At 48.2% G+C, this 230,686-nt stretch carries 206 protein-coding genes, 3 pseudogenes, 1 riboswitch and 1 other annotated feature (2 of these 211 cut by a window edge); of the genes and pseudogenes, 33 read left to right on the top strand and 176 right to left on the bottom strand.

Going from position 1 to position 230,686, the window contains the following annotated elements; all coding sequences use genetic code 11:
• The 6 genes from ABH897_RS06755 to ABH897_RS06730 form a co-directional block, all read right to left on the bottom strand.
• Nucleotides 1–356, bottom strand: the 5' portion of a protein-coding gene (locus ABH897_RS06755; RefSeq protein WP_404591430.1) for a class I SAM-dependent methyltransferase. The gene continues 496 nt to the left of window position 1, outside the view; 356 of the gene's 852 nt are visible here — the first part of the coding sequence; the start codon lies at nt 354–356; the stop codon falls past the left edge of the window.
• Between the two features lie 12 nt (nt 357–368).
• Nucleotides 369–2,558, bottom strand: a complete 2,190-nt coding sequence (gene mutL, locus ABH897_RS06750) for a DNA mismatch repair endonuclease MutL (RefSeq protein ID WP_404591428.1) — start codon at nt 2,556–2,558, stop codon at nt 369–371.
• 79 nt (nt 2,559–2,637) lie between these two features.
• A complete protein-coding gene (gene mutS / locus ABH897_RS06745; protein ID WP_404591426.1) occupies nt 2,638–5,454 on the bottom strand; it encodes a DNA mismatch repair protein MutS in 2,817 nt (938 codons plus the stop codon).
• Between the two features lie 108 nt (nt 5,455–5,562).
• Complete coding sequence (locus tag ABH897_RS06740; protein WP_404521302.1) at nt 5,563–6,798, bottom strand: putative amidoligase domain-containing protein; 1,236 nt, start codon at nt 6,796–6,798, stop codon at nt 5,563–5,565.
• Between the two features lie 134 nt (nt 6,799–6,932).
• On the bottom strand, nt 6,933–7,490 hold the full coding sequence (locus ABH897_RS06735) for an outer spore coat protein CotE (RefSeq protein ID WP_014281435.1): 558 nt from the start codon (nt 7,488–7,490) through the stop codon (nt 6,933–6,935).
• A gap of 126 nt (nt 7,491–7,616) precedes the next feature.
• The gene (locus ABH897_RS06730) at nt 7,617–8,513 is read right to left on the bottom strand and encodes a LysR family transcriptional regulator (RefSeq protein ID WP_404521300.1); all 897 of its coding nucleotides are present in this window, start codon (nt 8,511–8,513) and stop codon (nt 7,617–7,619) included.
• Nucleotides 8,514–8,628: 115 nt separating this feature from the next.
• Here ABH897_RS06730 and ABH897_RS06725 point away from each other — a divergent pair, with 115 nt between their 5' ends.
• On the top strand, nt 8,629–9,939 hold the full coding sequence (locus tag ABH897_RS06725; protein ID WP_404521298.1) for an amino acid permease: 1,311 nt from the start codon (nt 8,629–8,631) through the stop codon (nt 9,937–9,939).
• Between the two features lie 30 nt (nt 9,940–9,969).
• Here ABH897_RS06725 and ABH897_RS06720 read toward each other — a convergent pair whose 3' ends face one another.
• From ABH897_RS06720 to ABH897_RS06700, 5 genes are all read right to left on the bottom strand, one after another.
• Complete coding sequence (locus ABH897_RS06720) at nt 9,970–10,926, bottom strand: aromatic acid exporter family protein (RefSeq protein ID WP_283652136.1); 957 nt, start codon at nt 10,924–10,926, stop codon at nt 9,970–9,972.
• A 136-nt stretch (nt 10,927–11,062) separates the two neighbouring features.
• Nucleotides 11,063–11,896 (bottom strand): ABC transporter permease, encoded by an 834-nt coding sequence (locus ABH897_RS06715; RefSeq protein WP_404591424.1) that lies wholly within the window; start codon nt 11,894–11,896, stop codon nt 11,063–11,065.
• Between the two features lie 8 nt (nt 11,897–11,904).
• On the bottom strand, nt 11,905–12,717 hold the full coding sequence (locus ABH897_RS06710; RefSeq protein ID WP_404521296.1) for an ABC transporter ATP-binding protein: 813 nt from the start codon (nt 12,715–12,717) through the stop codon (nt 11,905–11,907).
• On the bottom strand, nt 12,714–13,802 hold the full coding sequence (locus ABH897_RS06705) for an ABC transporter substrate-binding protein (protein ID WP_283652138.1): 1,089 nt from the start codon (nt 13,800–13,802) through the stop codon (nt 12,714–12,716). Before ABH897_RS06705 ends, ABH897_RS06710 begins: the two co-directional genes overlap by 4 nt.
• Before the next feature lie 146 nt (nt 13,803–13,948).
• Nucleotides 13,949–15,466: a carboxypeptidase M32 gene (locus ABH897_RS06700; protein WP_283652139.1), complete on the bottom strand. Its 1,518-nt coding sequence runs from the start codon at nt 15,464–15,466 to the stop codon at nt 13,949–13,951.
• Nucleotides 15,467–15,722: 256 nt separating this feature from the next.
• Between ABH897_RS06700 and ABH897_RS06695 the strand changes: the two genes are divergently transcribed.
• The 4 genes from ABH897_RS06695 (at nt 15,723) to ABH897_RS06680 (ending at nt 17,995) form a co-directional block, all read left to right on the top strand.
• Nucleotides 15,723–16,286 (top strand): beta-class carbonic anhydrase, encoded by a 564-nt coding sequence (locus ABH897_RS06695; RefSeq protein WP_404591422.1) that lies wholly within the window; start codon nt 15,723–15,725, stop codon nt 16,284–16,286.
• A gap of 248 nt (nt 16,287–16,534) precedes the next feature.
• Nucleotides 16,535–17,101 carry a PadR family transcriptional regulator gene (locus tag ABH897_RS06690; RefSeq protein WP_044647777.1) on the top strand — a complete coding sequence of 189 codons (567 nt, stop codon included), beginning with the start codon at nt 16,535–16,537 and terminating at the stop codon, nt 17,099–17,101.
• A 156-nt stretch (nt 17,102–17,257) separates the two neighbouring features.
• Nucleotides 17,258–17,713, top strand: a complete 456-nt coding sequence (locus tag ABH897_RS06685; protein ID WP_283652141.1) for a hypothetical protein — start codon at nt 17,258–17,260, stop codon at nt 17,711–17,713.
• Nucleotides 17,714–17,716: 3 nt separating this feature from the next.
• Entirely contained in the window at nt 17,717–17,995 is a 279-nt protein-coding gene (locus ABH897_RS06680; protein ID WP_134914723.1) for a YxcD family protein, read from the top strand.
• 105 nt (nt 17,996–18,100) lie between these two features.
• Here ABH897_RS06680 and ABH897_RS06675 read toward each other — a convergent pair whose 3' ends face one another.
• From ABH897_RS06675 to ABH897_RS06615, 13 genes are all read right to left on the bottom strand, one after another.
• Nucleotides 18,101–18,979: an STM4011 family radical SAM protein gene (locus tag ABH897_RS06675; protein WP_404591420.1), complete on the bottom strand. Its 879-nt coding sequence runs from the start codon at nt 18,977–18,979 to the stop codon at nt 18,101–18,103.
• Nucleotides 18,976–20,400 (bottom strand): STM4012 family radical SAM protein, encoded by a 1,425-nt coding sequence (locus ABH897_RS06670; protein WP_283652143.1) that lies wholly within the window; start codon nt 20,398–20,400, stop codon nt 18,976–18,978. Before ABH897_RS06670 ends, ABH897_RS06675 begins: the two co-directional genes overlap by 4 nt.
• 68 nt (nt 20,401–20,468) lie before the next feature.
• Complete coding sequence (locus ABH897_RS06665; RefSeq protein ID WP_404591418.1) at nt 20,469–21,251, bottom strand: STM4013/SEN3800 family hydrolase; 783 nt, start codon at nt 21,249–21,251, stop codon at nt 20,469–20,471.
• Nucleotides 21,248–22,585, bottom strand: coding sequence for an STM4014 family protein (locus ABH897_RS06660; RefSeq protein ID WP_404591415.1), 1,338 nt, complete (start codon nt 22,583–22,585; stop codon nt 21,248–21,250). The genes ABH897_RS06665 and ABH897_RS06660 overlap by 4 nt, the downstream gene beginning before the upstream one ends.
• 58 nt (nt 22,586–22,643) lie before the next feature.
• Complete coding sequence (locus tag ABH897_RS06655; protein WP_404591413.1) at nt 22,644–23,486, bottom strand: STM4015 family protein; 843 nt, start codon at nt 23,484–23,486, stop codon at nt 22,644–22,646.
• Nucleotides 23,487–23,735: 249 nt separating this feature from the next.
• Complete coding sequence (locus tag ABH897_RS06650) at nt 23,736–25,202, bottom strand: efflux RND transporter periplasmic adaptor subunit (protein WP_404591411.1); 1,467 nt, start codon at nt 25,200–25,202, stop codon at nt 23,736–23,738.
• A gap of 65 nt (nt 25,203–25,267) precedes the next feature.
• Nucleotides 25,268–26,788 carry a DHA2 family efflux MFS transporter permease subunit gene (locus tag ABH897_RS06645; protein WP_404591409.1) on the bottom strand — a complete coding sequence of 507 codons (1,521 nt, stop codon included), beginning with the start codon at nt 26,786–26,788 and terminating at the stop codon, nt 25,268–25,270.
• A gap of 15 nt (nt 26,789–26,803) precedes the next feature.
• Nucleotides 26,804–27,457 carry an HlyD family secretion protein gene (locus tag ABH897_RS06640; protein ID WP_283652149.1) on the bottom strand — a complete coding sequence of 218 codons (654 nt, stop codon included), beginning with the start codon at nt 27,455–27,457 and terminating at the stop codon, nt 26,804–26,806.
• 362 nt (nt 27,458–27,819) lie between these two features.
• Nucleotides 27,820–28,638: a hypothetical protein gene (locus ABH897_RS06635; protein WP_283652150.1), complete on the bottom strand. Its 819-nt coding sequence runs from the start codon at nt 28,636–28,638 to the stop codon at nt 27,820–27,822.
• A gap of 20 nt (nt 28,639–28,658) precedes the next feature.
• The gene (locus ABH897_RS06630) at nt 28,659–29,117 is read right to left on the bottom strand and encodes a flavodoxin (protein ID WP_044647765.1); all 459 of its coding nucleotides are present in this window, start codon (nt 29,115–29,117) and stop codon (nt 28,659–28,661) included.
• A gap of 210 nt (nt 29,118–29,327) precedes the next feature.
• On the bottom strand, nt 29,328–30,809 hold the full coding sequence (gene araA / locus ABH897_RS06625) for an L-arabinose isomerase (RefSeq protein ID WP_283652151.1): 1,482 nt from the start codon (nt 30,807–30,809) through the stop codon (nt 29,328–29,330).
• Between the two features lie 380 nt (nt 30,810–31,189).
• Complete coding sequence (locus ABH897_RS06620) at nt 31,190–32,455, bottom strand: MFS transporter (protein ID WP_283652152.1); 1,266 nt, start codon at nt 32,453–32,455, stop codon at nt 31,190–31,192.
• Nucleotides 32,456–32,467: 12 nt separating this feature from the next.
• Entirely contained in the window at nt 32,468–48,739 is a 16,272-nt protein-coding gene (locus ABH897_RS06615) for an amino acid adenylation domain-containing protein (RefSeq protein ID WP_404591406.1), read from the bottom strand.
• Between the two features lie 1,089 nt (nt 48,740–49,828).
• On the opposite strand from ABH897_RS06615, the gene ABH897_RS06610 reads away from it, so the two are divergent.
• A complete protein-coding gene (locus ABH897_RS06610; RefSeq protein WP_404591404.1) occupies nt 49,829–50,692 on the top strand; it encodes a class I SAM-dependent methyltransferase in 864 nt (287 codons plus the stop codon).
• Nucleotides 50,693–50,700: 8 nt separating this feature from the next.
• Entirely contained in the window at nt 50,701–51,447 is a 747-nt protein-coding gene (locus tag ABH897_RS06605) for an RluA family pseudouridine synthase (protein WP_283652157.1), read from the top strand.
• 95 nt (nt 51,448–51,542) lie between these two features.
• On the opposite strand, the gene ABH897_RS06600 is transcribed toward ABH897_RS06605, so the two are convergent.
• The 23 genes from ABH897_RS06600 to leuC form a co-directional block, all read right to left on the bottom strand.
• Nucleotides 51,543–53,045: a DHA2 family efflux MFS transporter permease subunit gene (locus ABH897_RS06600; RefSeq protein ID WP_283652158.1), complete on the bottom strand. Its 1,503-nt coding sequence runs from the start codon at nt 53,043–53,045 to the stop codon at nt 51,543–51,545.
• Nucleotides 53,029–53,514 (bottom strand): MarR family winged helix-turn-helix transcriptional regulator, encoded by a 486-nt coding sequence (locus tag ABH897_RS06595; protein ID WP_283652159.1) that lies wholly within the window; start codon nt 53,512–53,514, stop codon nt 53,029–53,031. Before ABH897_RS06595 ends, ABH897_RS06600 begins: the two co-directional genes overlap by 17 nt.
• Nucleotides 53,515–53,821: 307 nt before the next feature.
• Nucleotides 53,822–54,292: a MarR family winged helix-turn-helix transcriptional regulator gene (locus ABH897_RS06590; protein ID WP_283652160.1), complete on the bottom strand. Its 471-nt coding sequence runs from the start codon at nt 54,290–54,292 to the stop codon at nt 53,822–53,824.
• A 275-nt stretch (nt 54,293–54,567) separates the two neighbouring features.
• Complete coding sequence (gyrA, locus tag ABH897_RS06585) at nt 54,568–57,030, bottom strand: DNA gyrase subunit A (protein ID WP_404591402.1); 2,463 nt, start codon at nt 57,028–57,030, stop codon at nt 54,568–54,570.
• A 22-nt stretch (nt 57,031–57,052) separates the two neighbouring features.
• A complete protein-coding gene (gene parE / locus ABH897_RS06580; RefSeq protein ID WP_283652161.1) occupies nt 57,053–59,032 on the bottom strand; it encodes a DNA topoisomerase IV subunit B in 1,980 nt (659 codons plus the stop codon).
• Nucleotides 59,033–59,130: 98 nt separating this feature from the next.
• Nucleotides 59,131–60,120, bottom strand: coding sequence for an ABC transporter permease (locus tag ABH897_RS06575; RefSeq protein WP_404591400.1), 990 nt, complete (start codon nt 60,118–60,120; stop codon nt 59,131–59,133).
• Nucleotides 60,113–61,189 carry an ABC transporter ATP-binding protein gene (locus ABH897_RS06570; protein ID WP_404591398.1) on the bottom strand — a complete coding sequence of 359 codons (1,077 nt, stop codon included), beginning with the start codon at nt 61,187–61,189 and terminating at the stop codon, nt 60,113–60,115. The genes ABH897_RS06575 and ABH897_RS06570 overlap by 8 nt, the downstream gene beginning before the upstream one ends.
• Complete coding sequence (locus ABH897_RS06565; protein WP_404591396.1) at nt 61,189–62,136, bottom strand: GDSL-type esterase/lipase family protein; 948 nt, start codon at nt 62,134–62,136, stop codon at nt 61,189–61,191. Before ABH897_RS06565 ends, ABH897_RS06570 begins: the two co-directional genes overlap by 1 nt.
• A gap of 266 nt (nt 62,137–62,402) precedes the next feature.
• Nucleotides 62,403–63,083, bottom strand: coding sequence for a TIGR00266 family protein (locus ABH897_RS06560; protein WP_283652165.1), 681 nt, complete (start codon nt 63,081–63,083; stop codon nt 62,403–62,405).
• Between the two features lie 242 nt (nt 63,084–63,325).
• Nucleotides 63,326–64,063: a CAP domain-containing protein gene (locus ABH897_RS06555; RefSeq protein WP_283652166.1), complete on the bottom strand. Its 738-nt coding sequence runs from the start codon at nt 64,061–64,063 to the stop codon at nt 63,326–63,328.
• 205 nt (nt 64,064–64,268) lie between these two features.
• Complete coding sequence (locus tag ABH897_RS06550; RefSeq protein WP_283652167.1) at nt 64,269–64,730, bottom strand: GNAT family N-acetyltransferase; 462 nt, start codon at nt 64,728–64,730, stop codon at nt 64,269–64,271.
• A complete protein-coding gene (purT, locus tag ABH897_RS06545) occupies nt 64,723–65,907 on the bottom strand; it encodes a formate-dependent phosphoribosylglycinamide formyltransferase (RefSeq protein WP_404591394.1) in 1,185 nt (394 codons plus the stop codon). The genes ABH897_RS06550 and purT overlap by 8 nt, the downstream gene beginning before the upstream one ends.
• A gap of 129 nt (nt 65,908–66,036) precedes the next feature.
• Nucleotides 66,037–67,875, bottom strand: coding sequence for an ABC transporter ATP-binding protein (locus tag ABH897_RS06540; RefSeq protein ID WP_283652169.1), 1,839 nt, complete (start codon nt 67,873–67,875; stop codon nt 66,037–66,039).
• Complete coding sequence (locus ABH897_RS06535; RefSeq protein WP_283652170.1) at nt 67,872–69,647, bottom strand: ABC transporter ATP-binding protein; 1,776 nt, start codon at nt 69,645–69,647, stop codon at nt 67,872–67,874. The genes ABH897_RS06540 and ABH897_RS06535 overlap by 4 nt, the downstream gene beginning before the upstream one ends.
• A 349-nt stretch (nt 69,648–69,996) precedes the next feature.
• A complete protein-coding gene (locus ABH897_RS06530; protein ID WP_404591392.1) occupies nt 69,997–73,671 on the bottom strand; it encodes a dynamin family protein in 3,675 nt (1,224 codons plus the stop codon).
• Nucleotides 73,672–73,987: 316 nt separating this feature from the next.
• On the bottom strand, nt 73,988–74,533 hold the full coding sequence (locus ABH897_RS06525; protein WP_404521257.1) for a glutathione peroxidase: 546 nt from the start codon (nt 74,531–74,533) through the stop codon (nt 73,988–73,990).
• Between the two features lie 103 nt (nt 74,534–74,636).
• Nucleotides 74,637–74,909 (bottom strand): NAD/NADP transhydrogenase alpha subunit, encoded by a 273-nt coding sequence (locus ABH897_RS06520; protein WP_283652172.1) that lies wholly within the window; start codon nt 74,907–74,909, stop codon nt 74,637–74,639.
• Between the two features lie 57 nt (nt 74,910–74,966).
• The gene (gene nth / locus ABH897_RS06515; RefSeq protein WP_283652173.1) at nt 74,967–75,641 is read right to left on the bottom strand and encodes an endonuclease III; all 675 of its coding nucleotides are present in this window, start codon (nt 75,639–75,641) and stop codon (nt 74,967–74,969) included.
• Between the two features lie 210 nt (nt 75,642–75,851).
• The gene (locus ABH897_RS06510; protein ID WP_404521255.1) at nt 75,852–76,502 is read right to left on the bottom strand and encodes a GerMN domain-containing protein; all 651 of its coding nucleotides are present in this window, start codon (nt 76,500–76,502) and stop codon (nt 75,852–75,854) included.
• Nucleotides 76,503–76,547: 45 nt separating this feature from the next.
• On the bottom strand, nt 76,548–78,047 hold the full coding sequence (locus tag ABH897_RS06505; protein WP_283652175.1) for an N-acetylmuramoyl-L-alanine amidase family protein: 1,500 nt from the start codon (nt 78,045–78,047) through the stop codon (nt 76,548–76,550).
• A 314-nt stretch (nt 78,048–78,361) separates the two neighbouring features.
• A complete protein-coding gene (locus ABH897_RS06500; RefSeq protein WP_404580457.1) occupies nt 78,362–79,939 on the bottom strand; it encodes an N-acetylmuramoyl-L-alanine amidase family protein in 1,578 nt (525 codons plus the stop codon).
• 226 nt (nt 79,940–80,165) lie between these two features.
• Nucleotides 80,166–80,768 (bottom strand): 3-isopropylmalate dehydratase small subunit, encoded by a 603-nt coding sequence (gene leuD, locus ABH897_RS06495; protein WP_283652177.1) that lies wholly within the window; start codon nt 80,766–80,768, stop codon nt 80,166–80,168.
• Nucleotides 80,769–80,789: 21 nt separating this feature from the next.
• Nucleotides 80,790–82,214 carry a 3-isopropylmalate dehydratase large subunit gene (gene leuC / locus ABH897_RS06490; protein ID WP_404521317.1) on the bottom strand — a complete coding sequence of 475 codons (1,425 nt, stop codon included), beginning with the start codon at nt 82,212–82,214 and terminating at the stop codon, nt 80,790–80,792.
• Between the two features lie 343 nt (nt 82,215–82,557).
• Here leuC and ABH897_RS06485 point away from each other — a divergent pair, with 343 nt between their 5' ends.
• The 11 genes from ABH897_RS06485 to hydF all read left to right on the top strand — a co-directional run bounded on the left by ABH897_RS06485 (nt 82,558) and on the right by hydF (nt 94,573).
• On the top strand, nt 82,558–83,550 hold the full coding sequence (locus ABH897_RS06485) for a copper amine oxidase N-terminal domain-containing protein (RefSeq protein ID WP_283652178.1): 993 nt from the start codon (nt 82,558–82,560) through the stop codon (nt 83,548–83,550).
• 392 nt (nt 83,551–83,942) lie between these two features.
• Nucleotides 83,943–84,923: an aldo/keto reductase gene (locus ABH897_RS06480; RefSeq protein WP_404580458.1), complete on the top strand. Its 981-nt coding sequence runs from the start codon at nt 83,943–83,945 to the stop codon at nt 84,921–84,923.
• A gap of 98 nt (nt 84,924–85,021) precedes the next feature.
• Nucleotides 85,022–85,408, top strand: a complete 387-nt coding sequence (locus ABH897_RS06475) for a MerR family transcriptional regulator (RefSeq protein WP_404591390.1) — start codon at nt 85,022–85,024, stop codon at nt 85,406–85,408.
• A gap of 151 nt (nt 85,409–85,559) precedes the next feature.
• Nucleotides 85,560–85,940, top strand: a complete 381-nt coding sequence (locus ABH897_RS06470; protein WP_283652180.1) for a VOC family protein — start codon at nt 85,560–85,562, stop codon at nt 85,938–85,940.
• Nucleotides 85,941–86,118: 178 nt separating this feature from the next.
• Complete coding sequence (locus tag ABH897_RS06465) at nt 86,119–86,655, top strand: hypothetical protein (RefSeq protein ID WP_404518960.1); 537 nt, start codon at nt 86,119–86,121, stop codon at nt 86,653–86,655.
• A gap of 129 nt (nt 86,656–86,784) precedes the next feature.
• Nucleotides 86,785–88,947 (top strand): formate dehydrogenase subunit alpha, encoded by a 2,163-nt coding sequence (fdhF, locus tag ABH897_RS06460; protein ID WP_404591388.1) that lies wholly within the window; start codon nt 86,785–86,787, stop codon nt 88,945–88,947.
• Nucleotides 88,944–89,573, top strand: a complete 630-nt coding sequence (locus ABH897_RS06455) for a 4Fe-4S dicluster domain-containing protein (protein ID WP_404591386.1) — start codon at nt 88,944–88,946, stop codon at nt 89,571–89,573. The genes fdhF and ABH897_RS06455 overlap by 4 nt, the downstream gene beginning before the upstream one ends.
• Nucleotides 89,574–89,606: 33 nt before the next feature.
• On the top strand, nt 89,607–91,109 hold the full coding sequence (locus ABH897_RS06450; RefSeq protein WP_283652184.1) for a [FeFe] hydrogenase, group A: 1,503 nt from the start codon (nt 89,607–89,609) through the stop codon (nt 91,107–91,109).
• Between the two features lie 183 nt (nt 91,110–91,292).
• Complete coding sequence (locus ABH897_RS06445) at nt 91,293–91,883, top strand: 4Fe-4S dicluster domain-containing protein (protein WP_283652185.1); 591 nt, start codon at nt 91,293–91,295, stop codon at nt 91,881–91,883.
• Nucleotide 91,884: 1 nt separating this feature from the next.
• A complete protein-coding gene (locus ABH897_RS06440; RefSeq protein ID WP_404591384.1) occupies nt 91,885–93,333 on the top strand; it encodes an aspartate ammonia-lyase in 1,449 nt (482 codons plus the stop codon).
• Entirely contained in the window at nt 93,320–94,573 is a 1,254-nt protein-coding gene (hydF, locus tag ABH897_RS06435; protein WP_404591382.1) for a [FeFe] hydrogenase H-cluster maturation GTPase HydF, read from the top strand. The genes ABH897_RS06440 and hydF overlap by 14 nt, the downstream gene beginning before the upstream one ends.
• Nucleotides 94,574–94,685: 112 nt before the next feature.
• Here the strand turns inward: hydF and hydG are convergent, their stop codons facing one another.
• From hydG to ABH897_RS06385, 10 genes are all read right to left on the bottom strand, one after another.
• The gene (gene hydG, locus ABH897_RS06430) at nt 94,686–96,098 is read right to left on the bottom strand and encodes a [FeFe] hydrogenase H-cluster radical SAM maturase HydG (protein ID WP_283652188.1); all 1,413 of its coding nucleotides are present in this window, start codon (nt 96,096–96,098) and stop codon (nt 94,686–94,688) included.
• A 76-nt stretch (nt 96,099–96,174) separates the two neighbouring features.
• A complete protein-coding gene (gene hydE / locus ABH897_RS06425; RefSeq protein WP_283656284.1) occupies nt 96,175–97,218 on the bottom strand; it encodes a [FeFe] hydrogenase H-cluster radical SAM maturase HydE in 1,044 nt (347 codons plus the stop codon).
• Between the two features lie 246 nt (nt 97,219–97,464).
• Nucleotides 97,465–97,923 carry an alkaline phosphatase gene (locus ABH897_RS06420; protein ID WP_283652189.1) on the bottom strand — a complete coding sequence of 153 codons (459 nt, stop codon included), beginning with the start codon at nt 97,921–97,923 and terminating at the stop codon, nt 97,465–97,467.
• A gap of 215 nt (nt 97,924–98,138) precedes the next feature.
• The gene (locus tag ABH897_RS06415) at nt 98,139–99,278 is read right to left on the bottom strand and encodes an amidohydrolase family protein (protein WP_404591380.1); all 1,140 of its coding nucleotides are present in this window, start codon (nt 99,276–99,278) and stop codon (nt 98,139–98,141) included.
• Nucleotides 99,268–100,338 carry a pyridoxal-phosphate-dependent aminotransferase family protein gene (locus tag ABH897_RS06410; protein ID WP_404591378.1) on the bottom strand — a complete coding sequence of 357 codons (1,071 nt, stop codon included), beginning with the start codon at nt 100,336–100,338 and terminating at the stop codon, nt 99,268–99,270. The genes ABH897_RS06415 and ABH897_RS06410 overlap by 11 nt, the downstream gene beginning before the upstream one ends.
• Entirely contained in the window at nt 100,325–101,107 is a 783-nt protein-coding gene (locus ABH897_RS06405; protein WP_283652192.1) for an ABC transporter ATP-binding protein, read from the bottom strand. The genes ABH897_RS06410 and ABH897_RS06405 overlap by 14 nt, the downstream gene beginning before the upstream one ends.
• A complete protein-coding gene (locus tag ABH897_RS06400; protein WP_404559544.1) occupies nt 101,107–101,787 on the bottom strand; it encodes an ABC transporter ATP-binding protein in 681 nt (226 codons plus the stop codon). Before ABH897_RS06400 ends, ABH897_RS06405 begins: the two co-directional genes overlap by 1 nt.
• A 74-nt stretch (nt 101,788–101,861) precedes the next feature.
• Entirely contained in the window at nt 101,862–102,728 is an 867-nt protein-coding gene (locus tag ABH897_RS06395) for an ABC transporter permease (protein WP_283652194.1), read from the bottom strand.
• Complete coding sequence (locus ABH897_RS06390; RefSeq protein WP_283652195.1) at nt 102,725–103,723, bottom strand: ABC transporter permease; 999 nt, start codon at nt 103,721–103,723, stop codon at nt 102,725–102,727. The genes ABH897_RS06395 and ABH897_RS06390 overlap by 4 nt, the downstream gene beginning before the upstream one ends.
• 4 nt (nt 103,724–103,727) lie before the next feature.
• Nucleotides 103,728–105,329 (bottom strand): ABC transporter substrate-binding protein, encoded by a 1,602-nt coding sequence (locus ABH897_RS06385; RefSeq protein WP_404518954.1) that lies wholly within the window; start codon nt 105,327–105,329, stop codon nt 103,728–103,730.
• Nucleotides 105,330–105,601: 272 nt separating this feature from the next.
• Here ABH897_RS06385 and ABH897_RS06380 point away from each other — a divergent pair, with 272 nt between their 5' ends.
• On the top strand, nt 105,602–106,519 hold the full coding sequence (locus tag ABH897_RS06380) for a LysR family transcriptional regulator (RefSeq protein ID WP_014282033.1): 918 nt from the start codon (nt 105,602–105,604) through the stop codon (nt 106,517–106,519).
• 339 nt (nt 106,520–106,858) lie between these two features.
• Here ABH897_RS06380 and ABH897_RS06375 read toward each other — a convergent pair whose 3' ends face one another.
• The 4 genes and pseudogenes from ABH897_RS06375 to ABH897_RS06360 form a co-directional block, all read right to left on the bottom strand.
• Nucleotides 106,859–106,999: a hypothetical protein gene (locus ABH897_RS06375; RefSeq protein WP_162833909.1), complete on the bottom strand. Its 141-nt coding sequence runs from the start codon at nt 106,997–106,999 to the stop codon at nt 106,859–106,861.
• Nucleotides 107,000–107,204: 205 nt separating this feature from the next.
• The gene (locus tag ABH897_RS06370; protein WP_283652198.1) at nt 107,205–107,624 is read right to left on the bottom strand and encodes a hypothetical protein; all 420 of its coding nucleotides are present in this window, start codon (nt 107,622–107,624) and stop codon (nt 107,205–107,207) included.
• A gap of 234 nt (nt 107,625–107,858) precedes the next feature.
• Nucleotides 107,859–109,141, bottom strand: a pseudogene (locus ABH897_RS06365) (helix-turn-helix domain-containing protein).
• 32 nt (nt 109,142–109,173) lie between these two features.
• The gene (locus ABH897_RS06360) at nt 109,174–109,992 is read right to left on the bottom strand and encodes a carbon-nitrogen family hydrolase (RefSeq protein WP_283652201.1); all 819 of its coding nucleotides are present in this window, start codon (nt 109,990–109,992) and stop codon (nt 109,174–109,176) included.
• Between the two features lie 176 nt (nt 109,993–110,168).
• Here ABH897_RS06360 and ABH897_RS06355 point away from each other — a divergent pair, with 176 nt between their 5' ends.
• The 7 genes from ABH897_RS06355 (at nt 110,169) to ABH897_RS06325 (ending at nt 117,532) form a co-directional block, all read left to right on the top strand.
• A complete protein-coding gene (locus tag ABH897_RS06355) occupies nt 110,169–111,350 on the top strand; it encodes a pyridoxal phosphate-dependent aminotransferase (RefSeq protein WP_283656285.1) in 1,182 nt (393 codons plus the stop codon).
• Nucleotides 111,351–111,681: 331 nt separating this feature from the next.
• A complete protein-coding gene (proB, locus tag ABH897_RS06350) occupies nt 111,682–112,782 on the top strand; it encodes a glutamate 5-kinase (protein WP_283652202.1) in 1,101 nt (366 codons plus the stop codon).
• An 18-nt stretch (nt 112,783–112,800) separates the two neighbouring features.
• Nucleotides 112,801–114,093, top strand: a complete 1,293-nt coding sequence (locus ABH897_RS06345) for a glutamate-5-semialdehyde dehydrogenase (RefSeq protein WP_283657119.1) — start codon at nt 112,801–112,803, stop codon at nt 114,091–114,093.
• 39 nt (nt 114,094–114,132) lie between these two features.
• Entirely contained in the window at nt 114,133–114,999 is an 867-nt protein-coding gene (gene proC / locus ABH897_RS06340; protein WP_283652203.1) for a pyrroline-5-carboxylate reductase, read from the top strand.
• Complete coding sequence (locus ABH897_RS06335) at nt 114,996–116,207, top strand: 2,3-diketo-5-methylthiopentyl-1-phosphate enolase (protein WP_404591375.1); 1,212 nt, start codon at nt 114,996–114,998, stop codon at nt 116,205–116,207. The genes proC and ABH897_RS06335 overlap by 4 nt, the downstream gene beginning before the upstream one ends.
• The gene (locus ABH897_RS06330; protein WP_283652205.1) at nt 116,204–116,881 is read left to right on the top strand and encodes a 2-hydroxy-3-keto-5-methylthiopentenyl-1-phosphate phosphatase; all 678 of its coding nucleotides are present in this window, start codon (nt 116,204–116,206) and stop codon (nt 116,879–116,881) included. The genes ABH897_RS06335 and ABH897_RS06330 overlap by 4 nt, the downstream gene beginning before the upstream one ends.
• Nucleotides 116,882–117,532 (top strand): methylthioribulose 1-phosphate dehydratase, encoded by a 651-nt coding sequence (locus ABH897_RS06325; protein ID WP_283652206.1) that lies wholly within the window; start codon nt 116,882–116,884, stop codon nt 117,530–117,532.
• Nucleotides 117,533–117,710: 178 nt separating this feature from the next.
• Here the strand turns inward: ABH897_RS06325 and thiE are convergent, their stop codons facing one another.
• From thiE to ABH897_RS06175, 30 genes are all read right to left on the bottom strand, one after another.
• Entirely contained in the window at nt 117,711–118,361 is a 651-nt protein-coding gene (gene thiE, locus ABH897_RS06320; protein WP_283652207.1) for a thiamine phosphate synthase, read from the bottom strand.
• Nucleotides 118,348–119,217 carry a bifunctional hydroxymethylpyrimidine kinase/phosphomethylpyrimidine kinase gene (gene thiD, locus ABH897_RS06315; protein ID WP_283652208.1) on the bottom strand — a complete coding sequence of 290 codons (870 nt, stop codon included), beginning with the start codon at nt 119,215–119,217 and terminating at the stop codon, nt 118,348–118,350. The genes thiE and thiD overlap by 14 nt, the downstream gene beginning before the upstream one ends.
• 363 nt (nt 119,218–119,580) lie before the next feature.
• Nucleotides 119,581–120,192, bottom strand: coding sequence for a flavin reductase family protein (locus ABH897_RS06310; RefSeq protein WP_283652209.1), 612 nt, complete (start codon nt 120,190–120,192; stop codon nt 119,581–119,583).
• Nucleotides 120,193–120,204: 12 nt separating this feature from the next.
• The gene (locus ABH897_RS06305) at nt 120,205–120,987 is read right to left on the bottom strand and encodes a hypothetical protein (RefSeq protein WP_283652210.1); all 783 of its coding nucleotides are present in this window, start codon (nt 120,985–120,987) and stop codon (nt 120,205–120,207) included.
• A 1-nt stretch (nt 120,988) separates the two neighbouring features.
• Nucleotides 120,989–122,254, bottom strand: coding sequence for a multi-tm2 domain protein (locus ABH897_RS06300; protein WP_404591373.1), 1,266 nt, complete (start codon nt 122,252–122,254; stop codon nt 120,989–120,991).
• 90 nt (nt 122,255–122,344) lie between these two features.
• The gene (locus ABH897_RS06295) at nt 122,345–122,815 is read right to left on the bottom strand and encodes a hypothetical protein (RefSeq protein WP_283652211.1); all 471 of its coding nucleotides are present in this window, start codon (nt 122,813–122,815) and stop codon (nt 122,345–122,347) included.
• Nucleotides 122,812–123,300 carry an RNA polymerase sigma factor gene (locus tag ABH897_RS06290; protein WP_283652212.1) on the bottom strand — a complete coding sequence of 163 codons (489 nt, stop codon included), beginning with the start codon at nt 123,298–123,300 and terminating at the stop codon, nt 122,812–122,814. Before ABH897_RS06290 ends, ABH897_RS06295 begins: the two co-directional genes overlap by 4 nt.
• Before the next feature lie 290 nt (nt 123,301–123,590).
• On the bottom strand, nt 123,591–124,319 hold the full coding sequence (locus tag ABH897_RS06285) for a DnaD domain protein (protein WP_283657120.1): 729 nt from the start codon (nt 124,317–124,319) through the stop codon (nt 123,591–123,593).
• 3 nt (nt 124,320–124,322) lie between these two features.
• Nucleotides 124,323–125,618 (bottom strand): asparagine--tRNA ligase, encoded by a 1,296-nt coding sequence (gene asnS, locus ABH897_RS06280; RefSeq protein WP_404591371.1) that lies wholly within the window; start codon nt 125,616–125,618, stop codon nt 124,323–124,325.
• Nucleotides 125,619–125,753: 135 nt separating this feature from the next.
• Nucleotides 125,754–126,950: an acetate/propionate family kinase gene (locus tag ABH897_RS06275; RefSeq protein ID WP_044648435.1), complete on the bottom strand. Its 1,197-nt coding sequence runs from the start codon at nt 126,948–126,950 to the stop codon at nt 125,754–125,756.
• Nucleotides 126,947–127,819, bottom strand: coding sequence for a 3-hydroxyacyl-CoA dehydrogenase family protein (locus tag ABH897_RS06270; RefSeq protein WP_044648436.1), 873 nt, complete (start codon nt 127,817–127,819; stop codon nt 126,947–126,949). The genes ABH897_RS06275 and ABH897_RS06270 overlap by 4 nt, the downstream gene beginning before the upstream one ends.
• A 136-nt stretch (nt 127,820–127,955) precedes the next feature.
• The gene (locus tag ABH897_RS06265) at nt 127,956–129,458 is read right to left on the bottom strand and encodes an AAA family ATPase (RefSeq protein WP_283652214.1); all 1,503 of its coding nucleotides are present in this window, start codon (nt 129,456–129,458) and stop codon (nt 127,956–127,958) included.
• A complete protein-coding gene (locus ABH897_RS06260) occupies nt 129,451–129,984 on the bottom strand; it encodes a hypothetical protein (protein ID WP_044648438.1) in 534 nt (177 codons plus the stop codon). The genes ABH897_RS06265 and ABH897_RS06260 overlap by 8 nt, the downstream gene beginning before the upstream one ends.
• Before the next feature lie 652 nt (nt 129,985–130,636).
• Nucleotides 130,637–131,419 (bottom strand): (S)-acetoin forming diacetyl reductase, encoded by a 783-nt coding sequence (locus ABH897_RS06255; protein ID WP_283652215.1) that lies wholly within the window; start codon nt 131,417–131,419, stop codon nt 130,637–130,639.
• A 647-nt stretch (nt 131,420–132,066) separates the two neighbouring features.
• Nucleotides 132,067–132,591, bottom strand: a complete 525-nt coding sequence (locus ABH897_RS06250; protein ID WP_283652216.1) for a cell wall elongation regulator TseB-like domain-containing protein — start codon at nt 132,589–132,591, stop codon at nt 132,067–132,069.
• A 37-nt stretch (nt 132,592–132,628) separates the two neighbouring features.
• The gene (locus ABH897_RS06245) at nt 132,629–133,930 is read right to left on the bottom strand and encodes an amidohydrolase (RefSeq protein ID WP_283657124.1); all 1,302 of its coding nucleotides are present in this window, start codon (nt 133,928–133,930) and stop codon (nt 132,629–132,631) included.
• On the bottom strand, nt 133,917–134,570 hold the full coding sequence (locus tag ABH897_RS06240) for a redox-sensing transcriptional repressor Rex (RefSeq protein ID WP_283652217.1): 654 nt from the start codon (nt 134,568–134,570) through the stop codon (nt 133,917–133,919). The genes ABH897_RS06245 and ABH897_RS06240 overlap by 14 nt, the downstream gene beginning before the upstream one ends.
• A gap of 45 nt (nt 134,571–134,615) precedes the next feature.
• Nucleotides 134,616–137,483 carry an ATP-dependent DNA helicase DinG gene (gene dinG, locus ABH897_RS06235; protein ID WP_404580071.1) on the bottom strand — a complete coding sequence of 956 codons (2,868 nt, stop codon included), beginning with the start codon at nt 137,481–137,483 and terminating at the stop codon, nt 134,616–134,618.
• Nucleotides 137,484–137,639: 156 nt separating this feature from the next.
• A complete protein-coding gene (locus ABH897_RS06230; protein WP_404518944.1) occupies nt 137,640–138,287 on the bottom strand; it encodes a tetratricopeptide repeat protein in 648 nt (215 codons plus the stop codon).
• A gap of 82 nt (nt 138,288–138,369) precedes the next feature.
• Nucleotides 138,370–138,753, bottom strand: coding sequence for an aspartate 1-decarboxylase (gene panD / locus ABH897_RS06225; RefSeq protein WP_007430795.1), 384 nt, complete (start codon nt 138,751–138,753; stop codon nt 138,370–138,372).
• Complete coding sequence (panC, locus tag ABH897_RS06220; protein WP_404591368.1) at nt 138,746–139,684, bottom strand: pantoate--beta-alanine ligase; 939 nt, start codon at nt 139,682–139,684, stop codon at nt 138,746–138,748. Before panC ends, panD begins: the two co-directional genes overlap by 8 nt.
• Nucleotides 139,681–140,595: a 3-methyl-2-oxobutanoate hydroxymethyltransferase gene (panB, locus tag ABH897_RS06215; protein ID WP_283652220.1), complete on the bottom strand. Its 915-nt coding sequence runs from the start codon at nt 140,593–140,595 to the stop codon at nt 139,681–139,683. Before panB ends, panC begins: the two co-directional genes overlap by 4 nt.
• 463 nt (nt 140,596–141,058) lie before the next feature.
• Nucleotides 141,059–142,039: a biotin--[acetyl-CoA-carboxylase] ligase gene (locus ABH897_RS06210; protein ID WP_404580477.1), complete on the bottom strand. Its 981-nt coding sequence runs from the start codon at nt 142,037–142,039 to the stop codon at nt 141,059–141,061.
• Nucleotides 142,032–143,354, bottom strand: coding sequence for a CCA tRNA nucleotidyltransferase (locus ABH897_RS06205; RefSeq protein ID WP_404591366.1), 1,323 nt, complete (start codon nt 143,352–143,354; stop codon nt 142,032–142,034). The genes ABH897_RS06210 and ABH897_RS06205 overlap by 8 nt, the downstream gene beginning before the upstream one ends.
• A 70-nt stretch (nt 143,355–143,424) precedes the next feature.
• Entirely contained in the window at nt 143,425–144,588 is a 1,164-nt protein-coding gene (bshA, locus tag ABH897_RS06200; RefSeq protein WP_283652223.1) for an N-acetyl-alpha-D-glucosaminyl L-malate synthase BshA, read from the bottom strand.
• 130 nt (nt 144,589–144,718) lie between these two features.
• Nucleotides 144,719–145,411, bottom strand: coding sequence for a bacillithiol biosynthesis deacetylase BshB1 (bshB1, locus tag ABH897_RS06195; RefSeq protein ID WP_283652224.1), 693 nt, complete (start codon nt 145,409–145,411; stop codon nt 144,719–144,721).
• Nucleotides 145,408–145,845: a methylglyoxal synthase gene (gene mgsA, locus ABH897_RS06190; protein ID WP_137063440.1), complete on the bottom strand. Its 438-nt coding sequence runs from the start codon at nt 145,843–145,845 to the stop codon at nt 145,408–145,410. Before mgsA ends, bshB1 begins: the two co-directional genes overlap by 4 nt.
• 58 nt (nt 145,846–145,903) lie before the next feature.
• On the bottom strand, nt 145,904–146,707 hold the full coding sequence (gene dapB / locus ABH897_RS06185; protein ID WP_283652225.1) for a 4-hydroxy-tetrahydrodipicolinate reductase: 804 nt from the start codon (nt 146,705–146,707) through the stop codon (nt 145,904–145,906).
• A gap of 28 nt (nt 146,708–146,735) precedes the next feature.
• Nucleotides 146,736–147,254, bottom strand: a complete 519-nt coding sequence (locus ABH897_RS06180) for a tetratricopeptide repeat protein (protein ID WP_283652226.1) — start codon at nt 147,252–147,254, stop codon at nt 146,736–146,738.
• 50 nt (nt 147,255–147,304) lie between these two features.
• On the bottom strand, nt 147,305–147,634 hold the full coding sequence (locus tag ABH897_RS06175) for a nucleotide pyrophosphohydrolase (RefSeq protein WP_044648452.1): 330 nt from the start codon (nt 147,632–147,634) through the stop codon (nt 147,305–147,307).
• Between the two features lie 205 nt (nt 147,635–147,839).
• Here ABH897_RS06175 and ABH897_RS06170 point away from each other — a divergent pair, with 205 nt between their 5' ends.
• Complete coding sequence (locus ABH897_RS06170; protein ID WP_283652227.1) at nt 147,840–148,709, top strand: YitT family protein; 870 nt, start codon at nt 147,840–147,842, stop codon at nt 148,707–148,709.
• Nucleotides 148,710–148,785: 76 nt separating this feature from the next.
• Here ABH897_RS06170 and ABH897_RS06165 read toward each other — a convergent pair whose 3' ends face one another.
• From ABH897_RS06165 to mtrB, 32 genes are all read right to left on the bottom strand, one after another.
• Nucleotides 148,786–149,631, bottom strand: coding sequence for a sporulation protein YpjB (locus tag ABH897_RS06165; RefSeq protein WP_283652228.1), 846 nt, complete (start codon nt 149,629–149,631; stop codon nt 148,786–148,788).
• Between the two features lie 84 nt (nt 149,632–149,715).
• On the bottom strand, nt 149,716–150,612 hold the full coding sequence (locus ABH897_RS06160; RefSeq protein ID WP_283652229.1) for a GNAT family N-acetyltransferase: 897 nt from the start codon (nt 150,610–150,612) through the stop codon (nt 149,716–149,718).
• Nucleotides 150,613–150,660: 48 nt separating this feature from the next.
• Nucleotides 150,661–151,320, bottom strand: a complete 660-nt coding sequence (locus tag ABH897_RS06155; protein ID WP_283652231.1) for a DUF1405 domain-containing protein — start codon at nt 151,318–151,320, stop codon at nt 150,661–150,663.
• A gap of 172 nt (nt 151,321–151,492) precedes the next feature.
• Nucleotides 151,493–151,672, bottom strand: coding sequence for an IDEAL domain-containing protein (locus ABH897_RS06150; protein ID WP_025682222.1), 180 nt, complete (start codon nt 151,670–151,672; stop codon nt 151,493–151,495).
• Between the two features lie 22 nt (nt 151,673–151,694).
• Nucleotides 151,695–152,201 carry a gamma carbonic anhydrase family protein gene (locus ABH897_RS06145; protein ID WP_014282075.1) on the bottom strand — a complete coding sequence of 169 codons (507 nt, stop codon included), beginning with the start codon at nt 152,199–152,201 and terminating at the stop codon, nt 151,695–151,697.
• A gap of 51 nt (nt 152,202–152,252) precedes the next feature.
• Nucleotides 152,253–153,362, bottom strand: a complete 1,110-nt coding sequence (locus tag ABH897_RS06140) for a hypothetical protein (protein WP_404591364.1) — start codon at nt 153,360–153,362, stop codon at nt 152,253–152,255.
• Between the two features lie 165 nt (nt 153,363–153,527).
• The gene (locus tag ABH897_RS06135; protein WP_283652233.1) at nt 153,528–154,130 is read right to left on the bottom strand and encodes a histidine phosphatase family protein; all 603 of its coding nucleotides are present in this window, start codon (nt 154,128–154,130) and stop codon (nt 153,528–153,530) included.
• 69 nt (nt 154,131–154,199) lie between these two features.
• Nucleotides 154,200–154,826: a hypothetical protein gene (locus ABH897_RS06130; RefSeq protein ID WP_044648459.1), complete on the bottom strand. Its 627-nt coding sequence runs from the start codon at nt 154,824–154,826 to the stop codon at nt 154,200–154,202.
• Nucleotides 154,823–155,419, bottom strand: a complete 597-nt coding sequence (locus tag ABH897_RS06125; RefSeq protein ID WP_014282079.1) for an RNA polymerase sigma factor — start codon at nt 155,417–155,419, stop codon at nt 154,823–154,825. The genes ABH897_RS06130 and ABH897_RS06125 overlap by 4 nt, the downstream gene beginning before the upstream one ends.
• A gap of 660 nt (nt 155,420–156,079) precedes the next feature.
• Nucleotides 156,080–156,400 (bottom strand): DUF4183 domain-containing protein, encoded by a 321-nt coding sequence (locus ABH897_RS06120; protein ID WP_283652234.1) that lies wholly within the window; start codon nt 156,398–156,400, stop codon nt 156,080–156,082.
• A 79-nt stretch (nt 156,401–156,479) separates the two neighbouring features.
• Nucleotides 156,480–157,088 (bottom strand): DUF4183 domain-containing protein, encoded by a 609-nt coding sequence (locus ABH897_RS06115; protein ID WP_283652235.1) that lies wholly within the window; start codon nt 157,086–157,088, stop codon nt 156,480–156,482.
• 256 nt (nt 157,089–157,344) lie between these two features.
• Complete coding sequence (locus ABH897_RS06110) at nt 157,345–158,433, bottom strand: prephenate dehydrogenase (protein WP_283652236.1); 1,089 nt, start codon at nt 158,431–158,433, stop codon at nt 157,345–157,347.
• 26 nt (nt 158,434–158,459) lie between these two features.
• The gene (gene hisC, locus ABH897_RS06105) at nt 158,460–159,563 is read right to left on the bottom strand and encodes a histidinol-phosphate transaminase (RefSeq protein WP_283652237.1); all 1,104 of its coding nucleotides are present in this window, start codon (nt 159,561–159,563) and stop codon (nt 158,460–158,462) included.
• Nucleotides 159,564–159,622: 59 nt separating this feature from the next.
• On the bottom strand, nt 159,623–160,429 hold the full coding sequence (gene trpA, locus ABH897_RS06100; RefSeq protein WP_404580480.1) for a tryptophan synthase subunit alpha: 807 nt from the start codon (nt 160,427–160,429) through the stop codon (nt 159,623–159,625).
• Nucleotides 160,426–161,622, bottom strand: coding sequence for a tryptophan synthase subunit beta (gene trpB / locus ABH897_RS06095; protein ID WP_404518932.1), 1,197 nt, complete (start codon nt 161,620–161,622; stop codon nt 160,426–160,428). The genes trpA and trpB overlap by 4 nt, the downstream gene beginning before the upstream one ends.
• Complete coding sequence (locus ABH897_RS06090; protein ID WP_283652239.1) at nt 161,619–162,305, bottom strand: phosphoribosylanthranilate isomerase; 687 nt, start codon at nt 162,303–162,305, stop codon at nt 161,619–161,621. The genes trpB and ABH897_RS06090 overlap by 4 nt, the downstream gene beginning before the upstream one ends.
• On the bottom strand, nt 162,302–163,096 hold the full coding sequence (trpC, locus tag ABH897_RS06085; RefSeq protein WP_283652240.1) for an indole-3-glycerol phosphate synthase TrpC: 795 nt from the start codon (nt 163,094–163,096) through the stop codon (nt 162,302–162,304). Before trpC ends, ABH897_RS06090 begins: the two co-directional genes overlap by 4 nt.
• On the bottom strand, nt 163,086–164,132 hold the full coding sequence (gene trpD / locus ABH897_RS06080) for an anthranilate phosphoribosyltransferase (RefSeq protein ID WP_283652241.1): 1,047 nt from the start codon (nt 164,130–164,132) through the stop codon (nt 163,086–163,088). The genes trpC and trpD overlap by 11 nt, the downstream gene beginning before the upstream one ends.
• A 34-nt stretch (nt 164,133–164,166) precedes the next feature.
• Complete coding sequence (trpE, locus tag ABH897_RS06075; protein WP_404518930.1) at nt 164,167–165,717, bottom strand: anthranilate synthase component I; 1,551 nt, start codon at nt 165,715–165,717, stop codon at nt 164,167–164,169.
• 376 nt (nt 165,718–166,093) lie between these two features.
• Complete coding sequence (aroH, locus tag ABH897_RS06070) at nt 166,094–166,468, bottom strand: chorismate mutase (RefSeq protein ID WP_283652243.1); 375 nt, start codon at nt 166,466–166,468, stop codon at nt 166,094–166,096.
• A gap of 2 nt (nt 166,469–166,470) precedes the next feature.
• Nucleotides 166,471–167,565, bottom strand: a complete 1,095-nt coding sequence (gene aroB, locus ABH897_RS06065) for a 3-dehydroquinate synthase (RefSeq protein WP_404591362.1) — start codon at nt 167,563–167,565, stop codon at nt 166,471–166,473.
• A 1-nt stretch (nt 167,566) separates the two neighbouring features.
• A complete protein-coding gene (gene aroC, locus ABH897_RS06060) occupies nt 167,567–168,736 on the bottom strand; it encodes a chorismate synthase (RefSeq protein ID WP_283652245.1) in 1,170 nt (389 codons plus the stop codon).
• A 229-nt stretch (nt 168,737–168,965) separates the two neighbouring features.
• Nucleotides 168,966–169,766 carry a CheR family methyltransferase gene (locus ABH897_RS06055; RefSeq protein WP_014282091.1) on the bottom strand — a complete coding sequence of 267 codons (801 nt, stop codon included), beginning with the start codon at nt 169,764–169,766 and terminating at the stop codon, nt 168,966–168,968.
• A 30-nt stretch (nt 169,767–169,796) separates the two neighbouring features.
• Nucleotides 169,797–170,240 carry a nucleoside-diphosphate kinase gene (gene ndk, locus ABH897_RS06050; RefSeq protein ID WP_044646773.1) on the bottom strand — a complete coding sequence of 148 codons (444 nt, stop codon included), beginning with the start codon at nt 170,238–170,240 and terminating at the stop codon, nt 169,797–169,799.
• A 110-nt stretch (nt 170,241–170,350) separates the two neighbouring features.
• Nucleotides 170,351–171,325, bottom strand: coding sequence for a polyprenyl synthetase family protein (locus ABH897_RS06045; RefSeq protein ID WP_283652246.1), 975 nt, complete (start codon nt 171,323–171,325; stop codon nt 170,351–170,353).
• Entirely contained in the window at nt 171,322–172,188 is an 867-nt protein-coding gene (locus ABH897_RS06040) for a menaquinone biosynthetic enzyme MqnA/MqnD family protein (protein ID WP_283652247.1), read from the bottom strand. Before ABH897_RS06040 ends, ABH897_RS06045 begins: the two co-directional genes overlap by 4 nt.
• Nucleotides 172,145–172,807, bottom strand: a complete 663-nt coding sequence (locus ABH897_RS06035) for a UbiX family flavin prenyltransferase (RefSeq protein ID WP_283652248.1) — start codon at nt 172,805–172,807, stop codon at nt 172,145–172,147. The genes ABH897_RS06040 and ABH897_RS06035 overlap by 44 nt, the downstream gene beginning before the upstream one ends.
• Entirely contained in the window at nt 172,804–173,679 is an 876-nt protein-coding gene (locus ABH897_RS06030) for a UbiA-like polyprenyltransferase (protein WP_283652249.1), read from the bottom strand. Before ABH897_RS06030 ends, ABH897_RS06035 begins: the two co-directional genes overlap by 4 nt.
• Complete coding sequence (locus ABH897_RS06025) at nt 173,672–174,400, bottom strand: demethylmenaquinone methyltransferase (RefSeq protein WP_283652250.1); 729 nt, start codon at nt 174,398–174,400, stop codon at nt 173,672–173,674. Before ABH897_RS06025 ends, ABH897_RS06030 begins: the two co-directional genes overlap by 8 nt.
• Before the next feature lie 9 nt (nt 174,401–174,409).
• Nucleotides 174,410–175,279 (bottom strand): heptaprenyl diphosphate synthase component 1, encoded by an 870-nt coding sequence (locus tag ABH897_RS06020; RefSeq protein WP_283652251.1) that lies wholly within the window; start codon nt 175,277–175,279, stop codon nt 174,410–174,412.
• A gap of 116 nt (nt 175,280–175,395) precedes the next feature.
• Nucleotides 175,396–175,947, bottom strand: a complete 552-nt coding sequence (locus ABH897_RS06015; RefSeq protein WP_283652252.1) for a hypothetical protein — start codon at nt 175,945–175,947, stop codon at nt 175,396–175,398.
• A gap of 96 nt (nt 175,948–176,043) precedes the next feature.
• Entirely contained in the window at nt 176,044–176,274 is a 231-nt protein-coding gene (mtrB, locus tag ABH897_RS06010; RefSeq protein WP_044646781.1) for a trp RNA-binding attenuation protein MtrB, read from the bottom strand.
• Nucleotides 176,275–176,430: 156 nt separating this feature from the next.
• Here mtrB and ABH897_RS06005 point away from each other — a divergent pair, with 156 nt between their 5' ends.
• Complete coding sequence (locus ABH897_RS06005; protein WP_283652253.1) at nt 176,431–176,604, top strand: hypothetical protein; 174 nt, start codon at nt 176,431–176,433, stop codon at nt 176,602–176,604.
• A gap of 70 nt (nt 176,605–176,674) precedes the next feature.
• Here the strand turns inward: ABH897_RS06005 and ABH897_RS06000 are convergent, their stop codons facing one another.
• From ABH897_RS06000 to ABH897_RS05905, 20 genes are all read right to left on the bottom strand, one after another.
• Nucleotides 176,675–176,947, bottom strand: coding sequence for an HU family DNA-binding protein (locus tag ABH897_RS06000; RefSeq protein ID WP_014282101.1), 273 nt, complete (start codon nt 176,945–176,947; stop codon nt 176,675–176,677).
• Nucleotides 176,948–177,204: 257 nt separating this feature from the next.
• Complete coding sequence (locus tag ABH897_RS05995; RefSeq protein ID WP_044646782.1) at nt 177,205–178,191, bottom strand: ABC transporter permease; 987 nt, start codon at nt 178,189–178,191, stop codon at nt 177,205–177,207.
• A complete protein-coding gene (locus tag ABH897_RS05990) occupies nt 178,188–179,705 on the bottom strand; it encodes a sugar ABC transporter ATP-binding protein (RefSeq protein WP_404591359.1) in 1,518 nt (505 codons plus the stop codon). Before ABH897_RS05990 ends, ABH897_RS05995 begins: the two co-directional genes overlap by 4 nt.
• Before the next feature lie 67 nt (nt 179,706–179,772).
• Nucleotides 179,773–180,876 (bottom strand): sugar ABC transporter substrate-binding protein, encoded by a 1,104-nt coding sequence (locus tag ABH897_RS05985; protein WP_044646784.1) that lies wholly within the window; start codon nt 180,874–180,876, stop codon nt 179,773–179,775.
• A 211-nt stretch (nt 180,877–181,087) separates the two neighbouring features.
• A complete protein-coding gene (gene spoIVA / locus ABH897_RS05980; RefSeq protein ID WP_044646785.1) occupies nt 181,088–182,566 on the bottom strand; it encodes a stage IV sporulation protein A in 1,479 nt (492 codons plus the stop codon).
• A gap of 13 nt (nt 182,567–182,579) precedes the next feature.
• Nucleotides 182,580–182,861, bottom strand: coding sequence for a hypothetical protein (locus tag ABH897_RS05975; protein WP_404529612.1), 282 nt, complete (start codon nt 182,859–182,861; stop codon nt 182,580–182,582).
• Nucleotides 182,862–183,052: 191 nt separating this feature from the next.
• Nucleotides 183,053–183,403 (bottom strand): 2Fe-2S iron-sulfur cluster-binding protein, encoded by a 351-nt coding sequence (locus tag ABH897_RS05970; RefSeq protein WP_283652256.1) that lies wholly within the window; start codon nt 183,401–183,403, stop codon nt 183,053–183,055.
• 52 nt (nt 183,404–183,455) lie between these two features.
• Nucleotides 183,456–184,082 carry a hypothetical protein gene (locus ABH897_RS05965; RefSeq protein WP_283656286.1) on the bottom strand — a complete coding sequence of 209 codons (627 nt, stop codon included), beginning with the start codon at nt 184,080–184,082 and terminating at the stop codon, nt 183,456–183,458.
• A 186-nt stretch (nt 184,083–184,268) separates the two neighbouring features.
• Nucleotides 184,269–184,544 (bottom strand): stage VI sporulation protein F, encoded by a 276-nt coding sequence (locus tag ABH897_RS05960; RefSeq protein WP_044646789.1) that lies wholly within the window; start codon nt 184,542–184,544, stop codon nt 184,269–184,271.
• Nucleotides 184,545–184,714: 170 nt separating this feature from the next.
• The gene (locus tag ABH897_RS05955) at nt 184,715–185,755 is read right to left on the bottom strand and encodes an NAD(P)H-dependent glycerol-3-phosphate dehydrogenase (RefSeq protein ID WP_283652257.1); all 1,041 of its coding nucleotides are present in this window, start codon (nt 185,753–185,755) and stop codon (nt 184,715–184,717) included.
• A complete protein-coding gene (gene plsY, locus ABH897_RS05950) occupies nt 185,748–186,356 on the bottom strand; it encodes a glycerol-3-phosphate 1-O-acyltransferase PlsY (RefSeq protein WP_283652258.1) in 609 nt (202 codons plus the stop codon). The genes ABH897_RS05955 and plsY overlap by 8 nt, the downstream gene beginning before the upstream one ends.
• 11 nt (nt 186,357–186,367) lie before the next feature.
• Nucleotides 186,368–187,690: a ribosome biogenesis GTPase Der gene (gene der, locus ABH897_RS05945; RefSeq protein WP_044646792.1), complete on the bottom strand. Its 1,323-nt coding sequence runs from the start codon at nt 187,688–187,690 to the stop codon at nt 186,368–186,370.
• A 144-nt stretch (nt 187,691–187,834) separates the two neighbouring features.
• Nucleotides 187,835–189,061 carry a 30S ribosomal protein S1 gene (gene rpsA / locus ABH897_RS05940; RefSeq protein WP_283652259.1) on the bottom strand — a complete coding sequence of 409 codons (1,227 nt, stop codon included), beginning with the start codon at nt 189,059–189,061 and terminating at the stop codon, nt 187,835–187,837.
• 119 nt (nt 189,062–189,180) lie between these two features.
• Complete coding sequence (locus ABH897_RS05935; RefSeq protein WP_283657129.1) at nt 189,181–189,774, bottom strand: lysophospholipid acyltransferase family protein; 594 nt, start codon at nt 189,772–189,774, stop codon at nt 189,181–189,183.
• Nucleotides 189,771–190,478, bottom strand: a complete 708-nt coding sequence (gene cmk / locus ABH897_RS05930) for a (d)CMP kinase (RefSeq protein WP_044646795.1) — start codon at nt 190,476–190,478, stop codon at nt 189,771–189,773. Before cmk ends, ABH897_RS05935 begins: the two co-directional genes overlap by 4 nt.
• A gap of 133 nt (nt 190,479–190,611) precedes the next feature.
• Nucleotides 190,612–191,268 (bottom strand): flagellar brake protein, encoded by a 657-nt coding sequence (locus ABH897_RS05925; RefSeq protein WP_283652260.1) that lies wholly within the window; start codon nt 191,266–191,268, stop codon nt 190,612–190,614.
• A 177-nt stretch (nt 191,269–191,445) separates the two neighbouring features.
• Nucleotides 191,446–192,828: a germination protein YpeB gene (gene ypeB, locus ABH897_RS05920; RefSeq protein WP_404591356.1), complete on the bottom strand. Its 1,383-nt coding sequence runs from the start codon at nt 192,826–192,828 to the stop codon at nt 191,446–191,448.
• 265 nt (nt 192,829–193,093) lie between these two features.
• Nucleotides 193,094–193,789, bottom strand: coding sequence for a glutamic-type intramembrane protease PrsW (prsW, locus tag ABH897_RS05915; protein WP_283652262.1), 696 nt, complete (start codon nt 193,787–193,789; stop codon nt 193,094–193,096).
• 87 nt (nt 193,790–193,876) lie between these two features.
• Nucleotides 193,877–194,491 carry a genetic competence negative regulator gene (locus tag ABH897_RS05910; protein ID WP_283652263.1) on the bottom strand — a complete coding sequence of 205 codons (615 nt, stop codon included), beginning with the start codon at nt 194,489–194,491 and terminating at the stop codon, nt 193,877–193,879.
• Between the two features lie 197 nt (nt 194,492–194,688).
• Nucleotides 194,689–195,066, bottom strand: a complete 378-nt coding sequence (locus tag ABH897_RS05905) for a hypothetical protein (protein ID WP_283652264.1) — start codon at nt 195,064–195,066, stop codon at nt 194,689–194,691.
• A gap of 93 nt (nt 195,067–195,159) precedes the next feature.
• Here ABH897_RS05905 and ABH897_RS05900 point away from each other — a divergent pair, with 93 nt between their 5' ends.
• On the top strand, nt 195,160–196,086 hold the full coding sequence (locus ABH897_RS05900; RefSeq protein ID WP_404518922.1) for a polysaccharide deacetylase family protein: 927 nt from the start codon (nt 195,160–195,162) through the stop codon (nt 196,084–196,086).
• Nucleotides 196,087–196,244: 158 nt separating this feature from the next.
• Here ABH897_RS05900 and ABH897_RS05895 read toward each other — a convergent pair whose 3' ends face one another.
• Together ABH897_RS05895 and ABH897_RS05890 are read right to left on the bottom strand one after the other, a co-directional pair.
• Nucleotides 196,245–196,580 carry a hypothetical protein gene (locus ABH897_RS05895; RefSeq protein WP_283652266.1) on the bottom strand — a complete coding sequence of 112 codons (336 nt, stop codon included), beginning with the start codon at nt 196,578–196,580 and terminating at the stop codon, nt 196,245–196,247.
• Nucleotides 196,577–197,164 carry a type II CAAX endopeptidase family protein gene (locus tag ABH897_RS05890; protein ID WP_283652267.1) on the bottom strand — a complete coding sequence of 196 codons (588 nt, stop codon included), beginning with the start codon at nt 197,162–197,164 and terminating at the stop codon, nt 196,577–196,579. Before ABH897_RS05890 ends, ABH897_RS05895 begins: the two co-directional genes overlap by 4 nt.
• 184 nt (nt 197,165–197,348) lie before the next feature.
• Nucleotides 197,349–197,599 (top strand) — a binding site (T-box leader).
• Nucleotides 197,600–197,860: 261 nt separating this feature from the next.
• Between ABH897_RS05890 and serA the strand changes: the two genes are divergently transcribed.
• Nucleotides 197,861–199,453, top strand: a complete 1,593-nt coding sequence (gene serA / locus ABH897_RS05885) for a phosphoglycerate dehydrogenase (RefSeq protein ID WP_283652268.1) — start codon at nt 197,861–197,863, stop codon at nt 199,451–199,453.
• Between the two features lie 215 nt (nt 199,454–199,668).
• On the opposite strand, the gene ABH897_RS05880 is transcribed toward serA, so the two are convergent.
• The 6 genes from ABH897_RS05880 to ABH897_RS05855 all read right to left on the bottom strand — a co-directional run bounded on the left by ABH897_RS05880 (nt 199,669) and on the right by ABH897_RS05855 (nt 205,382).
• Nucleotides 199,669–201,123: an ATP-binding protein gene (locus ABH897_RS05880; RefSeq protein ID WP_283652269.1), complete on the bottom strand. Its 1,455-nt coding sequence runs from the start codon at nt 201,121–201,123 to the stop codon at nt 199,669–199,671.
• A gap of 1 nt (nt 201,124) precedes the next feature.
• Nucleotides 201,125–201,841, bottom strand: a complete 717-nt coding sequence (locus ABH897_RS05875) for a response regulator transcription factor (protein WP_014282126.1) — start codon at nt 201,839–201,841, stop codon at nt 201,125–201,127.
• A gap of 110 nt (nt 201,842–201,951) precedes the next feature.
• On the bottom strand, nt 201,952–202,710 hold the full coding sequence (locus ABH897_RS05870) for a pseudouridine synthase (RefSeq protein ID WP_025685819.1): 759 nt from the start codon (nt 202,708–202,710) through the stop codon (nt 201,952–201,954).
• A gap of 78 nt (nt 202,711–202,788) precedes the next feature.
• A complete protein-coding gene (locus ABH897_RS05865) occupies nt 202,789–203,319 on the bottom strand; it encodes a spore maturation protein (protein ID WP_283652270.1) in 531 nt (176 codons plus the stop codon).
• A 7-nt stretch (nt 203,320–203,326) separates the two neighbouring features.
• A complete protein-coding gene (locus ABH897_RS05860; protein WP_283652271.1) occupies nt 203,327–204,079 on the bottom strand; it encodes a nucleoside recognition domain-containing protein in 753 nt (250 codons plus the stop codon).
• 40 nt (nt 204,080–204,119) lie between these two features.
• Nucleotides 204,120–205,382: a D-alanyl-D-alanine carboxypeptidase family protein gene (locus ABH897_RS05855; RefSeq protein ID WP_283652272.1), complete on the bottom strand. Its 1,263-nt coding sequence runs from the start codon at nt 205,380–205,382 to the stop codon at nt 204,120–204,122.
• A gap of 210 nt (nt 205,383–205,592) precedes the next feature.
• Here ABH897_RS05855 and ABH897_RS05850 point away from each other — a divergent pair, with 210 nt between their 5' ends.
• A complete protein-coding gene (locus ABH897_RS05850; protein WP_283652273.1) occupies nt 205,593–206,309 on the top strand; it encodes a protein-glutamine gamma-glutamyltransferase in 717 nt (238 codons plus the stop codon).
• Between the two features lie 88 nt (nt 206,310–206,397).
• On the opposite strand, the gene ytfJ is transcribed toward ABH897_RS05850, so the two are convergent.
• The 23 genes and pseudogenes from ytfJ to ABH897_RS05735 form a co-directional block, all read right to left on the bottom strand.
• The gene (gene ytfJ / locus ABH897_RS05845; protein ID WP_137063497.1) at nt 206,398–206,889 is read right to left on the bottom strand and encodes a GerW family sporulation protein; all 492 of its coding nucleotides are present in this window, start codon (nt 206,887–206,889) and stop codon (nt 206,398–206,400) included.
• An 87-nt stretch (nt 206,890–206,976) separates the two neighbouring features.
• A complete protein-coding gene (locus ABH897_RS05840) occupies nt 206,977–207,678 on the bottom strand; it encodes a DUF2953 domain-containing protein (protein ID WP_283652274.1) in 702 nt (233 codons plus the stop codon).
• A 187-nt stretch (nt 207,679–207,865) separates the two neighbouring features.
• Nucleotides 207,866–208,468, bottom strand: a complete 603-nt coding sequence (scpB, locus tag ABH897_RS05835) for an SMC-Scp complex subunit ScpB (protein WP_283652275.1) — start codon at nt 208,466–208,468, stop codon at nt 207,866–207,868.
• The gene (locus tag ABH897_RS05830; protein ID WP_044646810.1) at nt 208,437–209,231 is read right to left on the bottom strand and encodes a segregation and condensation protein A; all 795 of its coding nucleotides are present in this window, start codon (nt 209,229–209,231) and stop codon (nt 208,437–208,439) included. Before ABH897_RS05830 ends, scpB begins: the two co-directional genes overlap by 32 nt.
• Nucleotides 209,232–209,404: 173 nt before the next feature.
• Nucleotides 209,405–209,869 (bottom strand): 6,7-dimethyl-8-ribityllumazine synthase, encoded by a 465-nt coding sequence (ribH, locus tag ABH897_RS05825; protein ID WP_283652276.1) that lies wholly within the window; start codon nt 209,867–209,869, stop codon nt 209,405–209,407.
• A gap of 34 nt (nt 209,870–209,903) precedes the next feature.
• A complete protein-coding gene (gene ribB / locus ABH897_RS05820; RefSeq protein ID WP_283652277.1) occupies nt 209,904–210,608 on the bottom strand; it encodes a 3,4-dihydroxy-2-butanone-4-phosphate synthase in 705 nt (234 codons plus the stop codon).
• Between the two features lie 28 nt (nt 210,609–210,636).
• Nucleotides 210,637–211,302, bottom strand: coding sequence for a riboflavin synthase (locus ABH897_RS05815; RefSeq protein WP_404591353.1), 666 nt, complete (start codon nt 211,300–211,302; stop codon nt 210,637–210,639).
• A gap of 332 nt (nt 211,303–211,634) precedes the next feature.
• Nucleotides 211,635–211,808, bottom strand: a riboswitch (FMN riboswitch).
• A gap of 68 nt (nt 211,809–211,876) precedes the next feature.
• A complete protein-coding gene (locus ABH897_RS05810) occupies nt 211,877–212,347 on the bottom strand; it encodes an IDEAL domain-containing protein (protein WP_283652279.1) in 471 nt (156 codons plus the stop codon).
• A gap of 221 nt (nt 212,348–212,568) precedes the next feature.
• Nucleotides 212,569–214,857 (bottom strand): thiamine pyrophosphate-dependent enzyme, encoded by a 2,289-nt coding sequence (locus ABH897_RS05805; RefSeq protein ID WP_283652280.1) that lies wholly within the window; start codon nt 214,855–214,857, stop codon nt 212,569–212,571.
• On the bottom strand, nt 214,857–215,870 hold the full coding sequence (locus ABH897_RS05800) for a 2-oxoacid:acceptor oxidoreductase family protein (protein WP_044646815.1): 1,014 nt from the start codon (nt 215,868–215,870) through the stop codon (nt 214,857–214,859). The genes ABH897_RS05805 and ABH897_RS05800 overlap by 1 nt, the downstream gene beginning before the upstream one ends.
• Nucleotides 215,871–216,121: 251 nt before the next feature.
• Entirely contained in the window at nt 216,122–216,556 is a 435-nt protein-coding gene (locus tag ABH897_RS05795; RefSeq protein ID WP_014282150.1) for a peptidylprolyl isomerase, read from the bottom strand.
• A gap of 161 nt (nt 216,557–216,717) precedes the next feature.
• Nucleotides 216,718–218,085, bottom strand: a complete 1,368-nt coding sequence (gene lysA, locus ABH897_RS05790; RefSeq protein WP_283657132.1) for a diaminopimelate decarboxylase — start codon at nt 218,083–218,085, stop codon at nt 216,718–216,720.
• Nucleotides 218,086–218,196: 111 nt separating this feature from the next.
• Nucleotides 218,197–219,882, bottom strand: a complete 1,686-nt coding sequence (locus tag ABH897_RS05785) for a spore germination protein (RefSeq protein ID WP_404591351.1) — start codon at nt 219,880–219,882, stop codon at nt 218,197–218,199.
• Nucleotides 219,883–219,908: 26 nt separating this feature from the next.
• On the bottom strand, nt 219,909–220,331 hold the full coding sequence (locus ABH897_RS05780; RefSeq protein WP_404518982.1) for a stage V sporulation protein AB: 423 nt from the start codon (nt 220,329–220,331) through the stop codon (nt 219,909–219,911).
• Nucleotides 220,331–220,984, bottom strand: a complete 654-nt coding sequence (locus ABH897_RS05775) for a stage V sporulation protein AA (protein ID WP_404518917.1) — start codon at nt 220,982–220,984, stop codon at nt 220,331–220,333. The genes ABH897_RS05780 and ABH897_RS05775 overlap by 1 nt, the downstream gene beginning before the upstream one ends.
• Nucleotides 220,985–221,157: 173 nt before the next feature.
• On the bottom strand, nt 221,158–221,913 hold the full coding sequence (gene sigF / locus ABH897_RS05770; RefSeq protein WP_014282155.1) for an RNA polymerase sporulation sigma factor SigF: 756 nt from the start codon (nt 221,911–221,913) through the stop codon (nt 221,158–221,160).
• Nucleotides 221,914–221,924: 11 nt separating this feature from the next.
• Nucleotides 221,925–222,380 carry an anti-sigma F factor gene (gene spoIIAB, locus ABH897_RS05765; protein WP_014282156.1) on the bottom strand — a complete coding sequence of 152 codons (456 nt, stop codon included), beginning with the start codon at nt 222,378–222,380 and terminating at the stop codon, nt 221,925–221,927.
• Nucleotides 222,377–222,730, bottom strand: coding sequence for an anti-sigma F factor antagonist (gene spoIIAA, locus ABH897_RS05760; RefSeq protein ID WP_014282157.1), 354 nt, complete (start codon nt 222,728–222,730; stop codon nt 222,377–222,379). The genes spoIIAB and spoIIAA overlap by 4 nt, the downstream gene beginning before the upstream one ends.
• 96 nt (nt 222,731–222,826) lie before the next feature.
• Entirely contained in the window at nt 222,827–224,020 is a 1,194-nt protein-coding gene (locus ABH897_RS05755; protein ID WP_404518915.1) for a D-alanyl-D-alanine carboxypeptidase family protein, read from the bottom strand.
• A gap of 409 nt (nt 224,021–224,429) precedes the next feature.
• Nucleotides 224,430–224,696, bottom strand: a pseudogene (locus ABH897_RS05750) (ATP-binding cassette domain-containing protein); the annotation flags it as partial.
• Nucleotides 224,689–225,027, bottom strand: a pseudogene (locus ABH897_RS05745) (ABC transporter permease subunit); the annotation flags it as partial. The pseudogenes ABH897_RS05750 and ABH897_RS05745, both read right to left, overlap by 8 nt.
• Complete coding sequence (locus ABH897_RS05740) at nt 225,015–225,173, bottom strand: hypothetical protein (RefSeq protein WP_283652284.1); 159 nt, start codon at nt 225,171–225,173, stop codon at nt 225,015–225,017. The pseudogene ABH897_RS05745 and the gene ABH897_RS05740, both read right to left, overlap by 13 nt.
• 340 nt (nt 225,174–225,513) lie before the next feature.
• The gene (locus tag ABH897_RS05735) at nt 225,514–226,899 is read right to left on the bottom strand and encodes an MFS transporter (RefSeq protein WP_404518914.1); all 1,386 of its coding nucleotides are present in this window, start codon (nt 226,897–226,899) and stop codon (nt 225,514–225,516) included.
• A 111-nt stretch (nt 226,900–227,010) separates the two neighbouring features.
• Here ABH897_RS05735 and ABH897_RS05730 point away from each other — a divergent pair, with 111 nt between their 5' ends.
• Entirely contained in the window at nt 227,011–227,901 is an 891-nt protein-coding gene (locus tag ABH897_RS05730) for a LysR family transcriptional regulator (protein WP_044646823.1), read from the top strand.
• Nucleotides 227,902–227,970: 69 nt separating this feature from the next.
• Here the strand turns inward: ABH897_RS05730 and ABH897_RS05725 are convergent, their stop codons facing one another.
• On the bottom strand, nt 227,971–228,342 hold the full coding sequence (locus ABH897_RS05725) for an iron chaperone (RefSeq protein WP_283652286.1): 372 nt from the start codon (nt 228,340–228,342) through the stop codon (nt 227,971–227,973).
• 170 nt (nt 228,343–228,512) lie between these two features.
• On the opposite strand from ABH897_RS05725, the gene ABH897_RS05720 reads away from it, so the two are divergent.
• Complete coding sequence (locus ABH897_RS05720) at nt 228,513–228,965, top strand: aminotransferase class I/II-fold pyridoxal phosphate-dependent enzyme (protein ID WP_404518981.1); 453 nt, start codon at nt 228,513–228,515, stop codon at nt 228,963–228,965.
• Nucleotides 228,966–229,062: 97 nt separating this feature from the next.
• Here the strand turns inward: ABH897_RS05720 and ABH897_RS05715 are convergent, their stop codons facing one another.
• Nucleotides 229,063–230,686, bottom strand: partial view of a glycosyl hydrolase family 28-related protein gene (locus ABH897_RS05715; protein WP_283652287.1) — the 3' portion only. Its footprint extends 35 nt past the window's final position; the window shows 1,624 of its 1,659 coding nt (coding positions 36–1,659); the start codon falls outside the window, past its right edge; the stop codon is at nt 229,063–229,065.

The raw sequence follows: 230,686 nt of genomic DNA, 5'->3' as shown, positions 1-230,686 counted from the left end.
CCCGGAACGAGCCGAGCGGCGGTCAGCATCGGATCAGGCTCGCCCTTCAACACCCGCTTGGCGCGGATGAAGCCCATGCTCGGGTGAAAAGTCATCGGTGGTTGCTCCGGGCTAATCAGCCTCACCCCACCCTGTACGAGCACCAACGCCTGACGAACTCTATGAGCAGCAGTCAGCCTTGCTACCGATATACCACGACGGGGGGCATACAGCACCCCCAGCTCGGCTGCAAGCAGTTCCGCCCGCTGCACGACCTCAGCGGAGGGAGAATCCCCTGTCGTCACCAATAAATGGGCTTGTTCCTCCCGAAGCCTTACCTGCTTTTCTTCTTCACGGTTTTCCCGATCCTGCAACATATATAAACTCCCTTACATTACTCTCTTAAACAGCTTCTCCAAATCATATATGGAAAAGGACACAACGATGGGCCGCCCATGCGGGCAGGTGTACGGCTGTCTGCACGCCGCCAAACGCTCCAGCAGTACGACAGCCTGTCGGTCAGTCAGCTTCTGGTTCGCTTTAATCGAAGCCCGGCAGGAGCACATGATCGAGGCTGCTTCCCGCAGCTTTGCAAGATCAATTGCTTTTTCATCCAGTACCCATCCTGCCATTTCCTCAATAACATCCGCTTCTTGCCCTTGAGGAAGCCAGTAAGGATAAGAGCTAACACGGAAGGTTTGACCACCAAAATGCTCCAAATACACTCCTGCCTGCTCAAACCAGTGCAGCCTTGTTTTCAGCTTTTCCGTCTCCGAGGGCGTAAATTCTAATGTAATCGGCAGGAGTAGCTCCTGAGATACCGCCTCGGGACTGCCGAATTTTTCATAATAAAATTCGTAGTTAACCCGTTCATGCGCAGCATGCTGGTCAATTAAATACAGCCCCTGATCGTTCTGCGCAATCAAATAGGTTCCATGGTGCTGACCAATCAAATTTAGCTCAGGAAAAGCGGGAATCTCGGGAGCCTCACCCGACACCACCGCCAACTGCTCTGCATTCAGTCGTGACTGACGTTTCTTCTGATCCGTGAAATATCGGGAATCCACAGCGTTTCCTGCATCCGGTGAAGCAGAAGGCCGATAAGCCACAGAAGCAGCCGCTTCCTGTACTCTGCCGCTGTACAAAGGGGATGAACCGGATTCGCTTTTATTCCCTTGAATTTCTTGAGTAGCGAACGCCTGCCCGGAAGCACTATCAGGCACCGGATCGTTCCCTCTAACGCCATTCCCATCGTTTCCATCCACAAAATCTGCATCCAGTTCCTCGTCACTGACACGTTGCCCAGAAGACGTTTTCCCCCGACCAGAGACAAGGAGTCTCTCCCTATTCTGGCGTTGCTCACGCTCCGTGCCAAGCCTGTGTTCCTCCTCATTTCCGTCCAAACGAATAGATTGGCGCGGGTCACGGCCCTCCGGGAAAGGTCCGGCAAGCGGTTGTGCCTCCCCTCGGCTCTCGCCAGCAGAAGAGTTTCCTTCCATACCGCTTCCCTTCGAGAAATGGAACTGCTCCTGCACGAACGAGCCGCTATCCTTGCCGCCGATTTCGCGCTTGACTGCCTTCGGAATCAGCACCTGCTGCCCTAGAACAGCTTTTACCGAATCCTCAACCAATTGAAACAGCTCGGCTTCTTTGCTGAAACGTACCTCCAACTTGGCAGGATGAACGTTAACATCCACCAGTGAAGGATGCATTTCCAGCTGGATCACAGCTAGTGGAAAACGATTGATCGGCAGCAAGGTATGATACGCCTTAAGCAGTGCCTGATTCAGCCCGTAGCTACGCACAAAACGTCCGTTCACCACCGTCGAGATGGCATTCCGATTCGATCTGGTCCACTCCGGGCGGCTGACATAGCCGCTAATACGGTAATCCAGACTCTCTCCTTCCAGCAGCAGCATGGATTTCGCTGTCGAGGTTCCATAAACAGCGGCAATCACTTGAAGCAAATCACCATTACCCAGCGTTTGAAGCAGTGTATTCCCGTTATGCCGCAATGTGAAGGCAACTTCGGGGTGTGAAAGCGCCATTCGGTAAAGTACATCCGAAATGTGCCCCAGCTCCGTCTGGATCGTTTTCATATATTTCAGCCTTGCAGGCGTGTTATAAAACAGCTCCCGGACGGTAAAATCCGTCCCTTGCCGAGCGGCTGCATCCTCATGCAGCACCAGCTTGCCGCCCTCAATAACCAATTTGCGGGCACGTCCGTCATCTCCGGCTGCTGTCAGCAGCTCCACTTTCGATACAGCCGCAATACTCGGCAGCGCTTCTCCCCGGAAGCCCAGGCTCGTGATCTGGAACAGATCGCGTCCATGCCCAATTTTGCTGGTCGCATGCCGATAGAACGCCGTTTCGACATCTTCAGGCTCGATGCCACTACCGTTATCCGTCACCCGGATGCTTTGCAGTCCGCCTTCCTCTACCCATACGTCGACACGCGTACCGCCCGCATCAATCGCATTTTCCACCAGCTCCTTCACGACGGAGGCTGGACGTTCTACAACCTCACCGGCAGCAATCTGGTTGGCAATATGCTCATCCAGTACCCGAATTTTAGACATCCTTTTAACCTCCCCCTAACTTCAAAGTGTGATGAAAATGAAAATGAAAATATAATATCGTTAACTACAGATATCGGTGCTACAGGCCGTTGGCCTTGTTTTTCAGTTCATTTAACAACTGCATCGCCTGCAAAGGTGTCATATTCATGACATCAGCGTTTTTCACCTTGCGTAAAATCTGGCGCACAATCGGATTAACCTCGGCCGTCTCCAGCTGCGGCTTGGCAGGAGCAAGCTCTTGCTCTCCGAAAATGGACAGCTGTACGACTCCAGTAGCCGTATGGTCCAGCACACTGGAGTCTTCCACCGCCTGCTGAGTGTTTTCTTTTACAACGTTGGCTTGCTGTGACATAAGTGGAGCCTGCAACGCCACTTCCCTGCTTTCCCGTAGCGTCTGGTCTGAATGGGTGCCGTCCAAAGAAGAAGCTCCAGCTCCTGAAACTGTGCGGTGAACAACATTTTCCTTCGCTACTGCAACAGCCTCGGTGCCTGCCGTCACTTGGGCAGCCGCGTGCTCAAAGCCATGCAACAGCCCGTTCGCACGTTCAATGATATTATCCGGCAAACCCGCAAGACGGGCACAATAGATACCGTAACTGCTACTGGCCGCGCCCGGTATGAGCTTACGCAGGAAATTCACCTTGTCGCCGCTTTCCTGTACCGCCATGGAGTAGTTCCGCAGCGAGGACAGGCTTTGCTCCAAATGAGCCAGCTCATGAAAATGCGTAGACACCAGCGCCTTACAGCCGATCGTGTCATGGACAAATTCAATCACAGCTTGAGCAATCGCCATCCCCTCACTGGTGGACGTACCGCGTCCCAACTCGTCAATAATGATCAGGCTTCGCGGAGTCGCTTTGTCTGTCATGACCTGAATATCAGCCATTTCCACCATGAACGTACTCTGCCCGCCGATCAGGTCATCCGCCGCACCGATGCGCGTGAAAATGCGATCCAGCATCGGCACTTTCGCATGTGCAGCCGGAACGAAGCAACCGATCTGCGCCATAATTGCGATCAGCGCAACCTGACGCATATACGTACTTTTCCCGGCCATATTCGGACCGGTGATTAGCAAAATATGCGCATCTGCTTCCTCCAGCGCCGTACCATTGGCGATAAAGCTGCCATCCTTCATCACAGCTTCCACAACGGGATGCCGCCCCTGCTCCACCACGAGATCATATCCCGTTGTCAGCTCAGGCTTCACGAAGCCACGCTCTGCGCTGACCGATGCCAGGGACTGGTACACATCAATTTCTGCCACCCGCTCTGCCAGCTTTTGCAGGCGTGGAATTTCAGTATTTAGTTTACTGCGAAGCTCAGAGAAGAGAGAGTACTCCAGATCTACCATCTTATCCTCGGCTTCCAAAATCAGAGATTCCTTTTCCTTCAGCTCCGGTGTAATATATCGTTCCGCATTCGCCAGCGTTTGCTTGCGTTCATATCGTCCTTCCGGCAATGAAGCCAGATTGGATTTGGTTACCTCGATATAATAACCAAATACTTTGTTGTACCCGATTTTGAGCGACCGAATACCAGTCGCTACACGTTCCTTGGCCTCCAGCTCGGCGATCCAGCGCTTGCCGTTCACACTCGCCTCCCGCAGTTCGTCCAGACGCTGATGGTAGCCATCCTTAATGAGACCCCCGTCCCTTACAGAAATAGGCGGCTCGTCCGCTACGGCTTCCTCAATCAACGCACACAAGTCTGTACAGCTATCCAGCGTCTGGGCAACTCGGCGCAGTGTCTCCGATTCCGATTCTGCGCATAGCTCACGCAAAGCCGGAATTCGGGTTAATGACAGCTTGAGTGCAATCAGGTCGCGTGCATTGGCGCTGCCAAAGGCAATTCGCCCAACCAAGCGCTCCAGATCGTAAATTTCTTTAAGCTGTGCACGCACATCCTCACGAAAAATAAACTGGTGGTACAGCTTATCAACCGCCTCCAGCCGTTCCTCGATCAGATGGCTGCTAAGCAGCGGCTTGTCGATCCAGCGTCGCAGCAACCGAGCTCCCATCGACGTCTCCGTCCGATCCAGCAACCACAGCAACGATCCCTTCTTGGAGCGCTCACGAACCGTCTCCACCAGTTCCAGATTACGGCGGGTAAATGGATCAAGAATCATAAAATGGTTTGGCTCATAAACGGAAATCTGGGTCAACTGGCCTAACGATCTTTTTTGCGTTTCATTCAAATAAGCAATCAGACGCGATACACACTGCCTACGTTCCTCGTTGAGCCTTGCCCACGTTGCTTCACCAAATTGACCACGCACAAGATCATCCTTAGACTTGTCCCAGGCTGTGTAGACAACACGACGCCCAACGGGTGACATTCGGGAGGTTACGAAATCGAGCAGATGACCATCCCCCAGCATTTCTGACGGCTCATAAATATTAATTTCATCCAACAGCCATTCTTTCGAATCAGGTACAGAGGTCACATACAGCTCACCTGTTGACAAATCGCAGGCCGCCAGTGCCAGCATCCCGTCCGTCTCGGTGACACATACCATGTAGTTGTTGGATTTGTCACCCAGCACCTTGCCTTCCATCACCGTACCCGGAGTGACGACACGGACAATATCTCGCCGTACCATCCCCTTCGTAGCCGAGGCTTCCTCCATCTGTTCGCAGATGGCAACCTTATAACCCTTTTCAATAAGGCGCTGTATGTAATTTTCCGCCGAATGATAAGGCACGCCGCACATTGGAATTTTTTCCGTGCCGCCACCCTCGCGTCCGGTAAGTGTAATCTCCAACTCCTTCGATGCAAGAATCGCATCATCAAAAAACATCTCGTAAAAATCCCCTAGGCGGAAAAACAAAAACGCATCCTGCGCCTGGTCTTTTATGGATAAATATTGCTCAATCATCGGTGTATATTTGGCCATACCGTTTACTAACCCCCACACATTGTTCCGTTTAAACTTACATTACCTTTCATTATAGCAAAAATGACAGTCGATAACATGCAAGCATCGCAAACAACATCACAGATTTTACGAAAGCTTCCAAAACGGACGCAAATCCCGCGATTCATCCCATTGTTTCCCCTGACGCAGGCTGTCCAGCAAAGGCCCTACATAAGCTTTATATTGCGGATATACATCCAGTGAAACGATATCCAAAATAAGAGGCTCCATATATTCCCCCAGCACAATCCGATTTCCTTCATAAAAAGCTCTATGGGCCTCTTCCTCATCCAGTGGCCTACGCTCCAAGCGCGGATATTGAGACGCGATGAGAAAGGTCAATCCAATCACGCCTTTCGCGAGCTGCGGCGAAACAAGAAAGCTGGGTAGTGTACGGTATTCAAAACCTCCGTACGGTTGGCGGCGAAAATCGCCCAAATTGCCGTAATGCGGTCTGCGCCGGGCTGCGCGTTTGTCTTCTAACAACGCCAAAGGCAGCGCTAAATAATTGTCCAGCGCACGTAGCAGAGACCCGTTCAGCGGAATTCCGCTAAAATGCAGATGCCCTCCCAGCGGAAAACCGGACTGCGGCATCCCGCCTGCTTGCCAAATTAGCGTACGATCGGCAATGCGCCGGGCTGCTGCCGCAAAGGCACGGCGTAAATGGGTCAGCAAAAGAGCCGGATCGCCACTTGGTGCGGGTCGAAGCTCAGCGACCGGGTACAACGTCCGCCCCCGGCGCGTAACCGCATCGCATCCCGCCACGCCAAGGCGGCCCAAATATCGCGAAGCCGGTACAACCCGTCCTTCCGGCATGCGGACCAGTACAAATTCAGGGTCCATTCCGATTAGCAGCTGTTTATCCCCTTGTACCGCTGGAAGGCCCTGCTCCTGAACATCCTCTTCGCGAGCTGCGGCTTCATATAGCGTGTCTAGGCGTCTATCATTAAGCCATGGCTGGGCCACGACTTCACGCACCTGACAGCTGCGCTCGCCCAGCAATGTCAGCGTCACCTCGCCACTGTCGAGGCCAAGTGTGTACAAAGTACGTACAGCCAGTCGCTCCATTCGGACGGACAGCTGAGAGCTGCTATCCAACGCAGACGGATCATAAGCGCGGACTTTGGAGTGTCCTTCAATCGTGCGTCTTCGAATTTCCAGCATTCGTAGCTGATGGATCTGCACCGCATAGCCTACCGCAAAATCTGCTGCGTTGTCGTCAATCCAGCGAACCGATATGCCGGAGCGTTCCAGCCTGCGCTGCTTTTCATCATCCGACATCTGTCTGAAGCGTCTGAGCGCCTGTCCCGCCTGTTGCATCATCTTCCCCTCCCTACCAGATTACGGACGATTGAACGACTTCCCTTCCCTACAACAACAAAAAGGAGGGCCTTTCCCCCCTGCGCAGTCTCAGCCAGCGCAAAAGAGTAAAGCGGCCCTCTTTTTGGTTACTTCCGTCAGAGCTCGTCGTCAATGAGGTCGGGGTCGAGCTCCTCATAGTCCCCTTCTTCCGCTCCAAAATCATAGTCCTTGTCAAAATCGTCACTGCTGCCATTCGGGAATACTTCTACAACAATCTTCGTTTCTGCCACCAGTTCCACCGCAAATTCCCGCTCGACCCGGATAATTACGCTGCCGCCCCCTGAAGACACACTGGCCTCAACGCAGCTTGGCTCCTGTGTCGCCTCGGCGGATACTTCCACTGTAGACGCCCGGTGTTTCGGATCAAGATACGAGAGCGGCACGTTTTCCACGTACGACACCGTTTCCTTAGCCACATCGGTCTGCGAGTTTTTATCGTATGAGTACCAGATATTGATATCATACGTCCCCACGACCTCAATGCCGTCTCCAGCCGCCACAGCCTCATACTGGTGGTTAATAATCCACGCCCCCAAAATGCTGGTCGGATTATTAGGCGGAGTTACGGTATGGGTTACGGTAGAGAATTTGCGACCTTTACCGCAGATCGCTTTTGTAATAATCTCTCTACGATTTTTATGACTTAATGCCATACTTGAACCTCCTCCATACAATCAATCATTCCATACATATGTATGCAGGTTGTGGGCGAATGTTGAGTGAATAGGCGAAAAGGAAAAAATATTATTTGTATAAGCTTATGCCCTAATGGCTTGAACTCATGCACGCCAATGTATTACATACTGCTCGACAATCCGTAAAAATTCGCTGAGCGCCGGGGATTTCCACTTTTTCGTGTGATAGGCGACCTGGGTAGCCACCTGCTGTTCGCTGTCATCCCAGCTTAAACGCGCCATCTTCCCTTCACGCAGCTCATTTTGCACCGTAACCAGCGGAAGCAGCGCAACGCCCAATCCGGCCATGACACATTGCTTGATCGCTTCAATACTCCAAAACTCCAGACTCGGGTCTGCAAAAATACCGTGTCTGTTCAAATACTGCTCAAAAAGGATACGATAGGTGCAGCCCGCCTCCGTGTGCAAAATGGTTTCGTCCTTCAAGTCAGCTGGCTCCACCTTATTATAGGAAGCCAGTGGATGCCCCAGTGGCGCAACCAATGCCATCGGCTCATGAATGAGCGTAGTGACATGCAGTTCTCTATCCTCTGTTTCCGGCTGAAGCAAAAAAGCCAAATCCAGCTCACCTGAACGGGTCATATCACGCAATTCCCAGCATTCACCGGGTTTAAGCACGATTTTTACCTTCGGATACCGCTCCCTGTACTCACGGATCAGGCTCGGCAGGCGGAAAGCCGCCAGCGACTCTGGCGCTCCGATTTTGAGCGTACCCGTCAGCACCGTTTCTGAACGTAGCGCATCCTTAGCAAGGGCGTGCATCTTGGAAATCTCCTGCGCATAGGGCAGCAGGCGTCGTCCGGCATCTGTGAGCATGATTTTCTTACCTATGCGGTCAAAAAGAGGTGTGCCCAGCTCTGTCTCCAGCGTCTGAATTTGAGCAGTTATACTTGATTGTGCATAGTCCAGTATACGCGCCGCCCGAGTAAAACTGCCTGCCTCAACCACATTTAAAAACGTAAACAAATGCCGTGATTCCATAAGTTGCTCCTTCAATCGTTTTTTTCGATGCAAGCCATCGTTATATTCCGTTTTTCCGATAGATTGATTATCTGATAAGCTGAAGGAAATGACAAGAGAAAGAAGGCTTACCTGCATGACAAATGAACATAAACTACAATCCACCATTGGTCTTCCACAGGCCATTGCGCTATATATCGGGGCGGTGCTGGGTTCGGGGATATTGATTGTGCCCGGTCTTGCCGCCGAAATGGCGGGTCCGGCATCACTACTGGCGTGGGGCTTTATGACCCTGCTCATTTTGCCAATGGCCCTGTCCATGGGACTGCTGTCCGCCAAATTCCCGAACGCTGGAGGGGTATCGCATTTTGTTACGCTGGCTTTTTCACCGCGTGCAGGCTCTTATATCGGGTGGTTTTTTCTGATGTCAGTTCCGATTGGGGCACCTGTTGCCGCACTCACCGGAGCTGGCTATATGACCGCCGCCATGGGCTGGGGAGAGGGATGCCGCATGGGATTGGCCGCCGCCATGCTGGCGGTTGGACTGATCATTAACTGGATCGGTATGAAGGTTGCGGGACGTATTCAGATCGCCGTTGTCATTGCTATCGTTGCTGTCCTTATCTTCGCCATTGTCGCAGCGCTGCCACAAATGAAATCGATACACTTCACACCGTTTGCTCCGCACGGTTGGCTTCCTGTCGGTCAGGCAGCCGCGATTCTGTTCTGGTGCTTCATCGGCTGGGAAGCCGTCTCCCATTTGTCGGAGGAATTCACCAATCCTCAGCGGGCGGCTGTTAAGGGTGTCACCGTTGCAGCCATCATCGTTGGCCTGCTTTATTTTCTTACTGCACTGGCTACAGTCGGGACACAAAGCTACCTTGCAGGTGGATCAGACGCTTCGCTCGTATGGGTGATTAGCCGGGCTATTGGTCCGTGGGGCGCAGTGATCGCGGGCTTGACGGGCATCTTTATTTGTACAGCTACGATTATCGCTTATGTAGGTGCTGCTTCACGTGTCGCGTATGCCTTATCCCGGCAAGGACACGCCTTCCGCTGGATGGGTCTATTGTCCCGGCGTTTTCATACGCCAATTGGGGGTATCGCGTTTCTTTCCCTTTGTTTCGTCATCATTATGTCCCTTTACGGTAGCGGTACTGTTTCACTCACCAACCTGATTCAGTTCCCCAACGCCACTTTTATCCTGACCTATCTGGGCGGGTGTGCTGCGGGTATCAAGCTGCTACGAGGTAATCGCTGGGGTGTAGCCATCAGTTGGGTGTCGTTCATCTCGACTGCGGTGGTGTTTCCTTTTGTCGGCTGGGCCATGCTTTATCCTTGCCTGATCACCGTTGCCTTATGGATCGCAGGTCGAATTCGGCACAAACGACCCCTTCCTGCTGCGTCCGTCATCACTGAACAAGAAAAAGCTACTGTCCATCGTTAGACAGTAGCTTTTTAGTTTGGGCCCTCGACTCTAAGCTTTGACTGGAGTGGGGGCCTTGTCCTTTTTGGCGATTTTCAAATACTGATGTAATTCATGTGTAAGCTGTAACAATGCCGAACGAATTTCGAATTCCTCCCGGGTTGAGGGGAGCTCCATTTTTTTGAATTCCTCACGTACCTGCTCCAGCAACTTCTCCGTCTGTCCCGTATAATGTCCGGCCAGAACGTCATTGCTGAGCTGATCGAATAGCTCGGCCAAAAGTTTGGCCTGCGGCATATGCTGGTACATCTGCGAGATCAGCTGCATCATATTTTGAATAGAATCCAGCTGTTCCCTGCGCATATAAAAATACACATTCCAGCCTTCTTGCGGACGAAGCATCTGATTTTCCAATGAACGCCCTGCCTCGGTCACCCCTCTGGCTATGACGCTGTTCGCTTCTATAACTTCCTTGCCATCCCATATGTATGCCGGACTGCGTAATGTATTGGCCATATTTCTGAATATAATGGAAAACGTCCGGTCTACTTCCTGCCGGATTTGCTGCATGGTGTTATCGGAGCGCGGCATGTAGGCCAAATTGACGACCATCGCGGACCCCAGTCCGATGACCAGCAGACACAGCTGGGTCAGCAGCACCTGCATATCAATCACACCACCGCTGAACACGCGGAAAACCACAACCGAACCCGTGACGATTCCTTCCTTAAAGCCCACCCGTACAATGACCGGAAACGCCGATAAAATATATAATGCCAGTACCCAATCATGGAATCCGAATACAACAAACAAAACACAAGCAAAAAGAAGCCCCACAACGGATGCAAAAAATCTCGCCGAAATGGTACGAAGGCTTCTCTTGCGCGTGACATCGACCCCCAAAATAGCCAAAAGCCCTGCCGAGGTGGCTCCATGAATGCCAAAACCATCCGCAATGAGTACGGCCATTAATGCGGCAATAGCCGTTTTAATCGTACGAAAGCCCATGAAAAAATTCTGTCCTCTCTGGATGAAATCTGTTTTCGTAAACTTTGAATCATTTTCATTTTCATGGTACTTTATTTTCACATTTTACACAAATGAGGAATTTGAAAAAATCCAGAAATGTATAGAAGTTTGATTCTTATCGCTGAGGACGATCAGACAGCAACAGTCGCTCCACATACACGACCGCCTGATACATCAGTGTCGCTACGACCGCAATGATAAGTAAACTGGACATCACCAGCGTGAAATTGAACACCTGGAAGCCGTAGATGATCAAATAGCCCAACCCGTTTTTAGCTACCAGAAATTCACCGACGATCACGCCAACCCAGGCCATGCCGACATTCACCTTTAGTGTAGAGACGATAGCCGGAAAGGACGCAGGCAAAATCACCTTGCTAAACGTATCGCGCCGCGATCCACCAAATGTGCGAACCACCTTGATCAGATTCGAATCCACTTCCTGAAAGCTGTTATACACGACTAACGTCGTAATAATGACCGTAATCGAGAGGGTCGTCATTAGAATAGCGGTAAATCCGGCTCCGAACATGACGATAAAAATGGGCCCCAGCGCCACCTTGGGCATACTGTTGAAGACAACCATATAGGGATCCAGTACCTTCGACAGAAACGGCGACCACCAGATTAGCACAGCCAGTAATGTTCCCAGCAGCGTTCCCAGTAAAAAACCCGCCAACGTCTCTCCAACCGTGACACCGACATGCCCCCACAGCTCACCGCTGACCGCATCCTTGCCAATTTGGGTAAGTATTTTGCTTGGATAGCTAAACAGTAGTACATCAATCCATTTCATCCGACCCGCAATTTCCCACAACACGAATAAAAACACTAAAATAGCTGTCTGTACACCCGTTACCAACCGCCGCTCCGAACGCCTTCTGCGTCGGTACTCCTGATACAGCCCTTGAATCCAGTGTTGTCCAAGCCGATCTGCTTCGCCCTTCATCCTTTGACTCACTCCTTTGCTCCCGAAGCCTCCAGTTCACCCCATATTTCATGAAAAAGCTCATTAAAGCCCGGCTGCTCGCGCGCATAAAAAGGCTGAACTTCCCGGATCGCATCCGGAATTGCAAAGGTACGCCGGATGTGGCCCGGATTTCGGCCCAGCACAATAATCCGGTCACTGACCGCAATCGCCTCGGCCAAATCGTGTGTGACCAATATAGCCGTCTTCCCCCGCTCACGCAAGGTTTCGGCAATCAGGTCTTCCAGTTGGAGCTTGGTCTGATAATCCAGCGCGGAGAACGGCTCATCCAGCAGCAGCAGCCCTGGATTAGTCGCCAGCGTCCGTACCAGCGCCACACGTTGGCGCATCCCCCCGGATAACTGGGACGGATGCAGATGCTCCTTCCCTCCCAGCCCCATGCCTTCCAGCAGCAGTCGGGTCCGTTCACGCGAGGCTTCATCTACCCGATTGCCCAGTTCCAGACCCAATAACGCATTATCCATGATCGTACGCCACGGAAACAGATAATCCTGCTGCAACATGTAGCCGACCTCGGGACTCGGACCGTTTACGGGCTGACCTTGCAGCAGCACCTGGCCCTTCGCCGGGCACAATAACCCGGCGATCATGGACAGGATTGTCGTTTTGCCGCAGCCGCTTGGGCCAACCAAACTGATAAATTCTCCTGTCCCTACAGCGAAGTCGATATCCTCAACCGCCAGTGAGGCCTCCCGGTCTGTTACATACACATGCGTCACTTGCTTCAGCGCCACCACCGGGACCGTTGCATCCGAAATAAGACAACTCCGTTCTTCTGTCATGGCGAGCCTCCGGCGTCTACACCTGTATCAGCGGCTCCATTTGTTCCCGCTTTTGCAGGCTGGTCGGCATTCCCCGATGAGCCTGCTGCAATCGCCTTCTCTGCAAAGCTTCGGTTCAACAGTTGATCCAGCGCAACCGGACTTTTCAGCTCGCCCGCCGAAGTCATAACATCCTGCAAATTCTTCCATTCTTTTTCCTCAATTATTGGATTCAAGGCATAGGTGCCTTGTTCCTTATACCGCTTGACACTACTGGTCAGAACCGCCAGATCTGTGTCCTTGAAATAGGGCATAATGGCTTCGGCAATCTGCTCAGGTGAATGCGTGGCAATCCACTGCTGTGCCCGGTATACAGCCTTCGTAAATTTTTGTACGGCCTCGCCATTTTCGTTCAGATAGCTTCGTTTAGCCATATATACGGTATAAGGCAGCTCGCCGCTCTCCACACCAATGGAGGCCACTACCCGTCCCCGGCCTTCTTTTTCGAAAATAGATGCCTGCGGCTCGAATAACTGCACATAATCCCCTGTACCGGAACCGAAAGCAGAGGCAACATTGGCAAAATCAATATTTTGAATCAGCTTCAAATCCTTGTGTGGATCAATGCCGTGTTTGCGCAGTGCAAATTCCAACGACATTTGTGGCATTCCGCCCTTGCGCTGTCCAAGAAAATTTTGCCCTTTCAGCTTTTCCCAGTCAAAGCTACCCTGCGTTTGCCGGGCAAATAGAAAGGTTCCGTCCGTCTGCGTCAGTTGGGCAAAATTAATGATGGGGTCCTCTGCCCCTTGCTGATACACATAAATAGATGTTTCTGCACCGATAAGCGCGATATCCGCCTGATTGGACAGCAACGCCGTCATCGTCTTGTCGCCACCGGGAATCGTCGCCAGTTGGACATTCAGTCCCTCCTGAGCAAACATCCCCTGGCTCAAGGCTACATACTGTGGCGCATAAAAGACCGTTCGAGCTACTTCGCCCAGTCTAATCTCAATCGTCTGCTCCCCTTTGGGTGCGCACCCGCCGAGCAGCAGCAACCCGAGCAGTGCCGCAGCCGCCACAGCTTTGAAACGAGCGCCGATGTTCATCCCTGTTCCCTCCCCACCTTTTTGCATTATAGACTTCATATATTGTTATGCGGCTGCCTACTCAATGGTTAATCGCACACAAAAACCCCACGTTCGCCCAGGGAACGCGGGGTAGATGCACAAATGATGATATGACAGCTAGTAAATCACAGCTTGTATATGGAGGTATATTTTTCTTCCAGATAATCAGCCAGATAGTCCGGGTTCAGATCCTCACCTGTAATGGCTACAATCAGCTCGGACGGCGTCCGGCTCTTACCGTAACGGTAGATTCGTTCAGTCAACCATTGCTTGATCGGCTCCAGCTCCCCAGCAGAAATCAGCTCATCCAGATTTGGCAACTCCTTGCGCAGTGTCGCCAAAATTTGCGCTGCATACATATTGCCAAGCGAGTAAGAGGCAAAATAACCAAAATCACCACCGGACCAGTGAACATCCTGTAGAACGCCATGCCCGTCATCCGGCGGGAGAAGTCCCAGATATTCCTTATATTTCGCGTTCCATACTTCTGGAAGGCGCTTCACATCCAGTTTTTCATTAAACAGCATTTTTTCAATTTCATAGCGGATAATGATATGTAAGTTATATGTCAGCTCATCCGCTTCAATACGAATCAGTGAATTTTCCACACGATTAACGGCCAGGTAGAACTGTTCCGCCGTGACCTTTGCCAGACGGTCTGGAAAATGCTTTTGCAAGTCAGCATAATATCGATCCCAAAAAGCACGGCTGCGCCCAATCATATTTTCCCACAAGCGAGACTGAGATTCATGTATCCCCATAGAGGTTCCTTCAGAAAGCAGCGATCCTGCCAGCTCAGGCGCAATATTTTGCTCATACAGCGCATGACCACCTTCATGCAATGAGCTGAAAATCGCGCTAGTCACATCATCTTGCAAATAATGTGTTGTTATGCGCACATCACCCGGATTTAATCCTGTCGCAAAAGGATGCACGCTCTCATCCAAACGACCTGCGTCGAAGTCATAACCCATCTGTCTCAAAATGAATAGGCCGAACTTCTCTTGCTGCTTCACATCAAACACACCATCCAGAAAGCTCTTGTCCGGCTGGTTTGGTGAAGCCTGAATTTTAGACAACAGCGGCACAAGGCGCTTTTTGAGACGATCAAACACAGCATCCAGCTTCTCTACCGTCATATCCGGTTCATATTGATCCAAAAGCGTGTCGTATTCCGTGTTCTTGATTCCCCAATAACCGATAAACTCACGCTTCATCTCTACGATTTTAGACAAATAAGGCTCGAATCCGGCAAAATCGCTATGTTCCTTGGCATCCTCCCACTTGCTCTCCGCCTGAGCAGCGAGTACGCTGTATTCCCGATAACGGTCAGCCGGAACCGAACGGTTCAGCTCATAATTTTTGCGACTTTCCTCCACCAGTCTGCGATCATTGTCCTCCAGTTGCTCCAGTTTGTCTTCTGCGGTAAAAAATTGCAGCAATTGTCCCATTTCATCCGAAATAATCAGCTTGAACATCTCAGTGGACAACATACCCAACGTTTCCGAACGAATATCAACGCCCTTGCGCGGAGCACCTGTCCGTAAGTCCCAGTGCATCAAGCCCACGGCCTCGCCATAACTTTTGATTTTGTGTGCTAATTCTTTTAAAGCTGCCAATTGATCCAACGTCTGTTGCGCCATAATTGAGGTCACCTCTTTATCTAAAAATGGATAAAACTTTATACTTCTTATACTTGATGATACTTATATTAAAAAGTATAATCAACACACAACATTTGCGACCAGCTCCTGAAGGCTTTGAAAAACCGTCAGATAGTACATATTTGTAAAGGGGTAAAGCCTGATTTCCGGCCTGCTAAAACCTGGATTAGGCTTTTCCATGCTGGTCTGCTGCAAAAAATAGTTCAACATTAAATAGCATACGGAGGGAACAATCGTGGATCACATCAAAGAGATTTTGGAATACAACCGCGTTTTCGTGGAAAACAAAGAATACGAAGCCTATCGTACAGGCAAGTTCCCTAATAAAAAAATGGTCATCATTACCTGTATGGATACGCGTCTGACCGAACTGCTACCCAAAGCCATGAACCTGCGCAATGGTGATGTCAAAATTATTAAAAATGCGGGTGCGATTATCTCCCAGCCTTTTGGAAGCGTTATGCGAAGCGTACTCGTTGCCCTGTATGAGCTGGGAGCGGATGAAGTGCTCGTCATAGGCCATTACGAATGCGGTATGGCCGCGCTGAATGCCGACCACATGGTCAATGAAATGCTGGAGCGCGGGATTTCACAAGAGGTACTAAGAACTTTGGAAAATTCAGGGATTAAACTAAACAAATGGCTGAAAGGTTTTGACAACATCGAGGAAGGGGTTAGAAGTACCGTAAAGCTTATTAAGAATCACCCCTTGCTCCCGCCTAATGCGCCTGTTCACGGTATGGTCATCCATCCAGACACCGGGGAGCTAACGCTGGTTGTTGATGGAAATAAGCAGTAAAATCCTATAATTAACGTTAAAAAGGGTATCTTTGGGTCATAAAATACGACCTAAAGATACCCTCTTTTTTATGAAAATAAGCACATATGAGTGTATGGTGATCGGAGTTAATTTTGGCTAACCTGTGAACGGCCTATCTGAAAGTTGTCAAACCATACAGTTTCAGTGTACACTTTTCATGAAGCGGCAGAACACCTGCCGTAGAGCCGTTATAACCGTTACTAAGATGGATGAAGGAGATAAAATCTATGAATTTACTATCTTATGGTCTGCTGGGCCTTCTCGCCAGAGAAGAATCCTCCGGCTATGATCTGATGCTGCGTATCCAGCCTTTTTGGCAGGCCAAGCACAGCCAGATCTATCCACTGCTAGCGCGTATGGAAAGCAAGGAATTGCTTGCTTCCCGCTGGATTCAGCAGTCCGACAAACCTGATAAAAAAATGTATACCATTACAGACAAGGGAATTCATATGCTTCAGCAATGGTCCCAGGAATCACTGGCCGCTCCGGTCACACGGGACGAATTAAGCCTGCGGCTGTTCTGTCTCTGGCTGACGGACAAAAGCAGTGCCAACCGTATGCTGGAGGAACGCAAGCGTCATTTTATTCAGCGAATACGGCACCTTGAGGATATTCTGAACGACATTCCTGACGAGGATCTGCATTTTGGCAGCAAAAACTTCGGTGATTACATTCTCGTGCAAAAAGGGCTTATGAATGCCAAAGCGGGTCTGGAGTGGTGCCAAATGGTACTGCGTATGCTGCTCGCCGGAGATGTAAGAGCGGACACTAATCCATTTTCACTTAAACCGTAAGACAGAATGCTTTAGTCCATTCAGGCATAGGATTTATATATCAATAAAATTTGAATGTTTTAATTTTTTTGAAACCCTTTTCTATCCGTTTCGTATTACTGGTAAGCGGCTGTTTGACCTATATCAAACCAACATACCAAGGGGGATATATTTAACATGAAAAAAACTTTTACTTTGAAAAATATGATGATGCTGATGATGGCTTTTACCCTGCTGATTGTTATGGTCGCACCATCTACAGCTGACGCGAGGCGAGGCGGCGGATTTAAATCCGGGCAAAAAACGTACCAATCTACACCGAGCAAGGCCACTAACAGCAACGGCGTCAATAAGTCTGATAGCGGAACCAAATCCAGTGCAACTGCGGGTAATGCAAGCAGAACGGGTGGGTTCCTTGGCGGTGGCGGCGGGTTCCTGAAAGGAATGATGCTGGGTGGTTTGGCAGGTATGCTCTTCGGCGGACTGTTCGGTAATATGGGCGCACTGGGCAGCTTGCTTGGCCTTGCGGTCAACGTTCTCGCTATATACGTCCTGATCATGGTCGGAGTAGGTATCTACCGTGCTATTAAAAATCGTCGCAGACCTGATGATTCCCGTGGAGGACGTTACTAAGTTATGATTTTAAGTATGGATGAAATTGTAAATGCCATCTGTCTGCATATGGCTGAACGCAAAGGCGTCCAGCCCACTGATGTGACTGTAGAATTAAGCTGGGAAGAGGATACAGGATATTCGGCAGAAGTCCATGTACAAGGCCGCAGCCAGTATCTGGTGGAAGCCAACATGATTGAGGCCATCCTGAGATACCTGCATTCCGAGTACAATATCCGTGCCTATCGCGAGCAGGTCAGACTGGATCTGGACGAAGAAATTACGGCCATTGTCCAGACTTGATGGAATAACGCATAGAGTCACCTAACAGAATAAGCATTGAAACGGAAGAACCGACCTTCGCTTGATGCAAGGGTCGGTTCTTTTTTGCGTTCTATAGGACATTAGCTAAATGTGTGGAACTGACGATACCGTAACCTGGGGCGCCCTTTCGAGCAGACCACTGCCGTACATTTCCCGAAACGGTTGCTCCTCCATATGAATGTACCCGATATAACAGCCGCATTCCTTCATACGGCACGGACGCTTGGCACTTAGTCCTTCAAGGCCATCTCTGTACAAGTGACCAAGCACTCGCCGATCCTGGTAGCAATGTTTTACACGTCCGTCACCCTGTACGTAAAATACATCCTCCCCAGCACGACACGCCCGCCCCTGACTGCTGTAATCCTGCAAATTCCATTGGAAATAGGGATCTATAGCCGTTAATTCATCAATCTCGGCATCGGTATAATAATGTGGTCGATCCTTGTAAGCGTTGACCCACAAATAAACATCCTTCGGAAGCTGTGATCGCAAGGAATGAATAGCGGGAAAAGCCTGTCTCAGTCCCACGGTGCCGACACTGTAGGAAATACCAAGTTCATATAGCTTCATACCTTGAGATATAAAAGCCGGCTCCTTCGTCTCTCCCGGATGATACGTCGCCCACAGCGCAGCCGTCCTCGGGTTCAGTTCCCTGGCCCAATCCAGCTTAGTGGACAGATTCGTCTGTACAGCCACTTTATCCACATGCGTCATATGGGAAAACTCAATCATGGCCTTGCGGTACCAGGAATGAATGAGAGCTTCTCCATACGGATTAAAAAATATGGATAGTCGATGCCCCAAAGTTCCCTGTTCCCGTACCCAATCAGCAAAACGCTCCAGCTGCGCCCGATCCTTGTTCAATGTTTCACGGCTATCCACGTTTTTGCTGAACGGGCAGTAAGGGCAAGCATAGTTGCACGAAGTCAACAAGCCACGATAATATAGAGTTGCTCTCATGCGCCTACGTAGCCTTCCATCCGCTCCCGTACTGCCGTAGATATCATCCAGTCGCCAATCGCATCGGAATAAGCCATTCCTTCCTCGGTCAGTCGCAGTGTGTCGTCTACAACCACCGCCATACCAGATTCCAATAACAAGGACATTCCTGCAAAATCATCCGCCAGAGACGCATCGAAGCGCGCGGTGTAAGCAGATAGCTCCAGACCTTCACGATGGAGAAGTGCCTTCAGAATAAAACGCCGCTTGCTCTCCTCCACATTTAAAATAAAGCCGTAATCAGCCAGATCATGACGCTCGGCGGCGACATAATCAGCAATAATACCGCGCGTTGCGGCTGCACTAACACCGTATCGGCTGGCATAGTGGACATTACGCGTATAGGAGCGCGCACCGCAGCCCAGACCGGCCATGCCTTCCTCCTGACAGCTGTATGGCAGCAGCTCCTTGCCGGGTGCATCATCATTTTTGGCAAAACGGCGCATGGAATATTGTACATATCCCGCCTGTTTGAGTCTTTCACGTGCTACTTCGTACAAGCTGAGACGAATATCATGATCCAGCCCAGTATAGCCCGGCTTTAAAATCGTATTTTCCCGAATGTATAATGGGTAAATAAAAATTTCACCCGGTGCGTAAGATAATGCCTCTTCCAGAGAATACAGCCACGTTTCCGCCGTTTGACCGGGGAGACCATAGATCAGATCTACGTTCAACAGCGGAAAATCGTACTCCACCAGCCGCGCAAGCGCTTCACGCACAAGCTTGGGCTTCTGAGGGCGGTATATGGCCGCACTCTCCGACTCCACAAAGCTCTGAATCCCCATGCTGACACGGTCCGTTCGGCGGCGCTTGAGCACCTCCAGCCGATCTTCGGTTACCGTATCCGGCGACGTTTCCACCGAAATGGAAGCATGTTCAGGGTCTAAACCCATCAGATTTTCCGCAATGTCAAACAATCGTTCGACCAAAGGAGCCTCCAGCAAGGTTGGCGTACCGCCGCCGATGGCAAAGCGTGAAAACGGCCGACCACCCATGATTGGCGCCCATTGTCGGGCTTGTCTTTCAAGCGCATCCACATACTCCTTATGCACATCCAGCCGCTTGTCGGGCAAAGTGAACAGGTTACAGAATCCACAACGAGCCGCGCAAAACGGAATATGCATATACAAAAAATAGCTCTCCAGCTCCTCCTTCTCCCACAACTCTTGCAGTGAGAGCGGTGTATCAAAAGGCCGATAGGCCGTTTTATGCGGGTAAGAGTACAAATAGGAGCGGTAGGGAGCTTCACGGATCGTGCGTGCCCATTCAACAGGGTTCTCAGGCCATAGAGACCTTGATGTTGAGCCTGTGTCCAGCCCCGCAGGGGGATTGGCTCCTGCTCCCGTTAGAAGCGAGTGATTCAGATTCATGGCTTTCATTTCTGCTCCCTCCTCGCGCTGGATTGATTCTTTACATTTTACCAGTGCAATCTAAAATTTCTTGTACCCTACAACACAAATTCGCGGTAAGGCACATTCCATACTACCTCATGAGCTAGGCGATGCCCTTCGTAGCCATCTTCCCCATAAGCCGTACCATGATCGGAAAAGGCCATGCAAAATGTCTTCCCCCGGTTTCGTAAAGCGTCGAACAAACGCCCAAGCTGCCCATCCACATAACGCAAGGCTGCACATTGGGACTCCACTGAATCCTTGGCTGAGCCCTCCAGAAAATAGTGATTAGGGCCATGAATAGCTGATACATTCAGGAACAAAAACAGCCGTTGCGCCGGGTCCGCCTTCTCCAGCAGCTTTAGGGCATGATTCACCTGATGCTCGGTTGAACGGGGATTCGTAACGCCGAAGGTCATACGCCAGTAGCTTTCCTGAAAATACCCCGGCAACACCTTGGCAAGCTTGTTTTTTTTCGTAAAAAAAATAACGCCGCCGATGCAGACGGTCCGGTAGCCCTCACCCGCCAGCCCGGATACAATATCCGGTGCATCAAACAGCCACGTATGCGGATGCGTTCGCAGTCCCGTATCTTTTGTATGAAACAGCCGTATGTGAGAGGCCTTATCCGTATTAGCGGGTGTAGGCAAAAATCCGCCAAAAAACGCATGATGTGCGGCATAGGTAAAGCTGCCCGGCGTATGGCATTTTTCCCACGGCCCGGACTCGCACAGGTTCGGACAGTTCTCCTCCTCCAGCTTGGCTACATCGTAACGCAGCGTGTCGAGCGTAATCATGACAATATCATGAGAACCGACAATCTGGTTCATATCGGTCATAACGAGTCTTTCCTTTCCAAAGCTGCAGTCCCATTGGCGAGCTGCAGCATTTCCCATTCATAAGGATTCCAGCCCTGATGTTTTACCCGGTATAGCAGGTCTCCGAACGGATTTACATCCAGCACGTATGGACGACCGCCATGCGCCGGAACCAGAACATCCAGCCCAGCGACCATAGAGGCCGGAAAAGCGCTCATCGCGGCTTCCGCAGTCTGCTGCACCGATTCTACTGTATCCTGCGGCAACCCGGCGTCCTCCAGCAACAGCCGTTCATTGCGCAAATGCAGATTCGTAATTGGGCTTCGGCTTAAACGTAAAACGGCATGACAAGCCTCTGATCCACAAACGAGCTGACGTACATCGTAAACACGTCCGCTCAGACTCGCTTTAGGTATCCAGCGCTCCACATGCACCCCTTCCGAGCATAGCCAGCCCAGGATGGCATGAATGTCCTGCTTGTCCGTATAACGGCGCAAGCGTCCGGCATTGTAATACACACGCTGTCCGTGTACGATTTCCGTTCCAATGGTGGTTACCGCCAGTTCTGCTCGTGTCCGCGGATGCACCTGATAGGCTATTACACCAGAAGCACCGGACCCGCAAAATATTTTCACAAACAGACGGTGAACCCCGCTCTCCTTCATCGCTGTGTGCAGATCAGCAACATCACGAAAGGTACCGTCTGGTGGTGCAAGCACAGGCGGAACCCTTATGCCCGCCTTGTCCAATACGGCGCTGCAACGCCGTTTGTCGAACATCACAGCCACTTCCGCCGGATCATTCATCCAGCGCGACGAGGGCCATAGCAGGGCTGCTTCTTGCCGTAGCCACGCCAGCAGACGGCAATAGCCCCGGAACCATTGTGCCGGGTGCCAAATACGACCGTGCTGCTCCAGCAGGCCTCGCGCTTCTGCCGCCAATATACCTGGGCCATGTGCTAATTCCGCCCACGGCAACAAAGAATCGTCTCCCTCCGTATCCGGGGCTCCCAAAGCAATCAATTCACGCTCTACCTCAAAGCTTTCACCCGGTGCATCCAGACGAAGCAGCGGACTAATGTCCGCCCGCCCCGTCTGTAACTGACGGATGCTCTCTTGCACATAAACACTAGCATTTGCACTGTCTGACGCAGACTGTCCAGCTATTCGGGCCATCAGTTCTCCCAAACTTTGTTTCTCACGGACGGCTTCCAGCACATTTTTATAGGAAATCTCAACAGCTGGCGGCAGCTTCAATCTGCTTCGCGCCTCCTGTAGTCCTGTGGTCCGGCGATTCCCCGGATTGCCGAACAAAATAAACGGCTCGCTGACATTGCTGTCTGATATCCCAACCATAAAGCCGCCTCACTTTAATTTTTGAATAAGGCCGATCGTAGAGAGTTCTCTTTATGGATTACTCAGTCAACGATGGATAACGCCAATCATCTTCCTCGTCCGCTTGCTGCTGATCCTCCACATTTACAGATAGTCCTGAGCTTTTCCAACGTTTCAACATTTCATCAGACATATAATGATAGCTCAAATCCAGGTGCTTCAGCCCTTTGATACTTTCACTAGCGAGCAGTGCCTCAGCCCCTTTATCGGACAACGTGCCTTGAGACAGATCAAGTACCTCCAGTTGTCCAATCACAGGTGCGTTTGCCGCAGCAATCGCGATTTCATCCTGTATTTCACTATCCTTCAGCCCCAAATAGGTCAGCTTTGGAAAAAGATTGTCGTTCAGGAACGGTAATACATCCTTTAGGCCACCATCAAAGCCGTATTGATCCACGCCCAAATACAACTCCAGCTTGCGCAGCTCAGGCAGCTCGGCATTACGAATTTCCTGAAGGACACTCGCAGGCAAACCCCCGCAAATAATAACCAATTCCTGAAGATGGCTATGCCGCAACGGTTCCAGGCTCAGGTCCTGACTTCCTTTGACATAAAAGGATTCCAATGCTGGAAACGCCTCCAACAGCGGAGACAGATTCGTCTGATTAATCCACGAAACCTCACACTCATCATATTCCATATCACCGATAAACAGCTTACGCAGCTTCGGAAATTGATCTTTGTGCTTCACCAGCACCGGTATAAAATCCTCCGGCGATTGTTCATAGGCTCCGCCCCAGTCTCCAATAATCAAATCCGTTATTTCTGCGCTCTCTGGCTTGACTGCCAGTTCTTCAATAGAATTAGCCATCGTTTGACCCTTCTCATAAGCTTCATAATCCACAACCAGCTTTAATTCCATCTCGTAATACCTCCGATCACTCATCTGAAAATGTAATAAATTCCTATCTCGTAAACTATCTATTTCCAGTTTAGTCTATCCTATCATACCAATGTTCGTCAAAAATAGACCCCTACCGACATCAATCCTATGTAAAATGTGCGCAATGAAATCAAAACAGGGCAGCCCGGTAAAATTACTCCAGTCTGCCCTGCGCTTATACTCCCTAATAAATCTCTACTATATAATACAATAGATTTTGAAGCCGAATTATTGGCTAATGGTGATCGGTGAGTTATCGGACAGCAACGCCAGATTATTCACGATTACATTCTCTTCGTTGCTCAAGCCACTGGTAACCAGTGTTTGGGAGCCTGTCGTCTGAACCGTCTTCACTTCCTTGCGTTTCGCATGGTCACCATTCACAACGTATACATATTGCTTACCTTGATCCTTTTGAATCGCTGCGGTAGGAACGACAATACCTTCTTGTGCATTCGCAGCGACAAAGCTGATATCAGCCAGCATACCTGATTTCAGTTTCACGTCCGGATTAGCCACCGAAATTTTCACAGGATATCCTTTTCCACTTGCGTCCAACGGGCTTACATTTTTAACTGTACCTGTTGTCACAATATTGGAAGCTGCTACACGTACCTGGACCTTGTCGCCTGCTTTTACATTGTTGATCTGCTCAGCCGGTACATAGATCAGTGTATTAACTGTACTCAGGTTGGCAATGACCAGCGCAGGAGCCTGAGCGGATACCATTTCGCCTACTTCTGCGTTTTTCGTACCTACAATACCGTTAATCGGTGATGTAATCACGGTATCGTCGAGTGCGTCCTGAGCGATACTCACATTTAGCTGTGCCTGCTTGAGAGACTGTTGGCTGGACTCGATAACCGCTGTATTTTGAGATACCTTCAGTTGATTTTGCGCATTGCTGTAGCCGCTGTTAGCATTACTATAGCTGTTTTTTGCTGAATCGTAGCTGTTACGGGCTGTAGTGAGCGCCTTCTGAGCAGCCACCAGTTGGTCCTGGGCATTAGCCTGTGCGTTCTGCGCATTGTTGTATGCCGCTTCTGCGTTCACAACGGCTGTTTTTGCTTGTTCCAATTGTGCTTGAGTACTTGCACCCGCATCAAACAGGCTTTGAGTACGCGTTACATTTTTCTGAGAATCCGCCAGCGCTTGCCGCGTTTGCTTCACCGTATTGGCCGCCGAGGAGACGCCATGTGTCGCCTGTTCTACGGCTGTAGTAGCCTGATTAATGGCTCCCTGCGCCTGATTGATTGCGCTTTGGGATTGAATCACGCCGCTTTTGGATTGTACTACGCCCGAGTTGGCTTGAACCATCGTCGATTCATGGGATGCCTGAGCAGAACTCACTCCTGCTGCCGCCGCACCTGCTGCGGCGCGGGCCTTCGCTACATTATTCCGCATGTCCTTGTCATCAAGCTTGAACAGCACTTGACCTTTTTTGACCTCTGAGCCAATATCCACAGGCAGTTCAACTACTTTACCGCCCACTTTTGGAACGATATTCACTGTTTCCGAAGGCGTTACCGTTCCTGTATAAATGTTCCCTTGCCCAATGATACCCTGCTGCGCTTGGCTGATCTTGACAGGAACGACCATATCCTGCGCCGCTCCGCTATTACTGGAGCAGCCTGCCAGCACTGCGCCGCCGAGCACTAAGGCCGCTAATGTACTTTCTACTCTCAATATTTTCATGATAATTTCCTTTCTTTCTGTCCGTGGAAATAATGTAAGCCATCCAGTCGATATTTTGTAGTTCTTTATAAAGCTTCCGGCTGTGTCTTTGCTTTCTTCCTCTGAATAAACAAAAAGATTAGTGGAATCGTGCAAAACAGCGGTATGGATGAAATGAGGAACGTATCCGCAATTCCTCTCGATGTGGCATCCAGCGTGATTAAACCACTTATAGATGACACCCAAGAGCTGCCCAACGTCGCTTGCAGCGCATGAGCCGCGTCCGGTGTAACAGTCTCTGAAATTTGTTGGGCATGAGCTGCCGAACGGCTTTGCATAATCGCTGTCAACACTGCTATGGCCATAGATGCTGCAACGGTACGCACCAGATTGGATGCTGTAGACGCATTCGCTACCTTGCTCGGATGAACAGCGTTCATACCAACGGTAGACAATGGCATCATACAAATACCGATTCCCAGGCCCCGAAATGCCATTACGGTTTCCAGCCAAATATGCGGTGTGTCTGGCGTAAGTTGATGCAAATGATATGTCATGAAGCTGGTCAGCGTCAGGCCAACAAGTCCCAGGGGCACAATGCCGAATTTATCAAATAACCGCCCGGCAATCGGCATCATAGCCGCCATTGCAATCGCCTGTGGAATGAGGATGATTCCGGTATCAATCGGTGACACATGCTGAATATTTTGCAAAAATAACGGTGTCAAAAACGTTCCTCCATACATCCCCATCATGACCAGACTGGAGGCAATGACACTAATCGTATATTTTGAGTTTTTAAATAATGAAATTTCAATTACAGCATTGTCTTTTCCGCTTTCCACATAAATAAGAAAGACAAGCGCCCAGAAGGCGACGAACAGTAGAGATACAATTTTAAAAGAAGTCCAGCCATCATGCTGACCGTTTGTCAGTGCGTACAAGAGTGTTCCTGCGCAAGTTGCGGCCAGCAAAAAACCTGGCAAATCAAACGGCTTTGGTGTTGCTTTAGGCGGTTCCTTGATCAGAAGAATAACCATTAAAATTGCAAATAAAGCTACCGGCACACTGACAATAAACAAGAAACGCCAGTTAAACCATTCAATCAAGTACCCACTCAGTGTAGGTCCAACGGCTGGAGCCGCCATTGCGGCGATCCCCCATATCCCGAGGGACATACCGATTTGTTCACGCGGCATGATTTTGTAAATAATCGTCATACTCAGCGGCATAATGACACCGCCTCCCAGTCCAGCCAGTACCCGTGCTGCGATCAGGGAAGAATCACTCCATGCAAAAATACATATTCCCGTTCCCAGCGAGAACACGCTGAGCGCAAGTATTAAAAACTTTTTGTATCCAATGCGCTGCTCCATATATCCGGTAATCGGGACGATTACACCAGATGCAAGCGTGTAACCTGTAATAACCCACTGAATACGTGTCGTCGTTGATCCTAAGTCCGTCGTCAATCGAGGAATGGCGACATTGATCAGACTGTTGTTCAGAATGGCGACAAAGGCGCCTAAAACGATGGCAAAAAAAGCAAGCCAGCGTTCTTTGGAAGAATCTGTCGAAGGAGCAGCAGCAATTTCATTGGCAGCCACATGGACCCCTCCTTTTTAAGGTGTATGGATTTTAACTTCCACGTTCGTTCCTGGAATGAGCTTCATATCCTTCGGCTTGTTAACAGCTATTTCTACAGGCACACGCTGGGTCACCTTGTTAAAGTTACCGCTTGTGTTTACCGCAGGAATGAGCGAGAACACCGCATTTGAGGCTTCGCCCACTTTGCGAACTTTGCCTTGAATCGTCTTGTCACCTGCTGCATCAAGCGTAATGTCAACAAGCTGTCCCGGTTTAATGCGGTCAATATCGGTTTCTTCAATATTCGTGGAGACATACAGACTGTTCATATCAACCATGGTCGCAACAGCACTGCCCGGAGAACCGATTTCATGCTCTTTCGAATAAATCTTAATAACGGTACCATTGATCGGCGCACGCAGTACGGACTTGCTGATCATGCTGGAATCCAGCCCCGATACATCCTGCTCTGCAATCGGTTCATTGCGCTGAAGAACATCGCCTTCCTCCACATCAATGTGTGTAATCTCTCCGGAAATTTGCGGCATTACCTTATATTGATCCGCTTGAATACGCGCATCGTCACTCTTAACAAAGTGTGTTGCCTGATACCAATAATAGTAGCCAATGGTTCCGCCGCTCAGAATGAGCAGTATGATGAGAATTGGCAGTACGGTTTTCTTACTCACTTCTTCCACCCCTGTTGTCCAAAAAATTTTATTATTCAACGCTAATATTTTAATTTTGAAATATTAGGCCATCAAACCAAACCGTGAACGTAAAATAAGCACATAGCAGGATACCATGCATAAAGAAAGAACATTATCTATGTACGTAGGTAATCCTTGTCTATGCTCACACACATCGTCTCCTTTTATATTTAAATATTTTCATATAAATATCGTACATTGAAGTATTATAGTTATATTTATCTATTCAGGCAATATAAATTTTCAGTTTTTCAAAAAAAATTTCATAAAAAAGAGCCTTGTTTTCCAAGGCTTCTTCAACGAAAAGGGATTATTCACATTTAAAGGGTTTAAAAAATGTACTAAGAGAAAAGCAAAGGTCCCAATAACCGTTCTTTACGGTTTTTGGCCTCCTGCTGTTCTTTTTTGTTCTTATCCATCCTGTTGCTATTGCCCTGTGATCGTTGTTCCCCTATGCAGGCTCCACAACGACATCGTTCTGTTGTCGCGTGTACATCCTCTCTGGAGTCCCGCAATAACCGAACGTAATCCAGAGATTGCTGTAAAGAAGCAGGACCCGGGATAAAGCGGACTTTTTTGCCTTCCAGCAAACAGTAGACCTCAGTAAGCTGCGGAAGAGCGCCAAATGCATAATAACAAAAAACATTCGTCAAATGTTGAAATGTATGAATAACGTTGGGATTATAATCCACGATGTACTTCTGAATCAGTAAGGAATCGGCTCCAGCTGACAGTTGCCAGGCAGCCTGCACAATAAGCGAAATGTCGACCTCAAGCTCAGGGACCGGCGTGCAAAATTGCTCGTACAACATCACTGGCACTGACAAGTCCCTATTTAACGCACAAATTTTAGACAGCTCGCCTGACACTTTATTTTTGACATCCCAGTAATGGAACAACGATTCGAAGCCGGTTGGCTGTGTGGGCCACCATTTCTCCAGCACATACTGGACGGGGATTTCCCGCCGCACCTCTACTTCCATTCCAAAGTATTCATTTAGCGCATGCCCTACCGCATATTGAACCCGTTGCCTCCAATTCCAGCCTTCACGCCCGCGTTTTCCCTGCGATTGACGGGTAGACTGCGGAGTTCTCCACATCTCCTCAAGCTGATAGTCGTGCAGAAGAGGAAAGCCGCTTAAGCTATCGCTGTTGCGCATACCTATCCCTCGCTCTCTTCTCAGGACACCCCAATACCAGCCTGTGCAAATTGTCTTCCGTAAGCCCGGCAATTTTCCTTCTCATCGTCCAGTGGGTTGAATTCGATCTTCAAGCTCTCCTGAATAACAGTTGCGCCACGTTCTTTGACTTTTTCCTCTACCAGGTCAACCGCGCCGCAGAATAGTGTATAGGATGTATCTCCGCTGCCAAATACAGCGGTCTTTTTACCGGATAGATCAAGCTCATCCAGTTCCTCGTAAAAATCTAAAAATTCATCAGGAAGCTCACCATCTCCCCATGTATATACACCCAACAGGAACCCGTCATAACCGAGCAGTTCCTGCGCGCTGCAATCATACGAAGCCTTCAACTCCGCCTCATGTCCTGCCTGGCGGACGCCTTCGGCGATCAATTCTGCGATTTCCTCTGTATTACCAGTCATACTGGCATAAGCAATCATGATTTTACCCAAGTTCATCCCTCACTTTTGTTTGACATATGGAATGCATTCATTCCCTATTACTCAAATAATATTTGATAATGATTCTCATTGTCAAATATTAATTTCAAATAAGTGTTTTACACATGGTGCAACATACGCAAAACAGCCGCATAGCATGCGGCTGTTCGCTGATAAACCCTATGAGTAAGCTGCTTCAACAAGCAACTTGTTTATTTATTGCATCCATTATTTATTACGCCAGTACAGTTCATTCCATTGCAGCTCCTGACGGAACTGACGGATGTTCGTGTTGTTGTCAATGACGACGGCTTCTATGCCTGTCAGCTCTGCGTAATCCAGCAATTGCTCAGTGGTTACAGCATAGGACAACACCGTATGATGCGCTCCACCCGCATGAATCCATGCTTCTGCGGACACTTCCAGCGAAGGCTCTGGTTTCCACAAAACGCTGGCTACAGGCAGTTTCGGCATTTGGTTTTTATTTTCCACAGCATGGATTTGGTTAATGATCAGACGGTAACGTCCTCCCAGCTCAATGATGGATGCTACGAGCGCCTTACCCGGTTTGCCTTCAAAAATAAGACGAGCCGGATCGGCTTTGCCGCCAATACCCAACGGTTGAACATCAATACGCGGTTTGTTCACAGCAATTGTCGGACATACCTCCAGCATATGAGAACCCAAATTCAGTTCATTGCCCGGCTCCAAATGATATGTGTAATCTTCCATAAAGGAAGTATCCACATTATTCGCCATCAGCTTCATCAGGCGCGTCAACGCTGCCGTTTTCCAGTCACCCTCGCCGCCGAATCCGTAACCTTGGGCCATCAAACGCTGCACCGCCAAACCAGGCAGTTGTTTCAGACCATGCAGGTCTTCAAACGTTGTCGTAAAGGCTCCAAATTCTCCGTCCTGCAAAAACTTTTTCAAGCCCAGCTCAATACGAGCCTGCTCCAAAATAGAATCACGTACTGCACCCGGTTGCTTGGCTTCTGCGGACAACTCATACAGGTCGTGATACTCCTCGAACAGAGAGTTGATATCCCCCTCTGACACGCTATTAACGACCTCAACCAGATCACCCACACCATAGCCGTTGATGGACCAGCCCAACTGGGCCTGAGCAGATACTTTGTTGCCGTCGGTTACAGCTACTTCACGCATATTGTCACCAAAACGGGCTACTTTGAGATTTTGGCTTTCGCTATAAGCAGCAGCCGTGGACATCCAGCCTCCGATGCGTTTCTGAACGCCTTCTTCCTCCCAATAGCCTACGACGACTTTGCGAGTTACACCCAGACGGGCACCGATAAAGCCAAATTCACGGTCACCATGCGCGGATTGGTTCAGGTTCATAAAGTCCATATCAATACTATCCCAAGGGATATCACGGTTAAATTGAGTATGCAGGTGCAACAAAGGCTTTGCCAAACGTGTCAAGCCAGCAATCCACATTTTCGCCGGAGAAAATGTATGCATCCAGGTAATAATCCCTGCACACAGGTCATCTCCGTTCGCATCAATAATGAGACGACGAATCGCGTCGGAATTCGTCAGAACCGGCTTGAGTACCACTTCAAACGGTAAATGACCACTACGGTTCAATCCCTCTACAATTTGACGAGAATGCTCTTGTACCTGATCGAGCGTCTCGGGTCCATACAAATGCTGACTTCCTGTAGCAAACCAAAATTTAAACGGTTTCATAATTAAAAATTCCTCCTGTCAGGAAATAAGTATAGTTGCAGCTGTATTCTTAGATAAACTATTATGTACGTACAATATAATATTTTTATCAATATTATGATGAAAAATGATTAGTTGTACGTACAAGTGGGATTGACTTCATTTTAATATGGAAGCGCTCTAATTACAAGTGTATTCGGCAAAAAAATATTTTTTATCTGGAAACTGAGCACTTCTCCTAGGTTAATGTCCTAAGCATCTTAGTAAACAAGCACGTAGCCCTAATAGTCATGACATATCAAACAATGCCAAGCCCTATAATTAGGACTTGGCATTGTTGTGAGAAAATTCCCACACAAAGTTGATCATCTATTTTACATGAAAAACAGACATTAAAACTTTTAACTTACTTCATTTGTTGCATGAGGATGCCCCAACCCACCTGCCTTCTCTAATGGAATTTCAAACTGACGAACTGTCTTGATAAAGAACATGATTAGTCCAGACAATACGGTAATCAGGGCGCTGAAAAACAAGACCTCAGGCAGTGAGAATCGCAAAGCTAACGCGCCGCCAATCAGAGCTCCCAGCGGAAGGGCCGCATTCGAGAGGGTATTCGTAAAGGCGATCACACGTCCTAACAGCGGTAAGGGAGTAATAATTTGGATCAAAGACATTTGCAATACATTAATTATACCTGTAAAAGCACCTATTAGGAGAGCCGCCAGTAGTTTCATCCACATCTGGGGCATCACAGAAAACAGGAAAATGGCAAGTCCTGTAGCTACCCATGCAGCTGCAATGGTAAGACCGTTCCTTTTAAGCACATTTACCAGAAAAGAACCTACAAAAATGCCGATGAAATAAGAAATATACAGCAAACTGTAATAGATTGGCGAACCGTAATCGACAGCAATGGAGGGCATAGTAATAATCAGAAAAGCCATTGAAAAGTTGGCAAGAGCAAAGAATGGCAACATAATTCGCAAAAAGGTGTGGCGTTTTACAAAGGTATATCCTTCTTTCAGTTCTCTCCAATAGTGCCCTAATGTTAGCGAGCCCTCGCTATGTGTCCCTTCCGTTGAATGAGTGTCGAGCTGTTTGCTGAGTCTAATATATACGACACCTGCAAGGAACAGCATACCGCTGGCCAGTAAAAAGGTGTTTTGCATACCCATAGCGATAATGAGCGAAGCTCCAGCCAAATAACCAACGATATTAATGATCTGGTCCGACGATGAAATCATAGAGTTCGCCCTAATAATTAAATCTGGTACACGAACAAGTTGAGGCAGCATTTTACTGTTAGCAGGATAGAACAGCATGGAGAAGCAAGACGCTATAAAAACGATCGCGAGGATAATTATCAAATTGGTCATCCCGTCTCGAATAAGAAACGGGACAATCGAAATTAGAATCGCCTGCGCAAACAAAGCAATGCTGGCCAAGCGTGCGGGTGAATAGCGATCTACGAGTGGGCCAACAAAAAAGCTGAAAATAGATGCTGTAGATACCGCCGCATACGTGAAGCTGGTAAATGCCACTGACTGCGTCGATTGCTGAACAAAATATAACAACACAATGGAATAAATGCTATCCGCTATATTTGCCACGGTACGTGAAGCAAAAAAGCGGACAAACCGATTGTCTTTGAATAAATGATTCACGTTTTCAGCTCCCTACTGCCGTATGGCTAGGTCAGAAATAATCTTATCGTTAGCAGCTTGCAATATTCGATAGATATCCTCATGTTTCTCTTCATATGGTAGGCGCAGGAATATTTGAAGTACTGCTCCAGTATGGGCAGCTTCAAAGAAAATCACTTCTTCTCTGTCAACTAAGGTTGTACTTCTGTTTAAGGTGCTCAACATCTTCGAGGCCTCTTGCATTTCTCCCAGGTAATTGAACACGATTGGTAATTGTCCAAGTCCCTTTTTTAGCATACTGCTTGCTTGCGGATAGATAGGCTCCATTTCTTCATTAAAAATTAAATTAAAGAAGTTTAAATGATGATTTGCAGCAACGCTTAATTGTTTTTTGATCACCGCATGATAAGATGGCATTTCTTCCTTATGGAGTAACACGGGAATATGATCAATGTATTCTCCCACGGATTCAAAGTAATTCCGATCCCCATACTGTCTTCCATACTGCGTTAACCATAACGGAATTTCTGATTTTTGGAAATAAATACTAAAAAATCGGAATGCCATTTGGAGCGAAATCTCCCATAGGTTTACAGAATCATTCTGCATTGAAATACTCGGTAGTGTTATATCCCATTGATACGTTGTCATTTGTCCATATTTGAATTCCCGGGTCAGCTTATAAATTTGACTTGTATTCTCAACAAATGACTGGAGCTTATATTGCTCAACAATTTGCTGATCACTCATCCCCTGTGGTCCTTGACGGATATGTTTGACATAGTCCATATAATGGAATACCTCTGTTGTATGCTCCAGTTGTGGATCCTCATATTCTTCAAGTAACTGACTCTCCAAAATCATGCTACTCGTGCCATCGAAAATAATGTGTGAGCACGGCAGAAGCAATAAGTGTTCCCGCAAATTCAAGCGAATCAACGCAATTCGGTATTGCAAAGATTTCGTCTGCTCATACGGTTCAAAATAAAGATGCGACATGATAGACGAAAGGAGCTTGCGCTGGGTTGGTATCGGATATGCCGATAGATCCACCATAGGTAAAGATAAGTTCTCCGGGATTGATCGGACTTCCCAAGCCCAACCCCCATCCGATTGAATCAGTACGCTACGCAGTAATTCATGCCTGCGCATGAGCTGCTGAACAGCTGTGGACAGACGTTGCTTATCTACATAGTGATTCAGATGAATCACCGTGCCAGAAGAAGCAGGATGCTGCAAATGATAATGTTGAGCAGGTGCCGGTGGAAACTGTCCGATCGCCTCTGAGCTTAGCAAACTACCATTCCAAGTTGCATTCATTTCATCAATTATTGAAATAAATTCCATTGATTGAGAGTGAAGAACGTCTTCCTGTTCATCATCTGTTATTGTAATCATCGTGAGCAGAGCTTCAATCGACTGGCCTGCATCCTCTCCACCCATAGGCACAATGTAATGCGGATGCAGGTCAGGATGTACATGAGACGGAATGAAAGCAACGATCTTATCAACCTGATCTGCTCGAAATGGATGTACTTGTAGAAACAGATAGTCTTGCTCATCAACCGACACAAATTGAAGCAAAGCTTGTACATCAAAAGTGTTGCTAATCCACTGTTCAGCTTCCGTGATACTGGAAATCCATGATGTGTTATGGTGTGTGTCACAACGTTCAGCTTGCAACAAATCAGACAAACCACGAATAGTTTGATGTTGTAATACCTGATGGATTCCTAGATAGATACCTTTTTCCTGTGCTTTAGAGACAAGCAGTATAGCCTTTAGAGATTGACCTCCGAGTTCAAAAAAGTTATTGTCAATGCCTACCTTTTCCGCACCAAGCACCGTTTGCCAAAGCTCAACAAGTTGTTGTTCTAATGCATTTCTCGGGGCAACGTATTCTTCATTCCAACTACCTGTCCCTTTCGGTAAGGGTAGCGCTTTGCGGTCGATTTTCCCATTTGGGGTCAGGGGCATATACTGCAACTGCATAAGGTATGAAGGAACCATGTAATTGGGTAAATTTTTCAGCAACGTGTTGCGCAGTTCGCTTACACTTACTTCACGTTCTGCCACATAGTATGCGACCAGTTGGTCTGGCCCCTGTTCATCCGTACTTGCCAGCACAATGACCTCTTGTACAGACTCCATTTTCAAAATTTGCGCCTCGACCTCGCCCAATTCAATTCGATACCCTCGGATTTTTACCTGATGGTCGATCCGGCCCAAATACTCAATGTTGCCATCCGGCATCCATCTTGCCAAGTCACCCGTTCGGTACATCCGTTCATAACTTGCTTCTCCGCTACTAAACGGATTTTTCACGAATTTTTCAGCAGTCAACTCCGGACGATCCAGATAACCCCGCGCTAACCCCGGACCGGATACGCACAGTTCACCTGGTACACCCACCGGCGCTAGACGACCATGCGCATCCACCATGTACACGCGATGATTCGGTATAGGACGCCCGATTGTAATCAGATCCTCAGCTCGCGGATCTTCAGACACGGACCATACCGATGTCGCGACCGAGTTTTCTGTTGGACCGTAAGCATTGTAATACGCCACTTTCTCCTTCCACTTAAGCACCAGCTCTATTGAGGCTGCTGAGCCTGCTGTGACCAAAATGCGTAAGTCTGGCATACGTGCTGGTTCCAGATACACCGTATAGGTAGGTGGGAGTGTGGCCACTGTAATTCGATGTTCCGACATGTACTTCTCAAACCACTCATAATTCAAAATCGTCTCTTGTGTCGGTACGTACAATGTCGCTCCACTGAATAGCCCCTGGAAGATTTCCCAGCAGGATGCATCAAACGAATAGCTGGCGAATAACAACACATGATCTGATGAGATAATCTGTAGCGTTTGATCAAAATACGTTTTCAGATTGGACAATCCTCGGTGTTCCAGCATAACTCCTTTCGGCTGTCCCGTGGTTCCCGATGTATAAATAACATACGCGAGGTTATTTGAACCACTTACCGAATCTAGGTTTGAACCATCCTTGTGATATATGGATGTTTTCCCATTCAGGACCAGCACCTGACCCTCAAACATCCCTTTTTCCACCAGATGACTTTGCGTCAACAGCAGTTTTGTTCCGGAATCTTCCAGCATGTATTGGATTCGCTCCTGCGGATACGTCGGATCAATTGGCACATAAGCCCCACCAGCCTTGAGCACTGCCAATATGCTTACGATCATCTCAATAGAACGTTCAACAAGTAAACCAATTCGCTGATCTGACTGCACTCCATAAGATCGCAGCGTTCTTGCCAATTGATTGGCGCGCTTATTCAGCTCACGGTAGGTCAACTGCTCTCCTTCGAAATACAAGGCGATCTGCTCTGGCGTCTGCAACACTTGCGCTTCAAACAAACCGTGAATCGTCTGCTCGTGCGCGTACTCTGCTGCCGTATCTCCCCAAATCGCCAGAATTTGTTCGCGCTCCTGCTCCGTCACAATGTCCAACTCGCGCACTCGAATGTCCGGTTTCGCCACCACTTGCTCCAGCAGCTGTACTAGATGGCCCTGAATTTGTTCTACACTCGTACGGTCAAACACCAATGCATTGTAGCTAAAGCTCATTTGGATCGTTTTTCCTGGCAACACCGCCAGATTAAAGTCGTCGGTCGTTGACTTGGCTACCTTTGCTGTCCATAGGCTGAGGTCGAATTCTTCACCATCACTCATATGCTCCACTTCTTCCTCGACCAGAACATCTGCAAAAATCACGCTATGATTGATCCAATCCTGAATGAGCTCAGATAGCCCCTGATTCTCATGGGGTGGATATGTGGCATGCACACGTGCATACTTGAGTAACTTTTCGTTTTGCTTCATTAATTCTGTGAACAAACTGTTTTCTCCGCCTTGGATACGCACAGGCATCGTGTTTATAAATGCCCCCGTCACTGCTTCTGTATTTGCCATATCAGCCGCCTGACCTACTAAATGTACGCTGCCGAACACAACGTCCTCAGTTCCGTTATATCTTTGCAGTAAAATCCCCCATGCCGCCTGTAGTAACGTACTGACCGATACCTCTTCCTGCTCGGCGATTCGTCGTATTCCGGCGGTCAGCTCCATACCCAGATCCAGGTTTACATACTCCGCCTGATATGTTGTCTGATTCTGCTTTTTAGCCTGCGGTAAATGGGCTTGTTCCTCGTACCCGGCCAGATAGTTGCTCCAGTAGCGTAATGCTTTTTGGCGTTCTTGATGCTCTTTCAGAACAGGCACCGTTTCTTCCGTTGTGACCCATTCCAGCTCTCCAAGTGATAGATCCGGGTTCACCACAACAGTCTCCACCAATCGTACAAAGTGGCGCGTCATCTGCTCTACTGTTTCCCGCTGATATAGCGATGTCGCATACTCTAATCCGAACTGAATACCCGCTTCTCCCTCACTGGCTTCCAGCGTCAAATCAAACTTTGCCGGGGCTTGCTCCATCCCATATGGACGGAAGCTCAGGTCAGCCAGCTTCAACTCGTTTTGCTCCGTGTTTTGCAACACAAACATCGTATCAAACAGCGGATTGCGGCTCATGTCACGCTTCACCTTCAGCTTGTCCACCAGTTCCTCAAATGGATAGTCTTGATGCTCATACGCCTTCAATGCATGTTTCTTCACATTCTCCACATAGCTACGGAATGTTTGCCCTGCGGTTGGGTAATTACGCATAGCCAGCGTCCCAACGAACATTCCAATGACTGGCTCCAGATCCGCATGCGGTCGGCCGGCTATCGGGCTACCTACAATAATATCCTCCTGCCCGGTGTACTGATGCAGCAATGCTGTATAGGCTGCCAACAGCACCATGTACAGCGTCGAGCCTGTTTCGGCCGCCAGCTCTTTCAGGCGCTGGCTGACCTTCCCGTCCAATTCGAATTCCACTGTAGCCCCTGCTGTACTTCGCACCTCTGGACGAGCAAAATCAGTCGCCAGGTTCAAGACGGGTAACTCACCATCAAAGGTGTCTAGCCAATACGCTTCCTGACGTTTTATCCACGCTTGCTGCGCTTCATTCTGCTGCCATACAGCATAATCCTTGTATTGAATTCGTAGCGGAGACAGCTCCTCACCGCTGTACAGACGTACAAACTCGTCGGTCAGCACCCCTGCTGATACACCGTCCGAAATAATATGATGCATATCCAGCATTAAGAAATGCTGAGCTTCTTGCTTTGTTCCATGTTCCCCAAGGTCCAATAAAGCCACCCTCAGCAGCGGAGCCGTTTCTAAGTTGAATGAGCGCACAAAAGCTTGAATCCGCTCTTGGACTTTCTGGTTTACAGCCTGCGCGTGTGCTACATCGCGGGGGTCACCTTCTACCCGTATTTTCGCATATTCTACTTCGAACGACACCCCGTCCTCAATAAGCTGTACAGGCTCGTTCCCTATCATTTCAAAGCGGGTACGCAAGGATGCATGTCGTTCAATTAATTGACAAAACACCTCTTCCACACGCTCCACATTAAGCGGTCCACTTACCTGAAGCACAGCCGGCATATTATAGTTCACATTGTTCGATTCCAATTGTTGGAGCACATACATCCGTTTCTGTGCCGAGGACAGCGGATAGAACGAGCGCTCTTCTGCCAACGGAATGGACGCGTATGCCAGCTGATCCAAACCGTCCATCACTTCCGCCAACTGCTCAATTGTTGGAGCTTCAAAAATGCTGCGCAGTGGAAGCGACTTATTCAGTTCTTTATGAATTTTCGAAACCAGCGTCGTCGCTCGCAGAGAATGCCCACCTATTTCAAAGAAGTTATCTTTCACACTGACCTGCGCTAGATCTAAAATTTCCTTCCAGATCATCGCTAACTTCGATTCTACCCACGTCCTAGGTGCAATATGTTCTATTCCATCTTGCAATTTGCCCTCTGGTGCTGGCAGTGCCTTCCGATCAATTTTGCCGTTCGGGGTCAGCGGGATGTGCTCTAGTTGTACAAAGTACGTAGGCACCATGTAGTTTGGAAGCTCTTTAGCCAGCAAGCTACGTAATTCACTTGAGCTGACTTCCCGCTCCGCCACATAATAGGCGACCAGTTGGTTTTCTCCCTGCTTGTCCTCATGAGCCAGCACGACGGCCTTTTGCACATCTTCCATTTTCAAGATTTGTGATTCAACCTCGCCAAGCTCAATTCTGAACCCGCGAACCTTCACCTGATGATCAATACGTCCAATAAATTCCAGACTACCATCTGGATTCCAGCGAGCAAGATCCCCCGTTCTGTACATTCGTGTCCCCGGTGAAAACGGGTTGTTCACAAACTTCTCCGCTGTCAGATCCTCCCGATTCCAATACCCACGCGCGAGGCCTTCCCCTCCGATACATAATTCGCCAGGAATACCAACCGGCTGCAATCGACCCTGCGTATTAATGATGTATATTTGCGTGTTAGCGATGGGACGTCCAATATCAATCCGGTTCGCAGTCGTCAATTCTTGCACTGTCGACCAAACCGTCGTTTCCGTCGGACCATACATGTTATAAATACGCAGTCCGTTAATAGATTGCAGTCTGTTTAGAAGCTTCGGAGAAATTGCCTCTCCCCCGACTAAAACCTCCTGTACACCTTGTAGCGCATGAGCGCCTTCATCATGATCAAGTAGCATTTGCAGCCGGGACGGCGTCATTTGCAGCATATCGATATGATGAGTGGCGATCAACTCCCCAAGCTCCTGTGGGTCTGTCTGATGACGACGGTCACCAATTACAACTGTCATCCCACTAAGCAATGGCAGGATTGTTTCCAGCACGAAGATATCAAAGGAAATCGTCGTTAGCGATAAAATTGTTTTGTCTGCTGCGATGTCAAAGACTCCTTGCATCCCTGTTATAAAGTTCAGAACCGACCGATGCTGAAGCATGACCCCTTTCGGATTACCAGTCGAGCCTGACGTATAGATTACGTAAGCTAGGTGATCTGGCTGAGCGATTACTTCCAGATTCGTTGTTTCCCCTTGGTACAACTCTTCATCTTCAACAAAATAAGTGTTAGCACTATAGCTATGTCCTTCAACCAGATCACGGGAAGTTAAAAGTACAGTAGCTCCACTGTCTCCAAGCACATATTCAATTCTAGCTGACGGATATTCAGGATCAATCGGCACATAAGCACCGCCTGCTTTAAGTACAGCCAGCAGACCGATCATCATCTCTGCCGAGCGCTGTACCATCAAGCCTACCAATTTGTCGGGTCCCACCCCTTGCGTTCGAAGCACCCGTGCCAGCGAGTTGGCGCGCTCGTTCAGCTCGCGGTAGGTCAACTGCTCTCCTTCGAAATACAAGGCTACCTTCTCTGGCGTCTGTAGCACTTGCACTTCGAACAAATCGTGAACCGTCTGCTCGCGCGGAAACTCCATTGCCGTATTTCCCCATACCCTCAGGATTTGCTCGCGTTCCTGGGACGTCACGATATCCAGCTCATTGATCTGAATATTTGGGTTCGTCACCACTTGCTCAAGCAGTTGTACCAAGTGGCCTTGAATTTGCTTTACACTCGCGCGATCAAACGCCAGTGCATTGTATCCAAAGCTCATTTGGATCGTTTTACCTGATAACACCGCCAGATTAAAGTTGTCGTTCGTTGACTTGGCTACCTTTGCTGTCCATAGGCTGAGATCGAATTCTTCACCATCACTCATATGCTCCACTTCTTCCTCGACCAGAACATCTGCAAAAATGACGCTATGGTTGATCCAATCCTGAATGAGCTCAGATAGCCCCTGAATCTCATGGGATGGATACGTGGCATGCAAACGTGCATACTTGAGTAACTTTTCGTTTTGCTTCATTAATTCTGCGAACAAACTGTTTTCTCCGCCTTGGATACGCACAGGCATCGTGTTTATGAATGCCCCTGTCACTGCTTCTGTATTTGCCATATCAGCCGCCTGACCTACTAAATGTACGCTGCCGAACACGACGTCCTCAGTTCCGTTATATCTTTGCAGTAAAATCCCCCATGCCGTCTGTAGTAACGTACTGACCGATACCTCTTCCTGCTTGGCGATTCGTCGTATTCCAGCAGTCAGCTCCATACCCAGATCCAGATTTACATACTCCGCCTGATATGTTGTCTGATTCTGCTTTTTAGCCTGCGGTAAATGGGCTTGTTCCTCGTACCCGGACAGATAGTTGCTCCAGTAACGTAAAGCTTTTTGGCGTTCTTGATGCTCTTTCAGAACAGGCACCGTTTCTTCCGTAGTGACCCATTCCAGCTCTCCAAGTGATAGATCCGGGTTCACCACAACAGTCTCCACCAATCGTACAAAGTGGCGCGTCATCTGCTCTACTGTTTCCCGCTGATATAGCGATGTCGCATACTCTAATCCGAACTGAATACCCGCTTCTCCCTCACTGGCTTCCAGCGTCAAATCAAACTTTGCCGGGGCTTGCTCCATCCCATATGGACGGAAGCTCAGGTCAGCCAGCTTCAACTCGTTTTGCTCCGTGTTTTGCAACACAAACATCGTATCAAACAGCGGATTGCGGCTCATGTCACGCTTCACCTTCAGCTTGTCCACCAGTTCCTCAAATGGATAGTCTTGATGCTCATACGCCTTCAATGCATGTTTCTTCACATTCTCCACATAGCTACGGAATGTTTGCCCTGCGGTTGGGTAATTACGCATAGCCAGCGTCCCAACGAACATTCCAATGACTGGCTCCAGATCCGCATGCGGTCGGCCGGCTATCGGGCTACCTACAATAATATCCTCCTGCCCGGTGTACTGATGCAGCAATGCTGTATAGGCTGCCAACAGCACCATGTACAGCGTCGAGCCTGTTTCGGCCGCCAGCTCTTTCAGGCGCTGGCTGACCTTCCCGTCCAATTCGAATTCCACTGTAGCCCCTGCTGTACTTCGCACCTCTGGACGAGCAAAATCAGTCGCTAGGTTCAAAACGGGTATCTCACCATCAAAGGTGTTCAGCCAATACGCTTCCTGTTGCTTTAACCAGCCCTGCTGCACTCCATTTTGCTGCCATACGGCATAGTCTCTATATTGTATCCGTAATGGAGATAACTTTTCATCGTTGTACAAGCGGACTAATTCATTGGCCAAAATATTGGTTGATACGCCATCCGAAATAATATGGTGCATGTCCAGCATCAACAGATACTGCGGTACTTTTTTTTCTCCTTGTACGCCCAAATCCAATAATCCCACTCGTAGCAGCGGAGCGGATTGTAAATCAAACGGACGCACAAAAGAACGAATACGTTTTTTTATGTTCGCACCTACAGCAAGCAAATCCTTTAAGGCACGATTTTCTAGTAATTTGCTATATTCGACCTCGAACAATACAGTATCGTGAATCCGCTGCATCGGCTTGTTGTCCACCATTTCAAAACTAGTACGGAGGGTGGCATGACGTGAGATCAACTGATGAAACACTTCTTCTAACCTTTTAACATTGAGGGGTCCACTCACCTGGAACGCAGCGTACATATTGTAATTCACATCGTTAGGATCAAGTTGTTGCAGCACATACATCCGTTTTTGTGCCGAGGACAACGGATAAAAGTCACGTTCTTCCGTTACCGAAACCGACACATACGCCACCTGATTGAGATCTTTAAGCACTACCGCCAGTTGTTCAATTGTCGGCGCTTCAAAAATAACTCGTAATGAGATAGATTTGTTAAGTTCTTTGTGAATCTTTGAAACCAGCGTCATCGCACGTAGAGAATGTCCGCCGATCTCAAAAAAGTTATCTTTAACACCAATTTTATCCAATCCAAGCACATATTGCCATATTTTTACCAACTTCGATTCCGTCTCCGTACGCGGCTCAGCATAATCTGCTCCGCTTTGCAGGCTGCCTTCCGGTGTTGGCAGTGACTTCCGATCAATTTTTCCGTTCGAGGTCAGCGGAATATGCTCCAACTGTACGAAGTATGCAGGCACCATATAATTTGGAAGTTCCTTAGCTAACAAGCTGCGCAATTCACCCGCATCCACATCTTGTTCAGCTACATAATAGGCAACCAGTTGGTTTTGTCCTTGATTGTCTTCATGGACTAATACGATGACCTCTTGCACATCAGCCAGCTTCATCAGGTTGGTCTCAACTTCACCCAATTCAATTCGATAACCCCGAATTTTCACCTGATGGTCAACCCGGCCCAAATACTCTATATTCCCATCTGGTAGCCAGCGTGCTAAATCGCCTGTCCGATACATCCGTTCATAGTTCGCTTCTCCACCAGCAAACGGATTTGGCACAAATTTTTCAACCGTCAGCTCTGGTCGGTTCAGATACCCTCGGGCTACGCCAACACCGCTGATACATAGCTCACCGATTACCCCTATTGGTTGAAGCTTCCCATGCTCGTTCAGAATATATGCGCGCGTATTGTGAATAGGTTTACCCAAATTTACTGCTATTTCTGGTTCACACACGGAAGCCAGTACATCAATGGTTGTTTCCGTCGGTCCATAATGATTATTCAGAATGTATCCTTTGCTCACTATTTTTTCCTTTAATGAATCTTCCAACCGTTCGCCACCGCAGATTAACGTATCTAAGCAAGGTATTTTGGAATCTTCAGATAAAAATGCTCTCATCAGAGCCGGTGGAATGTCTAGTACCCTGATATTATGAGTCTTAATATATTCGGTCAGTAGCTGCTTACTCAGCAGCGTTGCACGCCGGATACAATGCAGCTTGCCCCCATGCAGCAACGTCCCAAAGATCTGCTCAATACTTGGATCAAATGTATATTCTGCCGTCAGGATCATATCAAGTCCATCACTTATTGCGTAACGTTCCGAAAACCAGCTCACCGTATTAATTGCACTACGATGGTTGACCATGACCCCTTTCGGCTGTCCAGTCGTTCCTGAGGTATATAGAACGTATATCAGATGATCCACCCTGTCTGTGGACGTCATCAAATTAGAGCCATCTGCAGAATATATTCTGGAATCATCCAGTTCAAGAGTAGTCCCGTTAAAAGATATTCGTTCAGTAAATGCCTGTTGTGTCAGTACAATCTGCGCATCGAAGTCCTCCAGCATATAATGGATACGTTCTACTGGATATTCCGGGTCTATCGGTACATAAGCACCACCTGCTTTGAGAACTGCCAGTATACCAACGATCATCTCAATAGATCGTTCCACAAGTAGTCCAATTCGCTGCTCTGGCTGTACACCATAAGAACGGAGTGTTCTTGCCAATTGATTGGCGCGCTCATTCAACTCACGGTATGTCAGCTGTTCACCCTCAAAGAATAAGGCTACCTGTTCTGGCGTTTGCAAGACTTGCGCTTCGAACAAACCTTGAATTGTTTGCTCGCTTGGATATTCCACCGCCGTATTTCCCCAAACATCCAGAATTTGCTCGCGCTCCTGTTCCGTCACAATATCCAGTTCATTCACCAGGATATCCGGGTTTAGCACCACTTGCTTCAGCAGTTGCAGCAAATGTCCCTGGATTTGCTCCATATGTTCGTGATCAAATACCAGGGTGTTATAAATAGCTCTCATTTGTATCGTTTTTCCCGGCACTACAACCAGATTAAAGTCATAATTTGTCTGCTTCATCCAATCAGTTTCGTCAATACAAAAGCGATTCTCATCGCTACCACCCAGTTGCTGAATGTCTTCCTCTACTGATACATGATCAAAAATAAGGATGTGATTAATTAAATCGTGATTTTGCTCTGACATTGCCTCAATTTCTTCGAGTGAATACACTTTATGGGCAAGGTTAAGCATAGAAATCATTTGTTGTTGCTTGATCTCTTCCAAAAATCGACTATTATGACTAGTTCTAATGCGCACAGGTACAGTATTTATTTGCAGATCGAGGGCTTGCTCTTCATTCCGTACCACAGATGTGCTTTCTAAAGCCACACTACCAAAAACTACATCATCCGTACCGTTATATTTTTGCAGCAGAAGTCCCCACACCGTTTGCACCAGTATTTGGATGGTTACCTCATATTCCTGAGCAATCCGTTGCAGCCCGCCTATCATGTCTGCATCCAAATGAAAGTCATGATATTCGGTCTGACGACTCCATGTCTTATTCATTCGAGCCTGCGGTAAGCGAGATTGACCCTCGTACTCCTTCAAATACGCTCTCCAGTAATTCAGAGCGGCATCATGATCTTTATAATCTGAATAATCAATATGTCTACTTTTGGCTAGTGTATTAAGTGTAGACATTTCATTTAACCTTGATAAAACCAACTGTTCTTCATTATCAGACAAAATATTCATATCAGCCAATCGTAATCTACTATCCTGGATGATTGTCTCCAAAATCTTTATATAATGCTCTGCCAACTTCCTGATTGTCTCTGACTTAAATAACTTAGTAGCATATTCCCAAACAAGGGTCACTTGATCTTGTTCTTCAGTCACAAGCAATGAAAAATCGACCTGCGCTACGCCAGCATTAAATTCCTCCGGTTTAAATCGGACCCCCTCGACCTCCAAAGTGTCCATCCCGACATTTTGCAAACTGAACATCGTATCGAACACAGGATTTCGGCTGACATCACGAACCAGTTCAAGTTGATCTACCAGTTCATCAAATGGATATTCCTGATGCTCCAGTGCCAACAACGTGCTTTGCTTGACCTCCTGTAAAAAGGATTGGAACGTCAGTGTCGAATGCGGGTAATTCCGAAGCGCCAGTGTATTAACGAACATCCCGATCATCGCTTGCGTATCCACATGTTCTCTTCCAGCCACAGGCGAACCTACAATGATATCTTCTTGACCCGAATACTTGGCCAGCAACACGTTATACGCTGCTAAAAGCACCATGAAAAGCGTTGATTCGGTATTTTGGGCTAGTTGGTATAAGGATTTTGCCAACTTCCCATCCAATGTGACCGTCAAACTGTCCCCTTCAAAACTTTGTGTCTGCGGTCGCGAAAAGTCCGTAGGCATTTGCAGAACGGGAAGCTTTCCATTCAAGGCCCCTAACCAATATGGTCTATGCTCCTTCCATTTACTGCTAGTGATTTGCTGCTGCTTCCAAGCCACAAAGTCCTTGTAATGAAGCTGAATGTCAGCAAGCTCTCTGCCCTGATAACGCTGAATGATCTCATCCATCATAATGGTCATAGAAAAACCATCCGCAATGATGTGATGCATATCCACCAGGAGCATAAAACCGCCCTGAATAAGTTCGAACAGTTTAATGCGGAGCAAAGGAGCTTTATCCAAGTAAAAGGGCCGAATAAACGAGATTCGGGCCTGCGCTGCCTCTTCTTGCGGAATCCGTGAGAACGGTATTTCAAACGTCATCGTGTCCCGAATTTTTTGTACAATCTCCCCAGCCTGCAGTTCAAAATATGTCCGGAAGGACTCATGTCTTAAAATAACTTCCCTAGTAGCTTCAATAAACTTTGAAACTTCCAAGTCTCCTTCTATGAGGAGCTGACCTGAAATATGGTAGGCTGTTCCGCCACCCAATTGATCCAGTGCGTACATCCTTTTTTGGGCTGAAGACACCGGGTAAAAAGGCTCGGAAGTCACAGGAACAATCGATTCATATGTTTGCTGCTGCCCTCCGACAATAAATGCAGAAAGTTCGGCAATCGTTTGCAAATCGAAAATGCGGCTGAGCGGGATATGTACACCCAACTCCTTGTTCACTTTGGACAAGATGACGGTCGCTTTTAATGAATCCCCCCCCAATTGGAAAAAGGATTCATGACGGTTAACTTCGGACACATTCAAAACGTCCTTCCAAATAGTCGTCAGCTTCTCCTCAGCGGCATGTACCTCAGAACCAACATCCTTTGCTGCATTAACACTTGCATCTCCCACTTCTAGCAGCGCCTGCAGATCCGGCTCTCCATTTGCTAAGAGAGGAATACGATCCATCTTAATGCACCAACGAGGCCGCGTATAATCCGGAAGGAGTCTATTCACAGCTTGCTTCAGCTCGGATTCTTCCCAAGGCTTTGAAGCGGCTGCCACAACATAGGCGGTTAAATGCAATACTTCACCGGCTTCATTCGTTTGCGGGGTAATCAAGCAATCACTTAGTTGGAAAGTTTGCAGCAAGTGTTTCTCCAGTTGTTCCAAATTCACTTGATGTCCGCGGATGCAGATGCTTCGGTCCAAATGACCGATATGTAAAAGCTTCGCTCCACCTTCCACGTAAGCCCATTCCCGGGTCGTTCCCAAAATTCCGTTGACTGCCGATGCCTGATAGACCTCCCCTGCTGTTCCGACAGGTGCTGGTTGCTTGTATGCATCAAGCACGCAAGGATAAATACCGTTAGAATCGACGTAATCAGTCCATGTAGCCCGAAGCCGCTCCTGTCCCACAACATCAAGTAAAGAAATCGAGGATACACGAATTTCCTCATTCTCCACAATTAAATGCAGCAGGTGAAGGAAGTATTCTGACCACGTTTTAACGATATTTTCTTGAAAAATATCTGTATTATAGTCAAAGTCAAGACGCAACTGCTTCTGTATCTCCGTAACGTTCAAAAACAGCTCGTATTTACTGAAAGATATTTCGTTTTCAAGCACTTCTACATCCAATTGGTGGAAGTAAAAACGAGGAATCGGCCGATCCATATTAAACACAACGTTCATTACTGGCAAATATTTTAATCCTAATGGGGCCAGTCCAGCAAAGCTGTATTTCTGGTAGGCTTCCAACTCATTCATCCGATGTTTGACCGTTTGGGCAAATGAATTAAATGAAACGTCAGAACACACTTCGCTAATGACCGGAAGCATATTCACACAGTTACCAATCAGCGAAAAAGCATCCATTTGCGCTTGTCCTGCTGTCGGTACGCTTACCATCACTTCTTTTTGGCCTGTCAGGCGATGCAGAAAAAGCTGAAATGCAGATAAAAGGGTGATGAATAAACTGTTTCCAAGTTTGATACTTACGTTTCTCAACCGTTGAACTAACGGTGCCTCCAGAACCAAAGTATGTCTGCTTCCTTGGGAAGATGGTATCTGCAGCCCACGCACCGGAGAAGGTAAATCTAGCACAGGCAGAGACCTCTTTAGTACAGCCGACCAAAACGTAACAGCCTCCTCTCCTCCAGACCTCAACTGATCATGCTGCCAAACGGCATAGTTCCGAAATGATACCGGATCGGGTAGAGTAACAGCTTCATTGCGGACTAACGCGGAATAGATGTGCTCTAACTCCCGCATGAACACTCCCATCGACCAGCCGTCCGCAATCAAATGGTGGAAGGTAAATACACCAATGTGCTCTACGACTGATATTTTCAGCAATTGAACACGGAATAATGGCGTATAAGGTATTAATGGGAACGGAATTGTGCTATCCTTGGCCAGCCAATTTCGGACGTGATGTTCCTGTTCATCTGGCGAGTAGTCGCTAAAATCATGCAATGGAACGCTAATCTTCATTGCAGATGTAATCACTTGTGTCTCTCCATCATCATTCATAAAGGTACGCAAAGCTTCGTGGCGGTTCACGATGGTATGAACTGCCTCGGTAAAAGCTTCAGGCTGAAGCGGGCCACAAAAACGTAGCAAAGCGGTTTCATGTAAAGATTGTGAGTCATTTCGTTCTGAAACCGTAGCGAACCAAAGCTGCTTTTGATCCGGGGTCAGTGCAATAACAGTTTCCTGAGCGCCCAATGTCTCCGTTTCCGGAGGCATGGATACAGCTAAAGCTTGCTTTTCCAGACCTGGGCCGCTTCCGTTCGACGGCAGGTCGGGTAGGAAGGCTCCTTTACGAAGGTCACTTACGCTGTCCTTAACTGCTTGTACGATCTTTGCACTGTCTTCCTCGGGGTGATATACAGTGGTAGTGTTCACATGTGCTATGGTATGATCCCGCAGCACCTCGAGCTGATGTGACATTAAATGAAGCTGTTGCTCCAAAATGCGTTCTAAGCCCACAGGCGCAGACATCGAAAGGTTCTGTTTTTCATACGTTTGTAACACATAAGGGGCCGTATGTTCTATCTCATTACCTGGGATCTCCACAGGACTTTCTACCACCTTCTGATTCGTAGACTCAATGGGGATAACTACTCTTTCTCCCACATGATTTGTCAACAATTCCAACGTAGTTAGCGTATCAAAAAACTCATTCATAGGTATGTCAAATCCAAACGCATCCTTGATGCTATGACGGACTTGAGATAGAGTAATGGAATCCAGCCCTAGCTCTAAAAAATGCGTTTGTGGCTCTATTTCATCTTCGTTAAGTTGGGTCACATTTCCAATTATCTTGACTAGTTTTTGTCTAACATGGGCTTTGTGCTGGTTAAGGGCTGATTCTGTCGCGGAATACTTGTTCGCCATATTTATATACTCCTTTATCGCTGAGTTTTTAGAAGCTCGTCTGGCATCTCGTAAATAAATGAGACAATCTTGTATGCTCAATTGGACGTAAAAAATTTCATATCGCGAATTTTTCCCCCTATTCAAAGCATCCTACATACCTTCGATAAAATTCAGTAACACACCCGATCCGGCTTTCTGACAAGAAACACCCGTATTCGAAGCTTGCGCCTTGGAGAGTCCGATATATACGCCAACCTTCCAAATTGTGAACGTTCATCGGTCTATGAACACATGATAAAGCTCTGGCTAATTGAGCTCACCTCCATCCGAAATTATACGAACACTTGACAATTCATGGTTAGATGCTGCTTAGAATTTAAAATATTCGAAAAAAATTTGTTAGACGAAGCGACCTCACTTTTTTACCAACCCCAAATACAACGGTCGTTCAAAGACTCCCCACGCCTGTTCAACTGTTATGAATGTTTTTTCTTTATCAAACACCTTTCATTCGACAAGAAGGTAGCAAAACAAAAATATTTTCACAATTCGAGCGTTAACGTGGATATGTACGGAAATCGTTATTACTGACAGTAGAAGAATCATTTTAATAAAAAACAAGCTTTAAAAAGGAATAGAATGATGGAATAGCATTTCGTGGTGTGAGTAAAATATTGTGTGATCTTGGAAGTGGGTAAAACTGGAAGTATAGTGAAACCTTATATTTACAGCTAAAGATTTCAGTATCATAGATAAAATTGATAACATAACGTCGAGGTAGGACAGGATGTTTTGTTTAATAAATAAACGTAACATATAACTATTTATTTACATGATAAAATATAAATTCGAAAAATGTCAATGATTTTTAAATTCCTTCAACATAAATAATTTGGAAAATAAACAATTCTGCTTCATAACACTTTTCGCATCTCAAAAGTCGCCATAAAGCGACAAAAAATGCTAGGATCTATAACGCTCAATGCCAACGTCTCCATGGAATCATTCGATTGTTGCTAAGGTTTGTTGTACAATAGACTCCATATGGGGATTTTTGCGCAGAGGACTGCCGGAATCCTGAATTGACTGCTGAAGGATGGATTGTACATGTATGTAGCACAAGAATGGAAAGATTATGAAGTAGTAGATACAGGCGGCGGTGAAAAGCTGGAGCGTTGGGGCGATATTGTCCTGCGGCGGCCTGATCCGCAAATTATATGGCCGTTGTCCCAGGAAACAGCCGAGTGGCGCGATGTTCATGGACATTACCACCGCAGTTCCTCTGGGGGCGGTAGCTGGGATATGAAAAAGCCTACTCCCGAGCGTTGGACGATCAGCTACGGGCCGCTTAAATTCCACATTAAACCGACCAGCTTCAAGCATACTGGTCTTTTTCCGGAGCAAGCAGCGAACTGGAGCTGGATGATGGATAAAATTAAAGGCGCTGTCAGACCGATTTCGGTACTGAACCTGTTCGCCTACACTGGGGGAGCCACTACTGCCGCTGCGTATGCCGGGGCCAGTGTAGTTCACGTGGACGCCGCCAAGGGCATGGTACAGTGGGCGAAGGAGAACGTGCAATTGTCCGGCTTGGCCGACCGTCCGGTACGCTTCATTACGGACGATGTGTTCAAATTCGTGCAACGTGAACAACGCCGGGGAAACCGATATGATGCAATCATTATGGACCCTCCTTCCTACGGGCGCGGACCAAACGGTGAAACGTGGAAGCTGGAAGAAAGCCTGTATCCGTTTCTGGAATCCTGCATGAGCATCATTTCCGATCAACCATTGTTCATGCTAATTAACTCCTATACCACAGGGATTTCGCCTACCGTACTGCGCAACATGCTGAGTATGACGATGCAACAAAAGTACGGTGGTCAAATCAGCGCTGGTGAAATCGGATTGCCGATTACCCGCTCGGGGCTGAATCTGCCTTGTGGTATTCTCGGACGCTGGGAGGCTTAATTCCCCCTATGACTCCAGATGAACTTACCCAGCACGGGCATGCCCAGCCGAATATCCCTGTTCTATATGAGGACAACCATGTTCTGGCTGTTGTAAAGCCTGTCAACGTTCCGACCCAAGAGGACGCCAGCGGTGATCCTGATCTGCTGTCTTTACTCAAGGAAGACCTCAAAATCAGACACGATAAGCCTGGTAATGTCTTTTTAGGACTGGTTCACAGACTGGATCGGCCTGTAGGCGGTGCCATGATCTTTGCCAAGACGTCCAAAGCTGCTTCCCGGCTGTCTGAGTCGGTTCGAGGTCGTAGTTTCCGCAAGATGTATGTAGCGGTTCTAAACGGTGTCCCCACGGCCTTACAAGGCCGTCTGACCCATCACCTGCTAAAGGACAGCCGCACTAACACTGTTCAGGTGGTTCGTCCCGGCACAGCTGGCTCCAAGGAGGCTATTTTGGAGTACCGCGTGCTTGGACAAGCAGATGGGCTCAGTCTTGTACAAATTGAGCTACACACCGGACGCTCGCATCAGATTCGTGTACAGATGCAGGCTATCAGCTGTCCTCTATACGGGGATCAAAAATACGGTGGCAGCCTGAGCCGCCCAGGTCAACAATTGGCGCTCTGGTCCCTGCTTGCCGGAGCACCGCATCCGGTTAGCAAGGAGAACATGAGCTTCCACTCGTTCCCTCCAGCCCAATTCCCATGGAGTGAGTGGCCTAAATCGCTTTATGAAAGCATGATCGAAGCTGAGAATTGAGCAGGCATATACAAAAAGAACCCGTAACGCATGTAATCAAACAAACATGCATTACGGGCTTTTTTTTGTTAAAAATCTGAAAGTCCTCCCGTCCCTTATGACGAGGAGACCACAGACTGCCCTTTCTTACTGTTCACCAACTGCTGACGGGGCCGAGCGTTTTGAGCATTCGTATTCTTGATGAAAAACGCCAAAATCAGGGCCGTCACACTCAACAGCGTCGCAATGATAAAGGCTGAGTTGATACCGTAAATCGTAGCCTGATTGCCTGCTGCCAGCATCTCTGCTTTATCTGTAACAGATAATCCCTCAGATGCAACAATATTCGTCAGACGGTTGCTGCTTTGAGTCGACATCACCGTCACCAGAATTGCCGTCCCGATTGAACCGGAAATCATACGCAGTGTATTACTCATTGCCGTACCATGCGCATTCAATCGTTGTGGAAGCTGGTTCAACCCGGCCGTTTGGATCGGCATCATCAGCAATGACATCCCGAACATCCGAACCGTATAATTAGCCAGCAGTGTCATATAGGTCGTTGTTTCGGTCAAGCGTGTGAACTCCCAAGTGGTCACAGCCATGATCAACAATCCAATCACAGACAACCAGCGCGCTCCGATCCGGTCAAAAATAGCCCCGGTTACAGGAGACATGAACCCCATCAGAATTGCCCCCGGCAACATCAGCATACCGGACTCAATCGGTGAAAAGCCGCGAATATTTTGCAAATAAATCGGCAGTAATATCATACCGGCGTACAAAGCCATCGTCACAATGACATTAATGATTGTCGTCAAGCTATACACATCATATTTGAAGATACGGAACTCCAGCATAGGTTCATCAACCTTCAGCTGGCGAACAATAAACAGAATCAGCGCGATCGTCCCAACAATAAGCGTAGACAGGACCGGAATACTTCCCCAGCCCGATGTTCCTGCATCACTAAAGCCATATAACAGACCACCGAAACCAAGCGTAGACAAAATGATGCCGGGAATGTCCAACTTAGGCTTGGACTGCTCCGTTACATTTTTCAGAAAAATAAATCCGATCGCAATCGAAATCACTGAAATCGGCAGGATGATCCAGAACAGTACCCGCCAGTCGTAATGCTGGACTATATAACCGGATAAGGTTGGTCCAATGGCTGGAGCAAAACCCATCGCAATCCCCAGTGTTCCCATTGCGCGGCCACGACGCTCAATTGGGTAGATGTTCAAGATAACGACCATCATTAAAGGCATCATAATACCCGCACCCGCGGCCTGAATGAGACGTCCGATCAGCAATATGCTAAAACTCGGCGCAATAGCGCACAACAGCGTGCCGATTGAAAAGATAATCATTGCACTAATAAACAATTTACGAGTGGAAAAACGCGCAATCAAAAATGCGGTCACCGGGATCAATACCCCGTTCACGAGCATAAAGCCCGTACTAAGCCACTGAGCCACATTGGTATCTACATTCAGATCATTCATCATTTTCGGTAAAGCCACACTTATCAACGTCTGGTTTAAAATCGCAACAAACGCGCCAATCAACAGAGCGGCCACAATGGGTGCTCTGCGTACATTACCTGGTAGTGTCATTTGAGGACTGCTCAAGTTGATTCATTCCCTTCGGTGTCAATTTCATTATCATTTGTTTATGGATATCCAGGACCATGTCCAGATGCTCCTTCGGGATGTCCAGAATGGGCAAGACGCGCTCCATCCACATGGCGTCTACTTTTTGCATGATGTCTTTTCCTTCCGGCGTAAGCGTCAGCACTAAGGATCTGCGATCATGCTCATGCCGTCCACGAGCGATATATCCTGCCTTGGTCAAGCGGTCAACCACCCCGCTCATGGAGCTACACCCCATATGGGCTATGTCTGCCAGCTCAGTTAACCCGATATTGGGTCGTTTATTCAGAATCGCCAAAGCCATATGCTGAACGGCTGTCAGATCCAAATGCTGCTCCTCATTCCAGAAGGCATAAAATATCGTTTTGTTAACCTCCCTTATCGACTGAATAATCCGGTACACCTCAAGTTTGTCTTCCTCTCTGTCACTCACTGGAGCCATCCTTCTTCCCATTACCCAATTCACATTCCATATACATAATCAAGCAACTATTCGCATACGAAATGTTATTTATGTATAACTAATTTTATCATGTTATATGTAAATGTCAACATTAACCCCTGTAACAGATATTAGGTATTGAAAAGAGCAGCTGAAACTTGCAGGATACAACAAGTCATTTAAAAAGGTGACAACAGCTACAGTATGTGTTTTTTCAGCACAAAAAACGCGGACATGTGTGGCCCTTTTGGGCAGCATTATCCGCGCATTTTTATTTAGAATATGAAAGAGGAGATGCTTACTCCGCTCGCTCTATTTGTTCCTTTACTCCCTTTGCCTCGTTTGCCGATGCAGAAGTTTTCGTTTTTGTGGTGATTTTACCTAACAAATAAACCAGCAGATTTTGATTATGCTGCGAAATGCGGTTTAGTGCAGAGCCCAGAAAATCATCCCTTATTTGCAATCCCCGTTCCGCTTCTTCTCTTCCTTGATCCGAAATGACAATCCATACGATTCTGCGATCCTTTACGTCTCTAAAGCGGGTGACCAGGCGATTCCGCTCCATCCGGTCTAGCAGCATCGTAACCGCCGCAGGTGTGGTTGCGAGATACGGGATCAGTTGAGACGGTTTCATGCGGCCGTATTCGTTCAGAACCTCCAGCACCGTAAGTTGGGCCTCAGTCAATGATGGAGCCAACTGCTGCTCCATATGAACCTTGTAATCCTTAGCCATTCTGGACCAGATTTTCGCAAATTCGGTCGTTTGCATTTTGCCTCACTCCTTTGAATAACAGGGTCAGTAAAAGCATCAAAGTTACCGTATGGGCCACCGTCCGGATTGTATTTCATCACATTAAATTTTCGCCATTCAGCCCCGGTTTCCTGCCGTTTTTGGAGCATCAATTGAAAAGGGGAAGGAAGTCTCACTTCGGTTTTGGAGGCTGGTCAAGGTTCGACAGCATGACGGCAAAAAGGTCCTCATTCGTGCCGGAATGGCACGAGAAGACCTCTCTTTTTCGAGCTAAAAAGCGCTTGACTTTCCTGTTATTCTATGGACTGGGAAGCCTGCGGCTCACTACGCGGCAGCACATTCACAATTTCGTCCTTCTTCTCCACAGGAGCCAGCAGCTTGCCTGTATCCTTGCGGTCGGTCAAAGGAGCTTTTTCCGAAAGGAAGGACATCGTCTGTCCATCTGCAGTGATCGCAAACAATTGAATAGCTTCACGGCAATAGAAGGCAGCCACAATCCGAGTTCCGTTCGAACGTACCCGTTTGCCTTCCTTGAATTCGAAGGTGGTGATTCCTTTACCGCCTCGTCCCTGAGCAGGATAATCCAGCAGAAGCGTACGCTTACCATAACCGGATTCGGTCAGCACCAGCACTTCTCCTTCATCCTCTTCCACCCACAGCGCTGCAACAATTTCATCGCCTTCCGCCAGCTGTATACCTTTGACACCAGCCGAGACGCGACCCATCGCATTAACCTCTTGCTCCTTGAAGCGTATGCTCATCCCAGCACGGGTAATCAACATAATATCCCGGGTGCCATCGCTTAGCGTTACCGATAATACTTCATCATCCCCTGCTACCTTGCAGGCTGCTACGGCACTGGAACGTTTCGTAGCATAGTCTTTCAGCTCTGTTCGCTTCACTTGACCCTTCTTCGTTACAAACACCAGACTTTTGCCGATTTCCTCCATGTTTTTGATAGGAATGACACTCACGATCCGATCATCCTTGGTTAGAGGAATGACGTTAACAATCGGAGTTCCTGGCTCTTTCCACTTATACTCTGGCACCTGATGCACAGGCAATAAGAAATATTGTCCGCGCTGAGTGAAGACGAGCAACACATCAAGTGTGTTGACATCAAGCAACTGAGTGACATAATCTCCTTCCTTAACGCCAGAAGCTGAGCGCTCCCCACCGGAACGGGTGAAGGACAGCATACCTGTACGCTTCACATAGCCGTCTTTGGAAAGAGTCAGCAATACATCCTCTGCCCCAACCATGACTTCCAGATTTACTTTAATCTCTTCAACCTCACCCTGTATGTCCGAACGGCGATCAATGCCGTACTTTTCACGAATTTCCAGCAGTTCCTTGCGAATCAAACTGATCAGCTTGCGATCACTTTCCAAAATAGAACGGTACTGTGTAATTTTTTTCTGGATTTCACTTAATTCCTTTTCCAGCGTAGTAATTTCCAAATTCGTGAGACGGTACAACTGCAAGGTCAAAATAGAATCGGCCTGACGTTCGCTAAAGCCAAACATCCATTGCAAATTATTTTGCGCGTCCTGGCGGTTTTTGGAAGCTTTAATGGCCGCAATGACCTCATCCAGAATGTTCAGCGCCTTGACCAAACCTTCCAGCACATGGGCGCGATCCTCCGCCTTTTCCAGCTCAAACTGGATACGGTGTGTGACAACTTCACGTTGATGGGCGATATATGCTTCCAAAATGGACTTCAATCCAAGCTGATGCGGCGCTTTGTTCACAATGGCTACCATGTTGAAGTTGTATGCCACCTGAAGGTCGGTTTTTTTCAGCAAATAGGCCAAAATCCCTTCCGCATCGGCTTCCTTCTTCAGTTCCACCACAATTCGCAGACCGTTCCGACCACTCTCGTCACGAACCTCGGCAATCCCTTCCACTTTTTTCTCCAGACGGATATTCTCCATGGCGGTTACGAGCCTTGATTTAACAATCTGGTATGGAATCTCCGTAATGACCAGTTGCTGCTTACCTCCGCGCAAAGACTGAATTTCCGTTTTGGAACGGATATAAATACGCCCTTTACCTGTGCGATAAGCGTCTTTAATGCCTTCGCCACCCATAATTAGTCCGCCAGTCGGGAAATCAGGACCTTTAATAAAGGTCATAATCTCTTCCAGCTCAATATCCGGCTTTTCCATCACAGCAATGCTGGCGTCAATGACCTCGCGTAAGCTGTGCGTCGGAATTTCAGTCGCAAATCCGGCCGAAATTCCGCTGGAGCCGTTTACTAGCAGATTCGGATAGCGGGAAGGTAGCACAACCGGCTCCTTTGCCGAGTTATCAAAGTTATCCTTGAACATAACCGTGCGTTTTTCGATATCACGCAGCATTTCCATCGCGATAGGAGACAGACGTGCCTCCGTGTACCGCATAGCGGCTGCCGGGTCATCGTCCTGGGAACCCCAGTTGCCGTGACCGTCCACCAGTACGTGACTCATTTTCCAAGGCTGCGCCATCCGCACCATACCATCGTAAATCGACGAGTCACCGTGGGGGTGATAATTACCCATCACATCCCCGACGGTTTTGGCAGATTTCCGATAAGCCTTATCCGGTGTGTTGCCGGAATCGTACATGGAGTACAGAATCCGGCGCTGTACTGGCTTTAACCCATCCCGCACATCGGGTATTGCCCGATCCTGAATAATATATTTGGAATATCGGCCAAAGCGGTCACCGACCACTTCCTCCAGAAAAGCTGGCAAAAATTGCTCCGATAAGCTCATGTATACACCTCATTTGATAGCACTACTCTACATACTCCGTAAAATCTACGTTTTCCACAATCCAGCGCTTGCGAGGATCAACCTTGTCGCCCATCAACGTGGACACACGGCGTTCAGCCTTGGCTGCATCCTCAATCTGGACGCGCAGCAAGGTACGTGACTCGGGATTCATCGTTGTTTCCCATAACTGATCAGGGTTCATCTCCCCGAGTCCTTTATAGCGTTGAAGCTCAAAATTCCGTCCAAACTCCTTTAAGTAATTGTCAAGCTGCTCGTCAGTCCAGGCATAACGTACCGTTTCGAGCTTACCTGACTTACGGGTTATTTTATACAATGGCGGTTGAGCGATAAATATGCGTCCCGCATCAATCAGCTCTTTCATATACCGATAAAAGAACGTCAGCAGCAACACTTGAATGTGCGCGCCGTCTGTATCCGCATCCGTCATAATGATGATTTTGGAATAATTGCTGTCTTCCAGCGTAAATTCTGTTCCTACCCCTGCCCCGATTGCTGCTGTAATCGCGCGGTACTCATCATTTTTCATAACATCCGCCAGCTTGGATTTCTCCGGGTTCATCGGCTTGCCCTTCAATGGCAAAATAGCCTGAATTTTGGAATCCCGTCCCTGCTTCGCCGATCCTCCAGCCGAATCACCTTCCACGATAAACAGCTCGTTTCGTGTAAAATCCTTGGACTGCGCAGGCGATAGCTTGCCATTCAGATTAGAGCTTTCACTGCGTTTCTTGCCGGAACGCATTTCGTCACGAGCCTTACGTGCTGCTTCACGCGCTCTGGACGCCTGAACTGCCTTTTTGATTAACGTTTGCGCGACCTGCGGATTTTCCTCCAGAAAACGCTGCATCTGCTCCGATACAATTGCATCCACCGTACTGCGTGCGGAAGCGCTACCCAGCTGATCCTTCGTCTGACCGACGAATTCAACCTCGGCCATCTTGACACTGATTACGGCCATCATTCCCTCACGTAAATCATTGCCTTCCAGATTCTTATCCTTTTCCTTCAGCATTACCGTGCGTCGCGCATAGTCGTTCATGACACGGGTGTAAGCAGTTTTGAAGCCCGTTTCATGCGTACCCCCGCCGCGTGTCGGAATGGAGTTGACAAACGAAGCAATCGTTTCGGTATAACCTGCGTTGTACTGAATGGCAATTTCCACCTCAACGTCTTCCTTCTCCGCGTTGAAGTGAATGACGTCATGCAGCACGTCCTTGCCTTCATTCAGAAAAGCGACAAACTGACTTGCTCCGCCCTCATAAAAATACTCATCCGACTTCCCGCTGCGTTCATCTTTAAGTTGGATACGAAGACCCGAGTTCAGAAAAGCAATTTCCTGAAGCCGTTCGGCCAGCGTATCGTAGTTGAAATGAATGCCTGCCTGGAATACGCGAATATCCGGTTTAAAAGTAATTTTGGTGCCCGTCTTGTTGGTATTGCCCAGCACTTCAAGGCCTGTGGTCGGTTCCCCAACATGCTCCACGCCCTTCTTGTCCTGCCAATATTCAAACCGCTGACGGTGAATCTTGCCGTCCCGGTAAATTTCCACTTCAAGCCATTCCGAAAGAGCGTTCGTTACGGACGCGCCCACACCGTGTAGACCCCCGGACTTTTTATATCCCGAACCGCCGAACTTACCTCCGGCGTGCAAAATGGTAAATACTACCTGCGGTGTAGGAATTCCCGTTTTGTGCATTCCCGTAGGAATACCACGTCCGTTGTCTGTTACTGTAACGGAACCGTCCTTATGCATTGCAATGTCAATGCGGGAGCAAAACTTGGCAAGATGCTCATCCACCGCGTTGTCCACAATTTCCCATACCAAATGATGTAGTCCCGAAGAACTGGTGCTCCCAATATACATGCCCGGCCGTTTGCGAACTGCCACAAGCCCTTCGAGCACTTGAATGTCGTCCACGCCATATTCCGAAGCTCCGTTCTGAGTGCCGGTCGCTCCCGCAGACAAGTCGATTTTGTCGACCATTCATGCTCCCCCTTTGTCTAATCGTAACCGTGTTTTGCCTTATTCTTGATGATTTTCACCAAAAATGCAAACAGATGTTTTCTTTTACCTTGTCCATTTTAATTCAATATATCCCGTTTCGTAAAGACGGCGAATGAAACAATCAGCGCCGTAGCCCCCCAAATGCCCAATACAGCTAAAGAAAACGGCAAGGTCATCCCCTCAATCGGGGCGGGGCTTCCTGATAAATAATCGGTCAATTCGAGGTTAACCATAAATAAATATTTGGCGCTCTGCCAGGATGAGGCCATGTTCGTTAAAATTGTGCCCGAAATGAGCGCAGCCATCATCACCACAATGCTTGCCGCCGTACTACGTACCAGCACCGAAACCATAAAAGCAAGCGAAGCCACCACGAGGCTGACGAACCAGATCAACCCGGCTTGCAGCATCAGATAGTGCCATTGCGGGATCGCATGTACCGCTGACACATCCACCGTGGAGCCAACAATTTGGAAGCCCGTAAATACCGGAACGTTAAAGCCTTTAAAACCAAAAAACAGTCCCGATATAAGATAACTGATCACAAACACAGCCAAAATGATGAGCGAAACGAACATATACAGCGTTAGCAGCTTGCTCAGCAGCACCTTCCACCGCCTGACAGGACGAGTCAGCAGCATTTTTATCGTACCCGTCGTCCGTTCTCCTGAAACCAGATCGGAGGCAATCGCCATAATGAGCAATGGAACGAACAAATTAATGGAATTGTCCATAAACTCTCTGGTAAAGGTTACACCACTTGGTTCATTCGGGTTCACGTCATTTTCCAGATAATATTGCATTTGTTGAACAAATACTCGCCTGTAGGTCTTCCATTCCTCCGGAACCCGGTCGCTGCCCAGCGAATTTTGGTTATCCGTAATGGCCTGACGCAACTCCAGCCGCCAGTCATTGCCGAATTTTTCGCGGTTATTTTCCGCCACCTTCATCTGAGCGTACGTAAAAATCGGCACAAGCACAAGCAAAACAAGTAAAATGACATAAAATCGTTTCTTCTTGATGATTTTGAGTGTTTCATTTTGTACGAGCGGTAAAATGTTATTCAAGAATCTCACCTTCCGTCATTTTCAGGAATAGCTGCTCCAGTGTAGGGTTGATTTTGGTTACACCTTTAACGGAAATGCCGGAAGCCGTCATTTGTACGACCAGCTCCGCGATATGCTCTTCGTCCATTTCTGTAAAAATAGCATCCGCTCCGCTGCCTGCAACAATGCTGTCATCAATCAGTTCATCGGCGTTCGTAATGATTTGTACATGCGGAGAGCCTTCTAACAGGGCAAGACCCTGATCATGGGGCTCCAGTTGCCATACGGCCATACGCGAATGTGTTTCAACCAATTCCCTCACACCGCCAACAGCAAGCACTCGTCCTCGACTGATAATAGCGACACGATCACACAGCAACTGGATTTCACTAAGCAAATGACTGGAAACAAATACAGCCATACCCTCTGCCGCTAACAGACGGATAAAAGCTCTCATTTCCTTGATCCCTTTGGGGTCCAGCCCGTTCGTTGGTTCATCCAGAATAAGCAGCTTGGGTTTGCCAAGCAAGGCCTGGGCAATACCGAGACGCTGGCGCATCCCGAGAGAATACGTACTTACTTTATCATGAATACGGCGATCCAGCCGCACCAGCTCCACCACTTCACGAATACGCTGTTCATCCACACCCGGCTGCATCCGGGCAAAATGCTCCAGATTTTCCCACCCTGTCAGATAGCTGTATACCTCCGGATTTTCCACAATAGAACCGATATGCTGCAATGCCTGCTCCGGATCACGGTTTACATTATGACCACATACGGTAATGGTGCCCTCGGTAGGCTTGATCAGATCGACCAGCATACGGATGGTCGTTGTTTTTCCAGCTCCATTGGGACCAAGAAAGCCAAAAATTTCGCCCGCATGCACATCGAATGTTACATCGTGAATGATCATTTTTCGTCCGATACGCTTTTTGACGTGCTGAACAGAGAGAACGGTTTCGTTGTTGCTTCTGCTTCCGTCTGCACTGCCGAACTGATTGTCGGAATGATAGCCGGATGCTCCATCTGTGGTTGTCGAAGTCCTTGCTACATCGGTCTCGGTCTTGTCAGCAGATTGGATACCCATCACTTGTTCCCTCCCTTCTTCACATCAGCAGGTTGGCTGCTCGTCGACTTTTGTCCATCCTCCGTATTGTCGCCTTCCTTGGCCGCTACTACCGCAAACCCTTGAGCGATACGCTCAGCAATTGCCTGATAGCCCTGTCCGTTAGGATGAAAATGATCAGAGGATAAATAAACCGGCAAATTTTGCTGAAATAAATCGAAGGTTGGAATCAGCGTCATATTACTGTTTTGATTGGTAATCGCCATAGCAGCCAGATTCCATTCCGTCACGACGAGATTTCCCGGAATTTTCATTTCCGGCAGGTCACTGAATGGATTATATAGTCCAACGTATATAATTTTAGCCTTCGGATTGATTTTTCCGACTTTTATCAGCACTTTTTGCAAACGCTTGGCTGCATCAGGCAGAGCCTTGCGCAAGCCATTAAGCGTAGGTGGCTCTTTGCCGGTTTGGGCAGCTTGTGCCCCCTGAAACAAATCATTTCCGCCAATGGACACAATAATAACATTGGCCTTTTTCAACACATAGGCCACGCCAGGCTCATCCAGTTTGGTCAAAAGTCCCTGAGTCGTCAGCCCGTTAATGCCCAGATTGTTAATGAGCTGAGCCTTATGGCCTTCCTGATCATTTAACAAGGTCACCGACCGTCGTACAAAACCGCTGCCTGAGTCATCGCCAGTTCCTTTCGCCAGCGAATCTCCAATGGCAGCTACCCGAAACTCCCCCGTCTGAGTTGCAGCGGATGGCGCATTTTGTATCTGCGATGAACCCGAATTTACAGGTTTGGTGCTAACGAGCGGCTCTGGAGCCGTAATGCTTCGTACTGCGGTAATAAATCCGTACAATAATAGCAGTGTGGCGGCGATGGACACGGAACCGACAGACCGCCAGATCCATTTTGATGAATTCACTCGTGTTCCCTCCTGATAACTTGGTGAAATAAACATAAAGCTTCTCATATCATTTTGCAAATAAACCGTTCTGAGTGTTATGAAGCATACATAGCATTTTGCAACAATCCCAAGAGCGATTTCAAATCAGCAATATAGAGATCGAAACGGTTTAGTTCGTCTATTTATTGTACTTTCGAGCGTTGGGAATCGAATGATGCAAAATGCTGAAGTATGCTAAAAAGGATGGCATATCGCCATCCTTTTTATTACGACTTTTTGGTTCGTACAGCTCATCCTTTACCTCTGCATAGATGAAAACCTCACTTGCTATCGGGTATAAAGCTTTTGATCCATTGTCCGAAGCTGCCCGGATTTCTGGTTTGGATCAATACCGTCCCCTCGCCGCGAAAACGGCATACAAGTGCTTCTCCGCTCGTTACACTGGACAACCAGCCTTTGGACGCTTTTTCAATTTTGTAATCCATATAGTCTGGCCATGCCACCAGATGAGCGTTATCAATAATACGCTCCTCTCCGGGTGCAACATAAATCGGATGAATGGCTCCGTAAGAGGATAAAAACACTGTTCCGCGACCGCTGATTTCAACGATAAAAAAACCTTCGCCCGAGAACAATCCTTTCATCAGATTCTGCATTTTAGTGCTGACCTCAATGCCCTCCGTACACGCCAAGAAGCCATCCTTTTGCACCAAAAGTCTATACGTACCGTCCAATTCTACTGCTTGTACATCGCCTATACTTGCCGGAGCAAGCAGCACTTCAGCTGGCCCTCGAGATGCTCTCAGCTCCTGAAAAAAGAATTTCTCCCCGCTCAGCATCCGGCCTAAACCGCGCAACAATCCACCATCCACAGTCCCCTTTATATCCACGCTGGAAGACATGGAAACCATAGCTCCCATCTCCGCTTTAATCGTTTCTCCGGGGTTCATCTGTACCTTGAGCATAGCAAAAGCACCTTCATGCACAATTTCGTAGCTCATTCGTTCACCTGACTTTCCCATAAGTTATTAGTTATCAATATAGCTTTGTGTTATCATACTATACTTGCCGTACTTATGCCTGTTCTTGCATATAAGTAAAAGTGATAGATAAGCACACCCGTAGAGGGGCAAACAGCGTAAAAAGCCCGCTGAACGTGTCAGCAGGCCTTGAATTTAGCGTTAGGTTGTCAGTATAATGTCATAACATAATGACGTTTGAAACGCTTTTTTATGATCGACTTTTAGTTACGTGTAAATTCCTGTACCCAGTATCCATTATAGTAAGCTACACCGATTTGTGTATATTCTGCCTTCAAAATATTTTCACGGTGTCCCTGACTGTTCATCCAGGCTTTCATAACTTCTTGCGGCGTTTGTTGTCCCATCGCAATATTTTCACCCGCATACGTATAAGTTACGCCGAATTTCTTCATCATATCAAATGGTGAGCCGTAAGTCGGTGATGTATGGGAAAAGTAATTATTTGTACTCATATCCTTCGCCTTGGCCAAAGCTACTTCGGTAAGCTTCGCGTTAGAAGCGAGTGGGCTCAAACCTTTTTGGCTACGCTCGTTATTCACCAGTTTTACTACTTCTGCTGCAAATTGAGACTTACTGAGCTGTGCATCCGAACCGGCGGACTGACCTGCTCCTGAATTCGTATTTTGAGCTTTCGACTGTTTGTTGGTAGCAGGCTGTGAACCTTTTTGGTTAGCCGGCTTTGCCACTTGCTTGTCGGAAGAAGGATTCGTCGTCTTTGTTTTCGCTTGATCCTGTCCGGACAAATCCTGAATTACGGTCTTCGTAATCGTAGTCGTTCCATTAGAGGTATTCACCGTAAATCCGTTATCCTTGAACCATTGTTGTAATTGGGCAGACAAATCGTCAGCTGGTGAAGCTGATGCCGGAACGATGAATCCTGCGGATAACATAGCGGTTAAACTTCCCATCACCAGTGTTTTTTTCAACATATTCTTCATTTCGTCATCTCCTTGTTGTATAGTGCCTTGTTGTGAACCTGCCTGGTTACAACTTTGTAATCTTTACTCTAGCAGTATAACATGTTTCATAGCAGGATCAATGGTATAAAAGTTGGAAAAAAAATAGCCCCGCTCGGCAATGGCCTAAACGGGACTGATCTATGGTAATGAGGCTCTGAATATAATCCGGGCTTGTACAGGGCTGTTATTTAAGCTTTTTGCTAAAACGGTAGCCTTGCTTTTCAAAGCCGATTCGGTTGTAGAAAGCTTGGGCCTCTATTTGTTTGATGCGGTTATTCGCTCCGGTAATGAACAAATGAAAGCTTCCTTGTGCACGTCCCCACTCCTCACCGCAGGCCACCAAGCGCTTGCCGATGCCCTCGCCGCGATACTCCTTGCTCACGACCAGCATGGTGATTTGTACGGCAGGATCAGGATAAGCCAGGCTTTGAGCCGTATGCATGCCGATTACGCCGACAACACGACCATCCATTTCTGCGACCATCATATTTGCTTGGCAGTCCTCCTGCGTAGTTCCCATAACTTCTTTCATCACACCACAAGTCATCGGATATCCGACTTCTCTTAGCAGTCCTGTTACGGCTTCGCAATCGCCAAGCTCTACGGAACGAATTGTCAGTACTGGAAACATCACATTGTTAGACATGATTTACCTCCACTTTCAGCATATTGGCAGCTTCTTTGGCCGTCTTCCGTGCTGTTTCCACATCTCCCGCAGCGCTAAGCGCTACAGCCATCCGGCGTCCCGGCTTGGTTTCAGGCTTCCCGAACACTCGCACCTGTGTCCGGGGTAGCAATAATGCATCATACAGACCACCGATTACAAAATCCCGCGTAGCTTGTTTTGCCTTCAAGGTAGCCGAAGCCCCAGGGGTTAGCAGTGTAACCGACGGTATCGGGAATCCGAGAATGGCCCGTACGTGAAGCGCAAATTCCGACAAATCCTGCGTAATCATCGTTACCATTCCCGTATCATGCGGACGGGGGGATACTTCACTGAATACGACGCCATCAGCCGTTAAAAACAGCTCTACGCCAAACAATCCGTAACCACCCAGTTCATCCGTAATCGTACGGGCAATGTCCTCCGCGTCCGAAAGTTGCTTGTCCGTCATGCCATGAGGTTGCCAAGATTCGACATAATCCCCATCCTTTTGAATGTGGCCAATCGGTGGGCAAAAAGTCGTACCCGATACCGATCTGACAGTCAATAACGTAATTTCACTTTCAAACGGAACAAAAGCTTCAACAATGACACGTGTTGTTTTGGCACGTGCGCCTTCCAACGCCGTATTCCAGCAGGATTCCGCTTCCTCGGGTGTCCGGCATACAGACTGCCCTTTACCCGACGAACTCATCAAGGGCTTGACCACGCATGGCGTGCCCAGCTCATGAACCGCTGACCGCAACTGCTCAAAATGATCTGCAAAGCGGTAGGCGGCGGTCGGAAGTTGCAACTTCTCGGCAGCAAGCCTGCGAATGCCCTCCCGGTCCATCGTAAGACGGGCGGCCCGGGCCGTTGGAACTACGTAAAATCCCTCTTGCTCCAATTCTTCCAAAGCACCCGTAGCAATAGCTTCGATTTCAGGTACAATTATGTCGGGCTTTTCCTTGCGAATCAGTGCCTTCAATGCCTCAGCATCCTGCATATCCAAACAATAAGAACGATGAGCCACCTGCATTGCTGGAGCCAGTTCATAGCGGTCTACAGCAATACATTCCACGCCAAGCCGCTGAGCTTCAATAATGACTTCTTTTCCCAATTCGCCGCTACCCAGCAGCAGCATCTTTTTAGCCCCAGCAGAAAAAGGAGCACCCCACATCTTGAACTCTTCCCCCTCTGAAGATATTGCTCTGATCTCTTTTCATCTTTATTTTCAGGGTTTAGCTCCAAGAATGCAATAGCGCTCCGCATTTAAATTTACAAAAATCGCGATTTTTTGATCTTTTTTTTACAAAAATCTGAACTGTGCTTCCACCAGCCCCCGATAAATTCCATGTTTTTTCATCAATTGTTCATGATTCCCACTTTCTTGGATCTGCCCATGATCCAGCACGACGATATGATCGGCATTCCGAATGGTGGACAAACGATGAGCAACCATGAAGGAGGTTCTGCCTTCCAGCAGCACCTGAAGAGCCTCCTGAATTTTCAGTTCTGTTTCCGTATCTATACTGGCTGTGGCTTCATCCAATATGAGAATTCGTGGATTAGCCAGTAAAGCGCGGGCAAAAGATAGCAGCTGGCGCTGGCCCATGGACAGCATACCGCCCCGCTCCTCTACCTCTGTTTCATAGCCGCCCGGCAAATGAACGATGAATTCATGAGCATTGACTGCCTTCGCAGCCGCTTCAATTTCCTCATCCGTTGCATCCAGTCGACCGAATCGAATATTATCGCGAATCGTACCTGAAAAAATAAATGTATCCTGAAGTACGATGCTAATTTGGCTACGCAAGCTCTCCACCGTTACATCACGCACATCATGGCCGTCAATCATAAGTCGCCCTGATGTAATGTCATAAAACCGGCTGAGCAGGTTAATGATTGTGCTTTTACCAGATCCGGTATGCCCGACAAGCGCAATGGACTGACCCGCCTCGACAGAGAGATTAATGCCTTTAAGCGCCTGACGTCCCTTTTCATATTCAAAAACAACTTCTTCAAAATGGATATCGCCGCGAATGGACGGTAGGTCTTTGGCTCCCGGCTTATTCGCAATATTCGGCTGTTCATCCATAAACTCAAAAATTCTTTCAGACGAAGCCATCGCAACCAGCAACTGGTTGTACATTTGGCCCAGTCGATTAATCGGGTCCCAAAAGTTCCCCACATAGTTGGCAAACGCAACCAGCAGACCTACCGTAAGCTGATCCGTCTGAATCAGATGTGCCCCGAACCAGAACAGCACAAGCGTACCCAAGCCTCCGGTAATATCAATGAGCGGGCCGAAGATCTGATTCATGGCCGATGCTTTATCCCAAGATCGTTTGCTGGAGCTGTTCATGTTATCGAAATAAGCCATGTTTTCCTGCTCCTGCGTGTACGCCTGCGTCACACGGATACCCTGAATGGATTCATTCAGATGAGAGTTGATACGGGAATTCTTCATGCGTACTTCCTGCCAGGCACGGCGGATGCGCACACGCAGCTTGGTAGAGATTAAAAACATGATCGGAACAGTCACGATGACCGCCAGACCAAGCTTCCAGTTAATCAGCAGCAAAATGACGATGATTCCAGTGAGCTGTACACAGTCAATCAGGACATTCACCGCACCATTCGTAAATAGATCCTGAAGCGAGTTGATGTCATTCGTAACGCGTACCAATACAGATCCAGCCGGTCTTTTATCAAAAAAGTTGAAGGAAAGCTTCTGAATATGCTTGAACAGATCCTCACGCAGATCGTAAATGACACGTTGACCGATAATATTTGTGAATTTAATGCGGTACGTACTGGCTGCCCATTGAATTAAATATAGCAACAGCACTGCTCCAGTTATAAGCAGCAGCAATTTTACACTCGGCAGTGCAGGCCCTACGGGAGCAATCGCCTTGTCAATGGCCAGACTGATCAGATAGGGAACGGTCAGCTTGGTGATGGTACCAAGAATCATCATGACCAGTAGTATCGGCAGGATCTGCCGGGCGTAAGGCTTCATGTATGCGAGCAACCGTTTGAATTCGGACCAGTTAAACGGTTTGTCGATGATATCATCATCCTGGTACACAAATCGCTCATTCATTGGTTTTTGAAGCGTTTTGGCTTTTTCAGCGGGTACATTCATGGTCTCACCTGCCTTTCGGATGCACCGTCAGGAGTCTGGGCTATGTAGTCAGCGTATTGAATATGATACACATCCTGATACGGACCTGGAGTAGCAATGAGCTGTTCATGCGTTCCTCGCTGGGCTATCTGCCCTTCCTCCAGCACTACAATTTCATCAGCATGACGAAGTGAAGAAATACGGTGAGCAATAATAAAGGTCGTCCGTCCTCGCATAACCTCTTGAAAACCGGTCTGGATTTCATGCTCCGTCTCCATATCGACCGCGCTGGTCGCATCATCAAGCACCAAAATTTTCGGATTTTTGAGTAGTGCGCGTGCGATGGCAATCCGTTGCTTTTGCCCACCAGACAGCCCCAGTCCCCGTTCACCGACAACTGTGTCATAGCCCAATGGCAGCTCGGTAATAAATTCATGCGCCTGAGCCAGCTTGGATACGCGTATAATGTCATCCATACTGACATGGCTTAGTCCATAAGCAATGTTGTTACGGATGGAAGATGAGAACAGGAACGTCTCCTGGAACACGGAAGATATTTGAGCACGTAAATCACGGATTTTCAAATGGCGTATTTCCGTTCCATCCAGCTTGATGCTGCCTGCGTTCACATTGTAAGCTCGCATAAGCAGTTGAATAATGGTGGATTTACCTGATCCGGTTCCGCCCAAAATACCGATGACTGATCCCGGGGGCGCATCCAGGTTGATGTCAACGACAGCGGGTAGCTTATTCCCGTAAGCAAAAGTGACATGCTCAAATGTGACATGGCCCTCCACCTCGTCAGCATCGAGCGACAGAGCATCAGCTTCATCGGTGACATCCACCGATTGATTCAATAGCTCCAAGACCCGTTCACCAGAAGCTTTGGACTGGGTATAGTTATTGATATGGAAGCCAATGTTCCAGATGGGGCCGATAATATACCAAATTAAGCTAAAAAAGGCGACAAGCTGACCCAGGGTCAGCGACTTTTCAATAACCAGATAGCCCCCCATGCCCAGCAGAAGAACCACACTGACAGAAGCAATCAGCTCCATGGCGGGGAAGAAACGGCTCCACAGGGAAGCAGCTTGAATTTGATTACTTTTGTATTGCTCATTTCGCACTGAAAATTTTTCAACCTCATATGATTCGCGGGCAAATGATTTGACGGTGCGCACGCCTGTTATATTTTCCTGCACCGCTGTCGTCAAGGCGCTGAGCGCAATCCGCATTTCCTGAAAGGTGGGGTGAATTCGTGATTCGAACTTAAACGTGACGAAGAGCAGCAAAGGCATGCTGATCATCGTAAAGAGGGTGAGTTGCCAGTTGATATACAGCATCATCATAGATCCGAATACGACCATCAGTACCACATTGAGGATTTGGGCAAAACCAAACCCGATGAAGTTGCGAATCGCCTCCAGATCACCCGTCAAACGGGACATGAGATCCCCCGTTTTGGCAGTGTCATAATATCTGAAGGACAAAAATTGCAGTTTTTCATAACAAGCATTGCGGAGTCGGTATGCCAGATAGTTACCCAGCCGTCCACCAAAAAAACCGTGTAAAAATTGCATAAAGCCTTTGACGATCACTACTCCCAGCACAGTTAGAGCCAGCGCCGGGACTTTCCCGAAGTCACCGGGGATGATAGCGTTATCAATTAGCCTTTGGAGCAGGTTTGGATACACCAGTCCCAGGGCCGTCGCTATCGCAAGGCATAGAATGGAAAGAAACAGATAATGTCTCCTCTCACGAAAAAAGCCCTGCAATTGCCTGAGCACTTCCATGTCAATGTCCCTCCATTAGTTGCACGACGTTGTTATATGGCTTAGTGAAGTTTACCATTCGCATTCCAAGGGGGCAAAGAGGATAACTGGCCGTTTTCAGGCAGGTTCGCAATTGGCGGGTGATTAGACAAATTAAATCGCTTTCTTATCATTGAATATGGCTAATTACTCGTTATTGCTGTCTTTTTGAAGCATGCTTAAAACACCGGGTTGTCCCGCAACCCGGTGTCCTGATGAAAGATATGCTTGTCCATGAAGCGACGGTAGCCCGCAATCTATGGATGGAATGCTTATTAGGCAGCTGATTAGGTTATTTGAAAAAATGAACTTAGGCAATGTGTGGCAAGAATTACGTTAGCGATTCTTCCTGCTCCAAGGCGACAATCCGACTGACAAGCTCTTCCCAAACCTGTGGCTGCTCACCACCCGTAAGTGCATGCTCCATACCGCGAATCGTCTCCAGCATCTGCTCCCGAAGCTGAGTCGTCTGCCACATTTGTTCCTCCTGTACCAGCATAATGTAAAAAGAGGACATTCGTTCTCGCTGTTGCTCTACAGCTTCCCCGATTCTCTCGCGCAGCACTGGCTCCAGTTTGGTTTGCAGACCCGCACGGCCAGATCCTTCAAAAAATAGCTTTGGATTTTTAAAGCTGCCCCAATATTCTTTCCAATGGACGGACTCCTGTAAGGAAATTTCAATCAGTTCGGGAACAGCCCATTCTCTGGGTTCAGGAACCGTGCAATCCAGTCCTTCCAGCTGATGGTTCATGTCCTCTACACACCGCTGTATAGCCTTGCGTACCAAGCTTTGTCCCGTTTTTTCCAGCCTCAGCGTGGTTGCCAGCAATTCTTGTGACAGTTCCAGTTCGATCAGGCGCATCAGCTCACGGCCACAGGAAGCAAATGCTGAACGAAGATCGCCCACACCTTCCCGCAGGACAGACGGATGAAACGCCTCCGCGATAAACTCTCCAGTCCGATAAGCCAGCCGTTGACGTACGTGAAACAGCAGTTCATCGGTTTCCCCAGACAACACGGCTGCACCACTGCTATCAGACAGGCTCAGTAGTGTTTGCTCCAGTCCCTCGCGGATATGGTTTATTCGCTCCAACCGCCCTTCGCGTTCCTCCACGCTATATCTGGCATCTGCGGCGTGTTGCACTATCCGGCTTCGCAACCGCCCCAGCTCCTGCATGGCGGAAGCAATGGACAATCCGGCCAGCTCTTCGGCTGCAAATGCTGAAAAATCATCTTCAAACGCATCAAAACCTGAAGCCGCACGCAGCGAAGCCTCTCCTTGCTCGGCTGCTTCCAGCGCCAGCATACTAGACAGCGGATAAATACGCGGCTTACGAATCCCGTTCGCTTGCAGTTGCTCCTGCACATGCCGGGTTACGGATTGCAGCTCTTCTTCGGACGAAGCGAGGTCTGCTGCATTGACGATAAAAAAGGTCTGATCCAGCGCCAACGTCTCTTTCACCCGGCCCAATTGGTTCAAAAATTGACGGTCTCCTTGGGTAAACGCGTGATTATAGTACGTGACAAATACAAGAGCGTCCGCATGCTTCATATAATTGAAGGTCACACCTGTGTGACGCGCATTGACTGAATCCGCTCCAGGCGTATCCACAAGCACGATCCCCTGACGGGTCAGAGGGCAGTCATAATAAAGGTCAATATGCTCCACAAAGCATGACTTATGCTCGGATGCAACAAAATCCCGATATTGCTCCAGATTTACTTGAAGCTGCTGGCCCAGCAAGCTTTCAGCTTCTTCCCATCCAGCGGCGGCAGCCTTCAAAAAGCTGTAATGGGGCCGCCCGGCAGGGTGAATGCCTTCGGGGGATAACGCATGTACGGTATCCTGCCATCCCTCTGCACCCGGTTCTCCCAGCCCTAACAGCCGAAACGAGTATTTAAGGTCTTCCCGCAAAGCGTCCACTGATTTCATATGGACGTCTGCGGTAGCATGGCGCTCCTTGCTTGCGGGCGCCATAATCCGGTTAATCGCCGCTGTCGTCGGATGCGGCGATACAGGCAACACCGCTTCGCCCAGCAAAGCGTTGGCGAAGCTGGACTTCCCGGCGCTGAACGCTCCGAACAGCGCCAGCGTGAACCGCCCGCCTTCCAGCGCAGCGGCGCGGGCGTGCAAATCCCGTACTGCCGCTTGCATGGCAGGGTACGGGCTCAACAATGCAGCGGCGGCCTGCAACCGGGACGCTGCTGCATCCAGCCGCGTGCGGCGGCCTCCGGCGGCGGGCTGTGCTGCCGCCGTGCCCGCAAGCGGCTGCGCCGCTGCGGAGTGTGCGCCAGCGGCGGCAGTACGCGCAGCGCCCGCTGGCGCGGCCGAAGCCGCAGCGGTGGTTTCCGCCGCAGGCGCTGGCGCGGTCGCCTGGGGCAACGCGTCAGGCGCGACTGCTTGCGGAAGCAGGCTGCGCAGCACGGTGGCGTGCGCAGCCGAGGCGCTTAGGCGGGCGCGATAACGGCCTGCCGCGTCCGCCTGCGCCAGCAGCTCGGTGCGCGCGGACGCAAGAGCCGCGCGGCGTGCTTCGGCCTGCGCAGCTAGCTGCGCCAGCATGCGGTCTGCCAGCGCCAGCGCCTTGCGGCGGCAATCTGCCGTAACGGCGCTGCGCAGATCCTTGCAATAGTTCAGCGTATACTCCGACGACAACGCGGTTTCCTTCACCGTCTGCTCAATCAAACTCCGATCCGTCACAGGACGAATTTCGTCCAGCTCCTGCTCCATCGCAGCCGACCACAAACCATGCCCATCCCCCCAGGAACGCAGCAGCTCTCGCACATGAGGAAGCAACTGCCCCTCCACCTGATCAGCCAGCATACCAGTCAGTCGTTCCAAACGGTTTTCCTTCTCCCGCTCCGTCTTTCCCCCGGCGAACCATAGCCCGGCCTTGAAGCCCGGCTTGCGACTCTCCAAATATTCACTCGCCGCCTCACGCAGCTCTGCTGGTGTCAAATGTACATGCTCCAGTAGATGATCCAGCTCCTGCCGCAGCCGTTTATGCTCCTGCTCCGCCAGCATCTGCCAGCGTTCATCCTCTTGCTGAAAAACTTCCAGCTCCATAGCCAGACGCGAAATGACTTCCTCCCCGCCTGCCTCTTCCAGCAACGTGTTCAGTTCCTCTTCCTCCGCAGCCTGTACAGCCTCCACATGTTGATCCGCCAAATGGCGCATGGAGGAAACCAAACTGTACGACAATAGCTCTGTTTTTCGCTCCAACAGTGCTTTGATTAGCAACGGCAGCTCTTTCCATTGGTTCCAAGGATGGTTTTGCTCTTTCAAGGAGGTGAACAGTATATCCGTGTAATGAACCTGCCAAGCATGAAAGCTAGCCTCCACCTCACTACGATAACGTGTAAATGAAAGCTCTCGCTCTCGATGCTTATCTATTTGGTTAATAATCAAATATAACGGCTTGCCCCAATCCGACAGACTTTTGGCAAAGGACAAGTTATTTTCCGATTGAACATGATTATAATCCATCACATAAAAAACAATATCCGCCCAGTGCAAAGCAGAATGTGTCGCCAGCGCATGGCCATGGTCCGTAGAATCGACACCGGGTGTATCCAGCAGTACCCCTCCGCCAGCTAACATCGGGACATCCTCCCATACCTGAACCGATTCGTAAGCTCCGCCATTTTTACAATATTCAGCCAGCTCGGACAGAGAGGTTTCCAGCACCTCCGGCTCCGGGTTTTCTGATGTTTTGGCCGGATGAATTAGCGCTCTCGAACGTCCGTAACGGATGGACACCACATTAGCGCTCGTAGGAACCGGCCCGGAAGGCAGCACTGTTTTGCCGCACAGACTGTTGATCAAGCTCGATTTCCCAGCGGAAAAATGCCCGCAAAATGCAATGGTCAGTTCCTCTGCATCCGCCTTCTCCAGCAAGTCAGCTACGGCTTTCGCTCCTTCCTCATCCCCAGCTGTGCGCAAAAAATTCCGTAACTGTTCTATCGTATTCATTTCTTCCCGAGCATTCCCTGTAATCGTTTGCATCATAAGCTATAGTTCCACTCCTTGTCCCTTAACTGCCTCAAATAGCTTTATTGTAGCATTCCTTAGGCGCTGTGAGAATCATCACAGTTGAGGTTTTTGCAAAAATCCACAAAGCGACGTGTAACCAGCAATATATAGATCGAAATGATTTTATTCGTCTATATATTGCACCTTGGAGCGACTGGAATCGAATTTTGCAAAATCCTGAATTAAAAAAGATGTTAAAAAAAGGCGCTCCCCGCCATGTACATGACTTTGGGAAACCGCCTTTTTATCAATAGTACCAATAAGTTCATCTCATTCTGTCCAAAACTGATCTTTACAGCAAAGCTTCAATATCCTCTTCCATATCCAGGGGATCCGTCGTCGCCTCAAAGCGTTTGACCACTTTCCCGTTCCGATCAATCAGGAATTTTGTAAAATTCCATTTGATCGAATCTCCAGCTAAGTATTCAGGATGACGCTCATGAATTAAAGGAATAAGTATTTTGGCAACCGAATGCGTTTCATCAAAGCCCTCAAAGGGCAACGACGAAGAAAGATATGTAAACAACGGGTGAGCCTGCTTATCACGTACATCCACCTTTTGGAACATGGGGAACGCAACGCCATAATTCAGGGTACAAAATGCATGCACGCTGTCATTGGAATCCGGCTCCTGATCGGCAAACTGATTACACGGAAAGCCGAGAATCACCAAACCTCTATCCTTATAGTGATCATACAAACGCTGCAAATCCTGATATTGAAATGTAAAACCGCACTGGCTGGCTGTATTTACAATTAATACCACTTTATCTTTGAAATCACTAAGGGAGATTTCCTTACCGTTCATTGCAACGGCTGAATAATCATAAATGCTCATTTAAGAATAACTCCTCTGTAAGTTATACACCATGCGCCCCGAGGCTGGTTAGACCAGCCGAGCCGCTTACGGCGGAGCATGCAAGCATGTCCGCTAATTGAACTTAATTTGTTGCCGTCTCAAGCACTGGCAGCAAAATTTCGAATACTTGACCATGCTGCAAAATTGTAATTCCGCGGGATTTGTCCTTCATTACGACTACTTCCGGCTTTTGAGACATACGCTCCAGATAATACTCAGGTACATCACCAGAATGGCTAACTGTGATTCCTTCAAGCTCGCGCTCTTCGTTTTCAGCAAACTCCGATGTTACGATTTGCTCAAAAATATCGGAAAAAGCCTCAAAATTGTCTGTATATACCGAAATGCATTTCATACTCTTCATCCTTTTCTACACTTAAATGGTTAAACCCTCGTAATCTCTGCGGGGTCTTTAAGCTCTACGTTCCTTATCTTTCCTGATCAGGGACGTTTTCATACGTTTCTTGCCTTCCCTGCATACATCGAGCAACGGACATACCTGACATTGAGGGTTTTGCGCTTTGCAGTGATAGCGGCCGAAAAAAATGAGCCTGTGATGGGTCAAGGACCATTCGTCCCTAGGTACCCTTTTCATCAGCTTTTTTTCCACCTCTAGCACTGAATCGTCCCATCCCGCAAAGCCCAGTCGTTTGGAAACACGCTCTACATGCGTATCTACCGCAATAGCTGGTACATTAAAAGCGGTGGACACAACGACATTAGCCGTCTTGCGCCCAACACCGGGAAGCTTGACCAACTCATCATGCTCAGACGGTATTTCTCCGCCGTACTGGTCTATCAATAAACGGCACAGGTTTTGAATATGCTTAGCCTTGTTCCGGTACAAGCCGATTCTGCGGATATCCTGCTCCAGTTCTTCAATGGGAACAGCCAAATAATCCTCGGGTGTCTTGTATTTTTGAAACAGGTCTGCCGTTACTTTATTCACCATCTGATCGGAGCATTGAGCAGACAATAACACAGCAATCGTTAATTCAAAAGCATTGTCATGGTTCAACTCACAATGGGCATCCGGAAACATCGTACCGATGGTGTCCAATATATGACGTGCGGTTGCTGCATTCACGGAATCCTACCTCCTACCAAAAAAAACGTCTTGATACGGGATAGCCCGCATCAAGACGGTCACTCTAAATAATCATCCGAAAGAAACGAATACTATTTGTGCATGACTGCCTGCATAGGCGAGAAATACACTCCTATATTAACATTAACTGTCACAGATTGCACGAGAAAAGTGTGTAATTCCCAAGAAATTTTCATACAGTCTGATCTGTTAACGGTTCATCGGATGATCCAGGTCTACATGTCCCATTAAGGATTCCAGGGATTGACCATCTACGAGCAAATCCAGCGTTTTGACTTCCTTGAACTGGAACATCGTTTTCTTCAAAGCGTCAATAGCCAATTCCTCGCCGCCTGCACCCAGACGAGCCTCGTCCGGCAGGGAAATATCAAACGTCAATGCTCCATTGTCCAATTTGATTTTATGCACGGAAATTTTCTCGGACCATAACGGTATCAGAGTAGAATTCCCACTCTTTTGCAGAGCTTCAAACGCCTTTTGGAATTTTTCCAGCTCGCTTGGGTAGGTAATTTCCTTTTTCTGTTCCTTCAAACCTGTCTCTTGTGTATCGGTGTAGTACACCGTGATCTGTTGAGTTTGGCGGTCTCCTGATTTTACCGTATCCGTCTTGGTGTTTGTAGGCTCGGTTGACGAGGATGCAGGTGTTTGACTCGCTCCGTTATTTTCAGCAGACTGAGTCGATGAATCAGGGATCGTTTGTTCTGGTGTGCTATTTTGCGCCGCAGACGTTTTTGTTTCCTGAGATGGAGCAGCAGGAGCGGCTGTCTCCTTGGAGGCGCAGCCTGCACCTGCAATAGCAAACAGTGCCAGCAGACCTGCGATTACGATTTTCTTGTTCATATGTCCCCCTCCTTGCTTGACGTTGGCAAGCGATTTGTTGAAGATTTATTTTACACCAAGATACTCTGTGATGCCATCTGCAATCCCTTGAGCTACCCGGTTTTGGAAATCTTCATCAAACAGTGTGGCTTCCTCTTTCGCATTACTGAGATATCCTACCTCAAGCAAAACAGCAGGCATCGTCGTTTCCCGAATGACATGGAAATTGCCATAACGAATGCCCCGGTCTGTTAAACCTGTCGCTGGTGCAAAGTACTTATGCATGACGTCCGCGAACGCTTTGCTTGCACTACGCTGGTAATACGTCTCTGTACCGTTGGAAGCCGAGCTGCCGCTGCTGTTGGCGTGAATGGACACGAATACGTTGGCATTGAGATTTTCAGCCACTTTTACGCGTTGTTTAAGCTCCAAAAACGTATCATCGCTGCGTGTCAACACAACCTCAAGATTAGGGTTCTGCTTCAAAATGCTTTCTACCTTCAGAGCCATAGCCAAGTTGAAGGTCTTTTCGTAATTTTTTCTAGAAATCCCAACGGCTCCGGAATCCTTCGCTCCATGACCGGCATCAATAACAACGACTTTTTTGCCATTGCTGTTAACTGGTGAGGTCTGTGTACCATCCGGCTGTGAACCATCTGGTAAGGTAGCGTCAGGTGTTGTATTCACTGAATCCTTCGATGCCAGATCGACGATAACACGACTCGAGCCGTCATTGTATGCGGTATAATTCATGACATGCTTCAGATCAATAACAACACGAACCGTTGAAGGTTCCTTTTGGAATAAAGCATAACGGATACCGGATACATCCGCTTCATCCTGAATATCCAGTGAACCATTCTGGCTGCTGTCCAGCTTTTGCTGGGCCCCAAAGTTGTCAGCAAAAGCCGTAGCCGGCAAATCCACAACTACTCGATCAGGGGCAGTCATTGTAAATGCTTTTGGCTTCACTGCACCCGTAGTCGTAATGGTTAAGCGGTTTTGACTGAAACTGATTCCCTGTACCTGCATTACACCTGAACTGGCATTATTCGTTGGTAAAGTTACACTTCCAGTATCTGTGCTGCTATTCCCGGATTTAGGAGGAGTAAATTCCCCGTTTCCCGACCCGCTACTGCGGGTATATAATTTTACGGACTTGGAGCTACTGTCCCATTTTACGTCCAGTCCCATTTGCTCGCCGATAAAGCGAAGCGGTACAAGGGCATAATTGGAACGCAGCAGAGGCGAAGCATCCAGACTAATGTCGCTTCCATTGACAGTCGCCGTCTTGCTTCCGATTATCATTCGGATCGAGGTACTGTCCTTCTCAATCGTTATGGTTCGCGCCTGCTGCTTCCATGTCACGTCATAACCTAAATTTTCAGAAATTACGCGTAGCGGAACCATTGTACTTCCACCAATCACTTGTGCCTTAGCACCGCTCGGGACACTTAACTGTTGATCGTCGAGATAGATTTGTGTTCCACTCGAAGCCGCATGTCCATAACCCGGAACCGCCCACATGAAGACAAATAATAACAACAAAAAACCAAATTTCTTCATTCGTCACCCTTCCATTCATAATTTTTTTGCCACATGCTCCGGTGCGGCGACCTGATATACGCGCTTATGTAATATCAGACAACCTTTTAGACGTTATTCCACACCAAAAGTTGCGAATATATTCCATCATAACAGAAATATACGTGCCAAAGAACTAGTTTTGTCGAATTTTAGCTAAAAATATAGTTCATTCGCTTTGCGGCTAAGGTCATTGATCGGATTACAAAAAAAAGCTGCTTTCTCCCTAAACATGGATAGGGATAAAAAGCAGCTTTGGGATGAGTTTCATACGATCTCATTTAAAATTTTCAAAATTATGAGTTGATAGAATCACTCGTGTCGTTGACCGTCACAGTCCCCAGATATTCCTTTAGACCGTCCACAATCCCTTCCGCAATCCTTTCCTGTGTTTCTTCCGAGAACATGGCTGCTTCATCAGACAGATTGCTAAGGTAGCCACATTCCAGCAACACGGCTGGCATTTGGGCCTTTCTCGTCACGATATGATTCGCCACCTTAATCCCGTTATCCTTAAATCCGGTTGCTGCCACAAGATGCTTATGCATCGTCGTTGCTAGCCCCAGACTTCCCTGACGTGCATAGTAGGTTTCAGAACCGTTGGCTTTTCCTTTATTGGAGGGGAGCATACTGTTTCCATGGATCGAAACAAATACGCTTGCATTCTGATCGTTTGCAAGCTGGGGGCGTTCATCCAGTGTAGGATACGTATCTCCATCCCGGGTCATGACTACCTGAATATCAGGATCGTTTTGCAAGAGCTGCTTGACCTTTAACCCTACAGCCAGTGCAAACTCCTTTTCATGTCTTCCAGTGATACTGCCTGCTCCGGGATCTCTGCCACCATGCCCTGGATCAATGACGACTATTTTCCGTCCGCCGCTGTTGGTTGGTGTCACAGCCTGATCAACACTGCGTTCACGCAATTGGAGTGTGATTTCACCTGTGCCGTTAGTTGAAAGCTCGTAATCACGTACCTGGTTTAAAGCAATTACAATGCGGACGCCGCCCTTTTGTCCATCGGCGGGAGCAAACCTGACTTCCTGCACATCCTCGCTGTCAATATTCGTCAGCACTCGTAATCCATCGCTACGAAGCGGAAACTGCTGAGAAATTTCCGACGTAAGCACAGCTTCTGCCAGATCTACAACAATGCGATCAGGTCCCGTCATCTTGGTCACTTTGGGCGTTACATCCCTGTTCAATGAAATCTGTAATGCCTCATCTTGAAAGGTAATGTTTTGTACTAGTAGTGTATTTGCTTGTAGCTGTTCTGTATCCTGCTGCTTGGATGATGCGAGTTCGTCCTGTGTAAGCTTGTCTGATCCAGTCAGCTTTGTAGTCGTTGTTGTTAACGAAGACGTTTTTTGTGTACTCGTGATCTGTGTCTGCGTTTGTGATGTTTTTTGGGATGGAGACTGTTTTTCTGTCTGCTGGTCTGTCACCTTTTGACTGAGATTTACGGATTTATTTTTATTATTCCAATCTACCTTCAGCCCCATTTGCTCCCCGACAAAACGTAACGGAACCATGGTGGAGTTGCCACGCAGCACAGGAGGTGCGTCCAAATTGACCGTTTGTCCATTCACATCAGCCGATGTACGGCCCACATACATGGACATATCCGTGCTGTTTTTTTGGATTGAGATTTTATAGGCTTGTGGTTCCCATTTAAATTGATATCCAAGTTGTTCACCAACCACTCGAAGCGGAACCATGACTTTTCCATTGACCATCTCAGGCTTGGCATCTGCGGGCGCTTCTATCCTTTTTCCATCTAAAAACAACTCTGCTCCAGCCGCATTCACATGAGAGGAGGACGGCCACAACCAAATTAAGATAGCCGCCAGTATCAACCAACTATATTTCTTCATCCTCATTCCCCTAACTTAGATATGTATTTTTTTGTGCTACTGCATAGGCATAGTCCTTCAGGCATTTTACATTTACCATACCATGCTGAGTCGAACCGTCAACCCCTTATTTACCAATTTATCTTATGAACATGACAAAAGCCCGCAGGCAAAAGGATTGCCAGTACGGGCTTTTTGTCCAACAAACCAGTTCACTTTATCGCTACAAACTCATACTGAGCTGGAATTATGCGCCTTGCTTCGCAGCACGCTTCTGTTCATAAGCCAGAATTTCAGCCTCATGCTGGAGCGTCAAGCCAATGTCATCCAAACCTTGCAGCAAAAATTGACGGCGATGCTCATCCAGATCAAAATCAATATGCAGACCATAATCGTCGGTAATTGTTTTTTCGTTCAGGTCTACGTTCAATTGGTAGTTATCATGCTTCGCTGTGCGTTGAAACAAATCCTCTACTTGCTCCTCAGACAACTTGATCGGTAAAATAGCATTTTTAAAACAGTTATTATAGAAGATATCCGCATAAGACGGTGCAATTACGCAGCGAAATCCATAGTCCATGATCGCCCACGGCGCATGCTCACGGGAGGAGCCGCAGCCAAAGTTGGCACGAGAGATCAGAACAGATGCTCCTGCATAGCGAGGTTTATTCGGTTCAAAATCAGGATTTATATTTCCTTCCTCATCAAAACGCCACTCGTAAAACAGAAACTGTCCAAAACCTGTGCGCTCGATTCGTTTCAAAAACTGCTTGGGGATAATAGCATCTGTATCTACGTTCACCCGATCCACAGGTGCTACAATCCCTTTTAAAGTTGTGAATGCTTCCATTGTAAATTCCTCCTCCGTATCCTAGTGGACTACTGCTTCCTGCTTGAACTTCCAGTCCCGTACATCGACAAAATGTCCATGAATCGCCGCAGCGGCTGCCATTGCCGGAGATACGAGGTGAGTACGCCCTCCACGTCCTTGACGACCTTCAAAGTTACGGTTAGAAGTCGACGCACAGCGCTGTCCCGGTTGAAGTACATCCGGATTCATGGCAAGACACATACTGCATCCCGCTTCACGCCACTCAAATCCTGCTTCCTTGAAAATGACGTCCAGTCCTTCTTCCTCGGCCTGAATTTTCACACGTCCTGAGCCCGGTACGACGATTGCCGTTACTTTGTCAGATACCTGGTAGCCCTTGGCAACCTCGGCAGCAGCGCGCAAGTCTTCAATCCGCCCGTTTGTGCATGAACCGATAAACACATAATCAATCGCAATATCCGTGATCGGTGTGCCTGGCTTCAAATCCATATATTCAAGCGCTTTTTCAGCAGCTTTACGTTCGTTTTCTGTCGGCAATTCTGCCGGAATCGGTACTGTGGCAGAGATATCTGTACCCATGCCCGGGCTAGTCCCCCAGGTTACTTGTGGAATCAAAGCATCCACATCAAACTCTAGCACGACATCAAACTCAGCGCCTTCATCTGTAACAAGCTCTTTCCACTCAGCAACCGCCTGCTCGAAAGCAGCTCCTTGCGCTACATGTTGACGTCCACGCAAGTAGTTAAAGGTTGTTTCATCCGGCGCAATCATACCCGCTCTGGCTCCGCCTTCAATGGACATGTTGCACACGGTCATGCGCTCTTCCATGCTCAATTCGCGGATGGATTCACCTGTATACTCAATAACATAACCGGTAGCGAAATCCGTGCCGTATTTGGCGATGACACCCAAAATCATATCCTTTGCTGTCACACCCGGCTTGCGGCGGCCCACAAAGCGGACTTCCATTGTTTTTGCTTTAGCTTGCTGGAGACATTGCGTTGCCATTACGTGCTCTACTTCGCTGGTTCCGATACCAAAAGCGAGCGCTCCGAACGCGCCATGTGTGGAGGTGTGACTGTCACCACAAACAATTGTTTTACCCGGGTGAGTCAGACCGAGCTCCGGCCCCATAACGTGAACGACACCTTGATCAATCGTATCCAGATCATACAGTGTGACACCGAAATCACGGCAATTTTGAGTCAAAGTATCAATCTGCTGCTTGGAAATCGGGTCCGTAATATTGTAACGATCCTTCGTCGGTACGTTATGATCCATCGTCGCAAACGTAAGCTCTGGACGACGCACCTTGCGTCCGCTCAGACGAAGCCCCTCAAACGCCTGCGGCGAGGTCACCTCATGTACTAGATGAAGGTCAATGTACAAAATACTCGGCTTTCCCTCTTCCTGATAGATGACATGGTTATCCCAAATTTTCTCGAACATGGTCTTTTTGCTCATCATAATTCACCCCTGTGTTTTTCGAACCTATTGTAGAGAAGTCTGTACGGCTTTCTCTTGGATGTCAACAATATACCACGGCATGCTTGATTGATCCAAGATATGATATCTATAGAAGTGATAGGTTAAGGCTATAAGGCGGGTTAAGGCAACATGGGATAGATATTGGTATAAATACGCCATGAACATTTCCCAACGAGACAGCTTTACTTCACATCTGCTCTGCTTGTGTTTATTGAGGTAACAACGTGTACAAATCATAAACAGAACATATGTTCTGTTCAAGAAATTTACAGATAGAAAAATATTCCTAGGTCTGATAGACTACTTGTAAAATGGGAGTTTGCAAAATCCTGAAATATTAAAAGAGGAGATTATTATGAAGCGCCTTCTTACTTTATTGTTAATTTTTGTTGTCTATTTTGGAACGATTCCAACAATACATGCGAATCCGTCGAATTATCGTATTTTTTTGGATGGAAAGATTGTGACACTTCAATCTGCCCCTCGCATTGAAAGTAACACCCTTATGGTTCCAGTTGTCCCGTTGTTAAAAAAATTAGGCTATACAGCTGCTGTAGATCCCGATATTCCTGATCGTGTAAAAATAACAAATTCGAATAATTCGATTACCTTTGTGATTGGTGCTAAAAATATTTATATCAACGGAAAAGAAATTCGTATGCCTATTAGCTCTAAATCATACAATGGAGTAACTTACCTTCCTATGCGCGCAATTTCGCAAGCGCTCAGGAAACCATTTGGCAGTAACCCTACAGAACAGTACGCCTGGATTGGAGCTGCACCTAGTAAAAACCAAAACATTCCCCCAGAATTGCAAGGGAAAGATTTTAGAAATGCTGTATGGGGTATGACAGTTCAGCAAATTAAAAGGTCCGAGACACTGCCTCTCATCAATGCTGTCACTGAATTGGATGATTACGGCATGAGTAATATGTACTATACTTATTTGGACTACAAAGGTGAATACAACGGGTACAAAGCAGTTTACACTTATATCCTATCCGGGAAGAATAAAAACAGCACTAAACTGATTGACGGACAGATTTTATTTCCTGAAAAATTTAGTAACATGCAAAACTATATAGATCGTTTCTTTAAAATTAGTTCTAAAATGCAATTGGCATACGGTGCACCCGTTGAAACGGAGCGACCACGAGGAAGAGATCAGAGTAAATGGGCGGAAGACCTGTCTTTAGGTAATCTCTCATTAACCGATTACTACAATGTCGGTCGAAATTCTTATTATATCCGATTGTACAAAAGTATGAATTCTGAATATCCTCAATTGGATATTTTGGTGTCTCAAAGATAATATTAAATTTTTTTCTGAGAATCAGTACGACAGTGTAATTGATTTTATCAAATACTTCGAAGATCGCTATAGAACTGACTAAACAAAAAGCTCTGCCGACCCATTAAGGTCAGCAGAGCTTTTACTATTTCACTATAAACCTTACCTTTTTTCCATCAGCATAATAACTTGTACCGAGAAAATAGTTGCCAGCAAAAATACGATGTTAACTTCTGGGTTCGTAGACCATTTCGTCAACAGATCGGCCGATTTTCAATGCACTGCGTAGTAAAAAAATCGCTTGACTTGGAGTTAACTCCAAATGTAATAATATCGGATGTAAGTAGGTGAAGAGTAATCGGAGTAAGCTACATTTGAAGGAAACAATACCTAGGAAAGTGAGGAACAATCAAATGGAATATGTGAAACTTGGAAATACCGGCTTGGATGTATCCCGGCTTTGTCTTGGCTGTATGGGCTTTGGTGTTGCAGAGCGGTGGATTCATCCTTGGATACTTGATGAAGAACGCAGTCGTCCAATTATAAAAAAAGCCCTGGAGCTTGGTATCAATTTTTTTGATACTGCGAATGTATATTCAGACGGAACAAGCGAGGAAATTGTTGGGCGGGCTTTAAAGGATTATGCGAATCGAGATGAAATTGTCCTCGCGACGAAGGTTCATTTCCGTATGCATCAAGGTCCAAACGGTGCGGGACTTTCCCGAAAGGCAATCATGAGTGAAATAGATAAAAGCCTTAAGAGACTGGGAACAGATTATGTGGATCTGTACCAAATTCACCGCTGGGATTATAATACTCCCATCGAAGAGACGATGGAAGCATTACATGATGTTGTGAAGGCCGGGAAGGCAAGATATATTGGTGCTTCTGCCATGTACGCATGGCAATTTCTGAAGGCGTTACATGTAGCTGAGAAAAATGGATGGACCCGGTTTGTATCGATGCAGAATCATTTAAACCTCTTATATCGTGAAGAGGAGCGGGAGATGCTGCCGCTTTGTAAGGAAGAAAAAATCGGTGTGGTTCCATACAGCCCTCTTGCAGGAGGAAGATTGACGCGTGATGCGCAGGAAACAACACATCGTTCCGAAACCGATCAAGTTGCGAAATCTAAATATGATGCGACTGCACATACCGATCGATTGATCGTGGATCAGGTTGCGGCAATCGCAGAACAACGTAGAGTTCCCCGTGTCCAAATCGCACTTGCCTGGTTGCTGCAGAAAGAACCGGTAACAGCTCCCATTATCGGTGCTACGAAAACGTCTCATCTCGAAGATGCGGTAGCTGCGCTCTCGATTACGTTAACACCTGAAGAAATTGCGTTGCTGGAAGAGCCGTATGTTCCTCATCCGGTAATTGGAGCCCAGTAAATTTTGATGCGATGACAGTTTTGATATAAGAAACGACAAGAACGCCCTATCCATTTACTTGGGGCGTTCTTGTGCTAAAATCGGGAGGTGAAATCTGCATGTTGATAGCAGAAGTAAGTAAAAAATTTGATCTATCACAGGATACACTCCGCTATTATGAACGCATCGGACTTATTCCACGTGTGAACCGCAATAAAAGCGGAATCAGGGATTATACGGAAGAAGACTGCAGGTGGGTTCAATACATCAAATGTATGCGAGCCGTAGGTCTTCCAGTTGAAATTTTGATTGAGTATGTTGGGTTGTTTCAACAGGGTGATGAAACCATGGATGCTAGAAAAGAACTCCTAATCGAGCAACGTAAGCAGCTCATAACAAGAATGGAAGACATGAAGAACGTGTTGGAACGCATGGATTATAAAATTGCAAGATATGAACAGACAATATTTGAAAAAGAAAAAACACTAAATAGACCACAAGATTAGTTTTGTGAATGACAATGGGGGAATCATACCACAAGTCAGCTCTGTCTATAGTAGTAATATTGGCGTCTGGTTCAGTAAAGAAACTTGTGCCTATAGTAAGGATTAGGATCATCGAGTTGGGTAATTACTTATACAAAGGAGTGAAAAATCAATGATTAGTAAAGTCGGTCAAATTATGTTGTATGTAAATAACCAAGATGAGTCACTGGATTTTTGGACAGGAAAAGTAGGATTTAATGTAATTTCAGAAGAAAATAATGGTCAAGGAATGAGATGGATTGAAATTGCTCCTGAAAAGGGTGAAGAAACAAGTATCATTCTCCATAATAAGGAATTCGTTGCTAAAATGTCACCTGAATTAAATCTCGGTACACCTTCTTTAATGTTTTTTTCGGAAAATCTCGATCAATTACATGGCGACTTATCCAATAAAAATGTCAAAGTCGGAGAAATTGTAAATATGCCTTCCGGCAGAGTATTTAACTTTGCAGACAATGAAGAAAATTACTTTGCTGTAATGGAAAAAAAGTAAATTACGATAAAAATGGGATAACGATCAGTCATCCCACCTTTATAAAAGAGTAAAAGCCCTCCGTTTAAGAGGGCTTTTTCATATATGCTGGCCGCAAACTAAAGTCATTCGATTGACCTCACTAACCTCCAATCAAGTCCACTCCAACCTCATCTATGTAAAATTATGGCTTAGTGTAATGAATTTCACATCTTTCCGGGTCAACCTGTTCTACCATAGAAGAGTGATACGCCGTGCTGGGCAGACCACTTTGGGCGGGACGGGTGCGTTCTGCTGTAAATCAGCTACACAGGCTGTCTGGCATGTGCGGCAAGCACGCTTTTATTTTGATTCGAAGCGGAGTGTCCAGATGTTGAATATCGAATGGGAATACCGTGAGCGCATCAGGAAGCTGGCCGTATGCATTGTCAAGCATTACCGAGGAAAAGGACCGGACAATGTCAAGGTTTCACTGGATTCGCCGCTCCGGATTACGGTAGAAATTTGGGGCACCTTGTCCAATCTCTCCGAAATTTTGGTTCATGAAGGGGCTGGCGAAAAGGTCAAAGAATATTGGAACGTCCTTCGTCCTTATCTGGAAAAGGAATTTATGAGCGAAGCTGAAAAAACACTTGGCAGTCCCTTCACTTACACTTGGGAAGTCTACCCCTCCGTCCATGGAGACGGACATATTATCATTACTCTTGAATTACAACACATACACCGGTTGGATTAGCGGGAAGGAGCTTGTCTCCTCGCCTGCGGATAAGCCAGTACAGGATGCAGCGTGAAGCGGCATTTTTGTATTGGCTTTTTTTCATGTTACGAGCTTCATCTATTTCATATAAAAAGAGGTGCTGCACACATGGCAGACAAGGTATTGACCGTATGTCCCTACTGCGGAAGCGGTTGTCAGCTTCATTTGCTGGTGGACAAGGGACAGGTAATTGGCGCAGAGCCGGCTGGTGGTCGTACAAACGAAGGAACACTGTGTCTGAAAGGACATTATGGATGGGATTTTCTGAATGACCCGCAAATCCTAACCGCACGCTTGCGCAAGCCCCTGATTCGAAAAAATGGAGTCATGGAGGAAGTGGAGTGGGAAGAAGCCATTCAATATACCGCTGAACGCCTTTTAGCAATCAGGGAAAAATACGGACCCGATTCCATTATGGGAACAGGCTCCGCACGTGGTCCGGGAAACGAAGCGAATTATGTCATGCAAAAGTTCATGCGGGCGGTCATTGGCACGAACAATATTGACCATTGCGCTCGTGTATGCCATGGCCCTTCTGTGGCTGGTTTGACATACTCACTCGGGGACGGAGCCATGTCCAACTCCATTCCTGAAATTGAACACTCTGATCTTATTTTCGTGTTTGGGTATAATGCACCCGAAACACATCCGATCGTCGCAAGACGCATTGTAGCTGCCAAGCAAAGAGGTGCCAAAATTATTGTATGCGATCCGCGCATGACTGAAACTGGACGCATTTCAGATATGTGGCTACCTCTAAAAGGCGGTTCGAACATGGCTTTGGTGAATGCTTTTGGTCATGTGCTTGTACATGAAGGACTGTACGACAAACGATATGTGGAAGCAAACACAGAAGGCTTTGCCGAATACGTAGAAAGCATTAAAAAATATACACCTGAATATGCAGAAGGCATTACGGGGGTCAAGGCGGCTGACATTCGAGCAGCTATGAGGGAATATGCAAAGGCCCCTACCGCTACAATTCTGTATGGAATGGGCGTATGTCAATTTTCACAGGCCGTTGACGTGGTAAAGGGACTCGCTTCTCTTGCACTGTTGACCGGAAATCTGGGCAAGCCGAATGTGGGGATTGGGCCTGTGCGGGGGCAAAACAATGTCCAGGGCTCCTGCGACATGGGCGCATTGCCGAATGTATATCCTGGTTATCAGGAAGTAACGGATAGCACGGTTCGCAAAAAGTTTGAAAAAGCATACGGTGTTGAGCTGCCGCGTAAAAAAGGATATCCCCTTACGGAGGTGCCACACCTCATCCTGAAGGAGAACAAGCTGAAAGCTTATTATATTTTCGGCGAGGACCCTGTACAAAGCGATCCGAACGCCGCCGAGTTACGTGAAGCGCTAGACCAATTGGAATTTGTCGTGGTGCAGGATATTTTCATGAATAAAACGGCGCTGCACGCCGATGTCATCCTCCCTTCTACCTCCTGGGGCGAACATGATGGTGTGTATTCCTCGGCAGACCGCGGCTTTCAGCGCATTCGCAAAGCGGTCGAGCCACAAGGTGACGTAAAGCCGGACTGGGCCATTATTAGCGAAGTTTCTACCGCCATGGGCTACCCTATGTCCTATGCAAACACAGAGGAAATTTGGGATGAAATGCGTAGCCTCTGCCCGTTATTCGCTGGTGCCAGCTACCAAAAAATGGAGGAACAAGGTGGCGTACAGTGGCCCTGCCCTACAGAGGATCATCCAGGCACACCGTATTTGTACAAAGGTAATCAATTTTCCACTCCTAATGGCAAAGGCCGATTATTTGCCTGCGAATGGCGTCCGCCGCAAGAACAGCCGGATGCGAAATTCCCGCTTGTCTTATCTACAGTCCGTGAAGTGGGGCATTATTCCGTACGCACCATGACCGGTAACTGCCGTGCGCTGCGCCAGTTAGCTGATGAACCGGGCTTTATACAAATTAGTCCGGAAGATGGAATCGATCTGAATATTCTCGATGGCGAAATTGTCGCCATATCCTCCCGTCGTGGACGCATTATGGCACGAGCGCAGATTAGTGACCGTGTGCAACAAGGCGCGACCTATATGACCTATCACTGGTGGGTTGGAGCATGTAACGAGCTGACCGCTGATTTTCTCGATCCGGTATCTAAGACCCCGGAATTAAAATACTGCGCCATTCGGCTGGAACGGATCGCCGACCAAACACAGGCCGAGCGTGATGTACATGAATCGTACCAACGGATTCGCAGACAGATGAACGTCCAGGAAGCTGTTTTGGCGGATAAGGTGACGAGATGAGCGGGACACGAAACGCGCTGAGTCGTCCGATGAGTAGAATGGGAGCAGCCGATAGAACAAGCGCTGTCGCCTCTTCCTTTGTGGTCGCAGATGCCGGGCACTGTATCGGCTGCAAAGCCTGCGAGCTGGCGTGCTTCGCCGTTCACAGTCAAACTAACGGCATAGGCGCTTCGGTCGGAACCGTCAGCGTGCCTGTCGTACCTAAGGTGTATGTTGTACGCGCCGGGGATACGTATGTGCCTGTGCAATGCCGGCATTGTGAGAATGCGCCCTGCGCACATGCCTGTCCGGTTCAGGCCATTCGACAGGAGAACGGTGTGGTTATGATTGATGAGGAGCTGTGCATCAGCTGTACCTCTTGTGTTTTGGCCTGTCCCTTCGGGGCCATTGAGGTATCTATCGTCTACCGGGAAGGACGCGTCATGACGCAGCCCGGCTTGACTGATCGTGCCGCTCACAAGGCTCTCCCCCGGACTGCCGCAGGCAAATGCGACCTCTGCGCAGACACAAACGGAGGACAGCCTGCCTGTGTAGAAGCCTGTCCAAACGATGTACTACGGCTGGCTATAGTCGAGTCCGATCCGCTTCCCGAGCGTCGGCGGGAAGTCTTCTTCCCTCGCCTGTAAGGCCAAAATCAGCCGCAGAAAGGTAGAAAAAAGATGTCCATAACAACTAACAATGCCTCTTCGGCTCCTTGTATGGAGACGACGGATTACACCAACCCCATTATTCATATTGATCCCAGTATGTGTACCGGGTGCAGACGCTGTGCAGGGGTTTGTCCGGTAGATGCCATAGAAGGACAGCCCGGAGAGCCGCAAACCGTGAACGCAGACCGCTGCGTGATCTGTGGCCAATGTGTACAAATATGCAGCGTATACGCATCCGATTGGGCAGGTTCATCCCCACAGGAAGCCGCCAGCAGACGACAGGAGCGCTTGCGTGAGCGCGATATGCCTGCTGACATCGGAGAACCGCTATTCGCTGCCTATTATAGCGGTAGCCTGAATAAGGTAACCGACATGATGACGAAACCGGGACAGTTTCGGATCGTCCAATGTGCTCCAGCCATTCGCGTTTCAATCGCAGAGGAATTTGGTATGCCATTTGGCACGCTCACACCAGGTAAAATGGCTGCGGCCCTGCGCCGTCTTGGCTTTGATCGGGTATATGACACCAACTTTGGAGCTGATGTCACCATTATGGAGGAAGGCACCGAGCTGATTCGTCGTGTAACCGAAGGTGGGCCGCTACCGATGTTTACCTCCTGCTGTCCGGCATGGGTTCGATTCGCCGAGATTGAATATCCCGATCTTTTGGACCATCTATCCAGCTGCAAATCCCCTATGCAAATGCTAGGCTCGCTGGTCAAAACCTATGGTGCCCAACTGGACGAGGTGGAACCTGCGAACATTTATAGCGTCGCAATCATGCCTTGTACCTGCAAGCAATTCGAATGTGATCGTCCTGAAATGGAATCCGACGGGTACCGTGACGTGGATGAGGTACTGACAACGCGTGAACTGGCATACTGGATCAAGAAAAGCGGCATTGATTTTATGAATCTGCCAGATGAAGAATTCGATTCACCGCTAGGACGTTATTCAGGAGCAGGGTCCATTTTTGGTGTAACCGGAGGCGTTATGGAAGCCGCCATCCGTACAGGCTACGAGCTGCTGACGAATGAAAAGCTACCGAAGCTCCAACTGGATTTTGTACGCGGTGAGGAAGGCATTCGAGTCGCTGAGGTTCAGGTGGGTGAGCTGGAACTCAAGGTAGCGGTCGTCGCGGGGCTGCAACATGCCTATGGGCTGCTGGATCGTGTGCAGGCAGGCGAATGTGATTATCATTTTATTGAGGTAATGGGCTGTCCTGCCGGATGTATTAGCGGAGGCGGTCAACCCAAGCTCATGCTGGAAAAACACCGGATTGAAGCTTACCGGGCACGCAAATCCTCTATTTATGGACATGATGCGGGGCTTCAGGTGCGAAAATCACATGAAAACCCTCACATTATTAAGCTGTACGATGAATTTTTAGGTGAGCCGCTTGGTCATGTTTCGCATCATCTGCTGCACACGACCTTCCAAAAGCGCGGACCAGGCAAGCAAAGTCGTAGCTGTGATGCTCCCGCTAAAGAGACAGGTAGCTCCATTCATTAGCACGTTAAGTTAAAAGGGTGAACCATTGCGGCATCCTGCCTCTCCATGCTTAAAAAGAAGCTGCCTAGTCTTATCTGTGTTCATCCTATGCTCATCATGTTCTGCACCAACAAATTGCATTTTTAAACTTTTTCATACTGTACCCATTGTATTTTGTCGTTAGTTAGAAAGGAGTCGAGTTGTATGAACCGCTTTGTTTTAGCTGATCCCGATCAGTGTATCGGTTGTCGTACCTGTGAAATCGCATGTGTCATCGCACATTCAGCAGGTAACCCTTTTATCTCGCCGGATGATGAGTTTCATTTTCATCCGCGTCTAAAGGTCATCAAATCTATTGGGGTCACTGCCCCTGTCCAATGCCGTCACTGTGAGGATGCCCCCTGCGCCAACGCTTGTCCGAACGGTTCCATTACGAACGCGGACGGCTGCATTCTCATTAACAGCGAGAGCTGCATAGGCTGTAAAACCTGTATGATCGCCTGCCCATACGGCGCTATTACCATGGTACCTGAATATCGGGACGGGCGGCCTGTAGTACAGGATGGACTGTACAGCAATGTGTCAGGACGTTTGCAACCCAAAGAGCGAATGATTGCCAGCAAATGTGATCTGTGTGAAGGTGTAGAGGGTGGTCCCGCCTGCATTGGAAAATGCCCAACACGTGCCCTCAAGCTGGTTGAGCCTGATCTGGTTCACGCCCGTATTGAGGAAAAACGTGCTGCGAGCGCACGCCAGTTACTGCATATGACGCGCATTCCAGCAACGGGTCTATGACATGACTGAAGCCTTTCCTCTGCAAAAGGATACGCGAACCGAGCGGGATGCGCTAGGGGAAATGGAGATTCCCGCCAATGCCTGTTACGGCATTCATACCGCACGTGCAATGAACAACTTTGCGGTCAGCGGCAGACCTGTAAATCAAAAACTGATTCACGCGCTAGTACTGGTGAAGAAAGCAGCCGCTCAGGTGAACTGTGAGCAAAATCGACTCCCTCCCCACCGGGCGGCTGCAATGATAGACGCCTGCGATGAATTGCTCGCCGGGCGGCATCTGGATATGTTCACAGTCGATGCCCTGCAAGGCGGTGCAGGTACCAGCACCAACATGAACGTCAACGAGGTCATTGCTAATTTGGCGATTATGCGGCTTGGTGGAAAACCCGGACAGTATGAGCTAGTACATCCTCTGGATGATGTGAACTGCTGTCAGTCCACGAACGATGTTTATCCGACAGCATTACGAATTGCTGCCATTCGACTGCTTCGTCCTTTATGTGACGCGATGGCTTCGTTACAAGAGTCTTTACAGCACAAAGAAACGGAATATGCCGATCTGCTCAAGCTAGGTCGCACACAGCTAATGGATGCCCTACCCATGATGGCGGGGCAAGGCTTTGGTGCTTACGCAAAGGCCGTGGCACGTGACCGCTGGCGTCTCTACAAAGCCGAGGAACGGCTGCGGGAAATCCCTATTGGTGGTACGGCGATCGGCACAGGCATGAATGCGCCTCGTGCTTACAGCTATCGGATGGTTGAGAAACTGGCGGACGAGACTGGCTTTGGGCTATGCCGAAGTGACCACCCGATGGACCCGATTCAGAATATGGATGTCTTTGTGGAGGTATCCGGTCTGCTCAAATCCGCTGCTGTGAACCTGTTCAAAATATCAGGCGATTTTCGCCTGCTGGCCTCTGGTCCTCTCGGCGGTATTGGCGAGTTCACTCTACCTCCAGTTCAGGCCGGATCATCCATTATGCCTGGCAAGGTTAATCCGGTGATGGCTGAACTGGCCGGACTAACGGCGTTGCGCGTGATAGCCGAAGATGCAGCGATTACTATGGCGGCTGCCTCCGGGCAGCTAGAGCTAAACGCGTTCCTGCCGCTGATTGCCGAATCGCTGCTGGCATCGCTACATATTCTGGACGCCGCGGTTCGGCTGTTCGATGAACGATGTGTACGCGGTCTGATCGTATGCGAGGACCGCTGTTCAGCTAATCTGCGTAACTCCGCTGTGATGGCTTCTGCGCTGGTCGCGGAGCTTGGCTATGATGAAGCTGCCTTCATTACCTCAGCAGCCATTGCGCAGGGCCGCACACCGGAGGATATTACCGAAGAACGCGGCCTGCTGACACGCTCGCGCATTGAGCAATTGTGCCATCCCTATACAGTAACCAAGCCCGGTATTCCGGGGCAGGAAGAAGGAATTCACGATGGGAATGAATGATACTCCCCGTAGCAACCGACCGCACATCACCCTGCTCGGTCGCCGCAACGCTGGCAAATCCAGCATTCTGAACACCCTGACCGGCCAGCCCGCCGCCGTGGTATCTCCCATAGGAGGAACGACCACGGACCCGGTTTTCAAGCCGATGGAGCTGCTCCCTGTTGGCCCCATTGTTCTGGTGGATACCGCCGGACTGGACGATGAGGGTGAGATCGGAGCACTGCGCCGCAACAAAACGCTAGAAATATTAAATAGCACGGATCTGGCGCTGCTAATCATCGATGCTACTACTGGGGTTAGCGCATTCGAACATGGATTACTTGAAAAGCTGCGTGCCAAGAAGATTCCCGTCGTTGGTGTATTAAACAAGACGGACATCCTTGCAGAAATAGAGAAAATAACCGCAACGCTGGGGGCTGAACTGGATTTATCCCTGATTCCTTTCAGTGCCTCTAAGCAATGGGGAGACGCGGAAGTGAAAAAGGCCATCATGGATGCCCTTCCGCAAAACGAGGATCGTTTCCGTATCGTCGGTGACCTGCTATCGCCCGGCGATTTTGTCGTGCTGGTCGTTCCAATCGACAAAGCTGCGCCAAAGGGCCGACTGATTCTGCCACAGCAGCAGACGATCCGCGATACATTGGAGAGCGATGCCATTGCCGTAGTGACTAAAGAGCATGAGCTACGGCTGACGTTGGAGCGCCTGGGGCGCAAGCCCCGCTTGGTCATTACCGATTCACAGGCTTTTATGAAGGTAGCCGCAGATACTCCCAAGGATGTGCCCCTGACCTCCTTTTCCATCCTGTTCGCCCGTCATAAAGGTGACCTTGATGAACTCGTACGAGGTGCAAGAGCCATTGACCGTCTCAAGGATGGCGACCGCGTACTCATTGCCGAAGCCTGTACGCATCAATGTCAGTCTGACGATATCGGTCGTGTGAAAATCCCCCGTTGGCTCCGTCAAACGATAGGCAAACGTCTCATCATCGAGCATGCATCCGGTTCCAGCTTTCCTGATGATCTAAGCGAATATGCGCTGGTTATTCACTGCGGGGCATGCATGCTCAATCGACGTACCATGCTGCACCGGATGGCAGAAACGGAAGCCGCCGGGGTACCCATTGTGAACTATGGTATTTTCATCGCCTTCGTGCAGGGGGTCTTCCCCCGTGCCATCGAATGCTTCCCATCCGCTATGCTGGCATGGGAGCAAGCCGTTGGTGCTGGCAGCCATTCCTGAATGAGACGAATCATTGAAGCAACCAATTCCGCCCCATACACGCAAAAGCAGCCGCGCTGACTCTCACGCGGCTGCTTTTTATTTGCCAAATTCCAAAGAAAAGATCGATATTCTAAAAATACAAATCCCGCTCGCCCGCTTCCAAGCGTTCCAGCTTTCCCAGTGTCAAACGACGTGACGATTCATGCGGAATACGCTCCAAATTATCACGCAGGGCGGCAGCTCCCAGCTCACGTGCCTCTTCATCTCCATAATCCAACAGGTACTCCTGAAAGGTCAGCAGCGAATTGGGCTGGCATACGTTGTGAATCTGGCCTGATTTGGCCAGCTCCATGAACCGATCTCCGGTTCTTCCTTCGCGATAGCAGGCTGTGCAATAGCTTGGCATATATCCGCCACGACACAGACTTTTGATGATTTCCACCGGCGAACGATGATCCCCGACCTCGAACTGGGGTTTATCTTCCGTATCCTGTTTTGCATAAGCCCCTACACCCGTAGCTGAACCTGCACTAATTTGTGACACACCCAGACCAATAACACGGTCTCTGTATTCCGGTTCTTCACGTGTAGACAAAATCATACCTGCATAAGGCACAGCCAGTCGGAGAACGGACACAATTTTCATAAAATCCTCGTCGTTGACCAAATACGGATAGCGCTCCAGATCCACATTTTCAGCCGGACGTAACCGTGGAACCGAAACCGTGTGAGGACCACAGCCAAACACTTCCTCCAGATGCTCAGCATGCTTAAGCATAGCTATCGTCTCATAACGGAAATCGTATAAACCATACAGCACACCAATACCCACATCGTCTATCCCTGCTCGCATAGCGCGGTCCATGGCAGTCGTGTGCCAGTCATAATTCCGTTTTGGCCCTTGAAGATGATATTTGCGGTAGCTTTCGCGATGATACGTTTCCTGGAACAAAATATACGTACCAATTCCTACCTCTGCCAGCTTCCGATAGTCTTCTTCGGTTGTGGAAGCAATATTGACGTTGATTCGGCGTATGCTGCCATTGTCCACTTTAACCTCATAAATCTGACGCAGACAATCTACGATATAATCAATCGGACAATTGAGCGGATCTTCCCCCGCTTCCAGTACGAGGCGCTTATGCCCCAACTCCTGAAGCACTCTGACCTCCTCGACCAGTTCCTCCGGTGTCAAACGGCTGCGGGTAAAGCTGTCATTGGTATGCTTATAGCCGCAGTATTCGCAGTTATTGACACAGTGGTTACTTACATATAGGGGGGCAAACAGTACAATCCGATTGCCGTAAATCTGCTCTTTCACCGCCCGTGAGGATCTAAACATTTCCTCCAGCAGTTCAGGATCATCCACATGCAAAAGAGCCGCCGCTTCAGTCGCACTCAATCCCCGGCAAGCTCTTCCCTTCTCCAAAATGTCTAAAATACGGTTTCGATCTGTTGCTTCCTGCTTTCCCTGCTCCACCGCTGCCATAATCTCTGCCTCATTAATGAAATCCGCCGACACTTTCTCCCGTACTTCACTCACGTAGATCCATCTCCCTTATTTTGGTGAGGATTTCGCAAAATCCTATGGTTACCTACTATTTTTTAGTTCAGCCCCATCATTGACTTAGGAGCTGTCGCTGCACCCTCAAACTATCACCACGCCCCATATCGACTTCAAACCCCGCTCCACGGATGCGCAGCTCCAGGCAATGTCGACATTGGGCAGATTCATCACCCAAGCATATTTTATTTTCATAAATGGCATACTTCGGCCTCACTGCAAGTGGCGACAAATTGGGCATAACTACATTCGCTCCCGCCTGTAGCGCCTTCTCCCGACCTTGGGGATGGATCGTTCCCATCGCTGTCGAAGCAGGAATAAGCGCATCTGGAACGACCAACCGGGACAACGAAACAATATCCAGCGCCTTTTCCATGCTTCCCTGACTGGCATCCCGGAGCGGCGTGTTGCTATGCGGTAAAAACGGTCCAATCCCGATCATATCCGGCGACAAGCTGTGCAAATAGACCAAATCGTCTGCCAAATCACTGTTCGTTTGTCCCGGTAAACCAACCATACATCCAGCCCCGATCTGAAATCCGATTCGCTGCAAGGCCAGCAGACGACTGCGCCTGCTTTCTATCGTCATCGTCGGATGCAGCTTGGCGTACAAACGCGGTGAAGCCGTCTCATGCCGCAGCAAAAAGCGGTCCGCCCCCGCCTCGTATAATAGCGCATAGGTTTCATCATCCCGCTCACCAATGGACAGTGTAACGGCCACATCGGTAAAACGGCTTTTGATCTCCCGAATCAGTTTCGCCAGCCGGGCTGCTGTGAACCAGTAATCTTCGCCGCTTTGCAGGACAAAGGTCCGATATCCCAGCTCATACCCTTCCGCGCAACAGGCCAAAATTTCTTCCGGTTGCAAACGGTAGCGATCCGCCTGCTTATTCGAGGCCCGTAGCCCGCAATACATGCAGTCCTGACGACATATGCTGGAGAACTCAATTAATCCACGTAAAAAAACACCTTTACCGTAACGCTCCATTTTGATGCGAGCTGCCAGTTTTCGTAACTGTGTCCGCACCGTCGGTTCTTCCTCCAGACATACCAGCAGCTCCGTCATTTCCGTATGCGTCCATTCCTTGCCGTCAGCCAGACGCAGTAATAATTCGTCCGTGACTCATCCCTTCTTCCCTCGTCCATCTGGACTCCACGTCGTCAGCAGCTTGTACCGTACATGTATTATTCTAGCAACATCAGAGGGAATAGAACGTGACTAGCTTCACAAAAAATCCCATTTTCTGAATATAAACTCCAGCTTCTGCCGCAAAAAATACATATTTACCGCAACAAAAAAAGCTGTTTCTCCTTTAATGGAAGAAACAGCTTCTGATCAAGCTTATTATTGAATTAAATCAACCGCCTGCTGTTCCAGTCCGAGTACACGTGTCATGTATTTATTGACATCCGTGTTGTCGATCACGCCGGACGGACGATCTCCGTTCGGCGTATAAGTGTACAGCACAACATCACCACCCGTATGACCACCTGTAGTCCAGCCAATATTTGCGCCTTTGCTAATGATCGGTCCGACTGCATAGTTCACGCTGCCTTCTTTGGCATCTTTGATCGTTTTTACTTCCTCATCCGTCAGATCCGTAATACCAAAATACGTGGACAGCACTTCTTTAATGTTGCTGCGATCTGCATCCAGCTTGGCTTCCAAGCCTTCACCTGCTGGAGCGGAATCTGCAATCGGAGCATCCGCAGAATGCGTGCGCACCATACCACTTGCCATGCTGTCTAACGTTAAGGAAGAACCTTTATACCATCTAGCCAGTGCAGTGGCATCATTAGCCATACCGTCTGGAATGAGAATAATTACATACTGCTAACATCATGGTTGCTACGAGTGCAGCCACCGATTTTTTCGTATGTATCCCCCAACACTTTAACATTCAATTTCCCCCCCAGACACTTTATTGTACAATCAGAACTAAGTTTAATCATACTTTGTCAGGAGAATGTTAAGGGGATTGTCTAACTATATTAAAGGTGCTCTCTGGAGTATTGGTCTCACTCAAATTCCCCCTGAATTACCGATACGATACTTTCACGCAGTGCTTTGGCGTTTTGTGACTTATATGGATCAGCATTAAAAAGGATTGTATCTGCTGTGTAGTTTTCTTTTATACGTCCCAATCTGTCCCCATATCCCAAAATTTCAGCGGCGAATTCCGTGGCAGCCTGCCAGGCCTCTTTTCGAGTTAATCCACAGTCTATGAGTGTATCTAATTCCTCAAGGTTGCGTCCATGTAACGAAGGTGTGGCAAAATCTGTACCGAACGCAATTCGTACGCCTGCTCTTTTGGCATAGCTGACAGCTTTAGGATGGGCTTCGGCGGCGCGGGCGGCGCGATCACAAATTTCCCTGTCGAGTGAAAGAACTCCAGACGGGTCTGCAGCAATACGATAGATGGAAGCAGTAGGCACAAAGGCTGTCCTGGATTGCGCAAGCCGGTTGGCTTGATCCTCGGTCAAATACATTCCATGCTCTATAGATTCCACGCCAGCGTCGATAGACCAGTCCACAGTAGGTCCGCCCCAGGTATGAACCATGACTTTTATGTTACGTGCACGGGCGCTACGGACAATAAAAGAGAATTCTTCCTCAGAAAAAATCGGGTTCAGCACTGTATCTGGCGACGATCCTAGCCCCCCCGTTGCAAGAATTTTAATCCAGCTTGCCCCGGAATCAATAATTTCTGTTACCCGCCGTTCCAAATGCTTAAGACCCCGTGCATCTCCGGCTCCAAGCATATCACCACAGGTATAAACCCTTAAAGCCTGGCTGTAATGCTGACCTATATGCTTCACCGTACTTGGCAAAAGCCCACCTGCATCACGCACCGAAGTCACTCCAGCCCGGAAAGTAGCCTCAAAGGCTTGCGCCTGCATCACTTCGATCTCCAGTTCATCGCGCTTCTCCTGGTCAGTATGATTAAAATCCGTCCATGCCAAATGCGTATGAAGGTCAATTACGCCGGGGCTAATCCATAAGTCGCCATCTGGACTATTTTGTTGCGCGTACGGAGATACGGACTCTGCAATGGACGAAAAACGACCATTACTGATCGTAATATCGAATCGTTTCCCATCAATCCCCGCCACAAATATATTATGATATGTTAGCTCTTTTTGAATGTTATTTCTCATCTTTATTCCCCCAGATTGACCTTTGGGCCGCCAGCGCATGATCAGGATCCTGATGCATAAGCTCTGCAAGCGTCAGGATGGCTTCTTCAACGCTTTGCTGGTTTGCCTTCGCTCCAAAATGGTTAATTCGTAAGAGTTTATGATGCAATTCTCCGTCCCCGGGAGCGACAATACCTATGGGCTGTTCGATATTGAAATGGCTGCCTTGAGGAATCCGAACCGTTGTAGTCAACGTTGAGTAGCTGTCTTTGTTCCGCTGCCACGGCTCAAGGCCCAAGGCTTTAATGCCGGCAATTGCAGCGGATGTAGTTAAGCAATGGCGGCGGTTGACCGCTTCCAGTCCTTCTTCTTCAATAAGCTTTAATGCCTCTATCAGCGCCCGGGCTTCCAAAACAGGGATGTTGGCAGGAACTCGCACGGGAGTCACATGATTAGGGGAGCGCTTTAAGTCAAGCAAAGACAGAATGGAATTGCGCGGCGCATTTTCGTTGGAGGCCAGAAACTCCCAACCACGGGGAGAAATCCCCACAGCGCTGATCCCGTTAGGGCCGGCTAATGCTTTTTGCGCGCCCACAGCTACAAAATCGATTCCCCACTCGTCCATAAGCACCGGTTCGCCCCCGATTGCCGAAACTGAATCTATCACGGTTATAATATTTGACCGACGCGCAAGCTCCAATATTTCCCTTGTTGGATTGGAGCCTCCTGTGACCACTTCTGCCTGCACGAAAGAAAGCGCACATGGGTTATATCGCTCAATCGCTGCGGCGACTTCATCTACAGTTACCACTTCATCAAAAGATGTTTTGAGCTCGATGACTTCTGCTCCGCCGCGCGCAAGCCAGTTCCCGAAGATCGTTCCATAGGGACCTGTCACAATGTTTAGAATTGTACGGTCGGGCGCAGCTATGCCTGCTGCTATGGCTTCAATTCCCAGGATCGCCTCGCCCGGTATGATTACCGGAGATTCCTGGGTGGACAGGAGTTTGGAGAGCAAGTTAGTTAGCGTATCAAACTCCGATATTGTAAGAGGTACAAATCCTTTATTATTTTGACTCATAAATACCTCCTGCAGAATGGGATATTGGCATTTTGGGAACAGCGGACAAAAGCTCACGGCTATAAGGCGTTTCAGGACGAGAAAAGAATTTCTCCTTGGGGTTGATCTCAACCAGCTTCCCCTGCCGCATTACAGCAACAATATCGCTTATGGCATTTATAACTCCCAGGTCATGAGAGATAAAAAGCATCGTAAGATTAAGCTCCGATTTGAGTGTGCTCAACAGTTCAAGCATACTCCGTTGTACCGAAACATCCAGTGCGCTCGTTGGTTCATCTGCGATAAGTATGCTTGGCTCAACGCTCAATGCGCGGGCAATTGCTATCCGCTGACGCTGACCGCCGGAAAATTCGTGAGGGAATCTGCCAAGGGCGCTTTCATCGATGTGAACACGTGTAAGCAGTTCCCTACATCTCTTGTCCACTTGAGCGCGGTCAACAATCTTGTGAAAAAGCAAGGCTTCGGCAAGGATTTGCCTGATCGTATGCTTTGGATTTAGCGAGGAATCCGGGTTTTGGAAAACCATTTGTATTCTTTTATGCTGCTCCCGGCTCCGTCGCTTGCCCAGTACCTGAGAACCCAGCATGATCTGGCCCTCATCCGGGGCGATCAGCCCGGCTATTACCCGCGCGAGGGTAGACTTTCCTGAACCCGATTCTCCCACAAGACCAAGCGTGGTACGCTCCTGCAGCTCCAGGCTTACTTGATCAAGTGCGGTGAACTTACCATAAGCAACCGTTATATTTTCTATCCGCAAGGCTGTTTTCATCAATCGGCGCTCCTTTCAAGATCCGGGAGAGGAAGCACTGAGCTTATCAGCAACTGTGTATACGGATTTTGCGGGTTTTGTAAAAGGGGCAAAGTGTCTCCCCGCTCTATGATTCTTCCCTCTTTCATAACGCAAAGCTTTGAGCACATCGAAGCAGCTACGGCAAGATTGTGCGTAACAAACACCATGGCAAAACCCAACTCCTTTTGAAGACGTGAAATAACGTCAAGTATTTGCCGTTGAACCGTTACGTCAAGCGCCGTTGTTGGCTCATCACAAAGAAGGATGCCCGGCTTGCACGCCAAAGCCATCGCAATAACAATACGTTGACACTGGCCGCCTGAAAGCTGGCGGGGGTAACGGTCAGTATGCTTTAAGGAATCGGGAAGACCGAGCATTTCAAGCAGTTCCAAAGCTATTGTACGCGCCACCTTCCGGCTCACCTTCTGCCTGTAGTACACAACCTCGGCAAGCTGCCGGGCCACCGGGCAGAGAGGGTCAAGTGCCCTTATCGGGTCTTGAAAAATCATTGCGCATCTGCCATGGCTCCTGATATTCCCGCCAACCTGTTCAATCCCGGAGGGAAGCAACCCTATGATGGAGCGCAGCGTGAGCGATTTTCCAGATCCGGATTCCCCCACCAGTCCTATGCTTTCGCCCGCTTCAACTTTAAGACTCACATCGGTGACCAATTTATGATTCGATCGCGTCGCGAGCGACAAATTTTCCACTTCTAAAATTGGATTCATAGCATTCATTTTCTTCTCCATATATCTGCTAGCCCATCGCCCACAAGGGATAAGGCTATCCCCGTATATACCACCGCAAAGCCCGGGATTGCTGAAAGCCACCACTTTGTAGATATAAAGGGCTGCCCATCAGAAATCATCGTTCCCCAATCCGGAGTTGGCGGCGCAATGCCGATACCGAGATAGCCTAGCGTAACAATGGCCACAAGCAGAACAGCCATATCCGTCATAAGCACTACCACTGCTTGCGGTAGCACATTCGGCAGGAGATGGCGCAGTATGATTTTAATATTCGGGATTCCCAGTGTCTTGGCAGCGGCTATCCATTCCTGCTTGCGAAAGGATGCGCTAAGACCCTTGACCACACGAGCGTATACGATCCAGCCAACGAGAGCAAACGTAATATATATCCCCTGTTCACCCGTACCGCTTGCAAACGCCACTATAATGACAATCAAATAAAAAGGGAACGCAATCAACGTATCGGTCAAAAGCGTGATAACCGTGTCTACCCATTTACCATAATACCCGGCAAGCATTCCCAGAAACACCCCCATACAAAAAGGGATGATCTCCGCCAGCACCATAATCTTCAAATCAGTCCGTGCGGCATAGATCAGCCGTGTAAACAAATCACGCCCCAGTTGATCGGTTCCCAGCCAGTGTTCGAAGGACGGGGGTTGTAAAGTTGCCGAAATATTTTGATCAGAAGGCTGGTAGGGGCTAATAACCGGTGCGAACACTGCAATACCTATGAGTAACGCAAACATAATACTGCCCCATAAAAGAGATGGAGTATTTAGTATTTTTCCCCAAGAGCGGTTGCTATGACCCGCCTTCTGATTCTGAATATCTAATTGCGTGCGTTTCATTGTTCTCCTTTCGTCCTGGGATCAAGATACCCAGAAGCAACCTCAATCACGAAGCCGATGATGACCACAGATAGCGCACAATAAAGAGCAATCCCCTGTATAACAGGAAAATCCCGGTTTGAAATGGCTGAAAATAACAGGCTTCCGATACCCTTTAGACCAAAAACCTGTTCAATTACCAACGTGCCGCCCATCAGGTAGGCAATGTTTACGCCAAGCAGCATAAGCGCGGGAAGAGCGGAATTGCGCAGGACATGCTTTATCAGTATAACCCGGCCGGGGATTCCCGCTGCCTTCAAGGTTACAACAAAATCAGATTCCAGCACTTCCAGCATCTGCGCTCTTAAAGAACGAACGAGCGAAGGAATTTGCGACAATCCGACAGTTATCGCAGGAAGGGCGAGACTGTACAAGATTCCAAGCCAGCCCTCGCCGACTCCCCCAACGGGAAACCAGCGAAGCCGAACGCTAAATACCAGAATCAGTAGCAGTCCAACCCAAAAAATCGGCATACCGAGCGTTACAGCAGGCAAGATGCGTATCATATGGTCAAGCAGTCCGTCTTTATGTGTTGCCGCAAGGGTGGCCAGCACCAGCGAAACAATGATGGCAAAAAGACAGGTCATTGCAATGAGCAGCAGCGTCACGGGGGCCCGCTCTGCAATCAATTCTCTTGAAGAAGTCTCAAAAACAATCGAAACGCCGGTATCACCGTGTGTAAAGAAATTGTGCACAAAGCCTATAAACTGCTCCCAAAGAGAACGATCCAGCCCCAACCTATGACGCATACTCTCAATAGCCTCAGCTGTGGCGTATTCCCCCAGAATCATTTTGGCGGGGTCTCCCGGCACCAGCCTTATGATGAAGAAGACTGCCACCACCACACAGATGACTACTGATGCCGCTCTTATCATAGCGCGTACGAGCCATTTGTGTGGGGAAGTAGGATTTGCACGTAATCCGGCAGACTTTTTAAATAAATTGTGGGCCGTCAAGGATCTAATTACCTTTCACACGTACATCTTCAAAACGAACGCTGTTATTAGGAAGCACGATCAGGCCATCAATGGAAGAACGAACACCTTTCAGAATATCCGGATAATAGAGCGGGATGTAAGGCACCTCATCTGCAAGGATTTGTTGAAGCTTGGCGTAAATTCCCGCACGTTCTTCCCCATCAGGTGTTTTTTGCCCCTCGTGCAGGAGCTTGGTAACTTCATTGTTCGTGTAATGAGTCCAATACGACTTGCTAAAGCCTTCCGGGTCTGTCTGGAAAGCGAGGATCGAGTTGGCTTCTGGAGAATCCGCCTGTCCGCTGTTGATCATTGCCGAAAAATCATAGGCAAAGAAACGCTCGCGGAATGAGGCCAACTCAACAGATTCGATTTGAATGTCTATGCCGATCGTTTTGGCGGCCGCCTGAATAATCTGTGCCTCCTGAGTTCTTGAGTTGTTTCCAGAGGCAATAAGCAATTTTGTAGAAAACCCATTAGGGAACTTTGATTTTGCAAGCTCTGCTTTGGCAGCGTTCGTATCAAAGCTGAGCGCTTTAATTGTATCGTTCGTGTTGTAGGGAATGGCTGGCGGCAAAAGCGAATTGGCTGGCTTTGCGAAACCAAAGGTAACCGCATTGGTCAATCCATTACGGTCAAGTGCCAACGCCAGCGCACGGCGAACGTGCACATCCGAAAAATGTTTGTCCAGGGTATTGAAGAACAATTGCTCTGTCACCCAGCTTCCATTGGTCGCCACCTTGGTATCCGTACCTTGTTTTAATTCATTTACATTTTCAAGAGCTACAGACTCAATAGCATCAATCGCGCCAGCCTTCAGCTGGTTAATCGCTTGGCTGTCATCTTCAATGAGCTTGTAGACAAGCTCATCGATATATGGCTTGCCTTTCTGCCAATAGTATTTATTTTTGCTGAAAGTAAGATCACCGGCAGAATCCCATTTCTTAACGACGAAGGGACCGGTACCGACCGGATTCTTGAAGAATTCTTTTTCCGAGACGCCGCCGAAACCCTTTGGAAGGATACCATTGGAAAAGTTTGAGAGTTCAGAAATAAACGGCGTATACGGCGCTTTAAGCTTAATTACGAGTGTTTTTTCATCTTTAGCCGAAAGCGAAGCCACCTTTGCAGCTATTGCAAGAGGACCTCCTACATTCAAATGACGCTGAATTGAAAAAACTGCGTCCTTGGCAGTAACTCCGGTTCCGTTTGAAAACTTCAAGCCATCGCGCAAAACAAAAGTATAGGTTAAACCATCTGCGCTTATACTGTGCGACTCTGCAAGCCAATCCACAATCTTTCCATCACTGTTAAAGGCGACCAGCGGCTCAAATACTTTGTCGATAGCAAAAGCATTATTTGATGTAATCTGATTGTGCAAATCAAACGAGGTTACGGAAGCCGGGCGACCATATGTAAAGGTTCCCCCTTCTGCGGGTTGATCAGCGGTTGTGCTTGGGTTAGTTGCGTTTGTATTTTTACCTGCATCATTTTTGGAGCCAGAGCATCCTGCCACGAGAACCAGTAAAAGAAATACTAAAGATCCAACCAAAAACGGCTTCCTAAAAGATACAATAAGTTTGGACATCTCATTTTCCCCTTTTCCCCAATAAAACATATTGTTTTAATATGAATAGTATTATGGATGAACCCATTTGCCATGTCAAACAGAATTAAATACCATAATTTAAAAAATCAAAGATAAAAGTAAACATAGGGATTTTCCAGCTTGTGAACACATGGAGTTCATTTGGGATTGGGATTTTGATCTAAATATTGTATAATAAGCACATGGTGTAATAGATAAATCTTATAAGCCGACAACCATTATAAAAGTGTATAAAAGGGGTCTATAACTCGATGGAATTCAGACAGCTTCAATACACCCTGCAAATTGCAGCGGAAAAAAACTTCTCACGCGCAGCGGAAAAGCTGCACATTGCCCAGCCTTCCCTGAGCCAGCAATTGTCCAAACTGGAAAAAGAGCTTGGGGTGCTGTTATTTCAACGCAATACAAGCGCGGTGGAATTAACGCATGCAGGAGCAAGCTTTGTGGAAAAAGCGAAAAAGATCGTCGACGCCGTCGAGCAACTCCGACAGGAAATGGACGATATTTCTCAGTTGCGTAAAGGGAAGGTTGTCGTCGGTAGTATGCCTATCACGGGTTCCCATTTGCTGCCGCATGTGCTGCCTGTGTTTAAGAAAGCTCACCCTGACATTGAAATTGTTTTGGTCGAGGATTCATCCATGAATCTGGAGAAAAAAACAGCCAGCGGCGATACCGACCTCAGCCTGCTTTCTCTCCCATTGGTAGAACCGACACTTTCCTATGTGCCCATCGGTGAAGAATGGATTGATCTTGCTGTTCCCCCGGGTCACCCGCTGGCTCTGCGCAAAAACGGCGACCAGCCGCAGCCTGTGCATCTGGAAGAGCTGAAAGACGAACCTTTTGTCGTCCTGAAAAAAGGGCAAGGCTTCCGCAAGCTGACGATGGACTTGTGCCATCAAGCGGGCTTTGAGCCGAATGTGGTGTTTGAAAGCACCAATATGGAAACCCTCCAATCGCTCGTAGCAACAGGGATGGGGGTAACACTCGTACCTCGTTTTATCGCCCGGGCTGCCAGTAGCGAATTTGTTCCGGCATTGCTGCCACTGGCTGAACCGACGCCAAGCCGCACGCTGGCTATTGCATATCGGAATGGACGTTATTTGTCCAAAGCCGCCGAGGCTTTTATTGAAACTTTCCGTGAAACGGTCAAACAGCTTTCCGAAAAGTAGTCTCACGTAAAAAGACCGTCTTCCTCCCCAGCCAAAGCCAGAGAAGAAGACGGTCCTGGGGCTACACCCCTATACATTCCAAATTTAATGTTCAGTTCCATTAGGTTCGATTACAATGTTGCTATGCTGCTCCACCTGGTTTCAACGAACCTTATTTCAAGTTCACTTGAATTCCATGTCAGCCTCGCCTGATTACCTTACACTTGCTCGGAAACTCCACTTTATCCACCCCGCATCACTTCTTTCCTTAAGGTCTCATGCCCTGGTTTCCCAAGAATGTCCTACCTCAGTTCCAATGTGCTGTGTGATCCCAAAGTGTCTGTCCTCGCCTTGTAGTGATCAGGGTCGCCCTGAATCTGGTGGACTTTTATCCTGATCATAGCCCATTTCGTGATTATTGCCGACAACCTGCCTATTTAAGCCTCTCGGCCGTGACAGGCCATCCCTATTCGCCAGTTCGGATCTACTTTGGTTATCCATCGTTATCAACCTCCTGGTGTCGGGATACTATTATAATACACCTATGGGCTGTATCTGAAACAGGAACGCTAATATTTTTTTATCAGGAAGAACCAAACGCTTGCTGTACGTCCGCTATAATGTTTCCTGCTGTAACTTGGAGAGTTGGGAAGAGAAAACATCCTTTTGTATGGTTACCTTAAACGTGTCGCCATTGCTTTTTGGGTCAGGCTGTGATCAAACCCATATAGATCAGCTCGGATGGATTAGCCGGATTGCTGCCCAGGCCGACCGTATCACCTGTACGTGGAATTTGCAGCTTGGATACGAGCGTTTCCAGTGTCTTTTGGTATCTGTTGCCGTTGGCTTCCGTCACGTCCAGCATGAGTACCACAATCGGGTCAAAATTCACGAGCTTCCCGGTATCTGTCACGGAAATGACAACCGCAGTCGCCGCCATCGCCAAGCCTCCGTTAGCTGCGATTTGAGCCTGCTTTGCCGAGTTTAGACTTTGATGGATCTGCTCACGATGCTCTTTGGGTACAAAACCCTTCATAAACAATCCCGACAAGCCTTTATTCATCAATTGATCTGCTTGCTCCAAAGCATCCTTTTGTTTTTTCTTTTTACCGAAAAAGTTCATCATGTGGTTGCACCTCGTTTTTTGTATTGTCGATCCTTATGTATTCAGTATATGAGGCCCTATCCGGCATCACAATACGTTTTGGCGCATACAAACAAACCGGAAAAACAGGAGCTTTAACCTGTATTTTTCCGGTTGATTTTTGAACAATGGACGTTTTACACAAAACTTTGCGCGATTTGAAGCATTCTTTCGCTCGATCAGCCAACTGTTTTGTGAAAAATGAGTGATTTCAGACTATTTTTTGCGTAGAAGATAGACCAATTTCCGATAATACGCCGAGGATTCCTTATAGCGACGACTGTCCTCGGATACGACTGCGAGCGTTTCATACAATTGTTCAAGCCGACCCGGATGCTGTAAAGCTTCAAAATAAGGCAAGCATTGCAGCGCATACGTCCAAAAAGCGTCCCGATCTCCTTTCGCAAGCGCCAACTGACTTTCATAAAAATAAAGCCCCATCTGCTGATCCGTCGTCAGGCTTGTTTGGAGCAGTTGATCCAAATGCTGTGACAGCAGTCCCCAGTTTTTACGGGTAAACGCAATTTCGCAGCGATACACCAGCGTCACGGGCCGCATCAGTTGCTGCATTTCCTCCCGTTCCCGGCTAACCAGCGCTTCAAAACGCGCCACTTCCTCTAAGGCCTTATCCAGCTCGTTAATCGACGTCAGCATAATAATCCGGTTGTTCAAAATGGTTGTAAGCATATCTGCCGCATTTTCCAAATAGGCCAGATTGGCTTCCGCCATAGACAGCGTTAACAACGCTTCCTGTACGGAACCCATAGCAAAACAATACCCGCTGTAAGCCACATATAGGCCCGTCAAACGGTGAAAAAGACGATCATCATACACCCTTCTCATCGTCTGCTCGAATACCTGCTTCGCCTGATCAAATTGTTTGACCTGAATGCAGGCTTCCATCGTTATATTTTGTGCGTTCAGCCAGTTTTCCGTGCCCTCTTCTACCAGAAGACTCAGCTGTGTAACGTTATTAAGTACATCATGATAATGATTTTTGGATCGGAAATACTGGATTTTATAAAATAAAATTGCTTTTTTCAGCGGCGCTGGCAGCTCCACCTCATCCGAACGCCCAAACTTCTCCAAATAAAAATTCAAATAGGACTGGTGCAAATATTCATAAGCCGTCGGATCATTTAACTGCTGAAAATAGACTGCCTTCATCAAGTAGGCTGTCATCTCCACCACAAGCGAGTCGTTGCGATATCCTCCAACTGATCCACAAAGCTTTCCGTAGCGGGATTAGCCAGCTTGGACAACTCCGTAAAAATCATATCCGCTGTAGCCAGCGTCTGCTCATCCTCTGCGGCTGCACGCAACAGGTAGGACGGTCTTACTCCCAGACGCTCAGCAATTTGCTCCGCCAAATCCTCTGCCAACGGATAACGATCTGCCAAAATATTCGCAAAATGTGCCGGGGTCACCAGCCCGTCCACCAGCTCCTTGCGGGACAAGTTTTTCTTTTTACACAAAAATTCAATTCGTTCCTTGAGCATGGACGTTTCCTTTCTGATTAAAGGTTGCCAAATTACAGATCATACAGAGAAGGACGACGGTCCTCGAATACTGGAATACGCCCACGTACGTCCTGCACCAAGGCTGACTCAATCGTTCCTGTGATGATGCCCTCCTGCTCCCCGCCCTCGGCAATAATTTCCCCCCACGGATCAATAATGAGGGAATGCCCGAAGAAATCCGAATCCCCGCTGCGACCTACCCGGTTACAGGCGATGACGTACATTTGATTTTCAATAGCCCGTGCAGTCAGCAACGTGCGCCAGTGATGAAGACGGGGATGTGGCCATTCCGCAGGTACGATAAGCAGATTTGCGCCAGACAGGGCCAGACTGCGCGCTAGCTCGGGAAAGCGGATGTCGTAGCAGATCGACGCACCCGCCTGAATCCCTCCATCCAGCGTGAATAAAACCTTTTCCTCGCCAGGCTGCAAATATTTTTCTTCATCCATAAGGCGGAACAAATGAATCTTGGAATATGAAGCAACCTCTGCGCCTGTCCGATCAAAAACGAGCATCGTATTGTACACATGACCGTCGCTTTTCTTCTCCGCTATAGATCCGGCTACCACGTTCACCTGATGAGTAGCAGCGAATGCCGATATCCATTCCCGGGTTTCCGCTCCTTCCTGATCCGCCAGCTCATGAATGCGATCCAGCGCATACCCCGTGTTCCACATTTCCGGCAGTACAATCAGGTCCGGCTTCAATTTGGCTGTCACCGCTTGTTCCATTAACGAACGAATATGACTGCGGTTTTCCGGTGGATTGCCCAGCTCAATATGAGCTTGTATGAGTGCAACATTGAACGGCTGAGCTTCATGATATGTCAAAATCGTTCATCCTCCCTGTGAACCGGAGCTTCCGGTGAGCGCTTGTCCGGCATTTTCTCCCATCATAGCCCGACCAGCCTCTACCACGCAACCGCATAGGTTTAATCCCCTCTATACAACTTGGTTAAATCGTGATAAATTAATCCTCAAACTATTCCAAAAGGTCGTGTGAAATGATGAGTAATTTTTCCATTCCCTCCGCTGATGTGATGAAGCAGTTACCGACTCAATTTTTTGCCTCACTCGTACAAAATGTAAATCGTGAAATTGCGGAAGGGCATGATGTCATTAATCTTGGACAGGGGAACCCGGATACACCTACCCCACCTCATATTGTAAAAGCCTTGCAGGAATCAGCGGATAACCCGCTGTATCATAAATATTCGCCTTTTCGCGGTTACGGCTTTCTCAAGGAAGCCGTTGCCCAGCGCTATCAGGAGGATTACGGCGTAACACTTGACCCGGAAACCGAGGTCGCCATCCTGTTTGGCGGAAAAACAGGCTTGGTGCAGCTACCGCAAGTCTTACTCAATCCCGGTGATGTGTGTCTCGTTCCAGATCCCGGCTACCCGGATTACTGGTCTGGCGTAGCCCTGGCTAAAGCGGAAATGTCCTTTCTCCCATTAAAGGAAGAGAACCGTTTTCTGCCCGATTATGAGGCTATTTCCGAGGAAGGCCGCCGTCGCGCCAAGCTGATGTTCCTCAATTATCCGAATAATCCGACCTCGGCCACCGCGCCTCTTTCCTTCTATGAGGAAACGGTTGAATTTGCGAAGCGTAACGGCATTGTGGTGGCCAGTGATTTTGCCTATGGCGCTATCGGCTTTGACGGCGAACGTCCGGTGAGCTTCCTTCAGGCCGAGGGGGCCAAGGACGTAGGGATTGAGTTTTATACCCTGTCCAAAACGTACAATATGGCGGGCTGGCGCGTCGGTTTCGCGCTCGGTAATGCCGAAATCATCTCGATGATTAATCTGCTTCAGGATCATATTTATGTAAGCCTGTTTGGCGGCATTCAGGCAGCGGCGGCCACTGCTCTCACGTCCTCGCAGGACTGCGTGGGCGAGCTGGTTGCACGCTATGAATCGCGCCGCAACGCTTTTTATGATGCGCTTGGGCAAATTGGCTGGAAGGCGACGCGTCCAAGCGGCTCCTTTTTTAGCTGGTTGCCCGTGCCGCAGGGCTATACCTCAGCTTCCTTTGCCGATCTGCTGCTGCGGGAAGCCAAGGTGGCTGTCGCTCCAGGGATCGGCTTCGGTAACGGCGGCGAAGGATATGTGCGGGCGGGGCTGTTAAGCTCGGAAGCTCGACTGACCGAGGCGGTTGAACGAATTGGCAAGCTGAACCTGTTTGGTTAAGCCGTATTTTCCAGCTACAACTTCTTTGCCAAACCCGACCTTTTCATGGTATTCTGTTACCAATATCATTAAGCGCGTTGAAGGGACTATTAAGAGAGAATCGTCCTGTTCAGAGAGTAAATTCCGATAGGCTGCAAGAATTTACCTGGACCCTCTCCCAACTCCTATCCCCGAGCGCCCTGCGCAGTCAGGCGGTTCCTGCCGTTAACAGGTTTCAAGTGGGATGATCATGAATCATCAATGAAGGTGGTACCGCGGAAGCACAAACTTTCGTCCTTTGTATACAAAGGATGAAAGTTTTTTTGTATATTAAATTAAGGAAGTGGACGTCTTGTCAACACGAATAGTCATTAAAATCGGAAGCAGCTCCTTAACCGGAGTCGAGGGGGGCTTGAATCGGGAAGCCATTGCTTATTTTGCCCGCGAAATCGCTGGACTTCGTTCGAAAGGCCATGAAGTGCTGCTGGTCACATCAGGGGCAGTCGCCGCCGGGTTTCGGGAGATCGGGTACCCGTTTCGCCCCAAGCTGCTGCATGAGAAACAAGCGGCAGCAGCCGTAGGTCAGGCGCTGCTTATGCAAGCCTATCAACAGGCTTTTAGGGATTTTGGCTTGGTGAGCGCGCAGATCCTGCTGACACGCAGTGACTTTTTGAGCCGCAAACGGATGAACAATGCTGGAATGACCGTAGAAGAACTGCTGCGCCAGCAGGTCATTCCGATTTTTAACGAAAATGATACTGTGTCGATTGACGAATTGAAATTTGGTGATAACGATATGCTGTCTGCACTGGTCGCCAATCTGGTCAAAGCACAGCATTTGATCATTATCACAGATACCGATGGCGTATATACGGCAGACCCGCGCAAGCATCCGAACGCCGTACGTTTTGAACGCATCGACGAGATTACCGAGGAAATTTATGCATTGGCTGGAGGTTCCGGGTCAGCCGTAGGGACTGGCGGCATGCGATCCAAGATCGAAGCAGCCAAAGTCGCCACACGCGGTGGTGTACCTGTGTTTGTGGGACGCGTCAACGCAGACGGCGATCTGGATGCCGCCGTGGAGGGACATGGGCCGGGGACTTATTTTGACACCCACCTCTCTTCCCTGCCGATGAAAAAACAATGGCTTGGCTTCATGTCGACGCCGCTCGGTACGGTGCATGTAGATCAGGGAGCCGAGGAAGCGCTGGTGAACGGTGGTCATAGCCTGCTTCCCGTTGGCGTACGGCGTGTGGAAGGCAGCTTTCATGCCGGAGATGTCGTTGAGGTGCTGGGGCCGGAACATAAGGTGCTGGGGCGCGGCGTTGTCAATTATGACGATGGACAGCTTCGAAGCGTACAAGGATTACCAAGCGGCGAGATTGTGGGCAAGATCGGCCCCATTCACCGCCTTGAGGTGATTCACAGGGATGAATGGATTACATTATAAATGCGGGGAGGCCGTAACATGAGTGAATTAACGACGAACACAGCCACAACAGATGAAAGCCAGTTCAGTGAAGTACGCACCAAAGCGACTCTGGCCAAAAAAAGCGCCGGGGTCATGAACCGACTGACGGCAGTACAAAAAAATGAAGCGCTGCTCGCCATGGCTGAAGCACTGGTAAATCATACGGAAGAGCTGATTGCAGCGAACAAAAACGACTTGAAGCGCGGACGGGAACTGGGAACGTCGGAATCACTGCTCGACCGCCTCAAGCTGACCGAGGACCGTATCGGGGCCATCGCCGAAGGCTTACGCCAAATTGTGGAGCTGCCTGATCCGGTCGGTGACATGCTGGAGCATATCGAACGTCCAAACGGTCTGCGTATTGAGAAAATACGTGTGCCGCTAGGTGTCATCGGCATCATCTATGAAGCGCGTCCTAATGTGACGGTAGATGCTGCGGGCCTGTGTCTGAAAACAGGAAATCCGGTTGTGCTTCGTGGTGGCTCGGCTGCCCTGTTTTCCAACCGCAAAATCATTGAAGTTCTCCAACAGGCGTTGGACACAACTGCTGTACCGCGCGATGCGCTTCAGCTCATTGAAGATTCAGATCGTGCCTCTGTCAACGAAATGCTCACGCTGAACGGTTTGCTGGATGTGATCATTCCACGCGGCGGGCGCTCGCTTATTCAAAATGTTGTTCAAAATTCCACTGTGCCTGTTATTGAAACCGGAGCTGGCGTGTGCCACACCTATTTGGATGCTACGGCAGATACACAGATGGCTGAGGCGATTACGCTGAACGCCAAGGTGCAAAGACCGTCGGTATGTAACTCCATGGAAACACTGCTCGTTCACTCGGATTATGCACAAGCACACTTGACGAGTTTGGCAGAACGTTTTCGTGAGGCCGGGGTTGAGCTGCGCGGCTGCGCACGGACACGGGAACTGGCTCCCTGGGCTGTTCCAGCCACGGAAGAGGATTATGGCACCGAGTATAATGATTACATTATGAACATCAAGGTAGTAGACAATTTGGACGAAGTGCTGGAGCATATTGCCCGGTACGGTACGATGCACTCGGAGTGTATTGTGACCACAGATAAAGCCCATGCCGAACGTTTTCTGCAAGAAGTGGACGCGGCAGCCGTGTATCACAATGCCTCCACCCGCTTCACGGATGGCTTTGAGTTTGGATTTGGTGCCGAGATCGGGATCAGTACACAAAAATTACATGCCCGCGGTCCAATGGGACTGCCTGCGCTGACTTCAACCAAATATCGTGTGTACGGTACTGGACAAATCAGGGAATAATATCATTTATCAATCCGTATCCTTGGAGGTTATGAAACCATGTGTGAATCACAAACAAAGGCTTTAATTCAAGAGCAAATTACGTTTTTCGGAGCAGGCTCGATGGCAGAGGCTATTATCCGCGGGATGATGGCCCGTTCCGTTGTCAAACGTGGCGGGATTACGGTCATCAACCGCAGCAATCAGGCACGCCTGGAGGAACTTCAACAGCAATATGGGGTGTTGTTCCAAACCGAGGATGCCGCCAAAATCGATCTGCTGCGCCGTTCTCCCGTGATTGTGCTTGCCATGAAGCCCAAGGATGCTGCACAAGCCCTTGGACAGCTCGGTCCGCTCCTGTCAGATGGGCAGTTGATCATTTCGGTGATCGCTGGACTATCCATTCGTACGATGCAGACGTTGCTTGGCCGCAAGCAGCCCATCGCCCGGACGATGCCGAACACATCCAGTTCGATTGGACTGGGAGCAACAGGCATCAGCTTTTCCAAGGAGATTAGTGAAGACCAGCGTAAAAACGTACTTACGATATTCGAATCTGTAGGTACGGTAACGGTCATAGAAGAAGAGAAAATGGATGTTTTGACCGGGATTTCCGGAAGCGGCCCTGCCTATGTCTACTACTTGATGGAAGCCATGATTGCTGGGGGAATCCGTGGTGGCTTGACTCCTGAGCAAGCGCACGAACTGACAGTGCAAACGGCACTTGGAGCGGCACGCATGGTACAACAAACCGGGGAGGAGCCTTCTGCCCTGCGCCACAAAATCATGTCGCCCAACGGCTCGACGGTAGCCGCGTTGGAAAGGCTGGACAAAGGCGATTTCTACGAAACGGTCATTGCGGCGGTACAACGTTGTGCTGAACGATCCCGTGAGATGGGAGCTGTACTAAAGGAGGGAATTGAATGAGCTATTGCTTGGCGACCTACCGGGTATACGATGACAAAGCCGACTTTAACACAAAGGCCCAATCCATTGCCATCGGCATGACGGTGGGCAGCTGGACCGAGCTTCCCCAAGCCAAGCGGGACGCAATGCAAAAGCATCTCGGCTCAGTTCAAGCTGTGGACGTTCACGATGGAGGGCCTGGTGAACGATATTCCGACCTGACCATTGCTTACCCGGATGTGAATTTCAGCCGGGACATTCCTGCACTGCTGGTGACGGTCTTCGGCAAAATTTCGATGGACGGCCGTATCAAGCTGACGAAGCTGGGCTTCTCGGAAGCATTCCGTTCTGCTTTTCCGGGGCCGAAATTTGGCATCAGCGGCTTGCGTGAGCAGCTCGGGGTATATGACCGTCCACTATTAATGAGCATTTTCAAGTCGGTGATTGGCCTTAATCTGGACGAGCTGAGAGAGCAGTTTACCCGACAAGCCCTGGGCGGCGTCGATCTGATCAAGGACGACGAGATTTTGTTTGAAAATGCGCTGACGCCGATTGAAAAACGCGTCGAAGCCTGCATCAAAGCCGCCGAAGCGGCTGAGCGTGAAACCGGTAAAAAGCTGCTATATGCAGCTAATTTAACTGGACCAACCTCGCAGCTCAAAGCGCAAGCCCTCAAGGCCATCGACGCAGGCGCAAATGCCCTGCTGTTCAACGTGCTGGCCTATGGCTATGATGTGCTGCATGAACTAAGCAGCGATCCCGCTATCTCGGTGCCGATTGCAGCCCACCCTTCGTTGGCGGGTGCTGCTTATCCGTCACCGCATTATGGTATTTCGGCGTCGGTGCTGCTCGGTCAGCTCATGCGACTGGCAGGAGCCGACCTCGTGCTCTTCCCTTCTCCTTACGGCTCGGTTACGATGCCGCGTGAGGAAAACATGGCGATCCGCGATGAGCTGATCACCCCTGAGCTGCCGCTAAAGGCCAGCATGCCTGTGCCATCCGCAGGGATTCACCCCGGCCTGGTGCCGTTAATTGTGCGTGATTTTGGCACAGATGTTGTCGTTAACGCCGGGGGCGGCATTCACGGTCATCCGCTCGGCACCGAAGCAGGCGGACGCGCCTTTGTGCAGGCGATTGAAGCTGTGCATCAGGCTGTGCCGCTGGCGGAATACGCCCGCACGCACCCCGAACTGCAATCCGCGCTCGACACGTGGGGAGGTGAACGATGAGTACAGCGAAGAAGCCCGTCATTTTTTGCGATTTTGACGGGACGATTACGAACAGCGACAATATTGTCGCCATTATGAAGCATTTTCAGCCTGCGGGCTGTGAGGCCATCATGCATGATATCGTGAACGGACAGACGTCCATTCGTGAAGGCGTGGGTGCGATGTTCGCTCTGATGCCCTCGACGCAAAAAGATGAAATCATCTCTTATGTACTTGGACAAGCTGGTATACGCGAGGGCTTTGCCCGTTTTTTGGACTATGTACGGGAACAGGATATTGAATTTTTTGTCACCAGCGGTGGTATTGATTTCTTTATTGATCCACTGCTGAAGCCTTTCGACATTCCACAGGATCACGTTTACTGCAATGGAGCCGATTTTTCCGGCGATCATATTGAAATTACGTGGCCTCATCCCTGTCAGGAGTCGTGTACAAACGATTGCGGTATGTGCAAAACAACTGTAATTCGTCAGTACCCTGCCGAACAGTACGAACGAATTTTGATCGGGGACAGCCTGACGGATTTTGAAGGAGCCAAAATTGCTGACCTCGTGTACTCCCGTTCGCACCTGACTTTAAAGTGTCAGGAGCTGGGCGTACCACATGTGCCCTTTGAAACATTTGACGACATTATTAAGGATTTAAAGCAAAAACAGGAGCAAGGGGTGCTGTAAATGAGCTATAGCTTGGCAGACATTACGTTGGAAGAAAAACGCCGCGCACTGGAAGAACTCGCTGATGTCAAGGAGCTATTCGCATCTCGCAACTGGTTCCCCGGCACGAGCGGCAATTTGTCGATACGGATCGGGGATTTTCATCCTGAACAATTTTATTTTGCAGTTACTGCCAGCGGCAAGGATAAAACCAAGCGGACACCGGAAGATTTTCTGTTCGTGGACCAGCACGGAAAAGCGGCAGAAGCCACAAGCCTCAAGCCGAGCGCCGAAACGCTGATTCATTGCGAAATTTACCGTCTGACAGGCTGCGGAGCCGTTTTCCATGTGCATACGGTGTTCAACAATCTGATTTCCGAATATTACGGGGAACAAGGCTCTGTACCTGTGCAAGGCATTGAACTCATTAAGGCTTTTAACATTTGGGAGGAAAATGCTTCGATTGACATTCCTGTGCTGCCGAATTACGCGGATATTGCTTCGATTGCCAAGCTGGTGCCGGGTGTGCTGAATGATCAGGTGCCGGGAATTTTGCTGCGTAACCACGGCATTTATGCGTGGGGGCGTGATGTGTTTGAGGCTAAAAAGCATCTGGAGGCGTTTGAATTTTTGTTTGAAGCGACGTACCGCTCCTTGCTGCTAAGACCTTAGTTATGAAGAGCGACTTGCTACATGCGCGCCTGCTTTAATTATAAAGTGTAAATTGAATGCGGAGAACGTAGCCCCAGCGAAAGCAGGGGAGCGTTCTCTTTTTTTTAAATACAAAGGCAGCCTTGGACGTGTATATAACGTCCCGGACTGCCTTTGTATCATTATTGAACCCATTTGATCATTTCAGGATGCTTCTCAGACTTTGTGCAGCCTCACGGGGGGCTTCTGCCCATGAGATGGCTGAAATGACCGCTATGCCATCTGCTCCTGCCTGTAGGACGTTTGTTGCGTTGTCCACCGTAATGCCGCCAATGCCAACCAACGGAAGGCTTGCACCACCGGTACGTAGCCTGCGGACCAGCTCCGGTCCCTGCACAGGATGTGCATCCGGCTTGGAACGAGTCGGGAACATCGGCCCTGCACCCGCATAATCAGCGCCAGCGCGTACCGCCTGCTCCGCTTCCGTTAGGCTGTGTACCGATACGCCGATGATTTTGTTGCCCATTCGAGAGCGCACGCGGTCTGCAGGCTCGTCTTCTTGTCCAAGATGGACGCCATCTGCATTCACAGCCAAGGCAAGCTCGACATCATCATTGACGAGAAATGGAACGTCATACTGATGGCACAGCCTCCGGGCGGCTTGAGCGAACTCATGCAAGCGACTTCCCGTTAGACAGTCCGCACCCTTTTCACGCAATTGAAAAAGGGTCACACCTCCCTGCAACGCTTCCTCCAAAACCACCAGCGGGTCACGGCCGCAATTCACACTCCCCATGACCAAATAAAGATGCAGATGCTCCCGCATACGCCCTATTTCAATTCTTGGCATCGCTTCGCTCCTCCCTCATTGCCCTGCTCCACACAGACGCTTCCTCTCCTGTCCAGCGTGCGTTCCATGCCCAATGGTTCGTCGGTCCATGCCCACTGCCGATACCCAAGCCCTGCTCAATCGCCGCCTGTATAAAAGCCTTGGCCGTCTGTGCCGCCTGGGGTACACTTCGTCCTGCCGCCAATCCAGCCGCCAGCGCTGCCGAAAAGGTACAGCCCGTTCCATGGGTATGCGGGGTATGAATTCTTGGTCCGTCCAGTTCGATAAAATCGCGCCCGTCGAACAACAAATCCACGGACCGTTCCTCTTCCGCGCTATGCCCTCCCTTGATGATTACGTAGCTGGTTCCCAAATCAGCCAGCATTCGAGCCGCTTCCTTCGCATCCTCACGACTGGAGAGGGTTAAGCCTGTCAACGCCTCTGTTTCCGGGAAATTCGGGGTGACTACCTTCGCCAACGGCAACAAATACGATTTTAGCGTTTCCACTGCCTCATCTTGAAGTAGAGAAGTTCCGCCCTTAGCGATCATTACCGGGTCTACGACAACATTAGGCCATCGGAACTGGCGAATTTGCGCGGCTACCTGACGAATGACCTCAGCCCCTACGAGCATACCCGTTTTAACGGCATCAGGCGATAAATCCGTACCTATGGACTGTAATTGAGCCTCTACCATGGCAACAGGGACAGGATGAACAGCTTGTACACCGCGTGTATTTTGAGCAGTAACTCCCGTCAGGGCAGACATGCCGTACACGCCCAGCTCCTGAAAGGTTTTTAAATCAGCCTGTATGCCTGCACCCCCTCCGCTGTCCGAGCCTGCAATGGTCAATGCTTTGTACACCGTATGGGTCATAGTTGTGGCCCCCTGACAACGTCTTGCCGCTTCCAATTCTGCCGCTCATCCTGAATCTGATTTTTGGTATAAAGTAAAATGAATTTCAATATCAAGCGAACCCTGCTCCTTTGATGACAGGAGCCTGCGCTTCTTTCCAGCCGAGAGCTATGGTTTTCAGCATGCACATGCTCAAGTGTATAAAACAACAAAAAAAACACTATGCAAAAGCAGAGTGTTCCTACACTAAGGTCCCTGCGCTGGCATTATCCAACAGGTTCATACGGTCTACGACAGATTAGTCGTACTCTCAGCTTGCTTCCGCAGGCTCCCGTGCTATTTTTTTATAATCGTAACCCTTTATGCTGTAAAAAGCAACGTCCCCTATTGGGGACGCTCCAGCCTGAATTGCTCTCCCAGCTTTGCATAATCATTTCCGGCCAAACGACTCACCGGACGCAGCTCCTTGGCGATTATGTATGTATTTTGATACGCTTCCTCGGACAAATGATACTGCACCAAGCGCCCGATCAGCAGATCGCAGGCAGGTGCGCCCTCTGTGCCCCCCAGCGGTATCGCCTGCTCCAGGACACATTCCATGCGTATTTTCGCTTCAGCCACACCGGGAACCGCGATTTTTGTACTTTTCACCGACGTAAGTCCGGCCAGTGTGATTTCACTTTCCTCCGGCGACAGACGGGAAGCCGTCACATTCACCGCACCCACATTGTCCTCATCCGTTATATGTACGACAAAGGCTTTTTGCTCCATCGCATTACGTGCTGTATCCTTGGACACCCCATCGACACGTTGTACAGACACAGACAACAGCGGCGGCTCGGAAGCTACGATGGAAAAATAACTGAACGGCGCACCATTAAGTACCCCTTCACTGCTCAGTGTCGTCACAAAGGCTACTGGTCTTGGGATAATGCTTCCGGTTAACAGCTTATAATTTTCACGCCCTGTAAGTGTATCAGGATTTAGTGATATCATTGTTTTCCCCTCCTATTTTTCAATTACATTTCCCTGATTATCGCGCAAGGTAACCGTAATCCCTTCGGGTACAGCAATCGTAACGTCGAGCTGATGCTGGGGCTGCATATAACGTGTCGGGATTTGGCTCAGTAGCACATACAGCGTATCTCCGATATGCTTTGTCTGATACAGCTCCTGTCCTTTTGATTCATCCTCGTTGCCTGTATAGACATAACTTCCGAACACATGCACCTCTGGTGAGGTAGTTGCGTCAATTTTGACCGCATAGGGATTCTCACCCTGCACGATCACCTTGGTCACTCCGGCAGGCAATTTTTCATGCCAATCAGGAAGGACCCTTGTTTCCTGAACCGAGCTCATCATATCCCTGACTTGCGAAGTAAGTCCCAGTGAACTGACCAAAGCAAATCCGATACAACAAAAAACCAGGACTGCTGTAATAAACATACTGAACAAATCATAACGGATGCGCTCACGTGTCCCTTTCCACGCCGTATACATTAAAATTTCGAGTCCCAGCAAAACAAAAACGACAGGCCACCACGTCAACGCCTGATCCAATATGCCCGCTCCCCAAAACTTGGAGGCAAACGTTACTCCTCCCAACAAGACCAGAAAAAGTCCCATCGACAGTCTTCCGACCTTCCAAACCCCTGCCGGGGCGTTTGGTGTTTTGGAGGAGCTGCTATTGTTGGTTGATGTACCCAATATACCTGTAGAGCCTCCTGTATCGCTATGAGGATGATGGACTCCCTTAAAGGGAGCCTCACTCTTTGAAAACTCAGTATCCATCCTATTGTTTCTCCTTTACCCGTTTAGATTTGGAATTACCGATCATCATCCAAATACCACCGCCAATCAACAATAAGGATACGATAATCGTCCGTAGATACATGTCAACCAAATTATAAATCTCTCCGTTCGGAAACAGACGATCCAGAGTAGGAACAAGTACGTTGATCAAGATGTAATAGGCACCCAGCAATAGCAACCCCAAACCTACCCAGCGGTCATATTGTGCAAACATACCGATCACAGGCTTGTCAATCAACGGTTCCCGTCCATAACGGCTTACTTGCTGCAATGCATCAAAAAAGCTGTAAAACCAGACCACCGGGATCAGGAACAAAAAGAGGGACAAATACAGTACATCCAGCATGTAAATGCCGCCTAAGAACAGAAGCATGAGCTGAAGACCCCGTTTTTGCAGACCGATATACATATGTCCCGCCCCGGGAAATACCGATAGAATGGTAGCCAGCATTTTGCTACGCCGCCCCTCGACTCTTCCATGCTCCAGTTCTTCAAATAAAGTCCGATCCTGAAGAATTTCTCCCGCTTGTTTACGATGTACATGCTGCACCGCATCAAACATACAATACAGCCATATGATCGGCAGCACGCCCGCAAACGCCAAAAATCCGGATTCGTTTGTAATGCTTGAAATAAAAACGAGAATCGCTCCAAAGCCAAAGAAGGACATCAGGAAAGACAAACCACGCTGCATCAGCCCCAAATTAAGGTGTCCCAACCCTGGGATGAACGACAGCAATATGGTGAAAAAACGTTCATTGTCCGATCCTTTTTGAAAAGCAGGCGATCCTGCCACACCGTAGTGTCCTTGTTCATAATAGTTATAGCCTGCACCATAACCCATCTCTGCTCTCGGTGCATCCGTATCTGCGTCTTTTGCACCCTCCGGTACCTCTCCCGTTAAACCTGCATCTCCATAAGGCCTACTTTGAGAGTAAAAGCCATATGGATTGGGGCCTGCATGAGGGGGATATGGAGCAGCGACTGCACGAGGATCATAACGCAACAAGCTAATAATGATATGCAGCATACTGAGCCCCCAAAAAAGAGCGGCAACAAACATACTGGCCAATAAAGGCATTTCGTCGCTTGAAACCACCGAAAAAAATATTCCTCCCGCCAGACATCCGAAAAACAAAATGGTGTATACAAACGCATTGGCTTTTCTGGTCCAGTAATAGTGTCCCACACCGGGAATGATGTTCAACAGAAATGCCAGAAGCTTGCTTCGTTCCGTATAAGGCACCGATACACTTCCTCTCTAATCTTGGGATTTTGATTAAATCCTCATCTGAAGGTTTGAATTAAACCTTTTTATCTGTCACTTTAATTTATTTTAGGGCTTTAATTTGTCCAGCCAGCTTGTCGTAGCCCGCATGACCTCTTCACTGTAAGAGACGCGTTCTTTCGGAGGAACGGGCTTACCACCGGTTTGCGGCATCATTTTGTCAAAAGCACCACTGGACAGCAGAATTAGCGTCAAGCTTGCTGCAATTACATAGTGAAACACAGGTTTTTCAAACCAGCGGCGTTTATTGAGGGTAGCTTGACTTGCTTCTGCTTCCTTATCGGGAAGAGCAGCCATTACCTGATCTGTGAAGCGTTCCGTATCCAACCAGGCAAAACAATCTTCCAATGTCGACTCCAGCTGCTCCATTGCAACAAGATATAAGGCCAGCGCCTGCTCATCTTCCAGCAGAAGCTTTTCCAGCCGTTCAGATTCCTCTGTCGTGCAAGTTCCTGTAATATAAGCGTGCCAGTCATTCATCTGCCCTTTAGTCCACAGTTTATCATGTTGGTCAGTCATTGCCATTCCTCCTCCTTCCAGTGATTTCGAATCCACTGCCGTGCCCGGTAGAGTCTGGACTCTACTGTTTTTAAGGCTACTTGCGTCTCTTCTGCAATTTGATCGTAGGTTTTGCCCTGCATATAATAGTCTTGGATAATATCCCGATGCTGCTGGGGCAGCTGGGCGATTTTTTGCGATAGTTCCACATTTCGTTCCTCGCGGATCAGACGGACCAGCACATCCTCATCCCGGGAAGGGAGTTGAACGAGGGTTTCTGCCACATCTATCAGCTCTGCGGGCCGCCTGTCCTGTTTGCGCTTGATATCCAGCGCTTTGTGGAGCGCAATTCGGGTCAGCCACGTTTTAAAACCTTCGTTCCGGTACTGGGGGAGAGACTTATACACCTGAACGAACGCTTCCTGCGCGGCATCTTCCGCTTCTTTGCTATCATGCAGCACCGAATAGGCCACATGATACACATGCTTGCTATACAGCTCTACCATCTCACGGAACGCCTGCCGGTCACCAGACCGTATTCGTTCAATGATTCTCTCTATATCAATGACGCTCTCCCCCTTCCCAATACTATAGACGCCGGAGAATTTACTCCCCCTGCATATTTCGAAAAAAAATATTTAAAAAAGGACACACCCTCCTCACGGAGTAGCGTGTCCTCTATCGCTAAGCTGCTGTTTGCTCAAATATTTTACTTGTATTCATTTAACTTTTTAGTCACTTTAAGCAAGCATTTAATGTAAGCCTTGCTGCTGCCTGAAAACCTCAGTCTATCGCTTTAGCTGCGTCCGCTCCCACGGAAACGCTGAGCGTATTCCTTTGCATCCTGTGCATTACGGACACGGTTTCGGCTCCATTCCAGCAAAATGCGGTCAATATACCGGAAATGCACCTTCCCTGCAAACACCGCTTCCTTCAAGGCCAGCAAAATCAGCTCCTCAAGATACCGATCCTGATCCACCCAACTGGTGATCGTCTCGTATTCCATCGGTGACAACGGTCGGCCGAATTCCTTCTCGAAAATCGTAAACAAATTCCGTTCCTCCAAAGGCGGAGACTCTGATATCCCATTCAGCACATCCGGTTTTCCAGCAAACAAAATATCATCATCATCGCTTTGCTCCGTGCGCTCGGGTATCATACATTCCGCCAGCTTACGGTACAGCCCCGTTAGATTGTAGCGTTCAAATTGCACGGACGAGTTGCGGTCTTCCACAGTATCAATCCGCAGAAAACCCTCCTTCATCAGCTTGCTGAAATAGAGCCCGATTTCGTTCGCTGTACATCCGATACGGGCCTGCAATTGCTCCCAGGTTGGAAATTCATTACGTTCGGCTTGTTTAAAAGCAAGCAACTGCATAAGCAGAAGCATTTCGCCATCTGTCAGCCGAAGCGTCCGGTAATGCTTGAGCAGGGAGTAGGGAATCTGGACCATTCCGGCTTCCATAGCAAAGGCTACTCCCTCCGCCCACTCTGCCGCTGATGTCTTGTCGAATGATCCGGTCATCGGTTACGGATACAAACGATACAGCATACGTGGGAACGGAATCGTTTCACGCACATGATCTAGTCCACAAATCCATGCTACCGTACGCTCCAGTCCCAGTCCAAAGCCGGAATGCGGAACGGTGCCGTAGGTGCGCAGATCCATGTACCATTGGTAAGCTTCACGCGCCAGGTTATGCTCGTTAAAACGTTCTTCCATCAAGGCCGGATCATCAATCCGTTGGGAACCCCCGATAATTTCGCCGTAGCCTTCTGGAGCGATCATATCAGCGCACAGGACAACCTCCGGACGAGTTGGATCAGGCTTCATATAAAATGCCTTAATGTGAGTCGGCCAATGTGTAATGAACACTGGCTTGTTGTATCTCTCAGCAATAGCCGTTTCATGCGGAGCGCCAAAGTCCTCGCCCCAAGGGATATCGAATCCTTCTCCTTGAAGGAAAGCAATCGCCTCATCATACGTAATGCGCGGGAATTCTCCCTGAATTGGCTCCAGCTTCGAAACATCGCGTCCGATCGTTTCAAGCTCTTTTGCACAATTTTTCAGCACTGATTGTACGATATGACTCACAAACTGCTCCTGTACGCGCAAAGATTCCTCATGATCTACAAAAGCCATCTCCGGCTCGATCATCCAGAACTCAATCAGGTGACGACGTGTTTTAGACTTTTCCGCACGGAAGGTTGGACCAAACGAGTATACCTTGCCAAGCGCCATGGCTGCCGCTTCCATATACAACTGTCCGCTTTGTGTCAGATAAGCATCCTCGTCAAAATATTTGATATGGAACAGCTCTGTTGTGCCTTCTGCGGAAGAAGGAGTCAAAATTGGCGGGTCCACCTTTGTAAAGCCATTGCCGTTAAAAAATTCCTGTACCGCACGGATAATTTCCGCCCGTACGATCAGAACCGCGCGTTGCTTGGCGGAACGCAACCACAGGTGACGGTGATCCATCAGGAAATCTACACCGTGTTCTTTTGGCGTGATCGGGTAGTTTTCTGTCAAATGAATGATTTCAATGCCCGTTACCGTTAATTCAAAGCCGGATTGGCTACGCGGTTCTTCGCGCACAACTCCGGTAACATACAAAGAGCTTTCTTGTGTCAAGGATTTGGCATCATTCCAAATGTCCTCGGACACCTCGCTTTTCACGATAACCCCTTGAATATATCCGGTACCATCGCGCAGTTGCAGGAACTGGATTTTACCACTAGATCGTTTGTTATTTACCCAAGCGCCGATTGTAACCGTTTCCCCTACATGGCGGCCCACTAGGGCAATCGTACTTTTATTCGTCATGACCGTCTCTCTCCTCTTAACCGAAAATCAAACAGCCCTTCCCCCTGGGTCAGGCTGTTTGCTCTCGCTGTTTGGTACATACGGAACCTATTTAAGTGATAGCCCGTATGCATAAAGTTTAAACTTCGGGTCGAACTACTGAACCAGACGGTACGTGTCGCGGGCAATAACCAGCTCTTCGTTCGTCGGAACGATCAATACATCAACCTTCGAATTTGCTGTTGTAATCCGGCGAGGCTCGCCAGAACGAATAGCGTTCAACGATTCATCCAGCTCGATACCGAGGAATGTCAGTTGCTCCAACACTCTCTTACGCAGAACGACGGAGTTTTCGCCTACACCTGCCGTGAATACGATCACGTCTACCCCATTCATTGCCGCGGCATACGAACCAATGTATTTGCGCAGACGGTATTCATACATTTCAAATGCCAATGTAGAATTAGCTTCGCCTTTTTCCATACCTTCCGTGATTTCACGCATATCACTGCTGATACCGGAGATAGCCAAAAGTCCACTGTGCTTGTTCAGCATGGAGTTGACTTCATTGACGGTCAATTCTTGCTTGTTCATCACATAAGGCACGATTGCCGGGTCCAAATCACCACTACGTGTCCCCATCATAAGTCCTTCCAGTGGAGTCATACCCATGGAAGTATCTACGGACAAACCGCCTTGAACCGCTGTTACACTACCGCCGTTACCGATATGACAAGTGATGATTTTCAACTCTTCCAAAGGACGACCGACGAATTTGGCGGCTTCCTTGCTTACATAATCATGGGAAGTACCGTGTGCGCCGTAGCGACGGACCTTGTACTTATTGTACAACACTCTTGGAATGGCGTACATATAAGCTTTTTCAGGCATCGTTTGATGGAATGAGGTATCAAATACAACAACCTGCGGTACATCCGGCATATTCAATTCAGCCGCTTTAATACCCATCATGGAAGCCGGGTTATGCAATGGCGCAAGGTCGAACAAGCGGCGGATTTCACTCTTCGCTTCAGGCGTTACAACCGCTGACTGCTTGAAGATTTCGCCTCCATGAACAACGCGGTGTCCCACAGCCTCAATTTCGCTAGTGCTGGAGATTACACCATGTTCCGCATCTGTGAGTGCATTCAGCACTTTACGGATCGCTGTAGTATGCTCCAGAATTTCGCTAACCTCAGTGTATTCTTCTTTGTTGGTTGGCTTATGCGTCAGGATGGATGAATCCATACCGATGCGCTCGACCAATCCTTTTGCCAGAACGGACTCGTCCGACATATCATACAGCTGGTATTTCAGGGAAGAACTCCCTGCATTAATTACGAGAATTTTCATACCCGGTCACCATCCTTGTCGTACTTAAAGAAGCCTTCTCCTGATTTCACGCCCAGATTACCTGCACGCACCATTTTCTTCAGGACGATGGACGGACGATATTTCAATTCGCCGAATTCACGGAACATGCGCTCCAGAGCAGCCAAAACGGAATCCAGACCAAAGCGGTCAGCCATTTCCAAAGGACCGCTTTGGAAGCTGTAGCCGATTCGCATAGCATCGTCGATATCTTCAGCGGAAGCTACGCCCTCTTGAAGAACGTGAGCTGCTTCATTAATCAGCAGGCAAATGATACGGCTTGTTACAAAGCCCGGGGATTCATAAATCATAACCCCTTTTTTCTCCACTACTTCTTCAACAAACATTTTTGTGTTTTCAAACGTATCGTCCGAAGTTTTCAAGCCACGAATAATTTCCACAAGATCAATGCGGGATACTGGATAGATAAAGTGCATACCAATAACACGCTCAGGATACTTGGTCGAGCTGGCAAGCTCGGTCAGGCTCAGCGTGGATGTATTACTTGCAAGAATAATGTTGTTTGGACACACATAGTCCAGTTCTTGGAAAACAGCTTTCTTCTCGTCCAGATTTTCTGTAATGGTTTCAATGACCATGTCACAGCTTCCAAGCTCAGCCAAATGAGAAACTTTCTGGATGCGGGATAAAATCAATTTTTTCTCCGCTTGTGTGATTGCCCATTTTTCCAGTTGCTTGTCCAGACTCGTTTCAATCATATTGTAGGCGTAGTCTAGTTTCTCTGGTGTCTGCTCTACCAACAGCACATCAATTCCTTTGGACGCGAGCATTTCAGAGATACCCTGTCCCATGGTGCCGCCGCCGATGACGCCGATTTTTTTAAATTGCATGGTTCTTTACTCCACCCTTTCCTGGTCACTCTCTTATATTGTATCCTTCTTTGTCGAAAAATACATGTTTATGTCCCAATAGCTAATAATATCTTAGCACGGACTAAAAGTAAAAAAAAATAACCAGCATAAAAAATTATGCTGGTAATAGAGCATTTTCACTAAATTGACATCTAAATTGATCCCCGGACAGGGTTTCTTCCTTCATAAGGATGTCAAGAGAGTTGTCGAACACTGGACGATGCTTTTCGAGCAGCTCCAAAGTACGGTTATGAAGGTCGTCCATAATCTCACCATTTTCGCGCATGAGTTCTTCTTTCGTTACCATTTCCATGTTAATAATGCCAAGTGAAGTCAAACCGGAAGTCATCATCGTATGAACAATGTTCAGCGCCTGCTCAAAATCGTTGCTAGAGCCTGTACTGCGACCGCCATAGTACATTTCTTCCGCCGTAGCTCCTGCGAGCGAGATCATGATCTGCTCCTCCAGGAACTGCTTAGTATACAAATAATGCTCTTGCTGTGGATTGTGCCGCACATAGCCGAGCGCTTTCCCACGCGGGCTGAGCGCTACCTGGCTGACACTGCCCGGACGAACGATTTCAGCCATAATAGCATGTCCCAGTTCATGAATCGCTACACGTTTTTTCTCTTCCAACGTTGATTCACGATCCGTTTTCTCACCCATCATCACCTTGTCAATCGCCATCGACAGATGCTTTTGCGCAATCGTTTCCTGTTCCTGTCTCATCGCATAGATTGCCGCTTCGTTCATGACACTTTCCAGCTGTGCACCGGAAAACCCGTAGGATTCCTCAGCAATTTTGTCCAGATTCGCCTCTTCCTGAATCGGTTTGTTTTTGGCATGGATTTTAAGAATATGAAGACGGCCCTTCTTATCAGGCAAGTCCACTTGAATATGACGGTCAAAACGCCCCGGACGCGTTAAGGCGCTGTCCAGCATTTCTTTACGGTTTGTAGCCGCAATGATCAAAATGCGCGGAGTATCTGCTGAATAGATGCCATCCATTTCAGTCAGCAACTGATTCAAGGTTTGGTCATATTCACGTTGCTGTCCACCCTCACGCTTGCCGCCAATCACGTCGATCTCGTCAATAAAAATAATAGCATTTTCCTTCTTTTCCTTGGCTGCACGAGTGCGGGCCTCCCGAAACAGCTCGCGGACACGGCCTGCACCAACACCTACGTACATTTCAACAAACTCACTGCCTGAAGCGGCAACAAATATAGAATTGGTATAGTGCGCAGCTGCCTTCGCCATCAGTGTTTTCCCGGTTCCCGGAGGGCCTGTAAGCAAAACACCTTTTAATGGACGAATGCCAAACTTGGAAATTTCATCATGCCGATTCAAAAAATCCAGCGCTTCACGCAGCTCCTGCTTGGCGCTTTCTTGCCCGCCGATTTCCTCAAAAGTCAGCTTGTCCGGGCCATTCTTTTTACGTTTACGTTCTTGCCCGGCCCCTACAGCCAAACCTCCACGTGCATGCATGAGCATTAACAAGCCGCTGAGCATCAAACCTGCGATAAGAAAAGGGATAATATTCACCCCGATAAAAATGAGAAATATAATGGTCACCGGCACAATGCCGATTAGTGCTTCCTTGATCCATCTAGGCATTAGGCCATACCCCCATTTGCTGAGATTGACGTGGCAAAACGATAAACTTGGTCGCTTTGCCTTCGCTGAGTCGGATATAGACGTTGTTTGAATCCATATCGGTATCGGCCTCGATACCGGTTTTTTTCTTTTTCATCTGCTCGACGGTAGATGAAATTTGGGTGTATTTTTTATTTTCCATCGCTTCCGCTACCGGAAACATGGCCTCAGACCACCACTGGTTCAACGCTGGATTGGAATGATCCGCAATTTCCAGCTTAACTGTACGGCTGCCAATGATGGACTGTCCTTTTTGCTTAACTACATTGACCAATCCGGCGACATCTGCCTGCGGTTTGAGATCCAGATTCAAAACAACCTGATCCGGTTTAATATCTATTTGAGCGCTTGTGACGCCGGGATATTGGGAAACCAGTTTTTCCAGAGGACTCTGCATTGTAAACTGACGGTAAATAAACCATCCTCCAAACAACAGCGATGCTGCCAGAACCGCCGCAACAACGATAGGAACTGCACGTAATTTCAAATAACATCCTCCTCTCAAAATGTAAAACACAGAAGAAACGGGACGAATGTCAACACATAAACCAGACTGCATGATCTACAGTGATCAGCAGGTCTTTTTCTATCATTTTTGTCTATCACTTATAAATTATAGTATATCATAACGTATATCTAATATCGAAGGCAATGTGTGGGGGAGTTGCGATAAGGCAAAATCATTGGTTATGGTGGTGGGAGACGCTCCGTGAATGATTTGATCTTACGATCGCTGTTGCCATGGGATTTTTTTCGATTACATTCTTAAGGGGAAAATCCGGCGGCAAGTATATGCTTCCGAAGCGAGCTTTCTTTCAGAAAGCTTTCGGCGAACGCTATCGCTTCTCCAGATTCAAATCCTCCACTCCGCTACTGCACAGCCATAAAGATGAATTTGCCTTAGGAGAGAAGTTGGGTAGATAAAGATGCTTTGCTGGCTTTCAGCCAAGCTTCGCGGAGTGAGTTAAAAAGACGTAAATACGAATTTTATCGTATTTACGTCTTTTTTTTGTTGTGATGTCTACTTCTTTTTATGTGTAAGAAAAGATTCTCATACAGCATTTTAGCTCTCATATTGCAACCTTACACTATATCTAAAAAGGATTCATAATTGCGTCATAATACAACCTTTAAATCTTTTAAAGGAACATCATGCCACCGTCGATCAGTGGGGATTGTCCTGTCATGTAATCGGAATCAGGGCCTGCCAGGAAGGATACGAAGGCAGATACGTCTTCCGGTGTAGAAAGACGGCCCAGGGCAATTTTACTGCCGAATTCCTTGGTCGCATCGCCAGTAGCTTCACCTTTGGATGCCGTAATTTCTTTATCAATGCCACTCCACATTGGCGTTTGTACAATGCCGGGGCAGTAGGCGTTAGCTGTAATACCGTATTGGGCATATTCCTGAGCGGCGGTTTGTGTTAGGGCACGAACTGCAAATTTGGTGGCGGAGTAAATACCCAGGTTGGCATTACCGACATGGCCTGCCTGAGAAGAGGCATTGATGATTTTACCACCATGACCCAGTTCCTTGAACTTGGCGGCTGCTGCCTGAATGCCCCATAATACACTGGTCACATTGATGTGGAACAGCTTGTCAAAATCAGCCAGCGTGACATCCTCCAATAGCTTGGCGGGAGCAATCCCCGCGTTATTTACAATGACATCAAAGCCACCGAGTTTTTCAGATGCTTCCTTTACAGCCGCAAAAACCTGATCCCGGTTGGAAACATCGACTTTAAGCGCAAGCGAGCGCCCTCCTGCCTTTGTAATCTCACCAGCAACACTTTGGGCCGTTTCTTCATTCAAATCCACGATTGCCACTGCGAAGCCATCTTGACTGAGGCGTAAAGCAATAGCCCGTCCAATCCCTTGACCTCCACCCGTTACTAATGCAACTTTCCCATTCACTTTACCCATGTTCATGAATCTCCTTTTTGTATAAGTAGTCATGATAACATAGCCACAAAATTATGGGTTACGTTAGTCTGCACCTATAATTAAACCATTTTAAGGAAAAAAATATTATGATATATGTAATAGACTTCATGTTTAACCTGTTTAAGGGAAATTCAAGTGATACTATAATAAACACTTACCCAAACAAAAAAACTAAAAGACGCAAATGCGAGAAATATCGCTTTACGTCTTTTTAGTCTTCAATGATTCAAAACTACACATTCTTTTATAAGACAATGTCTTCTAATTTCACATATCTTTTTTAGTAAAAACGATTTTCCAGTTCGTACAGAATTAGTTTGGTGTAAAACCCAAAACGGAGACAAGCGCAGCGGCGTCCGTGCCCCCTACCCCCCAACTCCCATAGAAAGAGTGGTGTTTGGAGTAACTCCATCGCGATCAGCCAGCGGAGTGGGCCATTTGAATCTGAAGAAGCGAAGCGTTCGCCTGAAAGCTTTCTGAAAGAAAGCTCGGTTCGGAAGCATATGCTTGCCGACGGATTTTCCCCATAAGAATCTAATCGAAAAAAATCCGTCGGCAACAGCGATCGTAAGCTCAAATGGACCACGCAGCGCTCTCACACCACCATCAGCCACTCTTCACCCAGCTCAATTATTAGGCAAAGTATACTTTACCCCCATCGATCCCCCATCCGAGAAGCGATAAAAGGTATAGTAATGATGACTGCCGTCATCGTAAAACAACTGCCACACATATTGACCGTTAAACACACTCGGCTCAAGCCTTACAATATCTATACCCGGAAGCTGCTGCTGGATCATGGCTGTCATTTTTTGCTCGTCGACTCCGTTTTTAAGTAGCTCGGTATGAACACCACTATTATCTGCCACAGGCACATTAGGTTGACCCTCCACCTTTTGAAAAGGGACCCACACCATAATATTTTCATTCTGAGCATTTTTCCCTTGTACCACCCAGTATACCTGATCCCACACCGACTTCCACGTCTGAGTCGTGGTAACCAGACCACCCGATTGCTTGGCCTTTACGATAGCGGCATTTCTCTCAGTCACCTGATCTTGAGTAACATAGGAATAATACCAGAAAATGCTGACCAGGACCAGTATGACGGCCAGAATGGCGACCACTATCCATTTTTTCTTATTTTTCAAACCTGTGCTTCCTCTCTAAGGGGATGTGACACCTGAATTAGCGCGACAGCAGCCCTTCAAAGGCGGCTTGTGCCTCATGCTTGATACGTTCCTCATCCATAGTCAGGCACTCACCGTTTTTCACAACCTGACGACCGTCAACCCATACATGGGCCACGTCTTTGGCGCTTGCAGAGTATACGGCATGAGAAATGAGATCCGTATGCGGCAAGAAATGAGCCTGATTGAGATCGAGCGCGATAAAGTCAGCCTTGTTGCCTGCTGCCAGCGCCCCTACCTCATTCAAGCCAATCGACTTCGCTCCGTACTCCGTTGCCAGACGCAACGCCTCACCCGCAGGAACTGCGGTTGGGTCCCCAGATACTCCCTTGTGAATGAGTGCAGCCAGACGCATTTCCTCAAACATATCCAGGTTATTGTTACTGGCGGGACCGTCTGTTCCGAGAGAGACGGTAACGCCTGCACGGAGCAGATCAGGCACTCTTGCCACACCGCTCGCCAGCTTCAAGTTGCTGCCCGGATTATGCGAAACCGCTACACCACGTTCAGCCAGCAAAGCTATTTCTTCGTCATTCAAATGAACAGCATGGGCAACAAGCGATGGACGGGAGAAAAAGCCGAGCTTATCCAAATGCGCAACCGGGCGCAAGCCGTAGTCGCGTACGTTTTGCTCTACTTCGGCAATGGTTTCGGACATATGCGTATGCAACGGTAAGTCCAGATCATGCGCAGCCTGCACGAATTTTTCGATAAACGCAGGCGGACACGTATACGGCGCATGTGGAGACATCATAGTCGTAATGCGACCGTCTGCTTTTCCATGCCAATTACGCGCAAAATTCACAGCCTCAGCCAGCTTGATCCGCTGCTCTTCCTCCGAACATAATCCAATCGCTCCACGCATCAGACTGGCACGGATGCCGGACTCTTCAGCTACACGAGCCACCTCGTCCATATGATCATACATGTCCAAAAAGGTGGTTGTACCGCCTTTCAGCATTTCCAGCACGGACAAGGACGTACCCCAGTACACATCCGTAGACGTAAACTTGGCTTCCATCGGCCACATTTTTTCCTGAAGCCATACTTGAAGAGCCAGATCGTCCCCATACCCGCGCAGCAGGGACATCGCCGCATGACCATGTGTATTAATCAGGCCAGGTAAAAACAGCAGCCCGTTACCATCAATCGCTTCCGTCTCTTCCTCACCCGCTGGCAAAGTCTCGCCAATATAGGCAATGCGGCTGTCCTCCACGATCATATAGCCGTGGATTACCCCCGCTTCCGATCTGTTCACGGCAAAAGAGCCGTTTTTAATCATCCATTTATTCACCGTCATGTTGCATATCTTCCTTTCCGTCTTCCAAATAATAAGCGAGGCTTAACAAATCTGTTGTAAAATCTGTGGCATGTATTCGAATATTTGCTGGTGCCTTGAGAGTGGTCGGCGCAAAGTTCAAAATCGCTCCAATCCCGCTATTTATGAGCCTGTCAGCCACGTTCTGCGCTTCAAAATCCGGTACGGTAATAATCCCGATCCGAATGTTTTGTTCCTTCACGGTCGCTTCCAGTTCATCCATTGGCTGTACGACCAGCGTATTGATCCTGGTTCCGACCTTATCTGGCACAGCATCAAATACTGCTACAATTTTCATATTGTCTTTTAAATAAGCATTATAATTCGAAAGGGCTTGCCCCAGATTACCTGCTCCGACCAATACCACGTTAATTTGCTGGTCGATTTTCAGGATATGGCGTATTTTCTCGATAAGATAAGTAACATCATAGCCGATACCCTTACGGCCAAAATCTCCAAAATACGCGAGATCCTTACGAATTTGAGCCGGATTCAAATCCAGTCTTTGTCCTAACTCCTGGGAAGAGACCGTAGCCACCTCCCGTTTGTGCAGTGCATTCAGATAACGTAAATATACGGGTAACCTCCGTACGACAGCCTCTGAAATTTTATCTGATTTCATACATGCTCCCCCTAATTGTAACGGACATGTTAAGATGTCCGTCCGTTATGCCTCTGTCTCCGGGGCGGATTGGAGCCACTCGGCGATACGGGGCACCATTTGCTCCGTCGGCATATGCTCCATTTTTGGTCCCGGTAACGAGTACAAAAAGTGCTTCCCGTAATAGGATTCAATCACACGCGTATCGTAAACGATAACAACCCCGTGGTCGCTCGCGGTACGTACTAGACGTCCAAATCCCTGTTTGAAGCGAATGACAGCCTGTGGAACAGACAGCTTCATAAAAGGATTTTTCTTCTGCTGCTGGAGCAGCTCACTTTTAGCCTCCAGCAGCGGGTGATTGGGCGGTTGGAACGGCAAGCGGACGATAGCCAGACACGTCAGCGCCTTGCCCGGAATATCGACGCCTTCCCAAAAGCTGCTGGTTCCCAGCAACACAGAAGCTTTGGCTTCCTGAAAACGTCGGGTCAGCTTGCTGCGGCTCCCACTGTCCACGCCCTGCCCCAGCACGGTGATGTCGCTGGATGCTAACGCCTCCTTAAGCGGCTCATACACCTGCCGGAGCATGCGATAGGAGGTAAAGAGAACGAGCATTCTCCCCCGCGTCGCTTGGGCAGTCGAACCTAGCGAGCTGACGAGCATATCTACAAAATGCTCATCTCCTACACTGCCCTTCACGCTCGGAAAATCCCTTGGAATGACTAGCAACACCTGATCCCTGTAGTTAAAGGGTGAAGGGAGCTGCGTAGTCATCAGCCGCCCTTGATCTGCGGCCTCCTGCAAGCCGAGCTGATCGGTCATGTACTGAAACGACTTATCCACCGACAAGGTAGCAGACGTCAGAATAATGCTCCTTTTTTTGTCAAAAAACATTTCTTTCAGCTGGCGGCTCACATCGACGGGCACCGCATAAAATTGTAGCGACTTGCTGCGGAATTGCCCGCTCGCTTCGAGCCAATATACGGTCGTCTCATCATCCATCCGCATGAAAAAGCGCAAGCTTTCCCTAATGCCTGCCAAATCCTTAAGCAGCCCCGTAATATCTGTAATGAGGCTGTCAGCCGCATAATCGTCATGTTCTTCTTTCACGTCGAGCATCAGCTTGTCGCCCTTGCGCAAAATTTCGCTCAACGTTACATAAACCTGATTTTCCAGCGCAGCAGCCTGATCCCACTTGGCAGGCTTGGCCGACGGCTTGAGACGGGAAGAAAACTGCCCTGTTTCGCCCGGTGTCGCATCACTTCGCTCCGGCAGCATACCAAACAGCTTGTCGCTCAGCAGATCCCAAGTCTCCTTGACCTCCAGCACGAGTGGATATATCTGGTCGATGGTAGAAGCCCAATCCGTCGATTTCTCATGCCCCGACTTTGCCAACTGCTGACGCAGCGAAGGCAATTGTCCGTTCTTGCTGTCCTTGAACAACCGGGTCAGCGTATGCACGAGTGTGAAATATTTCATATGCATTCCCAGGTGCTTACCAGCGACTTCCTCCAGATGATGCGCTTCATCAATCACCAGATGCTCATAGCTCGGCAACAGCTGATGACTCGCTTTTACGTCCGTGAACAGCTTCGAATGATTCGTAATGACCACATCGGCTATTCCCGCCTCGTGGCGCGCACGATGATAAAAGCATTTGCGGAACCATGGACAAGAACGCCCAAGACAGGACTCCGAATCACTGGCCACCGTTTCCCAAAAATCTCCGCCACGATTGCTCAGATTCAGTTCTTCATCATCACCGGTTTCCGTCAATGTCAGCCAGACGATCATCTGGGCCGCTGTAATTAAATCTTCCTTCGGCGTTGCGAAGTCTCTTCTGTTTATTTTATGTTCAAACTTACGCAGACACAAATAATGTCCCCGGCCCTTAAAAATGGCAGCCCGGAACGGGAACGGGATCACCTTGGTCAGCATCGGAATATCACGCTCGCGTAATTGCTCCTGTAGGTTGATCGTATGCGTACTAACCATGACTCGCTGTCCATTTTTCACACTGTGATATAGCGAAGGGAGCAAATAACCGAGGGACTTGCCTGTCCCCGTACCCGCCTCGATCAACAGGTGCTTGTCCTCACTCAGCGCCTGATTGACACCCTCAATCATTTGCGTCTGCGCTTCGCGTTCCTCATATTGGCTCAAGGATGAACGTAAATTGTCTCGCACATCATCCATGTATTCCTCAAAGGAAACGCCTGCCAGCGGATTGGGGTCGTCCTCTCTGCGAGGAGCATTTAGCTCCGTCCAATCCTCTACCTTCAGCGCAAGCTGACGAAAAAACTGATGACCCTCCAAATCCTGAATAGGATCATGCTCTTTGTCTTCACGCACCCCGTCCAAAAACCATCCGAGGTCACTGTCTTCCTCCGCGAACAAATCGCTGAGCCGCTGTATCGTAATCAAAGGCAGCGCGTGAAGCTCATCCAGACATTTTAAAAACACCTCAGCCGTAGCCAACGCGTCGCTGTCTGCCTGATGAGGTCGGTCATGCGCCAGCCCGAACTCAGAAGAAACAAAACCCAGCTGATAGGAAGATAGCGATGGAAACATGATTTTCAGAAAATCCATCGTATCCAAAATTCTGCCAGTAAACGGCAAGTACCCGCACCGATCCAAAGCGTTTTGCAAAAAATTAAAATCAAACGCCACATTATGACCGACCAGCACGACATCGTCCAGCATAGGCACTAGCTCCATCATCATCTCTTCGAGGGCAGGAGCATCCTTGACGTCATCGTCTGTAATCCCGGTCAACCCGGTAATAAAAGGCGGAATGGATCTGCCAGGGTTCACATAAGAACCGTAAATACGGGAAATGCTGTTATCATGATCTATAATTGCAAGTCCGACTTGAATGATGTCATCCGCGGACTGGGTGCCTGTCGTTTCAAAATCCAATACCGCAAATTTCATTCAACTTAATCCTTTCTTTTGACACATACAAAAATAATAACTCTGTATAACAGCATAGCAGAAGATCGCCTGTTTGGAAATTAAGACAGCCAAAAAAGACGATGCACACACCGCCTGGGAAGGTGGGCATGCCTCGTCTCGATCGGTGTCTGACAACTATAGCCAGGTCATCATGGAGCTGTCGTACCGAAGCATTTCGGCACCGGACAAACAGGCTTCCATATTGTGCAGCGGCTCGGGTAACGCAGGATCGAACTGATGCGCGAGAGCAAAACATTTTTGCGCCTCCTCTACATCAGCCTGCTTCGCCATAAGACAGCCCAAAGCATTATAGATGACCGCTTTCAGCCCGGACTGCTCTGTCAGGTGCAGCACCTTCTGAAAATGGCTCACAGCCTCCGCTGTATCCTCCAGTTGAAAATACGCCATCCCCATATACATACGGCTCTGCCAGCTGTTTGGAAAATGCTGTAGCACCTGTTCAAACTGACGGATGGCCTCAGGATACATAAGCAGTCGGTAATACCCTTGACCCCGATTAAAGGCTGGCAACTCCTTTTCAGGCAGTTCCTTTTCAGATAGCTCCGTGTCAGACATACCGGACTCAGCGGAAAAACCAGCAGTCCGCAGTCGAACCATTTTTTCCTCAAAGGCCAGCCATTCATCCATAATTCCGTCACTCATTCTCCGCAGCAAACTCCAGTGCTGTAGCAACTCCTGCCTGCGGGAGCCCTGGGCTGATGGGTAATGCTTCACGATATCATCTAACATGCTGTTCATTTCTGCGAATACATGCTGGAACATGTGCATCCCGCCCTTACGAAAGATGGATTAATACACTCACATTTTTCGCTTAAAGGGCGGGTTTCATCCGCACTCCCATTCATTACATGATCGTGGCGTGTACTTCCTTGTTGGCCGTTTGGGCCGGTTTATTATGTTCATCGACAAATACAACGGTCGGTTTGTATGTTTTGGCCTCTTCATTCGACATAGAAGCGTAGGAAATAATAATGACTGTATCCCCAGGCTGCACCAGACGCGCTGCTGCGCCGTTGAGACAAATTACGCCGCTACCACGCGGTCCGGGAATAACGTAAGTTTCCAGTCGAGCTCCATTGTTATTGTTCACAATTTGAACCTTTTCATTCTCCAGCAGATCAGAGGTCTCCATCAAATCCTCATCAATGGTAATACTACCCACATAGTTAAGGTTGGCTTCAGTAACCGTCGCCCGGTGAATTTTGGATTTCATCATCGTTCTAAACATGGGAAAGCACCTCCGCCTTCTGTATTCTCATATTATCAATCAGTCGGGTTTTCCCAAACTTTACAGCCAGCGCTACAATGATGTCTTCTTCAACATCGCTTAGCCGCTGCTTGGGAGGAAGGGGATCCAGACCGGGAAAGGTTAAGATTTCAATGTAGTCAATGTCTGCCAAAGGTGAAGAAGTAATGGTGGACTCCACCATCTGGTATAACTGAAGGATCGTAAACGTGTTCTGCACAACATCTTCGCTCACTTCACGCACCTGACGCAGTGAATGTGACAGTACCAACGCCTGCTCCCGCTGTTCCGCGCTCAAATACACATTACGCGAGCTGAGGGCCAAACCGTCGGCCTCTCTGACGATGGGGCAAGGAACGATGGTGACATTCATATTGAGGTCGGTCACCATCTGCTGGAGCACCGCTACCTGCTGCGCGTCCTTCATGCCGAAGAAGGCCAGATCAGGACCTACCATATTAAAAAGCTTGGCAACCACGGTGGTCACACCGTCAAAATGCCCTGGACGTGAAGCACCACATAACCGATCCGTTAAAGAGGATACGCGAATTTTCGTACGGGTTGGCTGCGGATACATTTCTGCTACAGTTGGCAAAAATACGATATCCACACCTTCACGCCGCGCCACCTCCAAATCACGCTCTTCATCGCGGGGGTAGCTGTCGAGATCTTCATTAGGCCCGAATTGAATCGGGTTTACAAAAATGCTGAGTACCACCGTATCTGCCATTTCACGCGCTTTGTGCATTAGACTCGCATGGCCTTCATGCAAATACCCCATCGTCGGCACAAAGCCGACTTTATGTTGCTGTGTAGTAGCAGAACCGTATTCCGCTTTTTCTCCGTTTGCACCAAGCTGCCGACGTTCAGCAACTGCCTGTCGAAGCTGAGCCACTTCTCTTACGATAATCATGACCGAGATTCCACCTTTTCCTTAGCCTGTTCCTCTTGTTCCTGCACCTTTGCCTGCTCTTTCTTGTGTCCGTAGAGAGCCTCTACAACGCTGTCGTCGGCGCTGAACACATGCTCTTTAGCCGGGAAGGCTCGTCCCTTCACATCGCTCACATACTGCTCAATGCTGCTACGAATCAAGCCGCCGACATCGGCATAGGTTTTGACAAAACGTTTGTTGTAATAAGGCGAAGCATATTGAATCAGATCGTGATAAACAAGCACCTGACCGTCACATCCGCGTCCTGCACCAATTCCGATGGTCGGAATAGACAGTTCTTTGGAAATAGCCGCTGCCACTTCCTCAGTCACCAGCTCCAGCACGATGCCAAAGGCACCCGCCTGCTCCAGCGCCTTGGCGTCTGCCATCAGCCGCCGTGCGTCCGCTTCGTCCTTGCCTTGAATGCGGTAGCCGCCAAGCTGATTGACCGACTGTGGTGTAAGACCGATATGACCAAGTACAGGTACGCCTGCCTGAACAGTCGCTTTTACGACGTCGGCAATCTCTGCACCGCCCTCCAATTTGACAGCATGCGCGTGTCCTTCCTGCATCAGCCGGCGGATCCCCTGAAGGCTTTCCGATACGCTGCTGTGATATGTCATAAACGGCATATCCGCTACGATAAACGTATGCTCCGCGCCTCTGGCTACCGCTCGGGAATGATATACGATGTCATCCAGTGTTACGGGAATGGTCGAATCATAGCCGAGAACGACGTTGCCCAGCGAGTCGCCCACGAGAATCATGTCAATTCCCGCCTCTTCGGCTATTTTAGCCGAGGGATAATCATAGGCGGTCAGCATACTGAGCGGAATGCCCTCCTGCTTCATTTTTTTCACTTTCACAATATTCAGTGCTTGCTTGCCTGCCATGGTATATGGCTCCCTTCCATCTTTTTTTGGCACAAAAAATAACCTTTTATGAACGCCTGTACAATTGCGTCATCAAAAGGTCCGAACAGCCAAAAAAGACACTCATTTTGAGATCGTCCCTTCTGTCTCGGTCCTGTTCGGCTCAGAGCAGAATCCAACGTAACCTTCAAATGAAGTTATGATGGTCTAACTTGCTTGCAATGGTGGAGCACATGCCCCGGAGTGCAGCTCGGACCGTCCGATGCCGCCTCCTGCACAGTATAACAAAAAACATCCGCTTTTTCACGTGAAGTTTTGCATAGGAGCATTTTGCAACAATCCCAAGAGCGATTTCAAATCAGCAATATATAGATCGAAAACGGTTTAGTTCGTCTATCTATTGTACTTTCGAGCGTTGGGAATCGAATGATGCAAAATGCTGATAGAAATAAAGAACAATTGCAGGTGCTATTCACAGCTAGGGTTACACCTGCAATTGTATATCACCGGAAACGACCTGAATTCGCTCTCCTTGCTCCGTTTCAACCACCAGCGCTCCCGAAGGGTCCAAACCGACGGCTGTACCTTCCACCGCTTTTCCTTGTCCGGTATGCGCCCGCACGAAGCGATTCATCGTCACGGATAGCGCCTCCCACAGCATAGCTACAGGCTGAAAGCCCTGATCCGCATATAACGCACATAGCTGCTCCATCTCTTCCAGCACGGCGGCAATCAGTGCAGTACGATCGATTTCGCGACCAGCCTCTATTTTCAGGGATGTCCCCAACCGTGACAGCTCTTCCGGGTAATCCTCTGTATTTAAATTAACATCAATGCCGATACCTGCAATACAGTAGCGGACCCGTTGATCCTCTGTTGCAGATTCCAGCAGAATACCGCACACTTTGCGACCATGAACAAGCAGATCATTCGGCCACTTGATGCCAGCTTCCACACCCGTCAACCGACGAATGGCTCTGCATACCGCTACGCCTGTAAGCAGCGTTAACTGTGGAGTGAAGGCCAAGGGCTGGCTTGGTCGCAACACAATGCTCATCCAGATGCCTTTGCCCCGAGGTGAAAACCACTTTCGGCCCAAACGTCCCCGGCCCGCCGTCTGTTCCTCCGCCAGAACTACCGTCCCCTGCTGTGCACCCTCTTCTGCCAGACGCATCGCATCCTGCTGGGTAGAGACCGTCGAGTCCAGCACAACTATACGTTGTCCGAACGATTGGGTATTTAGCATATATGCCAGTTTAGAGACTTCCAGTCGATCAGGGCGGGACACAATCCGATAACCCCTACGCGAGGAAGCTTCAATGTTGTAGCCCAGCTCACGCAGCTTGTTGATCTGCTTCCATACGGCTGTACGGCTCACCGAGAGGCGGCGGCTGATTTCCTCCCCGGATACATAATCTGATGTATCTTCCTCCAGTATGCCTAACAGTCTTTCATGATTATTCACTACTCATCACCCGTTTCGCTTCTTGAAGCAATGCTTCTGTTTCATTTGGAATATCTCCACAGGCGGTAGCCAGCAAAAGTCGTTCCATCGTCTGACCCAGCCAAGGACCACCCGGTCGATTCATCACCTGAACCAGTTCATTTCCTGTAATATTTAAATCTTTGATACGAACGACTGCGGTTTGCTTCGTCCACGCCTCTGCCAGTTCAGCCATTCTCGCTACATGCTTTTCTGCCTGTGGCGGTAATTCGCGGAACGAAGAAGGCAGTGTCTTGTAAAGCTCAAGCCAATCTGACGAGGTATCCCGTCCCCATTTAATTAACAGTCGAATCCAACTACGGCGTAGCGCCTCATCATTGATTCCTTCACCTTCCACTGAAGTGGAACTATCTGCTATCCCAACGACACTGTCCGTTAGCTCACGCTCCCATTCTAACAGATGTACCAGCCGCAAACGTACAGCGTTGGAGAAAGTCCATGCTCTTAACAGCTCGTCCGCTCCCTCTGAGGTAAGTCTGCAAGACAGCAGCAGCAAACCCCATCGCAGTTCTTCAGGCAGTTGTACCATCCCGCTGAGCGCCTGTGCTTCACATTGTTCCCAGGGAACGGGAACCTTCGTACGCGCGAGCAAGCCGCTGCGACCCAGCATTTCCAGTCCAAGCAACGGGTCCGGTCCTGCCAGCATCTTTTCCAGCTCAGCCCGCACACGTTCCATCGCAATGTAACGAAGTCCCTCTTTACGACGGATCATGCCTTTCCATGTGTTGTAGGCTATACGGAACCGGAATACGGAGGCAAAACGAATGCAACGCAGCATTCGCAGTCCGTCCTCTTCGAAACGTTCCTCGGCTCGTCCCACACAACGAACAATAGCGGCGCGTAAATCGGCTTCCCCTCCGAACGGATCCACCCTTTTCCCATGCTCATCCATTGCAATCGCGTTCATCGTGAAATCCCGCCGCATCAGATCTTCACGGATATCCTTCACGAAAGCGACTTCTGTCGGACGGCGATGATCGGTATAACCGCTCTCTGTTCGAAAAGTGGTCACCTCGAACGGATGCCCACCCTGCATCACCGTAACCGTCCCATGCTGAATTCCAGTCGGAATGACATGGGGGAACAGTGCTATGACCTGTTCCGGTTCAGCCGATGTGGTCATATCCATATCATGAATAGCGCGTCCTAATAGTTCATCCCGCACACAACCGCCGACCCAGTAAGCCTCGTAGCCAGCTGTGGTTAGTGTATGAATGACTTCCTTTCCATGAATAGCCATTTCCGGGTCAGCATATTGCCAAGTGTTTATTTTCACAGGGTTTCCCCCTTTGCTTATAAAGTTTTCAAATGACTTATCATAAAAAAACGGACGCAAGTCCGCCTTCTTAAACGCTGATCGGTTTAAGATCCGGCACCTCGCGTCCCAACACACGGAAATATATTTCTTCATATTGACGGGTAATCAGCGTATCACAGAATACGGTACGAGCCCGCACCAGACAGGCTTCACGAAAACGCTCTGCCATCGCTTCGTCCGATAACAGCTGCACCGCATATTCCGCCATCCTCTCGGTATTGCCGATTTCAGCAAGATAACCTGTACTTCCGTGAACAACCAGCTCAGGCACTCCTCCTGCCTCGGAACCAATCGTTGGTACTCCACAAGCCATCGCTTCCAGTGCAACCAGTCCAAAGCTTTCTTTTTCCGATGGAAGCAGCAGCACATCCGCCATGGAAATCACTTCAGCAATCTGATCCTGCTTGCCCAAAAAGAAAACCTTATCCTGCAAGCCCAAGCTTTCGATTTTGCAGCGAATTTTTGGAAGGTCGGGTCCTTCCCCAACCAGCAGCAGCTTTGCAGGTACTTTTCGTTGCACTCTTTCAAATATATCCAGCACGTCTCCCACTCTTTTGACCGGACGGAAGTTTGAAATGTGCATCATAATCTTTTCATTAGGCTGGGCAAAATCTCTCCGTAGCGCAGCTGCATCCCGCGGATAATACACTCGTTTATCCACAAAATTGTAGGTCAAATCAATAGGGCGTGTAATCTCCAGCGCATCTATCGTCTCCCGAATCAAATCTTTCGAAACCGCTGTTACCGCGTCACTTTTGTTGATCGCTAGCCGGATTAGATCCTTCAACGATTCATCCTGCGCCAACACCGTAATGTCCGTGCCGTGAAGCGTGGTTACCACTTTGAGATGGTCGCCCACCATTTCTTTGGCCAAATAAGCACATACCGCATGCGGTACGGCATAGTGAACATGAAGTACATCCAAATTTTTCATTTGTGCGACCTGAGCCATTTTGGTCGCCAGCGACAGATCATAAGGCGGATATCTGAATACGTAATAGTCGTTAACCTCAACCTCATGATAAAAAATATTTTTTTGGAATTCCCCGCCTAATCTAAACGGAATACTGTTGGCAATAAAATGGACCTCATGCCCTTTTTCGGCAAGCAGCTTGCCCAGCTCTGTAGCCACTACGCCGGAACCGCCCAACGACGGATAGCAGGTAATTCCGATTTTCAATTTGTCATTCAAGTTAAGCTGCCTCCTTCCGTCCACCGGTGATGACTTTTCAATGTTGGTGCCACACCAATCAGTGCGCATATATAACCGCTACACGAACGGATTCTATTTATTGTTTATGTGTCTGGATTTTTATAATCCCTTATGTGAATAGCTTAACCAGATGAGGCGTTTTGGACGCAAAGCCCTCTGCATACGAAATCAGCTTACGCTGACCCAACAGCGAATCCCGGGCTTTTACACGCTCAACATACCCCTGGTTTAATGGCGTGGATACCGTGTCTTTACCCGTTGCAGCCTGAAATTGGGAAGCATAGCTTAGTAATGCCTGCTCCTTGGCTTCAACATGCTCCGTGATGTCCACAATCAGATCCGTTCTGCCGATATCATTAATGAAATAAAAATATAACTGCTCGACCAGTACCGCAGGCTGTTCCGGATTAAATCGACGTAACTTGGCGTTAAACACCGCTTCTTCTACCAGCTTGCTGCACATGACATGATCCGGGTGTCGATCCTCCCAGTAGGGAGCAAATACGATTTTCGGCGCATGACGCCGAATTTCCGCGGTCACTGCGGCTACATTCTCAGGTGTCACGTACAAACCTCGATCAGGCAGTCCCAGATTCGTCCGCCCAGCAAGGCCCAGCACTTTTGAAGCCTCCTCGGCTTCTGCCATGCGGGTATCTACATCGCCATTGGATGACATTTCCGCACGCGTCAAATCACATACGCCCACCCTTATACCAGCGGCTGTATGCTTGGCAATCGTGCCTCCCATACCAATTTCAGCATCATCAGCATGAGCTCCAAAAATCAATATGTCCAGTGTCATTTTATATCATCCTGCTGATCAATGCCCGGTTTATATTTATGTACCAGCTCACGCCAAGCAAAATCGCCCCGATCCAGCGCCTTGACCAATATTTCAGCAGTCGCAACATTGGTCGCCAAAGGAATACCCTGCACGTCACACAGACGCAGCAGTGCACTAATATCCGGCTCATGCGGCTGTGCCATTAGCGGATCACGCAGGAAGATGATCAGATCCATATCATTTTGCGCGACCATGGCCCCGATTTGCTGGTCCCCTCCGAGCGGTCCTGACATGTAACGGTGAATTTGAAGCTTCGTTTGCTCCATAATGCGCAGACCCGTTGTACCTGTTGAATACAATTGATGTCCTGTAAAAACATGCTCATACGCGGTTATAAAGTTAACCATTTCATCTTTTTTGCGGTCATGCGCTATAAATGCAATCTTGAACATTCGAAATTCCCCCTGCCTCATTCTGTAATCACCGTTCGTCCATTCATTCGCGTTATTCTTAATCAATGTAATGCTCAAATCCATATACAAGTCCAGGTTGCTCCATTACCTTTTGAATACCGATCTTGACTCCGGGCATGTAGCCTGCCCGTTCGTAGGAGTCCTGACGAATTTTGAGGGATTGTCCAAATCCTCCGAAAATAACTTCCTGTTGTGCGAATACACCCGGAAGACGGACACTGTGGATACGGAACCCTTGGTAGTAGCCGCCGCGTGATCCTTCGAGTGTTTCCTCCTCCTCCGGGCTCCCTTGACGCAACTCCTGCCGCTGCTCAGCGATCAGTTCTGCGGTCTTAATTGCCGTTCCCGATGGCGCGTCCAATTTCTGATCGCCGTGATATTCGATAATCTCCAAATGAGGGAAGTATTTAGCAGCTTGAGCCGCAAACCGCATCATCAAAATAACGCCTATTGAAAAGTTAGGCGCAATCAGACCGCCAATTTGCTGTTCCCGACACTGCTTGTCCAGTTCATCAATTTGCTCCGGTGTAAATCCCGTTGTCCCGATAACAGGACGAACGCCATGCTTGATGGCAAGCGCTGTATGTGCGTACGCAAAACGAGGACCTGTAAAATCGACCATGACATCCGGACGACTATCCAGCAAAGCCTGCTCCACATCCTCCATAATAGCGACGCCCGCTTCCGGAAGTCCGACGAGAAGGCCGGCATCACTGCCGGCATGCGTTCTGTTTACTGCAGCTACCAGCCGAAGTTCTTCATCCTGGAGAACCAATTTTATAACCTCACGGCCCATACGACCGGCTGCTCCAACGACAGCCACTTTTATTTGCTCTGGCATTTTACAACTCCTTATGCATCAATTCATGCTAGATCTGTTCATTCATTTGCTGGCATAACTTCTTCATGAGATTGGCAAGCTGTTCATTGTGAGGAAACAACGCAGCCGCCTCACGAGCAGCCTGCACGGCCAGCTTATATTCGTTCATTTCATCATAAACCAATGCAAGTAGCATAAAAGCGTCACCACATAGCGGATCAAGGGCAATCGCCCGTTCAAGCAGCAGGATTGCATCTCTGCGCACCTGTGGCGTAGCTCTGTCGACATCCAGCATTTTTCTGGCTTTCTCCGTCTGCTGTCTGGCCTCCAGCGTATGCAAATGCAACACATATTCATCCTGCTGCGGAGCCAGACGAACTGCATCGCCCGCATAAGCAAGCGCTTGCTCTATCCGCCCACTGCGGGCGTAGGTGACCGAACAGCGGAAATAATGCTCCGCATGATCAGGCTGGGCGGAAATCGCTTTTTCAAACCATTCCACGGCCTGCTCAAAATCGTTCTGTAAAATACACTGATAAGCTTTCTGAACGTATTCCTCCGCCTTCATGACACTGCACCTCCGGGTAACCGGTTTGGTACAGCATATGTACAAAACGCCTAAACGGTGTCCTTTTTGGTCCAGCGATTTGCATCACGTGTGTTAAATTTATGCATGACCTTATCATGAGCATCGGTCAAATTAATACCAAGCGAGTTTGCAAAGCAGACCGTGATGAACAAAATGTCTCCCAATTCCAGCTCAATCGAATTGTCGGCCTCATCCGTTTTTTTCGGTTTCTCGCCAAAGGAATGATTGACTTCTCTGGCCAGCTCCCCGACTTCCTCGGACATCCGGGCCAGCATTGCCAGCGGGCTGAAATATCCTTCTTTGAATTGTGAAATATATTGGTCTACCTCACGTTGAATTTCATCAAGCGATTTTTCCATGAAACACAATCCCCTCTAATGTGCAGGTTTATTCATATGTTATCGTAAAGCACATTTGAAAACAAATATTTTTTAATGTGAATTTACTCACATCATGCAATCGTCAGTATTTTAAAGCTACTGTAAAAAGGTATACTAAACTTAAGGATCTACGATCTATCCATATCAAGTCGTTCATCACCAATTTGCTACTGCGAGGGATTATATGAAAACATCCAAGTCTATTGAACAGCTTAAAATCATTTTACCCATTGTGCTCGGCACTGCTATTTATGCATTCGGCCTGCTTTATTTCATTATACCCAGCAAACTGATGGAAGGCGGCATCACAGGCATCACCCTCCTGCTGAATTATGCTTTCTCGATATCTCCATCCCTCTCCACATTGCTCCTGAACATTCCTCTATTTTTAATTGGATGGAAAATGCTTGGCGGCAAGCAAATTATTTATACCGGAGTCGGTATCGGGGCGCTCACTTTTTTTCTGTGGTTGTTTGAAAAAATGATTCACCTCGGGTGGATGGGCACATTTCAGACTGAGCACGATTTTATACTTTCTTCATTATATGCCGGGGTTACGCTCGGGGCAGGATTGGGCATCGTATTCCGGTTTGGCGGTACCACCGGCGGGTCGGACATTATTGCCCGTATTTTAAACCGGAAGTTTGGCTGGAGTATGGGAAGAATTTTGCTGGTAATTGATATCGTCATTATCGGCGCATCGCTGCTGTACATACCCAAGGAAAAAATCCTGTATACGCTGGTCGCTGTGTTTATCGCGTCCAAGATTATTGATTTTATACAGGAAGGAGCCTATTCAGCCAGAGCCTTCATGATTATCAGTGACCATACGATGGATATTGCGGATATCATTACACAGGATATGGATCGCGGTGTTACTATCATTCCGGCTATAGGGGCATTTTCCAGGCAGACCAAGCATGTTGCATACTGTGTCGTGTCCCGTCAGGAAATACGGCGTTTGCATCAAATTGTGAAGTCGGTTGATCCACGAGCGTTCATCATCATTCAGGATGTGCATGATGTACACGGGGAGGGCTTCAAAGAGGAATAGCCCGGAATTCCGGGCAAGTGGTCAGGCGTATATTCATTGGATCAATGACAGCGAAGTTCGTTGCAGCATTTCAGTCTTAACTGGAGAAACCGGATCGATATTTACGGTAACCCACATAAGCAAGTGTCAGCAGGATCATCAGGCCGATTGCCAGTTCTGCTCGTCGCTCGCTTTCATATGGGATGAATGGAGCCAGCGCGGTAGCGTCTTTTTCACGTCCAAACAAGGCATTAAACGTCGGGTTTCCCTGCTCTAGTGCCCCTCTAATCGCTGAAGCATCCACATTTTGCTGATTTCCCAATCCTTTAACGTAAGAAATCCATGAATCTGCTCGAACAACCTCTGTTGTTTTACCGCTGATCAACGCCGCCGTCCGGATCGTCTCGTAATGATCCTCCAGCACTGTTGCTCCAGCAGCGAAACCTTTCATATTTCCTTTAGCAAACTGGCTATTTAAGCCGCTGATATCTTCTTTTAAAATTTTATAATACTGCTGCCATAAAGGCTGGCGCGGATGTGCAATCGCATCTGCCGCAAGTCGCAAATTGGCAGCGGCCTTCACCCATTCATCCGGCGATGCTTGCACGGATTGTGTAGCTTGCTGTACCTCAAGAATGCTGCCGGATAAAACATGAATGGCCTCCACAGACAGTGCAGCCTGTACCTGACCCGTGCTGAACCATCGGCTTACCTCCGCTACATCGGCGCGTGCTTTTTCAATATTCCCATCCATTACATCCCGGTACAACATCGCAGCCGCACGATCCAGTTCCTCTATTTCCTTTGCATTACTGGTGGACTTGGGCTGATCCCGCGCTTCCGCAATGCCCGGAGGGAAACAAACGGAAATCGACAAGACCATAGATAACACAACTCCCGAAACGACACGCAGCACACCACGAAACGCCTGACTCCAAACCATGGGACATCCCTCCTCACCTTACTGTATGGCAGGGTTACAGGGACTAGAACTTGGCTTTAGCGTGCTGCTATCTGCCAGGGCAGGTTATGCCCGTGACAAAATAGGAAACATCAGTTTATTTTCTGTACATATACTTTCATTATTAGATCTATAAAATAGTGTGGTATCTTCTTGATTCAGAAGAGAAATTTCGCAACCGTCCATCGGCTCTGGCGTAAAGCCGAAAACAATTTTCTTCGTTTCTTTTTCCATGACTACAGATAAAATCAATTCTATAGGAATATCCCCCGTTCCAAAAATATCGTAACAATTCATGATATTTTCTTCAAAATCCATAATGACAATCGTGTCATACAGAGGGATATAGAACACCTTATCTTTAAAAAAAGAGGTGCAATAGAACAAAATCAACCATTCACTGCTTTCCATAGAAAAATATGAATAAGGATTTAAAGAGGAACATTTTCTTTTCAATAGCTGTAAATCTGACGTCGCCTCCATGTTCAATTTTTTAACTGGAGCGTCCATGCTTTTAATTGGTGCTTTCCGGGTACATTGATACTCTTGTGCAGCAGCAAAACCAAATTTAGGATAAAACTCCTTCACATCATCATTCGCAAAAAGATACATTGCATCACAATTCCCATGCCAATCCTGTAGCACACGTCCTATCAAAAAGCGACTCAGCCCTTGATTCCTATAGTTAGGATCTGTCATTACGGTTCCAATTTGAATAAATTTCTTCTGTTCACCTGACAAACTAAAATCCATCAGACTCACAGATACATTAGCCACCACGCAATCCCCATCTAACAGTACATAAGGAATATATTTTTCATCCCAGAATCCTAATTGATGCCAAACTTCAAAATTCAGATCAAAACTTTGTTTTGCTAATTGGTTAAAGCTCTTTCTTATTTTAAGATCATCACGAATTCCCTTTTTTAATCTATATTCTTTTTTATTTATAACGATATCCATCAATAATTCTCCAATTCGTAAAAATTAAATCATAAAATTAATATTAGACTATTCCAATGATTTGGCCTTATTATGTGAGGAAGCCATTCGATCACGCACGTACATGGCAAGCCATGAGGCTGCGATACTGAAAAGGGTCAGCATATAGGTAAAAGTACGCACTTGTGGTACATCATCCGTTAGCGTCCTCGGAAGATACGGATATATGCCGAATGTATAATCGACCGTATCATTTAACAGTGTCCACAAAGCTGCTACGCACAGAGCCGTCCATTTGCAGGTGAAAAAACGAACGAACAGTAAGGATTCGACTGCCATTGCCGTATGAGATGCTACCAGCATCCAATCCTGCCATATCATATGCCCTCCCTGCGCGACACCCAAAAAAATAATAGCTGAGGCCCAAATGCCATATTTTACACTCGTAACCACAGCTAACGCCTCCATCAGCTGGCGAATGACCTTCAAGCCCTTCAGGCGCGGTGGATAAAGCAGGAAAAATACAGAAATCGTAAAAAACAGGCTGGCCGTCGGACTATCAGGCACAAATACAATCTGCCATATCGGGTGATAGCTTAGCGTATATTCTAATTGCCCTCCATACCATATGTACCCATACACGGTTCCGATCAGGTTACACCAGAACAGCAACCATAAAAAAGGCCGGCTCGTCAAGAACGACCGGCTCCATAAATAAGACAACAACACGTCCTCATCCTCCGTTCATACGATAGATGCCCCATACAGGCTCCATCCTACAAAGACTATATCATATAAAGGCGTATCAAAAAAACCTGGCCGCTGCTACGGTCAGGCTTGATGATTATGGTCTTGTATTGCCAATTAGTCTGTTACCCAAGGCCAGATCTCCTGAAACGGCTCAATTGATCGCTTTCAGTTCATCCGTAAGATGACGAAAAGCTACTTCATCTCCGGAGGCCAGCGCCTCATCAATATCCTTGTAGAGCTTTTCACTCCGGTGTTTACGTAATGCCTCGTCCAAAACCATTTCAGCAGACAGGCCCAACATTACTTCATAAGTAACCTTCATTTTATCCATAGGATGCACCTCCAACATGAGTTTAAGAGATCCTATATTCTTTTCCTTTCGCCACATAGCTGAGTGCCGTCCGTGACATCCGCTGCAAATCTGCGTCTGTCAATTCTCGCACCACTTTGGCAGGTGTACCGAGAGAAAGAGTATAGGGTGGTATTTTGGTATTTTCCGTAACGACCGACCCTGCTCCTATTAAAGCATATTCACCAAGCTCAGCTCCGTTGAGTACAATGGCCCCCATACCGATTAAAGTGCCTTTGCCTACCGTACAGCCATGGATAATCGCAGCATGTCCCACCGAAATATCATCCGCAAGCACCAGGGGCTGGTCCGTGTTCACATGTCCCACGACACCGTCCTGGATATTGCAGCGTTCACCGATGATGACAGGCGCCATATCCCCGCGCAGTACGGCATTGAACCAAACTGAGGAATCTTGGCCGATCGTTACCTTTCCGACAATTTTTGCTCCTTCTGCCACATAGACAGATGAATGGAGCTGTGGCATGTTCCCGTTATAGTGAATCAGCATCAACTTCACCCTCTCATTTTGGGTGAATTCTATCAACATGTATGCTGCTTGTCAATGGAGCCGCATACCCGGGTCGTTCCGCCCAATGCGGTACTCCCCTGCCAGCTTCAGCCCCCAGGCGGTCATCTGTACAGATGGCCCCGTCGAATGCTCACCCAGACGAAGCATACCCAAGTGGAGCATCATTCGTATAATTCTCTGATCAAAGACCGAACGGGGCGTATCATAATAAAACGGTCTGATCAGCGGGCCGATATGTACAAAAAGTGACTCCGAGGACGTCCAGGGCCTGGCACATTCTCCTATCCAGTAGACCAGAGAAAGTAGATTGGGAACGGCTCCTTTATACAATCTTAACCAAAACCTGAATAGCTGTATCATCTCATCCTCGATCGCGTGCTCCCTGCGTGCCTCCCCCTTTGCCGTCAGCACAACACGATCCCCCTTCTCCTCAATAAACCTGGAGTGACGGGCATAATCATATAGCAATGCCATTCGGTCGGGATAAAACTTAAAGGAGGAGCCATATCCAAAACGCCAGCCCCCTTTGCCCAAAAGCGGCTCCGCAATATGCAAATGCTCCATCAACTGCTGCTGATTGCGACGATACCATGCCCCCTCCGGGTTAAGCGGAACTTCATGCTGCTCCATGTACTGAAGGAAAAGTCGTAAATCCTCCGCCAAAAGATGTCCCTCATCCCGGTATGACGTTGGCTCACTTACCCGGATCATTCCGTTTTGCAAGTCTTGCACCATGACACGGCGGAAACGCTCCTTCATGTCCAACGGAATTTGATACAAATACCGCGTATTGTGCGTCGAACCGTTGAACAGCCAGCCACTGTTGCGTAAACGGGCCACAATGTCGCGCGGTCGCTCACCGGAATCCCCATCCTCCTCGGCAGATTGTTTAGCAATCGCAATCAATTCCTCCATACTGAAATAAGGCCGGTCATCGAATAGCAGTGCGTTCAAAAACCTTACCTCTGACAACTTCAGCTCCCTGACCTGCATCTCAAAAAAACTGCTGCTGCCGAGCTTTGTCAAAATGCCCTGGATCAGCTCATGTTTGGAATTGGGCTTACAGTCACATTCGTAATACACCGCGATTCTGTTCAAATGCACAATATCCGCAAATGTCAGCATATCCGCCAGATTCATCGTTCCATCGCCTCGTCACTGGACTGTCATCCGGAATTGATTCTTACCTGTTGTACCCACAGCTTTGACGGAATGTTCAGACTCTAAACCTCTTTTTTACAAAGCTATAATTAAAAAATAAAAAGACCACGGCTTCTACGCTGAGTAGAAATTCGTGGTCTTTCGTCAACCTTTTGAGTTACAATCGCTTTTTTCCTGTAAATGTCTGGTGCAATTATACAACAGCGGCGTCCAATCCGTATCCTCACGCTGGAGAACACTCAGTGACAGATTGCCAATTCGTTCCGTAAACTTTTCCTGATACAAAGCCTTATACAAATTAGCCAAAAAACCGCCATGAGAAACGACCAGCAGGTTCTTGTCCCGGTTTTCCGACCAAATGGCCTCCATAAAAGCCAATCCGCGGAGTTGAAGAGCTTCATCGCTCTCCTGTCCCAGATCCAGCAGATGCCAGTCGCTCCCCCACTTCTTCTCACGCTCGACCTGCGTCATGCCCTCGACCTGACCATAAGCACGTTCTCTCAGCCGATCGTCTGGCTCCAGCAAAGGAAGATGAAGAGCAGATGCAATAATCTCTCCCGTCTCCTTGGCTCTCGAAAGGCTGCTTGTAATAAGTCCATCCCAATGATAGGGCTCATCTTTTAAACGTTCTGCCAACAAGCGTGCCTGCTGGCGCCCTTCCTCATTCAACGGAATATCACTGTGGCCCTGGATTTTACCTACCGCATTCCAATCCGTTAATCCATGTCTGATCAAGCCAATAAGCATCGTGTTGTTTCCTCCGCTATTTAGTTATTCAGGCATTGTTATGAATCCGTATTGGACCCAGCTGTGCTGCTAATTTCTAACCCGTCTCGCACGATGAATCCAGCCCAGAGAAAATAAGGCAAGCGCAAGTGCCAACACAGACAGCAACATCCAATATTGCGGGTAAGTAGGAACAATGCTTGCAACCAGCGGGTCCATAATGCCACTATTCACATCTTTAATGTGGTATTGATATTGTGGAGATGTACTTGTAGTTTCTAGCAAGCCTGTCGGTAAAATACCCGTATCCATGACAGGTGCCGCTTGAGGAGGGTTTTCTTGAGAGGAGCTTCCATTCCAGTTCAAAAACAAAAAGCTACACAAAAATACCGCCAAAAATCCGGCGATCCACACGGACATATACTTACGAGATGCCGGGTTCACACGCGCACGCCGATGCTCGCCGGGAACAAGCCACGGTGACTCTTCATAAATCCGATCCATGACCCTGCGATTCATTGCTTCCGCCTGCTCATCTGTTATCTCAAAGGAAATATCGCGAATAGCGGATCCACTTTCTTTTGACAAATTCCACTCATTTTCTTTCGAACCATGCTCCCATCCGGCAGACGAGCTTTTGGCCCGTCTGTGCTCCGAGTCTTGTTTCGATACATTTTTGCCTGTAGCGAACAAATCCTCAGCGTCCCTGGATTTCATTGGCTGCTCATCCCTTCGTTTTCCTCATAGAGAGGCTCAAAAAAATAAGGCTCCAACTGCGTCTTCACACTGGTTCTGGCCCGGAAAAGCAACGATTTCACCGCACTGACCGTCTGCCCCAAAATCGTAGCAATCTCCTGATAGTCCAATTGCTCGTATTCGCGCAAAATCAGCGCAGACCGCTGCTTCTCTGGCAATCTGTTGATCGCTTCACGAACCATCTCTACCTTCTCGCCGCGAAGGACGGCCTGCTCTGGAATCACATCCAATGGAGCAACCGGCACATAACCGCTCTCCTCCAATGGAACCTGACCGCTACGATGCTTGCGAAGCTCGCTCAGCACCGTATTACGTGCAATCGTATATAACCATGTGGAGAACGATGCATCTACCTCGCGAAAAGAGTGAAGGCTCCGGTACGCTTTATAAAACGTCTCCGAGCATAAGTCCTCAGCAATCATTTCCAGGTTCGAACTTTTTAGCATATGATAAACAAAAGCTAAAATTTTACGTTGGTGCCGCCTCATTAATTCTGAATAAACCTCAACATTTCCTTGTTTGATTTCCTGAATCATCTGGGAATCTGTCATCATCCGAGTGAGACCCTCCTCGCCCATACATGTGCTGTTCTCCCATCCGATTCTGTCTATATATACCGAACAGGCCAAAAAAAGTTGCGCACTCTGCGCAAATGGATGAAACAGCATCATGGAACATTTGTTTTTTTCTTACCCTATGTAGTGCCAACAATAACGGTGCTATCCCAACATTTCTCAACATCCACAATGGACTTACCCATTGTACCACAAAATAGTCGTCAGTAAAAAAGTCCAAAATCCCCGTGATTTCCATCACGAGCTACATAACGCTAGCAACCGTTTACGATATGCGGCATTTCCAACCTATTTTAAGTTTTTCAAGATAAAGTCACATAACCTTGAATCTGTCCCTTTTGAATACGCTGGTAAGAATAATTACCCAAAAGAAAACGCTTTAAAAAATCATTGACAAAATGAAAACGTATACATATAATAAAAGTACAGTATGGTTTCTCTCCACTCCTATCCTACTCAGCTACTCCATAAGAGCAGCTACCACCCGGGGCTTTACCCGGGTGGTCTTTTTTTGCTTTCAAGAAAACATAAGCCGTGAAGGTTGTAAGGTTCCCGCCTCTTTGCATTCAGCCTTGAAACCTGAACTAAAAACTAAAAATCCCCTTGCTCCGATGCAAGGGGATTATTTGTCCTACTGGATTATAACTGTGCCAAATTAACAGCTTCAATAATGAAAGGAGTATTTGCAGATATTGGTCCTGCGCTTCCGGTATTGATGGTCAGAGCTGATGTTGAAACCGAAAATGTGCCTTGTTCTTGCAGCACGCCATTGATGTAAAAATTGTAATAACCATTCGGTACTGTCGGGAACGCAGTTGCCGCTGTACCTGTATCATCTACAAAACTAGTTGCGGGAGTGTTTAGTCCCGGCGAAATCGGAGTTGTCGTCGGCCAAGTGTAGAAAAATCTGCTTGAAGTAACAGCCGCACTAATAACAACATTGAAAATAGAAAGAGCCATATTACTTTCACCTCCTTCCTATAATTTCAGTAAATGCATGAAATTATAGAAAGGAAGTGCCATAGTCTACGGTAACAAATTAGTTGGCCGAATACTGCGCAACGAAGCCCACTGATTCTATAATTATAGGAGTACCAGATATAATCGTTTGCCCTGTAGGTTGGATGGTCAAATTTTGGGGGCTAATGTTATATAGCTCTCCTTCTTGTAAGACGGCATTAATAAATAAATTAGTGTATCCGCTTGCTCCAAAGCTGATGAGCTCGTTAGCGGATTCACCAGCATCGTTTACAAATTGATGAGCTTGAATAACTAGCTCGCTCTCCAATTTGATATTAGAGTCGGCTACCCAAAAAAACCGTTTCACTGTTGGTAAAATGGTGATTGGCGAGCGTAAAAGCTTTTTGTTTTCAGGAGATGCCGTTTTTGGAATTAGCATGCGAAATTTTAAGGGACGACGTTTATAATTGCGTTTAGAGTAATTAGCTGTACTCCATTTTTTAAGACACAAACGGAATATCCGTCTCTTACCGATTGCGATTTTTTTCTTCGAACGGAATGCCCGACAAGCAGACAATGAACCCAAACTTGTTTTTCTATATGGATGATGTCTATGTTTTCTTTTAGGATAATAGGCGACCTTAATGCTGTCACGGCTCAATTTAACTTTCGTTTTCAGATTAACCATGTGAATCGCCTCCTGTTTATAAATACTATGCTATTTATGAACAGGAGAATGGACTTATAACCAAACAAAACTTAGACAATGGTCTATTTTCACCCAAATTTAGGCCAATTCACCACCATATATTGTTCTGTGGAAGATGATCTATACACTAATTCGGTCAATTTAGGAATATATATTTTATTATGCAAAAGGCGAATGAAGATGTTCTCCATTCGCCTGCCAAATCATTTTTTTAAATTTCCAATAAAGGAGATGGTCATACCACCACTTTATAACTCATCGAATCCAGCAACGCCTTCGCCCGCTCCCAATCCTGCTCCTGACGGAAGGAAAGCCGCATAATACCGGGAACATCCTCCCGGCTTTCGATGATTTGCATATTGCTCAGGTTAATGCTGTTGTCCCCCAGCTCTGTTGCAATTCGACCGATAATCCCCGGGGTATCCGGTACATCAATATACAGATCAAACGTTGAGACGATGACACCTTTGCGGCGTTCCGGCAGCTCACTGCGGAAATGTCCCGCCGTCAAAAACTCGTCAGCAATTCCCTCTCCGTCTTGTATTCTCAGTAAATGGGTAAAACGCTCAATCTGCCCGTTCCACTCTTCCAGCAGACCTAGCAAAACATCACGATTGCTCAGCAAAATGTCCCGCCACACAATAGGATCACTGGAAGCAATTCGCGTAATATCGCGAAATCCGCCAGCAGCCAGCGTACGGTACAACGGATTTTCGTCATTGTGCTTGCGCACCTGATTCACCAGCGCCGCTGCAATAATATGCGGAAGATGGCTGATCGCCCCGACAATGTCATCGTGCATATCAGGTTGGACACGCACAACCTGAGCTCCTGTATATTTCAACAGACGCTCCAGCGAACTGTATGCTTCCTCAGGCACACCTTCTGCGGGGGAAAGTACATAGTAGGCATTCTCAAACAGTAACGCAGAAGCAGCCTTCACACCGGAACGCTCCGAGCCGGCCATCGGATGGCCACCAATAAAATAAGCATGACGCAAAGAGATTTCCGACGCTTTATTGGCAATCGACGATTTTGTACTGCCTACATCGGTAATAATACAACCCTCTTTAAGCGGCAACCTGCTTAACAGCTCCAGATAATGCTCCAGTAAGCCGACAGGTACGCATAAAAAAATAAAATCGGCATCCTCTGCCGCCTCTTCAACCGAAAGAGTCGCAGTGTCCACGACACCACGGCTCAACATCGGCTCCATGAGCTCGGGGAGATGAGCATGACCAACAACGGTAATGCCCGGCTTCCCTTTAAAACAAAGCGCAAGGGACCCACCGATCAGTCCCACGCCGAAAATGGCAATCTTCATCAATTATCAAATCCCATCTGCGGAAATTATAGACGCGCTTTCGCCGCTTCCGCCCCCAGGACCTGTTCCAGCGCACGGATAAACCACTCATTTTGCGGCTGTGATCCAACCGACACCCTAATGTATGTCGGATATTTGTGATGACCAGCGCGAATAATCACGCCTTTACGAAGCAGCTCCTGAAATACCTCACCCGACGGGCGACGTACATCCAGCATAATGAAATTACCATGTGCCGGAAAATATTCCAGTCCAAGGCGCTTTAATTCATTTTGCAAATAGGCTCTGCCCTCTGCGTTGCGGTCACGGCATTCCTGCACAAAATCCTGATCTTCCAACGCCGCAACCGCCGCAGCCTGTGCTACCCGCGAAGTATTGAACGGCTCACGAACCTGATTAATCAGGCGAATCGTTGCCACAGCTCCCATACCGTATCCGATGCGAAGCGATGCCAGACCGTAGATTTTGGAGAAAGTGCGCAATACAACCAGATTTTCATAGGCTGGCAATAAACGAATACCGTCTGGATAAGTGCTATCCGTCACAAACTCGAAATACGCCTCATCCAGCACAACCATAACATGCTTCGGCACCCGATCCAAAAATGCGATCAATTCTGCTTCAGGTACAATCGTGCCTGTCGGGTTGTTCGGATTACAGATCCAGATCATTTTCGTACGGTCGTTAATCTGAGACAACATGGCTTCCAGATCATGCACCCCGTCACGCAAAGGCACCTCAACAGCAACCGCTCCCTCAATTTCCACATTGCTCTTGTATACGGAGAAGGTCTGATCGGCCATGATACTTTCTTCTCCGGGAAGAAGAAAAGCGCGCGTAATCAACGCAATAATCTCGTCAGAGCCACAGCCATAAATAAACTGATCCTCTTTCAAGCCCGTATGTTTAGACAGCGCCTGTGTTAAAGCTACCGCGCTGCCGTCAGGATATACACTAATATTCGCAAATTCCTCCTGAATGGCCTGCAATACTTTAGGAGAGCTGCCATACGGATTTTCATTCGAGGCGAGCTTGATCACTTCATCAAGTCCCAGCTCACGCTTCACATCTTCAATCGGTTTACCGGGCTGATATACCGGCAAATGTACAATATGCGGTTTAGGTTGCATGCCCCTACCTCCTCTAATCCATTCAGAACTAAATTTGCTGCTTTCTATATTGATGCCAGCTACTGCTTTAATTGTGCCACAAAATTACGAATTTGCAAAAGTCCTTCTTCTCTGCGCGCAGAATCGTCCAGCAGCGGGATCGCTTCCTCCACCTGACGCACAATAGCACTTCCGACGACAACTCCATCACAGATGTCTGAAAAACGGGCTACCTGCTCCCTAGTAGAGATACCGAACCCAACCGCCACCGGAATATCCGTATGCCGCTTGACCTGCGTGATGAAGCCCTCTATACCCTCAAAAAAGGAAGCTCTTTCTCCGGTCACCCCAAGAGAGGATACACAGTATACAAATCCGCGTGATTGACGGACAATTCGTTCAATCCGTTGTTCAGAAGTTGGAGCCACCAACGGAATCAGATGTACACCAACCTCTGCCGCCCGTCCTCCCAGCTCTTCTGCTTCCTCAAGCGGAAGGTCGGGAATAATCAGGCCACTGATGCCATGCTCCTGCAAGCCTGCAAAGAAAGCATCCATGCCCATCTGCAACACAGGATTATAATATGTGAACAAAATAAAAGGCAGGCTTGATCCCGCCGCCCGGGCCAAAGAAGCCGTCTCCATACACGTGCGGATCGAGATCTGCCGTTTCAACGCACGCTCAGACGCACGCTGAATGACAGGTCCGTCAGCCAGCGGGTCCGAATATGGAACCCCCAGCTCTAATATATCGGCTCCAGCCAACTCCAGTTGCCGAATGATTTCTACCGTCGTGTCCACATCCGGATCGCCTACCGTCAGGAAAGGAATTAATGCTGTTTTGCCTTCATTTTTGAGACGTCCAAACACCTGATCAATTAAATTCATGACGGATTTCCTCCCAAATGCTTAATAATGGAGTCCACATCTTTGTCACCGCGACCCGACAAACAGATAACAATAATATCATCCGCCTTCAAGGTAGGTGCCAGTTTAACGACCTGTGCAACTGCATGTGCCGACTCCAACGCCGGAAGAATACCTTCCGTACGGCATAACAATTGGAGGGCATCCAGGGCTTCCTGATCGGAAATCGGAACATACTTGGCCCGCTCAATATCCTTCAAATACGAATGCTCCGGCCCAACCCCCGGATAGTCCAATCCCGCCGAGATGGAATGCGCTGGCTGTACCTGTCCGTATTCATCCTGAAGCAGATAACTCATAGAGCCTTGGAAGACACCTTGCGTTCCCTTGCTCATAGTTGCTGCATGAAATTCCGTTTCCACGCCTTTTCCAGCCGCCTCGACGCCAAGCAAAGCTACCTCGTGATCCTCGATAAAAGGATAGAACATACCGATGGCATTACTTCCTCCACCGATCGCCGCTACCACGACATCTGGAAGTCTGCCTTCTTTTTCGAGAATTTGACGGCGGGTTTCATCGCCAATGACACGCTGGAAGTTGCGCACCATCATTGGATACGGATGTGGTCCGACCGCCGAGCCCAAAATATAGAACGTATCATGGACATGGCTCACCCAATACCGCAAAGCTTCATTCCCTGCATCCTTGAGTGTACGTGTGCCCGATGTAACCGGAATGACCTCTGCACCCAATAGTTGCATACGGAATACATTTAGTTGCTGGCGTACGGTATCCTCTTCCCCCATAAACACCTTGCACTCCAGTCCGAGCAATGCCGCGACGGTCGCCGTCGCAACACCATGCTGGCCTGCGCCTGTTTCGGCAATGACCTTCTGCTTGCCCATACGCTTCGCCAGCAGTCCCTGCGCCAGCGCATTATTAATTTTGTGGGCTCCGGTATGGTTCAGATCTTCGCGTTTCAAGTAAATTTTAGCCTTGCCCAAATGCTGACTCAGACGCTCCGCATAATAGAGCGGCGTTTCCCGGCCCGAATAATCCTTTAGCAGTCCGTTCAGCTCTGCGTTAAAATCAGGATCATCCGCATACTTCCGGTAGGATTCCTCCAATTCAATCAGTGCGTTCATCAACGTTTCCGGTACAAAACGTCCGCCAAATGTTCCAAAACGTCCGTTATTATCAGGTAATTGTGTCATGCCTGCTTCACCCTTTCTACGAATGCTGTGATTTTTGCAATGTCCTTGACTCCATCCGTCTCTACACCGCTGGACACATCCAGCCCTTCGGGATGATACTCGGTAACCAGCTTTTCCGCATTATCGGCAGTCAGCCCGCCGGCTACAAACAAAGGAATTTCATTTTGTTGGGTCCAAGCTTGATAGGTAGGAATCCGATCCCACGCAAACGTTTTGCCGGAGCCGCCACCATATAGGGGATCATATGTATCCAGCAGTAAAGCGTCAATCGTTCCGGCATAGGCATCCAATTCGTCCGTCAGGCATTCTGTCTGACCCTTCACCGTCTGTCCTTTACTGTCCACAGACCATGCCTTGAATACCTGTACACCAAAATGCTCCCTGATCTCCCGGCAGCGCTGCGGACTCTCCTGCCCGTGCAGTTGAATGACATCCAATGGTGCTTTTTCCATGACATCATTTAACAGTGCGTCATCAGGGTTCACAAATACGCCCACGCTGCGCGGTCTGCTGCCTGGGGTCCATTCATCCAATACGCGAAGCAGCTCTCCAGCCTGTGCGCCGTCAATCCGGCGCTTGCTGTCGGCAAACACAAAACCTATATAATCGACCGGTAAGTTTACCATAGATTTTAGCACTTCAACGCTTTGAAGTCCACAAATTTTTATGCCCGTTTTGTTCATGCTTTAACCCCGTCCATCAAATCGGCTACAGCCTGTCCTACATCATCCTTGCGCATCAGATGCTCCCCTACCAGGATGCCGTGTGCGCCTACTGAATGTAAATACTTCACATCTTCGGGTCCGGCAATGCCGCTTTCGCTGATAAACGTAACTCCTTTAGGAATCAGTAAGATCAGCTCCTCTGTCGTCTGGAGGCGGGTCTCAAATGTCCGCAGATTTCGGTTGTTCACGCCAATCAAGGTAGCTGTCCCCAGATCCAGCACAGCTTTAAGCTCCTCACTGTCATGCACCTCTACCAATGCGTCCAGCCCCAGGTCCTTGGCAATTTGTAAAAACGACCCCAAAACACGTGGCTCCAGTATAGCCGCAATCAACAGCACTGCATCCGCTCCCAGCAGACGAGCTTCATAAATTTGCCGTTCATCAATGATAAAATCCTTGCGCAGCAACGGAATTTTTACCTGTTCACGAATTTGGTGCAAATATTCAGGACTCCCCTGAAAGTACGTCACATCCGTCAGGACAGAAATGCAATCAGCTCCAGCTCCCTCATATGCCCGTGCAATGTCCACCGGATGAAAATCCGGTCGGATCAACCCCTTGGAGGGGGAAGCCTTCTTCACTTCGGCAATCAGTCCGAGCGGACGATTACGGCGCAGAGCTATAGCATCCTCGAATCCTCTCGTCGCAGGTAAATCGGCAACCAATCGTTCGGCTTTACTGATTTGAAAATGCTCCTTAAGCTGCTCTACTTCCTGTCGCTTCGTCACTACAATTCGATCAAGATACATATTGATATTCCCCCGTTGCCTGTATTAATTGATCCAGCTTGGACAGCGCCAGCCCCGAGTCAATAGCTTCAGCCGCCCGCGCTACTCCATCTGTCAAGGTAGCTACTGCGCCCGATACATAGATGCACGCACCGGCATTCGCTAACACGACATCACGATAAGCTCCGCGCTCCCCGTTCAAAATCCGACCTATAATGTCGGCGTTAACCTGCGCGTCTCCACCCAGCACTTCATCGAGACGGTGCGTCTGCAAACCCAGATCCGACGGGTTAAGTTCAAACGTATGAACCTGACCATCCTTCAGCTCAGATACCCGTGTCGGTGCCGAAATGCTGATTTCATCCAATCCGTCCAGACTGCTGACGACCATGGCCCGCTTGGAACCGAGTCGATTCAGCACCTCAGCGATCACTTCCGTTTTTCCCGCATCATAAATGCCCAGCAACTGCCGATCCGCACCTGCTGGATTCGTCAAGGGACCGAGCATATTAAACACCGTTCGTACTCCAAGCTCCCGGCGTGGAGCGGCAGCATGCTTCATAGATGGATGATACAACTGCGCAAATAAAAAGCAGATGCCGATACGATCCAGACATGACCGCGCCTGATCACTCGTCAAATGGATATTGACCCCTAGGGCCTCCAGCACATCGGCGCTCCCGGCACGTCCGCTTGCAGAGCGATTGCCATGCTTCGCTACCCGTACAGATACCGAAGCCGCAATAATAGCGGATATCGTGGAAATATTAAACTTGTGAATACCCGAACCCCCGGTTCCGCATGTGTCCAGCAAATGGGTATCACCTTCTCCGGTTTGCACCGGACTGGCATAGCTGCGCATAGCTTCGGCAAATCCGGTGATTTCCTCCACTGTCTCCCCCTTGATGCGCAGAGCCGTCAGCAGCCCGCCAATTTGCGCCTGCGTGGCACTCCCACTCATAATCTGTTCCATCACGCCGCGGGCCTCCGTACGTGAAAGATGCTGTCCCTCAATGACCCGGCTTAACCCCACTTGCATAATGTCATGTCGTTCCATCGTCGTCTCCTCCTCAAAATCAGATTTTTGTATGTTACGGAGTGTACAAATAATCCTGGTTGATGACGCTGTTGTAGGGCTGTACCGTCGCCGGGAACATCGCTTCAGCCGTGCGGATCGCTTTCAGCATCGCCTTGGCCTTGTTCACCGTTTCCTGATACTCGCTTTCTGGAACCGAGTCCCACACAATCCCTGCACCCGCCTGAACATAGGCCCGGTTCTTTTTAAACACAATCGTACGAATCGTGATGCAAGCATCCATATTGCCCGAGAAGCCTAAATATCCGATGGCTCCTGCATACGGCCCACGCGCTTCCCGCTCCAGCTCGGCAATAATCTCCATCGCCCGCAGCTTCGGAGCCCCTGATACCGTGCCCGCTGGCAAGCAGGACAGGAAAGCATCGAAGAAATCTTTATCCTCCCGTAGCTCCCCCGATACATTGGAAACAATGTGCATCACGTGGGAATAGCGTTCAATTTCCATAAACGTATCGCATTTGACCGTACCAAACTGAGATACACGTCCCAGATCATTTCTTCCCAAATCGACCAGCATCAGATGCTCGGCACGTTCTTTTTCATCCTTCAGCAGTTCTTCAGCGAGCGCTATATCTTCTGCTTCCGTCACGCCACGCGGCCTCGTTCCGGCAATAGGACGGGTTTCCACCCGACCGTTTTCCACCTTGACGAGTGCCTCCGGCGAAGTGCCTACGATGATCTCGTCATCCATTTTCAAATAATACATATAAGGAGACGGGTTCATCGTGCGCAACACGCGGTATACCTGTAAAGGAGAGGCATCTGTGTCAATGTGAAAGCGCTGGGACAGCACGACCTGAAAAATATCACCTGAGCGAATATATTCCTTCGCCTGCTCCACGTTTGAAATAAACTGCTCCTTCGTTACATTCGACTGAATCTCACCCAACTCCACATCGTCAGGAATAGAGGCTGCTCCCATCGTCTCTGGCGGTGTCTGCTTACGCAGGTACTGCGCCGTTGCTTCCAGCTTCCGTTCCACCTCGGCATAAGCAGCGCGGATGTCCTCATCGCGGAAGCCTTCGCCTACATGAACATTGCCGACCAGCAAAATTTGCTGTTTCACATGATCAAAGACAATAACTTGATCGCAGAACATAAAACGAATATCATCCATATTCAAATCATCTACTGAATGCTCTGGCAGTTTTTCATAGTATTGCAGCAGATCATATCCAAAAAATCCGATAGCCCCGCCTGTAAATGGAGGCATTTCTTTCAGCTTCGGGCTACGGTACTTGCGAAGCAACGCCTTGAGCTCTTCAAGCGGCTTGTCGTTTAATATTTGTCGCTTACCATGCTGCTCCAGGATCAAACGGCCTTTTTTGCCGGAAACCATCAGGAACGGGTCCGTCCCGATGAATGAATGTCGCGCCCACTGCTCGCCTCCTTCTACACTCTCCAGCAGAAAGGCCCGGTCCCGCTCAGCGTACCGACGGAAAATCCGGATCGGCGTCTCCATATCGGCCAGCACTTTTTTGTACACAGGAATCAGGTTAAATTCATTCGCCATTGTTATCACTTGCTCCACATGCGGCGTTAACATGAGATCACTTCCTTTCCAAATTGGCGCAGAACCCAAAGGAGAGAATATAAAAAAGCCTCCACCCGGAAGGTAGAGGCTGTCAGTTATTGAAATTATAAGAATGCTACCATATACAAAATGACTACAGCAAATATACAAAGTATACACTCATCCCTTTGTATAACCTGGGTTACTTCAAATAAGCACTTCCCCCAGAAACATTCTCCGTGGACAAAGGCTTACCCGCTACCGCTGGTCTCTGTAATCTTCATATGGAATTGGCTCAACTGCACTCTTCTCATCTCAACTGGCTCTGGCTAACTCTACTCAACTCTGCTACACACACTATATCTCATACGATGTTACTTTGGCAACCATCAACTTTAAAAACAGGCGATTACTTTCCTTGGGAAGCCAAATCCGGTCTTAGCGCCTGCGCTCCGTTCAAATAAACATGTTTGATTTCCCGCTGTGTTTTAACGGTATTCACCTGTACCATCAAACGGATGCATTTTGGCAAGCTGCCCTCTACGGGAATTTCCAACGAACACATAAGCGGAACCATATCCCAGCCGTCAAGCTGGCGGATCGCCTTTGCCGGGAAAGTAGCATTCAGATCATGGGTCACTGTAATCCATACGTTGCTAATATCCTCCGGCTGCACTTCATTGTAGGACACAATTTCCGCTAACAGTAGGCATGTGGCTTCCAAAATTTCGTTTTCTTCATTGTTCGCTACGGTCGTCGCCCCACGAATTCCACGATTGTACATCGTTACGCCTCCTCTTTTAGCTGTTCAATTACTTGTCGGATGTAAGAGACGGAAATATCCTTCACTACCTCCACACGCCCGATGCTGCGTGGGACGACAAAAGTAATACTGCCTTCCTTAAACTTTTTGTCATGCATCATCGCATCCAGCAGACGATCCGTTTCGAGATGAGCGGGAAGAGAAGTTGGTAGACGAAGCGAAGCCAGCATATCCCTCGTTTCTGTTACCAAAGAAGGATCTGCCCCCAGCTTCGCACCCAGAAGTGCAGAGCCAACCATACCAATAGAAATCGCTTCCCCGTGTAAAAACTCACCATACCCCGCAATCGCCTCTATCGCATGACCAATAGTGTGACCGAGGTTTAGAATAGCACGTAAATCGTTTTCACGTTCATCGCGCGACACCACTTCGGCTTTCACGGAGCATCCCTTTTCCAGACCGTACTCCAGAGCTGCCGCATCCAAAGCCAGCAAGTCAGGCGCATGATCGCGGCACCAGTGGGCAAAATCAGCATCCCAGATCAAGCCATGCTTGATCATTTCAGCAAGCCCGGCGGATACCTCTCGCGGAGGTAATGTAGACAACGTATCCACGTCATACAATACCAATTCCGGCTGATGGAAAGCTCCAATCATATTTTTAGCCAAAGGATGATTGATGCCGACCTTGCCGCCCACGCTACTGTCATGCGCAAGGATTGTAGTTGGAATCTGTACGAACTTGACGCCTCTCATAAAAGAAGCCGCCACAAATCCTGCCAGATCGCCCACTACACCACCACCAAGTGCGATAACAGCTGAATTGCGGTCCAAACCGCCCTCGATAGCTGCTGTAATCACCTGCTCATACACAGCAAGCGATTTGGACTTTTCACCCGGTTTGACGACGTTGGAAACCGTCTTGTACCCTGCTGCCTGAAGGTTGCTCTCCAGTGTCGCTAAATAGAATCGCGCTGTGTGTTCGTCAGAAACAATCAACAGCGGACTTTTTTGTGCAATTCCTCGTTCGCTCAACAACTCTCCTGCCCGATGTAACAGTCCACGTCCGATATGAATGGGATAGGAACGTTCCCCAAGCTGTACCGTCAGCGTACTCATCTTAGTACCGTCCCAGTTGTTCTTCATAGGATGTAATGTTCGCACGGATTTCTTCAATGGAATCCCCGCCGAATTTTTCAAGCAAAGCCTTGGCAATCTCCCATGCTACAACATGCTCCATAACCACACTTGCCGCTGGTACGGCACATGCATCCGAACGCTCAACCTGAGCGGTGAACGCTTCCTTCGTATCAATATCGACGCTTTGCAGCGGCTTGTACAGCGTCGGGATCGGCTTCATCACGCCGCGAACCACGACAGGCATTCCGTTGGTCATGCCACCCTCAAAACCGCCCAAACGATTGGTACGGCGGTGATATCCACGTTCGTCATCATGCAAAATCTCATCATGCACCTGCGAACCACGCAGTTCTCCAGCTTCAAAGCCAATACCGATTTCCACGCCTTTGAACGCATTAATGGACATGACTCCTTGGGCAATGCGTGCATCCAGCTTCCGATCATACTGAACATGACTGCCCAGACCGATTGGAACACCTTCCACAATACATTCCACTACGCCACCAACGGAATCGCCTTCTTGCTTGATTTGATCAATGTAGGCTTCCATTTTCTTTTCGGTTTCCGGATCGGTTACTCTCACTGAAGAAGCTTCTGTCACGGCAATCAGCTCGTCAATCGGCAATTCGCGGTGAGGTGCCTCGATTTCTCCAATGCGGATAACCTGACCAGCGACCTTGATTCCAAACTCTTCCAGCAATTGACGGGCCAAACCGCCGCAGGCAACACGAATTGCCGTCTCACGGGCACTGGAACGTTCCAGCACGTTGCGCAGATCCTTCAGATTGTATTTCAATCCGCCGTTCAAATCTGCATGACCCGGACGCGGACGGTGAACCCGGCGCTTTTCCTCGTCACTGCCTTCGATGGGCTCAATATTCATAATGTTCTGCCAATGCTTCCAATCGTTGTTTTCCACAATCAGAGCAATCGGTGCACCTGTGGTATACCCGTGACGAACGCCTCCGGCAATGTTGGCCGTATCCTTTTCAATCTGCATACGCCGACCCCGTCCATACCCCTTCTGACGACGGTGTAGCTGAAAATTCAATTCTTCAAAATCCAATTTTAAATTGCTCGGCATGCCCTCTACAATCGCAGTAAGCTGGGGACCATGCGTTTCCCCCGCGGTTAAGTAACGTAAACTCATGACGCGTTCCCCCTTTAAACTGTTAAACTGTGCATCGCTAAAATCTTTAACTGTGCTTCATTATAGTATACGCACCTTTCTTTGACAAGAAAAGCCACGAGAGTGCAGATAAACAAAAAAACACGCCCTTTGGTCAAAGCCAAAGGACGTGCGCTTCTGATAAGACAACAGCCAACGTACTCGTTGTTAGGCACAGCTAGCTACAAAACAATGGACTATATGTCCAGGCTTATGCTTTTTTACGATAAAAAAAGGTTTCCGTTGATTCCAGACCATATTGGTTTGGAGAAAAAATTTGCTCTGTACTGCCGACAAACAGCACACCGCCGGGACGAAGACTGGCAGCAAACTTCTGGTACAGCTTATGCTTGGCCTCTTCCGTAAAATAAATCATGACATTACGGCAGATAATGAGATCGTAGCCGTCCTCAAACCGATCCAGAAGTAAATTTTGCTTTTGAAATTTCACAGCCTGCTTCAAACGGTCGTCAATTCGATACATCGCACCATCCGGCTTGAAATACTTACTAGCTACCTGTTCAGGCACATCCTTGAGCGAACGCTCCAAATATCTGCCTTCCTTGGCTTTAGCCAGTGCGCCGTCATCAATGTCAGAGGCCGTAATGGAGCAATTCCCCAAAATTCCCTTGCCGTCCAGTACCATAGCCAAGCTGTACGGCTCCTCGCCAGTCGAGCAGGCCGCACTCCACAGCTTGAGCTTCTGCTTACCTGCAAGCAGCTGTGGCAAAATCGTATCCCGCAGTACTTCCCACCGATTGGGATTACGCCAAAACTCTGAAACATTGATCGTCATCCGATCCAGAAATTCATAGAACAGGGGCTTTTCTTTCATCATGGCATCATAAAAAGAAACAAAACTGGGAAACCCGTTTTTGTTGCGAAGCGTCGTTAACCGCCTTTTCATCTGTGCTTCCTTGTATTGTGCAAGATCAATACCTGTGCTGTCCTTGATTTTGCGGATAAACGCTGTGTAATCGGGGTCCGTCTGACCCAGTTCCATATCCGTCATGCTACCATCCTTCTTCATTCGAAATTAAACTTACACCCAGGTCGCCACACTTTTTTCATACCGAACGGTTTCCTCCGGCGTGAAAAAATTCGCAATCTCGCGCTCCGCGCTCTCCGGTGAATCTGAACCGTGAATGAGGTTAAACGGTGTATGTGCAGCAAAGTCTCCCCGGATTGTGCCCGGAAGAGCCTCTGTCACTTGTGTTTTACCAATCAGCAGGCGGGACAGGGTAACGATGTTATCCCCTTCCCAAACCATGGCGAATACAGGGCCAGAAGTGATAAAGCCTACAAGCTCTTCAAAAAAGGGCTTGCCCACATGCTCCGCATAATGCCGTTCCGCCTGTTCTCTAGATACCTGCACAAGTTTACCAGCCGTCATTTTGAAGCCTTTGTCTTCCAGACGACTAATAATACGTCCAATTAGTCCGCGTTGTACTCCATCCGGTTTAACCATCAAAAACGTACGATCCATCGACTCACTCCCAATCCAATCTAATGTATTTATACAGTACTAATCTGTATTATAACAGAAAGCTTGGAAACGGTTAAAGTATTTTGTCACAGCAGTTCCAAAACACAACTTTAGTAGGAGCGGCGGGTAACAAAATGAGCAATATCGCGCAGCGTCTTTTTCGTTTTGACATCTGGCAGTAAGTCCAGCGCGTGTAGCGCTTTTTTTATATATCGGTCGGCGAGAATTTCTGCTTTAGCGATTCCTTCACTTTTTTTAATCATATCCACCGCTTTGCGAGCATCTCCCTGCCCGTCCCCAGCCTGAATACGACCGATTTCAGCCAATAGATCGTCACGCAGCTCAGGCTGTCCTAGCGCATAAATAACCGGAAGCGTAATATTCCCCTGCCTCATATCACTGCCCGGCGGCTTGCCAATCTTTTTTTCCGTGCCACACAGATCGAGCAAATCATCCTGAATTTGAAAAGCCATACCTACATTATAGCCATAGGTATACAAGAGAGAATTTACTCTTTCCCTCGCACCCGCAGCCATAGCTCCCAATTGGCAGCTGACCGCAATCAACAATGCCGTTTTGCGACGTATGCGAAGCAAGTAATTACGTACACTCTGATCCACATTAAAAAAATCGCGGATTTGTTCCATTTCACCGATGGACATTTGCACCAGCGCCTTGGACAGCACCCGATGAATGTCCGGATTCGGCAGGCCCGCGACTATCGAAAGCGCACGCGCGTATATGTAGTCTCCGGTGTACATGGCCACCCGATTGTCCCATTTGGACTTCACAGTTGGCTGGCCGCGCCTCATCTCCGCATCGTCAATCACATCATCGTGAACAAGGGAAGCAGAATGAATCAGTTCCAGCGGTACCGCTATGCGTTTGAGCTTGTCCAGATCGTATTCCCCAAACTTGCCTCCCAGCAGTACAAATACCGGCCGCAAACGCTTGCCTCCCGCTTTGAGCAGATGAAGCGACGTATCATTAATCAACGGCTCTGTGCTGTCGATGCTGCGGTACAGCTCTTCTTCTATGAAGTTCATATCCTTCTTTAATAAACCGAACAAATCCAATCGTTTCATTCTTTCACCCGTGTCAGCGTATTGTCACTCCAGAGAAGCGGCTTCACTCGTCGGTCAAGCAGCCCCAGTTCATGCGCATACTGAAAATAAAGCTCTAAACCCTTTTGTTCCTTCTCTCCGAAATCATAACACAGATTAGTAAAGTAGCGCTCCCAATAATCCCGCAGGCCTCCAATTTCCTTGCAGGCTTCAGAAATAACAGACGTCAGATCAGACAGGCTGCGCTGCTTGCTTGCACGAAATGCATTCGCTACTTCAGTCACCGCATCAGGATTCTGTGTAGCAAAAACACGGCGTACTGCCCATACGGCAAAGGTCATACTGTACCCCGTCCAGCGTTTCCACTCTTCTCCGAGGTCCGTAACGTACAGACCATCACGCCGCCAAGATGCCTTGATCGCGTGATCTCCAATCAACAGCCCCGCATCCGCCTGCTCCAGCATCAAATCCAAATCCGGCTCGCAGTCGAAATAGGAAGGTTGGCCTTCCCATGCCTTCTGCATCAAAATTTTCAACAAATTCACGGATGTAGCAGACGTATTCGTCAACGCAATTGTTCCGTTTTTAATCTCATCCAGCGGCTTGCGTGAGAACAGCAAAATGGATTGCACAGGACCGTCTGCGCTGACAGACAGATCCGGCAACAGCAGCATATCCTCGGCACCGGATGCATAAGCAAAGGAGGACATCGCGCTGATATCCAGATTTCCTTTCAGCATACTGCGGTTCAATTCAGCCGGGACTCTAGAAACCAGCTCCGCCGGATGGAGGAGGTGTGAAGGATTAAAATAATGAAAAATGGGCCAAGCATTTGTATATTTAATTTTTCCGATTGTGATTGTCTTGGTGTCCGGTGTCGGCATCGGAATCCCCCCATCTCGTAAACAGTTGATGTTCGATACGCAAGCTGTCCAATACTTTGCCTACGAGGAACAGTACGATATCATCCAGCGTCTTCGGATGAAAGTAAAAAGCCGGCATAGCAGGAATCATTTTGACCCCGAGCCTTGCAAGCTTAAGCATATTTTCCAAATGAATAGCATGCAGCGGCGTCTCACGCGGCACTAGAATTAGTGGACGGCCTTCCTTCAACATCACGTCTGCTGCACGCGCCATGAGATTATCGGACGAGCCATGCGCCACTGCAGACAATGTTCCCATCGAGCAGGGCATGATAACCATCGCGTCCACCAAATAAGAGCCACTCGCAATCGAAGCGCCAATATCCGTGAACGGATGGTATACAAGAGAACCGGGACGGCCTCCGAATTTGTCATTCAGAGCCCCTTCCCGGTCAGTCACGTTCCAGCCTGATTCCTCTTTGAGTACCCGCCAGCCAGCATTGGAAACAATCAGGTGAACTGTGTATTGCAAATCCAGCAGTATCTCTACCAGCCGTATCCCATAAATGCTTCCGCTCGCGCCTGTAATGCCAATAACGATTCGTTTGCCTTGATGGTTGCTCACCTGATTATGATTCATAAGTATTGACGCACCACCAAATCAACCAGTGTAAAAGCAAATACGACAATGCTAAGCACACTGTTCATCGTAAAGAACGCTGTCTGCAAACGACTCAGGTCCTTCGGAGTTACGATATAATGCTGATAAAATAACATCATATAAGAAATAATCATGCCCGCCAGATACCACCAGCTTAAATCAGCAATAAAGAACATCACAATAAACCCGATCGCCGTAATCACATGAAATGCACGAGCAATTTTAAGCGCACCTGCTATACCAAAACGGGCAGGAATGGAGTAAACCCCCTCGTTCTGGTCAAAATCAATATCCTGACAAGCATAAATAATATCAAAGCCAGCCGTCCAGAATGCAACAGTGAGATAAAAAACAATAGCCGTCATATCTATTTGCCCAGTCACAGCTACCCAGCTACCCAGTGGCGCCAAGCCAATCGTCAAGCCAAGCACAATATGGCAGAGCCAGGTGAAACGTTTGGTATAGGAATAAAAAACAAGCATAAAAAAGGCCAGTGGAAACAGCTTGAACGCCAGTGCACTTAAATTGAACGATGCCCAAAATAGTAGCGCCAAGCTAACAATAATAAAAAGAACCACTTCGCTGGACTTGAGCAGCCCCGCCGGGATGGCACGTCCTGCCGTACGCGGATTTTTCCCATCAATAACACGGTCGATCATACGATTGAAACCGAAAGCCGCGCTACGTGCGCCGACCATAGCCAGCAAGATCCATCCGATCTGTGACCACGAAGGAAGCGTGCCTGTCACGACAACTGACCCCAATACAGCCCCCATAAATGCAAATGGGAGCGCAAATAACGTATGTTCAATTTTAATCATTTCCAAAAAAATAGCAATTTTCTTAAACATGCTGACTCTCCTTGATTCCAATATGCAATGCCGCAATGCCTCCAGTGAGAGAATGAGCCTGTACATCCTTTAATCCGACTTCACGGAAGATGCCAGCCAGCTCATCCCTTCCCGGAAAAAGCGCCAACGAATCAGGGAGCCATTTGTATTGCTCATAACGTTTGGCGAACAATTTGCCGAGCATGGGCAAGATGTGTTTAAAGTATGCATAGTAAATTCCCTTGAACGGCTGCCATGTAGGCTTGGATAGTTCCAGACATACGACCTGCCCGCCAGGTTTGACGACACGCTGCATTTCCTGTAATACGCGGCGCAAATCAGGCACATTACGCAGACCAAAGCCAATCGTTGCGTAGTCAAAAGAATTGTCTTCAAAAGGCAGCTCCATCGCGTTGCCCTGAACAAGCTTGATCTGCTTTTCACGGGCTTCTGATGTAATCTTGCGCTCGCCTACATTCAGCATGTTCTGGCTAAAATCCAGTCCTACGATGTGACCACTTTCACTTGCACGCGCCATCGCGAGCGTCCAGTCACACGTACCACAGCAAAGGTCGATTGCCGTATCCCCGTGGTGCATGTTCATTTTTTTCATCGTAAATTTACGCCAAGCCTTATGTCTGCGAAAGCTCAGTATATCGTTCATCAAATCGTATTTACCCGCGATGCTTTCAAACACGCCATGAACGAATTGCTCTTTCGGCTTGGTGTCGCTTGATCCCATGACGTTCACCTAACCTTCCCTCACAACCGGGTGTGGACTATTCAGCAGCTTCAGGAAAGGCTCCAGCATGCGTTCGAATTCCTCGATCCCCGTATTTTGATCATCTGACAGGATCTGCCGGATGTGTGTAACAGTCGTCTGGAGTTTGTTCAGTATCGCGTCCTCGGCTTTGTACTTCAGAACAAGCTTGTACCATACATCAGTGTCTGAACCACTCTCAGACAGCAGTTCCCGTTCGTTCTGGTCAGCATTACTATAAACATGCCAGAACATATATCCGAAACGGGACTTGTCCGATTCTGTACGCTTGTGCCATTCCTCTGCCAGCGTATCACAGAGGGCAAATTCGTTGAGAAGCGGCTCCCAGACTTCCCGATCCTGCTCTGCCACAAGGGAAGTAAAGGATAGAAAAAGCTCCTTTTTAAAACGAACCACCTGAGTTAAATACTGTGCCGCATTCAGACGGAGATGCTTCATCTCCCAATACAGGCTCATTTTACCAGCGTTTACTTCACATACAGCATCACTCAGCTTCGAAATGGTCGTGATGTGGCCTGCCAGTGCAAGCAGCTGATAAAAGCGGCTGCTAAAATAGTCCCCGGCCAACACTTTCAACTGTCTGGAACGCATTTCCTCCGGACTTCGTATACCGGATAAAGTATCAATCATATCATGCGTATCCAGCCCCATCTGCAAAAGCGAGGTGACCAATGCGTATAGCTCTTCCTCGCTGGCATGTAGCTCCTGCGCATTCCGGTTCAAAAACATAAACAACAGGCGGGTACGACTGTCAGGAAAAGCCGGCATTTCCGTATGTTGTTGAATCATGTCGTATTCCACATATTTCCTTGCTAATTGGGGTACGCGATACGGTTTCATCCTAAGCCTCCGAGCCATGACTTTCTGGTGTACTCAAATAATTGCAATGCCTTATATTATATCACAATTTAAAATGATTCGCGACTAAAGTACTGTAGGTCCAACGACAGAAACATCTAATCTGTATATACACCGTTAAACCTGCTTTGCCACATTGGAGTTACCGTAATACGGAAGCGGGCTTTCAGTTCCTCCGGCAAGTCCGCACCTTCCCGGCTTCTCAGCTGATCCAGTGCTTCAATCGTCCATTCGTTCCGGCGTATATCGGATGCCAGCAGAAGACGCCGTTCTCCTGACCATTCGTCCTGCGTCACTACCCGAAGCAGTAATTGCCGTACGTTCGTTGTTCCATAAAAACTAAAGGCGGCAATCTCCGCCATATTTTGATAGATTTCAAGCGGGGCGGTTTCTTCCTTGGAAAGCTTTACATCCAGAGTCAGGACTGAATGTTCCCAGCTTACGCTGGCAATTGGTGTCGTCAAAGAAAGCTCCTTCAGCGTATCCACCAGATTGTCATCGGTCAGCAGCACCCGCTGCTGCGACGATATCGTCGCCTGTGTCTCACGAACAGCTGCGGTTCCCGAATCCAGCGCCTGTAAGGATGGTAGCAGTACAGCAGCAGCGGTGGTTATGAGAATCGAGCCGCATAGCACAATCCAAGGTTTCATCAGAGCCTCCCCTGACCCCTACCCTGTTATGGGTTTGCTACGGTAAAGGTCCTCACTCTCATTGTACAACAAAAAAAAGCAGGCTATGCCTGCATTTTAATCCTCTGTATCCACGACCCCGTGCTTGGTCATCACAACGGCCTTGCCGCGAATTTTAATAGCAGAGGTATGATCGGTAAATTGGACGATCAGCACCTCACCCTTGTCCAATTTTTCTGAATGATGCAGGCGTGTATCCTGGCCTCTTGTTAAACCAAAAACCTGACATCCGTTGCTTTTTGCTTTAATCACAACGTACTCATTACTACCCGTCACGTTATCTTCCATATCCATTTCCCCCCTGAGAGCCGAAGCTATACTTTTTATGATGGAGATTCGAGCTTGTTTTGTCAACCATATGCTTCGGCGCTAACTGCAACAATTGCCGCGTCCCGAGCCATACTATCTATGCAGCCCCATCTGCTAACGAAAGGAGCGAATTGGATGAAAAACTATCGTCCCGCTAATCTGAGTCCTGCCCAAGTAGAGCGGCTTCAGCAGCTGGAGCATGAATTTGCCGAGCTGACGGGTGAACCATTGGTGCTGATCGCCTATGCCTCACGGGATGACAGAAGCGCTTCCCCTTCTTCGTCCCGCATCGCATCTGCTACGGAATAACAGGACAAAAAGAAAAGGCCGTGAATCAAATTCACGGTCTTTCCAGCGCAATGGGAATATGTAAGAAATCTTATTTAATTCCGTCCTTGAGCGCTTTACCCGGTTTAAATGCCGGAATTTTGCTCGCAGGGATTTCGATTTCTTCTCCTGTTTGCGGGTTACGTCCTTTACGTGCAGAACGTTCACGAACCTCAAAGTTCCCGAAACCTACCAGTTGCACCTTGTCTCCGTTTTGCAGCGCTCCGGAGATCGCTTCGAATACAGCGTCAACGGCTTTAGTTACGTCCTTTTTGGACAATTCAGTGCTTTCGGAAACCTGATTGATCAAATCCGTTTTATTCATAATATTCACCTCCCAATTCAAGTGTAGTCCAGCATTAAGGTTATCGGCGTTGTAGAACCGATATAAAGTCGCCTGTATAAAATAACCCGGGCGGCATATGCCTTCCATAATGTTATCATCTGTTTCCGTTTCGCCGTTAAATATACATAGAATATACCTAACCTCCGCAATATAGAGACAATATCGCCGAAACTGGCGTTTTATGGCACCCTTCTTGCGTGGAACAAGGTTTATAGTAATACAGTCCACAGACAATTTCAAGTACGGCGACGGTTTAGCACATAAAAAGTGATGGCCAGCGCGAGCACCAGCACAACTCCCTTGACGATATCATGAGCAAAATACTGCACGTTCATCATCGTCAGACCGTTCACCAATACCCCGATCAAAACCGCACCGATAAACGTGCCAATGACATTCGGTTTACCCGCTCCAAAGACCGAAAAGCCGACAAAAACCGCAGCTACCGCTTCCATCAGCAAGGGAGATCCTGCATCAATTTGGCCCGATCCTACTCGCGAAGCATACAAAATACCAGCAATGGCCGCAAATACGCCTGAAGCGACATAGGCCAGTGTGCGGACTTTTTTTACCCGTATGCCTGACAGACGAGCTGCTTCCTCATTTCCTCCGGTCACATACATTTGACGCCCATGCTTGGTGTAGGTTAAGAAAATATGCACTGCCGCTACCGCTAGCAGCAGCAAAATAACCGAAATCGGGATACCCAGCCATTTGCCTTGTCCCAAAATAAGAAAAGCAGGAGATATCTCTCCTGGCGCCTTGCTGCCATCAGGAAACTGCATATGATTATAGATGGTGTAGCCTTGAGCGTACGTTTTATGAATCCCGCTTACAATATACATCATCGCAAGGGTTGCCAGCAAATCGGGAATACGAAGCTTAACGATCAACAATGAGTTAAATAGTCCCACCACCGCACCGACAACCAAAGATACAATAATGACCACCGCAACAGGCTGTTCATACCAGACCATCAACGAAGCTGAAACAATAGTGGTCAGAGACACCGTAGCTCCCACCGAAAGATCAAAACCGTCCACGATGAGAGACAACGTCACACCAATTGCGACGAAAGTCACAATCGCAATTGAGCCAAGAATATCCATCAAATTATCATACGTCCAGAAATAGGGCAATGTGGCTGAAAAAAACGCCAGCACACCCATAATTACGACTACAGCCCCATAACGAAAGGAGACGTTTAACCATTTTTCCTTCATGAATGCACCTCTTCACCGCCGCTGGCATACAACAGAAGCTGTTCCTGCTCCACTTCGCCCCGCGTAAATTCCTTTATTATTTTTCCGTCATACATCACCGCAATCCGATCACCAATACCGATGCCCTCAGCAAATTCACAAGTTAGATAGATGACCGCTTTTCCCTGGGCCGCCAATTCACCAATGATACGGAAAATATCACTTTTCGCCCCGATATCCACACCCTTGGTCGGCTCGTCAAAAACAAACACATCTGCCCCGGAATGCAGCCATTTTCCTATCGCAACCTTTTGCTGATTCCCGCCACTCAAATATTTAACATTCTGGCGCAGAGATGGCGTCTTAATGCCCAGGGAAGCAACGACTTCGTTACCGTTCGTACGTTCTTTGCGACGACTGATAAAACCAAGTACACTCAACTTGCCCAATAGCGGAAGACTAAGGTTTCGTTCTACCGTCTCTTCGATGAATACACCCTGCTTGCGCCGTTCCTCAGGTATGGACACAATCCCCTGAACTATCGCGTCCGCAGGCTCTCTCAGACGAATAGAGCGACCTTTGAAGACCAGTTCCCCCTTATCGGGCTTATCGGCGCCTGTAAGAAGCCGGGACAGCTCCGTTTTGCCCGCACCGACCAAACCTACGATAGACAAGATTTCCCCGCGTCTGACCTGCAAATCGACACCGTGAACCCGTAATCCCCTGTGAAGCCCTTTGGCTTCCAGCACCGTTTCACCGACAGGAGCATCCGTTTTCGGAAATTCCTCCTCAAATGTTTTACCAAGCATATGCGTAACGATGTCGCCTACACTCAAATCAGAGGATGGACCCGTGAATACTTGCTCCCCATCACGCATCACCGTAACGCGGTCGCTGTGTTCGATGACCTCTGGCAATCGGTGCGTGATAAGAATACATGCAACGCCCTCCGCCTTGAGCGTATGGATGGTGCGGAACAAGCGCCGCGTTTCTTCTTCGCTGAGCGGCGCTGTAGGCTCATCGAAAATGATTGTATTTGCTTGCTGTGTCAAAATACGCGCAATGAGTACAAGCTGCTTTTCTGCCAACGTCAACTCAGAAACGTATTGCCGTACATCAATATCGGCCTCCAGCCGTCCCAACGCCTCGCGCGCGCGTTTACGCATGGAACCCGGCGCAGCCCACCAGCGTCCTTCAGGTGCAGATAAATCGTCCAGTACAATGTTCTCCGCGACACTCAGCTGCGGCACAAGCGCCGAATCGACCTCCTGATAGACACAGTGAATCCCCGCTCTCTTCGCCTCCCACGGCGAACCAATACTCAGCTCCTTGCCACCTGCTACAATGCTTCCCTGATCGGAACGATACGCGCCGGATAAAATTTTCATCAGCGTACTTTTACCTGCTCCGTTTGCGCCCAGCAGAGCGTGAATTTCGCCGCCATGCACCGTAAAATCCACGGACCGCAGCGCATCCACACCAGCAAACTGTTTGCTTATTTTCTTCATTTCCAGTGTATACACTTGTGAACTCATGGTACCTCCCTCACGCCTGCTTATGATAAAAGCGCGCCGAAGCGCGCCTTATGTTTTATCCTAAAGTTTATTTGGCCGTTTCATATTCTTTCATCCAATCCTTGTAGCCTTGCTCGCTTTTGCCCCATCCCTTTACATATTGAGACAGCTCGGATGTGGAAATTTGCTTATCCGGCAATGCTTCGCGCTGCACATAGACCGCCTTCAATACCACTTGCTCCTCCGGGTTGTCCCCGTGCAGCTTCTGATATGCATAGCGCACTTGTACACGTCCGATATCTGTAGGATCTACAGCCGCAGAAGCTACCCAAGGATTTTTCGGGTCCTGAATCATTTGCAGATCCTCGTCACTCATATCAATGCCGTAGACTTTAATTTCCGTGCGTCCAGCTTGCTGGATGGCGCGTGCTGCACCTTTGGCAAATTCATCCCAGGCAGCCCAGACCGCTGTAATTTCACCCTTTGGATATTGTTTCAACACAGCCTCCATTTTGGATTGGGTATCCAGAGCTGGATTTTGAGCTGAGCCAAAAGTTGCAATTTCTTTAATATCCGGATTAGCTTTGGAAAACTTATCGTAAGCAACTTGACGACGCTCCATCGGTGCAAAGCCGGCAACCCACACTTTTACGATGTTCCCTTTGCCGCCGATATCCTTTTTCATTTGCTCCAGCGTCAGCTCGGCCATGCTTTGGTCATCCTGTGAAAGTACGACAGCCCCCGGAACGTTGACCGCAGCATCGAATACGATAACCGGGATATTGCGGGAAATCGCTTTTTTCAATCCTGTTTCCAGCAACGCATCACCATGATCCGTCAAAATGACATCAAACTGCTGGTTAATCGCGCTATCGAGCAAGGAGGCCATTTTTGCTTTATCGTTGTCTGCCACAAACTTGGTCAGCGTACCGCCAAATTTCTTAACTTCCTCTTCCACGCCCTGAACATACTGCTGCGAGAACGTGCCTGTGTTAAACTCCATAATTAATGCAACCCGTTTGCCTTTTAAATTTAAACTGTCTGTTTTTGCATCTGTTGTGTTCGATCCTGTACTGCTTGTCCCTTGAGCACCGCTCTCTGTTTTCGGCGCGCCACATGCAGTGACCAGCAAAACCAGCACCAGCAGCATCATAGCCCCTAGTCCTAGCTTTTTGTTTTTTTGGATATTCATGCTTCGTTTCCCCCTCGTTCATTCAACAAAATGATTCAAATTTGATACTTAATATATCGCGTTAAACCAAGTATGTAAATAGGTTTTATGAATACAGAAAAATATTTTACGATCATATATGACAAAATACGACAATTGCATATCAAAATAACGCAAAGAGCGGATAGCTCTCTGCGTTATTGTTTCTTACACGATTTTCATTTACTTACGCTTAAAGAATGATGGCAATCAGACCACCGGAGCCTTCGTTAATAATGCGGCCCAACGTTTCCTGAAGTTTGTAGCGTGCATTGTCTGGCATCATTGCGATCTTGCCCTGAATGCCTTCACGCACAATGGAATGCAGCGAGCGTCCGAAAATGTCCGATTCCCAAATTTTGATCGGATCATTTTCAAAATCCTGCATCAGATAGCGCATAAGCTCCTCACTTTGCTTCTCTGTTCCGATAATCGGAGCAAATTCCGATTCCACATCGACACGGATCATGTGTATGGAAGGTGCTGTTGCCTTGAGCCGCACACCAAACCTTGTACCCTGACGAATCAACTGCGGATCGTCTAGTGCCATCTCGGACAACGACGGCGCAGCAATGCCATATCCCGTTGTCTTGACCATTTCCAGCGCCTCGGCGAAGCGGTCGTATTCCCGCTTGGCATGGGCAAAATCTTGCATCATTTGCAGAAGATGATCCTTGCCGCGGATCTCTACCCCAACCACCTCGACCAAAATCTGATCGTACAGCTCATCCGGTGCGAACAGATCAATTTCCGCCACACCCTGGCCCATATTCATCCCGCTCAGACCGGCCCTGTCGATGAATTCATACTCCATAAACTGGCCGACCACCCGGTCTACATCACGCAGGCGTCGAATGTCTTTTACCGTATCGCGGACGGAATTCTCATAATTGCTGCGCAGCCAGTGATCTTCATTCAGTACCATAACCCAGCTCGGCAAATTCACATTCACCTCATGCACTGGGAATTCATATAATACTTCACGAAGCACGCCTGTAACATCATCTTCTGTCATCGTTGCTGCACTGAGCGTCATGACAGGAATATCATACTTGGCTGCCAACTCACTGCGAAGTTGAAGTGTTTCATCGCTGCGCGGATGCGTGGAATTGATGACCAGCACAAACGGCTTGCCTACCTCTTTCAACTCCTCAATGACTCGCTCTTCCGACTCTACATAAGAGCTACGCGGAATTTCCGCAATCGTGCCGTCTGTCGTGACGACAACACCGAGCGTCGAATGCTCCTGAATGACCTTGCGCGTGCCAATCTCCGCCGCTTCCTGAAACGGAATCGGTTCTTCAAACCATGGCGTGGAGATCATCCGCGGACCATTTTCATCCTCGTAGCCCTTCGCACCCTCTACTGCGTATCCTACACAGTCGACCAGACGGACATTCACATCCAGTCCTTCCGTTACTTTGATCTGGACAGCATTATTCGGTACGAATTTAGGCTCCGTCGTCATGATCGTTTTCCCTGCCGCACTTTGTGGCAGCTCATCTACGGCGCGGGCACGGTCCGCCTCACTTGTAATGTTCGGCAGAACAATCGTCTCCATAAACCGCTTGATAAAAGTTGATTTACCTGTTCGGACTGCGCCGACGACCCCAAGATAAATATCTCCTCCGGTGCGTTCGGCAATGTCTTTAAAAATGTCCACTTTCTCCAATGAAATCCCCTCCTCAAAAGTCTCCGAAGGAAAAATGCTTAATGAGCATCCGCTTCGTGTTCAACCAACTGCTTGATCCCAGATGCGGCAGAACAGCCTTTAAAATGCCCGGAAGTCGTCCGCCGCCGAGGTTCAGGAGACTGATGGAATCGGCGAAACGGCGTAAACTCGTACATGCATTTGGACTGATACCATCATATGTATCCCCTCCGTAAAATATGTTCAGTTTTTCGAAAAAATAGAGTACGTCACAGAGATCACTGCAAAACGATATTTTACGTTTGGGTCCACTCACCTAATATATGCGTGACGGGGTTTCCCCATGACTTCGATACTAGATTTATAATAAAAAAAGGATGTCTCTCTGACTTTCTAAGCAAACTCGCACCCATATTAAGAACACTTTTTTGAGCGTTCACTTTAGGGGTATAAGTTTCATAGTCGTCGGATAACATCCTTTGTTTCTTATTCTTTTGAGTTTAAGCTTTACCATAGTTCGTCTTCCTGTGCCTGACGCTCAAGCTGTCGCCGAACAGCCGCCTTGAGCTTATCCTCTGGTATCATCACCTCAACATTACTCTGAGCGCGAGCCTGACAGGACAAGCGGATGCCTTCATCCAGCAGAGATCCCAGCTTGCGGCGCTCTGCATCACTTGGCTGGCCTGCGTGTACAGCCCATTCCTGTGAAATATGCACCTTGCACATGAGACAGGCCGCTTTTCCATCACAACGGGTTGGAATATACACGTTCGCTTTACGTGCGGCCTGGAGCAATGTCGTGCCTTGACCGACCTGTACGCGCCTCCCTGATGGCTTAAACGTAATATGCACATCCATGAACGGCCCTCCATTCTTTTAGCGACCACGAACCTGCCAATTACAGCCTCATTCAGCTTCTGGAATGCAACTCGGGCCAAGGCAAAAGCTCTTGCAGCTTAGCCAGTTGGCCATCTGTCCAAATGTTGCTGATCAGCAGTTGGTTCAGTACCGCTATATGTCGCTGTGGATCACGCTTTATGGCGTCTGCAATCGCCTCATATCGGTCGGGGCGGTTTCGTAATAGATTAAATAGTAACTCATGACTGAGTGGCATCAGACGCAGTGAAGAGCGCCCCAGGTCAAGCCGGATTCCAGCCGTCCATAGCAGCCGCTCGACCTCCAAACGATATAAAGCTCCATCACACAGCACCTCAAAACCACCCACAAGCTCAACTGGAAATCCCTCCAGCTCATAGTGGCTCAGTAATGAAACGTATGAACCACTACGATCTACCTGCTGTCGATCGATCATTATACCCGGTGCTTTCGCATGGAGCTCCTTCGCTGCGTGAATATCTGCGTAAATATCAATATCTCGGGGCAGTCGATCCAGCTCAACCCCCTGTAAAAGCAGCGAACAGCTTCCTCCCAGCATCCACGGAACAGCAACAGATTCCCAGCCGTCCGCCAAGCTGCTCAACGCAGCCGTCAGCTCGTGAGGCAGCTTGTTCAATCGCACCGAAGGTATAGCCTCCATCACATTGTTTCCTCCCTTTCAATCCATCATCCCGTTTCTGTTGGGCACCATTATAACATGTTATGTATGGCAGTTCGACATTTTATGCATAAGAGAGCAGACGAGAATCTGCTGGAATATATAAAAAAAACCGTGAACCTGTCTGGTTCACGGAGAATGGAACCCGCCAGTACACGGCCGGAATTTTTATTTTTTCATCATCATTTTCATCAACCCTTCCATATTGGAAGGACTCATTCCGCTCTTTTTGACGGCACCGACAATATCCCTTACTGTATCTTCCGACACCGGAATGTTGGCCATCGCAGATACCTGCTTTATCAGCTGACGCAGCTGTGCTTCACTTTGAAGCGTGTCCGCCTTCACGGTGCTTGCCAGCTTTTTCACCGCATTTTCAGATATGTTTTTGCCGCCTTTTTTGTTAATGGCCTTCAACGCATCTTTCGGAAAGTTTTTACTCACATTCTCCCCTCCTCCGCCATTGCTCAACTCAGTGTATGAATGGTGGAATCCAAAGGTGATTAAGCTTACGAAAGACATGCCATACGCCTAACTGAAAAAAGCTGTCTCAACCGTAGATAAAATCCACTTGCGAGACAGCCTTTTGTATGTTTTTATGTGCAGCTAAACCTTTATGAATGCCATTGTTCCCATGTTTGCAGAGGCATGACTTCCATTTCGGTTTTCGGGTCGCGCCCCATGAGCGCCTCGACGGCCTTGCGGACGTCACGTCCTTCAAATAGTACCCCGTACAGCACTTCCGTAATAGGCATCTGAACGCCCAGCTTTTGCGAGATCGCATAGGCTGCCTTTGTCGTCCGAATGCCTTCTACCACCATGCCCATGGATTCTAGCACATCATCAAGCTTTTGTCCCTGCCCAAGCAGTGAGCCTGCACGCCAGTTACGGCTGTGACGGCTCGTTGCGGTGACGACCAGATCGCCTATACCCGCAAGCCCGGAAAAGGTCAACGGATTGGCTCCCATTTCTACTCCGGCACGGGTAATCTCTGCCAAACCACGAGTCAACAAAGCGGCTTTTGCATTATCCCCGAAGCCTAATCCGTCCGACATCCCCGCGCCCAGAGCGATAATGTTCTTCAACGCTCCGGATAGCTCCACACCCAACAAATCCCGGTTCGTATACACACGGAAATAGGAGTTCATGAACAGCTCCTGTGCAGCCTGTGCAGCCTTCTCATTAGACGAGGCTACGACAACCGTCGTAGGGCATTTCCGCACTACTTCTTCCGCATGGCTCGGACCGGACAGCACGGCAATATCACCCTCCGCGACTTCCAGCTCTTCTGAAATCACCGTGGACATACGTTTGAGTGTTTCCGTTTCAAAACCTTTAATGGCATGCACAATCAGCATATCCTTGGTAAAGAATGCTTTCAGACTACGCGCCACCTGACGCGCAGCAGCGGAAGGAGCTACGATTATAACTGCTTTGGCACCGGACACCGCAGCTTCCATATCAGTTGTAGCCGTAATCCGTTCAGTCAGGACAGAACCAGGTAAATAATGCTCATTTGTATGCTTCTCATTGATTTCAGCAGCTTGCTGTTCGTTTCTCGTCCAGACAGAGACATCGTTGTTATTGGCCGCAAGGACGGAAGCCAGAGCTGTTCCCCAACTGCCCGCGACCAGCACAGCTATTTTCTCAGACAAGACGATCTCCTCCTTTGGAGCCAAGCTTGTTTTCTTTCCCCCGTACCAGCTTGGCAATGTTAGTGCGGTGTCTCCACACAGCAAACACACAAATGACCAGAGCCGTCCAGAAGAGCGGCCATGCATAACCAAGTACCAGTAAAATCCAAGGTGTCAAAATGACAAAAATCAGCGAGCCAAGGGATACATAGCGCGTAATTACGATTGCAAGAATCGCAATAATTCCGGCATACAATGCGGGGAGTAAGGCAATCGAGACCAATACACCAATAGCGGTAGCAATACCTTTTCCTCCGCGAAAGTGGAAATATACCGGCCAGTTATGGCCTGCAATCGCCGCAATGCCACACAAACCCGGTAACCAGGATGAATTTCCGCCAAGCCAATGCCCTATCAGCACCGCAACAATCCCTTTAAGTACGTCCAGCAGCAGTACCAGAATGGCAGGGCCTTTTCCTAGCACGCGCAGCGTATTCGTCGCGCCGGCATTGCCACTTCCATGCTGGCGAATGTCGATTCCTTTTAATTTTCCATACAGCAGACTGAAGCTGACAGAGCCAAGCAAGTAACTGAGTACGATGGCAACGATCTGTAAAATCAACCTATTCGCTCCTAACTTTCGTCAGACTTGCGCCGTGTAAAGATACGAATTGGAGTTCCCTCAAAGTTGAAGGCGGCGCGAATTTTGTTCTCCAGATAACGCTCGTAAGAGAAGTGCATCATTTCCGGATCATTGACGAATACAACCATCGTAGGCGGCTTAACAGCAACCTGAGTCACGTAGTTAATACGCAGACGGCGTCCTTTGTCAGTTGGCGGAGGATTAATCGCAACCGCATCGGAAATAACATCGTTCAGCAAATGCGTCTGAATACGCAAGACATGCTGCTGCGCCACATGCTGGACAACAGGGAGCAGCTTTTGCAAGCGCTGCTTTGTTTTCGCAGACAAGAACACAATCGGAGCATAGGTCATAAACAGAAAGTGATCGCGAATTTTAGTTTCAAATTGGCGCATCGTTTTATCGTCCTTATCCACGACATCCCATTTGTTTACAACAAACAGCGAGGCTTTACCTGCTTCATAAGCGTAACCGGCAATGTGCTTATCCTGCTCAATAATACCTTCCTCGCCGTTAATAACGACCAGTACGACATCTGCACGCTCAATAGCACGCATGGCACGCATCACACTATATTTTTCTGTCGTCTCATATACTTTACCACGTTTACGCATACCCGCCGTATCAATCAGTACATACTTCTGGCCGTCTTTTTCAAAAGGCGTATCAATTGCATCACGCGTTGTACCTGCAATGTCACTAACAATAACCCGTTCCTCTCCCAGAATGGCGTTAACAAGCGAGGATTTACCTACGTTCGGGCGACCGATCAAGGCAACACGGATCACATCTTCATCATAAATGTCCTCTTCCAGCTCAGGCAAATTGGACGTAATCGCATCCAACAGGTCACCAAGACCTATACCGTGGCTACCAGAAATGGCAATCGGGTCGCCGAATCCATAAGAATAAAATTCATAAATCAGATCCGCACGTGCCAGATTGTCCACCTTGTTTACAGCCACAACAACAGGCTTGCCCGAACGATACAGCATTTGGGCTACCTCTTCATCAGATTGCGTAATCCCTGCCTTCGCATCACTCATGAATACAATAACATCTGCTTCTTCTATAGCTAGTTCGGCTTGCATCCGGATGGATTTCAAGATTTCATCTTCCCCATCAATCTCAATGCCGCCAGTATCAATAATACTGAAGGATTTACCGTTCCACTCCGATATACCATAAATACGGTCACGGGTGATTCCAGGCTTATCTTCCACTATGGATAAACGATCTCCGATAATCCGATTAAAAATGGTGGATTTACCCACATTCGGACGACCGACAATAGCCACAACGGGTCTTGCCATAAATTCACTCCTCCTGTCAATTCTTCCGCTCTCATCATAGCAAAAAACATGCCTGTTAGCGATATTGTCACGTAACAACAATCGGCGAACCCTCTGGGTCCGCCGATGGTGTACGTTATGCTTATAAAGTGTATTGATTCAAACTCATTTAAATTTGTTCAGTTTATCGCCAAAACGTTCGCCAAGCGTAATGCTCAGACCAGAATTGTTCAAAGAAACGTTCGGATTGTTCAGTTCCTCACGAGGCGCGCGGGATGCACGTGGCGCTCTTTCTGCTCTTGGAGCAGCTTCTGGAGCTTCCTCAGTTTCTTTAATGCTCAGGCTAACACGTTTTTCAGTAGGATTCATTTCAAGAATTTTAACCTTAACTTCTTGTCCTTCTTCCAGAACTTCTTGTGGAGTTCCAATGTGTTTGTGGGAAATTTGGGAGATATGAACCAAACCTTCCACGCCAGAAGCGATTTCAACGAATGCACCGAAGTTAACCAGACGTTTAACAACGCCTGTTACAACGTCACCGTTGTTAAATTGTCCAGCAGCAGATTCCCAAGGACCAGGCTGTGCAGCTTTCATGCTCAGGCTGATTTTTCCTTTTTCAGGGTCCACTTTCAGGACTCTCACTTTTACTTGTTCTCCTTCAGAAACCGCATCGGAAGGTTTGTCAACATGAGTCCAGGCAATTTCAGATACGTGAACCAAACCATCCACGCCGCCTACGTCAACGAAAGCACCGAATTGAGTGAGACGTTGAACCGTACCCACGATTTCTTGTCCTTCTTTCAGCTCAGCCATTACTTTAAGCTTGTTGGCTTCAAATTCTGCTTCCAGAACGTCTTTTTGAGAAAGGATTACCTTGTTGTTCTCACGATCCAGCTCTTTCACGACAACACGCAATGTGCGGCCTTTATAATCGCTGAAATCTTCAACGAAATGGCGTTCTACCATGGATGCAGGGATAAATCCGCGCAGACCCACGTCTACAACGATGCCGCCTTTAACGACATCATTAACAACCACTTCAAATACTTCTTTGCTTTCAAACAGCTGCTCCAGCTTTTCCCAAGCATTTTCACTGTCGATTGCACGTTTGGACAGGACAAGTTTTTCTTTGCCGTCGTCGATGCTGATAATTCTAGCTTCAACCTCTTGGCCTACTTGTACTGCTTCTTCTGCGTTGTCCAAACCAGAAGACAACTCGCGAATTGGAATAATTCCATCGTATTTATATCCAATGCTTACTACCGCTTGGTTATCTTCCAATTTCACGATTGTACCTTTAACGGTGTCACCTTTTTTCAGGGAGACGATTTGATCGAGCTCGTCTTGATTTGCCGCTTCAGCAGCTTCTTGATTTTTAATTTCTTCCGACATGTCAATACCCTCCTCAATTCAAAAAAACCATTTATTTAAACCTGCGCGTAGCAGAGTTCAAAACACTGATAAACTTCTGTTCTAGTTTTCCGAGATTAGACACAATTCATGCAAGCCTTTTAGTTATTCGTAGGCTCGCCGGTTTCTCGCATTGTACGAATACGAGACATAATCTCTTCTGTTGCCAGCTCAAGTGGATCTCCTTCGATAACGGCGCCTTTTTGGTAAGCATCCAAATTAACAGGTTTGCCGTATATCACTTTAGTTTTACGGAAAAGCTTGTAATCACCAACAATGGCGACCGGAACGGCAGCCGCTCCACTACGCAGCGCAAAGCTGGCAGCACCCTTTTTACCGATTCCCCCGGCTCCTCTGGAGCCTTCTGGAAAGATTCCCATAACCTTGCCGTCACGCAAAATGGTCAAGGCCAGCTTAATGGATTCCTTGCTCACACCACCGCGTTTGACCGGAAAAGCTCCCAGCTTGTCAATCAACGGACCAAGTACAGGAGTATTAAATAACTCGGCTTTCGCCATAAAGTGAACCTTTCGATCCAGCAAAATGCCAACTGTCGGCGGGTCCAGATTACTAATATGATTAGAACACAACAGTACTCCGCCCTCAGCAGGAACATTTCCCCTGCCTACCGCCTCAAGTCTGAACAGAAAGCGGTATATGAGACGCAAAATACGGACGCATACAGCATATATCATTGGCTGATCTCTCCATCCTTCGCCGTGGTGCAGTAAGATACAATGGTATCGACGACATCCTGAATGCCCATATGGGTCGTATCCAGCACGATAGCGTCGTCACTGCAACGAAGCGGGGATACCTCCCTCTCCTCATCAAGCTTGTCACGCGCCGCAATGTCACGTTCAAGCTGCTCCAGAGTGATATCATCAGCTCCGCTTAGTTCTTTAAACCGGCGAGAGGCACGTTCCTGAACACTTGCGGTCATAAACACCTTGACTTCCGCATCAGGAAGCACAGTGGTTCCAATATCGCGACCATCCATAACGACACCTTTACGCGCGGCCATTTCACGCTGGTTTTCAGTCAAACGCGAACGCAACCCCGCAATACTCGAATACTGTGACACCTTGCCTGTCACTTCCATCGAACGAATTACTGTCGTTACATCTTCCCCGTTACAATAAACCTTTTGGCCTGTAGGGTCCGGTACTAATTCAATCACCAGCTCAGGCACATATTGAAGCACTTTTTGTACATTTTCCGCCGGAATTTCCTTGCGCATCATGTACCATGTTGCTGCCCGGTACATCGCTCCGGTATCTACATAAACATAAGAAAGTGCTTTCGCTACCAAGCGGGCCACCGTACTTTTCCCTGCACCAGCAGGTCCATCAATGGCTACATTTATTTTATTACTTGAAGATACATGTTGCCTTGCCAACGGGTAATTCCTCCTAACCTAACCTCAAGAAAAAAGCAGGCATTGCCTGCGACGTGAAAATTATACCACACATTCAGAGTTGATGCAAAATGAACGGCAGGTTTAACAAAAAAAGAATAAACCGGGATGAAAGCTATCTCCCCCGGAATTCCAACTGACGCTCAAAGCAATATTTGATAAGCTTTTGACGCTCCTGATCAGCAATTTCCTCATATTTCAGCATGATTAGCCTGCGACCATTTTCCATTTGCTGAATACGTACAATTTCGGATTGGAACGGGACATGCTCCTGAGTTCCATTTTTATAAGGGACCAGAATCCAGCAGGACAATGATTCACCTTCTTCCAGGTGATGTGATCCTTGAGTCTGAAAAGAAACGCCTCCACCTCCTACATCATGTGTCTCAGCTACAAACCTTGATTCGTTTAATCCATACTTTACCGCTATTTCCAGGTTGGCCTGAACCCGTAGAAAATTTCGACGCTGAATTTTGCTGATGCTGTCTGGGACAGGCTTGTGAATGCGAACCATCCGGAGCACATCCTCTTTAAAGCCAGTAACGTGGGTATTGAAATAGTTTTTTATCCCGCCCTCGCTCATAAAAAATATCGACAGTTCTTCTCCTAAAAACAGTTTTTTCAGTTGCCCGCTCGTTTGAGACATGGGTATCTCTATTAGAAAGTTCTGGGACTCCTCTTCCGCAATACGTGACTTAAATTCAAAATGTTCATCCGCATGATCGGTACCAGCCACTTGTATGTATAGCACATCATTAATTGTAGGAAACAAACCGCTCACCATCCTTGTCCATTTAAAAGCTTTAATAAGGTATATAATACCACGACTTTGTGCCTATTTTAAGCATTATATTTGTTATAACCATGTCAAAAGCACAAAAAAACCTCCTTAATGAAGGAGGTTTAGCATGACTAATGGTTCATTTTTACGTATTTACCCTATTTACACTTAAACATTACTTCCAGAAGCCGGTTCGTCCGAATCTTTAACTTGCTCAATCGTTTCTTCCATCCCCGTATCAGCGTTAATGTAGATTCGATAAATGGAACCGTTGATTTTCCCGCCAAATTCGTAACACAGAACCTCTTTGGACAGTTCATTTTCAATCAGTGCTTTCCGGTGATAAGTTTCACGAAACTCAGGGTTCAGCTTCGCACGTGCTGCCTTCACATCCAGCTTAGCCTTCGGAATACGGCGGAGATGGCTGTGCTCATACACGTAGTCACTCGATTGAAAACCGATCACTTGCCCGTTATCGAGACCGGATCTAACTGTGATTTTTTCTGGATAGATGATCACATCCCCTTTTTGAGTGGCAAATGTGATGTTGGCTAAATTTCCACTTTCATCATAAGAAACAGGCTTCATCCCTGGATATCCCTTACGTTGGAGATACTCACTCGCACAGCGAACCGCCTCATTGCGAGTTGATTTCTTCGGCCCAACCGTTCTCATATCATGGTAAGAAATAAGCTTGCCGCCTTTTTTGGTATAATCCATGGTGGCTACAGGCTTCTGTTTGTTATACAGAGTAGCTGTATAAGATGCCCATTCCGTTCCTTTACCATTTTCATGGACACGGATTTGGCTTTCCGGTTTCCCTGTAAATTCAGCCGCGTTCCGCTTAATTTGCTCCGCGTTCACAGCAGGAAGACTCAGCTTCTTCACAGAGCGTTTATCATAGATGCTAGCCACGGATGGTCCCCAATCCAGCTCCTTATAATTCTCCACTTTTTTGTCTACAGTTTGGAAGCCGTCAATAATGGTGTTGTCCTTAGGCCCGGTCTGGGAGCCTGGGGCTGTATCGACATCCATCCAACGCAAATTTTTGCTGAGGACTTTTTGCCGGACTTCGTGCATATTTTTCGAAATTTCTCTGGAATTAGTGTATAAGGTTTTCAGATTTGATAATTCTTTCTCATTCAATGGCTCGTGATCCAAATCACGGACAGACGTTTGATACGCAAATGCAGATAGATGTGACAATAGATCCTTCGCATGATTAAAAGGCATCACATTGAGCGGCAACTGGTTGACCTCATTTTGGGCCTCGCTTGTAATTCTCCACACATTCATCAGACATTTGCGATGCATGGCGTGTGACGTGTTGTGAACTGCAATAGCGTTCCCGAGTTGTGAATGCAACTGATCCATATGAAACGACAAATCATGAAACGCACGCTGATATTGATTTTCCGCTTTAATCGACATGCTATTTGCCTGAAGAGACACCTCTTTTCTCATCTGGCTTTCCCGATAACCCCACACAAATGCTCCTATCATAATCAGGGTAACAATCGGAAACATTACGGTACTAAGTCGTCTATACATATTGGGAGTCTCCTTTCTTCAAGTACACTAACGATAGTGTGACAAGAAGAATGCTCTCTTATGCATGGTTTTCCATAACTTCGATAATAAACTCACAGTGATCGCAGATACAGCGCTTAAATCCGGTCTGAACACTCCCTTGCTCCATCTGTCCTCTCAGTACGAAACGTTCACCACACCTTTTACAATGTATTCTCACTTTAATACGCAAAAAAAAGACACCTCTTTCTCTAACAGGTTTGTCAGATCAGTGTGCCCCAATTTGTTACAAATTAACCTTTCCTTCCCGTTTGAACAGTCGAAATGGAGAGCGGTTATTGGCCCTACTGATTTTCGCCATCCCTCCATACCAGAGGAATGCCATCAGAGGGATGATAAACCAGATCCAGTCATGCGAAATTGTCGTCAGAATCAGGTCATATATGCCATGCCAGAACCACGGAAGTACCAGTGACAGAAGCAACATATATTTGCTTTTCCAGTCCTCTGAAAACTTGGCCTTCCCCATGTAATAGCCCATCATGACTCCAAACATCGCATGACCGGATACTGGAAGCAATGATCTCATCAGCATCATACTAACAGAAGCGTGGCCTGCCCATGCGTACAACAGATTTTCAACGGTTGCAAATCCAAGCGAGATTGCGGCGGCATACAAAATACCGTCATAAGGTTCATCGAACTCGGTATGATTATATATAAAGTGGTACAGCAAAAACCATTTGAAAAACTCTTCCACTCCGGCCGAAATGCCGAACACCTGGATTAACGTGTTATCCCCCAGCCAAAGCAGCAACCCACGTTGAAAAATCATGACAGGCAGTACCATCAAAAAGCCGAGCAAAAACACTTTGATAACCATGTGCAGCGGCTCGGATTCATATCTGTCCTTCAAGTAAAAATACATTAATAAGGCGAGACCCGGCGCAGTTGCTGCCGCTAAAACAGAAAACAGAAGCACCGATCATCCCTCCATAAAAATGAGTCGGCCCTGCATTCAGCGCAGAGCCGACAATGTCACTTCGATATTACTTTTCTTTAAGCCTCATTAAGAGCGGCTGTCAAAATGATTGCAGATGACATCAATCGCCTGTTCAGGAATGACCAGCTTGCCATACTCCTCCAGCATTGCCGGTGTTACGGATGAGCCTTCCCCAAATTCAGCAAGAACCGCGATCAAGGCCGCAAGCTTGGGCTCTTCCACTTCTTCCGGTTCCAAGTGCAGAATCCATTTTCCTCTATAATGATACAGCTTACCTGCATCCGTGGTGTTACTACGGAGCATGTGAGCCGCTTCTATGAGTACTTCGAAATCGCTAAACGCGTAGACGATGGAATCGCTGTGCTCCAGCGTAACTTCCATTTCATATACTTCCTCCGGAAGCTCATCATCAGGACCCGAACCATATTGCTGGTGGTCGTATTTCCCACGAGTGACGATAACTACCATGCCCTGAGCAGGAAGCGCAAATACTTCGACAGCTAAAGGTCCCGTGGCGTCGAAGCCCAGCTCACTATATGCCTGATCCATCATTTCGGTGAACAGCTCATGGACTCTTGGAATCTCTTGCCACATGTCGTCTTTTTGAATACCGCGTTCGCTCAAATCGTCAAAGGTAAGGAAAATCCGTATCTTGTCCTGACTCAGTCTTTCTATTTTCATACTGGACCCTCCTCCTGGCAGCCGAGTGTTATTAACAGATTATGATGCATTTATGGTGCTTGTGAAGAAAATGGTTCTATGTAATCATGTTATCATTTTATAATCGTAAATGCACGAAATAAAAATGATAAAAAAAAGAATCATTTGAACGGCTTTTACAAAAAAGCCGCAAAATGATTCGGGATAGAGGTTCCGGGTTACAAACCCGGTACGGCTGTATGAGTTTCTTTCAGGATTTGCTCGACCTCACGCTTAACATCGGGACTGGTGCTGATAAAATCTTTAATCAGCTTCATATTTTCTTCTTTATTTTGGGCTGTATGGGCGCTATGAGCTGTCTTATCTGTTGTGGAACGGTGATCGTGGTCCTTATGGGTGTCTTGCTTGTTAAGCGTAATATCACCCATTCCGGGGAACGCCGCGTCCATCATTTTGGTACGGGCTTTTTGAACCAGATTACCGCCTTTTTTTCCATCCATGTCCATAGATAAGCCTAACATGCTGCGGTTTCGGGAGATCATAGCGCTCGCCACTGCGCCCAAAACGATTCCCAGGAAAAATGAAGATGTTTTCACAATTAGAACCTCCCTTTGTGGTAGAATCAAGCATAGTGTTCGTCAGCAGAGACAAACTCATACGGTATAAATACAGGAAGGTGAGATGAATTAATGGGTACAAAAACAGCAGCCATTTTGTTGACCGCATGTCTGCTGCTAAGTGCTTGCACTGCGGCCAAGCCGGAATCGGCAGCCACAAGCAATAACCAGACCCAGGCAACGTCTGAAACCAGTGACAACACAGACAAAGGGCAGGGCACAGCTTCTTCCCCAACCAACAGCAGTGAACAAGCAGGCAGTAATCATAGTAATAACTCAACAGCCCAAACAACGCTGCAAACTGGCAAGACCGTCGCCGACAGCAACGAGGCTACAAATTTAACGGCTACCGTTGACAAAACGTATCATTTGGACAAGGCTTACAACGTGGTTCCTAACCAACAAGGGGCGGAGAAAAAGGTTGTTTTACTGACCTTTGACGACGGACCCAAGGAAGCGGTCATGATCAACAAAATCATTGATATTCTGGACAAGCACAAGGCCAAAGCCATTTTCTTCGTAAACGGTTACCGCGTGAAGGAGCACCCTGAGCTGCTCAAGCTCATACATGACCGTAGGCAGCCTATTGGCAACCATAGCTGGGATCACATCGTGCTAAAGAACAAATCCGAGGCCGAAGTGAAAAAGCAAATTGAATCGGTGCAAAAAATTGTTGAGGATACAACGGGGCAAACGCCAGTGTTCTTCCGTCCTCCTCATGGTGCAGGTGGGGATGTCGGCCGCAAGGTCGCCAAGGAAAACGGACTTTTATATATGACATGGTCCGTTGGTTCGCTCGATTGGACAATGAAAAAGAGTCAGCCAAATAAAACCGATGCAATTCTCAAGAATGTAACGGAGCAATTGCATCCGGGCAGCAATATTTTAATGCATGAGCTGCCATGGACAGCAGAAGCGTTGGATAGCCTGTTGACCCATCTGGAGCAAAAGGGTTACCAATTTGTCGATCCACAAAGTATTGAGGTGCCTGCCAGCTAACAGGCCCTTGTGCTTCTATTACCGATCCTAAACGATTGCAAAAGAGCCTCCATTTCCCGCAAGTCATATAAGCGGGTAAGGAGGCTCTTTTAGTATACCGTTTGCAGTGCCTGTGCCTGTAAATAACTCTACTCACAAGCGACCACACAGGTTTAAAATTACCAGAGCATTTTACTAATGGGCGGTGCCCCTTTGATGCCCCACCACAGCAATGCTGCTGTAATGAGCACAAAAAGTGTGCTCAAAAAATTTAAAAACCACTTGCTCACCCGGATACGGCGGGACGGAAACATTTCTGCCCGTGTCCGGTACTCGCTGACAGGAGCATCCTCCTCCATCGTCACAGCAACTTCCCGTGCAGCAGCAACGTGAGCCAATTCCGGTGCGGGCCGTGAAGCACGGGAGCGAACCGGTTTTGGACTGTTTTCTTCCTTGCTCTTGCGTCCATTTCGGCGGCTGCCGTAAGTCTGCACTCTGCTAAGTTCCTGATTCATGCTTCATACCTCCGAAAACGTAGCGCCAAACCGGATATGAGGTCAATCACAAAATGACAAATAATCGGCGCCCACAGGCTACCGGTCTGCACGTATATGTAGCCCAAACCGTAACTGCTCAGAAAAACCCAGCCTGTTGGAATCCAATGCCGCAAATACCGGATGTGGATGACCGCAAACAAGATACTTGTCCAGTAAGGCCCAAAGCTGTACTGAATCGCCCCTCTGAACAATAGTTCCTCACAGATCGAAACGATGGCTGCTATACATACAATATGCCAGATGGGGCGGTTTTGAAACAGCATCTGGTTAATGCCCCCGTCATCCATAGCATCCTCGGGCATAACCCGAGACAGGAGCAGGTCCACCAGCAGCATAGCCGCAGCCAGTCCCAACCCCCACCATAAAACATGCAGACTGTTCGGCCACGCAAACAACTCCAGCACATTTCTTTTCTGAAAAATAATCCAGATTGCCCCGACTATCAGGGTCAGTCCCTGGGTTAGATACAAATTGTAAAGCAGCAAGCGGTCATTCAATTCATGAATTTGCGCTCTTTTCCATTTCACTTTAAGCTTTTTCATAGTAGTTAGTCCTCTGCATAGTCTTCTTAAGCATCATAGCCAAAAAGTCGAACGGATTCAAGAAGGCTTAAAACTTATTATTCTGCATTCTGCAGCTATGTATCTAGCCCGGTGTCCACGCATGTCACATGTCCTATTGACATGTCCATGTAAGCCATGATACATTATGAAAAAATTATTAGCGACAACAACAATGATGGAGAAAAGGTATTGATTTCGTCTTCAGAGAGCCGGTGCTTGGGTGGAAGCCGGTGACGGAGTAATTACTTTTAGCGCTCCTGAGTTATTGCACCGAAGCCTCGGGATGATTCCCGGCATTAGATGCAATCGGCAGAAAACCGTTATCCTTTCGGTCATATTTATGACCGCTGAAGGCAGTCCGTTGTGAAACGGCTGCGAATTAGGGTGGTACCACGATAAACTCTCGTCCCTTACTATGGAGATAGTATGTGATTCGGGAGTTTTTTTGATGCCCGCAAACCGCAAAGCGGTTCTGCATATGACCTTTTTAACCGTCAACTTGGTGCCAAATGCTATTTTACCCCTTTTCTGCGTCAATGCGTTATCACGTTAGTGCTGTCTGCGATCTTCTGTTTTTCAGAAGCATCTCAAGTTTTTTTCACGTTCTTTATGGAATGTATTTCAGTTGAAGTACATCCTGTCCATAAAAGAAGTTAACTTTGAGGAGGAAACCAAATGTTTAAAGTTTTAGTATCCGATCCGATCAGTGACCTGGGCATCCAGCAACTGATGGATGCAGACGATGTAACGGTAGACAAGAACACAGGTCTCAGCGAGGACGAATTAGTTCAAATTATTGGTGACTATGATGCACTGCTTGTTCGTAGCCAAACCCGGGTAACAGAACGCATTATGACGGCAGGTAAGAACCTCAAGGTTGTCGGACGCGCTGGTGTCGGAGTGGACAATATTGATCTGGAAGCAGCAACACAACGCGGAATTATCGTCATTAACGCCCCTGACGGCAACACAATTACGACATGTGAGCATACTTTTGCCATGATGATGGCTCTGGCGCGTCATATTCCACAGGCGTATGCCAAAACCATCAGCGGTACATGGGATCGTAAAACATTCCTCGGTGTTGAGCTGCGTAACAAAACGCTTGGCGTACTCGGTATGGGACGCATCGGCAGCGAGGTGGCCAAACGTGCCAAAGCCTTCGGCATGAGCATCCTCGGCTATGATCCGTTTCTGACGGAAGAACGCGCCGAGAAGCTGGGCATCAAGTTGGCAAGTGTGGACGAAATTATCCGCAACGCGGATTTCATGACGGTACACACACCGTTAACACCGGAAACGAAGCATATGATTGCCCGTCCGCAGTTTGAAGTGATGAAAAAAGGGATGCGTATCATCAACTGTGCCCGCGGCGGCGTTGTCGATGAAATGGCTCTCGTTGAAGCCATTGATGAAGGCATCGTTGCCGGCGCAGCCTTTGACGTATTCGAATCGGAGCCGCCAGCACAGGATCACCCTTTCCTGAGCCATCCGAAAATTATCGTTACTCCGCATCTGGGTGCATCCACGGTAGAAGCTCAGGAGAATGTAGCGATCGACGTATCCGAGCAGGTGCTGCACATTTTGCGTGATGAGCCGTTCAAAAATGCGGTCAACATGCCTCCGGTGCCATCCAATGTGATGACGCAATTGCAGCCTTATTTCTCGCTTGGCGAGAAGCTGGGCAGCTTTGCCGCTCAAGTGACGAATCAGGCTGTACGTGAAATCCAGGTGGATTACGCAGGTGATCTGTCTTCTGTAGATACACAACCACTGACACGTTATATCTTGAAAGGTGTGCTCAGTCGCCATCTGGGCAGCGATGTTAACATTGTAAACTCTGTCCACCTTGCCAAAACACGTGACATCCATCTTGTCGTGTCTCAGGCTCCGGCTACCAAGGGCTTTACCAACCTGATCACCGTCACGCTCAAAACGCAAAGCGGAGAGGAGCAACGTGTAGCAGGTACCCTGCTCGCAGGCTATGGCGAACGTATCGTCCGGTTGAACCAGTTCCCGGTGGACGTGGCACCAGAAGCGCATTTCCTGCTCATCTCCCACAATGACAAACCCGGCATTATCGGGCGCGTCGGCACTCTGCTCGGGGAGAACGGCGTGAATATCGCCTCCATGCAGGTAGGACGTAAAATTGTCGGTGGTGAAGCCATCATGATTCTGACCGTTGATAAAGCCGTTCCTAAAGACGTGCTGATCCAACTGGTTGGCTTGCCTGATCTGAATACCGCTCAAGAAGTGGTACTCGATTAATGATCAGCAGCGTTAGAGCATGTTAACATGCTCTTGCTTTAATAACAGCGGCGCCCGGCGAACCGGGCGTCTTTTTTATATATCCATAACCATCATTTGACGCACCTGTTTTGGAAGCTGAATGTTCCACGTTGAACAAGATAAATGTTGATTTTTCAACAAAAAGCACCCTCTTCCGAGGATGCCTGCGAACCGGGGTATATTCTGCTGTTGGCTTATAAACCCTGTTGCAGAGCCCGACTTTGTTTTTTGGAGATCGGCAGCAAAATAGTGAACTCCGTCCCTTCTCCCAATACGCTGGCAGCAGTGACAGAGCCTCCGTGAGCCTCCACAATATTTTTGACAATCGCAAGCCCCAGACCGGTTCCTTTGTCCACGCCCCGCACTCTGGCCTTGTCTGCCTTGTAAAAGCGGTCAAAAATATAAGGCAGGTCCTCACTGGCAATGCCCACACCTTCATCCTTAATCCGAATGCGAATCAGCTCATGCCGTTCCCCCAAAATCTGATCGGCACTAATGGTAACACTTTTTCCGCCGGGCGTATGCCTGAACGCATTATCTAACAAGTTGGTCAGCACCTGCTCCAATCGGTCTTCGTCTGCTTCAGGTAGCAGTAGATGCTGACCTTGCTCATGATAATCGAGCGTCAGCCCCTGTTCCTTTGAGCGCACCGTAAATTTACGGTGAACACGCTCGATCAGTTCATTGACATCCACTTCCTGACGGTGCATGTCTGTATGCCCTGCCTCCATTCGAGCCAGATCTAGCAGATCCTTTACCAGTCTTCCCATACGCAACGATTCATCATGAATGACCCGCACCAATTCCTCGGATTCTTCTGGTGAACCAGCCATTCCATCGAGCAAGGCCTCGCTGTAGCCCTGCATCATGGAAAGCGGTGTACGAATTTCATGGGACACATTAGCGACAAAGTCACTCCGCATCTTCTCCAGCTTGACTTCCTCCGTGATATCTCTGAGTACAGCGACAGCGCCACGAATTACATTATCCGTGTACAACGGCGCCATTTGTACCGACCATGAGCCCTGTTTTACATGAATATAGTCCCCGCCGTCCTCTCCCCTGTCCATAACGGTGTGGAACAACGGCAGCAACGGCCCAGGTACAGACACTCCGAATTCCTCCTGATCATGCTCTTGCCACTCCAGCTTTTTCCAGCTATCCAGCAGACTTTGCGCAGGCGGATTCGTTAAAATGATTTGTCCGCTTCTGTCGAAGGTCATTACAGCATCAGACATGCTTCTCAGCACGCTGGACAGATGATTCTTCTCCTCATTCAGACTGCGGATCGTCGCTTCCAGCTCCGTAGACATATGATTAAAAGTTTTCGCCAGTTCGCCAATCTCGTCACTCGTTACCAGCGAAAGCCGTGTATCATATCTTCCCTCACGGATCGCATTCGCCGCCTGAATCAACAGCTGCATAGGCTGCGTGATTTTAGTAAAAAGAAACAGAGCAAAAAAAGTCGTAAGTAAAAAGCCGACAATGCATGTATAGGTGAATAAATGCTTGATTTCCGTCGATTCATATGCGGCGAAATTCCTGTTGATGTAAGGCAACAAAAAAAGTCCCAGAAAAATAAGCACACAGCCTACCAGACAAATGATGGTGATCCACAGCTTGCCTACCAGCGATCTCCAGAAGCTCACGTTATTTTGGAACCTCCAGCTTGTAGCCGACACCCCAAACCGTTGTAATCATAGCCGCTGCCTCCGGTGATACTTTGTTCAGCTTTTCACGAAGCCGTTTGACATGTGTATCCACCGTGCGTAGATCACCAAAAAATTCATAATTCCATACGTCTTTTAGCAGCTCTTCGCGCGAAAACACCTTGTCCGGCGATACAGCCAAATAATGCAGCAGCTCGTACTCTTTAGGTGTGAGACTGATTTCAATCCCGCCTGCACTTACACGATGCGCATCATGCTCAATAATAAGATTCGGAAAAACAATGCTGTTGCTCGGCACCGTCTCCTTGGTCAAAAAAGCAGTTTCTGACGAACGGCGTAAAATCGCCTTCACCCGATAAATCACCTCACGCGGGCTAAAAGGCTTGACCACATAATCATCGGCTCCGACTTCAAAACCCTGTACGCGGTTTACTTCCTCGCCTTTGGCGGTCAGCATGATCACAGGTGTAGCTTTGGTCTGACGCAGACGTGTGCAAACTTCAATTCCATCCATGCCCGGTAACATCACATCGAGCAGAATAATGCTGTAATCGCTTGCAGTCGCTTTCTGGAGTGCAATTTCGCCATCCTCAGCTTCATCAATTTCATATCCTTCTTTTTCCAGATACATCCGCAGAAGGCGGCGAATGCGTTCTTCATCATCTACAATTAATATGCGGTTGCTTTGTTCTGACATATTCCCAGCCCCTTCGTTAAAAAAAGCATTCTCTCTATTTTACTATTTTCCCGTGTCCGGTCAAACCTTACTCTGTTCATTCAGCTCTCTTTACACCAAAAAGGCCGGGGTTATGACCCCCGTCCTGTCCGTTTCTTTTTCGTGTTGTCTGACTGTGCAAGTTGAATGAGACGGTTGATTTCGTCCTTGGTGAGGGGTCTCGTCAGACCGCGCTTCAAATTTTGCAGCAAAAGATCGCCGAAGGCAATACGTTTAAGCTTGATGACCGGATGGGAAATGGCCTCAAACATTCGTCTGACCTGACGGTTTCTGCCTTCATAAATGGTAATCTGGATTACAGACTCTTTGCCGTTCGGGTCCACATCCTTGTATTCTACCTCAGCGGGTGCGGTAATACCATCCTCCAGCACGATCCCTTTTTTCAGCTTGTCCAGCTCGGTTCCGTGCGGAACGCCTTTGACTGTCGCTACATACGTCTTGGGCACATGATGCTTCGGATGGGTGAGCAGATTGGCGAACTCGCCATCATTGGTGAGCAACAACAGCCCTTCAGTATCGTAATCAAGACGACCTACCGGATATACGCGCTCCTTAACGCCTTTCAGATAGTCGGACACGATTTTACGGCCTTCCGGATCGGAAGCGCTCGTAATCACGCCTTTAGGCTTGTTCATCATTAAATAGATTTTTTTCTCGGTTTTGATAGGTCTACCCTTTACCGTAATTATATCCTGATCAGGGTCTGCCTTCGTTCCCAGCTCTGTTACGGTAACCCCGTTCACTTCCACGCTACCCGCCTGAATAAGCTCCTCACATTTACGTCGGGAAGCTACACCAGCCTGGGCCAGTATTTTCTGCAATCTTTCCATGTTCGCTAATTCACCTCATGCTAATGATACCCATCCATGAACAAAATCACAACCCCCGTTCACAAATCAATGCAGGAATCAAAATACAAGCAGGCAAATCGCAATCGCTGCCACAAAACCGACCACGTCTGAAAACAGCCCCACCTTCAAGGCATAACGCCCATTTCGGATACCTACCGCGCCAAAATATACAGTCAGTACATAGAGTGTCGTATCTGTGCTGCCCTGAATCGTCGAAGCAATGCGACCGATCATGGAGTCCGGGCCATACGTGCGGATCAGATCCGTCGTAAACGCAAGCGAGCCGGTGCCCGTCAACGGGCGCAACAGTCCTAATGGCAGTACCTCACCAGGTACGCCCCAGCTTTTGATCCATGGCGTTACCCAGGATATCAAGTAATCCAGAGCGCCGGACGCTCGAAAAATGCTGATAGCCACCATCATGCCTACGAGATGAGGAATGATACTGATGGCCGTAGAGAAGCCGTCTTTGGCTCCATCCACAAAGGAATCGTAGACCGGTACCTTTTTGGCATAAGCATATAAAGGAATAAAGGCAAGAATAACCGGAATGGCCCAAGTCGATACGAGATTAATGAGATAAAGCATGCCTCCCTCATCCTTTCCAAGTGGTGTTTCTGCCCTTGGCAGCCGTCATTCCTGATCCCTGAGCGGCAGGTGAAGAAACGGGCGGTGTAGCCGGAGAGGACGCAGCTACTGGCGTGCCCTGTGGTGCCTGTGTTTTCTGTGGCGGCAATGATGATGTGGAAGGTGGACTGGCCGGAGGACGACGTAACTCCCGGCTACGGTACCAGCGATCCGCCGCAATCGCGGCAAAGGTGGCTATTGCAGTCGCCACCAGCGTTGTCCCAACGATTTCTGTCGGATTTGCGGAATGATAATTGAGCCGGATCGCGATCAGCGTGGTTGGAATAAGCGTAATGCTGGCCGTGTTCAAAGCAAGCAGCGTGCACATAGCGGGTGTAGCGGTCTGCTTGTCGGGATTGAGCGATTGCAGCTCTTGCATCGCCTTGATGCCCATCGGGGTCGCCGCATTTCCCAGCCCGAGCAGGTTAGCGCTCATATTGGACAAGATATACCCCATTGCCGGATGATTACGCGGAACATCAGGAAACAGAAAGGCTACAAACGGGGCGAGCAGTTTGGATATTTTCTGCAAAAGCCCACCATCCTCCGCCAGCTTCATCATACCCATCCAGAATACAAGCACACTAATCAGTCCAAAGCATACCGTAACGCCCGTGGCCGCCCCATCAAATGCCGCCTTGGTCACCACTTCAATATTTCCCTGCGCGGCGGCAAACACAAATCCAATACAAATCAGGGCCACCCATATGAGATGAATCAAGGCCGATCCCTCCCTTTCACCGATGAATGTAACCTAACCCCTATGCTCCGAACAGATTTCTTAAAATTTCGCTCCATCCGCTCGTCCAGGTACGCTTTTGGATGCTACGGCTTGCAGGAGCTTGGGCAGTCGGAATTTCCTGTTGTGGCTGTACTGTGCTTCGGGCGGGCAGCAAGCTGCCTTTGTCATACACAGGAACGGAGCCAATAAGCTTGCCTTCCAGCAGGAACTCGACACGTCCCCGCAAACCGAAGGATACGTCAGCTCTGTTAGACTTGGCCTTTTTATACAGGACCAGTCTTTTGTGCAGCTGCGCCTTCTCCCCATCATGCAGAGGATAGGCAAAGCTTGTGCCTGTCAGCAGCGGATAACCGTCAATCGGCTGCTGCTTGTCCGTAATCGGAATGAGCGGATAATATCGGAAACCGTAGTCGAGCATACGGGCATGATCGTTCCAATCGTCTCCATCATTTAAGGTAACAGCGGCAAGCTGGCGACCGTCCCGTGTAGCTGAGCTGACCAGACAGCGAAACGCTTTTTTCGTAAAACCCGTTTTCACACCATCAGCTCCCTCATAGAGCCTCAGCATCTTGTTCTTGTTATGCCATGAATAATCCCATGATTCATTCGGATTAGGCGCTTTTTTTAACTCCGTCTTCACAATGCGGGCAAAGGTCGGATTATGCAGCGCATAAGCGGTAAGCCGGGCCATATCATTGGCAGAGGAATAGTGCCCCTCGGCATCCAGTCCATGCGGATTAGCAAAGTGGGAATGGCTTAGTCCAAGCTCAACCGCCTTCTCATTCATCAAATGAACAAATCCTTCCTCCGTCCCTCCTACATGCTCAGCAATGGCGGAAGCCGCATCGTTACCGGAACGGAGCATCAAGCCGTACAGCATATTTTCCAGTGTCATTTGTTCACCCTTTTGGAGAAAAAGCGAGGAACCCTCTTTGGCAAAAGCCGTCGGACTCACCTTTACCGGATCCTGCAAGCGTCCATGTTCGATGGCTACGATCGCGGTCATAATTTTGGTGAGACTGGCAATACGCAGCTCTCGGTCACCCTCGGCAGAGTATATGATTCTTCCTGATGTGACATCAATTAGAGATGAAGCCTGTGCATGTGTAGTAAAAGCAGGTGGGAATTCCTCCTTTTTCACTGCTCCCCAAGCAGCCTGCGGACTCAGCAGTGTGAGCGGCAATGTCAAGACGAGCAGCAGTGCCAGCGGCAACACAAAAACGCGTGTCTTGGGCAAAAGCTGGCTGTGGCCCGTTTGGATTGTTGGCTTTCTTTTAAACATTTGGATTCCTCCGGTTTTGAACAAGTCTTGTACCATTCTATGTCCAAGCTGTTCAAAGTATGTCCACCTTTATAGCAGAAAATCCCTCCAGAGATAATGGTGTACCGTCCCTCTCTTCCGCTTACTTTTTGAAGGAAACCAGGCAACTTGCACTCCAGATGACATATATATAATAGTTACTAAACTTGATGAGTGAATGGAGGTTACCACATGCAGCGGCAACAGTTTGAAACGATCTTAAGAGCCCGGATTGTTGAGGCAGCTGAAGCCTTGAATCGAAGCGGTGTATCCTTCGCCACCTTTGATACAGCACGCAGCAACGAGCAATTTTGGGAATTGACGGACAAAGGCGGATTTCAGATTAAAGCAGGTATCACTCCGGCGCAGGGGATCAGGGATATTTTTGTGAATGGGCATAAATATGCCTTTGAGTGTGCGACAGCTATGGTCATTGTGCTCTACAAAGGAGTGCTGGATTCCATTCTGGAAAGTGAATTTAATCGGATTTTTGCCGATATGCTGCTGTATGATTGGCACTATGACAGTGATCTCAGACTCATACAGGAGCAAGGGAGTCACAATGCTGTTCCTGGCGATATTCTGTATTTCAACAATCCTGATGTATCACCCGAAACGCCGGAGTGGAAAGGAGAAAATGTTGTCAAGCTAAGGGAAGATTCGTTTTATGGTCATGGGATTGGCATCCACACAGCGCAAGGCATCATCGACTCCCTCAATCGTCATCGACGACCAGGGGCCACCACTTCTGCTTATTTGACAAATGAAGTGATCTACCCCGATTTTGCCTATCTGTCGCAGTTTGCCCCTGAAGGAAACCGGGAAGAAGAAATTGCGCTGAGCCCTTCACAAGAGCACCCTCCCGGTATACATGCGAGCATTGGTGGAAGACAGTATATCCGTGCATAAAAGTATTATGGTTAAGTGTATGTAAAAAAGAGGGTGTTCCTTAGCCAGTAGCTGACTTTGGAATACCCTCCTGTGCTAAAAATAACCGTTACAAAGAAGCTGGGCCAGTGTGATTGTGATCTGTGTTAACATCTACCGGGACCTGTGGAGGCGGAGTATGCATATCCACGTCGGCATTCCGGAAGATAGATTGGACTTTATCAATCAGGTATGGTGTAGAGTCGATCAATTTTTCAATCAGATGAGTCTGATTATCCAGCGGAACGATTTGTGCACCTTGTTTGCCAACAACCAAAAAAGCGATTGGATGAATGGATACCCCGCCACCGCTACCGCCACCAAAAGGATGTCCTTCCTTGCCGCTGTGAGCACCTGACGACGAGGATGTATGAAGTGCCTCTTCATCTACATTAAAATCGCTGCCCCCGGCTGCGAAGCCAAATCCCACCTTACTAATCGGCAAAATAACGGAACCATCGGGTGTTTCCACCGCGTCTCCCACAATCGTATTCACATCCACCATGGCTTTGATGTTCTCCATCGCGGTTTGCATGAGCCCTTGAATCGGGTGATCTGACATGATTATTCCTCCTCTGCTTTGTTCAAGCGTAGACTGCCTTTTCTTTCGCTATTGTGCGCAGGGGTTCAAGGAAATATGTATGGCTCATTATTCCTCATGCTTTACTGGTTTCTTGGAGAATACCCGTTTCCACGCCTCTGGACCGCCTGGTACGCGCCATATGCGGTAAGCCAACATAAGCATCGAATAAACGGCATAACCCAGTGAAATACTTGCCTCACAGGTCAAAGTGGTAGTAAAACGCAGGCGATCCACCCAATAGGGCACGACAAACAGCTTGGGTGTGCAGTTCATGCGCACAAAGCTGGAGGCAAAACCGATCAGTGACGTTTTCAGCCCCCACAGAATACCGGTAGAGGTAGCCGTATAAGCAGCGTCAGCAAGACTGATATTGGTGGACCATTCCATTTTCGACATCGTCACATGGGCTAGCGTATGACGTATCCATCGACGGAAGGACCGCGTTCCTTTCAGAAGTATCCGAACATCGTGTATAAATCGCTTAATTTTCTCTTTATCGATGGTGCCGCTGTCAATGGTGGCATCGGTTTTATGTATGTTTTTGTTGCGATCGAGTCGATAGAGAAGCCCTTTTTGCAAACCTGCCAGCAGAATAGCCGGAATGTCATAATTTATTTTAATCCACCCGTACAGAAATCTGATCTCCAGATGCGCCCGGTCATCATTATCATGCTTGGCAATATCCAGCTTCAATCGGATACGGGAGAGCAGAACAGCCAGCACAAGTAACAAAACGACGATGATGGCGATACCGATCCATTTCCACACTGGCGAGTCCTCCCTGCCTTTTTTCTCCATGGATATACCATGGCAAAAATAGTATGGCCCTTCGCCCGGAAAACATGCATCCTGAAACGCTAAACAGCCAGCCCCCATTATGCGAGGACTGGCTGTTTTCTAAATTTCGAACCTGTAACCATGAAGAGGAACCCGTAAAACAGGCTTCTGCCAGGCATCAAGACTCCGTATCATTCATAACCGGCTGGCTGTTCTCCAAACGTTCGAACAACAATTGTGTCTCTTCCTCCAGATTATCTGAGTCCTCAAACAGCTCAGGCTGCGGCAAATCCGCCAAAGAGCCCAAACCGAAATAATCCAGAAATGACTTCGTCGTTCCATACAAAATCGGCCGTCCGATGGCCTCAGCCCGACCTTTTTCCTCAATAAGCTCCTTGTTGACCAGAGTATGTATAGCCCGCTCAGATTTGACACCGCGAATATCTTCGATTTCAACTCTTGTAATGGGCTGACGGTAGGCCACAATGGCAAGTGTCTCCAAAGCCGCTTGAGACAGCGAGGCACGTGCGGGAGAATAGGCGAGCTTTTCAAAATAAGGTGCATGTTCGGATAAGGTTGCCAGCTGATAATGCCCAGCGATACGGACAATTTGCAAACCTCTTCCTCCCTGCTCCATGTCCTGCTTCATATCCTCCAGACTCTTTTCAACCAGCTCTTGCTGCTGCTCTACAATGTCGGCGATCTGCTTGGCGGACAACCCTTCCTCTCCCGCGAGAAACAGCAGTCCCTCAATAATTGATTTCAGCTTCAGATAATCCATTAACCCGTAAATCCCCTCTCCACTCCATTACAATATCATCGAAAAGCTTCTCCTGATAGCAGAAAATCTGCTTCATTTTCATCAGTTCGAGGATAGCCAAAAAGGTGACTACCACTTCATGCCGATACATATCCTCATGCATCAGCTTGGAGAACAAAAGCCGTCCTCCCGTCCCTACCATCTCCAACGCCCCGATGACCTGGCGAATACGGTCCTTGACCGAAATTTCATCGCGGTGAATACGGGTTACCGTCGTACGTCGCTCTGCTTTACGCAGCGCACGCTGAAAGGCCGCGACCAAATCGCTTGCATGTAGCCCATGCACCGGATTGGCGGGTTCGGTGGGCAGGAATGCGCTCAAATCTTCCGGCTCCTTACCATAGATCAGACTTCGTTCCCATTCACGTTCACTCAGATGGCGGGCAATCCCTTTATATTTACGATACTCCACCAGCTTGCGAACCAGTTCATCCCGCGGATCATAATCCTCTTCTTCATAAAAATCCAAATCATCATATTCCATTACAGGTGGCTTGGGAAGCAGCAATTTACTCTTAATGGATAAGAGCGTCGCCGCCATCACCAGAAACTCGCTCGTAATGTCCAGCTCCAGCTCCTGCATACTGTGCAAAAAAGCCATATACTGATCGGTAATATCACTAATCGGGATATCCTGAATATCGATCTCGGCCTTATCAATCAGATGCAACAGCAGATCTAGCGGACCCTCGAATGTTTCCAGCTTGTAATTTACGACTGTCAATGTGCTTCCCCCTGCCTTACTCCAATCATCATTCAACAATACCTTTCCCCGTTAGCACTTATGCTCGACTTTATCAATCCCTCTTTCTGTAGTATATACGTCATCGCCTTGCTTAACAATCCAATCCCTTTTTCCGGCTATAGTTATGCCGTTCTATTCAGGTAATCGCAAAATTAAAACTGCTTGCCCAGATTCGCCATCTCAATCGCAGCCAGTGCGGAATCCCAGCCTTTATTACCAGCCTTCGTACCTGCACGCTCAATAGCCTGCTCAATGTTTTCCGTCGTCACTACACCGAAAATAACAGGCACACCTGTTTTCAGACTGCTTGCCGCCACACCCTTGGCCACTTCATTGCAGACGATATCATAATGCGAGGTAGAACCACGGATCACCGTACCCAGCGTAATCACAGCATCGTATTTACCGCTTGCAGCCATTTTTTGAGCAATCAGTGAAATTTCAAAAGCGCCTGGCACCCAGGCCACATCAATCTCATCTTCCTGCGCTCCATGTCGCTGAAGTGCATCGATTGCCCCGCTTAACAGCTTACTTGTAATAAACTCATTAAATCTGCCCACTACAATACCATACTTCATACCATCCGATACGAGATTACCTTCCAGAAAACGTGCCATATAAATCAACCTCTCTTTTTTTAAATAATGAGTTTCAAAACTGTACTTTCAATGACAAACGACGACGATAATCAATCAAATCCTGAATACTGATCAGCTTCAAATGATGACGCTTGGCGATCACTGCCAAATCAGGCACCCGAGCCATGGACCCATCTTCCTTTATAATTTCGCAAATGACTCCGGCGGGTTTGGAGCCGCAGAGCCGGGCCAGATCAACAGCCGCCTCGGTATGACCCGCACGCTGCAAAACACCCCCATCGCGGGCGATCAGCGGAAACATGTGACCGGGCTTGCGGAAATCGCTTCCTGTGGCTGCTTCATCGGTCAGCGCACGCACGGTCAATGAACGCTCGGCTGCTGAAATCCCCGTTGTCGTCTCTCTATGATCCACCGACACCGTAAAGGCTGTGCCGTGGAAATCTGTATTCTGCTCCACCATCGGCTGCAATTCCAGTGCCTCTGCTCTTTGCCCTGTAATCGGCACACAGACCAACCCGCGGCCTTCGGTAATCATGAAATTAATGACCTCGGGGGACGCCTTTTCAGCCAGAGCGATAAAATCGCCTTCGTTTTCCCGTTGCTCATCATCCACCACGATCACGACTTTACCGTTCTTTAGTTCCTCCAGCGCTTCTTCAATGGAATCCAGACGAATTTCCATTTCCTGCTCCAACACACCATACTCCACTTCGTCAGCCGCTATATTTGAATGACTCTCTCTACTCCCGCTTTCCATTACGCTTTCCTCCTTATTTCTTGTGGCATCAAGCAAAGCCGTGTTTCGCCAAATAATCCAGACTCATAGGAGCTTTTTCCGGTCCCTCCGTCACCGATGATTCTCCGTAGTTCAAAAGCTGCTCCACATATTTGCCTAAAATGTCGCATTCAATATTGACGGTGTCTCCCTCACGTTTGGCCTGCAAGGCCGTCTCGGATAAAGTATGGGGGATGATAGATACGGCAAAGGTATCTCCCGTCCGCTGGGCAACCGTCAGGCTGATACCGTCGAGTGTAATCGAGCCTTTGAGAAGAATATATTTGTATATTGCCTGATTTGTAGGTGCAACTTCGTATACAACCGCATTCTGGTCTGATGTCACCCGACGAATCGTGCCCGTTCCATCCACATGTCCCTGTACGATATGCCCTCCGAACCTGCCATTCGCCGCCATAGCCCGTTCCAGATTGACCCGGCTACCGGATTTCAATTCTTTCAGATTGCTGCTTCGAAAGGTTTCCGGCATCACATCTACCTTAAAATCCTTAGTACCCACCTGTGTTGCGGTCAGACAAACACCATTCACGGAAACACTGTCTCCTATTTTCAAATCGCCCAATACCACAGAACCCGTAATGCCCAGCACCATCGCTTCTCCGCTTCTGGAAATCTGCTGAATCCGTCCCACTTCCTCGACCAATCCGGTAAACATGCCTTCACTCCTTTCCATCTAAAGTTCAGTTTATCCCTGATTCATCAGGCGTAAGCGCAAAAACCCCCAGTCCGGATCATATCCGTCATGGGGGTGATGAGAGTCGAATTTGCATTATACAAGCGCAGTCCATATACATCTTGAGACCACATGAATGATAAGTTTGCCAATAGAAAGCATGAATGAGCATACAACCAAATACGCTCAGAAGAGCCTCCGAAAAAAAGCTTGAAGAACAAGCAATCTTCCGTATGCTATCTGCAACGAAATAAGCCGTACGTACAATTACGTATGCTAAAAATCGGCACATGTCACGTCATGCACATGCGCTTCGTATCCTTCTCCCATCCAGACTATACTGTCGGTCCCGGAATTGCACCAGGTCCACCTTCTGCTGATCGTTCAGCATCCGGGTCACGGACTAAGCCGCACTGTTCATCGCAAAAGCGATTTACAGACACGTCATCACCGCCGGTGGGGAATTGCACCCCGCCCCGAAGGATCTTGCTCTTATTCAATTGAATTAGCATTAAACTTGTTACGTATATTAGCACCGACTTCTAAAAAAAGCAAGTTATCTAATGGTGGACGCTCCTGCTTTTGTTTTAACATATTGGCTGGAAAGCTCTTCAAACCAGGTTTTATCATTCATGTGAAGCGCCAGATCAATCAGATCGGCCAGTTCTTCGATCCCGAGCTGCGTAGCATGATCGAACGTAATGACCGCTGAAGCGGTTGGTCCACGGCCACCCTCCGCGCATATATCGTAATCCAGCCGTACATCAACATGCCCGTCGATAAACTCACATTTCAGAAAATAAATAATTTCGCACATTAAAATGGGGCGCACCTGCGTCTCCAGCACACAATCCATCACCTTGGCGGAATAATGCTGGTTCGTCAGCGTGAATTTGTGATCCGTCGCTGCCAGCGATGTCCGTCCAAAGTCATCCGTAAATTTCAGTTCCACTGGTGTGATATTCATGACCTTGGGTATTTGCTTCTTTATAATTTCGATTATCTCAACTGTATTCAGCTTAATCATACCTGCACCTCATTGCATCTTAAAATTCAGAGAAAGCACTAATTCAACATGTTTCACGTAGGCCTCCACTCCTATATCGGAAATCATTACCTGATTTTTTATGCTTCATCCCATAAACGACAAAAAAGATTCTTCGCGCAACAAGCGCAAAGAATCTTGATCGAACCGGTACCGTAACATCTTATAACAATGTTCAAAGTGTATTATTCAAAAAAACTGGATTATAGCTCCGAAATTTCATGTTTCTTTTTCAGAATATTCCAGCGGCGTTCAATCTCCTGATCAAAGGTAGCCAGCGTGGCTTCCTCCTTAAGAAGATGTTTTGTTTTGCCCATTAATTTGAGCCATTCCGCGGCTGGAATCCGTTTTCCCTTGTCCTCCGGATTGTACGTAATCGTCGTACTGCCTTGCTCAATCTCATACAGCGGAAAGAAACAAGATTCCACAGCGGCACCCACAATACTGGTACCCAGTCTATCCTCGGATTTCCAGTTCAGCGGACAGGCGCACAGGATTTTACCATAAGCCGTCCCCACGTTATTCGCATACCATTGTGCCTTGGCCGCTTTACGCAGCATATCCTGCGGATGGCTTTCGGCTGCGGTGAAGGCATATGGAATGTTGCAGGCTGCCATAATTTGCACCGTATCCTTGTGGTGGCCCTGTTTCCCTTTTTGCATCTTGCCTACGCCTGACGTGCTCGTCATATGACCGACCGGAGTCGAGTACGATTGCTGCGAGCCTGTATTCATGTACCCCTCGTTATCATATTCCAGCATAATCAGCTTATGGTTGCGCAGAGCAGCCCCGACAGCCGAACCCATGCCAATATCCATCCCGCCGTCACCACTGATCATAATAAAGGTCGGATCATCCGCCATCTCAATCTCATTGCGGCGCTTCATCTCCATATAAGCCTCCAGCGCTCCAGAGAGCGTAGCAGCCCCATTTTGAAAAAGATTATGGATCATCGGTTGCTTGTGTGATGTATACGGATAACCTGTTGTGACCACGTATACGCAACCTGTCTGGAACAGCACGACGATATCGCCCTCGATGCCTTTGAAAAACAGCTCCAACGCAGACAGCGCTCCACAGCCTGGACATGCCCCATGACCCGGCGTGAGACGGCGTGGTTTGGTCGTCAGCGAACGTAACGGCGGCACCTTGACCTTGAGCTTCCCGGTCGCCTCATCCGGCGTAACCTGAATCAGACCCGTACGGTACGCATCTCCCCGTGGCGGCTGCATAACCTGCGGCATGACCTTGTCCGGGGACCCCGGATTAAGCCCATAATAATCAAAAGGCTTCTCGGTCCGTCCGGCTTCCGCCGCCTCAATCGCAAGCTGGAAGAACGCCTCAGCGTCCTCCGCATAAAAATCCTTGCCGCCCAAGCCAAAAATGCGGCACAATACAAGCGTCCGATTCAGTGGGTCCTCCTGCAAGGCCGCCTTGATTTCGTGCGTCAAATTACCGCCATCGGCGCCGTACGAATCCGCACGTTCACCCACCAGCAGCGCCTTGACATGGCGCAATGCCTCACGCAGCTGCGCGGCCGGAAACGGCCGAATAATATTCGGACGAATCACACCGGCCTTAATGCCGCGCGCGCGGAGCTGATCGGCTACATCCTTAGCCGATTCAGCCGCCGAATTCAGCAGGAATACTGCAACCTCGGCATCCTCCATATGATAGAGATCCAAAATCGGATATTCCCGCCCAGATAATGCGGCATATTCTGCGGCAACCTGCTCATATACTCCTTCTGACAGCTTTAACGCCTCAGATAACTGAGCATGATTATTCGTCAGGTCATCGCCGTTCATATGCGCCCCGACAGTAACCGGATGGTCAAAATCGGAAATATTCGGATAATTCAGATTCGGGTTCGGCCCCACAAAACCGCGCACGGTTTCGGCATCGGCAAAATATTGCACCTTACGCTTCTGATGGGACGTGTAAAAACCGTCATAAGCGACCATCACAGGCAGCCGAACATCACTGTGCTCTGCGATTTTCAGCGCCATGATGTTCATATCATACACAGCCTGCGGCGTGCTTGCGGTCAAAATCACCCAGCCCGTATTCAAACCATAATACAAGTCTGAGTGATCCCCACGGATATCCAGCGGGCCACTAATAGCCCGGGTCACCAGATTCATAACCATAGGAAAACGAGTGCCGGACTGCACAGGCAACTGCTCCAGCATATACAGGAAGCCTTGCGAACTTGTTGCGTTCACAACTCTCGCTCCCGCTGCCGCAGCACCATAGCATATCCCTGCCGATCCATGCTCACCGTCTGCTGCGACCAGCTTAATGTCATGCTGACCTCTCGTTCTCATCTGATCCAGATATTGCGCCACCTCGGTCGAGGGTGTGATTGGAAAATATCCCATCATATGATAATTGATCTGCGCAGCCGCCGTAGCCGCCATTTCATTGCCGGATTCGAACGTTGTCACCTGTGCGGCGCCTGTCTGCTTGAGCTCTTCCTCCAGTTTCGCCATTACACACGACCTCCTTCATATACCGGAAACTGGTGGGCAACCCGATGCTGCTCCGCCCATCCCCATTGCTCACGGCGCGAGCTTAATGCCCCCGACGGGCAAATATCTACGCATTTCAAGCATCCTTTGCAATACTGGTAATCAATCCCTTGCAAAAATGGCAGCATTCTTCCCCGTTTGTCCGCCTGTTCTTCCCATACAAAGCAGTAATCCGGGCAAATCGAATCACACTTGGCACAATGCGTACATTTATCAGCTTCATATTCAGGCACAAAGCCCTGACGTGAACCGCTGACATCTCTCGTCATGCTGTTTCCCTGTGTGGCAATAACACCTCCCGAGGGTTGTGTTTCATAACCCAGCAAAGGCTGCGGCCGTTCAAAAATCCGATCCTGTGCATCATTCGTAACCGGATATACGTGCAGCTCCATTTCCTCAAAGCCCCGGTTAAACGTACGCAAATTAGGCTCCACCAGCTGTGGATTTTTCTTCTCAAAGGTACTGCGAATAACCGATCTCATCGCCTCCGGATCTAAAAAATCACAGACACGGAACAGCGCACCCAACATGGACGTATTCAGTTTGGTCCGCTCCTCCAGTGCGATGCCCATGGCATCCACTACCGCCAGCGTGCCGGATACCAGTCCCAAATCAGCCCGTATTTCCTCTGCCGGACGCGTGGAATTGACCACAACGATCCCATCCGCCGGAAGCCCGCTGATGACATTGACCGTTTTGTACAATGTTTCATGAAAAATGCCTACCACATGCGGTTGCTCGATCGGACTGTGATCACGGATATCTACCCCGGGATCACAGAACCGTACAAAGCTTTTGACCGGGGTTCCCTTCTTTTCAGAACCATAGGACGAAAAATTGGAAGCATTAAGCCCCAGACCAAGCACGCCCGTTTCGGCCAGCATTTTACCAGCCAGATTAGCGCCGAGTCCACCAATGGATTCCAGCCGGATTTCAAAAAATCCGAGTCGATTTGTACGCGTTAAAATAGACAATGTGATAAGCCCCCTTCTTTTGCAACTCTTACTGTGCTTGAAAAGCTCATATCCAAAAATGGAAAATGCATTCTAATGAAAAGGCTATCACAACACTTACTTTTCGAATGTGATTTTATTCACTTTAATACCTGCGTGTTTGCGATAAAACAGCAAACCGACAAACAAAAGACAACAAAAAGCCGCACTGTCCAAAGACAGAACGGCTTAGGTGTAACGTTATACAAAAAGATCATGCATTTAACGGTATATTACGCGTCAAATACTTTAACCTCTTTCATTTTGTCGCCTTGTTTTACAGCATCAATGAATTCCATACCTTTGGTCACTTGACCAAATACAGTATGTACTCCATCCAAATGCGGCTGTGGTGCGTAGCAGATGAAGAATTGGCTTCCACCTGTGTTACGGCCTGCATGCGCCATGGACAGAACGCCCTTGGCATGCTTCGTTGTGTTCGTAGCTGTTTCGCAGTCGATTGTGTAGCCAGGGCCGCCTGTGCCTGTTCCATTAGGACAACCACCTTGGGCAACAAAGCCTGGAATTACACGGTGAAAGCTCAAGCCGTTGTAGTAGCCGCTGTTTGCCAGTTTTTCAAAGTTAGCAACCGTGTTTGGCGCTTCTTCTGGAAAAAAATCAATTTCGACGATACCGCCATTTTCAAGATCTATTCTACCTTTTTTCATTGTTTGTAGCTCCTTTTCAACCTGTTTTGAAAGCTAAATAGCATCAAGTTCCAGTTTACTATGAATTGCCGCGCTTAGCAAAGCCTTGTCCAAAAAAAGAGACCATTATCCCCGGTATATCACTTCCGGCTAAATGGTCTACTTCGTCACGCTTATCAAAATCAGGAAGAAACCGTTATCTTGGCGTTGGGATGAACCGATGAACCGGCTTGGTCACGAACCAGGCGCTGTGGCACGACATCATTCCGAACGATATCCTCATAGCTTTCCCGTCGCACCACCAGCTCGGCCTCACCATTGTTTACAAATACAACCGCTGGTCGGCGTATCCGGTTATAATTACTCGCCATGGAATAATTGTAGGCTCCGGTTGAAGCAACAGCGAGCAAATCCCCGTTGGTCGGACGCGGCAGCTCCACATCCCAAATGAGCATATCGCCGCTTTCACAGCATTTGCCCGCAATGGATACCGTCTCCTCGTTCGCATCGTACGCTCGGTTAGCCAGCATGGCTTCATACCTCGCCTGATATAGCGCTGGACGCGGATTATCCGTCATTCCACCGTCCACCGAGACGTATTTCCGTACCTGCGGAATATCCTTGATACTTCCTACCGTGTATAAGGTTGTGCCTGAATCGCCCACAATACTGCGTCCCGGCTCAATCCAGATTTCTGGAAGCTCATCATAAAGCCCGGAAAAATGAGTTTTTACCGCTTCGCCGATAGCCTGCACATAGGTGGAAATTTTCAGTGGTGTGTCCTCTTCTGTGTAACGAATGCCAAATCCCCCACCCAGATTAATAACCTTGAAAGAAAACTGAAGCTGTTCCTTGATTTCTCTGGAAAAAGCGGCAACCCGTTCGGCAGCCATTTGGAAACCGTTCACTTCAAAAATTTGCGATCCGATATGGGAATGTACCCCCAGTAAGTTCAGATGATCCAGCCTGATAGCCTGCTCCACCGCATGACGTGCTGTACCGTTCGCAATGTCAAAACCGAACTTTGAATCCTCTTGGCCTGTGGCCATATATTCGTGCGTATGCGCTTCAACCCCCGGTGTAACCCGCAATAAAATATTTACCTGCTGATTCCGCTCGGAGGCAAGGGCCTGAAGCAAATGCAGCTCCATCTCGCTGTCGACCACGAAGCAACCAATTTGCGCATCTAGCGCCATTTCAATTTCTTCCGGTGTTTTGTTGTTGCCGTGAAAATGGATTCGCTCTGCCGGAAATCCAGCTTGCAGCGCGGTGAACAACTCTCCACTGGAAACGACGTCGAGCGACATCCCTTCTTCTGCAGCCAAAGCACACATTGCCATTACGCAAAATGCTTTGCTTGCATAAGCGACTTGAAACTTCAACCCGGTTTCACGAAAAGCTTCTATAAACTCCCGGCAACGCTGGCGTACTAACTGTTCATCTACAATATATAGCGGTGTTCCAAAACGCTCCTTCAAAAACGTTGTATCACATCCGCCAATCTCCAAATGTCCATTGCTGTTAATTTTACTGCTTCCATGCAAATACATGTTCTGGCGCCTCTCTTTCTGGAACAAACAAAGTCATATTCCATCGAATGTTAACACCAGTATAGCAAAAAAAGCATCAAGAAGAATGGATTTTTATGCAGATCATTTATATTAATGTTCTTGCCTGTTGCCAGAGTTCGAATCCGTGCTTGCATCCGTGTTCGGCATGCGCGTATTGTCCCGCGTTTTGTTAGATGACGGACGGTTAGGCGCATTCAGCACAGGCATACGGAACAAGATAGAAGCCATCGCCTTGGCATTAAAAGGAATGAACGGCCACAGGTAGGAAGAATTGTATGACCGGTGCAGTGTTAGCATCAAAATGATCAGTGTCGTGCCTACGATAAAACCCGGAACGTGGAAAATAGCCACAGCGATCAGCAAAAACAGCCGGATTAGCCGATTCGCCAATCCCAATTCATAGCTCGGTGTTGCGAACATCCCGATAGCAGCCACAGCCATATACAGCACAACTTCGTTGACGAACAGTCCCGTTTTGACCGCAATATCCCCGACCAAAATGGCGGCGATCAAGCCCATCGCGGAAGCCAGCGGTGTCGGTGTATGGACAGCCGCCATGCGCATGAGATCGACCCCTAGCTCCACAATGATAAACTGTGCGATCAGCGGGAGATGGGCTTCCTTTTGAGGACCGATAAAATCAAGAAACGCCGGTTTTAGCTCGGGATTGATGACCATAAGCAGCCACATCGGAAGCAAAAACATCGAGGCAAAAATCCCTATAAAGCGAACCCAGCGCAAATAGCTCCCCATAAAAGCCGTTTGCCGATTCTCTTCTGCATGCTGGCAAAGGTCAAAAAAGGTGGTAGGCAAGATCATCACGCTGGGTGAGGTATCGACGAAAATAACGAGTCGCCCTTCCATAATATGCGAAGCCACGACATCTGGTCGCTCCGAATATCGCACTAATGGATATGGATTCCAGCCTTTATTAATTATCGTCTCCTCTAATTGCTTATCCGCCAGCGGGATGCCGTCCAGATCGACGTTTTTAATTTTGTCGCGTACGGTATCCACCATCACTTTATCCACGATATCATCAATGTAACCCAAGCATACGTCTGTCCGGGTGCGGCGACCAACCTGCATCGCCTCAAATTTAAGGCCGGGGTCCCGCAAACGGCGGCGAACCAGACCCACATTTGTCAGCATCGTCTCTGTAAAGCCGTCACGGGCACCGCGTACGACGCGCTCCAGTGACGGCTCCTCGGGATTGCGTACCGGGTAATTACGGGTATCCAAAATGACCGAAAAGCGCTCACCTTCCATAAAGAAGGCGCTATAGCCTGTCAGCACCTTGTTGATGACAACCGACATTTTTTCGCTCTTTTCCACCTGAATATGCGGAATATAATTTTCAAAATACGATTGCAGTCCATCCGTAGACAGATCATCCGGTGTTAGATAGGTGAGCCGCTTTAGCACTTCAACCATGACTTGGTCCTTGGCAAAGGTATTCAGAAACAGATAGCCGATATGACGCCCGCCTAGTGTCATCTCCCTGAATACGACGTCAAAGGTCTCCCCCAGACCGATTACTGCTTTAAGCGTTTCCCGATTATCCTTCATCCTTGGCGATATATCATCCTTACCCTGCCAATAGAGGACGGATTCCTCTACGTTATCAGAGCGCTCACTCTCTTTTTTATGTTTATAATGTGCTGACTCCTGTGCCTGCCTTTTTTTCCACGGGCTCATTTCTTCCTTGCCAGCAGTATAACCTTCATTCCCGATGGCTCCGTCCTCCTGATGATCTTGATCCGGTCTATGCTCCATATCTCTTGCCCCCTTCACTTTCCTCGTTATCGGTTGTATACGAACCAGTCAAAAAAAGAACCAGTCACCTTACCCAGCACCATCGCCATCAGCAAGCCAAACATATACACGGTCATATGGAGCCGCTTGGCGAGTATAGGCAAGAGATTCAGTACCTCAGTCAGTGCTGCGGCAAGTAAACCGATAAACACTCCGCAAAACAACCCCGGTATCCACGTAAGTACGCCCGGCAACGGTAAGCAAATATTCCAAAAATCTGCCACCGTTCCCACCACTGAACCCAAAATCATAGATTTTTCATATGCTCGTGATTGTTTATAGGTACGCGTAAGCTGTGCCAGCCGAGGAATCATATCCAGCACAATAAAAAGTGCGATCACGCCACCACCCACCGCTACGCCTCCAGCGATACCTAAAATGATCTGAAGTACACCCTGAACATACATCATCATCGGCGCTTATCCTTCGTATGCATGCGGGCCATCTTTTCATATTCCTCCGCCACAACGTACTGATCCACGTTTTCCTGGTACAGATACATTTCCACTTCCAGCGGCGTCGGCTCCTCGTTCCATTTTTTTTTGAACAAATGATTAAAGAACACAATCATACCGAAGCCGATGCCGATCGAATACGCAATCTGGAACAGATATGGATGCTCATCCTTGTGTCCGGTAATCATCTCAACAATCCGCACCTGCACCTCCATCATGCTGACGTCAGCGTGGAAATTCATAATCGTGAGCGCAGATCCAAAGAACAGAAGCAACCATACCAGAACAAACAATATTCTGGATGGCTTACGCGGTTTCTCCACGATTTCCACAAGCACATGCGGCTTGCCGAGAGATTCCACGACGACACCCGGAATGCGTTCTCTAATTTTCGAAATGATTTGCAGCATATCCACCAGTATCAGATTACCGTCCTGCTGCTGCGGCCGCTTGAGAACAAGCTCCAGCAGATCGTTTTCCCATTCGGGATCTGCCAGCAGATGAGCTACATCTCCCAAACGCAAGTCATGTCCCTGTAACATGCGTACACGACTGCGGAGACGTAAGTAGACTATGGGAGCCACTGTAGGAGCCGGATTATGAGTCATCCGATCCCCTCCTTATCCTCGTAATTACCTTAGTATGAGGCGAAGCCAAGAAACATATTCCGTGCACTTTCTTTTTCTCCACGCAAAAAGGGTATTCCTGACCATTAACATGGCTTGGGAATACCCTTTTGAATTACACAGGCATGAGGATTTAGCAAAATTCCTAACCGATATTATTGAGCAATCTGATCGCGAATCGACTGCAAAATCTTTTTTTCCAGCCGCGATACCTGCACCTGGGAAATACCAAGTCGGCTTGCGACCTCCGATTGGGTCTGATCGCGATAATAACGCAGATATACAATGAGCCGTTCCCGCTCAGTCAGCCCCCCTATAGCCTCATTCAATGCCAGCTTGTCGAACCACCGCTCCTGCGATTCATCTGCAATCTGGTCCATAAGCGTAATCGGATCGCCGTCATTTTCGAACACCGTTTCGTGAATCGAGGTTGGCGGCTTGTTAGCCTCTTGGGCAAAAACAACATCTTCTGGTGTAACTCCCAGTTCATCTGCGACTTCCTTGATCGTAGGTAAACGGTTCAGCCGTTTGGACAGCTCGTCCTTCATTTTGCGGACCTTATTGGCCGTCTCCTTGAGGGAGCGGCTAACCTTAAGCGTGCCGTCATCGCGTAGAAAACGTTGAATTTCCCCAATAATCATCGGGACCGCATACGTTGAAAATTTGACTTCATAGCTTAGATCGAATTTGTCCACCGATTTTAACAAACCGATGCAGCCGATCTGAAAAAGATCGTCAGGTTCATATCCCCGGTTCATAAAGCGCTGCACGACAGACCATACGAGCCGGATATTACTATTGACCAGCGTCTCACGGGCATCATTATCACCGGATTGACTCAGTGCAATGAGCCGTTTGACTTCCGCATCCTCCAAATAGCTGTTCGAAGTTTTTTTTCCTCCTGCTTCCATAGGATCAACCCCTAATTATATAAAGCTTTCTTGGATTCAATCCTTTTCTTCATCCGGACCGACGTGCCTCCGCCCGGCTCACTGACTGCTTCAAACTCATCCATGAAATTTTCCATAATGGTGAAACCCATGCCGGACCGTTCCAATTCAGGCTTCGACGTATACAGTGGCTGCTTCGCCAGCTCCAAATCCTCAATCCCTCTTCCTGCATCTTCAATCACCAATGTTACCACGTCCGTTTCAATCCCAACCTTGATCGTCACGACTCCAGACGGATCGCTGTCATAGCCGTGAATAATACTGTTCGTCACCGCCTCGGACACCACGGTTTTCAGATCGCTTAGCTCGTCCATCGTCGGATCAAGCCGGGAAATAAAGGCAGCGACAGCGACGCGGGCAAACGCTTCATTCTCGGATTTGGCGGCAAACTGCAAGCTCATGAAATTGTTTCCTGTACTTTCTCTCATGACACCACCTCCAGTTCCGTGAGCGCATTTCCCTCGTTTTCATATACAGGCATGATTTTAAACAAGCCTGACATATCCAGCAGTCGGTGTACCGGCGGATTGACATCACAGACAGCCATCTTCCCGCCCTTTTGTTTAATCAGCTTGTAACGTCCCAAGATAACGCCAAGGCCGGAGCTGTCCATAAACTGGAGATTCTTCAAGCTGAGCACGATATGCTCGCATTGGCGGCGCTGAATCGCCTCATCCATTTGCATACGGACCATGTCCGACGTATGGTGATCAAGCTCACCGGACAGCCTTACAATCAGCACCCCCCGGTGATGCTCCATTTCAATTTGCAGGTTCATGCTTACTCACTCTCCTCCCGGTCTTGGACAAGGATTTCTACGCAGCCGCAGACGATTCCTGCCCTCCGACAAAACTAGAAGAAAACCCCTTAAAATCTACAAAGAAAACAGATTCGACATGGTACGTTTAAACAATTTCCACCATCCAGCCTTCTCCACCGCTACGGGTGCGGTTATGTTAAACTCCTTGAGCCGTTTACCATCCTGATAGACAACCAGCTTGCCGACCGGATCACCTGCACGGACAGGAGCTTTCAGACTTGGAGCGAGTTGCAGCTCATGACGCAGTGTTTCCTTAGTTCCTCCCTTTTTCACCAGCACACTGTAGGAACGATCTGCCTGAATTTTCAGCTCCGGCAGTACACCCTTCTCGACTTTCACGCTTCCCAGCAGGTCACCCGGCTTGTACACTGATTTCATCGTGTATTGGGAAAAAGCATAATCGAACATGGAAGATACTTCATTGTTACGTGTTTTAGTACTCGGTTCGCCAAGTACGACAGCGACTACACGCATACCATCACGCTTGGCAGTAGCGGAAAGGCAAAATTTCGCTTCCCCTGTATAGCCTGTTTTCAGCCCGTCCGCTCCTGTATAGAAACGAACCAGCTTATTCGTATTCACCAACCAAAACGGCTTGGCCGAGGATTTGCGTAAATAGTCCTGATACGCTCCTGTATATTTTGTAATTTGAGGATATTTCAGCAGTTCACGGCTCATGACCGCAATATCATGCGCAGAAGAATAGTGATTTTTTACCGGCAAACCGTTGCAATTGGCAAAATGGGTATCCTTTAAACCAAGCTGCTGCGCCTTGGCATTCATCAATTCGACAAAAGCCTGCTCAGAGCCCGCAATTTTCTCAGCCATCGCCACGGAAGCATCGTTGCCGGAAGCCATCGCCACTCCCTTAAGCATCTCATCGACCGTCATTTCTTCTCCGGGCTCCAGAAAAATTTGCGATCCGCCCATCGAAGCCGCATATTCGCTGGCCCGTACTTTGTCGGTCAGCTTGAGTTTGCCATCATGAATAGCCTCCATCGTCAGCAGCATAGTCATAATTTTGGTAATACTCGCCGGAGGAAGCTTTTCACGGCTATTTTTTTCATAGATGACTGTACCCGTATCCGCATCCATCAGGATCGCTGAGAGAGCCTCGGGAGCCAGCTCAGCCGCAGAACCCTCCTTGGGCTTGCTTTCAGGTTTGCTTTCCTCGGCCCAACCGCCGACGGGGACAGCAGTCAAGGCTACAAGACAAGCCAGGATGAACGCTACCACTTTTTTCTTCACAATCGGTTCCCTCCTCAACATATTGGCGTAAAGCACCGGAGCCCGTAAGCTTACTCCTCCGGCCTATTCGCGTGCTGCTAACCATTGTCGTCAGATTGGATGAAAAATATTCCATACACCTGAAAACATCAAATAGCACCAAGCTGAGTCAGCATGGTGCAGATTTTCCAAAATTAAACTGTACCCTTTTATTTCAAAAAGACTTTTTATCCGTTTATACAAATTCTCATCTCTAAGCAGACAGTATTCTTTTTAGATTACCGCTATTGACTTGTAGGGCGAATGATCATTTTATTAATAGCTACATCCGAAGGTTAGTCGTAACCATTCCTTGCGATATAATTGTTGTACGAATATTGTTGGCATACTCCTCTTTACGCAGACCCTCAGAAATCGTACGCACAGCAAACTTGGTACCAACCCGCTCAAGTAAACGCAGTGCTGTATCGCGCGCTTCCCGTTCATTTAATATCCCGAGTTCTCTGGGTGCAAACATGATATTTTTTAGTACACTGAAATGAGGAAACAGGTTGAAATGCTGAAACACCATACCAATATTCTCGCGTGCTTTGTGACACAGACAACTTCACCTTCGGTGACCGACATATCGATTTCCTTTCAGAACCTGATTCGTGCCAAAACTTTTCTTTAATCCTTCAACCTTAATTTTACCCACGACGAACCTTCACCTCCAGATAGTCAGCAATTTTAGTCAATGTTATGATGACAATCTTACCTGATTGCGTCAACTCCACAAGGCCAATGACGGATAAGATCGACGTATCTTTCAATGTAATAACCATCTAATTAATAAATGAAGGGATCATAATCCGTATTGCCTGAGGAATTACGATCTTCATCATAGCTTTACGATAAGGAAGTCCCAGGGAACGGGCGGCTTCCATCTGTCCACGATCAACCGATTGAATTCCCCCGCGGAAGATATCCACAAATACGGTAGCAACACCACGAAGGAACTTATTTTGTCCCACTTTCATAAAGCCAAAGATGCACTCCCCTGCAAGGTCATCTTCTTCTCGTCCAGCCGGGCTTGAATTCGGTATTGAGTAAGCGCCTGAGCTTCAGCATCCCCTGTGGCTTGTGAAATGGCAGATACAGGAGATGGTTTAGCGGTAGCGCTACCCGTACTCATGATTGGGCATGTTGTCAGAACCAGAGCGAGTTTGCTGACTGCTGTTTTTCTGATTAGATTTGATGTTAATGAACTTGAATGGTTGATATAAATCTCTCCCTCGAATGGATTGTGAAGCACAGATGCAAGTATAGAAGGCCAACTTTACCCTGTATTAATACGTATCTTAAATTTCGTTTAAAAAAAGTGGCTGTTTGTATTAAACAGGCATCATAAGTGAAAAGTGACTACCTTCCTCACCTAAGGATTGGACGAATATCCGATGTTTTAAATAGCTCAAAACAAAAAAACCGCCATTGCGGCGGTTCTAATTCGACGTTGAATCCTGATTATGTCCGAACTATAACGCTTGCGTGCCCGAGGGTCGCTGGGGACGTAAGTTCATGATGATCAAAGATGTGGAAAATAAAGTAAGGATGACCCCTAGCAAGTGGATTCCCATTACACTGAACGTATCTCCCATGATGATTCCGATTAACAATGACGACAAAATGGTACCGAGGTATCGCGAAGTATTAAAAATACCCGAGGAGACACCAATCATTTCTTTTGGTGTGCTCTTGAACAGGGCAGCCTGCATGCCGACGCTATTCAATCCGTTACTTATACCAAATACAGCCAAGGCGAGGATTACACTGAACATCGGCGAAGCTTCATTCAAGGTGATGATTAATACGGACCCGAATGTCATTAACACTGCAGAAAGGATTAAAGCCAGCCGCGTTCCAGATTTGTCGATCCAGCGTCCTGCGAGAGGAGAACTGATAAGTGAACATAAACCGAGGGTTAGCATAATTATTCCTGTATGAATTTCGTTAAGATGACGTACTTGCTGCAAATAAGACGGTATTCCAAAAAACAGAGCGTAAAAAAGAGTGTTAACCAGCATAAATTGTACATTCACCCAGGTCATTTCGGGATATGTAGCAAATGCCCGCAGAGGAATAAAGGGGGATGGTGTTTTCAATTCATGTCGTATAAAAGTTGCTAATGCAATCAAACCGATCCCCCCTACCATAAGGTGCCATGTTGAAAGATGTCCGGTTGATTTGACTGAAAGCAAGCTAATTAGCAGAGTCACCAAAGCGACTGTGAACAAGAGTATGCCCGGCGCATCAATCAGCAGGAGCCATTTCCTGATGGACATGTCACCAGAGGTGGATTTGAATGACTCCTCTTTGGGAATGGTTTTCCAGGCGAAGATAAAGCTTGCGATTACAAATGGAATATTAACAAGGAATATGCTGGGCCAGTCCCACCAATGAATCAATACACCACCAATAAAAGGGCCTACCGCTGCTGCTCCGGATAGGAACATCGCAAGGACAGACAAGGCGGCTGCCTGTTTCTCAGTAACATGGATTCTTACAATCGCCATTCCGACGGCTACCATCATGCTTGTGCCGACAGATTGAACGATCCGGAATACGATGAGCCAAGAAAAGCCAGGAGATAACGGAGCTAACATGGAGGAAACGAAGACAACAACCAGACCGATAAGGAATATCTTTCTGCGGCCGAACAGATCACTGCACTTGCCCATGACCGGTTGAGCTACAGCACTCGCAATGTAAAAGGAAAAAATAATCCACGAAACGGTCGTAACATCAAGTTGATACACATGTTGCAGTCTTGCAATGGCTATAGATATCATGGAGGAATTTAACGGATTCAGCATGATTCCCAAGCCGACAGATATCATTAACCATATATTTCGAGCGTTCATTTTGTATATACCCCCTTCTTCTCTGATCATCTTAATGGAATCCTGTTATTTATTCCAACGCATTTTATGTTATGATTTGATGAACTAAAAGGAATGAGAGAGTGGTGCGAAATGGAGCTTCTTCAGCTACGCTATTTTCTGACGTTAGCCCGGTGTGAACATGTTACGGAAGCTGCGGGTAAGTTGCATGTCACTCAATCCTCACTGAGCAAAACGATACAGCGATTGGAGGATGACTTGGGTTCACCGTTATTTGATCGATTGGGCAGAAAGCTGCGGCTAAACGAATTCGGAAGAACATTCCTTCGCCGGACCGAAAAAGCCCTATTCGAATTGGAACAGGGAAAGCAGGAAATTGCTGACCTCTCCAACCCGGATCACGGTACACTCCAATTGGCGGTCACCACAGCAAGCACATTGCCAGGTATCTTGCGGGAATTCCGGAAAAATAAGCCGAACACCCAGTTTCATGTACAAATGGTAAATTTGGAAGACATGTCTACACTTCTTCATCGAGGGGAGATCGATTTTTGCCTGTCCTCTCCTCCGATCCAAGGTGATGATATCGACTGTCAGATCCTATTCGAGGACCCCATCGTAGTAGCGGTGCCTCTTGGTCATCGATATGCGGATCGAAGCAGCATCACATTAGCAGAGCTTAAGGATGAGTGGTTTGTGGGTGTGAAAAAAGGATACGGCATTCGTGATCTGGTGGACTCCAAATGCCAATCAGTCGGGTTTGTACCGAAGTATGTATATGAAGGAGATGAGCCTGCAAGATTAATCGCACTAGTGGAAGCGGAGATTGGGCTTGCCTTTATACCAAGTACAGCAAGAAACCCACAGCAACGCATTGCATATCTTCCGATAGAAGATCAGAGACTTGTGCGGGAGATTGCTTTATTGTCGCAAAAAAACAGATATATCTCGAAAGCAGCTATCGCGTTTCGCAGCGTTGTTATAGACTATTTCGGTGCAATGTCCAAACCAATTGATGAATGACCATCCCGAAGACCCCGCTCTCCATTGTATGTGAGAGCGGGGTCTTTTCTTTTAGGGTATCCGCTATGCCTATTTCCGCCAAAAAGTTGAACAGTTTGCCTTCTCCGTAATATTGAATTCAATCATTCTTTCCAGTAATGAGAAATCAACCGGCCCATCCCACCGGATACGCACCAACTCCTTGGTGTGATCATAACCGGCCTTCGCAATTTCATTGGAAAAATGATTAATCCCAGCCTTTTCAGGCGCCACAGCCAAATGATGTTTGGATACACTAAATCCAATAATAAATGTGCCATGATCGGTAAACATGGGCTGATTCCACGCTATTTTTGGTACTAAATGTGGGTACTTCTTTGTAATCCACTCTAGAATTTCTTCCGTTCGATCCCGATGTCCCAGGTTATCAATTCGTGCTAGATATTCTGCAAAAACGTCCATGTGATCTTCTCCTAACCCAGATTTAATTCGCATACTTAATCTTGAAAAACCCTCTGGTCCAGATTTACCAAAGGGTTGAAATAATATACTGGTTATGACTCAATATAAGCAGCAGAAGTAACGATATTGATTTTCTTCGTTGTTGCACTCCAAAACAAAACTAAACCGTCATTGGTTTCGAAAGAACTCAAGATGAGATTGATTGGGCAGCTTTAGAGCATAATTTTCAAAGCAATATGATTAAATTTTTTTATACTATCCCACGTTTCCATAATCCGTTAGGAACTCCGTACACGGCAAAAGATAAGCAACGACTGGCAGAACTCGCCAAAGCCTATGACGTTTACATCGTTGAAGACAATTATCTAGCAGATCTGGAAACAAACAGTAAAGCTGATCCAATACACGCGTATCATGGGGCCAGTCATGTCATTTATCTCAGAAGTTTCTCCAAAGTGCTGTTGCCTGGATTAAGGATTTCTGCTGCCGTTGTCCCCAATTCACTAATTCCATTAATGCAATGGCACAAACATACAGCGGGTTTAAGCACCTCAGTGCTATCCCAAGGTCTGCTTGAGAATTATATGAGTCGGGTATGTACGATCATTATGCAAAGCAGATGAAATCCTTGTACCATGAGCGCATTAAACATCTAAAGGAAGTTTCACAGCAATTACTACCCAAAAATGAAAGAACGTCTATCGTCTACTTGAAAGCGACTTACATTCGGCTGATCGTGAGATACGTAAGTCCTCCACCCGGTAAAATATCCGTTTTATTTTGGCTGAACACCCGTATATCAATGAAAGAATCGGCCTCCAGCTTCAGTTCAATCGTTCCACTCAAAGCACTGTAGTTCGGCCCGCCAATCACCCGATCATCAAGATAAGCATACGCCGAGCTGCCGGCAACCTGTTCATCATTCACATGGAGCGCCAGCCGTGTACGATTGCCATCCACTTGAGGATCTGTCGAAATATAGGCTTGTATTCTGTACTTCCCGGCTTGTTTGGCCCGCCAACGGCTGCCCGTTGCCTCAAACTCGGTCAGTTCATCATAGCTGATCTGGTTGAAGTTTACCTTCTGCCAACTGCCTGCGAGGATATTTTGTCTTGCTCCCAGATAGGCTTTGACAAAGGTTTTATCCAAATGCTCGATTCCGTTGTTCGAATATTTCTCTACTAGCAGCAAAGCCTGCCCTGTCCCGTTGTTTTTATAATAACGGTTATCCACGTAATTGAAATCCAAATGCGAACGAAGCGTCGCCTGCTGAGTGGATGAGCTGCCGGAGAAGGAAACCAGATTCCTCAAATTGCGTGGATATCCACCCACCTCATCCACTAAAATTTTTTTACCAATGACCACATCTACAAAATAGTCACATACTGACCAGTAGTTGTCGTCGTTTTTGTCCCTGAATTTGTCCGCGATAGCTAAAATGGAGTCGCGAAGAGCGACATTCTTCGTCTCCTTCGTGGCACCAATTTGAATAAAAGACGGAACCGTCACTCTATGTTCTAAGCTTAGCCCCTCAAACCAGCAGCCTATAAATTCGGCATTCATAAAATCATCAATTCGAATGGGTATATCACTTGAGCTTCCGTCCTTAATGTGCTGGCTGGCCAAAAATCTGGCGCCATTGGAGCTATTCAGATCGAGCGCCGTATCATTCCCCAGTGTAAAAAGCGCAAGGCTGGTAAACTGTGAACTTCTGTTCTGCAAGTGAATACCCGTTTTATTGTAATTAATCTCCGTACAATTAAATAAATCCACATCGCTTTCGTAGCCCCAAAAAGCCGTCTCAAAATGCTCAATCAACACATTATCCAGCGTAACTCCGCCGCCCTTCCAATCTTGAATGCCTAAAGTACCTTTTCCATAATATCCGCGCTTTACTTCCTGAGAAAAAGGATTATTTAATGCTGCTCGATCCGTCCCTTCGTACCGGATGGCCAGGTCATGAAACTGCACATTTTGAAAGCCGCTAAACGATGGAAGACTCTCGTCTCCAATTTGAAAACAAGGACCCGTACCATAGTATTCAATCGACGTAACCCCCTTACCCTGTCGGTATCTGCCCTTATGAATGCCAAAAATGCGTACGCCCTGTTTGCGAATCTGAAGGGTGGAGGTTATTTTGTATCGTCCACTTGGGATATGAAGTATGGAATAGTCGGGAGTCTTATTGATCAGTTCCTGCAAAGCTGCCGTATCGTCCTGGACACCGTCACCTACTGCTCCAAACCAGCTAGCATTTACACTACGTTGGATGAATTCCTTTTCAATGCTTTTAAAGTTTTCATTTAATTGCTGCGGCGTTAGCTCTGTGCCCGTACCACTCAAA

This window comes from Paenibacillus sp. RC73 (genome assembly GCF_044908085.1).
GTDB lineage: Bacteria > Bacillota > Bacilli > Paenibacillales > Paenibacillaceae > Paenibacillus > Paenibacillus terrae_A.
Note: the sequence above shows the minus strand (reverse complement) of the source record. Positions and strands in the feature narration are given on the sequence as shown.

Bases quoted from the DNA above. Each gene is read 5' to 3' on its own strand.
- ABH897_RS05850 (WP_283652273.1), top strand. From the start codon at position 205,593: ATGCAGCGGCAACAGTTTGAAACGATCTTAAGAGCCCGGATTGTTGAG.
- ABH897_RS06465 (WP_404518960.1), top strand. From the start codon at position 86,119: ATGAATTTCACATCTTTCCGGGTCAACCTGTTCTACCATAGAAGAGTG.
- ABH897_RS06445 (WP_283652185.1), top strand. From the start codon at position 91,293: ATGAACCGCTTTGTTTTAGCTGATCCCGATCAGTGTATCGGTTGTCGT.
- ABH897_RS06005 (WP_283652253.1), top strand. From the start codon at position 176,431: ATGAAAAACTATCGTCCCGCTAATCTGAGTCCTGCCCAAGTAGAGCGG.
- panC (WP_404591368.1), bottom strand. From the start codon at position 139,684: ATGATTATCGTAAGAGAAGTGGCTCAGCTTCGACAGGCAGTTGCTGAA.
- ABH897_RS06540 (WP_283652169.1), bottom strand. From the start codon at position 67,875: ATGAATGTACCCGCTGAAAAAGCCAAAACGCTTCAAAAACCAATGAAT.
- spoIIAA (WP_014282157.1), bottom strand. From the start codon at position 222,730: ATGAACCTGCAAATTGAAATGGAGCATCACCGGGGGGTGCTGATTGTA.
- scpB (WP_283652275.1), bottom strand. From the start codon at position 208,468: ATGGATTATCTGAAGCTGAAATCAATTATTGAGGGACTGCTGTTTCTC.
- ABH897_RS06395 (WP_283652194.1), bottom strand. From the start codon at position 102,728: ATGAAACGCACGCAATTAGATATTCAGAATCAGAAGGCGGGTCATAGC.
- ABH897_RS06550 (WP_283652167.1), bottom strand. From the start codon at position 64,730: ATGTCTAACAATGTGATGTTTCCAGTACTGACAATTCGTTCCGTAGAG.
- ABH897_RS06650 (WP_404591411.1), bottom strand. From the start codon at position 25,202: ATGAAAATATTGAGAGTAGAAAGTACATTAGCGGCCTTAGTGCTCGGC.
- ABH897_RS06345 (WP_283657119.1), top strand. From the start codon at position 112,801: ATGAGTGAATTAACGACGAACACAGCCACAACAGATGAAAGCCAGTTC.
- ABH897_RS06705 (WP_283652138.1), bottom strand. From the start codon at position 13,802: ATGAACATCGGCGCTCGTTTCAAAGCTGTGGCGGCTGCGGCACTGCTC.
- lysA (WP_283657132.1), bottom strand. From the start codon at position 218,085: ATGTATTTGCATGGAAGCAGTAAAATTAACAGCAATGGACATTTGGAG.
- ABH897_RS06035 (WP_283652248.1), bottom strand. From the start codon at position 172,807: ATGAATCATAATCAGGTGAGCAACCATCAAGGCAAACGAATCGTTATT.
- ABH897_RS05870 (WP_025685819.1), bottom strand. From the start codon at position 202,710: ATGGAAAGATTGCAGAAAATACTGGCCCAGGCTGGTGTAGCTTCCCGA.
- dinG (WP_404580071.1), bottom strand. From the start codon at position 137,483: ATGAAATTTGCGGTATTGGATTTTGAAACGACAGGCACCCAGTCCGCG.
- ABH897_RS06165 (WP_283652228.1), bottom strand. From the start codon at position 149,631: ATGGTTTGGAGTCAGGCGTTTCGTGGTGTGCTGCGTGTCGTTTCGGGA.
- ABH897_RS05810 (WP_283652279.1), bottom strand. From the start codon at position 212,347: ATGATTAAGCTGAATACAGTTGAGATAATCGAAATTATAAAGAAGCAA.
- ABH897_RS05740 (WP_283652284.1), bottom strand. From the start codon at position 225,173: ATGAGTACGGGTAGCGCTACCGCTAAACCATCTCCTGTATCTGCCATT.
- trpD (WP_283652241.1), bottom strand. From the start codon at position 164,132: ATGGAACGACATGACATTATGCAAGTGGGGTTAAGCCGGGTCATTGAG.
- ndk (WP_044646773.1), bottom strand. From the start codon at position 170,240: ATGGATCGTACGTTTTTGATGGTTAAACCGGATGGAGTACAACGCGGA.
- ABH897_RS06355 (WP_283656285.1), top strand. From the start codon at position 110,169: ATGAGTAATTTTTCCATTCCCTCCGCTGATGTGATGAAGCAGTTACCG.
- ABH897_RS06120 (WP_283652234.1), bottom strand. From the start codon at position 156,400: ATGGCTCTTTCTATTTTCAATGTTGTTATTAGTGCGGCTGTTACTTCA.
- trpB (WP_404518932.1), bottom strand. From the start codon at position 161,622: ATGACACAATTACCTGATAATAACGGACGTTTTGGAACATTTGGCGGA.
- ABH897_RS06335 (WP_404591375.1), top strand. From the start codon at position 114,996: ATGAGCTATTGCTTGGCGACCTACCGGGTATACGATGACAAAGCCGAC.
- thiD (WP_283652208.1), bottom strand. From the start codon at position 119,217: ATGACCCATACGGTGTACAAAGCATTGACCATTGCAGGCTCGGACAGC.
- leuD (WP_283652177.1), bottom strand. From the start codon at position 80,768: ATGGAAGCATTCACAACTTTAAAAGGGATTGTAGCACCTGTGGATCGG.
- ABH897_RS06270 (WP_044648436.1), bottom strand. From the start codon at position 127,819: ATGCAATTTAAAAAAATCGGCGTCATCGGCGGCGGCACCATGGGACAG.
- ABH897_RS05970 (WP_283652256.1), bottom strand. From the start codon at position 183,403: ATGGATGTGCATATTACGTTTAAGCCATCAGGGAGGCGCGTACAGGTC.
- ABH897_RS06125 (WP_014282079.1), bottom strand. From the start codon at position 155,419: ATGATGACAGATTCCCAGATGATTCAGGAAATCAAACAAGGAAATGTT.
- asnS (WP_404591371.1), bottom strand. From the start codon at position 125,618: ATGACGAATAAAAGTACGATTGCCCTAGTGGGCCGCCATGTAGGGGAA.
- ABH897_RS06565 (WP_404591396.1), bottom strand. From the start codon at position 62,136: ATGTTTATTTCACCAAGTTATCAGGAGGGAACACGAGTGAATTCATCA.
- ABH897_RS06475 (WP_404591390.1), top strand. From the start codon at position 85,022: ATGTTGATAGCAGAAGTAAGTAAAAAATTTGATCTATCACAGGATACA.
- ABH897_RS06675 (WP_404591420.1), bottom strand. From the start codon at position 18,979: ATGAGAGCAACTCTATATTATCGTGGCTTGTTGACTTCGTGCAACTAT.
- ABH897_RS06025 (WP_283652250.1), bottom strand. From the start codon at position 174,400: ATGGGATCAAGCGACACCAAGCCGAAAGAGCAATTCGTTCATGGCGTG.
- ABH897_RS06160 (WP_283652229.1), bottom strand. From the start codon at position 150,612: ATGGATATCGTTATAAATAAAAAAGAATATAGATTAAAAAAGGGAATT.
- ABH897_RS06605 (WP_283652157.1), top strand. From the start codon at position 50,701: ATGACTCCAGATGAACTTACCCAGCACGGGCATGCCCAGCCGAATATC.
- ABH897_RS06230 (WP_404518944.1), bottom strand. From the start codon at position 138,287: ATGTTCCAGCATGTATTCGCAGAAATGAACAGCATGTTAGATGATATC.
- ABH897_RS06535 (WP_283652170.1), bottom strand. From the start codon at position 69,647: ATGGAAGTGCTCAGGCAATTGCAGGGCTTTTTTCGTGAGAGGAGACAT.
- ABH897_RS05775 (WP_404518917.1), bottom strand. From the start codon at position 220,984: ATGACTCATAATCCGGCTCCTACAGTGGCTCCCATAGTCTACTTACGT.
- ABH897_RS05890 (WP_283652267.1), bottom strand. From the start codon at position 197,164: ATGAAAAAGCTTAAAGTGAAATGGAAAAGAGCGCAAATTCATGAATTG.
- ABH897_RS06090 (WP_283652239.1), bottom strand. From the start codon at position 162,305: ATGAACAAAACGGGCATAAAAATTTGTGGACTTCAAAGCGTTGAAGTG.
- ABH897_RS06610 (WP_404591404.1), top strand. From the start codon at position 49,829: ATGTATGTAGCACAAGAATGGAAAGATTATGAAGTAGTAGATACAGGC.
- ABH897_RS05900 (WP_404518922.1), top strand. From the start codon at position 195,160: ATGGGTACAAAAACAGCAGCCATTTTGTTGACCGCATGTCTGCTGCTA.
- bshB1 (WP_283652224.1), bottom strand. From the start codon at position 145,411: ATGACACTGGACATATTGATTTTTGGAGCTCATGCTGATGATGCTGAA.
- ABH897_RS06045 (WP_283652246.1), bottom strand. From the start codon at position 171,325: ATGAAACGATTGGATTTGTTCGGTTTATTAAAGAAGGATATGAACTTC.
- ABH897_RS06305 (WP_283652210.1), bottom strand. From the start codon at position 120,987: ATGGATACTGAGTTTTCAAAGAGTGAGGCTCCCTTTAAGGGAGTCCAT.
- ABH897_RS05730 (WP_044646823.1), top strand. From the start codon at position 227,011: ATGGAGCTTCTTCAGCTACGCTATTTTCTGACGTTAGCCCGGTGTGAA.
- ABH897_RS06655 (WP_404591413.1), bottom strand. From the start codon at position 23,486: ATGGAATTAAAGCTGGTTGTGGATTATGAAGCTTATGAGAAGGGTCAA.
- ABH897_RS06140 (WP_404591364.1), bottom strand. From the start codon at position 153,362: ATGAATCTGGCGGATATGCTGACATTTGCGGATATTGTGCATTTGAAC.
- ABH897_RS06700 (WP_283652139.1), bottom strand. From the start codon at position 15,466: ATGGCGCAACAGACGTTGGATCAATTGGCAGCTTTAAAAGAATTAGCA.
- ABH897_RS05785 (WP_404591351.1), bottom strand. From the start codon at position 219,882: ATGGAGCATAGACCGGATCAAGATCATCAGGAGGACGGAGCCATCGGG.
- ABH897_RS06510 (WP_404521255.1), bottom strand. From the start codon at position 76,502: ATGAACAAGAAAATCGTAATCGCAGGTCTGCTGGCACTGTTTGCTATT.
- fdhF (WP_404591388.1), top strand. From the start codon at position 86,785: ATGGCAGACAAGGTATTGACCGTATGTCCCTACTGCGGAAGCGGTTGT.
- araA (WP_283652151.1), bottom strand. From the start codon at position 30,809: ATGAAACCGTTTAAATTTTGGTTTGCTACAGGAAGTCAGCATTTGTAT.
- gyrA (WP_404591402.1), bottom strand. From the start codon at position 57,030: ATGAGCTTATCGGAGCAATTTTTGCCAGCTTTTCTGGAGGAAGTGGTC.
- ABH897_RS06015 (WP_283652252.1), bottom strand. From the start codon at position 175,947: ATGAAACCTTGGATTGTGCTATGCGGCTCGATTCTCATAACCACCGCT.
- ABH897_RS06590 (WP_283652160.1), bottom strand. From the start codon at position 54,292: ATGCAAACGACCGAATTTGCGAAAATCTGGTCCAGAATGGCTAAGGAT.
- panB (WP_283652220.1), bottom strand. From the start codon at position 140,595: ATGGCAGGCAAGCAAGCACTGAATATTGTGAAAGTGAAAAAAATGAAG.
- serA (WP_283652268.1), top strand. From the start codon at position 197,861: ATGTTTAAAGTTTTAGTATCCGATCCGATCAGTGACCTGGGCATCCAG.
- ABH897_RS06665 (WP_404591418.1), bottom strand. From the start codon at position 21,251: ATGACCGATATGAACCAGATTGTCGGTTCTCATGATATTGTCATGATT.
- ABH897_RS05895 (WP_283652266.1), bottom strand. From the start codon at position 196,580: ATGAATCAGGAACTTAGCAGAGTGCAGACTTACGGCAGCCGCCGAAAT.
- ABH897_RS06570 (WP_404591398.1), bottom strand. From the start codon at position 61,189: ATGGGTATCCAATCTGCTGACAAGACCGAGACCGATGTAGCAAGGACT.
- ABH897_RS05935 (WP_283657129.1), bottom strand. From the start codon at position 189,774: ATGATATATGCTGTATGCGTCCGTATTTTGCGTCTCATATACCGCTTT.
- leuC (WP_404521317.1), bottom strand. From the start codon at position 82,214: ATGAGCAAAAAGACCATGTTCGAGAAAATTTGGGATAACCATGTCATC.
- ABH897_RS06385 (WP_404518954.1), bottom strand. From the start codon at position 105,329: ATGTCCAAACTTATTGTATCTTTTAGGAAGCCGTTTTTGGTTGGATCT.
- ABH897_RS06180 (WP_283652226.1), bottom strand. From the start codon at position 147,254: ATGAAGGCGGAGGAATACGTTCAGAAAGCTTATCAGTGTATTTTACAG.
- ABH897_RS06115 (WP_283652235.1), bottom strand. From the start codon at position 157,088: ATGGTTAATCTGAAAACGAAAGTTAAATTGAGCCGTGACAGCATTAAG.
- ABH897_RS05815 (WP_404591353.1), bottom strand. From the start codon at position 211,302: ATGTTTACCGGATTGGTCGAGGAAGTGGGACGGATTCAGCAGATTTCC.
- ABH897_RS06660 (WP_404591415.1), bottom strand. From the start codon at position 22,585: ATGGTTGGGATATCAGACAGCAATGTCAGCGAGCCGTTTATTTTGTTC.
- dapB (WP_283652225.1), bottom strand. From the start codon at position 146,707: ATGCCAGAGCAAATAAAAGTGGCTGTCGTTGGAGCAGCCGGTCGTATG.
- ABH897_RS05735 (WP_404518914.1), bottom strand. From the start codon at position 226,899: ATGAACGCTCGAAATATATGGTTAATGATATCTGTCGGCTTGGGAATC.
- ABH897_RS06505 (WP_283652175.1), bottom strand. From the start codon at position 78,047: ATGAAGAAATTTGGTTTTTTGTTGTTATTATTTGTCTTCATGTGGGCG.
- trpC (WP_283652240.1), bottom strand. From the start codon at position 163,096: ATGTATCTTGATCGAATTGTAGTGACGAAGCGACAGGAAGTAGAGCAG.
- ABH897_RS06740 (WP_404521302.1), bottom strand. From the start codon at position 6,798: ATGATGCAACAGGCGGGACAGGCGCTCAGACGCTTCAGACAGATGTCG.
- ABH897_RS06325 (WP_283652206.1), top strand. From the start codon at position 116,882: ATGAGCTATAGCTTGGCAGACATTACGTTGGAAGAAAAACGCCGCGCA.
- ribB (WP_283652277.1), bottom strand. From the start codon at position 210,608: ATGGAAAGCGGGAGTAGAGAGAGTCATTCAAATATAGCGGCTGACGAA.
- ABH897_RS05725 (WP_283652286.1), bottom strand. From the start codon at position 228,342: ATGGACGTTTTTGCAGAATATCTAGCACGAATTGATAACCTGGGACAT.
- ABH897_RS06330 (WP_283652205.1), top strand. From the start codon at position 116,204: ATGAGTACAGCGAAGAAGCCCGTCATTTTTTGCGATTTTGACGGGACG.
- ABH897_RS06420 (WP_283652189.1), bottom strand. From the start codon at position 97,923: ATGGCTAATGATGCCACTGCACTGGCTAGATGGTATAAAGGTTCTTCC.
- ABH897_RS06470 (WP_283652180.1), top strand. From the start codon at position 85,560: ATGATTAGTAAAGTCGGTCAAATTATGTTGTATGTAAATAACCAAGAT.
- ABH897_RS06040 (WP_283652247.1), bottom strand. From the start codon at position 172,188: ATGCCGACACCGGACACCAAGACAATCACAATCGGAAAAATTAAATAT.
- ABH897_RS06295 (WP_283652211.1), bottom strand. From the start codon at position 122,815: ATGACTGACCAACATGATAAACTGTGGACTAAAGGGCAGATGAATGAC.
- ABH897_RS06680 (WP_134914723.1), top strand. From the start codon at position 17,717: ATGATTTTAAGTATGGATGAAATTGTAAATGCCATCTGTCTGCATATG.
- mutL (WP_404591428.1), bottom strand. From the start codon at position 2,558: ATGTCTAAAATTCGGGTACTGGATGAGCATATTGCCAACCAGATTGCT.
- ABH897_RS05995 (WP_044646782.1), bottom strand. From the start codon at position 178,191: ATGAAGGAAAAATGGTTAAACGTCTCCTTTCGTTATGGGGCTGTAGTC.
- ABH897_RS06245 (WP_283657124.1), bottom strand. From the start codon at position 133,930: ATGACGGTGAATAAATGGATGATTAAAAACGGCTCTTTTGCCGTGAAC.
- parE (WP_283652161.1), bottom strand. From the start codon at position 59,032: ATGGTCGACAAAATCGACTTGTCTGCGGGAGCGACCGGCACTCAGAAC.
- ABH897_RS06520 (WP_283652172.1), bottom strand. From the start codon at position 74,909: ATGAAATGCATTTCGGTATATACAGACAATTTTGAGGCTTTTTCCGAT.
- ABH897_RS06555 (WP_283652166.1), bottom strand. From the start codon at position 64,063: ATGAAGAATATGTTGAAAAAAACACTGGTGATGGGAAGTTTAACCGCT.
- aroB (WP_404591362.1), bottom strand. From the start codon at position 167,565: ATGAGTACGCTGACGGTACAGCTTGGGGAACGTTCCTATCCCATTCAT.
- ABH897_RS06275 (WP_044648435.1), bottom strand. From the start codon at position 126,950: ATGAAAATTCTCGTAATTAATGCAGGGAGTTCTTCCCTGAAATACCAG.
- ABH897_RS06020 (WP_283652251.1), bottom strand. From the start codon at position 175,279: ATGAAACCGTATCGCGTACCCCAATTAGCAAGGAAATATGTGGAATAC.
- ABH897_RS06615 (WP_404591406.1), bottom strand. From the start codon at position 48,739: ATGGCGAACAAGTATTCCGCGACAGAATCAGCCCTTAACCAGCACAAA.
- ABH897_RS06500 (WP_404580457.1), bottom strand. From the start codon at position 79,939: ATGAAGAAATATAGTTGGTTGATACTGGCGGCTATCTTAATTTGGTTG.
- ABH897_RS06170 (WP_283652227.1), top strand. From the start codon at position 147,840: ATGAAAACATCCAAGTCTATTGAACAGCTTAAAATCATTTTACCCATT.
- ABH897_RS06715 (WP_404591424.1), bottom strand. From the start codon at position 11,896: ATGAAGGGCGAAGCAGATCGGCTTGGACAACACTGGATTCAAGGGCTG.
- der (WP_044646792.1), bottom strand. From the start codon at position 187,690: ATGGCAAGACCCGTTGTGGCTATTGTCGGTCGTCCGAATGTGGGTAAA.
- ABH897_RS06635 (WP_283652150.1), bottom strand. From the start codon at position 28,638: ATGCGCAACAGCGATAGCTTAAGCGGCTTTCCTCTTCTGCACGACTAT.
- ABH897_RS06370 (WP_283652198.1), bottom strand. From the start codon at position 107,624: ATGATGAACTTTTTCGGTAAAAAGAAAAAACAAAAGGATGCTTTGGAG.
- ABH897_RS05985 (WP_044646784.1), bottom strand. From the start codon at position 180,876: ATGAATATCCAAAAAAACAAAAAGCTAGGACTAGGGGCTATGATGCTG.
- ABH897_RS05910 (WP_283652263.1), bottom strand. From the start codon at position 194,491: ATGAAAATAGAAAGACTGAGTCAGGACAAGATACGGATTTTCCTTACC.
- ABH897_RS06670 (WP_283652143.1), bottom strand. From the start codon at position 20,400: ATGAAAGCCATGAATCTGAATCACTCGCTTCTAACGGGAGCAGGAGCC.
- aroC (WP_283652245.1), bottom strand. From the start codon at position 168,736: ATGAGTTTACGTTACTTAACCGCGGGGGAAACGCATGGTCCCCAGCTT.
- panD (WP_007430795.1), bottom strand. From the start codon at position 138,753: ATGTTTAGAACGATGATGAAATCCAAAATTCACCGGGCGACGGTTACT.
- sigF (WP_014282155.1), bottom strand. From the start codon at position 221,913: ATGGAAGCAGGAGGAAAAAAAACTTCGAACAGCTATTTGGAGGATGCG.
- ABH897_RS06455 (WP_404591386.1), top strand. From the start codon at position 88,944: ATGAGCGGGACACGAAACGCGCTGAGTCGTCCGATGAGTAGAATGGGA.
- ABH897_RS06440 (WP_404591384.1), top strand. From the start codon at position 91,885: ATGACTGAAGCCTTTCCTCTGCAAAAGGATACGCGAACCGAGCGGGAT.
- ABH897_RS06265 (WP_283652214.1), bottom strand. From the start codon at position 129,458: ATGCCTAGATGGATCAAGGAAGCACTAATCGGCATTGTGCCGGTGACC.
- ABH897_RS06720 (WP_283652136.1), bottom strand. From the start codon at position 10,926: ATGGGCTTTCGTACGATTAAAACGGCTATTGCCGCATTAATGGCCGTA.
- ABH897_RS06405 (WP_283652192.1), bottom strand. From the start codon at position 101,107: ATGAAAACAGCCTTGCGGATAGAAAATATAACGGTTGCTTATGGTAAG.
- ABH897_RS06450 (WP_283652184.1), top strand. From the start codon at position 89,607: ATGTCCATAACAACTAACAATGCCTCTTCGGCTCCTTGTATGGAGACG.
- ABH897_RS06630 (WP_044647765.1), bottom strand. From the start codon at position 29,117: ATGAACTTGGGTAAAATCATGATTGCTTATGCCAGTATGACTGGTAAT.
- mgsA (WP_137063440.1), bottom strand. From the start codon at position 145,845: ATGTTCAAGATTGCATTTATAGCGCATGACCGCAAAAAAGATGAAATG.
- purT (WP_404591394.1), bottom strand. From the start codon at position 65,907: ATGTGGGGTGCTCCTTTTTCTGCTGGGGCTAAAAAGATGCTGCTGCTG.
- ABH897_RS06725 (WP_404521298.1), top strand. From the start codon at position 8,629: ATGACAAATGAACATAAACTACAATCCACCATTGGTCTTCCACAGGCC.
- hydF (WP_404591382.1), top strand. From the start codon at position 93,320: ATGGGAATGAATGATACTCCCCGTAGCAACCGACCGCACATCACCCTG.
- ABH897_RS06480 (WP_404580458.1), top strand. From the start codon at position 83,943: ATGGAATATGTGAAACTTGGAAATACCGGCTTGGATGTATCCCGGCTT.
- aroH (WP_283652243.1), bottom strand. From the start codon at position 166,468: ATGTACAATCGTGGAATTCGTGGGGCGACGACCGTAGCGAACAATGAA.
- ABH897_RS05780 (WP_404518982.1), bottom strand. From the start codon at position 220,331: ATGATGTATGTTCAGGGTGTACTTCAGATCATTTTAGGTATCGCTGGA.
- ABH897_RS06145 (WP_014282075.1), bottom strand. From the start codon at position 152,201: ATGCTGATTCACTATAACGGGAACATGCCACAGCTCCATTCATCTGTC.
- ABH897_RS06380 (WP_014282033.1), top strand. From the start codon at position 105,602: ATGGAATTCAGACAGCTTCAATACACCCTGCAAATTGCAGCGGAAAAA.
- ABH897_RS05795 (WP_014282150.1), bottom strand. From the start codon at position 216,556: ATGAAAAAAGGTAGAATAGATCTTGAAAATGGCGGTATCGTCGAAATT.
- ABH897_RS06290 (WP_283652212.1), bottom strand. From the start codon at position 123,300: ATGGTAGAGCTGTATAGCAAGCATGTGTATCATGTGGCCTATTCGGTG.
- ypeB (WP_404591356.1), bottom strand. From the start codon at position 192,828: ATGTATAGACGACTTAGTACCGTAATGTTTCCGATTGTTACCCTGATT.
- ABH897_RS06240 (WP_283652217.1), bottom strand. From the start codon at position 134,570: ATGAAATCAGATAAAATTTCAGAGGCTGTCGTACGGAGGTTACCCGTA.
- ABH897_RS05990 (WP_404591359.1), bottom strand. From the start codon at position 179,705: ATGAGTTCACAAGTGTATACACTGGAAATGAAGAAAATAAGCAAACAG.
- ABH897_RS06710 (WP_404521296.1), bottom strand. From the start codon at position 12,717: ATGACAGAAGAACGGAGTTGTCTTATTTCGGATGCAACGGTCCCGGTG.
- spoIIAB (WP_014282156.1), bottom strand. From the start codon at position 222,380: ATGAGAGAAAGTACAGGAAACAATTTCATGAGCTTGCAGTTTGCCGCC.
- trpA (WP_404580480.1), bottom strand. From the start codon at position 160,429: ATGAATTTAATTGATCAGGTGTTTGGACGTCTCAAAAATGAAGGCAAA.
- ABH897_RS06375 (WP_162833909.1), bottom strand. From the start codon at position 106,999: ATGGATAACCAAAGTAGATCCGAACTGGCGAATAGGGATGGCCTGTCA.
- ABH897_RS06030 (WP_283652249.1), bottom strand. From the start codon at position 173,679: ATGTTTAAGAAAATTGCTATTTTTTTGGAAATGATTAAAATTGAACAT.
- ABH897_RS06135 (WP_283652233.1), bottom strand. From the start codon at position 154,130: ATGCTTATTGGCTTGATCAGACATGGATTAACGGATTGGAATGCGGTA.
- ABH897_RS05855 (WP_283652272.1), bottom strand. From the start codon at position 205,382: ATGTTTAAAAGAAAGCCAACAATCCAAACGGGCCACAGCCAGCTTTTG.
- ABH897_RS06530 (WP_404591392.1), bottom strand. From the start codon at position 73,671: ATGATGCAAACGATTACAGGGAATGCTCGGGAAGAAATGAATACGATA.
- ABH897_RS06175 (WP_044648452.1), bottom strand. From the start codon at position 147,634: ATGGAAAAATCGCTTGATGAAATTCAACGTGAGGTAGACCAATATATT.
- ABH897_RS06690 (WP_044647777.1), top strand. From the start codon at position 16,535: ATGAATTTACTATCTTATGGTCTGCTGGGCCTTCTCGCCAGAGAAGAA.
- trpE (WP_404518930.1), bottom strand. From the start codon at position 165,717: ATGTTAACGCCGCATGTGGAGCAAGTGATAACAATGGCGAATGAATTT.
- ABH897_RS06730 (WP_404521300.1), bottom strand. From the start codon at position 8,513: ATGGAATCACGGCATTTGTTTACGTTTTTAAATGTGGTTGAGGCAGGC.
- hisC (WP_283652237.1), bottom strand. From the start codon at position 159,563: ATGCAACCTAAACCGCATATTGTACATTTGCCGGTATATCAGCCCGGT.
- proC (WP_283652203.1), top strand. From the start codon at position 114,133: ATGTGTGAATCACAAACAAAGGCTTTAATTCAAGAGCAAATTACGTTT.
- ABH897_RS06685 (WP_283652141.1), top strand. From the start codon at position 17,258: ATGAAAAAAACTTTTACTTTGAAAAATATGATGATGCTGATGATGGCT.
- ABH897_RS06150 (WP_025682222.1), bottom strand. From the start codon at position 151,672: ATGGATAAAATGAAGGTTACTTATGAAGTAATGTTGGGCCTGTCTGCT.
- ABH897_RS06110 (WP_283652236.1), bottom strand. From the start codon at position 158,433: ATGAAGATTGCCATTTTCGGCGTGGGACTGATCGGTGGGTCCCTTGCG.
- ABH897_RS06310 (WP_283652209.1), bottom strand. From the start codon at position 120,192: ATGATATCACTAAATCCTGATACACTTACAGGGCGTGAAAATTATAAG.
- ABH897_RS05965 (WP_283656286.1), bottom strand. From the start codon at position 184,082: ATGGAGGCTATACCTTCGGTGCGATTGAACAAGCTGCCTCACGAGCTG.
- rpsA (WP_283652259.1), bottom strand. From the start codon at position 189,061: ATGTCGGAAGAAATTAAAAATCAAGAAGCTGCTGAAGCGGCAAATCAA.
- ABH897_RS06255 (WP_283652215.1), bottom strand. From the start codon at position 131,419: ATGGGTAAAGTGAATGGGAAAGTTGCATTAGTAACGGGTGGAGGTCAA.
- ABH897_RS06560 (WP_283652165.1), bottom strand. From the start codon at position 63,083: ATGAGCTACGAAATTGTGCATGAAGGTGCTTTTGCTATGCTCAAGGTA.
- ABH897_RS06525 (WP_404521257.1), bottom strand. From the start codon at position 74,533: ATGAGCATTTATGATTATTCAGCCGTTGCAATGAACGGTAAGGAAATC.
- ytfJ (WP_137063497.1), bottom strand. From the start codon at position 206,889: ATGTCAGATCACCCGATTCAAGGGCTCATGCAAACCGCGATGGAGAAC.
- ABH897_RS06285 (WP_283657120.1), bottom strand. From the start codon at position 124,319: ATGACCGGATCATTCGACAAGACATCAGCGGCAGAGTGGGCGGAGGGA.
- ABH897_RS06410 (WP_404591378.1), bottom strand. From the start codon at position 100,338: ATGAGTCAAAATAATAAAGGATTTGTACCTCTTACAATATCGGAGTTT.
- mutS (WP_404591426.1), bottom strand. From the start codon at position 5,454: ATGGCCAAATATACACCGATGATTGAGCAATATTTATCCATAAAAGAC.
- ABH897_RS05865 (WP_283652270.1), bottom strand. From the start codon at position 203,319: ATGCTTTATCTCATTAATCTCGTATCGACTTGGGCCATTCCGGTTATT.
- ABH897_RS06600 (WP_283652158.1), bottom strand. From the start codon at position 53,045: ATGACACTACCAGGTAATGTACGCAGAGCACCCATTGTGGCCGCTCTG.
- ABH897_RS06000 (WP_014282101.1), bottom strand. From the start codon at position 176,947: ATGAATAAAACGGATTTGATCAATCAGGTTTCCGAAAGCACTGAATTG.
- mtrB (WP_044646781.1), bottom strand. From the start codon at position 176,274: ATGGAAGATAACGTGACGGGTAGTAATGAGTACGTTGTGATTAAAGCA.
- ABH897_RS06735 (WP_014281435.1), bottom strand. From the start codon at position 7,490: ATGGCATTAAGTCATAAAAATCGTAGAGAGATTATTACAAAAGCGATC.
- ribH (WP_283652276.1), bottom strand. From the start codon at position 209,869: ATGGCACGTTTTCTGGAAGGTAATCTCGTATCGGATGGTATGAAGTAT.
- ABH897_RS06055 (WP_014282091.1), bottom strand. From the start codon at position 169,766: ATGACGGATATGGAACTGGGTCAGACGGACCCCGATTACACAGCGTTT.
- ABH897_RS05875 (WP_014282126.1), bottom strand. From the start codon at position 201,841: ATGTCAGAACAAAGCAACCGCATATTAATTGTAGATGATGAAGAACGC.
- ABH897_RS05805 (WP_283652280.1), bottom strand. From the start codon at position 214,857: ATGGCGAAACTGGAGGAAGAGCTCAAGCAGACAGGCGCCGCACAGGTG.
- ABH897_RS06130 (WP_044648459.1), bottom strand. From the start codon at position 154,826: ATGAAATCCAGGGACGCTGAGGATTTGTTCGCTACAGGCAAAAATGTA.
- thiE (WP_283652207.1), bottom strand. From the start codon at position 118,361: ATGCCAAGAATTGAAATAGGGCGTATGCGGGAGCATCTGCATCTTTAT.
- ABH897_RS06415 (WP_404591380.1), bottom strand. From the start codon at position 99,278: ATGAGAAATAACATTCAAAAAGAGCTAACATATCATAATATATTTGTG.